Source organism: Methylotuvimicrobium sp. KM1 (genome assembly GCF_044788715.1).
In the GTDB taxonomy this organism is placed as follows: domain Bacteria; phylum Pseudomonadota; class Gammaproteobacteria; order Methylococcales; family Methylomonadaceae; genus Methylotuvimicrobium.
On sequence record NZ_CP173170.1, the window covers coordinates 3459565 to 3690250 of the forward strand.

Sequence of the window (230686 nt, forward strand, 5' to 3'; positions counted from 1 at the left end):
AGTAGGCGGAAATTTAAATTTCTACTCTTTTAATGGCAATCTTAGCTATTTATTTTTTCGAGAATCGGAATCAAAATATAGCGATGCTAGCCCGCGCTTCCGCCACGACGCTTTATATCTTTATTTCAATTACTTACGCCTCAACACAGAATGTCGCAGCGGTATCGTAGGAAATCCTTATATCCTTACCGAATCAATAATCATGCCGGCAATAATTGCCGAACTTCGAACCCAAAAATACGCACAAAATAATCTCCCCAAATGGTTTCCTCGCCCTGCGCTCATGTAATTATTCACACTCCCTATCGTTCCCACGCTCCAGCGCTCGCCGTTATACACAAGTATCGGTAAACTTGCTAAACAGAGTTCGTCGTATACCTGGAAACGGTGCTGTTTGATAAATCTGCGGATATTGAACATCAGTGGCTTCGTAATCGCGACGAAGGCGTCGCTCCCACAAGGGGGGCGGATGCCCTGTGGGAGCGATCCCCAGATCGCGATTTCGAAGTCGGGAACGTTGGGCGACAAAAAATGGTATCGAAGCCTCATTAGCTAAGATTGCAAAACAGTAATTTTTGACTTATGAATAACGATGAGCGCTCCAGCATGGGAACGAGAATGGCCGTCGGACTGAATACTCACGCCCTCATCGTTACACATAAATTGTACGGTACGCTGCGCGTACCAAAGCCGTGCCCTGGCGGTTCGGTTAGCACATGAATATCGCGGGGCTACCATGGTACGCACAGCGTACCCTACGCGGATCACCTAGCGTTAGGTGAGGGAAACTCAAGGGTGTTAAATGACAATAAACAATAAAGGGTATGTCGAAGCTCTCGAATCGCCTTGGACGGGTTGAATCACTCACCCCGAACGAAGTATTCGGTATAATAATTGGCTTTCTCATTTTTTACACCCGAGCCTCAGCATCTATGTCTTCGATTGTGCAATTCTGCCGCCGCCTTGCCGATAAAATCGACCTGCTTAACGAATGGATCGGAACGACTGTATCCTGGCTAACTTTGTTCATGGTCGTGGTAACGTTTACGATCGTCATGCTTCGTTATGCGTTTAATTACAATTCGATCGCCATGCAGGAATCGGTTTCCTATATGCATGCGCTGGTGTTTATGTTGGGTGCGGCCTACACTTTGAAAACCGGCGCCCATGTCCGGGTCGATATCTTTTATCAACGCCTTGGCAAATCGGCCCGTGCCTGGATCGATTGCTGCGGCGTCGTATTGTTATTACTGCCGGTTTCAGGATTTATTCTTTACAGCAGTTGGGATTATGTCGCCGAATCTTGGAAAATCTTCGAAAGCTCGAGTAATTCCGGCGGCCTTCCCGGCGTATTCTTGATCAAAAGCACTATTCCATTGACCGCTTGCCTAGTAATCCTGCAAGGTATTTCCATGTTCATCGCTAACTTAATGATTGCCTTGGGTATCGATCGCTCGGATGAGCCCGACTCAATAGAGACTCGTTAAAATGGAAAATATGATGGCTTTGTGGATGTTTGCCGCGGTTTTTGTCGTGCTATTGAGCGGTTTTCCGGTCGCCTTTGCCTTGAGCGGCACCGCGCTGGCATTCGCGGGACTGGGTTTGTTGCTGGGCAATTTCGACATGGCATTTTTAAACGCATTGCCGAACCGTCTGTACGGCATCATCGGTAATGAAACGCTGATCGCGGTACCGCTTTTCGTGTTCATGGGCGTCATGCTCGAACGGTCGCGCATTGCCGAAAGCCTTTTAGAAGCAATGACTAATTTGTTCGGTACCCTGCGCGGCGGCCTCGGCATCGCGGTAACTTTGGTCGGCATGTTGATGGCGGCAAGCACCGGCATCGTGGGCGCTACCGTAGTCACGATGGGCTTGTTGTCGCTACCGACCATGCTGCGCAAGAATTACGATCCGGCCGTGGCCTGCGGCACGATTTGCGCTTCCGGCACATTGGGTCAAATTATTCCGCCGTCTATCGTACTGGTTTTGCTCGGCGATATCATTTCCACCGCCTATCAGCAAGCTCAACTCGACATGGGGGTATTTGCTCCGGAATCGATTTCGGTCGGCGACTTATTCGCCGGCGCGTTACTGCCGGGACTCGGCCTAGTCGCACTCTATTTAATCTATATTGCCTTGCTGGCCTGGCTGCGTCCGAATTTGATGCCGGCCGCGGAACAAAACGCCCGGCTCGAGTCGGGCTTTTATCGGAGCCTGTTGTTTAGCCTGGCGCCGCCGTTAGTATTGATTCTCTCGGTACTTGGTTCAATCATAGGCGGTTTGGCTACGCCAACCGAAGCGGCATCGGTCGGCGCTTTCGGGGCCATTATTCTGGCTATCGCAAAAAGCGAATTGAATTTAGCCACATTGCAGGAAGTCATGCGCAGCACTACGCAAACCACGAGCATGGTATTTCTAATCCTGATCGGCGCGGCCTTGTTTTCGTTGGTATTTCGAGGGTTTGAAGGCGATGAACTGATCGTTAACCTGCTCTCGGACTTACCGGGCGGCCAATTCGGCGCCGTATTCAGCGTGATGCTGGTGATGTTTTTTCTTGGCTTCGTATTGGATTTTATCGAAATCACCTTCGTCGTGGTGCCGATCGTCGGCCCTATACTGTTGGCGATGGATATCGACCCGGTCTGGCTCGGCATCATGATCGCGCTAAATCTGCAAACGTCGTTTTTGACGCCGCCATTCGGTTTCGCGTTATTTTATCTGCGCGGCGTGGCTCCGTCCGAGGTTTCGACCGGTCAAATCTATAAAGGCGTGATGCCTTTTATCGCAATTCAGCTTATCATGTTGGCCGTTTTGGCTTATTGGCCGCAGCTGGCCACTTGGCTTCCTACTCAGATTTACAACGATGCATTATGAATTATTCCAAACTTTTAATCGCTCCCTTTATCGGATTATTGATCACTGCCTGCGGACAAACCGGACCGCTTTATTTGCCGGACGGGCCGGCGCCTATCCATGTCCCGAAAGAGCAACCGACCGATATTGAAACTGACGAAGAAGACTGACAACATGGATTTTTTTAATTATAAACGCGGCGAATTGTTCGCTGAAGACTGTCCGGTGCGGGAAATCGCCGCTACACATGGAACCCCGTGCTACATTTATTCACGCGCCACGTTAGAACGACATTGGCATGCTTTCGACCGTCCCTTCGGCGACAGGCCGCATTTGATCTGTTATGCCGTCAAGGCCAATTCCAATCTGGCGGTGCTGAATATTTTGGCTCGATTGGGATCGGGTTTCGATATCGTTTCGGCCGGCGAACTCGAACGCGTCTTAGCCGCAGGGGGCGATCCGAAAAAAACTGTGTTTTCAGGCGTCGGTAAACGCAGCGATGAAATCCTAAGTGCGCTGAAAACCGGTATCCGTTGTTTCAATATCGAGGTCGGCGGAGAGCTGGATAGAATCAATGAACTGGCAGGCCGACTCGGCGTTAAAGCCCCGGTTTCGTTCCGTGTCAATCCGGACGTCGATGCGAAAACCCATCCTTACATCTCAACCGGCTTGAAAGAAAACAAATTCGGCATTGCGATTGAACAAGCCTTGCTTGAGTATCAACGGGCCGCGGCCATGCCGAATATCGACGTCATCGGCATCGACTGCCATATCGGTTCGCAATTGACCGACACGACGCCCTTTCTGGACGCATTGAGCCGGATACTTGACCTTGTCGTCGACCTAAAAAAAATGGGAATCGCCCTGCACCATCTGGATCTCGGCGGCGGTCTCGGCATCCGTTATCGCGACGAACAACCGCCGGAACCGGCCGATTATGTTCAAGCCTTACTCGATCGTTTGAATCAATCTGGGCTGGCTGATGATGTTGAAATCCTGCTCGAACCCGGCCGGGCCATCGCCGGTAATGCAGGCATTCTAGTCACGCAAGTCGAATACCTTAAAACCACGGCCGACAAAAATTTTGCCATTGTCGACGCGGCGATGAACGATTTAATCCGCCCTTCACTCTACAGCGCTTGGCAGGAAATCATTCCGGTTCAAAGCCAAAGTTCGGCGGACGAACAGCAATGGGATATCGTCGGCCCGGTCTGCGAGACCGGCGATTTTCTCGGCAAAGACCGCAAATTGAGACTCTCGCCCGGCGACTTGCTGGCGGTGCGATCTTCCGGCGCCTATGGATTTACGATGAGTTCCAACTATAATTCAAGACCGCGCGCCGCCGAAGTCATGGTCGATGGCGGCGATTGCCACCTGATCCGCGAGCGGGAAACTCTTGCGCAATTATGGACTGGCGAACAATTACTGCCTTAACCGGAAAATAACACCCATGATCGAATTCACCAAAATGCATGGCCTCGGTAACGACTTTGTCGTGATCGATGCCATCAATCAAAGCATTTCATTACAGGCCGAACAAATCCGCACCTGGTCGGATCGGCATTTCGGCATCGGCTTCGATCAATTATTATTGGTCGAAAACCCGGTTAGTCCGGATGCCGATTTCAAATACCGTATCTTCAACGCTGACGGCAGCGAGGTTGCACAATGCGGCAACGGCGCGCGCTGCTTTGCGAAATTCGTCCGCGAAAAACAATTGACCCATAAAGACGAAATCCGTGTCGATACCAATGCCGGACAACTATTGCTGAAGCTTAACGCGGACGGCATGATCACGGTCAACATGGGCATCCCTAAACACAAGCCTGAAGAAATCCCGCTAAAGACACAGCATGAAGCGAAGTTTTACAGCGTCATCGCCAATAATATCGAAAGAGGTTTTGGCGCGGTTTCGCTAGGCAACCCGCATGCCGTGCTTCAGGTTCACGACATCAAGCATGCGCCGGTCAATGAGTTAGGACCTTTACTGGAAAGCCATCCCGATTTTCCCGAACGCGCCAATATCGGTTTTATGCAAGTCATCGACCGCGGCCATATTAAGCTTCGCGTTTATGAGCGAGGGGCTGCGGAAACACTCGCCTGCGGCAGCGGCGCTTGCGCCGCCGCAATCATCGGCATCGAACAAAATTTACTCGACAATGAAGTCATCGTCGAATTGCCCGGCGGATCATTAACAATAAATTGGCCGGGGAGAGGACAACCGGTATTGATGACAGGACCCGCCGTTTCGGTTTTCGAGGGACGTATCTTATGATGAAAAAACAAGCACTAAACACACTAACAGACAAACAAGTTGAAGCCTATTTGCAGGCTAACCCCGAGTTCTTCAACGATCACCTTAATCTTCTGGAAAGCATGACGATACCGCATCCGAGCGGCGATGCGATTTCGTTGATATCCAAACAACTGGAAATTTTCAGGGTCAAGCATCAGGAATTGGAAAGTCAATTATCCGCGCTGATTGAAATCGCCCGCGACAATGACACGTCGTTTAATCGCATGCATAAACTGACCTTGGCATTGCTCGACGCCGCGACGCTCGACGAAGCCGTCGCGAATCTCGAACATGTGTTCGTCGACTTTTTCATGACCGATTTCGTGGCCGTGCGTATCATTTCCGAATATGAGCAAACGCCGATTGCCAATTTATTTATCGCGCCGAACGACCCCAACCTTCAGCACTTCGCCCCCATTCTGAGCAGCAGCCAGCCGAAATGCGGACGCCCCACTCTCGCACAAGCCAGAGTCTTGTTCGGCGATGAGGCTTCGGAGGTCAAGTCCTGCGCGATCATCCCCATGTCGTTCACCCAACTCGAAGGCATTGTTGCGATCGGCAGCCGCGAAGACAACCGCTTCCATTACAGCATGGGTAATTTATTTTTGACCCAAATGAGCGAAATTATTGCCACACGGTTGATTTCGTTGCTTCACCAATCGGAACATGACTGAAGACGCGCTGACTCAGTTAACTAGCTTTTTAAGCTACTTGCAAGCGGAGAAACGCTTGTCCGACCATACCGTCGAAGGCTACCGACACGACTTGGAAAGACTGCGCGATTTTTGTGTCGAACACGACATTGAAGAATGGTCGGCAATTCACACTAGCGATATTCGCACCCATATCGCCTCGAGGCACCGGCGAGGACTCGGTAGCAAAAGCCTACAACGCGAATTATCCGCGATACGCAGTTTGTTCAGATATTTGCTAAAAAAAAACCTTGCCACGCTAAACCCGGCCCAGGCGGTCAAAGCGCCCAAGCAGGATAGAAAACTCCCCAGCGTACTCGATGTCGATCAAGTCACAGGTTTCCTTGAAGCCGATACCGATTCTTGGCTGGAAATCAGAGATCAAGCGATTTTCGAATTATTTTATTCCTGCGGCCTGCGTCTTAGCGAATTAACCTCGCTCAATCTAGTCGATATCGATTTAGCCGATTGCAGTTTAATCGTGCAATCGGGAAAAGGCGGAAAATCCAGACTATTACCGATTGGCAGTAAAGCCGTCGAGGCATTGAAAAACTGGTTGCCATTACGCACCGATCTTAATCGCGGCGATGAGCCTGCGCTGTTTTTATCGGCCAGAGGCAGCCGACTCGCACAACGTAGCGTACAACAAAGACTCGAAAACTGGTGTCGAAAGAAAGGGATCGCCGAACATATTCATCCGCATATGCTGAGACACTCCTTTGCCAGTCATTTACTCGAATCCAGCGGCGACCTTAGAGCCGTTCAGGAATTACTCGGCCACAGCACGATCGGCACAACGCAAATTTATACCCATCTTAATTTCCAACATCTTGCCGAAGTTTACGATCAGGCACATCCTCGCGCTAAAAAAAGAACGCCTTAATCCGGATTTTGTTAGCGAGCCAACGGCTATAAAACCTGTTATTATTAGAGCAATTTTTAAAAAATGCTGCTCACTAAGGATACCGGAAATGTCTGAAAACGATTTACCACAGAACACACCATATAAAGGGATTCTCTGGACGCTTGGTGTCATCGGATCCGCGATTTTAGTTTTAATGCTAATTCTCTCAACCTGGTGGAGTCAAGAACCCGATCCGTTCAATGTTTATGACGAAGCGATAGAGCGCTCCAAGGTTGACGACACGTCCGATATTCCCGTCGGCTATGTTTACGCCAATACCTTAGCGCATATCGCCGAAGTTTTACTACATAAACCCGGTGGCTATATTACTAACGACGCTGCGCCTCCGGGCATATTCATGGATAACATGCCTAGCTGGGAATTGGGAGCCTTGGTCATCTTGCGCGACGCCACGACCGCATTACGCAATCATTTCGCGCGGGATCAGTCGCAATCGGCCGAAGACCCCGACCTCGCGATTGCCGAGCCCTATTTTTACTACGAGCGCAACTCCTGGGCGCTACCTTCGACCGAGGCGGAATATCAAAAAGGCGTCGATGCTTTACACAACTATATGATCCGTCTTCAAAAACCGACTGGCAAAAAGCCAGCAAGATTTTATTCCCGAGCCGACAATCTTTGGCAGTATGTCGAGATCGTGATTAAACGTCTTGGAGGTCTATCGACACGCCTATCTGCCAGCAGTGAGCATACTTATATTCGCGAAATGACCGTACAGATCACCGAAGATTCGAAAGTATCAAGGCTCAAAAAGGAACATGTCACAACCGAACCGCTAACCCGAACACCTTGGCTAGAGGTCGACGACATCTTTTGGGAAGCGCGCGGAGCGTCCTGGGCCTTGTTGCATATTCTTAAAGCGATCGAACACGATTTTAGAGCCATTTTGATCGACAAACGAGCAATGAATACCGTTGACATTATGATCCGAGCATTGGAAAACTCACTACAACCAATTATGAGCCCCATGATTCTCAACGGCAGTGGTTTCGGTCTGTTTGCGAACTATTCATTGACGATGGCCAATTATATCGCTCGCGCCAATGCCGCCGCATTGGATTTACGAGACGTCATGAACCGCGGGTAAAAAGCATGAAGGAACAACTCAACGAAAACCTCAAAAAACCGAACACCTGGAAAAGAATCGCCTTTATGTTGGTATTCGCAGTCATTGCGGGATTAGTCAGGGTATTGTTGTGGGCAGTAATATTGCTGCAAATCGCATCCATGCTGCTGACCGGCTCGACCAATAAGAATATTCTCGATCTTGGGAAAAAGTTGGCGGCCTATCTGTATCATATCGTGCTGTTCTTGACCTTCAACACCGAGCGAATGCCCTTCCCTTTCGCCGACTGGAACGAGACCGAAACCTTGGATTTGCCGTCTCACCGAGAACATCAGGACTGATTCGCGTCAACGACCATGGAAGCCGCTCGTAAAATCATCCACATCGATATGGATGCCTTTTTTGCCGCGGTCGAGCAACGCGATTTTCCGCAATACCGCAATAAACCTTTGATCGTCGGCGGTCTGCCGGGGTCTCGAGGGGTGGTATCAACCTGCAGTTACGAAGCCCGGCAATTCGGCATCCACTCGGCGATGCCATCGTCAACGGCACATCGCCTCTGTCCTCATGCAATCTTCGTCAAACCGCGTTTCGAAGCATACCGAGAAGCGTCAAACAGCATCCGCAAAATCTTTGCCGACTATACCGATTTATTCGAACCCTTATCGCTCGACGAAGCCTATCTTGACGTTAGCCAATGCAATCGCTGCAAAGGCTCTGCGACACTCATTGCGAAAGACATCAAGGCAAAAATCAAACAACAGACCGGCCTGACCGCTTCCGCCGGCGTTTCCTATAACAAATTTCTGGCAAAAATAGCCTCCGATCTCGATAAACCGGACGGCTTGTATTTAATCACGCCCGACAACGGCCCAGGGTTTATCGAAACCCTGCCTATTGGAAAATTTCACGGCATCGGCAAGGCCACCGAGAAAAAAATGCATGAGCTGGGCATTTTTACCGGAGCCGATTTAAAAACGATACCCCTCGCCTCTTTGCAAGATTATTTCGGTAAAGCTGGCTTGCATTATTACCATATTTGCCGTGGCATCGATAACCGCCCGGTCAATCACCAACGAATCACTAAATCGATCGGTGTTGAAGTCACTTTTCAAGAAGATCTCGATAACCGAGAAACTCTATTGATACAGCTACAAAATCTTCTGAGCAAAGCGCTCGGCAAGGCACAAGAGAAAAAACTGGCTGCGTATACCCTAACGATAAAAATAAAATATAGCGATTTTGTGCAAATTACGCGCAGCCGAACGCTTTCGAAAGCGATCACCGAAAACTTAAATACTCTACCTCTGCTGGACGACTTATTGAAAACGGCACCAACCGACCGGCGTAAGGTCCGCCTGCTGGGTGTCGCTTTGTCATCACTCGCCTCTCCCAACAGCAACCGACAAATCGATTTGTTCGAGCAGTTTCAGTAATGTAAAACACCACCGTCAAGTAGCGTAGGTCGAGTTAGCGCTAGCGTAACCCGACATTTGACCCATCGATATGTCGGGTTACGGCTCCGCCTAACCCGACCTACTCGGCTACTCGGCCGCAAGCATTCGAGTAAAATGGTGCGTGGTGTGCGCCCTACGATTCACTAGGCCAATCAATCAGAATCCGCTTCGAACAACTCTTTCAAATAACGGTACAGCTCCCGCGAGGATTTTGGAGGCCGCGCTTCTGCCGCTTCTTTCTGAGCACTACGCATCAATTGCCTTAACAATTGCCGGTCGGTTTGCGGATATTCGTCGATCAATTCGGTCAAGGCGTCTTGACCTTCGGAAATCAAGCGATCGCGCCAACGCTCTATTTTGTGATGCTCCCTGGTCGCATGAGCGCTCTGGTTTTTTATCCTCGCCAATTTTTCGGTAATCGGATCGACATCCAACTTTCTGAGTAAACCGCAAATAAACTTCATCTGCCTTTTTCTGGCACCTTTCGGCGGCATTCCAGTCGCACCGATAACGGCCTTGTGTAAACCCTCAGGCAAATCCAAGGTACTTAATTGCGCCGCCGATAACGCGACCAATTCCTCTCCCAGTTCGAATAAAACGGCAATATCGCGTTTTATCTGCGTTTTGTTAGGCCTAACCGCATAGTATTCGACTTCATCGTCGAATTCTTCGTATTCCTGATATTCTTCAATCATTTCAAACCATGGCTATTAAAAATAATACAAATAGTACAACGAACCCCAGCGGTAACAATACCGCTTTCCAATCCGTTTCGGCATTTTTACTGCGTTCGAGCGATGCTTTGACACCTGGCCCCATCCAAAACAGCACAAGCAGTACTAATGCCCCCAGTATCAAGCTTTCTGTCGTCGATAAGTTTTCCATATTGACCTCTTTTATTTTTTGATAGCCGTTAACAGTCAGCGGTAAACGGATCTCTGTTATCACCTAGCAGGAGCAGTTGCCGAGGAGCAAAAATCTGCCCTGCCGCCGACACCTGCCAATCGAGCTACCGAACCCTCCATAAAATAGGGAGGTTATTTACGACAAAATCCTAATCATTGCCGACCGTTAACTACAATCCCAAGCGCCGCTTTCCAAATCATGGTTTTCCGCTCCAACGACATCGCCGCATAGGCTGGACTTGTTGAAGGTACGCGCTGATATTCAAGATAATTGAAACGGCTATTCAATATCGGCAACACGTGTTTACGATATAAGCTATCCGCCGCGCCACCGTTAAACAATACTCTCTTTATATCCCGATGTTGCTCGAAAAAACGGTTAAAGTCGTTTATTTTTATCGAACCGACATCGATATTTGCATCGGCACTGCCGGGCCGAAAACAGGTTTGCAAGACATCCCACACAGCAAGATGATGTTCGATTAAAATGCGGCTGCGCTCTAGATAATCCAATTCCGGCCCCGCACCGAACAATTGCCCCATGATTGGCCAAAACGCATTCCGAGGATGTCCGTAATATTCGCCTTTCGACAATGACGCGACACTAGGCATTGACCCTAAAATCAAAACTTCCGCCGATTTCCCGGCTATCGGTGGAAAACCATCAACTATACTCATCGTAGATCAAAATTAGGCACTGCCGAAACTTGAAGTGCGAAAGATATATCATGCAAACCTTGTCAGTCGTAAAAATCAAACCGTCGTTTTCGGGATTCTCCTTAATCTGCGATAATAACCGATTTTATACGAGATCCAGCGCCCATGTGGTTTAAAAATCTATCCGTTTACCGTTTTACAGAAGACTTTACTTTAACGCCGGCCGAATTCGAAGAAAAACTCGAACAAATGCCGTTTCGCCCTTGCGCGGCTCAACAAGAAATGAGCTTCGGCTGGACTGCTCCGCTCGGCAGAAACTCTGAGCAACGGGTTCACTCCACCAACGGCTTCATGATGATATGCGCAAAAGTTGAAGAAAAAGTGTTGCCCGCCGCCGTGATTAATGAAATGGTCCTGGAAAAGATTCAAGAAGCCGAGGACCGCGAAAACCGAAAGCTTAGTAAAAAAGAACGCACCGCGATCAAGGAAGAAATCTGTTTCGAACTGCTACCGCGAGCCTTTACGTTTTCGCGTAAGACGTATGCTTATATCGACCCCAAAAACGGCTGGCTGATCGTCGACTCGCCATCGGCTAAAAAAGCCGAAGATTTAATCAGCAATCTACGAAAATGCCTGGGCTCGCTACCGGTTGTGCCGCCGATAACTCAGGAGAAACCTGTCGCAGTCATGACGCGATGGCTGATGACGCAAGACACGCCGGGCGATATTACGATCGAAGACGAATGCGAATTGCGCTCGCCCGGCGATGAAGGCGGCATTGTTCGCTGCAAACGCCACGATTTAAGTCTGCCCGAAATCAAGAACCATCTCGATACCGGCAAGCAAGTTATTAAGCTGGCCATCAATTGGGCGGATAGAATTGCTTGCATCGTGGACGAAAACTTGAGTATAAAACGCTTGAAGTTTTTAGATTTGGTTCAAGACCAGGTAGCCGATATCGAAACCCAAGACGAAGCCGAACAATTCGATGCCGACTTTTCGATTATGTCGCTGGAACTCTCGACCTTCCTACCGCGTCTTATAGAATTATTTGGCGGCGAGCATAAATCATGATTATTCAAAAAGCAAAACTTGCGCTTATTGCGCTAATCTTCGCTTCAAGTAGCGGTATACACGCTGCCGAATTCGACCTTCCTAAAACCCCCGGCGACAGCCTAATCGGCGATCGCCTGGAAGGGGCCGATAAACATCCCCAACCGCACTTTTATACCGTCGCTACCGAGGAAGACACGCTTTTAGACATAGCAAGGCGCTTCTACATCGGTCAAAATGAAATTTTATTGGCCAACCCCACCGTCGACCGCTGGCTACCCAAGGAGGGAACTCAAGTTAAGATACCTAATAGTCGCCTGTTACCCAATGCGCCTCGAAAAGGAATCGTGATTAACTTGCCTGAATACCGAATGTATTACTACCCGCCAAACAAGAGCCGCGTCGTCACGTATCCGATCAGCATCGGCAGAATTGACTGGAAAACGCCGCTCGGTAAAACCAGAATTTCCGCCAAAACGAGAAACCCGACCTGGACCCCGCCGGAATCCATTAAGAGAGAGCACGCCGAACGAGGCGATATTTTACCGAATGTCGTCCCTGCCGGCCCTGACAATCCGCTTGGTCTCTATGCTATGCGACTCGCTATACCGGGCTATCTAATTCATAGCACCAACAAACCTTTTGGAGTCGGCATGAGCGTAACTCATGGCTGTATTCGGATGTTGCCGGAAAATATCGAGCAATTATTTCCAAACGTCCCGGTCGGCACCGATGTCCACATCGTCAACCAACCGACAAAAGTCGGCTGGCTCGATGACTCGCTCTATATCCAGGTCTATCCGAACCTGGAAAAAACCAAAATCAGCTATGAAGTCCGGCTGGAGCAGGCGCTGGAATTGATTATTCGCGCGAATAACAACCAACTTCCCGTCATCGAAGGCGCCGCGCTTAGAAAAGCGCTCGAAGAAAAAAACGGTCGCCCCGTTATCATTTATAAAAAACCGGCGCCCAAAACAACTTCGCATTCAGCCACGGCAGCGCTCTAAGAATTCCGTTATACCCCCAAACCTCGCAGGACGAGGTTTGTAACCCAAACGCGTCAAGTTAAAAACAGCCAACCTGCATCCCGCTCTTTCCCAAGCCCAGCTTTGGGAACCAAACCCCGGAAGCCCCCCCTTCGACAAGGCTCTCCTGAGCGCAGCCGAAGGGCTCAGGAGAGCCTCCTGAGACCAACACAATCTCTGCACATTCTCAATCAACCCCGACTCGCTCGATCAATCTTCCTTAATCTTCGGGAAGCTAGAGCTTCCAGAGACTGACACAAGCTCCGCAAATTCTCAATCAGCCCCGACTCGCTCGATCAATCTTCCTTGATCTTCGGGAAGCTAGAGCTTCCCGTTCAGTTTACCCAAGCTAGAGCTTGGGTAACAGCATATTTTAGTCATTGCTCTTTCCCAAGCTCCAGTTTGGGAAACACAGCCTGGAAGCTCCAGCATCCAGAGACCGACACATGCTCCGCACATTCTCAATCAGCCCCGACTCGCTCGATCAATCTTCCTTGATCTTCGGGAAGCTAGAGCTTCCCGTTCAGTTTACCCAAGCTAGAGCTCTCATCGTTATACATAAGTCAAAAATTACCGTTTTGCAATCTTAGCTAATGAGGCCTCGATACCATTTATTGTTAATTAACACTTTCGACCTCGAGATCGCGATCAGGGGATCGCTCCCACAGAGCATCCGCCCCCTTGTGGGAGCGACGCCTTCGTCGCGATTTCGAAGCCACTAATGTTCAATATCCGCAGATTTATTAAACAGCACCGTTTCCAGGTATACGATGACCTCTGTTTAGCAAGTTTACCGATACTTGTGTATAACGGCGAGAGCTAGAGCTTGGGTAACAGCATATTTTGCTCTTTCCCAAGCTCCAGCTTGGGAAACACAGCCTGGAAGCTCCAGCTTCCAGAGACCGACACAAGCTCCGCAAATTCTCAATCAGCCCCGACTCGCTCGTTCAATCTTTCTCGATTATCGGGAAGCTGGAGCTAGGGAGCAGCATATCTTAGCCTGCCATTTATTGTAACTTGGTGTTCTCGGCCTCGAAATCACGATCTGGAGACCGCTCACACTGTGTATACGCCATCCTCTAAGCGGCACCTTCATCGCCGCACACCTAACGTTAGGTGAGAAAAAACCACTGACGTTTGACACCCACAGCTTATGTGCCGAAGCCCTCGAAGCGCCTTAAATGAGAGTTTGGCAATTCAGTAAGTTAATGCGTATGGGCTTTCAACCCCGCTCTGCAGTCATTTCTCCCTGGCAGTTCTTATCGAGCTCAAGAGGCAAGAGGACAACTCTTAACTCAAGCCTTACGCAAAAAAAAGCCCGTCAGACGAATCTGACGGGCTTTTTTCAAATCAAAAGATAAAAATTAATTATTTCATCATTGATTTTTTGAACAGACGATCCAACTTGCTGTTCGCATCTTGTGCGTAGCTTGCTGCGCGGTTTGCCGCAGCTTCTGCCGCTGCCGATCTTGCAGATGCGTCAGCGGCAGCGCTTTTCGCACTAGCCGCATCGGAAGCTGCTCTTGAAACTTTAGTATTCAAATCGTCGATTTGAGATTGCAGGTTTTCAACGTCGGAAGTACTCGCACAACCTACAGCCAGACTTGCTGTAAGAGCAACCACTGATAATTTCGCTAATTTTTTCATATTATTTTCCTTTTTTTACTGTAAGAGTTGTTACTAAGAATTTTTCAAAAGCATTCGATGAAATATATTGAACTTTTTTTTCAAAATATTCCAGAACTATTTTATTTGCACTGTAATTTCTTTATCAACCCACTTGCTCAAACGGTCAATTTGCTCATTAGTCAATGCAATACAGCCATGGGTCCAATTCATGGTTCTATGGATTTTCTCATCGCCACGCCCCAAGCCGTGAATGCCGATTTGCCCTCCCAAGCGAGTATTCTGGGGAGGAATACTGTGTTTTTGGTGCGCTTCGACAATCGCCTCAAAAGTTAACGGATCGATGAGACCCTTGTCAAGTGCGACATGAGCATTATCGACTGAAGGATAAGACAGGCCGAAAAAACGATAAAAACTGCTTTTATCATTGATCCAGCCGATCTTGTAAGTTCCTAAAGGCGTAATATCATCGCCGCGCAACTCCTTAATCCCCGCGCCATTACGGCCTATCGCAATGTTTTCCAACCTTTCTAACGTCCGCCCTCCTTTCTTAACTTCAAGCGTCAGTGCATCGGTATCGATCAGCAACCAGACATCGTTACTAGCTTGGGCATTTGACGCCAACAAAAAAAGAATAGGAAACACGCCCATTCGGATCGTAAATAAACTACTATTAGCTCGTGTTTTAGTGTAATTTAAAAACCGTGTTATTTGTCGCATTAAAGGCTCACTCATGGAAATAAAAACAATAGAAACTCATCCATTCGAAGACCAAAATCCCGGGACATCGGGACTTAGAAAGAAAGTGAAAACCTTTCAACAACCGAACTATCTTGAAAATTTTGTTCAGTCAATCTTCGACTCTCTCGATGATATTGTAGACCAAAAACTTGTTTTAGGTGGTGACGGACGCTATTTTAACCGACAAGCCATTCAAACGATCATAAAAATTGCCGCCGCAAACGGTTTTAGCGAATTGATAATCGGCCAAGGCGGCTTATTATCGACGCCCGCCGCATCGAACTTGATTCGAAAATATAAAGCCTATGGCGGGCTCGTGCTATCGGCCAGCCACAACCCCGGCGGGCCGGATGAAGATTTCGGCATCAAATACAATGTCGGCAACGGCGGACCCGCACCTGAAAAATATACTCAGGCATTTTACCGGCGCAGTAAGGAAATCGCTTCCTACAAAATTGCAGAAATCCCTGACATCGACCTCGACACCGTCGGCACCCAAAAATTCGGGGCACTTACGATAAGCATCCTAGACCCCGTCAATGATTACGCCGAATTAATGCAAACCATTTTCGATTTCAATTTACTCAAGCAGAGCATCGGTTCCGGCTATATCACGCTTAAATTCGATGCGATGCACGCAATCACAGGCCCCTATGCCAAAACGATTCTGGAAGACATGCTAGGCGCAAAACCCGGCTCTGTGATCAATGCCATACCTTTGGAAGACTTCGGCGGCGGTCATCCGGACCCGAACCTGGCACATGCGGAAGAATTGGCCGAGGCAATGTTCGGACCGAACGCACCAACGTTTGGAGCAGCTTCGGATGGCGACGGCGATCGTAACATGATCATGGGCTCGCAAATATTCGTGACGCCGAGCGATAGCTTAGCCATTTTAGCGGCCAATGCAAGCTTAATTCCCGGCTACGCAAAAGGTATCAGCGGCGTCGCACGCTCGATGCCGACCAGCCAAGCCGTCGATAGGGTAGCAGCGCAACAGAACTTACCTTGTTTTGAAACGCCGACCGGCTGGAAATTTTTCGGAAACCTATTAGATGCCGGCAAAATCACGTTATGCGGCGAAGAAAGCTTCGGCACCGGATCTGACCATGTTCGGGAAAAAGACGGCTTATGGGCGGTATTATTCTGGCTTAATCTCATTGCCAGGAAAAGACAATCAGTAGCCGACATCGTCACCGAACACTGGCAACAATTCGGCCGTGACATTTACGCTCGCCACGACTATGAAGCCGTAGCCACCGATATTGCGGACGGCATCGTCACTTATCTTCGCGAACAATTACCAACCCTACCGGGCAAGGCATTCGGCGATTATATCGTCCAATCTGCCGATGAATTTGCGTATACCGACCCGGTGGACGGCAGCGTCAGCAAAAACCAAGGCATCCGCATCGGTTTTGAAAACGGTTCACGGATCGTATTCCGCCTATCCGGCACAGGCACCGTAGGCGCCACGCTTCGAATTTATTTGGAGCGTTACGAACCCGACAGCAATTTACATGATCAAGACGCACAAAGCGCATTAGCGCCACTCATCGAATTGGCGGAACAATTTTGCGAGATCAAAAAACGAACCGGTAGAAGCGGACCTACTGTAATTACCTGAGGATATATCGAATAGTGAATAGTGAATAGTGAATAGTGAATAGTGAATAGTGAAATGACGCAGGATTTTTCCCGCTTGTCAAGCGCCGATTTCACCTTTCACCTTTCACCTTTCACCTTTCACCTTTCACCTTTCACCTTTCACCTTTCACCTTTCACCTTTCACCTTTCACCTTTCACCTTTCACCTTTCACCTTTCACCTTTCACCTTTCACCTTTCACCTTTCACCTTTCACCTTTCACCTTTCACCTTCCTGATGCTTCCGCTCAAGGCTTTCCAATTCAATATCATGGGCAAAGCCGTGCAACGAACAGATCAACAACACCCCGGCCGCAATCAATGCGACTTGTTGCACTGAAACCTTCAACTCGTTTTTTTCATGTAAGGTCGGAATCAAATCGGCCACGGCGATGTATATAAAACTCGATGCCGCCATCGCTAAAAAATACGGAAGACTATCATGCAAGTCTTCCAAGCTGAAATAAGCAAGAATGCCGCCAACCACCGTCGCAAGACTCGATAGGATATTATAAAAAAGCGCTTTGCCTTTGGAATAACCGCTTTGTAACAATATAGCGAAATCACCGACTTCTTGCGGAATCTCATGCGCGGCAACCGCCAAACTCGTAACAATTCCTAGCTTGACGTCGGTTAAAAATGCCGCAGCGATCAGAATGCCGTCGACAAAATTATGAATACCGTCGCCTATCAAAATTAACATTCCAGCCGGATGATGACCCTCTGCGTCTTCGCCATGAGCTTCACATGGGTTATGATGGCAATGACGCCAAACCAACAGCTTTTCCAGCATAAAAAAGCCCAGAATTCCGGCCATAATCACCGCCGACAAACTTTGAATACGATCCGAGTCGACATCCTCAAAAGCATGCGGAATCAATCCCCAAAAGGCTACTGCCAATAATGCGCCGGTCGCGAAACTGATGCCATGCGGCAAAACCCTAGCCCGCTGAGCATCATCCAGCCATAAAAAAAACGAAGCCGCCAAAACGCTTAAAACCCCGCCCAACGCAGTAAAAATAATAATTAAAAACAACAAATTCATAACGGTTTTATACTCTCCAAATTAAACTTGCCATCCTGCCTGTCTCCTTATCGCGCCGAAACGAATAAAACCGCTCGACATCGGACAGGGTACAAAACTGTCCACCATAAACGCTGTCAACACCGGCTAGAGCCAGATTAATACGCGCTAAACCATAAATATCGGCCAACCATTTACCCTTTTCGGCTGCACGAAATCCATCGGCATAACGCTCGTTATTTTCAACAAACGCAGTACGAACATCATCTCCGACTTCAAAAGCATCCGGCCCGATCGCCGGCCCAAGCCAAACCAGCAGATCAAGCGTTTTCATCGCCTTAATGGTTTCATTAATCACGCCGGCCAACAACCCCTTCCAGCCGGCATGAACGGCTGCGACACTGCGTCCGTCGCGAGAACACAGAAATACCGGCAAACAATCGGCGGTCAATACCGTGCAAACGACACCCGGCTCATGACTAAAACTGGCGTCGGCCTCGACCAGCGTCCGTGCTTGCGCCGCATCGACTACAGTTTTACCATGCACTTGATTCAACCAAACCGGCGCATTCGGCAAATCGAGCATATCGATGATCCGTTGCCGATTCTTCAACACCAGCTCGGGATTATCGCCAACATGCATCGCGGGATTAAGGCTTTGAAACGATCCGACACTGTAACCGCCGCTTCGCAAGGTCGTTGCGGCAAATACATTGGCCGGGGCAGGCCAATCGGGCTTCAAACAATGCTTAGGAACGAGCATAAAATACTTTCGACAAATGTTGGAAGGGGGTTCGGTGGCTCGATTGACAGGTGTCGGCGGCAGGGCAGATTTTTGCTCCTCGGCAACTGCTCCTGCGTTGCTCTAATACACGCCATCCATGGCAATCAGATTCCGCCGTCAAGCCTACATGGACGTATTCACGGCGTCCTGTCAAGCGAGTTACCGAACCGCCACAATGCGTATGCTTGTTGAAGAAATTTTGTGCATATTTTTTAGTGTTGCTCATTGTCTCGTAATGCGGCCAGTAATCGAATCATATCGTCAGGTAAAGGCTGAATCCATTCGCAGTACTCTTGCGTTTCAGGATGCAGTAAGCCCAGTTTTTCGGCATGAAGCGCTTGACGCTTGAATGCACGCAGTTCTATCTCCAATTGTTCGGAACAGTCCGGCGGCAACTGAAAACGCCCGCCGTAAACCGGATCGCCAACCAATGGAAAATGAGCATACGCCATATGGACCCGAATCTGATGCGTACGCCCGGTTTCCAATTTGACGCGGATTAGGGTGTGCCTAGCGAAACGCTCGACAACCCGGTAATGGGTTACCGCATCCTTGCCCGTTTGCCTGACCGAATAGCGTTTACGATCGGTCGGATGTCGGCCGATCGGCTCGTCTATCGTCGCGCCGGCGATGATTCGTCCCTTGGTAATCGCCAAGTATTCTCTTTCTATCGAACGTTCTTGTAGTTGTTTAACCAGGCTGTTATGGGCTTGAAGCGTTTTTGCGACCATCAACAAACCACTCGTTTCCTTGTCGATGCGATGCACAATGCCGGCTCTCGGCAAGGTCTCGAGGCTCGGCACATGATTGAGCAAGGCATTCTGCAAAGTCCCCGTCCAATTACCGACTGCCGGATGCACGACTAAGCCCGCCGGCTTATTGATGATTAACAAGGACTCGTCTTCATAAACGATATCCAGCGGAATCGCTTCCGCCTCGCATTCCAAAACCACCTCGGCTTCGGCATCGAGCTCAATGGATTCTCCGCCTTCGACCTTGTCTTTGGCCTTTAATTGGGCGCCGTTAACCATCACCCGTCCGGCTTTCAGCCAAGTCTGTAGCTTACTTCGGGAATAATCCGAAAATAGCTCAGCAAGCACTTGATCCAAACGCATACCCGCCATTGCTTCGGGAATTTGTGCCGATAATCTTGTCATAACTTATGTCTTCTGATTAGTTCGCCGTTAAGTTATACTCGTTGCTTGATTAGCGTCGAGCGCATCTTGCGCTCGACGAAACCTGTTCATCCACAACGAAAAAACCGTACATATTACAACGTGTCGTCAGCTCTATGCGATTATTTTTAGTAAAATTCTTTCTCGTTCTTACCTTAGGCCTGTCACTTCAGAGCTGCGAAACGTTAAAAAACTTCAATCTGGAAAGCACTAGCACAGACGAATATAAAGATTGGAGTGAGGAAAAACTGCATACGTCGGCCAAAGAATCGATGGACGACGGTTATTATCAAAAAGCGATCAAAATTTACGAAACGCTCGAGTCGCGTTTTCCGTTTGGAGAGTATGCCGCTCAGGCACAATTGAATATTGCTTATGCATATTACAAAAATGACGACTCCGAAGCTGCGATTGCAGCCGCCGAGAGGTTTATTAAAATTCATCCCCGCAACCCCAGCGTCGATTACGCCTATTACTTGAAAGGATTGGTCAATTACAATCGCGACATCGGATTTCTCGAAAGATTTCTGCCTACCGATACCTCGCAACGCGATCCGGGCAGCGCTCGGGAAGCCTACAATAATTTCCAGGAATTAATCAGCCGCTTCCCGGACAGCCAATATATCCCCGACGCACAACAGCGAATGATCGCGCTACGCAATAACATGGCGATGCACGAAGTGCATGCCGCAAGGTTCTATTTGAAGCGTAAAGCCTATGTCGCGGCGGTTAACCGCGCGTCCGAAGTCGTGAACAATTACCAGCGCACAACCGCCGTTCCGTTTGCGTTGGAGGTTATGATTGAAGCTTATAAAAAACTGGGTATGGAAACACTGGCTAACAATGCCTCGCGTGTATATGACCTGAATTTTCCGGACGGACCGCCGGTACCGGAACGGGAAAGCAGAACCATGGCCGGAAAAGTCTGGGATTTTATTGGGTTCGACGAATAACCCAAGACAAAAATATTTCTCAGTTTCTAATCGTTTAACCCTTTATTTTTTACCATGAAGAGCATGAAGGACTTGAAGATCCAGCATTTTTCTGGTTCTCACGATCCTCCGTGGGAACCCATACTTTGGTTGGTGTATACCTATCGGAGATCAAAATTCGGCACCGGGGTGCCCGTCAAAGGACGCCGTGAACCCAGCACCTAAATTCCATAGGTCATTGGCAATAATTTAATATGATGGCTAATTTAGGTGCTGGGTGAATACGTCCATGTAGGCTCTATGCCAGCTTCATGCTGGCAAAGCCTTTGCCGAGCACCCCGGCGCCTCCTAAGACACTGCCGAAATTTAAAGTGCGAAAGGTATAACAAGATCGATATGCGTTCCCACGCAGGAGCGGTGGGAACGAGGAATCGATAACTTGTACTTGGAATTATTAGGGCCTCCCTAACACTCGATCAAATTAACCGCCAATCCACCGCGAGCGGTTTCCTTGTATTTGGTTTTCATATCGGCACCGGTCTCGCGCATCGTTTTAATCACTTTATCCAACGATACATAATGCGAACCGTCGCCTCGCAATGCAATACGTGCGGCATTGATAGCCTTAACCGAACCCATCGCATTGCGTTCGATACAAGGCACTTGCACTAAACCGCCGACCGGATCGCAAGTTAAGCCTAAATTATGCTCCATACCGATTTCGGCGGCATTTTCCACCTGTTCGGGCGACCCTCCCAACACTTCGGCCAAAGCGCCTGCAGCCATCGAACAGGCGACTCCAACCTCTCCCTGACAACCGACTTCTGCCCCGGAAATTGAGGCATTTTCCTTGTATAGAATCGCGATTGCGGCGGCGGTCAATAAAAAACGAATCACGCCCTCTTCATTCGCACCCTCGCAAAATTTCCAGTAATAATGGAGTACGGACGGAATAATTCCTGCCGCGCCGTTAGTTGGCGCAGTCACGACGCGCCCGCCCGCGGCATTTTCTTCATTTACCGCTAACGCAAAAAGATTGACCCAATCGAGTTTACCGGGAGGCAATCCCGGAGCATGCGAAGGAATTTCATGTATCAGTTGCTTATAAATTTGCGCCGCTCGACGTTTAACTTTCATACCGCCAGGCAACACGCCTTCTTGAGCAATCCCTCTTTCAACGCAGGCCTGCATGACATGCCAAATAGCCAATAGATTTTTTCGTATTTCAGCCTCGCTCAACCAAGCTTTTTCATTATTCAGCATTAATTCGCTAATCGACTTCTTATGTTCCTTGCATAATTTAAGCAAACCATCGGCTGTCTTAAACGGATAAGGCAAGCATGTATCGTCATCGATCAAACGATCGGTAGCCGCCTGCTCGCCGCTAACGACAAAACCGCCGCCGACCGAATAATAATCTTTCTGCAACAGCTCGATTCCTGATGCGTCAATTGCAGTGAAACGCAGCCCATTCGAATGAAACGGCAAGGCTTTACGGTTAAACTGCAGATGTTTTTTCTCGATAAATTGAATGGAGTGGCGCGATAAGACCTGTAGACGACCGCTTTGCCTAATCGCTTCCAGTCTGCCCGGAATGATATCCGGATCGATGCAATCCGGCGACTCGCCTTCAAGCCCCAACATCACCGCTTTGTCGGTACCATGGCCTTTACCGGTCGCCCCTAACGAGCCGTAAAGTGCCACAGTAATTGTTTCAACCTGCTCTAAAATTTTGCCTTCGTCCAATTTCAAAGCGAATTGCATAGCCGCTCTCATGGGACCAACGGTATGAGAACTGGACGGTCCGATGCCGATTTTAAATATATCGAATGCGCTAATTGCCATGGTAAACCCGCATAGATTAAAAATGAATGTCAATGTAGGTCTTCAATATAACGCTTTTTTCTATCTATCGACAGGGCAGTTGAAAAGGAAAAGTACATTTCAACGACTTTTCGCTATACTTCGCGCGGTCATGTTTGCGGCTTTTATGGCAAGGCTATTTTGTTCGAGAGCAAGGCGCGAAAACAGGCGCATAGCAAGCTATGTAACTGTTTTCGCAAAGCTTCCGCTCCTGCTCACGCCCCTTACCTACATCCATGTAGGTAACGCCGCTCTTGGACAAAAGAGCGCGTTAGAAAACCGCAAATGTGACCGCGCGAAGTATAATCCTGCGACAACATTGGGAGAGTGAAATAATTCGTTTTTCTCATAACGAAAAGTTATTTTGCATATTCCTATGACATAAAACCCACCGTTTGATAATGGCTGCCCGGCAATACGCCAGCCAAACTCGATGCATGATTGAAATGCTTGACGATGATCTCGCCGAAAATATCGGTGAAATCCGTACTATGAGCAAGATAACGTCCCAGATACAATTGCTCGGACGACAAACCCGGCCACTCGCCGTAAATGCCACCATTGACTTGATGACCGATAACAAACCAACTGGAGGCATTCCCGTGATCGGTCCCGCCGCTAGCATTTTGTTTAGCCGTTCTGCCGAATTCGGTCATGGTGACAATCACGACATCGTTCATGTAAGCAGCCCCCAAATCCTTGTACAGTGCTGCAATACCGTTGGAGAATTCGCTCAAGCGATTCGCTTGAGTACCTTCCGCTCCACCTTGTCCGGAATGATTATCCCATCCGCCGATATTGACTGCAGCCACCTCGAGTCCGGCACGCGCCTTAACCAAGCGGGCAATATCACGTAATTGCCGGCCATACTCCGTTTCGGGATAGACTGCACCGTTATCCGGAATATAAGACTGCTGCCGGTATTGATCCAACACTAAGAGATTATCGAGCGCCAATTCGCCGTGTTGCTTCAAAAGCAAGCGTTCTTTCAAAGCGAAAGAGACAGGTTGTTGATAAATCCCGGATAATTGACTTAATACCTCATTGTCCAAACCGGAAACCGGCGCATCCAAAGAATCGATTGCGGCAACCGGCGTTGAGCCTTTCAACGCATGTACCAAACTACCGAAACTAACCGCGCGCATATCGGCCTCTTGGCTCCGGCTCGTTAGATACCTATTCAACCAACCGTCCGCTCGTTTCGTACCGGGCGTTCCGCTTTCTATGAAGTCTTGGCTGGTAAAATGCGAACGGTTGCCGTCGTGATAATGGACGGTCGGTAAAACAGCCAAATGCCCTTGTTGATAAATCTCATGCATCGCGCTCATGGCCGGATGCAGTCCGAAAAAACCGTCTAAATCCAAGGCGCCACCGGCTCCGGACCCTGGACGGGCAATTGCAATATCGGGTCTTAAGCGATAATACTCGTCCTCACCGTAAGGAACGACTGTATTCAATCCGTCGCAACCGCCCCGTTGAAAAATCACCACCAAGGTTTTTCCCTCGAAACCGTTGGCAAAAGCGCTTCCCGCACTCGATAGCAACCCGCCGGCCGATAAGGCACTGCGACCGAAAACCGGCATTGCCGCCAAACCCTTTAAGAAATTTCTTCTTTTCATGATCATATTCCTCTATTGCAATTGATAAGCAGGATATTTCAAAATCAGCGCAATAGCCTTACGCAGCTTGGCATCCGCTTTATCATCGTAAATGTCGAAGCGTTCAGTGTTATCGGCGGTTAATACGGCTTTTGCCGTTTCAAACTCCATTTGTGTATAGTCGTGACTCATGGCCAGCTCGAATATGTAAGCCAATACGCCTTCGGTCGTTTCTATTCCATTGTCGATAAAGAATCGCACGGGCTCCTCCCAATAATTTCGCCAGACAGACGGATTATTAAACAATGCTTGTCCCGCAAGCTGCCAACGTTGCGTCATCTGCCCGGAATTCACCCAATGATCGGCCTCTTCTGCCCATCCGGTAGGCGCAGGATAATAAAAGAGATGCATGCTCATCTCTCTCATCAATTGACGAGTATTGGCATGATTAATCGTCACCGGTAATTGCCTGAATAATCCGGCAGTAAACTCCAACGGATTTTTGACCTTGTTATGGAAATTGACTGAAGCGGAAAATGCTGTTGACCGGATAATGCCTTCCAAGACTAAGGCTATTTGGTTATCCAAATCGGCATAAGCAACAAAGTCATCGGCACAACTTTGGAGAGACGTTTCGTCGGGCTGATCCGAAACCAACAGTTTAAGCAATTTATTGCAGATATTTTTCGCCGTACTTTGATGATGGGCCAATAAATCCAATACCATCTCGCCGCCGGCCATTCCGGATCCGGCAGGAATCACCGTATCGAGCACAGTTTTTTCGCCGTTGTCATGCGCCCATGAATTAAAAGCAAACGCTCTGCTGTTCCAATCCAGACGCCACCCAGTAAACACACGGGCAACATCGGCAATATCCTGAGTTTCATATCCGTTATCGACACCTAAAGTATGTAACTCAAGCAACTCCCTGGCATAGTTTTCATTCGGCTCGTTTTTATGGCTACGGTGATTATCCAAATAAAGCAACATCGCCGGGCTTTTCGCGCTGACTCCTAACAAGTCTCTAAAGCGGCCTAGAGCATGGGTTCTAAATCCCTCGTTTTCGACTGCTTCGAAGTCGTTAGCGGTTTTACTGCGATCAGTATTAAAATGATTTTCCCAAAACCAGGCCATCACTTCCAATAACTGTCTTTTACTCATAGTTGCCCGAGCAATTTGAGAATATTGCAACTTGAATAAGTCGTTTATGTCTTGATCCAGTAAGTTCTCCAAATAAGTGTCAAGCTCGCTGTCGTCGATTGACGCCGGATTTAACTGCTTTTGCAAAAAGGCATCCGCGCCGATTGTGCGTATTTCGCTCAGTAACTCCGGTGTCGCGCCGAATGTTGTTCTACTTAATAACTGAGCAGCACTGACCGCCTCTTTCATTACAGGTAACAATAGCTCGTTAACACTGCGGTTACCGACCCAGTCTTCGGCCGACAAAGCCACGGTCACCTCACCTCCGCGGCTCAAATCTCGAACTGCTAAGCCCCAATGACCGTTGTCACCGATTTCAAGCGCACGGTTATTGACGATAATGCCTTTAATTGGATCGGTTACAGTCGCAAATAGCGATTTGACTCCGGTATCGTCGCTAACGCTACCCAGTAAAGCCAGACCGTGCTCATCGATTTGATCGCCGCTTCGATGCGAGGCAACGCTAATTTGCGGAGCCTGTTCATCTTTTACGATGCGGTATTGTTTGGTTTCGGATGTGCTATTGCCGACTTTGTCGAAAGCAACGGCATTGATCGAAACCGTCTGATCGGCCGTCAACATCGAGTTGTTCACAGAAAACAGCCAATCGCCTTGATCTAGGCGCGCACCACCGGAAATCGTTCCCGCAACGGGATCGATTACAGTAAGTTCGACCCTATCGACTTCTTGGTTATCGGTAACTTTCATGCGGATTTGGAAACCTTGATCCGCCAAGTTCGCATGATTATTTGGCGTAAATGCCATGAAGATAGGCGGCTCGTCGTCGAGTTTATCCGGATCTTCCGGATCGACGACAAAATTTACCCATCCTTTTTGACTAATCCAACGACTATAATGACGTTTGTCGTTATCGAATAAATTGGTCGCCCTAACCACGAACAAGCGGCCGTCGCCCAAACCTTCCGGATCGAAGCGGACTACGCCGGCATTATCGGTCACTAACGAAGCACGCCAGTTCAAGCGTCCGTCTGTACCTTTTTCATACAATACCAGGCTATGGCCGGGCATGACGTCTCCGGTTTCGGCTTTAGACAATTTAACCGCAATCGCACCGGCTTGGAATTGGAACGGTCCGGTTTTATCGATATCTTTACTGTCTATCCATCTGCCGTAAGGGTTTGCGCGCAGCACATAACTGGAGCCTTTGCCTAGATCAGTCAAGTCGAAATCGATGCGTCCTTCGGCATCGGTGCTTTTCCGTTGAAACCAACGTAGCGATTGATCCGGCAGACGTGCGTAGGCGGTAATCTCGACATTGGCCAAACCTTTTCCGTCGAGCGCATTTAGCATGGTTACATTCAATAATTTATTGCCGACGGTAAAGTTAAAGGTACCGGCGTTGACAATTAAATCGCTGTTGACCCAACGTTTATCTAAAGGCGTTTGCGCCCGCAAAACATATTTACGGCCTTGACCGAGATCGGGTAAATGCAATGGAATACTGCCGTTTTGATCGGTCGGTACGCGGGCGAACCAAGACAAGCTGCCGTCGATCAATTCTTCCATTACGGTAATATCCTGACCTATAATCACTTGACCGTTCGCGCCATCGAGCACCTTGACTTGCAAATTGCCGACTCTGAAATCGAAATCCCCGGTATTAGCGATATCGCCGGAAAATACCGTGCCGGTTCCGTAGAGCTGTTGAGTTCTCAACACATAATGAGTCCCGCTACCCAATCCCGGCAAATCGAAATTCAAGCGACCGTTAGCATCGGTATTTTCCCGTCTAAACCAGGCCAGGTTTCCATCGGGTTCTTTACGAAGTACTGTAATTTCTTGATTGGCTAGAGGTTGATTATTGATACCGTCGGTTACCGCTACATTCAACAGTTTGTTGCCGACCACGAAGTTGACCAAGCCGGCCTGCGTGACCGTTTCGCTAGTCAACCAGCGATTGTCGAAAGTACTTTGCGCCTTGAACACATAGGTTGTGCCGTTACCCAGCTCCGGCAAGTCGAAGTCGGCGAAGCCGTTGGCGTCGGTATTAGTCGCGCTGCCGCTGACATACACATCCTTGCCGTCGGCCTGGTGAACATAGGCATTGACCCGGTATTCCGCCAAGGCGCCGCCGGTTTGACCGTTGACTGCTTTGACCCGTACATTGCCGACCTTAAAGGCATGGTTGCCGGTTTGTTGGATATCGGGTGAATAGATTACGCCGCTGCCGTGTTTCTTGACGGTACGCAGCACATAGTCGGTACCGTTACCCAAGCCCGGTAAATCCAAACTCACCTTTCCGTTGCCATCGGTATTTTCCCGGCGGAACCATTTTAAGCTGCCGTCCGGCTGGCGAGTCATGACGATCACTTCTTGATTCGCCAACGGCGTATTGCCAATGCCGTCGGTAACCGTAACATTCAATAACTTGTTGCCGACCACGAAGTTGACCAAGCCGGCCTGCGTGACGGTGGCGCTGCTCAACCAGCGATTGTCGAAAGTACTTTGCGCCTTGAACACATAGGTTGTGCCGTTACCCAACTCCGGCAAATCGAAATCGGCGAAGCCGTTGGCGTCGGTATTAGTCGCGCTGCCGCTGACATACACATCCTTGCCGTCGGCCTGGTGAACATAGGCATTGACCCGGTATTCCGCCAAGGCGCCGCCGGTTTGACCGTTGACCGCTTTGACCCGGACATTGCCGACTTTAAAGGCATGGTTGCCGGTTTGTTTGATATCGGAGGAATAGACGATGCCACTGCCGTGTTTCTTGACGGTACGCAGCACATAGTCGGTACCGTTACCCAAGCCTGGTAAATCCAGACTCAGCTTTCCGTTGCCGTCGGTGTTTTCCCGGCGGAACCATTTCAGGCTTCCGTCTTGTTCACGGCGCATAACAATTATTTCTTGATTCACCATCGGCGTATTGCCGATGCCATCCGTAACCGTGACATTCAATAACTTGTTGCCGACCACGAAGTTGACCAAGCCGGCCTGCGTGACCGTTTCGCTAGTCAACCAGCGATTGTCGAAAGTACTTTGCGCCTTGAACACATAGGTTGTGCCGTTACCCAGCTCCGGCAAGTCGAAGTCGGCGAAGCCGTTGGCGTCGGTATTAGTCGCGCTGCCGCTGACATACACATCCTTGCCGTCGGCCTGGTGAACATAGGCATTGACCCGGTATTCCGCCAAGGCGCCGCCGGTTTGACCGTTGACTGCTTTGACCCGTACATTGCCGACCTTAAAGGCATGGTTGCCGGTTTGTTGGATATCGGGTGAATAGATTACGCCGCTGCCGTGTTTCTTGACGGTACGCAGCACATAGTCGGTACCGTTACCCAAGCCTGGTAAATCCAGACTCAGCTTTCCGTTGCCGTCGGTGTTTTCCCGGCGGAACCATTTCAGGCTTCCGTCTTGTTCACGGCGCATAACAATTATTTCTTGATTCACCATCGGCGTATTGCCGATGCCATCCGTAACCGTGACATTCAATAACTTGTTGCCGACCACGAAGTTGACCAAGCCGGCCTGCGTGACCGTTTCGCTAGTCAACCAGCGATTGTCGAAAGTACTTTGCGCCTTGAACACATAGGTTGTGCCGTTACCCAACTCCGGCAGATCGAAATCGGCGAAACCGTTGGCGTCGGTATTAGTCGCGCTGCCGCTGACATACACATCCTTGCCGTCGGCCTGGTGAACATAGGCATTGACCCGGTATTCCGCCAAGGCGCCGCCGGTTTGACCGTTGACCGCTTTGACCCGGACATTGCCGACTTTAAAGGCATGGTTGCCGGTTTGTTTGATATCGGAGGAATAGACGATGCCACTGCCGTGTTTCTTGACGGTACGCAGCACATAGTCGGTACCGTTACCCAAGCCTGGTAAATCCAGACTCAGCTTTCCGTTGCCGTCGGTGTTTTCCCGGCGGAACCATTTCAGGCTTCCGTCTTGTTCACGGCGCATAACAATTATTTCTTGATTCACCATCGGCGTATTGCCGATGCCATCCGTAACCGTGACATTCAATAACTTGTTGCCGACCACGAAGTTGACCAAGCCGGCCTGCGTGACCGTTTCGCTAGTCAACCAGCGATTGTCGAAAGTACTTTGCGCCTTGAACACATAGGTTGTGCCGTTACCCAACTCCGGCAGATCGAAATCGGCGAAACCGTTGGCGTCGGTATTAGTCGCGCTGCCGCTGACATACACATCCTTGCCGTCGGCCTGGTGAACATAGGCATTGACCCGGTATTCCGCCAAGGCGCCGCCGGTTTGACCGTTGACTGCTTTGACCCGTACATTGCCGACCTTAAGGGCATGGTTGCCGGTTTGTTGGATATCGGGTGAATAGATTACGCCGCTGCCGTGTTTCTTGACGGTACGCAGCACATAGTCGGTACCGTTACCCAAGCCTGGTAAATCCAAACTCAGCTTTCCGTTGCCGTCGGTGTTTTCCCGGCGGAACCATTTCAGGCTTCCGTCTTGTTCACGGCGCATAACAATTATTTCTTGATTCACCATCGGCGTATTGCCGATGCCATCCGTAACCGTGACATTCAACAACTTGTTGCCGACCACGAAGTTGACCAAGCCGGCCTGCGTGACCGTTTCGCTAGTCAACCAGCGATTGTCGAAAGTACTTTGCGCCTTGAACACATAGGTTGTGCCGTTACCCAACTCCGGCAGATCGAAATCGGCGAAACCGTTGGCGTCGGTATTAGTCGCGCTGCCGCTGACATACACATCCTTGCCGTCGGCCTGGTGAACATAGGCATTGACCCGGTATTCCGCCAAGGCGCCGCCGGTTTGACCGTTGACTGCTTTGACCCGTACATTGCCGACCTTAAAGGCATGGTTGCCGGTTTGTTGGATATCGGGTGAATAGATTACGCCGCTGCCGTGTTTCTTGACGGTACGCAGCACATAGTCGGTACCGTTACCCAAGCCCGGTAAATCCAAACTCACCTTTCCGTTGCCATCGGTATTTTCCCGGCGGAACCATTTTAAGCTGCCGTCCGACTCGCGAGTCATGACGATCACTTCTTGATTCGCCAACGGCGTATTGCCGATACCGTCGGTGACCGCCACATTCAACAATTTATTGCCGACTACGAAGGTAAAACTACCCGCCTGGCCGATCAATTGACTTACCTTGGTTCGGCCATCGAATGGATTGGCCGTTTTTAATAAATATTGACTCCCTTGCATTAACCCAGGTAAGGATAAATCGACAACACCTTGAGCGTCGGTAGTGGCGCGCCGCGCCCATTTTTCAGACCCGTCGCTTAAAACCTCATAAGCCGTAACCGATTGTTCGGAAATCGCCTGCCCGGTCGCTCCGCTGACTAATCTTACCGTTAACAGATCGCTTGCTTCTTGTGCCGTTACGTTAATTGGTAGAAAAAAAACTATAATAAGAAAAAATAAATAACTCTGAAATGAAACTTTACCGGGTATCGTTTTCATTACTACGCCCCTCCAATACAAACTAAAAATCTTGTATATAATCTAGCCGACAATGAATTTTCATTTTTCAAAGTAGTTCAAAGTGAGACAATTTGCCTAACATATTGAATGGTCTGTCACAAAAAATTGACTTTTATTGTTGAAGATGAGATTTAAATCGGATTTTAAAAAGGCCGGAAGACAGGTGTCGGCGTCAGGGAATGACTGTCGAATAACCCGGCGCCTTAATTTTGGCTATGTTCGCTGTAGCAGTTGAAACGGTTCTCTTTCCTACTAAATAAACCATTTAGGAAATAGTCAATGATTGCTTTCCAATACACTGAGCGTGGAAGAGGGTACGATTACTCGCTTGACAGGACACCGTAAACCCAGCACCTAAATTCCATAGCCTATTGGCCATGATTGATTACATAGATAATTTAGGTGCTGGGTAAATACATCCATGTAGGCTCTATGCCAGTATCCATGCTGGTCCCTCACCTAGCGTTAGGTTAGGGACCGAGTACCCCATGGCCTCCTCGGGTACTGCCGAAATTTGAAGTGCGAAAGGTATACCGCCGAAACCTAATAAGTAAAAGACATATCAAATACCCCAAGCTATTATGACATTAAGACCAAACACTTTCGTTACTGGAAATTTAAATGCGCCTAATTAGCTACCTAATTTATTTATCGTTTTTTTTGCCTGTACTCGGACATGCAAATGAAGCCCTAACCGCTTTTTCAAAACTGAATAACGCAGGGCTCATCATTTTAGATTCAAATGGGCGAACGATACGTGCTGATCACGCCGATAGGCCTTTAATTCCGGCCTCAACAACCAAGTTAGCCACAGCCTGGCTAGCATTAATGCACTGGGGCGAAGACCATCGTTTTCGTACTCGGTTTTATTGGGATGAACCGTCCCGAGTCTTATGGGTAAAAGGAAGCGGCGATCCATATCTGGTTTCCGAAGAAATCGCCCGGATTGCTCGAAGCCTGAAACAAAAGGGTCTGCAACAAGTTAAAGTCATAGGCCTCGACAACTCTCTTTTTCAAGCAGGTTTGGTTTTACCGGGCACCGGAACCACGAACAACCCTTACGATGCGGTACCTACAGCAACGGCGGCGAACTTCAACACCATAGCAATCAAAAAGATTAACGGAAAAGTACAGTCTGCCGAGCCCCAAACACCGCTAACCCCATACGCAAAAAGCCTAGGCCGCTCGATCAATAGCGGTAAGTTGCGCGTCAATACCGGCCGAAATCCAAGCAATGCGGAAATCTATTTTGCCGAATTAATGGCTGCCTTTTTACGGGCGCAAGGAATTGAGGTCGGTCCGCGAATCGTTTTCGGAAAAGCCCCGAATCAACCCGTATTTTATACCCACACCAATAGCAAAACACTCGGCGAAATCGTGCGTACGATGTTGAAATATTCGACTAATTTCGTTGCTAACCAGCTAATTTTGATGCTGAGTTCGGAAACCTATCAACGCCCAGCGAATACTGCCGATGTTCAGCGATATATGGAAGAATCCTTATCTCGGCATTTCGCTTGGAAGAATTTTACATTTGAAGATGGCGCCGGCCTATCTCGTAATAACCGTCTATCGCCGCAGCAACTGACCGAACTCTTGCAAGCCTTCCGGCCATGGAAACACTTATTACCGGAAATCGAGCCCGGCGTCTACGCGAAAACAGGAACCCTAACCGGCGTCAGTTCGTTAGCAGGTTACTTAGTCAAACGCGGCGAATGGCAGCCTTTTGCCATCGTAATGAATGAAAATGTACCTTATCAATTGAGAAATCGTATCGCTCGAGAGCTGTCTATGAGATAAGGATACGGTAAAAAAACGTTCCTAAATGGTTTCCACGCTCCCCTGCGCTCATCGTTATACATAAATCGTAGATACCGTCTTGCCTTCTTAGCTAATGCGACTTCGATAACATTTATCCTAAAAAGAGCAGTTGAGAGCCTCAAACTACCGTTCGCCCTGAGCTTGTCGAAGGGTGAACGATAGTTTGAGGCTTCACCAGGCGGGTGAAAGTGTTGTAGACCCTTCATGCTTCGACTTTACTCAGCACGAACGGTCTACAACACATGGTAACTGCTCTTTCTAGGTTTATTGTTACCTAACGTACCCGACTTCGAAATCGCGATCAGGGGATCGCTCCCACAGAGGACCCGTCGACCAACTGTGGGAGCGACGCCTTCGTCGCGACTAGCGAAGCCACTGACCTTTGATATCCGAAGATTTATCAAACAATCCCTACGATTTATCTATAACGATGAGCGCTCAGCGAGAGAACGGTGGGGAATCGGGAAGTTATATGAGACCCTATGCTAAGCAACTGGAAAGGAGTGAGCAGTTGAGAGCCCCGATATAAAGTTCGCTTTGTAAAGTCCGGTCCTGATGATCACAACCCAGTTTTTACCGACTTCACTGTAGGAGACAAAGCAAGGATTTCACGGGAGATATTCGAATAAAGTTCAAGAGTCCAATCGGGTAGTTTTTCGGTATCGGCCACCAGCGGATAAACCCTGGGGTCATGCGGTGCAATCACGACCTTTACATTGTCGACGCCCACATTCGCGGTCAACACGAAAAGCTCTTCTATTGCTTCATCGCCCATGGCCAGGCAACCGATGGAGCTGGCTTTGCCATGGATAAAAATATCCGACCCCGGCTTGCTACGTCCTTCCTGCCAGGCATGAAAGCGATCGAATTCGTTAGGGTAATTGATCTTCATCGACAAGTGATAATGACTGTTCGGGTTCAACCCCTCGATACGGTAAATACCCTCCGGCACCTGCTCGTCCCCTTGACGTAATTTAGGGCCCGCAACGCCACTGGCGGCTTGAATGTCATAGTCGCGGATAAATCGAAATTCGCCGCTGCCTCTGGCCCATAGCTCCAGTTTTTTTTCCTGTTTCAGAGCGATAAAGACGATTTCACTTGGCGGATAAGAAACATTGGCCTTGGCGAAATAAGATGCAAGCTTGAGCGTTGCATACGGGCCGTAAGCCTGTAGGACATCTTCGACAGTTCTTTGACCATCCAACGACGGCGGCAGCTCAGGGATAAAATAAAGGTTCCGATCAGGCTGAGCTTGCGGCTTGGCGGCAGCGGTGGTAGCGAAAGTGATGTCGGAAATAGCGGCAGGCCTTGGCGCGACGCATGCGCCGAGCAAGGCTGCCATAACCAAACCAAAAACGATTTTGGCCGTTGATTTCATAAAATTATTTTGGAAATGAATTTATAACCCGCTTAGTTTAAGCGCCCTCTCCCATGTCCGCAAGTACAGGCTTTCTCAACAGCAATTCCCAATTTGGGGATCAAACAGGGTGTGGCGTATGCTTGGCGAGGATGTCGGCAGCAGGGAGCGCTGACGTCAAGCCCCCATGGATGGATTCACGGCGTTCCTCGACAGGGATACCCCACACCCTAAATCCAGCGAGAACGCTCAAACTGGGAATTACTGCTTTCTCAATCGGAACAGGGATTCTTAAGCTTGACTTTTTCGTGTTTTGACGCGGCTTCAACGCGCTGGTTACAATGAAGGATCATTTTATTGGACGTAGACTGACCATGCCGACACCTCGTTTATTCTATATCCATGATCCCATGTGCAGTTGGTGTTATGCATTCCGCTCGAGCTTTAGCGCCTTACAAAGCAACCTACCACAATCTATCCGTTTGGTTTATCTGCTGGGCGGTTTGGCTCCGGACTCCACCACGCCAATGCCCGAGTCTATGCGGCAAACCATTCAACAAAACTGGCGCCGAATCGAGCAAACCGTTCCCAAAGTCCGTTTTAATTTCGAATTTTGGGCTGTCAATACGCCGATCCGCTCAACTTATCCGGCTTGTCGTGCGCTATTAGCGGCCAGAAAGCAAAGTCCCGATCATGAGATCCCCATGCTAAAGGCTATCCAGTCAGCCTATTATGAACGAGCCAAAAACCCGTCGCTGACCGACACGCTTCTGGAATGCGCCACCGGAATCGGCTTAGATACCTCTTTATTCGGTAAAGACTTGTTGAGCCCGGCGATTGATGATGAATTACAGCAAGAAATTCAATTGGCTCGAAACATGGGCGTGTCGAGTTATCCGTCCTTACGCTTGCAGCATAATGACGAATTGGTTGCCATTCGCATTGACTATCTCGACTATCGAAGCATGCTCGATGAAATAGTCCATACCTTGCAAGCTGCTTGAGGCTTATTGAAAATCCATACCTTTACTCCCTTTTTATCCAAACATCGACTATCAGGTGAAAGATGGAACGCAAAGAAGAAGACTTAGCTCAAATTGAATCATTGACGCTCAGTCATTATCAACACAACGCCGAAGCCTTTTGGCAGGGCACCAAAGATCATGACGTAGCTCAGAACTACGCGGCCTTTTTAGCCCCGTTGCCTAAAGATAAAGCGCTGGATATTTTAGATTTGGGCTGCGGGCCGGGACGGGATGTTCACTATTTTAAGTTACTGGGACATCGACCGATCGGCCTAGACGGTTGCGAGGCATTTTGCGCGATGGCCCGCAGGTTTACAGGCTGCGAGATTCTGCATCAAAATTTCCTTAACCTAAACCTTGCCAAGCAACGTTTCGATGGCATCTTCGCCAATGCCTCGTTATTTCATGTGCCGAGCCGGGAGCTGCCGCGGGTACTCAAAAACTTGCATGCAACATTAAAGCCCGGCGGCATTTTATTTTCCTCGAATCCGCGAGGCAATGACGATGAAGGTTGGTCTGGGCAACGCTACGGTCATTTCATGACATTCGAAACCAGTAAACAGTATCTGGAGGAAGCCGGCTTCACCGTGCTCGATCATTATTACCGCCCCAAAGGCAAGCCCGCTCATGAGCAGCCTTGGCTAGCGATCGTCGCGGGGAGTGTTTGTCCATAAGTATCAAGCTAAGCACAGATCCCCGCTGCCAAATCGCTACCGATCGCTTCCGGCGGGTCTAAGAAGCGTAGCCCGGATGGAACGTAGCGCAATCCGGGAAGCTCGGAGCCACGCCATTCCCCTATTCCGCTTCGCTGCATACGGTCTACATGCTTTGATCTACGATGAGTATAAACCGAACTCAGATTATTTTATTAAGAAATCCCGCATCATACCCATATCTTCATGCTCGAGATTATGGCAGTGATACATGAATAGTCCTATAAAATCATTGAATGGTTTCAATACGGTCACTTTTTCGCCGGGCATCACCAACGCCGTATCCTTCCAGCCGCCCCTAACCAATCCACCGGAAATCGTTCGGTATGCTTCTCTCGATTTCGGATTGACTTGGCGTTTGATGATTTGAAATTGTTCGCCGTGTAAATGCATCGGATGGGGCATCGGCATGCCGCTCATGCCGTTGTATCCATTGTCGAATTCCACAACTTGTAAACTATTGACAGGAATAATTTCATCGTTGCGGACATCGTCCATTTTGTAGGACCGTCCATTCAATAGCGCCGACATGTGCCGCATCGACAATCTGATGATTCTTGGATCTTTGTTATTCGCAGCATCGCGAACATTCAATTTAGGTATCGTAGATAAGCGCTTCGGTAAACTCTGCGACGATTTGCCGGCTTTAATCACTTTAACGTTAAATAAAGAATATTCACTACCGGATGGCAGATCGGAAGAGTGCATCATGCCCATACCCCCGCCCATCATGCCGCGCCGTCCTCCGCCCATCATTCCGCGACCACCGCCCATCATGCCCATGCCGCCATGACCGTGTGTCGCAATATCGAACGACAAGCTGCGCATGCTTATCTCAGAACCAACCGAACGACCGCTGAAATCGGCCCAAAGCTCGATTCTTTCGCCTGGGGCCAACATCACATAGGAATACTGCTTCGGCCTTTCCAGCAATCCGCCGTCGGTACCGATCACAGTCATTTTACTGCCGTCCGACCAGGCCAGTTTATAGATCCGAGAATTTGACCCGTTTAGCAACCGCAGCCGATAGGCCTGTCCCGCGACAGGCAACACATAATCGGGCCGGCCGTTGACAAAAATCCGATCGCCGAGAAAGCCCTGCATGCGTTGCATCATGTGGTCGCTGTAGACGAGCTGATTATTCTTATCAAAGCTTCTGTCTTGGATGACCAACGGCAGATCAAATTCACCCTTGGGCAAATTCAAAGCCCGTTCTTCATCGTCATGCACAATAAACAAGCCGGCAAGACCCGAATAGACTTGTCGGGCTGTGACGCTATGGGTGTGAGCGTGATACCAGTAGGTTCCGGCACGATTCAAAATTTCGAATTCATAGATATAAGATTCGCCGTGACTGACCGCGTACATCGGATTGCCGTCCATGTTGGCCGGCACATGCAGTCCGTGCCAATGCAAAATCGAATGCGCCGGTAAATTGTTATTCAAATGAATTCTGACTTTTTGGCCTTTTTTCAGGCGAATCGTCGGCGCAAGATAGGTATCGGGGTGATTTTCTATCGATGAAGCCGGACCTTTAAGAACTTTAGCCCGCACTTTCCAAACTCGGGTTTCAGGCCCTTCGAAGATAGGAACCTGCGCGATATCCTGCGTCAGTTCAATTTCCACATCGGGATGAAAATTCGCGGAAGGCGTATTGACCGCTTTAAAGGTTCCGCCCGATTGCGCCCAAGAGGGGTAAGTCGCCGCACTGGCTGCTGCAAATGCGGCATATTTTAACCATTGTCGACGTTGTTGATTGATCGGAGAATTCATCGTCTATACCTCATGGACTTATAACTTGTTAGTATATTAGCAAATTATAAATTAATAGCAATTTAAACTCTTCTCTCGAAGCGTATTGCCATAACAGCCGAAAACCTAGCAGGATTAATTTATAAACCTTTTTCTTCGCGCAATACCTCAACCAGTTGTTTGGCTGGTAAATAACCCGGATATACAGAACCTTGTTCAGTGACTATCATCGGCGTTCCGCGTGCTTCGAAATCATTACCGAGCTTCATATGTGCATCGACCGGATTGGTACAGGTCTTGGCTTCGGGGTTTTTCCCTTGTTTGGCTTTGGTCAAAGCATCGTTACGATCCTCCGCACACCACACCGAAACGGCTTTGGTGTAGGAATCGGAGCCCTTCCCCGCTCTCGGATAAAACAAGTATTGAATAGTAATACCTTCGGCCAGATATTGATCGATCTCGGAATGCAGTTTACGGCAGTAGCCGCAATCGATATCGGTAAAAATAAATACTTTATGCTGACCTAATTTCGGCTTGAACACGATCATTTGATCTTGTCCCAACTTTTCCAGCGTATTCTTTCGCGCATTAGCCATTTTCGCTTCGGTCAAATCGGTTCTCGCTTCCAGGTCGATCAAGCGCCCTTGGAATAAGTATTTACCGTCATCGGAGACATAAAAAATGGTTGTGCCGGCCGTGACTTCATAAACCCCCTTCACTTCGGAAGGCTTAATCAAGTCGGGATTGAAGTTTGGCATCGATTTTTTTAAAGCCGCCTTAATGGCCGCATCATCGGCTTGAACAACACTCATGCCTAAAACCGAACCAAGCAATATCGCTGTTTTAAGTATTTGTTTCATAACGTTTCCATAAATTCAAATTGACTAATGCGTTTGTAGGACTGTCGACCGAGTGTTTTGTTCATTACCCTATAAAAAAATAGAAGTCACTACACGGCGGTTTTCTATCGGCTTGGTTTTGATTATTGATATAGATCAAAATTCGGCACCGGAATGCCTCCTTAGGCACTACAGAAATTTAAAGTGCGAAAAGTAAACATTAACCTAAATTCGGCAGTTTAACCATGAAACAAATGAAGGATTTCAAGAATATACCTAAACATTCTCGCTAATCTTTTTGGTGAGCGAAAGTTCTATACAAACGAATAGCAAGCCCAGCTCTAACATTTTTCGGTCTTTAGGTTATGGGGGTTTCATTTGTTAAGGCTGGGAAAGTTATTGAATTAACTTTTTATTCTACATGATCTTCATGGGGAAATGCTTTTTCTTGGATTAAGGCTTTAAAGCGGCATTTTTTATTGAAACAAACGTTCCAAATCCAAAAATAAAGCTAATACCATCAACGACAGTAGTAACAAAATACCGACCTGTTGTAACGCAACCTGGAATTTTTCCGAGACGGGGCTACCTTTAATCGCTTCAATCGCAAAAAACAATAAATGGCCACCGTCTAACCCCGGAATCGGCAATAAATTAAGCACCCCAAGACTGATGCTAACTTTCGCTAAGAAAGACAGAAATTCGACAAATCCGCGCTCAGCCGAAAGCCCGGCAAACTGAGCGATACTGATTGGACCGCTAAGATTTTTCACAGAAGCATTACCGAGAATCATCTGACCCATCATTTTGAGTGTTGCGGTACTAAAAAATACGGTTCTCGAAACAGCCCCCATCAGAGCTGGCCAAAGCGGCAAATCATTGCGCACTTGCAACGACGCCATCAAGTCTTCTGGAATATCAGCGGCCGCCCCGATTTTACCGACAACCTCGTCCTTTTCGACGACTTTTTGAGGCGTTATTTCGAGACTCAATTGCACGCCTTGTCTTTCAATAATCAGGTCGATAACTCTCCCTGGGCTATTTTGCACATAGTCGACCCATTGCAACCAGGTATTGATCGGCTCACCATTAGCAGAAACAATCAAATCACCGTACTGTAATCCGGCATCGGCCGCCGGCATGCCTTCCAGCACTCGCCCGACGACCGGTCTAAGCTGCGGCATCCATGGTTTGAGACCTAATTTATCGTAAAGTTTATCAGGCTCACTTCGCAATTCTTCAGGAAGGTTGATAAGCTGCGAATGCTGCTGTTCATCGATGTTTTTTACCGTAACATCGACACTTTCTCGACCGGTCATGGCCGCCGAGAAAATCGACTCAATAACCTCCCCCCAAGTCGCGGTGTTCTTTTGATCGACCGCTACGATCTCCTCGCCTTCGAGCAAACCGGCTTCGGCGGCAAGCGTACCAGGCTCGACATGACCGATAATCGGGCGTAAGCCGGTTTCACCGATAAACAACACGATCCAGAAAAACAGCACGGCAAGCATTAGATTGAATAAGGGTCCGGCCGCGACAATCGCCGACCGCGCCCATAATGGTTGACGGTTGAATGCGAAAGGCAAATCTTCATCAACCACTTTGCCTTCGCGTTCGTCAACCATTTTGACATAGCCGCCTAGAGGTATTGCCGAGATGACATATTCAGTCGACGCAGGCGATTTCTGATAAGACCAAATGACTTTACCAAACCCGACTGAAAACCTCAGTACTTTGACGCCGGTTTTTCGCGCGACCCAAAAATGACCGAATTCATGAAACGAAACCAGAATACCGATGGCGACAATAAAATAAAACAGCGTACTCATTAACCCAATTAACGCTTAAGTTCTTCGACGATACGCTCAGCCACTTCCCGGGCTTTGCTATCGGCTGCCAATACAATATCCAGCGTATCCGCCGGATCGGCTTTGAATTGATGCATGCTCCGTTCAATAATGAAAGGAATGTCGGTAAAACGGACTTTCTCGTCCAAAAAGGCAGCAACCGCGATTTCATTAGCTGCATTTAATACAGCCGGCATAATACCGCCTGCCTCGACAGCTTCAATCGCCAAGCGTAAACAAGGGAAACGCTGAAGATCGGGTTGTTCGAAATCCATGTGTTTAACGTCAAATATATTCAGCGGCGCCGCACCGGAGTCGAAGCGCTCCGGCCACGCCATCGCATGCGCAATGGGTATTCGCATATCGGGGTTACCCATTTGCGCCAACACAGTGCCGTCGACATAATCGACCATTGAATGAATCACGCTTTGCGGATGGATCACCACTTGAATTTTATCCGGCGACATATTGAACAATAAACAGGCTTCAATCAATTCAAGCCCTTTATTCATCATAGTTGCGGAATCAACAGAAATCTTGCGTCCCATATCCCAATTCGGATGCGCGACAGCTTGATCCGGAGTGACATCGACCAACTCTTCGACCGGCTTAGTTCTGAACGGGCCGCCCGAGGCAGTCAACAAAATTCGCCGCGCTTCCTTAGCCTCTTGACCCGCACAGTAATCTGCCGGCATGCATTGAAAAATGGCATTATGCTCGCTATCGATCGGCAGCAAATGCGCACCGGACTCGGTAACCGCCTTCATGAAAATATCACCGGACATCACCAACGCTTCTTTATTTGCCAGCAATACGGTTTTACCGGCTTTAGCAGCCGCCAAAGTTGGTAATAAACCAGCTGCACCGACGATTGCCGCCATTACCGAATCAACACTATCCAGTGTGGCTACTTGCTGCAACGATTCGGCTCCCGATAGCACCTTGATATCGGATACCGGCGATGTAGCTATGCGTTCTGCAAATTGCTTAGCCTTATCTTCATCAACTACGACAACATAGTCAGGCCGATGTATGGTGCATTGGTCGTACAGCAGATCGATATTATTGTTCGCGGTCAGCGCAACGACCCTATACCGATTCGAATGACGAGCAACCACATCCAGCGTGCTAACACCGATAGAACCGGTCGCGCCCAAAATACAAATACCTTTCATTAAAATAACTCTCTAATCAGCAGAATACCGGCATAGAAAAACGGGATACCGGCCACCAAGCTGTCGATCCTATCCAACAAACCACCATGTCCCGGCAAAATAGACCCCGTATCCTTAACGCCCTGCTGTCGTTTTATTAGGCTAAAAAATAGATCGCCGTATATCGAAATCAAAACGGTCAAGACCGACAACAAAACAAAATCAGAGCCGATCATCAAATTAAACCCGAACACCAAACTCAAAACGATCGCACTAACGACGCCGCTTCCCAAAGCTCCGTAAAATCCTGCCATGGTTTTGCCGGGACTGATTTCGGGAGCCAGTTTAGTAGCACCAAATTTTTTGCCGACAAAATAGGCGGTAATATCGGCAATCCAAATCAGCAGCAGAAAATACATCACCATATCGGAACCGTAAAAAGCGCGCATACGATAAAGAAACATCCACGCAAAAAACAGAATCACCCACCCGATCAATCCCTTATAAACATTTTTTAATTCGAGCTTCAGCAACGCATCCGATGCATTTCTGATCAGAAACATCATCACCACCCAAAATAAAACCGGTAAAATAATCAGCCATTCCAATAAACCGGACTGCGCCCTGACTTCCGGCCAATCGAAAACTTGTGCCACTATTTCCAGAAAATAAGTCCAAAAATAAACACCACCCATCGGTAAAATGAGTAAGACAAGAAATAAAATCCGCATCGAGGGCCTATCAATACCGGTTAAGCTTGTCCACTCCCATGCGGCAACCAACATCACCAGCGCAACAATCAGGGTAAAATAAGGTATTGGTAATAAATAGACGGCCAATACGACTAATGGCGCAAGAATCAAAGCCGTAATAATTCGCTGTAGTAACATTTTATAATTATTATCTAGTCAAATAGTTAGAGGGGGGCTGCTTTTGTGAGGATTTGCTCGCCGGTATGCCCGAAACGCCTTTGCCGAGTTCTAAAGCTTCCGATAGCCTCCTCTAGCGATTGCCGATTAAAATCGGGCCATAAGGTCGGCGTGAAATATAATTCGGTATAAGCTAACTGCCAGAGCAAAAAATTACTGACACGCTGCTCACCACCGGTTCTGATAAATAAATCCGGTTCGGGTAAGTCGGCAGTGGATAAATGTTGCCCGATCAGCGCCTCATCGATTTCTTGCTCGTTGAGCTCACCGCTTTGAATTTTCGCAGCTATTTTTTTAAACGCTTCGGACATATCCCATCGTCCACCGTAATTGGCAGCAATCACTAAAGTCAGACCGCTATTATCGCGGGTTTGAATCTCGCCTTCTGCAATTTTAGCCTGCAATTTTTCAGAAAAAGCTTTACGTTCACCGATAAACCTTAAACGAATATTGTTCCGATGCAACTTGTTAACCTCGCTTTGCAAGGTCGAAATAAACAAGTTCATTAACATCGAGACTTCAGACTCGGGCCGGCGCCAATTTTCGCTGCTGAAAGCAAATAACGACAATACTTCGACATTCGCTTCGGCGCAATATTCAACAATGGCTCTAACCGCTTTGACGCCAGCTTGATGCCCCATTGCACGTGGCATATGTCTTTGTTGTGCCCAACGCCCGTTACCATCCATGATAATTGCAATATGGCGAGGGTTTTGGTTCAATTTCGGAAGCGTTTCAAATTCTGCAGGCATCAATCTACTCCATTAAATAGACATTAAGTCCGCTTCTTTTTCTTCCAAGTGCTTCTCAATTTCTTTGATGTATTGGTCGGTCAACTTTTGAATTTTATCTTCGGCCGCGCGTGCTTCATCCTCGGAAATCATTTTTTCTTTTAGCGCATCCTTGATATCGGAATTGGCATCGCGGCGAATATTTCGTATCGCTACTCGTCCATTCTCGGCTTCTTGTTTGACGACCTTGACCAGATCGCGACGACGCTCCTCGGTTAGCGGCGGTAATGGGATACGAATCACATTACCATTAGAGGAAGGGTTAAGCCCCAAGTCGGAAGCCATTATCGCTTTTTCGACGGCCTTGACTATGGTTTTTTCCCATGGTGTAACCGTCAAAGTCCGAGAGTCCTCGGTCGCGACATTGGCTACCTGTGAAAGCGGCGTATCGGCACCGTAATACGGAACGGTAATTTGATCCAGTAGGCTCGGATGCGCCCGGCCTGTTCTGATTTTGGTAAATTCGTGCCTCAGCGCTTCGACACTTTTGCCCATTCGCTTAGCCGCATCTTGTAGAATATCGCTTATCATGCTTTTGTTCCTCGTTCAATCAGTGAGCCGATATCTTCGCCCTGCATCAGCCGCATTATTGCACCTTGTTCAAAAATATTCATTACGCGCATCGGCAAATTGTTATCGCGGCACAATACCAAAGCAGTGGCATCCATGACGTTTAAGCGTTGATCCAACGCCTCATCATAGGTCAATCTCGGATAAAATCGGGCATCCTTAACTTTTTCAGGATCAGCCGAATAAACACCCTTAACCTTAGTCGCCTTAATCATCAACTGAGCATCGATCTCAATCGCCCGCAGACTGGCTGCCGAATCCGTAGTAAAAAAAGGATTTCCGGTTCCGGCAGCAAATATCACGACCCGACCTTTTTCAAGATGTCTAACCGCTCTGCGGCGAATAAAGTCTTCGCACACTTGATTAATCTTTAATGCAGACATAACGCGAACTTGCAAGCCTAAATACTCCAAAGCATCCTGCATCGCTAAGGCATTGATTACAGTAGCAAGCATGCCCATTTGATCGCCAGTGACTCGGTCAAGACCTTCGGAAGCTTTTTGCGCGCCGCGCAAAATATTACCGCCCCCGACAACTAGACCGACCTGTATCCCTGCATCACATAATTCTTTAATTTCGCCGGCCAAGCGTTTCAGGATATCGGCATCGATACTGCCTCCCTTTTCGCTCATCAATGCTTCGCCGCTTAATTTCAATAAAATTCGCTGGCAGATAAAATTTGTCATTATCGATTTTTAAGTTGAGAAATGGTTAGGAAAGTGCATTTTATCTTAGGCGACCGACGCCACGATTTTTGCCCGTATTCTGCGTTGCGCAAACAGTTATATATACCCACTCATAAATCAAAAATACGGCACCGAAGTGTTAGGCGGATTTTTGCTCCTGCAAAATCCGCATTCACACCTTCCTTGGCGCTTGCGGATTTTTGCTCCTGCAAAATCCCCATTCAACCAGCACCTAAATCCCATTGGCTATGGTTAACTATCTTGGATAATTTAGGTGCTGGGTTTACGGCGCCCTTTGACGGGCACCCCGATGCCGAATTTTGATCTACGAAGAGTATAATCCGCTTGGAGTATAAAAACGAATCCCCGGATAAACCGGGGATTGAATTATGAGCCTCTGACTTGCGCCATGACTTCTTCGGCAAAATTTTCTTCTTTTTTCTCGATACCTTCGCCAACTTCGAACCGGGTAAAGCGAATAACGGCATTACCTTTTGACTTAACCAATTCGCCGACGGTGACTTTGTCGTCCTTAACAAAAGGCTGGCCCAACAAGGTAACTTCGGCAAGAAACTTTTTGATTCTTCCGCTCACCATTTTTTCGATAATCTCAGCGGGCTTTCCACTTTCCAAAGCTTGTGCGGAAAAAATTTCTTTTTCTTTCTCAATTGCTTCTTGAGAAACTTGATCTTCGGAAACACAAGTCGGGTTGATTGCAGCAACATGCATCGCAATGTCCTTACCTAATGTCTCATCGGCTTTTTCCAGCGCGACCAATACGCCGATCTTACTGCCGTGCAAATAACATGCAGCACCACCGCCGGACAAATTGTATTTTTCAAAACGTCTAATCGCGATATTTTCACCCAGTTTTGCAATCAGTTCGCGACGAACCTCGTCGACAGTCTTGCCGTTTGGCAGTTTCAGGTCCAACACTTGCTCGGGTGTTTGCACATCCGCGTTTAAAATAGCGTCGGTAACATTGTTAACGAAATTGACGAAATCATCACCTTTCGCAACGAAATCAGTTTCGCAATTGATGTCGGCAATCGCCGCCGTTTTAGCATCGTCGCTGACTTTTACGCCCACCACACCTTCCGCAGCGGTCCGTCCGGATTTTTTATCGGCTTTTGCTAAACCGGCTTTTCGCATATTTTCGATAGCGACTTCCAGATCACCGTTTGCTTCGACTAGTGATTTTTTGCATTCCATCATACCGGAACCGGTTCTTTCCCGCAGTTCCTTAACCATTGCAGCTGATATGCTCATTTCTCGTTTTTCCTCTTTATTCTTAACTATAAAAAACGCCTCCTGTTAGGAGGCGCTTTTCAGTTCAATGCGCCATTGCCTTTGAAGTGCTAGCCGCCCTTCACCGCACCGACGCTTACTCTGCGTTTGCTTCGACTTCTGATTCCTCAACAAAATCATCGACCTGGGCCGATAAGTTTAATGTCGCGGATTTCGCTTCCAATACTGCATCCGCTACGGATTGGCAGTAAAGTTTAACCGCTCGAATGGAGTCATCGTTACCCGGTATGATGTAATCAACGCTTTCAGGGGAATTGTTCGAATCGACAATCCCAACTACAGGTATACCCAGTTTTTTGGCTTCGCCAATCGCGTTTTTCTCATAACCGACATCCAATACGAACAATACATCGGGCACGCCTTTCATATCCTTAATGCCGCCCAAGCTGCGTTCGAGTTTTTCCAATTCGCGCTCCATCCCCAGCGCTTCCTTTTTGCTAAATTTATGATAGAGCGTTCCGTCCGTTTTCATCGCTTCCAATTCTTTCAATCGGTTGATCGATTTTTTGATCGTCTTGAAGTTGGTCAGCATGCCGCCCAGCCAGCGATGGTCGACATAAGGCATTCCACAACGCTTCGCTTCTTCGGCGACCGCTTTACGGGCTGCTTTCTTGGTGCCAACAAACAGAATAGTGCCTTTATTCGCGGACATTTGTCCCAGATAATTCATTGCGTCATTAAACAATGGAAGCGTTTTCTCAAGATTGATGATGTGAATCTTGTTACGGGCGCCAAATAGGTAATTAGCCATCTTGGGATTCCAGTAACGAGTCTGATGTCCGAAATGAACACCCGCTTCTAACATTTGACGCATTGACACTGCTGCCATTTTTTTCTCCTACGGATTATGTGAAACTTAATGTTTCGTTGGGTTACGCCTCCGCCTGCCCCCCTTGGCAACCCCCCCTTCAAATTAATCAAGAAAGGCACCCTACCAAGCGTGTCGACAAACGTGAGTATTTATAATACAAAAATGAACTTGCCTTTATATCATAATTAGATTTTAACAACAATTAATTCTCTGCTAAACTGGCAGGACTTCTTCGTTTGCTCAAGCCTTTAATTACTGTAATCTCCACCATTGATCAACTCCTTAGCGAGTTTGTTCAAGCAAACTCGCTTACTAGCTTACTTGCCAACATAAAGCCGTCAAATCATGGGTATCATCATTAAAACACCAAGTGAAATCGATAAAATGCGCGTCGCCGGTAGACTTGCCGCCGAAGTACTGGAAATGATCGAACCGCATGTTGTACCGGGCATCACCACCGAAGAACTTAATCAAATTTGCCACGACTATATTGTCGACGTTCAGCATGCGATTCCGGCCCCCCTCAATTACCACGGCTTCCCCAAATCGATATGCACTTCAATCAATCAGCAAGTTTGCCACGGCATACCTAGCAACAAAAAATTAAAAAACGGCGATATTATCAATATCGACATCACTGTCATTAAGGACGACTATCACGGCGACACTAGCAAAATGTTTTGTGTTGGTGAAGTCAGTCCCCACGCCAAACGCTTAGTGAAAATTACTCAAGAAGCGCTGTATCGGGGCATTGAACAAGTTAAACACGGAGCAACTCTTGGCGATATAGGCCATGCGATACAAAAATTCGCCGAATCGAATCGTTATTCGGTCGTCCGGGAATTTTGCGGTCATGGCATAGGCCAAAAGTTTCATGAAGAACCGCAAGTGCTGCACTACGGCAAACCAGGAGAAGGCGTTGCTCTTGAAGCCGGCATGATTATTACGATTGAACCGATGCTTAATTTAGGCAAACGCCATGTGAAGGTGTTAGCGGACGGCTGGACCGCGGTGACCAAAGACCGCAGCCTTTCGGCGCAATGGGAACATACCATCCTAGTCACTGACCACGGTTACGAAATCTTGACGCTAAGACAGGAGGAAATGTGACAGAAGCCTTAGACCATATCCACTATTTCACACAATCCGATTATATCATTGCTTTTAAAGAGCTAATTAAATCGAAAAACCTAGAGCTTGAGCACGCATTTAACCCACAAGAACCGGTCACGCCTTTACTGGTGGCCAAGGCTGAATTCGTCGACGAAATCTTGATCAGCGGCTGGGATCATTTCCTCGGTGAATCCGCCGATCAATTGAGCCTGATTGCGGTAGGCGGATACGGTCGAAAAGAATTGTTTCCCTTTTCAGACATCGATATCGTCGTATTATTGGACAAAGAGGCCTCTACGGAAACCCAGGCTGCATTAGGGCAGTTCTGCAATTTCCTTTGGGACATCGGTTTAAAACCAGGATTAAGCGTACGCACAGTCGAAGAATGCATTCAATCCTGTATCGACGACCAAACCATCATGACCAGTCTAATGGAAACCAGACTATTGCGCGGCAATCCGAGCTTGTGCGCAAAAGTACTCGAACCGATAAACAGCGGAGAGATATGGCCGTCAAACCGGTTTTTTGCTGCCAAAATGCAGGAACAGGAACATCGCTATTTTAAGTTTCACGATACCGCTTACAATCTGGAACCCAATATCAAGGAAGGACCCGGCGGACTTCGCGACATGCAGATTATTGCCTGGGTTTTTAAACGCCATTACGGCTCTTCAACCTTAAAAGAATTAATTAAATACGGCTTCTTGCCCGAATCCGAATATGAAGAACTGGTCACTGCGCGTAACGTACTTTGGCGAATCCGTTATGCACTTCACCTGTTAACCGGTCGCTGCGAGGATCGCCTGCTATTCGACTTTCAACGAGACTTGGCCGAACAATTCGGATTCAAAGGCGCCGACCCGAATCAATCCGTCGAAGAATTCATGCAGCATTACTATAAAACCGTAGTCGGCTTAGAGCGGCTCAATGAGATGCTACTACAACTATTTAACGAGCGTTTTATCGGCGGAGAAACGACTTATCAACAAATCCAAACCAAAACTACAAAACTCATTGCTATTAACGGCTACTTAGAAGCCGAAACGGATAGCCTTTTCGAGGACAACCCACTAGCATTATTGGAGATTTTCCTAGTCATCCAGCAAAATCCTTCGCTAAAAGGCATCCGATCAAAAACGATTCGCTTAATCCGTAAAAGCCTGCACCTGATCGACGATCAATTTAGAACCGACAAGCACGCCAATCATCTATTCATCGAGATTTTACGCCAACCCCGAGGCATCACGCACGCACTTCGACGTATGAATCGTTATGGCGTACTCGCCGCTTACCTGCCTAGCTTCGCTCACATCGTTGCCAGAATGCAGTACGATTTATTCCACATATATACCGTGGACGAACACACCCTATTCGTAATTCGCAATTTGCGACGTTTTTCGTTAGAAAAGCACACCCACGAACTGCCATTTTGCAACGACATTTTTTTGATGATCCCGAGACCCGAGCTACTTTATATCGCGGCATTGTTTCACGATATAGCGAAAGGCAAAGGCGGGGATCATTCGCAAGTTGGCGAAGAAATCGCCCAAGCATTTTGCCAGCAGCACGACCTGTCTAGACATGATACTAAGCTCGTCACATGGCTAGTCCGCAATCATCTGATTATGTCGATGACGGCCCAGCGCAAAGATATCAGCGACCCAGACATCATTCATGATTTCGCCACTCAAGTCGGTAGCACCGAATATTTAAATCATCTTTATTTATTGACTGTCGCAGACATACGCGCAACCAATCCGGAACTATGGAACTCTTGGAAAGACGCATTATTGAAAGAACTCTATAGCGCAACCTACAACGCCTTGCGTCGCGGCCTCAAGAACCCGATCAATATCAGCGACAGACTCGAAGAAAATAAAACTGAAGCCTTGGAAGAACTGCTGAAACTAGGCATTTCCGAAGCAACTATTCATGCATCATGGAAACATGTCGGCGATGAATACTTTCTTAGATATACTGCCGAAGAAATTGCTTGGCAAACGATTGCGATCGCATCCTGCGACGAACCTGACCTGCCACTGGTGTTACTCCGCCCACAAACTCAACGAGGCAGTGCAGAAGTCTTTATTTACACCCGTAACGAAGACTTTATTTTTTCAATCAGCACCGAGACCCTCGATCAACTCGGTCTTACGATTCTCGACGCAAGGATCGTTACCACTAGCGATCAGTATGTATTGAACAGCTTCCAAGTTCTCGAACAATCAGGCGACCCGATCAAGGATTTACACCGAGAAGTGCATATTTGCACAGCGCTCCGTAAAAATCTAAAAGAACACCACATCAACAAACAAAAAAATATTCGACGCCAATCGAGGCAAGCTCGACACTTTCCAATACCGACAACGATTTCATTTCACGAGGATCCGCAAAGACGCTTTACGGTCATGGAACTCATCACAACAGACCATGCGGGACTTCTTTCCAAAATCGGCCATGTACTCAACGATCACAACATTCAACTACACGACGCCAAAATCACCACGATAGGAAGCCGCGCAGAAGACATGTTTTATTTTACCGATTATCAATCTAACCCGATTCAAGACCACGAAACATTACAAAATTTGGAGCAAGCCATTCAATCCGCATTACGCGACCATTTATAACCCTAGAAAAGCATTTCACCATGAAGATCATGAAGATAATTCAATAACTTGCCCAACCTTAACAAATGAAACCCCATAGCCTAAAGACCGAAAAATATTAAAGCTGGGCTTGCTATTCGTTTGTATGGAGCTTTCGCTCACCAAAAAGATTAGCAAGAATGTTTAGGTAACTTCTTAAATTCCTTCAGGAACTTCATGTGCTTCATGGTTAAACCGCCGAACTTAGGATAACCCTTTTGTTAGTCGAATTTCGAATCCGGGAATATCCAGTAAAAGTCGCTTGCAGGGCGGATTTCGGCTCCAAGCAAAATCCCCCCGCTATATATCATAAAGACGACATCGTAACTTCGTTCGAAGCCAGTCGATTTTCTATAAAACGAATAAGGTTCTCATAACCGTCACCTTCGAGATCCTTATATCGCATACCGATTTCGCAACGGTCCCTTGCTATCCGGCGGGAAAACTCAACATTACAACGCGCTTTTACCTGTAAAGGGCGATCGCCGGCAAGCGGCAAATCCAGCCATGCATTTAATTCCACCGGGCGACCGTTACGGATGTAACATCCGCCCGGTGTCATCAAATTCCGCTGCAATATATTGCATTGGATCGAGAACCCGTCACTTGAAGTATCAATCGCCAATACTTTGAGACGCACCCCCTCTTCATTGGTAACCACAACAGGCAAATGCGCAGCAACACGAGGATAAATTTTCTTTTCCATAGCCATCTCCGACCGACCAAATATTGTCATCAGAATTCTAGTCTATATATTTTTTTTTACCAGAATAAATATACAGTTGTCGCTTACACCTCATTCACTTAATTAGATTACTCAGCCGCGAAACAGCCCCGCTTGACAACATTCTCGAGAGCATCAATCCGAAATAACCCACAAGAACCGGCTCTCCGTTATCAAAGAGCACTTTGTGACCTACCGAAATGAAATCAATCGAATCGAGGTCTTGACTTTAATCAACCGCTACGAAAGAATCTCCTGTATAATTTTCAAACAAGTTATGTTTTTTACCGCTCTTACACGACCGAAAAACGTCTAATTTAAGTTAGAAAGCATTAAGCGTTACCGACAAGGCCGGCAACCATCGGACAGGCGCTATCATTAAAACATCATAATAAACAGCTTTATCTAAACGTTTCTCAGTCGATATGGAGCATACCTTTCGCACTTCAAATTTCGACAGTGCCGGAGGAGGCCTCGGGGTGCTCGATAAAGGCTTTGCCAGCATGGAGCTGGCATAGAGCCTACATGGACGTATTTACCGCGTCCTTTAACGGGCACCCCGAGGCCGAATTTTCATCCACGATGAGTATAAATAAACTTTCACACTTTTTCCGAGTCACAATGACTCGAATCGTGTGTTTTTTCAGAGGTCTTCGCATGCACAAAAATTTCCTTACCCTTCTCTGCGGCGCCATGACGCTTATTGTTCCGCTTGAACTGCAAGCAGCCAATGATTTGCCGCCTTCCGCTAAAATTGAATTGGGCAAATCAGAAGAAGTCTGTTCCGACTTCACGTCACCGAAATGGAGAGACGCACAAGCCATCGACGGCGTCGAGATTCAAGAATCGAGACTTTGCAACCCCGACAATCCGGCAGAAATTGCCGCATTCGTAAAAGGCACGAATAACATCAGCATGTCGACGTTAATGGATACTCAATTGGCCGCCGACTCGATCATCAAAACTAAAGACGTCGACGGCGACGGCGACCCCGACCATATCATCATAAAACTCGAAATCGTCGAATTAAACGGTCGATCTCCGGATAGTACCGAATTGACTACTCAATTCAATATTGCGCCAGGCGTACAACCCACCTTTTGGGTATTCGCGCCTAAAACCCGCGACATGTCGACTCTGAGCCTCTACGAACCGCTAGCCAATGCTCTACTGCGAGTTCCTTCGCCGACCATACGCGTAGAAGAAGGCGATACCGTCTGGCTGGTTGTCGAAAACACCCACCACATGCCGCATTCGCTGCATCTGCACGGTGTAGACCATCCTTATATGGACCATAGCGGAAGCGGGAATGACGGCGTCGGACAAACCAGTGCAATGGACATCATGCCCGGTGAGAGTAAAACTTATGTCATCAAACCGCGCCAAGCCGGTTCCTTTTATTATCACTGCCACGTTCAGCCGCATACCCATATTCCAATGGGTTTGCAGGGCATATTCGTCGTAGAAGAAAATCGTCCAAACAATTGGGTACAAACCTTCAATGTCGGCAATGGCCAAGTTCGACACCCGTCGGTAGCGGTTCAGGAAAAATACGCCCGCGAATACGACTTGCATTATCAGTCGGCAGACAAGGAATTGCATGAACTGGCTCGCTCGGCCAACGACCCGCGCCTGCTCGCGCAAAAACTGAACATGGAATACGACGTCACCGATGCAACAGACGATTATTTCATGCTGAACGGTCGCTCATTCCCGTACACGATCAGGGAATCCTTGGTTGAAATGCAGCCGAATCAAAAGGTCAAGCTTCGTATACTAAATGGTCACACCGACGCATTGGGCGTTCATATCCATGGACATAGACCCATGATCACCCATTACGACGGCATCGATAACGGCCCGGGATCTTATATCATGCGGGATGTCCATACCATGGTACCTGCTCAACGCATCGACCTGGAACTTGACGGCACCGACGACGGCTTACATAGCTTCGGCGAAGGGGTCTGGATGATGCATGATCATGTCGAAAAGTCATTCACTACCAACGGCATCGGCGAAGGCGGCGATATCAGCTTGGTCGTTTACAAAGATTTTCTTGACGAAAAAGGAATTCCGAAAATGCAAGGCTGGACTCTGGCGCCTTATTTCACGAAAGAGTTCTGGCAAGGCAAATACCCGCTATGGCAAGATTACGACAAGTGGCGCAGCTTAGGCCTGCCTGACGCTCGCGGTTATAAAGCTCCGTTGCCGTCTCCGCCGCAAATGATGCTTGAAGGCCCGTCTAATTCTTCCGCTTCGACTACGACGGGCTCAGAAAAATCGTTTATCGGCGATTTATTCTCCGGATTGATTTTAGGCATCCTTGCTTACATGGCTATCGTGCGGCGCGAAGACATTTTCGCCTTGTATCATAAGCTCGTTAAGAAGCCTGCCTAAATTTTAACTTGGCTTGCGGAATCCCCAAAGGATTCCGCAAGCCACATCAATTTCCTATCCCAACACAAGTCAGATTGTCTATACAAAAAATGAGCTTATTTAAGGTTATGTTCGCGTTAATAGTTGATGCCCATTTGAACTCAAAGTCAGCAGAAGCCAAAAGATATAGCTCTAAATAACTAGCTTTTTTCACTATTGAGCGGATTGTTGAAAGGAGGGCACGGTTGCTCGATTGACAGGTGTCGGCGGCAGGGAAGATTTTTGCTCCTCGGCAATTGCTGAGTTACAAGGATGTAACGAATGCAGAAAATGCAGGAGCATTTTTCTGCCCTGCATCGCCTAAAGCGCCTACTGTTGGTGCTCTAATATACGCCATCCTTGGCGTTTAGCCGCCGCCAAGCCCCCATGAATGGGTTTACGGCTTTCCTCGACTGGCATACCCCGCAACCTGAACACGGAGAAATTTCTCAAACTGGGAATTGCTGGGGTAAATACGTCCATGCTGTCCCTCGCCTAGCGTTAGGTGAGGGACCGAGCACCCCCGGGCCTCCTTCGGCAATGCCGAAATTTGAAGTGCGAATCGTTCAACAAATTCGGATAGGTCCGGAGTTCAAGGCACGAAGACCGACGGATATTTCTATTTCGAAACCGTTTTCGTCAAGCATCTCGTTATCAATTTTCTCGTTTCGTCGAGCACTAAAACGCTCGAAGCAACCAGTGTCGTAACCAGCCAGTCGACCGGATTCAGTGCTGTCGTTCCAAATACCTTTTGCGCGGGCGGCCAATGAACGACCACGATTTGCAGCAAAACGACGACAAACAGCGCTAACCATAATTTTCGGTTATGAAAAAAATTGCGGTTGAACGCTGTTTCGTGCTCGGCTCGGGCGTTGAATACGTTAAAGAACTGATACAGCACAAAGGTCGTAAATGCCATCGTAACTGCATATTCAGGATTGCCCTGGTCAAGACCATAGCTAAATACCGACAAGGTACCGATCATCATCGTCATGCCGTAAGCCACCAAGCGCAGCAAACGACCGCCGGAAAGAATCTGCGCACCTGGACGACGTGGTGTTTCTTGCATCAAACCGCTACGAGCCGGTTCGATACCGAGCGTCATCGCCGGCGGACCGTCCATGATGATGTTGATCCACAGCAATTGGATCGCCGTAAACGGCATCGGCAACGCCAATAACGTGGATGCCAACACCGTCAAAATAGCGGCAATGTTTGTCGAAAGCTGGAATCGCACGAACTTGATGATATTGTCGTAAATAACCCGTCCTTCCTCAACCGCATGAACGATAGTCGCAAAGTTGTCGTCGGTCAACACCAGCGTGGCGGCCTCTCGTGTCACCGCCGTGCCGGTGACGCCCATTGCGACACCGATATCGGCGGCTTTGAGGGCCGGCGCATCGTTCACGCCATCGCCGGTCATCGCGGTGATATGACCGCCGGATTTCAGTGCGTTCAGAATCGCAACCTTGTGCTGCGGCGAGACCCGTGCGAATACAGCGATATCGTCAATGCGCTGGCTCAATTCGTTCGGCGACATCCGGTCGAGTTCGGCGCCGGTAACGACGCCCCCCGACAGATCCAACTCGTTCGCGATCGCCTCCGCGGTCGCTTTATGGTCGCCGGTAATCATTTTGACTTGGATTCCCGCCGTTTTACAGTGCGTGATGGCTTCCGCTGCTTCGGCTCGGGGCGGGTCCATCAAACCGACCAGGCCTAAAAACTCCCAAGCTTCGGTCCATCGCCAAAGATCGCCTTTCGGGTCGAATTCATTCGCCGCGATTTCCCGTCTAGCGACGGCAAGCACCCTCAACGCTCTGTTGGCAAGGCGATCGTGTTCGGTTTGGATTCTGTCGAGCGACGACTCATCGAGCGGCACAGTATCGTTATCGCCGAGGCAAAAGCGCGAATGCTTCAACAAAACGTCGGGTGCGCCTTTGATAAACATGTCCACAACGTTTTCGCGCCGGTGGAAAGTGGCCATGAACTTGTGCGCAGAATCGAAAGGAATTTCCGCAATTCTCGGCGAACGTTCCTGTTCGAGAGCGGGGTCGAGCCCGCTTTTTTGCGTCAATACGAAAAGCGCGCCTTCGGTCGGATCACCAATCAACTCGCCGTCTCGTACGCTCGACTCGGTACAGAGCGCCATCGGCAGCAAAAACGGTCGCCAATCCCGATCGCCGGAGCTTTCGATACGACCATCGGCCCGATACCCTTCGCCTGTGACATCGAAACGTTGACCGGCATACCATCCCGAACGGGCCGTCATTTGATTGAGTGTCAACGTGCCGGTCTTGTCGGTGCAGATGACCGTAGTCGATCCGAGCGTTTCGACCGAAGCCAGTTTTTTGAGAATCGCGCGTTTTCTCGCCATTCGCCACATACCGATTGACAGCGTAACCGTAACGACGGCGGGAAGCCCTTCCGGCACCGAAGCCACGGCCAGTGCAATAGCCGTCATGGCCGCATCGGTCCACGGAGCTCCGCGTTGTATCGTCAGAGCAAAGATAATCAGCACGATCGCGCCGGCGAGAACAGCCAGGCGCTTGCCTAAAACATCGAGTTGTCTTTGCAGCGGCGAAGGCGAATCGGGTGCTTGCGAAATCATTTCTGCCAAATCACCCATGACCGTACGCATCCCGGTGTCGGTGATTATCATTGTCGCCCGCCCTCTTGTGACGACCGTATTCATAAACAAGAGGTTGTTTTGTTCGGCCAACGGCAAATCGTCTAAATCCAGCTTTTCATGTGTCTTCGCAACGGCTTGCGATTCACCGGTCAACGCCGATTCCTGCACTTCGAGACTGTGGGCTTCGACCAAGCGGCCGTCTGCCGGCACCCGATCGCCGGCTTCGAGCAAAACGATATCGCCAGGCACCAATTCCGCCGCATCGATCTCCTGCATTTGTCCGTCGCGTCGCACTTTTGCACGCGGCGCCAACATGCTTTTCAATGACGCCAATGTCTGTTCGGCACGATGTTCTTGATAAAAGCCCAAACCGGCATTGAAAGCGACGACGATCAAAATTACGATGGCATCTTTCAAATCACCGATAAACCAGGCCAGCAGGGCCGCCAATAACAAAACGACGATCAGAAAACTTTTGAATTGATCGAGAAATTTAAGCCAAAGCGGACGCGGCGGCGATTCAGTCAAACAGTTTTCGCCGTGCAATTTTAGCCGATGACGGGCCTCTGCCGCGGTCAGTCCCGTTACCGAATCGGTTGCGAATTCCGCAGCCACCGTCTCGACCTCAAGCGTGTGCCACGATCCGCGCTGGCGATTTACCGACGCGGACGATCGATCATCCAGATCGATCGATGCAGCTCGATTATCGTCGTTGACCTCGGCATTGAATTCGCGGATGAAGATTTCCCAAAACGCGACAAATAGAGCGGCAATCAACGGTCCGATCACGAATCCGTTCATGCCGAACCAGACTAAACCGCCGAGCGTCGACAACAATATGATATAGTCGGGCAGTTTAGTGTCACGGCCAACCAGTATCGGTCTTAATAAATTGTCGACCAAACCGATCACGCCGGCACCGAATCCGATCAGAATCAAGCCATGCTCCCAGTCGCCGACAGCAAACAAATAAATCGCGACCGGCATCCAGATTAGCCCAGCGCCGATAACCGGAATCAGCGACAATAGCGCCATCACAACGCCCCATAGCAACGCGCCTTGTATGCCGAGCAATGCAAAAATGATTCCGCCCAATGCACCTTGAACTGCGGCGACCGTCAGATTACCTTTGACGGTTGCTCTGATGACTTCAGTTAATTTCGCGAAGAGTAATTTTTCGCGCTCGTCTCCTAGAGGTAAAGCTTTTATCAACAACGCCAGCAAAGCATGACTATCGCGCAACATGAAAAATGCGACGTACAACGTCAAGCCAAGGCTGACTACAAACTCCATCGTGCTTTGACCTATCTGAACGGCATTCTGGGCAATATGACGGCTGACAATGATCGCTGCATTCGAGAGATGTTCCTTAAAGATATCAAGATCGAGATGCAGGCGTTCCAGCAAGCCATGAACCGCCGGAAACCCCTGTTTGATTTGAGCGATATAACGGCTGAAATCGATGTCGCCGCTTTGCAGTCGCTGATACAGTTCCGCACCTTCCTGAAAAAAAGACACAACAACGAACAGGGCCGGAGCGATGCCGACCAGAAGACAAATCGCCAATGTCGCGAGCGCCGCCGGATTCGGACGCCCCCACAGCTTGACAAGGCGCACATACAGCGGGTGAAACAACATTCCGATCACGCAAGCCCAAAAAACGGCGCTGAAAAAAGGTTCGAGCAAATGCAAGAACAACAACGTGACCAGGACGAGCATCAATAGAAACAATCCATGCTCTAATCGTATGCGGAAACGGTCGGAATAACCGGTACCGCGATGAGCGGAATGCTCGGGTCTGTCTTTGGTTACTGTTTTATTATCTTCGTCTCGCATCGTCATCAATTCCGTTACACTGAGCTTCATCGGATCGAACTAATATAGCAGAAGCCCAACTGCCCATAACGCTTCGTTTCGTCTTTGCTACAAAAATCGTTATGAAATTGCCAAATTCTATGTTGAAGATGGGTTAAGGATTTGAGCGTAAATATAAATTTCCTATTTTACGAAGGATTCCTAGCCGTCGCGAAAGCAGAAAAAGATCGTGACCGTGATGACCGTCAATTGCATGACGAAATGGCCGATGCCACCGAGAATTAAAGAATATGGGCCGCACATCCTATCTTGAATTTTAAAATGGATGATTTTATGGGAACCATAGCAACAAAGTTCTGGTTAAATAAGGCAGAAGCAAAACTTAAAAACACATAACTCTCAGAACCCTTGCTCATAATTCTTTCTTTTTTGTGGAAAAGGGATAGGGTTAAATTAAAGACATCAATTGGGTAATATCCGGTCAAATTTTCTACCAGGGGGCTCGGTTTAACGATTGCAAACCTCGTAACTAAACTCGATAGCTTTTCGCTCCGGATTTTACATACAGCTTTTTAGTTTTTTATAAATAGGAGGCATCGTTGGATATTGCTCTACTGGTTATTCTCATCATTTTAAACGGCTTGTTCGCAATGTCAGAGATTGCGTTGGTGATAGCCCGCAAAAATAGACTTCAAAAACTGGCGGATGACGGCGATAAAGCATCTGGGATCGCTATACGTCTCGGAAGTAAACCCACTCAGTTCTTGTCGACAATTCAGATCGGTATTACAGCAATCGGCATTCTCAATGGGATAGTCGGTGAGGCCGCGCTGGCGGAACCTCTCGCCGAAATTTTAATCGGAATTGGCATGGAGCAAAAAGTCAGCGCCACAGGCGCCACTGCAATTGTGGTTGTGGGAATAACCTATGTTTCTATCGTCATAGGCGAGCTGGTCCCGAAGAGAATAGCGCAATACAATGCCGAAGGCATCGCTCGTTTCGTGGCGCGCCCCATATCTATTCTGGCGAAACTGTCCCGTCCATTTGTATTCTTCCTATCTGTATCGACCGATAGTTTGCTGTTTTTGATTGGCAAAAAGGGGTTGAGCAACACCAACATTACCGAACAAGATATCCACGCGATGTTGGCCGAAGGCAAAGAATCGGGGGTCATTGAGAAACAGGAACACGATATGGTACGCAACGTGTTTCGGCTTGACGAGCATCAAATAGCCTCACTGATGACGCCGCGTAGCGAAATTGTCTATTTGGACATCGATCAGTCACTTGAAAAAGGTATCGAGCAGCTAATTCAATCAGGTCATTCATGTTTTCCTGTATGTCGCGGCGGATTGCATGTGATTCTTGGAGCGATCAGCGCGAAACAAATGCTAAGACATCGTTTAACGACCGAGACCGACCGCATCATCGAATTTTTGCTACCTGCCGTTTATGTGCCCGAGTCATTGACAGGAATAAAATTATTAGAGCAATTTCGGGAATCCGGCGTCCAAATGGTTTTTGTTGTCGATGAGTACGGAGAGATATTGGGACTAATTACGTTGCACGATGTTTTGGAGGCACTGGTAGGTGAATTCAAACCTCGCGATCCAAAGGATGTTTGGGCGGTTCAACGTGAAGACGGCTCTTGGTTGCTGGACGGCCTAATTCCTATCCCGGTGCTCAAAGATCGACTCGATTTGAAGTCGGTACCTGAAGAAAATAAAGGTAGGTATAATACGCTCAGCGGAATGATGATGTGGCTGATCGGAAGTCTTCCGCGTACTGGGGACGTCACTCAATGGGAGCAATGGCGACTTGAAGTTGTCGATTTAGACGGCAATCGAGTCGATAAGGTGCTAGCCAGCCAGTCGCCGGATTCGAATTCCAAATGGACGTCCCAGCAGTCGGACTGATATTGTAATCAATTAGTTGAAAATATAATTCTTGTTAAGACGAAAAGCATGTAATTCTATCGATAGCCCTGGTAATTAAATATTTATCGCTTTGTTTTTTCAGGAACAATCCTATCAATTGGGGTTCGGTACAATCTATCCTATAGAAATGGCCGTGTTTCCGGTGAAATCCTAAATAACTATGGCATTTGTAAATATACCCATCGCAGATCAAAATTCGGCGCTGGGGTCCGTCAAGGGACGCCGTGAACCCAGCACCTAAATCATCCCAGATGGCTAAGCATAGCCTATGGACTATGGAATTTAGGTGCTGGGTGAATACATCCCTGTAGGCTCTATCCAGCTCCATGCTGGTCCCTCACCTAGCGTTAGGAGAGGGATCGCACACCCCGGCGACTCCTCAGGTACTGCCGAAATTTGAAGCGCCAAAGGTATAACTCCAATCAAACCTTTGCTTGAATTCGTTGTTCATTTCAATACCGAATGCCAAATACTGAGAATGTTCGTAAAACATGGAAAAGCACTCGACCAGCACGGTTTGCGCTTCTTCCCAGTTCGAAACCAGATTAGTGCGGACCTGGTGTGCGCCGGCTATCTCGAAAAGTCTCACCCTTAGCCAACTTGGGCAACCCCCCATCCAAACCCATTGCGGCCCGCATAATTTTTTTCTTGGCCGGCATAATGCGCTCAGCTAGACCCAAGCCCAAATTACGGAAAAACTTGACCGGAGCGATCTCATTACTGAAAACACGATAAAAAACATCCATGACCGTCATCATTCTGAGATTATCAACACGCCTTGCCTTTTCATAATGCATTAATTCCGGCAATGAACCTATATCGAACCCTGCCTGATAAGCCTCCAGCAAAACTTCTACCAACGAAGCCGCATCGAGCAAACCGATATTGACGCCTTGACCTGCCAATGGATTAATCATATGCGCAGCATCACCGACCAAAGCGATGCCGGGTTTCACATAATTTTGAGCGTGCTGCCGTTTCAACGGAAACGAAGCGGTATTCAAAACAGCGTTGATTCTACCTAAACAATCCGGAAACGCCTCGGTCAATTCTTTCAGCAATTGATCTCCGGATAAGGATTTTAATCGCTTGATTGCATCAGGAGAGTTATACCAAACTAACGACCCGTGTCGACCGGTTAACGGCAAAAAAGCCTGTGGGCCGCTAGGCACGAATCGCTGCCAAGTAATATCCTGTTGCGGATAATCGGTTGCCACATAAATCACCAGCGCATGTTGTTTATAATCCCAACCGGTCACGCCGATCCCGGCGACCTGCCGAACTTTCGAATTCCCGCCGTCGGCACCGACTAAGACATTCGCCGTCAAAATCGTACCGTCATCCAACTCGACCGCCGAACGATGACCTTCGTCATCCAAGCCGTAATCGATGCGTTTAATACTAGCCGGACAAAATAAGCTGACATTATCGAAATCCTGCAAACGCTCCAACAAGGCTAACTGGGTTACCCGGTTTTCGACGATATACCCCAACTCACTGTAATCAATGTCGTCACTGCAAAATTCGGTATCGCCGACGGTTTCCCATACTCGCATACGCCGGAAAGGGCAATAACGGCGATTCAGAACACCCTGCCACGCGCCGACCGCCTCCAAAATATGCCGCGAAGCAATACTCAACGCAGAAACTCTGAGATCATGAGGCTGATCTGAAGAAAACTCATCGGGAAATACTTGTTCGATCACCGCAACCTTAAGACCGCTTCCGCCTAATCCGCAAGCCACTGCGGCCCCAACCATCCCCCCACCGACTACTACAACATCAAAATTCATTTTCTTATTTGGAACCCGTAATTAACTATATTCTAATGTACCTATCGTACTTCAAATTCCGGCGATATATCCGTCGTGGCTCAAATTTCGGCGCCAGGGTGCCCGTCAAAGGACGCCGTGAATACGTCCAAGTAGGCTCTATGCCAGCTCCATGCTGGCAAAGCCTTTACCGAGCACCAAGAGGCCTCCTCCGGCACTGCCGAAATTTGAAGTGCGAAAGGTATAATTAACCATAGCCAATGGACTATGGAATTCATCCAGCACCTAAATTAGCCATAATATTAAACATTGCTAATGGGCTATGGAAATTAGGTGCTGGATTTAGGTGCTGGGCCTTTCACGGACACCTAATATATATCGCGAAACCCTAACAATTGATTAAGACTATAACAATTTGCATCTAAATGACTTAAAATGCGACTCATGATATCATTTGCAGGTTTCTCTAAACGCAATTGTCTGCATTACTTATTGCATCGCCAATGCAAACCGCTCTATTTGAGCAGTTAATGTTTTAGCAATCAAAGTTTGACTTTAGCATGCATTGCGAGAAAAACGAACTACTAACGCTGTTGATCGCAGCATGACCGGAACGGGTTGGATATAATGACTGAAATTTCCCGAATAAACCTCAAAGAACCTTTGCTTTACGACGCCGATCTTTCCCAAGATAGCTGCGGCGTGGGTTTTATTACTCATAAACAAAGCAAACAGACTCACGAGCTACTCGTTAAAGCGCATGAAGCGCTATGCACGATTCCCCACCGCGGCGGCATGAGTGCCGAAGGTATCGGCGACGGAGCCGGCGTGAATGTCGATCTATCATTGAAGTTTTTTCGAAAAATCACCGGAAACAACAACCTGCAACTCGGAGAATTTGGCGTTGCCAACTTTTTCTTTCCGGAAGATCACGAGCGTTATGATAGTTTCGCGATCGAATTGATCGAAAAACACCTAACTCGATTCGGCCTGCCGGTCATTACTTGGCGAAACATCCCGGTGGACAGCCAAGTCATAAACGAAGCATCCAGAAAAGCGCAACTACCGATCAAGCAAGTAATTTTCGGGCGCCCGGAAGCTTTAAAGACGACGACTCATAACGAATTCGAACAACTGATTCAAAGCGCATTGCTGGATATCGAAGCCGATGGCTTTACCCGCGACGAATTAACCGGTTTCTACCCGCTATCGATGAGCTCGAGAACCCAGGTTTACAAAGGCCGACTGAATTCTTTTGAAGTAATACCGTATTTTATCGACCTCTACGACGAAGATCATGAAATACACACCCTATTCTTCCATACTCGCTTCTCGACCAATACCGCTCCGGCAACGATGATGGCGCAACCGTTCCGCTACATGGCGCACAACGGGGAGTTAAATACCGACAAAAAAAATCGACTCAGTGAAAATGCGATCGCGCGCTTACACAACAAACATATCGTCTTCCCATGCGGACAATCCGACTCGGGCCGTCTCGATCAAACACTGACTCGTCGAATCAACGAGGACGAGCTCGATGTCGTCACGGCCGTGCTGGCGATGATGCCGCCTGCCTGGGAAAACGACACGACCCTGTCGCCGAAAGTTCGCGCGATGCTCGAATATTTCAGCCTCTATGAAGAAAAAAACGACGGCCCCGCCGCCCTGATCTTCTGCGACGGCATACGTGTTGGCGCGCGCCTAGACCGTTTGGGGCTCAGACCCTTGCGCTCGGTGGAAACCGAAACTTATCTAGCCGTCATGTCGGAAGCCGGACAAATCGACTTCCCTCCCAAAGACGTTATCAAACGTGGTCGTATCGAAGCCGGGGGCATGGTTTATTTCGACCACAGCACCGGACAGATTTATAACAGCCATCAAGTCTTGGAAACACTCGCCGGACAAAAAGACTATGAAGCGATGCTCCGCGAACGCAGCTTGCATATCGGCGAACTGCCCGACGTCCCATTCGATGAATTAGCCCCGGTCAACGGCGACTTCAACATCGACCAACAACACACGGCTTATTCGCTAAATCAGGAAAGCTTTAAATTCCTGCTTGACCCGATGTTAAGTACCGGTCTCGAAAAAGTTTCGGCGATGGGCTACGGAATTGCCCCCAATGCGCTTTCCGATGCCGAAGGCGGTATGTCCCGTTATTTCAGCCAGCGCTTCGCTCAAGTCACAAACCCTCCACTCGATTCAATTCGTGAAAGCGACGGCATGACCTTGCGCGTCGCGCTCGGCGCCAAACCGACCTTTTCCGAAGGGAACAGCAAACAATTGGTCATCGACTCGCCAATTCTGCAAAGAACGAATTTGGAACAAATCCGCAGGCAATCCAGCGTCAAGACCATCACACTGGACATGCTATTCACGCCGGACTTCGAAAATCCAAAAAATAACGAAGACCTTCTCGAATCGGCGGTACGCGCCGTTTGTCAGAAAATAGAACAAGCCGCCAGAGACAACACCGGCATCATCATTCTCAGCGATACGGGCATCAGCCGCGATAAAGCAGCGATTCCCGCCTTACTGATGGTTGCCGCTGCCAATCAACACCTGGTCAAACAAGGCCTGCGCTTCCACTCGTCACTGATTGCCGAAACCGGACAAGTCGCCAGCGCTCACGATATCGCAACAATACTCGGCTTCGGCGCTTCGGCTGTCTGTCCGATCAGCGCCTACAATCGCGTCGTCAGCCAACTTCTGCCCGAGAACCAACAAAAAGCCCTCGATAACTTCAAAAAAGCGGCGGAAAAATCGCTGATGAAAACCATGGGCAAGTTCGGTCTATGCACCGTAGAAAGCTACATCGGCGGCGAGTTTTTCGAATCGAATTATCTGGACACCAACGAGCCGCGCCTACAACCGTATTTCCCGAATATCAATGCGCCGGTCGGCGGCGTGCGCTATGCAGACATTGCGAAAAGCGCGGCCGCATGGCATTACAAAGCATTGAGTATCAAGGACGAAAAAGATATTCCTTTCATCGGTTTGTTCAAGGAACGACAAGACGGCGCAGGCCATAGCTTCGGCAATCTCGCTGTCCGTGAATATATCAACATGACCGACGAACCAATCTTGTATATTCCACAAGACAAATCGCCGGAAGCCAGCGATACCGCTTATTTCGATTTCGGTTATGACAAACGCACACCCGAACAAATCGACAATTTCGGCATCACGCCGGCTTATCGTAGCTTCGCGAAAAACCTGTATCAAGAGCGCGACAACCGCCCGGCCGCTTTACGGGACATCATGGACCTGCCGGCCGATATCAGCCAAGCGCAAAGCACGGCCGATTTCGACCGCATTTTAGGCAAGCAAAACTTGCTCGGAAACAACAACTACATGATTCATGGCGTCGCGGTTGAACGAATCGACGGCGTTAATTATTCAATTACACTGCCTGAAAACAACAGCGAAGCGCGGTTAACCGGCATCGCCGAGCATTTCAAAAACCGCTTCGGCGATAGCGCCGCAACGATCAGCGTTACAAACAATGCCTGTGCAATCAAGCTCTCAGATAGCGGCAATCTTTTCGGGCAATATTTGGCCAATATCAAAACTGCCCGTTCTCCGATTGCATTGTCCGACGTTCAACCGGCTCATCAAATCACTGCCAAACTCGCATCCGGTGCAATGAGTCACGGTGCATTGATCGCAGAAGCGCACGAGGCTGTCGCGCAAGGCACTAACATTGCCGGCGCGCTCAGCAACTCCGGTGAAGGCGGCGAACACTCGAGCCGTTTCAACACGCTTCGATCAAGCAAGATTAAACAGTTCGCATCGGGCCGTTTCGGCGTCTGGGCCGGTTATCTGGCCGACCCGAACATCGAAGAAATCGAAATCAAAATCGCACAAGGCGCAAAACCCGGCGAAGGCGGACAATTGCCAGCGCCGAAAGTATCTGTCGAAATCGCGGCATTGCGCGGCGGCACGCCGCAAGTCGAGCTGGTCAGCCCCCCTCCGCATCACGATACCTATTCGATCGAAGACCTCGGTCAATTGATTCACGATGCCAAAGCCGCCCGCGTTCGAGTCGTCGTCAAACTGGTATCCTCAGAAGGCATCGGCACGATCGCTGTTGGTGTCGCGAAAGCCGGCGCCGATGTCATCAATGTGGCCGGTAGCACCGGCGGCACGGGCGCGGCCGCTGTCACGAGCCTGAAAAACACCGGTCGCTCTGCCGAAATCGGCATTGCTGAAGTTCATCAAGCATTAGCAGTGAACGGCTTACGGGATAAAGTCATATTGCGCTGCAGCGCCGCGCATCAAAGCGGACTCGATGTCGTTAAATCGGCGATATTGGGCGGCGATTCCTTCGAATTCGGCACGACCGCATTGATGATGCTGCGTTGTGTCATGGCGAAAAACTGCAACGTCAAATGCCCTGCAGGATTGACCACGACGCATGAGGAATTTAAAGGCGACCCGAGAGTGCTGGCGCAATACTTCATGAATCTCGCGCATGAAGTCCGCGAAATTCTGGCAGTACTGGGCTATCACAGCCTTAGCGAAATACGCGGTCAAACCAATTTATTGCACTTAATTAACCATCGATCCATCGTCGGGCAACTCGATTTCACGAAATTGCTGACTCAAGCACCTGTCGTCAAAATCGAAAAACCGATTTATCTCGAAGCAAATTTCAGCATCGACGACAAGATCATCGAGCAGGTTAAATCTTCGGTGATTTTCGGCAATCAGAAGCAAATCGTCATCGAAGGCGACGAATACAAACTCAGTAATCGTAATAAATCGGTCGGCGGCCAAACCGCAATCGATATCGAGCGCATACTCGCTTACGGTTTAAACGAAGAAAACGCCGCTCGTTCGAAAACGATTTATACCAACCAGCACGGACGGCGTTATCTTGCGCCCGACTCGGTCGTCATAAAAACAACCGGCTCGGCCGGACAAAGTTATGCCGCCTTCATGAATGACGGCATGCGCATGGAACACACGGGAACTTGTAACGACGGCGTCGGAAAATCGGCCTGCGGCGGCACCTTAATCGTCGAATCCCCAGGCGGCGGCATCAAAACACCCGGTAATAACGTGCTGATCGGTAACTTTGCGCTGTTCGGCGCGACTGGCGGCAAAGCCTTTATCAACGGCGAGGCCGGCGATCGTTTCGCAGTCCGTAATTCCGGCGCGATGGCAGTCGTCGAAGGCGTCGGCGATTTCGCCTGCGAATACATGACCAACGGTGCAATACTGAATCTCGGCCACTTCGGAAAGGGTTTCTGTAACGGCATGTCCGGCGGCAATGCCTATCAATACGACCCTGAAAACTTGTTACCGAAGCTTTACGACAAAACCTCCGTCGAATTGCATGAGCTGACGGAAAACACCGATACGGCCCGAGCGCATGAACAGTTCTTACTCTATATGCTCGAACAACACGCCGATTATGCAAACTCGAGCAAAGCAAGGAACATCCTGAATAATTGGGAAACCGAGCGTAAGCATTTCAAATTTACGATTCCGCTATGGCTGTACAAAACGCAAACGGCTGAGTTCCTTAGCCAAACAATGGACCGCAAAGCGATGATCGAAGAATTGGCGGTCTCCTACGCAACACGCCAGATCGAACAAATGAAATCGGCTTATCGGACAAAACAGCCATTATTCGGCGGAGCGATACCCGGTTACGGCGAAACCGACACCAACTTGACCTTTAGTCTGGTCAACAGTTACGCGGTCATCGATAAGGCATTCCGGATAGCCGGCGAGCAATTGAACTTCAAGTCCGCCACGCCGACACACGAAGCCTTGGAAAAAGCGGCTTGGAAATTAATTGAATCCCGTCCGCGTAAAATTCAGGATGCGTTGGTTAAAGAGACTCGCGAAGCTTACAGTAATTACAGTGACGATCAACTGAGCTGGCTGTTGGCAAGCAAGCGTCTTACCGATTATAAAACCGCCTTGGCCAACCGTGATGTACAAAGCATCTACTCAATCGGCTCGACCGCTTGGATCATTGAGCAGGACACTATCAACCGCGAAGCCTTGGCTGGCATTCCTGGGGTCGAACAATATCTTGCGGGACTGGTCGGTTCCAATATTATTCAGGAAATGATGGCTCCGGCTTCGGCATAATTCCATCGCACTTTTTACCAGTACCGGCATAACCTGTGATAAATCATGGGCATGCCGGTATTACGTTCATTAATTTGTAACTAAACATGATGAAAACACCTCATATTCCACTCGATGCACCTTACAGCGACAGTCAACGAGCCTGGCTCAGTGGCTTTTTCGCGGGCATGCATACGCAAATGATACAAAGCGCCGGCAGCAAGAGCCAGGCCGACGCTCGCATCATTCATATTCTTTACGGAACGCAAACCGGTAACTCCGAAGCCCTGGCAAACGATGCCGCCGCATCCGCAAAAGCCCATGGCTTAAAACCGATCGTCAAAAGCATGGACGAAGTCGAATTGGATGCATTCGGCAAGATGGAATATCTCTTGATCATCACTAGTACTTACGGCGAAGGCGAAATGCCGGACAATGCTCAAATGCTTTGGGAAGCGATTTCGTCCGATGAGGCAACGTCGTTGCAGCACATGAAATATTCCGTACTGGCGCTCGGCGACACGAGTTACGACCAATTCTGTCAAGCCGGCATCGAATGGGATCAACGGCTTGCCGAACTCGGCGCCGAGCGTATTTATAACAGGATCGACTGCGACGTCGACTTCGAGGAACCGGCCGAATTGTGGATTTCGGAAGTCATCCCACATATGGCCGAGGGCGCCTCGACGACCATTATCGTCGACTCCGACGCAGCCATGATCGAAGCGCCGAAATATAGCCGTAAAAACCCGTTCCCGGCCAAATTATTGGTCAACCGCCTGTTGACCGCCCCCGAATCATCGAAAGAAACACGGCATTACGAAATTTCGATCGCCGGTTCCGACCTAAGTTATGAAGCCGGAGACGCATTGTGCGTATTCCCGACCAATTGCCCGGAACTCGTCAAAGACATACTGCAAGCGATCAACTGTACAGGCGAAGAAGAAGTCCCGGTCGATAGCGAATTAATGCCGCTTAACGAAGCACTCCGTGTTCATTTCGAAATCAAACTGCCATCAAAGGAACTGATCGATGAAATCGCTCGCCGCTCCGGCGATCAAGAATTGAATACGTTGCTTGAAGAAAGCGATAAGGAAAAATTGGCGAATTATCTCTGGGGCCGCGATATTCTCGACTTGTTGCTGCAATCCCCGGAGATGGATATCTCTGCGGCTGAATTCATCGCCTTGCTGAAACCGCTACAACACCGTGCCTATTCGATATCGTCGAGCAGCAAAAAACACCCGGATGCTGTACATTTAACCGTAGCTAGTGTCCGTTATCAAAGCCACGACCGCGAACACAAAGGCGTGTGTTCAACCTTCTTGGCCGATCTCGTCGATGAAACGACCGATGTCCGCTGTTTTTTCACGCCGAACAAGGTATTCCGAGTCCCGGAAGATAACAGCCTGCCGATGATCATGGTCGGCCCAGGCACCGGCGTCGCACCTTTCCGCGCATTCCTGCAGGAACGGGAAGTACGACAAGCAACAGGTAAAAACTGGCTATTTTTTGGCGACCGTAATGCCGCGACAGACTTCATTTATCGAGAAGAACTCGAAGCAATGCAAGCCTCCGGTCTATTGACGCGGCTCGACTTAGCATTTTCCAGGGATCAGCAGGAAAAAATTTATGTTCAAGACCGAATGCGCGAACACGGCGCGGAATTATTCGCTTGGCTCGAACAAGGCGGCTATTTCTTCGTCTGTGGCGATGCCTACCGCATGGCTAAGGATGTCGATAAAGCGCTACATGATGTAATCGCCGAACACGGCCAACTCACCGAGCAACAGGCGATCGACTACGTCAATCAATTGAAAAAAGACAAACGCTACGTCCGGGATGTTTATTAATTTCGGTACACGTAACCCTTGCACACCAACGATCACTGCCATTAAGGATTTCGTGACAAATAACTTCCTTTAGCTATGAGCTTTGTAACGGGTTCGCCAACTCGCTTGACAGGACGCCGTGAACTCAGCACCTAAATCCATAGGTCATTGGCAATAATTTAATATTATGGCTAATTTAGGTGCTGGGTGAATACGTCCATGTAGGCTTGGCGGCAGCTCAAGCGCCAAGGATGGCGTGAATGCAGATTTTGCATTACGCCACGGATGGCGTGTATTAGGGCAATGCAGGAGCAATTGCCGAGGAGCAAAAAGCTGCCCTGCTACCGACACCTGTCAATCGAGCAACCGAACCCCACTATAAATCGGGAAGTTATTTACGATAGAATCCTTAGGCCGTTCGTCATGAGCCCTTCGGCTGAGCTATTTGACTAGCAAAACGTGTATACGGAAAACCTTAAACCTTGAACCTTGAACCTTGAACCTTGAACCTTGAACCTTAATGATTTTATTCCAGGTCAACGCTGGATCAGCAACACCGAATCCGAACTGGGTTTAGGCATCGTCGTCGAATCAGAGTACAACCGCGTGACAATGCTCTTTTTGGCTACCGGCGAACGACGCGTGTATGCGAAAGATAATGCCCCCCTGACGCGCGTCATCTTCAGCGAAGGCGATACCATCGAGTCCACAGAATACAGCAAACTGACCGTAACCAAAGTCATCGAACGCAATGGACTGGTGACATATCTCGGTAAAACCGAGGAGGACCGGGAAATAAGCCTCGATGAAATGGAATTGAACCATCATATCCAATTCAATAAACCGCAAGATCGTTTGTTTACCGGGCAATTCGACCCGAGTGCTTGGTTTCAATTGCGTTATCAAACGTGGCAATACTGCCGCGAACATCAACAATCGCCGGTCAAAGGCTTACAAGGCGGGCGGACGTCGTTGATCGCGCACCAATTATTCATCGCGCATGAAGCCGCCGGGCGCCCAACACCTAGAATCATGCTTGCCGACGAAGTCGGTCTCGGTAAGACCATCGAAGCCGGATTGATTCTTCATCACAGGCTCAATAACGGGTTAAGCAATCGCGCCCTGATCATCGTGCCCGAAAGCCTCCTGCATCAATGGCTGGTGGAAATGCTCAGGCGCTTTAATCTACGATTCAGCATTCTCGACGAAGTGCGCTGCCTCGGTATCGAAAACATCGATATCGACTATATCGGCGAATCCGAACCGTCGACTGAAAATCCGTTCAACACCGAACAATTGATACTCTGCAGCCAGGAGTTTTTCGCGCAACATCCGAAACGGCAACAACAAGCGTTGGAAGCCGGCTGGGATATGGTCATCGTCGACGAAGCTCATCACTTGGAATGGAGCGAAACCTCGGCCAGCCCGGAGTATTTATTCGTCGAAAATCTCTCAGCATCGACACCCGGATTGATTTTATTGACCGCGACACCGGAACAACTCGGCAAGGAAAGCCACTTCGCTCGGTTGCGCCTGTTGGATCCGGATCGATTCTATAGCTTCAGCGCCTTTCTCGAAGAAGAAACACACTTTCAACCCGTTGCCGAAGCCGCCAAATCGCTGCTCGCAAATCAAGCACTAACGCCGGACGAAAAAGCCCATTTAGCGCGCCTAGTCAAGCACGACCATGTCGATACCCTACTCAAAAACCTGGACGATCCGGAAAAATTACGGGTAGCGCGCGAAGATCTGGTGAAGATTCTGCTCGACCATCACGGTACCGGCCGGATTTTGTTCAGAAACTCCCGGCAAACCGTGCAGGGCTTCCCTGACAGAGAACGTCAGGGTTACACATTGAACGGAACCGCAGAATCCTTGCAGGAAGATCCGCGTACACTTTGGCTCGTCGAAAAAATCAAAGCTTTAGCCGGTCAAAAAGCATTATTGATTTGCCGGCATGCGCAAACCGCGATCGAACTCGAACACATCGTCGAAAAGCGTTTCGGCATCGCCGCGGCCGTTTTTCATGAAGGCATGTCGATCATCGAACGCGACCGCGCGGCGGCCTATTTCGCTGACCAAGAAAGCTCGGCGAGACTACTGATCTGTTCCGAAATCGGTAGCGAAGGCCGCAACTTTCAGTTTGTCCACCATTTGATCTTATTCGATTTACCGGACAACCCCGACCTATTGCAGCAACGCATCGGCCGCCTTGACCGCATAGGTCAACGCCACATCATCGAAATTCATGTACCCTATTTGACCGGCGGCCGCGAACATACCCTATTCCGCTGGTACGACGAAGGTTTGAACGCCTTCCGCCACAATACTTCGGCGGGACAACGCGTCGCCGAGCTTCTGCATGATGAATTACACACAGCGCTCGAAAAATACGATAGCGAATCGCTCGACAAACTGATTGCCAAAACCCAAACCCTGGCGCAACAAATCGAAATAGAATTGCATAATGGCCGCGATTTACTGCTCGAACTCAATTCCTGCCGTAAAGAAGAAGCTCAAGAACTGATCGATCGGCTCAAGCAACGAGATAATGAAGGCGTGCTATGGCCTTACATGGAAGACGTCTTCGAATGTTACGGAGTCGATACCGAATTCCATTCGGCCGATTGCTTCATTCTAAGACCCAGCGAACACCTGCGCATGTCACATTTCCCTGGTCTTTCCGAGGACGGCATGACGGTTACCGTAAACCGCGACATTGCGCTGGCCCGCGAGGAACTGCAATTTTTAACCTGGGAACATCCAATGGTTGCCGCCGCGATGGATATGATTCTGTCCAGCGATACCGGTAATGCCGGCGTCAGTGTCATCAAGCATAAAGACCAAAAAGCCGGCCGCTTTTTATTGGAATGCTTGTTCATCGTCGAATGCAGCGCACCGCCCGAACTGCAAGTAGGGCGCTTTCTGCCGCATACACCTATTCGCATCTTAATCGACCAAAACAAGGACGACCTGACCGATACGATCGAACATATCGAGCTGATCGACTCCGGTAAAAAATTCGACAAAATGCAGATAGTCGCTTTTTTGAACAGCCAGCGCAAACACCTGACCGCTCTGCTCGACATCGCAGAACAAAATGCTCACGCGCAGATGAACCGGTTGATTACGGACAGTCAAAAAACCATGCTGGAGACGATGACCGGCGAAATCAAACGGCTGACTCGGCTACAACAAGTCAATCCGTCGATTCGCGAAGACGAAATCGAATTCCTGAAAGAAACCGCAATGCTGCTGCACGAAAACATACAAGACGCCCAATTACGGCTCGATGCAGTCAGGTTTGTCATTACCAGTTAAAGTGATTGGTAATGAAAAAAGTCACGTTAGAAAATTACCGTACGGATAAATACTATCTCCGCATCGTTAAGGCAACGTCGGAGTTACTGACCGAACAAGGTTATGTTGCGCCGGTCCGGCTATTCCAAAAAATGGAATTATTAACGGAACAGGACATCGCTGCCTGGCGCCGGGGCCGATTGCCTTATTTAGAAAAAACCATACGCTGCAATCTTGCCAAGGCCAACCGGATTCTACGAATACTGAGACTCCATGCACACGACCTTAATCTCAAACCCTCGAGTACGGTGTATCTACGCAAGCAACCCGGCAACCGAATGCCGCTTAAATTCACCAAATCGGGCGACAGAAAACTCGAGGAAGCCTATGCCACACATCTGGTATCGCCACGCTTGAAAGCGGCTAAGCAACCTGCCGAAACGACAGGTGTAACCGAGGAATAACCGGCTGCGAGGAGCCAAGCATTAGAACTATGCAGGACTTTAAGCACAGAATCCTGCCCAAATCAAACCATAGGGTCTTGCGTTAACATTAACCCTAAAAAGAGCAGTTGACATGTGTTGTAGACCGTTCGTGCTGAGCTAAGTCGAAGCATGAAGGGTCTACAACACTTTCACCGTCTTGGTGAAGCCTCAAACTACCATTCACCCTTCGACGGGCTCAGGGCGAACGGTAGTTTGAGACTCTCAACTGCTCTTTTTAGGTTGACGGAGTTGTCACGGTACGCACAGCGTACCTACAGTATTCCAGCGATTGCATGGTTTTGCCATCGCGCTAGATGCGCCAACAGTATGCCTCAAGGAGGTCAGTATAACTGCGAGAACTGGAACTTGGGAAACGGCAAAAAATTGAACTAAATCTCACCGCCATCTAACACCTTTCACCTTTCACCTTTCACCTTTCACCTTTCACCTTTCACCTTTCACCTTTCACCTTTTTCCATCAAGCCCTATCGATCGGAAATGCCAAGACTTGCTCAATCGACTCGGCACCGGTCATGACCATCAACAAACGATCCAAACCGATCGCCATACCCGAACAATTGGGCAGACCTGACTCGAGTGCCCGTAAGAAGCGCCGATCTTTGTCGACAGGCGGCAGTCCATTGCGAGCTCTAAATTCGATTTCCTTATCGAAACGAGCCTCTTGCTCGGCAGCATTACACAATTCGTAAAAACCGTTACCCAATTCCACGCCATCGATAAAGACCTCGACACGGTCGGTTATTGCGGGATTATCGGCATTCAGGCGAGCGAGAGACGATTGACATGCCGGAAATCCGTAGACCATGCATAATCGATTTTCTCCCAGATGAGGCTGCACGCAATGGCTGAAAAGAAAATCCAGCCACAGCGCATGATCGTTTTCACAAATCGAAACGGCTTCCGGCAGGCCGGCACGCTCGGCAAATTCCCGGTAAACGCACGCCGAAAACGTCAGCGGATCGAGTCCGGTATAGTTTCGAAAGATTTCTTGGTAATGAACGGTATGCGTTTGCTTGAACGTTCTGAAGGGCTTAGCGATAACTTGTATCAACCGGTCGATTTCCGCCATCAAATGTAATAAATCGAAGCCGACCCGATACCATTCGAGCAAGGTGAACTCGGGATTATGGAAACGGCCGGACTCGCCGTTTCTAAAAGCCTTACAGATTTGATAAATCGAACCATAATCGGCTGCCAGCAAACGCTTCATCGCAAATTCGGGCGAAGTCTGTAAATACAGCGTTTGGCGATTCGGATGAAAGCAAAACTCGGTACTGAAAAAGGCTAACTGCGGGTCCGTGCCGATACCGTGACAGAGGAGCGGTGTTTCAACTTCAAGTACATTCGATTCGTCGAAGAACCGGCGAATCGCAGCCAGCATTCGCGCCCGCTGACGCAAATGCTCCAACGAACCGGTCGGTCGCCAATCGTCCGGTGTCACTATTCTTTGACGCGCGAAACGTATTCACTCGTGCGGGTATCGACCTTGATCACTTCGCCGGTTTGCACGAATAACGGCACGCGAACGACCGCACCGGTTTCCAGAACTGCCGGTTTGCCACCGCCACCGGAAGTATCGCCGCGGACGCCCGGATCAGTTTCGGTAATCGTCAATTCGACAAAGTTGGCCGGCATCATAGAAAGAGGAACATCGTTCCATAGCGTCACGGTACACATATCCTGATCCTTGAGCCAAAGCCCGGCATCGCCGACGGCTTTTTCATCGGCCTGATATTGCTCAAAAGTATCGGGAACCATGAAGTGACGAAACTGCCCGTCGTTATAGAGGTATTGCATCTCGATATCGACCACATCGGCGCCTTCTAAAGACTCGCCCGATTTGAACGTTCTTTCGATGACTCGTCCGGTTTTCAGATTTCTAATCTTAACCCGATTGAATGCTTGGCCCTTACCCGGCTTGACGAATTCGTTTTCGATAATCGCTGCGGGATCACCGTCCAACATAACTTTCAATCCGGCTTTAAATTCATTGGTACTAAATGTGGCCATATTTTCCTCACGACTGCCAATTAAGAATAAAATTTTACTATTATAATAGACGGCCGAACTGTTAGAAACTCGAAATCGCATCCGATGACCAAAATCCCTCCGTTTGTCCCGAAAATTTCCTGGCAACAAGAGCTTGCCGAAGCATTCACAACCATCGAAGCGCTTAGCGCGTTTTTGGAACTCGACCCAAAAAACTTACCGATATCGGAACAAGCCGCGAAGCAATTTGCACTGAAAGTACCGAAAAGCTTTGCCGAAAGCATGCATAAAAACGATCCCGCCGATCCTTTATTGCTTCAAGTATTGCCGGTTCACGATGAAACCCTCGCCTACCCCGGCTTCAACGACGATCCGGTCGGCGATCTCATGGCTACCCGCGAAAACCATATTTTGCACAAATATCAAGGCCGTGTATTGATGATCAATACCGGAACCTGCGCGATCAACTGCCGATATTGCTTTCGTAGAAATTTTCCGTATGCCGATTACCAACTCGGACGCCAAAAACAAAACCGGGCCATCGAATATATCCGCAATAATCCGAGCATAACCGAAGTCATTCTCAGCGGCGGCGACCCGTTGTTATTAAGCGATAACCGTCTAGCCGAACTCATCGAGCAGCTAAATACAATTGAACATCTAACCCGCATCCGTATTCATAGCCGCATCCCTATCGTGCTGCCATCGCGAATCACTGATGAATTAATCAAGTCCCTGAATACCGCACGGCCAAGCGTTACGATCGTCATGCACTGCAATCATGCCAACGAAATAAGTCCCGCCGTCGAGACCGCCAGCCGTAAACTCAAGCTTGCCGGCATCATGCTCTTCAATCAGGCTGTGTTGCTGAAAAACATCAACGACAATGCCGAACAACTCTGCCGGCTCAGCGAAGCTTTGTTTCGCAACGGCATCGTGCCTTACTATTTGCATTGCCTCGATAAAGCGACCGGTACTGGGCATTTTGAAGTTTCCGATGAAAGAACTTTGAGCTTATACGAAACCCTGCAAAAAAGACTGCCGGGTTATCTCGTACCGAAATTGGTGCGAGAAATCGCCGGAAGTCCTTATAAACAGCCGATTACTCGATAACGTGATAGATGTATACCTTTCGCACTTCAAATTTCGGTAGTGCCCGAGGAGGCGCCGGGTGTCCGATCCCTCACCTAACGCTAGGCGAGGGATCAGCATGGAGCTGACATAAAGCCTACATGGACGTATTCACCCAGCACCTAAATTATCCAAGATAGTTAACCATAGCTACACCTAAAAAGAGCAGTTGAGAGCCTCAAACTACCCTTCATGCTTCGACTTGGCTCAGCACGAACGGTCTAAAACACATGCCAACTGTTCTTTTCAGGCTAATGGACTATAGAATTTAGGTGCTGGGTTCACGGCATCCTTTGACGGGCACCCCGGCGCCGAATTTTGATCTACGAAGGGTATATTCTCTCTATAAATTATTTACCAGTAAGTCGAATTGCGAACATTTTCTCAACGAAGATAGCTACACCGATTACAATTATTAAAAAAATGACCGAGATCCTTACAATGAAAAAAGCTGAATCATTACCATTTTCACTTGAGACGGAATCGGTTAGCTCATGGTTAAGCCAACTCAGCGAACTCGATGCGATATCATCCGGCATGGAACTTTATGCGGTTTTAAAAATTCTTTACCGCATCGGTATAGGCGACAGCGACCTGCTATCAACACTCGATTTATTAAGCCCATCGATCCTTCATGTTTCCGATAAACTTTACTCATTACTCGTACCTGCAATTGCTGCCGAAGGTTCGGTTAATCCTAAGTCCCGCAAGATTGCAAGACTCGGAAGCCAACTTTTACGAAGCCACTGTCTCGCCTATTGTCATGCCGCAATCGATCAACCCTTAACCCAAGACCGCAAGGCCCATGCCATTTACTCTGGGCTTCAACTGGCCGGTTTAACGATGCGAATGAACACATTGATTTCCGAACGCCAGTCAATGACGCTTTGGCAAAAAACGGCCGAACTCTATCGAATCGCCGTTGAAGAAAAATTATTTCATTCGGCTATTTCAACCAAGGTTCAAGCATTTAAACCGCTTCAATCGATTGTATTGGTGTTGAAACGCAATCTATTATTCGCGTTATTCGAGCCCTACCCTGCCTCACCTGAACGCATCTCCTGGTATTACAATCTCGCCGGAAAATGCGCAGAACTGATCAAAATCGAAAATACTTTTGACTCAACCAACACTTATTACTGGGACACTTGCGAAAATAAACCGCGAAAGATTCTTCCGAACGATCCGGAAGGAACCGGGCTTGTCTTTGATATCGAAGCCGTCTCACGGCACTTGCTCGAAATTGCTCCGGAAATCGAAACTCATGACGGTTATTTTTTTAAGCTAAGACAAAAACTAAGCGGGCATCAGGAAATACTCGACTCCATCATGCTATCGAAACCGAAGGTGCATTACTTTGCAATCGGCTTAACCGCGATAAGCGCAAGCTTAAAGCGTCTGGAACGAATTTTTAAAATCAACCGCATAAGCGGTCAACCCGCCCCCGCTGCATCGATTCGCGACTTGGAACTCACACCTTTGGATAGCGACTTTAAGTCGGCAAGCCCTCAACACATGAATTTATCGCAACGACCGGACAAAAGTATCGTAACGGACCGGATTCATTTACAGCAGGCTAAAATTCCAAACTATTATTTGGGTCATGCGAAACAAGACGGCATCGCTACCGGCCGACCGATACTCATCTATAACGAACAAACCAAACCGAAACTCGGCATCATTCGCGAATCGCTCAGCAACACATCGCCCTCTCAGCAGGTGCTCATTGAAACAATTCCCGGCGAGCCGAAATCCATTTCAATTCAGAGCCTGTCGAATCACTTCGAGGCAATCACGATCGAAGTACCGAACCGGGATAGCTCCGCCTTTTTACCGCCCGGCAAATATTCAACCGGCGATCAACTCATACGCTCCGATCGGCCCGAAAGCCGATATTTTCTGAAAAAACTCATCGAAGAAAACGACCATTTCATGCATTATCGGATCGTTTCCGATTATTGACACCGTGCGGCACATGGGCAGCGGTAACATGCTGGGCCGCCGATTCGCAATGACCTTGCTGATCGTCGAAAAAGATATCCGCACCGAAAGCATCCAAAAAAGGACCTTTCGGCATGCCGCCTAAAAACAAAGCCTCATCGATTCTGACCCCCCAAAGTCTAAGCGTCCTAACCACCCGTTCGTGAGCCGGCGCTCCCCTTGCAGTCACTAGAGCCGTTCGAATCGGCACGGCATCCGGGTCGAACTGAGCCTGGATACGATGCAATGTACTCAAAAACTCCTTGAAAGGACCGCCGGGCAATGGCTGTTTGGCTTGGCTACACTCGTTTTCGGTAAATGCGCTTAGACCGCGCTCTTGATAAATGCGCTCGGAATCGTCCGAAAACAAGACCGAATCGCCGTCAAACGCGATACGCAGTTGATCATGAGACTTTTTCAGCGAAGAACCCGACAATATCGTCGCGGCCGCATAGCCGGCCGCCAAGGCGTTAGCGACATCGACCGCATTCGACGAAAGGAACAAATGCGCACCGAACGCCCGAATATATTCGTAAGGCGAAACACCGCTAGTAAACGCCGCGCGGGAAATATCGAGTTTATGATGCGCAATCGAATTAAAAATTCTAAGACCGGTATCGGCACTGTTGTGAGACAACAAGATCACTTCGACAATCGGGCCGCTTTTGCTGATGGCGTTCAACGCCAGAAACTTCTTCACCAATGCAAAACCGAAACCGGGCTCCAAAATCTCATCCTCATGCTCGATCTGGTAACGACAAAAAGCCTCCTTGCCTTCCGTCTCGAAGATACGGTGCGACTCGTCCAAGTTAAATAAAGCCCGGGATGATACCGCAACAACCAGTTTTTGATGTGTGATCTCGATTGGCGCTGTCATATCATCGGCGCTTGGTAATGAGCATGAAATAAATTCGATAACTGTTGGAAGGGGGTTCGGTGGCTCGATTGACAGGTGTCGGCGGCAGGGAAAGCCGCCGTCAAGCCTACATGGAAGTATTCACGGCGTCCTGTCAAGCGAGTCACCGAACCGCCACAATGCGTAATGCTTGTAGAAGTTTTTTGTACATATTCCTTATTTTTTACTGGTATTGAAGGTATACGACCGAACAATGCCGTTATTGTCAAAGCGAATGACCAAATCCTCTGTTTCGGCCGGTCCGAATAACGAATATTTATATTTTCCGTACGTCCAAGTGTGACGACCGTCTTCCATGCCCATCCGCCATGGCTGACCAAACATTTCCCGTACTTGATTTTGAGTCGTCTCGCCGATTTTCAGATCCATCACCCGCGATGCGGCAAAATCCTTACCGACCGTAGCGCAACCGGAAAGCCCCGCGACACCTATCGAACCGGCAAACAACATAAGACTTAAATTCAAAGCCCGTAAAGAAGATAAACCAACATTTTTCATAGCAATTGATCCTAGTCGATTAAATAATTTGATAAAACAGCATGGAAAAGCCATTATTCGGCATAATTCCACCGCGAAAGTCGTATTTAAATATTGAGCCATATTAGCTGTTTACAAATCGTCATCGTTCCTACGCTCTGCGTGGGAATGCATCCCGGGACGCTCTGCGTCCCCAGAGGTCGATAATCCCGACAAGAGCGACCAGACATTCCCTACAGTTTTTTACCGCGGCAGTCCCACGCAGAGCATGGGAACGAGCGTTTTGAGGGAATAACTCAGGGACTGAATACTTACGATAAAACAGCCTGGAAAAACCATCATTCGACACGATTCCAACACGAGAATCGTATTTGAATATTCAGCTATATTAACTGTTTACAAGGGTTTTATGAATCTTATTTACTTAAACCCTTAAAAACCGCTACCAAACACCCTGAAACGGCGTCCGCTTATATACTCTCATCGTAGATGAAAATTCGGCCTCGGGGTGCCCGTTAAAGAACGCCGTAAATACGTCCATGTAGGCTCTATGCCAGCTCCATGCTGGCAAAGCCTTTACGAGCACCCCGAGGCCTCCTCCAGCACTGCCGAAATTTGAAGTACGAAAGGTATAAATCGTAAAAACTCACTCCTCGGAATGATAAGAAAATCAGTCTAAAATGAATTTGGCATTAAAAAAAAGGTCTGAAACAAATATCAATAAACTCCGTGAGCCCAGGCTATGAAATGGTTTATCCTCTTTTCAGCATTCATCTTACCGGGATGTTCCAGCCTTCCCGTAGCGATACAAAACGCGCCGGTTCCGGACATTCAATATACCGAAACCGTCGATCGAATCGATACCTATAAAAATTACCGAGTACGCTGGGGCGGTACGATCATCCAAGTCGACAACGAGGAAAACCTTAGCCGACTACAGATTCTTCATTACCCATTAGACAGATTCGGAAGACCGCAAACCGACCAAGAAACCTCAGGCCGATTCATACTGGAAACTCCCGAATTTTACGACCCTGCCGTTTACCGTAAAAATACCCAAATCACAGCCGCCGGCACACTAAAAGGCAGCGATACGCTTAAAATCGGCAACAAATCACTGACCGTCCCCGTCGTCGAAATCCAAACGGTTCATCGTTGGCCGGAACGCACGCAAAGGGATTGCCGCTGCGATTTCGGCGCCGGTTTCGGTTACGGACCTTATCCATGGGGCTTTTATCCTTACGGATACTACCGCTATCGTCCTCGTTTTTATTATCCGTGGTATTAATTCCAATTATAAAACACACTCCCGGTCCGCCTTCTCGGCAGCCGCGCGCCCGTTTGCCTCGCTTACTTGTCGACTAAAATACAAAGCCGCGCCAAATAGTACAATGCAAAACAAGATCGCGCTTTTCAGCCCGACCAAAATCTGCAACAAACCGATTGCCATTAAGCCGAACATGCCTGCCAACTTCATCGATAAACCCCAAAAACCGAAATACTCGGCGGAACGCGACAACGGCGAGAACAAACCGACCAGAGTTCGAGTCGACGACTGGCAAGACCCCAGACTCAACCCCGCAACACTACCGACGAATAAAAAAACATATTGCGCTTGCCAAGCGACATTGAACTGAGACCGCATCATCTCAGTAAACACAGGGGTCAAATAAATCATCGCAATTGCCGATATCCACAATATCAAAGTCAGCCGATAAGTAAACAACGCACCCAATTTATCTTGTATGAAACCGAATGCCACCGCCCCTAAGGCTGCGGTAATCTGCACAATAATGAACATCCAAGTTCTGACCTCTTCGTCCCAACCGATAATTTGCGCACCATAGATGAATGCATACGTAATGATGATATATATACCGCTCATCGCGAAAAAAATCGACACCAACATTACCGCTAGGTCGCGGTGATCCTTGATATGTTCAACCGTATTTCGCACACGGCCGATACCGATACGAAAATATCCCGTTCCAGGCGGTAACGGACATGGCACGCCACGCTCCTTGACCCATAAAAAGGTCGGGATCGCCGCGACCAAAAAAAATGCCGCTGCCCAAGGACCTACCCAACGAATGCTCTCAAAATTTTCGGCACTGACCTCACCGAGCACCAGCAATACAAATATCGCCGAAACCATACCGCCGACATAACCGAGCGCCCAACCGAAACCGGAAATTTTGCCCAAATCGTCGGGCGGGCCAAGATCGGGTAAAAATGCCGCAATAAATGCTTCGCCGATTGAATATGCGAAATTAGAAATAATCAACAATAATACGCCCAACCACGCCAAACCCGGCTCGACAAAATAAAGCGCTGCCGTACTGAACACCGTCAATAGATAACTACCGAATAAAAAACGTTTCTTATTAGCTGTGTAATCCATCACAGCCCCTGCTATCGGCGAAAAGATCACGACGCCCAAATAACCGGTCGCCAACGACACACTCCAAAGCAGATTACCAAGCCGATAATCGGGCGCGTCACCGACGATCACCCGTGTAAATAAATCACCGAAGACGACCGTTACAATGAGCAAGGTATACGCCTGATTTGCAAAATCGAACATCGCCCAACCGAATATTTCTTTATTCGAGGCTCTAACACGTGGATTCATTGCCTTATTCCTGACTTGAATTGACTGATTTTGAGAAATTCTGAGTGATTCCCGTATAACCAACATTATAGACTCGGAAAATAAATTGATTTGTAAGTATTCAGCCTCCACTTCGCTGTTTTCCAAACTCCGGCTAGAGAAACCTTGAACTCTCTTGCATGCCGGTTTCGAAAAGCTCGTCAACAAAACCTTTTTCGACAACGATGGTCGAAACGAAACACACACTCCAAAAATCTTGTTTTGCGAGTCCGAAACTGTAACAACATCTTCGGGTAAATAATGATGATGAATAAAATACGAATAGGCCAAACCGTTCCACTTTTGCCCGTATCCGATTGGGTACAGGGAAACCCCATTGACTTAACACAGCAAATCGGGCGAGTCGTACTGATCGAAGTCTTTCAGCTCAACTGTCCCGGTTGCTTCCTCTATGGCTTGCCCCAGGCAATAGAAATGCATCGAAAATATTCCGATAAGGGCCTGACGGTCATCGGTATATCAACGGCTTTCGAAGATTTCGATAAAAACACGCTGGACAACTTAAAGCTTTTGATTAATCAACAACAGGTCATCGGGCATACTTATCGTGTATTGGCCGAACATGATTTGCTGGATGACGGCAAGCTTTCCTATCGGATCCCATTTCCATTGGCTATGGACCGCTTGATCGAACGCAGGGCAAACTTCACCGATGAAGATATTACCGAGTTCATAAATTCGCGTATTCCTGATTTCGAGCAACAAAGCGACCTGCAACGTAAGCAAATCCGGCAAAATGTAGCCTTTTACCTTGAAGGCCTTAAATACCGTGCCGAAACCTTCGAACTTTTCGATCTGCAAGGCACGCCGTCCAGCATTCTAATTAACAAAGAAGGCCGGCTAGCCGAATGCTTGTTCGGACATGATCCTGAACTGGAATTCAGGATTCAAAAGCTGCTTGAAGCATAAATACAGTAATGATGTTTTTTGCAATTCGGTTGGCAAAGAATTACCTGATTAGCAAGTTTCTACAGCTAAAGACCAAAGACCAGCATATCCCTAGCAGGACGGGGTTCGTAAGCCATGCGCGTCAAGCTAAAAACGACCAACCCGCATCACGCTCTTTCCCAAGCTCCGGCTTGGGAAACACGCCCCGGAAGCTCCAGCTTCCAGTGACCGAAACAACCGCAATCAACCCCGACTTGCTCGTTCAATCTTCCTTGATCGTCGGGAAGCTAGAGCTTCCTGAACAGCTTACCCAAGCTGGAGCTTGGGTAACAGCATAATCCTCCTTTTTTAAAAGGGGAGGCCAAGTTGTCAACTTGTCTTGGATGCAGGGTCTGAACAATTACTTGGCGATTATCGTATTCCATCGGATTGCAATCTTTTCGAAAACCATTTTTTTAGCGCCGCTAGCTCCAATCCTTTATGCATATCCTGACAATACCGGCCTCAGAAATAGATTGATTCGGTCTTTAACCGAAATGTCATAAAGGCTCGCTAAAATCCGCCCTATTTACATACTAGGAGTTGATAATGAGCCGGTCTTCCTTACTTCTATTGATGCTAGCGTCGTTTCAAGCCCATGCCATATCGATCGTTAACATCGGATCGATGAACTGTTCCGGCATTCAAACGGTTTCGTTTTTCGAATCCGTTTCGCTCGGCTGTTCCGGGGGCTTTTCTCTGTATGACAGCACAATCGAGTCCGATAGTAAAATATCGATAACTTCCGGCGGTTCGTTGTCGATCGACAATACAACCCTCAGAGCGCCGACAATTGAAATGTGGAGCATGGACACTCTAATGTTAGGCTCCAATGCTGTCATAGGTGGACTTGGAGGCTCGCTAACATTATCCGCAGGAAGTGATATCGGCGATATAAGGAATAGTTATAGCGCAACACTTACTGTAGGCAAAGACGTATTATCTGCAATCAATATGAACAACCTTGGAATATCAGTTACTAGTAGTGGAATCCGCGCTAATGTCGGGCCAAACCATTTGCTTGGTTCGCCCCTATCCTTCTCGTTTGTCGAGGCACCCTGGGCCTTAGATAATGTAGCAATAGGCCTAGGCCCTTCCGCCGCAGTGCCATTACCGGCCGGTATTAGCTTATTTTTCTCTGGCATTCTTTTATTGACGAGTTTGCGAAAACGAAACAACCTTGACGCGGATCAAACCAACAGTTTTTAGGATAAACGAAATGCCGTTCAGCCACCTGCCGAACGGCCTTAAGATTTTCGCTCTTTCCCAAGCTCCGGCTTGGGAAACACGCCCCGGAAGCTCCAGCTTCCAGTGACCGAAACAAACGCAATCAACCCCGACTCGCTCGTTCAACCTTCCTTGATCGTCGGGAAGCTAGAGCTTCCTGAGAACAGCTTACCCAAGCTGGAGCTTGGGTAACAGCAATCAGGAAAATTTAAACATCCTCGAGCGCTTTCAAGGTCTGCTGGGCTTCCTCGATGCCTATGAATTTGTCGTCTTTGCCGACGGCCCGTTCGAGATGCTGTTTCGCCCGTTTGTGATCGCCTTGTTTGAAATACACCATACCTAACCGGTATTGAGCGATCGCCGATTCAGGCGCGAGCGAGGTGACTTTCAACAACAACTCTTTCGCTTGTTCGTAACTGCCTTGCTTGTAGGCCAGCACGGCGACCGTATATAACATATCGGGATGCCCCGTTTTCGCCAGCGGTGAGGCCAATTTGGCGGCACGTTCCAATATTGCGCTATCGTCGCCCAGTTCAGTCAAATAACGGACCCAATTATTTAAAGCCACCGCCGAAGCCGGTTGCATACGGTAATTTTCCTCCAATAAGGCAAGCGCTTTATCATGAGCGCCGTCGCGGTGATAAATCGCGACTAAGTCGCCGGTCAAGGTCGTCGATGCCGTATTTTCGATGCCTTTTTTCAAAACTTCGACCGCTTTGGTTTTATGGTTTTGATTAAGATAAATACCGGCCAAATTGCGGTACGGATTTTCCCACTCGGACTTAATATCGATCGCCTTATTGAATGCGGCGACCGCATCGTTCGCTTTGCCCGCCGCGGCCAACACGCCGCCCATCAGGTTGTAAGCGACAAAATGCTCGGGTTGCCGCTTCAAGGCTTCTTGAAGCTTGACCAAAGCGCGGTCCGGCTTTTTCAATTGCAGCTGGATATTGACCAATTGCGTCAACGGCTCGATCGCATCGGGTTGTTTGACCAACGCATCGGCAAAACGCTCGACCGCCTTTTCGGAATCACCTTCGGCTTGGTAAGCCAAACCGGCCAAATAGTACCCCGTCGCTTCATCGGGAAAGGCTTGCTGAACGGCATCCGAGACTCGGCGGGCTTGCTCCCATTGCCGTTGAGACAAATAAATCTTGAACAAAGCTTCGAGTCCTTTTTTATGATTAGGATCGGCTTGCAACAGCGCGCCGATTTGCTGGACGGCTTTGCCGGGATTACCGGTAGTGAGCAACAATTCGGCTAATTCAAGCCTCGCATTCTCGTAGGTCGGCTGCAATTGCACGATTTTTTCAAGATTTTCCAGCGCAGGCACCGGATCTTGATTAAGCCGATGGGCGGTGCTCAACAACTTCAATACCGCGACATCGTTCGGGCGGTCCGCCAACACCTCGCGCAAGTCTTTTATCGCATCGGTCCAGCGGTTTTCGGCGAGCGCCAACTCGCCGCGCAAAATCAAGGCATCGCTTTGTTTAGGCTGCTTTTGTAACACGGATTCGAGCAATTCGGCGGCTTGCCTGCTTCGTCCGGTATTGGCGTAAAGCCTTGCCAAGCGATTTTCGGCATTGACGCCCTGAACGCCGGAAGGGTCAGCCTCGACGATTTCCAATAACGCTTGCTCGGCTTTATCGGTCAGATTCTGCGCCAGATACAAATTAACCAAGCCGAACTTCAAAACAAAGTCGTCGGGATATTCTTCCAATAACGGAATCAGTTCGGCTTCAGCGATTTCCGGCCCCCTCTTTTCGGTTAGGAAATCGAGTAGATTGAGAATCGCCTGCCGATTGTCGGGTAAATCGATAACGGCATCGCGCAATACGCTTTCAGCCTTGTCGAGTTGGTTATGCTCGATCAAAAACAAAGCCAATCGCTTACGGTGCAACAAGGGTTTCGGTTCGATTTTAATGATGTCTTCGAGTGTTTTTTCGGCCTTGTCGAAAGCTTGAGTCTTGACGTATAGATTGACCAGCATCAAGCGTAACGAAGTATCGTCGGGATTTTGATCGGCATAACCGCGTACAAACTCGATCGCTTGATCCAGTTTGCCCGATTTGGCCTTGAGCGATGCAAGCAGCAATACGGCAGGAACATCACCCGGCCTTTTCGCGAGTGCGGCTTCCGCCTTGACGATCGCGGCATCGCTACTATTTTGCGCGGCCAAAATCCCAGCCTGCAAGACCAAGGCATCGGGACTCTCGGCATCGATCGCCAACGCCTGTTTCATCAATGCTTCGGCCTCTTGGACTTGACCGGCCAACAGATAGATTTGTCCGAGTTTCACGCGGGCCTTCAAATGTTTCGGATCGGCATTGATGACATGCCGGTAACGGTCTGCAGCGTGCTGCACATCGCCCAATTTTAACGAGGACTCGGCCGATTCGAATAAGGCTTCGATTTGGTCGGGCTTGAGTTCCAGGGCTTGTTCGAAAGCCGCAAGGGCTTTTTCATAATCCCCCGACTGAGAGAATTGTCTGCCTTGTTCGAGATATTCGTTCATTTTACGTTCGGTGTCGTCGCAGGCAGTCAAGGCTGCGGAAGAAAGGAGAATAAAAAAAATGGAATGATATTTTCGTAAAAAAGACTTCATGAATGAATGATTGCTTGCTTGGTCTTGAGATTAGGGCACCGTGCTAGGCTGTCGAAAAAAGCCATTTTTTGCTAATTGCCGGTTCCCGCTTTTTAAACTCAAAATATTTTTGAAATTGTTAGTGTTCATAGGCTATTAAGAGCCCGACCCAGGTGCGCGATGCGCACCCGGGTCGGGCTCTTGTCGGTTCGGCACCGTGGAAAGGTGCGCGATGCGCACCCTACGGCGCTCAAACTATCTTAGAAATTGTTGATGATCATAGGTTATAGAGCATCAGTTATTTTCTCAAAATCCATAAAACAGTCATTTTTTCTGACCTGAAAATCGGTAAATTTCGACAGCCTAGCACCGTGCTGTATTAGCCGACTAAAGTGCTCCCCGCATTTTCTAAGAGCGGAAGCGAGCCGGCGAGGCAATAGGTATAAGTTATCGCTCCCTCCCAAGCTCTAGCTTGGGAGGGCAGAGACCGGAAGCTCTGGCTTCCCGAGACGTGCCTACCCGACCGATTGAACTTCTGATTCCCACTGTCCCCTGTTGGAATCTATAGGTTGGCTGCCGAAGCAAGATCGATTTGCATTCCCACGGAGGACCGCTCATCGTTATACATAAGTCAAAAATTACTGTTTTGCAATCTTAGCTAATGAGGCTTCGATACCATTTTTTGTCGCCCAACGTTCCCGACTTCGAAATCGCGATCTGGGGATCGCTCCCACAGAGCATCCGCCCCCTTGTGGGAGCGACGCCTTTGTCGCGATTTCGAAGCCACTGATGTTCAATATCCGCAGATTTATCAAACAGCACCGTTTCCAGGTATACGACGAACTCTGTTATCGCTCCTTCCCAAGCTCTAGCTTGGGAGGGCAGAGACCGGAAGCTCTGGCTTCCCGAGACCTGCCTACCCGACCGATTGAACTTCTGATTCCCACTGTCCTCTGTTGGAATCTATAGGTTGGCTGCCGAAGCAAGATCGGTATGCATTCCCACGGAGGACCGCTCATCGTTATACATAAGTCAAAAATTACTGTTTTGCAATCTTAGCTAATGAGGCTTCGATACTATTTTTTGTCGCCCAACGTTCCCGACTTCGAAATCGCGATCAGGGGATCGCTCCCACATCAGAGGACTCAGATGCTCCAGCAGGACGGGTTTTGTATATCGCAACGGCTAGCCATTTACTCTTCTAGCCGCCATCCTCTTGACTTTCCATTTCGTCCATCTCCTGAGCTTCTTCAGGTTCCGGTGCGGAAACTTCAGCATCTTCGGCGCCTTCGCTTTCTTCGTAAACGTCTTCAGGCTCGGTCTTGCGCCTGTACTTTTGCTCGATCAACTTGTCTTCGTATTCCTGAATGATGTTTTCGAGTTCGACGCTTTTGAATTGAAAAACCGGCTCGGCCTGCACCAATCGCGCCCAAAGACTTTGTCCGCCATAATCTTTGAGCATGTCTCGCGTTGCTTGATACATCTTGATATTTTTATCCTCGCAGGAATCCAGCTCCGAAACGGTAAACTCTTGTAGTTTTTGCAACTCGGCATGTTCCAGGCTCAATTGGTTTTTGGCCTGATTCAAAACCTTATATTTTTCGACAACCTCTACCAATTTCTCATGGGTTTGATCGAGCCGACCGCGAACCGCTTCATTGGTACTTTTTTGCGTGTCCAACTCGCCGCTCAACTTTTCTTCACGAGAAACCGCCGCTTCATGCTGCTCTTTCAGCGTTTCGATCTCGGCGGCCAGCGTTTCATTTTCGGATTTCAACGCATCGCGCTCGGCGGTCATCTCTCGGACCATCGCCTGCAGCTTGTTGATGACACGCGCGCTACCGCCGTCGTCTCGGCGCGCCGCCTGAGCATGAACTTCATTAACCGTCATTGAAGCAACGGCAAGCGCCAATGCGATCGATTTAACTATGTCGGCCTTGTTTAACATCGGCTTAGAATTTAGTGTTAATATCGAATTGAAACACGTCGACGGCGAACGGAGGACCCGTAATCGCATCGGCGCTCAACCAGCGACTGGTCAGCCAGACGTTGTTTAGCAACGCATAGTTAGCGCCGAGAATCCAGCCTTTCGCGTTCGTACCGCCGAGATGAAAGTCCGAATCCGTAAATGCATCGAGGACGGCATCCCGCTCGACCCGTTTGTAGGCGACGAAAGTGCTCCAGTTACCTTTCTTATCGACTCGAAGCCAACCCAAGTCGGCACGAACTTGCCAAGCTGTAGTTTGCTCGTCGACCTCACCCGCACCAAGCACCCTTCTCGCCGCAACCTTGGCGCTATCGAAGCCAATATTCTTCGCATAGTCTCCTGAAAATGTCAGATGAACATCGTCGAACAGGGACATATCGTAACGTAACGTAGCGTTGATGATATTGAAATCGGATGCAAGACCTAACATTTGAGGTATTTGAGTGGAGGCCGATTGTGTCCCTTCATAACAAATCGTAGCCAGGCTATTTCCGCCTTGCATGAACTCGGGCATCGATGCGGTGTTTTCTCGATTATTCAAATCGCAAGTATTCGGCTCTGTCGAATTAGGTCGAGCAGCAATATTTTTATAATCGTAATAAGCCACGGCGAATTTGAGACTGTCGTGATTTTTGAATCCCCAGTTCATCCCAAGCTGCCCGCCGAATAACCATTTATCGTTGTGGCTGAACGGTGCTTCCTGCAATGGAAAGGCACCGGCAGTCGCATAAATCATGCGCGCATCATCGCCGAGTCCGTTGGCCAAACCCAGATTATAGCGGTAAGTCGCGGCAAAACCCTCGAAGGACAAATCGGGATCCCAAACCATCTCGGAGCCACCAGTGAACTCGCCGCCTCCGACGAAGAATGGATTCTTGATCCGTCCTCCCATCAGAGAAAGCCAATTAAAACCAAAACTGTCGACATCGTCGTATTGCAGATAGGCTCGATCGACACTGAATTCATAACGATCGCCGGTTTGTCCCAATGTCTGATTCGTCGATACAGGATCGCGGAAATTGCCGGTCGACAATCGCACTGCCGCCTTTAAGCCTTCCGCGATATTGGCTTCGATTCCTAGACGAAAACGTTGGCGAAAACGCTGATTGTTCGTCTGCGTGTTTTCGAATGCTTCTTGCCTGGCGATAGCGTTCGTCAACCCTCCTAATTGATTGATCGCCTGGACATTAGGGAAACTAGGACCGGGAGCCGTATTGCTATCCGCATAAAACACCGGCTCATACCGCAAACGCATATCCCCCGATAACTTAAACTTCCGCGTCCATTCCGGCAACGCGTCGGCCAAGCCCCAACCTTCTTCCTTGGCCTTGCTGATCACGTCGCCAGTCACATCCTCGCGTAGTTCCGCGCGAATCTCGTCGCGAATTTGATCTTTGATGAAATCGGGAATATAGGAAACCCGTACCTCCTCATCGTCGGGTTCACCAACCGATGCGGCATTGCTGAGCGCTGCTGCGGTCCTTGCTTGCGATGCGATCTTACCTGCCTCGGCTTCGGCTTCCTTGAACATCGTTTCGGCGGTTTCTTCGGTCAAAATACCTTGTTTGACCAATTGTTTAATCAAACTTTCCGTCGTGCTGCGCAGTTTCAGCAATTCTTCTTTTTCGCCGGCCTGTACCGGTCCTAGAACGCTCAACAACACTAAGGCCGTGACAGCCTTTTTCTGTAACATTGTCTTTCCCATTAACTGAAGTTAAATGCGGTTCGTAATTCGAAATTTGATCGGCTGCTTCATCCCGACCGGCGGAGCTTTATTTATGCGTTTCAACTTGGCGAGTGTCATTTGCAAAGCGTCATCAATGCGAGCATCGTTACTCCCTCTGACTAATTCGAATCGTTTGACATTACCTTTTGTATCGACCCAAACTCTTACCGTTGCGGTATATCGTGTTCGCCTTAGCTCATCGCGATCCGACAAAATATCCAGCATTTGATTCTTGATGATATTGCCGTACCAAGCATTGGGATTACCGCTCAACAAGCCGCGCCCGCCTTTGCGAGCAGCCAAGCCGAAACCGTCGGAACCGGCGCTGCCGTCGGCATCCAGACCTAGACTGTCAGCAGGCGGCGCGTCGTCGACATCCGGAAGATTTTCAGGCTCCGGATCAGGCTCCGGGATCTTTTCCTCGATCTTTTCCGGCTCGGGCGGCTTCTCAATTTTCGGCGGCGGCGGCGGAGGCGGAGGCGGTTTTAGTAAAGTAATCGGCTGAATCTTTTTTTGTGGCCGCCCGTCGCTGTCTTGCTTGAAATTGCTAATGCCGTAAATGATCAATGCGACCAAAATCGCACCGATCACACCGCCGATGATCTTCGGCAGATGCACCTTCCAACTTTTATGCTTACTCATAAACGCATTATTTGACTAAGTTCTGCGTCACCAGACCGATCTGCGTAATATCGATGCGGCCCAATAAAGCCAACACATCGACGACGTTCTGATATTGCACGGTCGCATCGCCTTTGATGATCACCGGCAATTCCGGATCGGCCGCACGGTACTGTTGCAACAATGACTCCAACTGCTCCAACGTTACCGGGTAAGTATCGAGAAAAATCGTCCCGTCTGCAGTGATCGTGATTGCCTTGGTTTTCGGCTTGGCCAAGCTAGGCGTATCGCTGGCTTTCGGCAAATTGACGGTAATGCCCTGCACGGCGGCCGTGGTCATGATAATGAACACAATCAACAGTACATAAGCCAAATCCAACATGGACGTGACATTAATATCGTCATAACTTTCCAGCTCTTCTTTGTAACGCATAATAAATGGCTCGTTCGGCTTTGACCGTGCCGCAATAGGCTAATTAGCTTCGCATAGCACGGTAATTCATGAGGTGTGGGCTTATCAGCTGCTATAGCGTTCCGACAACTTGGCCGTGAACTCGTCGACAAAAATATACATATCGGCGGTAATCAATTTAATACGACTATTCAAATAGTTATAACCGAACAAACACGGAATCGCGACAACCAGACCGGCAACGGTTGTAGCCAATGCCGCAGCAATACCGGGCGCGATCGCATTGACGTTAACCTCGCCACTTGCCGCGATTTCGCCGAAGGTCGCCATAACCCCGATTACGGTACCGAGCAGACCTAAAAATGGACCGCCGGAAATAGAAATGGTCAGTAACACCATCAGACTATTGAGTTTTTGCGTTTCTCGAATCAAACAAGATTCCATCGCTGCTCGGATCGAATCCATGCCTTTTTCGGAAACAAACGCCTCGGCAACATCGGCGCCGACACTCTTGGCAAGGCGATTGTGCAGTTCTTCAATACCGACATGATACAACCGGTAAACGGAAGACCCGGTAAAACGTTCATGTCCCCCGGTCAGCGAAGCCAGTAACGGCGAGGCATTGACCGCTTCGTCGTCTTCGGTATCTTCATGGTTCAGTGCTTCCAATTCGGCGGTTTTCAACTTCATGAACTCGTCTTCGAAGCTGCGGTTTTCCTTGTGATTCTTGATCAAGACCAACGCTTTCGCGGCCATCACCAAAAAGCTGATAACCAACATCACCGCCAAGATCCCGATGATAATCCACCCATCGAGGGAGACATGCTGCATCGTCGACAAAACATGCGACCCGCCGCCGTCTTCGGATTCCGGCGACAAGTCTTCACCATACACCAATAAAGGCGAAGCCTGACCTTGCATCAAAACATCGAACTTGATCGCTTCTGCCGAACGCGGAGACTTGTAAACACTCAATTGATCGATCGCACCGACCAGTCCGCGCGCGCCATAGGCATCGGCGCCAATGGTAATATCGCCTTCCAAATCGGGCACCACTACCGGAAATGATTCGGCCTCGGCTCCATCCAAATAAATCACTGCCTTATCGGCAGTTACAATTGCGGCGAAATGATGCCAACTGCCCGGCGTTAAGGGCGTAGAAATCGGGAACGTTTGCAGTTCGCCGGAAGCATCGGCAATCTCTAAGTTCGCCGACTGTTCTCTAACAGAAAGAGTCAGGCTTCCTGTAGCTCCGGTTCTTTGAAAGATCACCCCATCTTCATTCGGCTGATCGATTTTCAACCATGTAGACAAAGTCCAACCGGGCTCGGGAGCCGTCAGTAAAGACGCGGAAGCCGGTATCCGAACGATTTGCTCCCCTTCAAAAACTCCCGAATGCCCAATCAAGCCGCCTTCTCCTGCCGAGGCAGTCGCTTCGGACGGATGATTCGCATAAGCGGTCATGTCGGCAACGCCATCCTTCGTAAACGGCAGGCTCAAGATTTGATCGACAGGAAAAACACCGGCCGCATCCTGCCCGTCAGGCGCCAGGGGATTACTGTAATACATATACAGGGTAGGTTCCGGGGCCTTTGTAATATCCTTCGGCAACTTGACCCAAATCAATGCCATTTCATTGATTGAGTCCAATTTTTCGACATAAAACTTCAACGGCGTTTTGTCGTCTCCCGCCATAAAGCGAATATCCTTACCCAAATCCGCTATATCCATAAAATAGGCAAAATTGCCGGTGTGCAAACGGATCAATGCCACAGCATCTTCCGGAACGCTAACTCCCGCCTGTTTAAGATCCAGATCTATTTTTTTCTTGTAACTCCAATCGGCGTTCCACCATGCGCAGGCCATTTGCGGCATCAGCATCAAAAAAAATAACAAAAATCCAAATCGTTTCATTGGTGCTCTCAGTACTTAACTTAAAGTGAAATTATTTCAGGAATTTGTGACATTATTATGACGATTCGAAGACTCTTTAGCGTTCGCTCGGCTATAGGAATAAAACTTTCGAATCCTACTTCCCTTAGCTTGATCCCTTACTTGGGCACAACAAATTTAGGCACCATGTTCTTTCTCTAAATAACTAAGACAGAACTAGCACCGTAGGGTGCGCATCGCGCACCTTTTCACGGCGCAGAAGCCAACGATATGTCCAACCCAGGAGCGCGATGCGCGCCTTACGCCTTTACTGACCGCAACGCCGTTCCAGTAAACCGAAACGAAATCCTCTGTCGTTTCGAACCATTAACGCACGTCCTCGTCACCGAACCCGACGATATCGACGCTGATGATGCCCAACGCGGCCGCGCTGGCCATTTTGTCCGAAGCATCTTTACCGGCATCGGCCGAACTATCGACCGCCTGCTGGACGGCCGCCGCGACGTTCCCGACATTACCCAAGCCGGCGGCGATACTGCCCGACGATGCCGCCGGCACGCCGACCGACACGCCGCCGACATCGATGTTGTCGGACCCGACGATCGCGGTCGCGCCGACCGTGACGTCCTTACCGCCGACGCCGGCTTCCGATGCGTCGATGATGCCTTGAAATGCGAATAGCAAGGCATCGCCCTGCGAACCGTCCGGCGCCTGATTCGCGCGGATGCCGCTACCGGCGACCGCAGTCGGTAATTCTACGATCATGTTACCCTTCTCATCGAAGCGAACGATCGGCGGCGGTGCCGCCAAGGCTGTTTTCGCTCCTCGTCCGGCATCGATATCGCCTTCGGTCGAACCGATCACGATATCGCCTCCGCCCAGCGTCATCACCCGAGTCGTGTTGACTTGGAAATCATCGCGTACCAGCGAGTGAACGGCGCCTTTTTTGATCGCGACCACACCCAAATCCGATGCGTCTTTAGCGCCGCTGGAATTAACCGCCAAACCGGCATTAACGCCTCCATTTGGCGCGTACAAATTGATATCGCCGCCATCGGTCGAGTGTATCTTGCTGAAGAACATCGATATGTCGCCGGTTTGTAGTTTATTTCTCGGTTTACCGAAGGCAGCACTCAAGATACTGCCGGCATCGTTACCGCCGTCAAATATAATGCCATTGACCGGATCGATAGAATATCCGTCAACTCCCGCCAAGGCTGTCGTGCCGGGAAACAATGCTTCAGTCACAGCCAACAGCTCTAACTGAGCGGAATCCATTTCCAGTTTAAATTTAAAACGCTCATCGTCGTCGCCGGCATTATCGAATCCGTTTTTTGCAACCGAGAACTTATTGCCCTGTACTTTCATCTGATCGTTGAAAGTCGTTCTCAACGCATCCAGAAAGTGCGCATTGAAATGCGCCTGCTCGACCGACGCCAAAGCCTTGAAAGCTTCGGCCGCTAAGTCTCCGGACAAACTGTCATCGCCAGTCAAGCGCCGCATATAATCGGTCACCGCTTGGCGATAGTTCTCGCCGAAAACGCCGCCGTCATTTAGAAAACCGGCGGCATAGGCGGCAACATCGATGTTCGTTTTAGCCAGCCCGGCAATCACGTCGATACTCGCACCGTCCTCGGCCAATGCCGGATTGACTTGATTCCCGACCGTAAAGAGACCGTCGGAAGATCCGAGATCGACATTACGGCCGGCCAGCACAGTCAATTGTCCCGGCCCGGAAGTCTCGATCTTTTGCACTCTGTTAGTCAGAGCACCGGTCAATGAATTTCTGGCGATATCGAATTTAATATCCCGTCCTGCAGTTATGACCGACTGAGCGTCATTAAAATTATGTTGAATCTGAAAACTAACATTGCGTATATCATTGCCCGACATGACTTCGGCATGCTTTGCTGAAACAAACAGCAAAGGATCCTTACCGATTATATTGCCGGTTCCGGTACTAATTAAAACAGGTTGAACGTCATTAATATGATTAGGAATTGTTGAATAAATCATACTCGGATCGCCTTGACCTGAAATAGTTAAACGTCGCGACAATTCTAAATAATTTTGCGCGGGCATCGACATCGAAGGCAGCAAAGCAGGATCGGTATCAGACATCACAATATTCACAGGATTACCGGTATTGCCCGTGGTAATGTTTTTAGCACCATACAACTCCAGTTGCCCTTGAGCGCTTGGGTACATGATCAAGCTGCCGTCCAACTTAACATCACCACTCAATGCGTAAGCGGACAGCGAAGCGGGATATACTCTCAACGCAGTCAATGCGCCGTTCTGCGCAAAATTAAGTTGATTGAATAAGGAAGTCATGGATGACACATTATTTTTTAGAACCACGTCGCCAGTAATCGATGTCAGAGTGACTTGACTGTCGGCACTGTATCTAAAAAACAGATTTTCCTTATCCGTTATTTTCCCCTGCGGTAAAACCATTGGGTCGAGTATCGCTTCCAATGCGATATTTTTTGCAACCGTAACATTCAGTTGCGAATCCCCCAAGGCCAAAATGGGACTTCTACCTTGATTGGAACCGGCCGTCAAAGAGCCGCCTGCAACGATATCGGCAGTCCCTTTATCGACATAAATCATGCCACCTGCGATATTGGCGCCTGCATTAATCGAAAGATCGCCGCCGCCGTTAACTTCGACAACATTAGTCAAATAATCGGTATCGAACCCATCGGACTGATCGGCTGGCTGACCGATTTGCTTACCAGTCGTCGGAATCACAACCGACAGATCATTTATGTTACGCGCAGCGGTTATCGAAACATTACCGCCGCCCAATGCTCCCACGTTTTGCCGATAATCGGGCGTCAACGGTTTAAACTCGGTTCCGCTAAGACCAATACCCCATGCCGTGGGCCTTTTCTCCGCATTATCTCCACGGGTCCAGTCGCCGGTACGCAACAACCAATCTGTGACCAACTGATTAGTCACCGCACCTTTTATGTCTCGTCCGGCTTTGAAGCTGATATCGCCGCCGTCAATAGGATATTCCGCGTAAAAATCTAAGCCTGTTATAATCGGTTTAAAACCGTAAGGATTCTCATCATCCGGTCTACCGGCGGTATATACGACCGATCGATTATTGCCGTAAGCGATGTCGCGCCCCGCTGTAAAATCGATATCTCCGGTGCCAGTTCGAACTCTGACGTTGTTACCGATTTTGATATCGCCGATACCAACCGTCACTGCTTTACTGTTAGCTGCAGCAATTTGAGAGCCGGCCGTGACGTTATAATTCCACGACCGTCCCGACTGCAACATGTCGTCGACCTGAATTTCGAAACCGCTGTCAGCAAAAGGAATCGCACCGGGCGCGAAAGCATCGCTAAGATCCTGCTGCAGCACGATATCGCCCGCGGCTCTTAGTGTTAAATAACCGGGCGTATCGTTCGGTCCATAACGCCAATCGGCCAAATCCCATTTTGACGACAATGCGATATTACCGGCTGACCTGACTTCAATGCCGGGGGCCATTTCAAATCCTGTACCGAACTTGTCATTTATAGAATCGTTAACTGCGACTGCGCTCATATAACCCGCAGTATCGTTTTTGATGGTATTGATCGCAGTACTGTTTAGATTGCTGTAATCGAATATCTTGACTGCTTCGACCGTAACGTTAGTGTCGCCGCGAATAGCACCCTGAGCGATCGCGCCGATATTCACGTCATTAGCGCCTAGACGCCCGGCTCTCAAATGCACATCACCTTCTTTACCGCCATTCGCCGATACATCGATTGTTGCGCCGTTTTCTATCACGATACCACCGCCATCGATTGACGAGAGTTTGACCTTACCGCCGTGACCTTGCGGATTAAGGGCTACGGCAGTCAATTCGGCAGTCGACGCCAATGTCAACACATCGCTCGACGACAAATTGATCGAACCGCCATCCGCAAAGTCGGCATCGAGTTTTCCGGCTATATCGAGCTTACCGTTATCGACGGCTAGATTGATATTTTGCGAGTTGATATGGTCTTGCTGTGCGATCGATAAATTACCTTCTCTCAATCGAATATCAATTGCCCCTGTAAAACCGGATGACGACAACAGCGTGTTAATACCGCTAAACCCCGCATCCGAAAACGAAGCAACATCCAGCCTCACGTTTCCGCCAGAAGCCGAATTGCCTCCTAACGCATTGATGGAGCCATTTAATTGCGCTTGTCCTTGAACCGTCGAAACCGCTAGAGTCCCCGCGTCCATGACCGAGGTGATTCCATTTAGCCACAACCGGCTTCCCGAATTCGTAACGACATTTTGTTGATGCGAAATCAGCTGGATATGACCTGCTTGCAAGTGAATAGGATCGCTCAATCCTGCCGTAACGACTGTGCCGGAAACATCAATATAGCCATTTTCTGCTAAAACAACATCGCCGGTTTTAGCTTCGGCCCTTACAACTCCGCTTCTGAAGAGCAAAGGCGCATCGATTGCCAGTTCATCTGCTATTAAATTCAGCTCTGCGGCAATACCGAATTTATTCGGCATTTGAACGTCTTGAATTGCGGCAATGGACAAATTATGTCCACTTACATCAATCGTTGTTTTAGACCCGGTCGCGCCGGTCAGGTAACCGCTAGTAATCGATAAATTTCCAACAGAAGTCAACGAAGAATCACCCACTCCGGTAATTGATTGCTTGCCTGTCAAGTCGACCGAATTAAATCCGGACAATTTGAAAGTCCCCCCGCCTATTTCCATAGAATCGGCAATTAAATAAAGATCGCCCGAACCCGCTCCGACTACTCCATTGATTGAATTTTTATTTTTCAGCGTTATTGTTTCTGCCGAAACCAATGCCTTTTGGCCATTCATTTGATGTCCGGCCAATCCTGCCGAATCGATGATCAAATTCCCGAATTCAAGCGATGTAAAATTCCCTTCGTTATCGACAATGGAATTACCTTCATCATCAGTTCTGTGTACGCTACCGAAGATATTAACGTTTCCACGGCTGTTAAGTGACAATTCATCGACATTCAGACGACTCAATTGCATATTGTTGAGCGATAGTCCGTTTAATGAATTATCCACTTCACCTAAATTGATCGCCTCTGCGCTAATATTTAAGGATTTTCCGGCATCCACTTCACCGCTCATTCGCAATTGCCGAGTAGAGTCGAGAAGCACAGAACCATTTGAAGCAGCAATCGTTGAATCTTGCCCAATGATTAGATCACCTTTAGCTCCAACTGTGCCGGTTCTATTTTTAACGACTTGATTTCCGACTGAGACTCTCACTAAGGCTCCGTCTCCCGTCGTATCCAAGATATTTGTTTGCTCCGACGCATTCGCCTCCCCAACGGCGGCAAGTATGGACCTTTCTTTTAATTCCAGAGTATCGGTAGCGGTCAAGATAATTTCAGCACCCTCTAAAACGGTATCTTCGCTCAATGTTACCGTTTCAGATTTAACATCGATTTTTGTCGTGCCGGTAGCCTTATCGAAGGACCTCGAACCGCCAATTAATAAACTTCCAACTTCTAGGTTATTGAGATCAACGGTTGTCAACTGAACAACTCCACCAACCGAACCGTTGCTTTGATTAACGATCGAAATGTTTTCGGCATTGATGTCAACTAAACCGGCCAGACCGCCATTCGAAGCTTCTGCTCGGACGGTTGGCAAATCCAATCGGTTTTTTGCATCGAACAATACATAACCGGCATCCTTCGGTAATCTCGGCATAGCCGTTTCATTGGCAATGGCTTGTTGCGCGAAAAACTCGTTTGCCGACGTCAAGTTCAATTGCGAACGAGTTAATGCAATACTTCCCGGTTCGACTGCAAACCCCACACGGCGTTGGGATTGAGCGTTCGTACCCGCAATCGATAAAAAGCCCGACACGACCGGAGCGCCTTCCAGATTAACCGTTCGAGTACCCGGCATCATATCCCTGGTACCCGCTTGCGGCGTTATTAGATAGGCGCCGGGCAACAATGCATATCGAGCGGGTAGCACTGTGTAATTACCCGCCGGCAAAGCGCTGCTGCTTTCCAAGTAGACAGTAGCGCCTAAATCGATATTGGCCTGTGTGCTAATAAACGGATCATGCGGCGCATATCCGTTAAATCCCGGTATCACTGCAAACGATTCGCCGGTCGACAACACGTCGATCGAGCCACCGATACCCGGAATGAATTCATAGGCTAACAAGTCTCCGCCGCCGGATAAATCGATCATGGCACCTTCATCTCGTTGAATTCGGTCGGACGTTAATGATATCCGCTTTTCCGGAGCCGATACGATGATATTGCGATTACCTACCGGGTAAAGCCATTCCAACCCGCCTTCGGTAATCCCGAACGGAATCACTTGCCCTTCGGCGGATACCGAAGTCATACTCTGCGCACCTAACTTGATGGAATTGTCAGCGTCCAACACAATTTCGCCGAGCGGCGCTTTGATTACGCCATTCTGTTCGATATTCGGAGCTTTGAACGCCAATTTACCGAAAGCAGACAATACCGGAGCGCCCTCGCCTCTTCCTTTAATGGCGATCGAACCGTTTGGATCGCCGATAACGGCCAATTGAAATTGAGACAAGGTAGTCGGATAAATCTGTTTCGCCGCTAAATTCAAGTTCGAGAAAGTTATGAATTCGCCGACAAAATCCATTTGCGTATTAATAATACGCTCGCCCAACAAACGAATATCGTTTGAGGCATTTAGGTTAACCTCGTTGAAACCGGAGGTAAAAGCGCCGCCGTTCAGTTCTATCAAATCGGCATTAACCGTTAACGAACCGTTTCCACCAGTCGGATTGACAATGGCCGTGCGATGGCGGGTCGATCCTATTTTTACTTGTGCCGCATTCAAAACAACTTGCCCTGCGTTCCCCGGATTCGAACTTACCCAACCGAACTTGGGACTATTCATCACCAACGAGCCTTGAATATTCAAAGCGATATCGTCTTTAAAACGAATTTCATCGTCGGCAAGCACATTTAACGAGGCGAATCCACCGCCGCTCACTTGGTCGGAAGCCAGATAACCTTTTCTAGCCAATTGCACGGGTAACGCATCGCCTGCTTCGGCAAACGCACCTAACAACACCGGCTGAATTTGCTGCGAAATATGGAGAACACCCGGTCCGTTCGGAAAATTCAGTATGATGCCTTCACCCTCATCCGGATCTCGACGCGTTGCGTCTAAACCGACCGAAAGCGTGGCTCCTAAAGTGCCCGGTGCGTTTCCGCGGCGCCCGGCCATCTGCCCCTCCACAAACAAACCCTCGGCAGCCGATATCTCGATCGATCCCCCATGAGAACCGACAGTGATCGGATCATAACTTAAACCAAAGCTGTTGGGATTCAAACGCGGCAAATTCAATGAAGCGGAAGTGCCCGACACATTGATGAACGAACCGCTATTGGTCGCGACGAATCCCCGGGCCGCATCCAATATCACACTTCCGCCGTCGTAAACCTCACCGCCTAGCCTTCCTAATGCATCGACAGTCGTGATTGCGATACCGGAAACATCAATTCGAGCATTTTCACCAAGCCATAATCCCTGTGTCGGTTGATACAACGGATCGGGCAGATTAACTGGAGGAATTATAGACATCAATACATCGCCTGCTCGCGCCGTAATCGAACCGTCGAAAAACAACGATGAATCCGAAATCAGCGAAATACTGCTCAGAGGATCGGCAACGATCTTAGCATTGCTGCCTATCTCCAAATGGCTATTAGGATTAGGATTAATCGAGTGGTTTGCAGCCAGCACCAACGAACTCGGCGATCTTTGAATTAACGGCAAGGTCGATACGCGCGAAATCGCGGCAATGCTATCGGCATTACCCGTAGTTATTGCCGCTCCGTCCAAGACCCGATTAACTTGCCGCAAGGTGATGTTTACACCATCGTCGACCACCAGACCGTTGACATTAGACCTAATGATATAGTTGGCAAATCCTCCTTGTCCGAAAAAACCTTCTTGTAATTGTAACGGACGCAACCCTTCGATCTCGTCTTCTCGCTTTCGCCGTATCGCAACCGCATTAGCTTCCAATTCCAGTGTTCCGCCGTTTTTGATTCCGTAAGCATTCAGCGTACCGTCAAGGGTGATGTTGGATCCTACGTTTTCAGCTGCGGCGATCATTCGGACGCTTCCGGCCTCGCCAGCCTCGATCGTACCGTTGGTTTTGAGCCATGCGCCACCGCTGACATCGATCACGCTAGCGGCTTGCAATGCGATATCGCCGTTGGCCCTTGCGACAAAATTACCGCCGCCGATCGATACCGGCATACTGTCGATCAAAGCGAATGGCGTTGCCCTATCATTGACCCATTCGCCCTGCAAATCGATCGTCGCGCCTCTGCCGATATTGATGGAGCCGTCCAATCTTCCGATCGTTTGCGCATTCAACGCGGTGGTCAACGACAGATCGGCACCGGCCCCTTTGACATGACCGTTAACGCTGATCGAGCCGCCTTGCAAACGTAGACTTCCGCCATCCGCTAATCCGACGGTGCTATTGCGGGCAATCTCAACCGTGCCATGCGTCAGTATCGATACGTCTTGAATTCCGCTTTTTCCGATCATGCCGGATTGAATCGCCAATGCCACATTCAAGCCTTGATCGTTAACCGGAAAAGGATCGTCGAGATCGACTTCCATTCCGACTCGGTTTTGAGCCGACGATAAAATCACCGATTGAACCACTGCGGACGCCGCACGCATGTCAATCAGCAATTCGCCGCCATAGGCCTTACTGTCTAAAGTCCGCTGCAAGCGCCCGCTTGCGGTACCGCCTTTCAGCTCACCTTCGTTTAGTACGTTGGGGCTTTTTATGATCAAACGTCCGGCGTCATGGCCCTCGATATAACCGGCTTCGCGTCTCGCCAATGAAAAAGGTCCGTCTACTTTCCAGACTTTTCTAACGCCCCATTTTTCATAAACCTTGACAACCTCCCCGTAAATACCGTCGTACTTAAGAGACGGATGCGCTTCGCTGATATCGAAAATTCTGCCCTTTGAAGTTAGTTTCGTCGTTGTGATGAAGCCGTCCAAATAAGTCACCGCACCGCCCGAGAAATCGAGCACCGCATCTTGTCGGACCAAGGTATCGCCTTCCGAACTCAGATTGATTTCGCCTCCTTTCGCTAAACGCTCACCCAAGGTGCGTTGAATCGCATCGATATCGGGCTGCACATCGGCTATCGGAGATCCTTTGCGGATATCGACCAAAATCGTTTTACCGAACAAAATGTCGTCGCGCTGCAAAGGGGAGTCTTTTAATTGGTTCAAACGCAATTCGACTTCGACGATATTGCTTTCCATCGCCTTCACAGTCGTCGCGATACCGGACACATCGATCGTCGCGCCGGAATCGACCAAAATACGGCTACTGTTTCGGTTGACGGAATTTTGCAACGGGTTTACAGGATTCTGTGTCGCTATCATATCGACCCGGCCTCCCGGCACGATGATATCGGCGTTCTTCTGCACATGAATCTTGTGTCCCATCACTTCGACCTTCGACAAAGGCTGAATCTGTTCGTCGATCGCGGTATCTCCCATACCGAGTTCCGGCAATACTTCAGTCAAGCTGTTCTCGCCGAAACTGACCGTGGCCGACGTACCCAAACCATCGCCGTTATCGGCACCCCGCGTCGTGCTGGTCGCGCGCATTTCGAAACCGTCCGTCTCAAATACGGAGGCCTTTTCGCGGGCGATCAGCCGAATGCTTCCATTGACATTGATCGACGTCGACGCCGACACTTTCCCGTTTTGGTTGACTGCGAAACCGATCATGGTGACATTGCCGCGCCTTGAGGATATTTCTCCTAAATTGCTGACATCGCCGCCGGTTTCAACCTCGACAAGCAGCCCTCGAACGTCACTATCGCCGCTCGCCTCCTGCAAATAGACTTTATCGGTGGAGGCTGCGAGTATGACTTGACCGTCGTCCGATTGTATCGAACCCTTATTGGTAATCTTCGGCGCGATGATCAAAATCCGCTCGCCGGTACCGGATTTTACTTGCGCGCCTTCTTCGAGAGTGATCGACGCTCTAATCGGATTGCCGTTCGCATCTTTTGCCAATAACGCTTTTATCGGCTGACCGCCATCGTCAAGAACGGCGTCACCGTTTTGATCTCTGAGGACGAATTCATTGTTTTGAAATGCGGCTGAACCCGAATTTGAAAATACTTTGGTGATGCCTTGATCGAACACGTCGTCCGAGATATCGAGCGTGGAGGCTACCAAGCCGCGCACGTCGACGCGCGAATCCTTGCCGAATACGAAGCCGTTGCGGTTGACTAGATAAACTTGGCCGTTTGCGGTCAATGCGCCGAGAATTCGGCTCGGGTCGTTTTGGAAAATTTTATTCAGTGCGATCGAGGTGCTCGAAGGCTGTTGAAAATGGACCGAATTCTCCTTGCCGATGTTAAAGCTTTGCCAGTTCAAGATCGCTCGATCGGTCTGCTGATTGATCTGCATGTGATTACCGATCACTTGCCTAGTCGCTTGCCCCATGCTGGCCCAAACCGCGCTCGGCACCGGAAGTTCGGCTTGCACCGGCGACATCGAACCGACCGCCAAGCCGCCGGCGACGGCCAGTTTTACGCAGGCCGCCGACCGTTTGAGACTAAAGCGGTGCGGATTCCGGACGGATGGTTGAATTCGTTTTTTGTTAGCCATGTTCGTTGCCCTCGTTATGTTCCTCCGCCGAAGCGTCGGATACGATTGTCAATCGTCGATAGTGGCAACCCGGCCGTCTCGTCGTTCAAGACCCGTGGCTTTCCGTCCCCGCCTCGCGGCGGGTTTGGCTTTTCCGTCAATTTACCGCATCAATGGCTGAAGCCGCTGGGCTTAAGGCCATTGTTGAATTTCTATCATTTGCGACGTAGGCGTCGCTCTCACAGTGTTTTTTTTGCCCTCCTGGCCTCTGTGGGTTCCATCCCCTGATCGCCCCTCACCTAACGCTAGGTGAGGGGAAGTCGAAAAAACTGAATAACCGATGATCTAATCGAAGCCAAAACACCTAAGCCCCGAAAAAAAGCGGCTTAACCTTGCCGGCTTCGATTAAGTCAATCGCGGCTTAGCTTCATCGGCCTCGACATCTTGACGTAGGCGTCGCTCCCACATTATTTAAAATTCGGCTGCGACCCTAAAGTGCAGCCTCGGATCACCGCTTTCTATCGTCCCTGCGGCGATAAACGGAAACGCGACATCCAAATTGGCGATCAAATATTTCAAGGCTTGAAACCGAATGCCGAAACCGCCGCTGGCCAGATTGAACTTGCTGTCGGTACCGGCCAACACATCTTTCGACCAACCGCGTCCGGCATCAAAAAAGACCAAGCCTTTGAGATTATTAACCCATTCCCAGTCCTCGTTCATCGGCAGCAGCCGCGGCGAATACAATTCAAAAGAACCTTGCACGCCGTCGTCCGACAACACTTGCGTTTCGAAATAACCCCGGACGCTTTCATCGCCGCCGATCGAATATTGTTCGTTACTGATGATCGGCGAGTCGGATACTTGCCCCGATAGCCGGGTCATGAACTGCATGCCCCACGGCAGATTGCGCGAATAATCGATGTCGCCGTTGACGATCATGTAATTCGGTTTCGCCTGAAAGCGCTTGTCGGCAAATTCCTGCTCGTCGTTGCCGAGGCCGCGGATCGAAAAATTCAAACCGACGCTGAACGACAACAAGGACTCCTCGCCTCGTAAATTGCCGGCATATTGCACCATGAAAGGCACATAGGTAATCGGCGTTTTCAAGGTATCCGCGCCGATCAAGTTCAGGTCTTCGTCGAACGACTTGTAATCCACGCCCGCCGTCAAGGTATGGAAATATTCGTCCTTACCGGGCAACGGCATCACCAAACGCGCACCGTAAATATCGCCGATACCGACCACCGACAAGGCACCCGCGCTGGCTATTTGCGACTCTGACGACGAACTAACCGCGTATAACGCCAAGCGGTTTTCGGTATCGAACAACGGCATCACATAGGTACCGACCATCACCTCGACTTCTTCCGGTATCTCGGGCGAAACCTGATACATGAACGAGGCGCTATGAAATTTTTGCCACAGATTGTCGTAACGGATCGAACCAATCGTGCGCAAGCGGCTGGTGTTCGCGACATTTCGCCCATTGACCTCGACCTTGCCGTGCAGCGGCAATTCGTCGCGGACTTTCAAGTCCACTTCGAGCGTGCCGGGCGTGTCGCCCGCGCGCAAGATCGGCACCACGGTCCGATCCGAGGATTGCTTGCCGAGTTCGGCCAATTGTTCCTGCATTTTCGGCAGATTCGGCACATTGCCTTCGGCCAGTTCCGGCACCTTGGACTTGATGGCGCCCAACGAAAAATAGCGCGAATCGGTCACGCGCAGCCGAGCCACTCTGCCTTCGGTGACTTCTAAATAAACGACGCCGCCGACCACATCCTGCTCGGGTATGTCGACCGACACCGTCTGAAAACCTTGTTTTTGGTAGACTTCTTCAAGCGCTACGCGCGCTTTTTCCACCGTATCGATATTTTTGTCTTCGCCCAAAAAGGGATAGACCGTGCGTTCGATTTCCTTGCGTTCGAGCAAGGTATTGCCCTTGACGCGCAATTCCCATAGATCGAAATGATCGGCATCTTGCGCGAATGCGGCATTGCCTAACAATCCGGCCCATAACACCCATAACAAACGAAACGACAAATCTACCTTCCTATACATAGAATTTTGTTGGCTTTTACAAACAGGTCAGCCCCCGCGTTGCGGGGGCTGTGATTTTTGCGTCCTTGCCGGCCCCGTTGCAGGGCCTATTTCCTTTTCGTCCGTTACAGCAACGGCTTGTTGACCACTGCCGATGGAATCGTTGGAACCACACAGTTATTGATGCCTGCGCCGAGGTCATGGGTATACGGCCAGATTGGCGCATTTTCATTCAGGACGCCGGTAAAGCTCGCATCGGTTGCAAATGGAATCGCCGGCGCCAAATATCCCGACTTACCGAACGGATAGTTCGATTTGACATTCAAAATACTGGCAACAACCGAAGGTTCGCTTGCTTCCGTACGCATCTGTTCGATAATGACTTTAATATCGCCTACCGGTGGTTGTGGACCGCAAGTCGCAAAATGTTCGCCTTCGCAAGCCGGTAATTTGTTGACACCGGGTTTCAACCATTGGTAAGTCATCTCGACTACATCAAAATATTTACCGTTGAAGGCATTAGCCAATGTTGGAGCTACATTGTCGATTCTGACAAATTTATACGGCCATGCTTGATCGGCATTTTTTTCTAGACTTTGTGTACCTAAGGCCCAAGCTTTTGTGGTCGGTGTAAAAAAGCCTGTGTTAGCGCCCGTGTTGTTGATGCCCAATTCATAATCGTTCAAACACAATTCGACATCGCCGGAACCCGAGTTTTGGACTACGATAGGACCGCTTGAGATATTTGAAGACTGCATTGGCTCAGAGGCCCCCGAAACGCATGGGTTATGCAGGAATTTCGCATATTGTTGCGCACCGGTACCGGAACCGTTGACCCGTTTGCAATAGCGGACGAACTTCGAGCCGCGAGTGGCCGGCAAAGGCGTAACGCCCGGATATTGCGTCAACGGAATGCCGTCGATTTTAAAATCGTCCCATGTTTTGACTGTGCCGCTTATCAACGACGCAACTTGTTGTTTAGTCAAACTTGGGATACATTCTTCGCGGGCATATTCGCCGATCGTACAATCGTTAGGCAATAAGCCTTCGCCTCTTTGCGCGGTTTGCAGCGCGTCATATAAAGCATTATTGACCGGAACGCCGAATATCAACGCAGCTACCGAAACGCTATCCAGATCTTCTGCACTTTCCGGATTGACAGGATTGAAACCGGCCGGAGTATTAACGCCTCTAAACATCTTGGCGTCCACGTCCGAGATACCGATATCGGAATAACGCAATTCCAAATCGCCCGGATTGCTGATGCTGCATAAATAGCGGTTCGGGTCGGTATCTGTCGGCGACAATGTGCAATTATTGTTAAAGATATTCATCGCTTCCAAGCGCTGTTGATCGATCAGCGGATTGACGCCTTGGGCGGAACCGCCGGCGGAACGTTTGACAAACAACACTTTTTGGCTAGCCGATAAACCGTCGACTTTATCCGGACTCAAGGTACAGAAAAAGGCACGGTAACGATTCCCCGGATTCGGACCATCGTTGAAGTAGCTATGCAAAGTACCCGCATCACACAAGCTGGTGAACAGGGAGGTGATAGAGTTATCCATTGCAGTAGCACCCGACATGTTGATTCGCAAATCGGGTACATCGCTTGGCGTCCACGCCGAAGCCGTGCCGGAAAAACCGGCAATCAAAGCCGCGCCCAAGGCGGCCGTTACGATATTTTTTTTCATGACCATTCTCTCTGTTAGGTATGAGTGTGAATAAATGCTCCCGGACCTTTACCCGGGCATGTTTGAACGACTTTCTTATGCTTTACGACGTTTAGCAGCGATCAAGCCCATCAGACCCGTGCCGAAAAACCATACCGCCGCTGGAACCGGAACCGGCGCGAAATTCAATGAAGCGCTGCCATTTTCAATCGAAAAGTTCCAATCGCCGAGGTAAACCGCCTTCTGCGTCAACTCGAACGTATCGGGATCCATGTCGAAGCCCCACAACCAAAAACCGGTCGATTCGCCAGCTTCAGACGAAAGATTACCTGAATAAGAATTAGCAATATTGGAACCCCAAGTTGTCGGGAAATAACCGCTTTGCCCTGGTGCCGAATAGGAATCCAAATTACCCGCTTTATCGGCGATTTGTTGATTGGTGCCGGTCAATTCGCCCGATCTTGCATTCAATTGATCGATATGTTGATCAATTTTTGTTGATGAATTGGAAAAACGGTCGAAAACGTCGACAGCAATTTCATTTTTGGATGTCATTAAAATGCCCAAATAATTCAAGCTATCGAAATCGACGAATGAATTGTGAGCCGAGGCAATGTTATAGATTACTCTATCCCCTGGCGAGGTTGCCGCCATAAACTGGCTGAATGCATCGCTGTTGATCGAGTGATTCATTGCTTGCGGATTATCCAAAAAATCGGCGTGCCGTATGCCTAAATCCAGTGCATAGGAAATTTGCGCATCCGGATTGTAAACACTCAGAAACAGCTCCGAACCTTGTGGATCGTTTTCAAAACCGGTTAATTTAACCCCGGCGATCCTCGCTTGAGCACCTGTCGCAACCATCGCCATTGCCGCGACCGCTAGAGATTTACCTAATAAATTCATAATAACTATCCTCGTAAAGTCTGTTAACAAAAACCAAACCGGGGTACATGGCCATTCCTAGTAAATGGTCGCGGCCCGGCTATCTCTTGATACTTGATAAGAGACCCGCAGCTTTCCGTCCCCGCCTCGCGGCGGGTTTGGCAACATCTTCACACCCGGCATATCCGGCTAAAACCGGAAACTGCCTATTCCTTGTTAAATCGCTGGCAATCAGTACCGCCCATGTTATGATTGCCTTCGCCGGCCCCACTCCCCCTCGCCGGATCCACTCCGCATCCGCAAAGTTTCAACTTGCGCATATTTTTTCATAGTCATTAGTTCAAAAGTTTTACAGGTTCGTTAAATTTTCGTGAAACGTATTACGTTTTAAACAACTAACACCTTTAATACGCCGACTGTTTTGAATTGTCGCATTTCTGTCATATTTTTCGTTTATGTTTAAAAGGTTCGGCTTGATACGCATATCCATATATCCAAAAACCCATAACCCTAAAAAGATCATTTGAGACTTCACCAAGCCGGTGAAGGTGTTGTAGACCCTTCATGCTTCGACTTGGCTCGGCACGAACGGTCTACAACACATGCCAACTGCTCTTTCTAGGATAACAATACATATACTTCGCGCGGTCACATTTACGGTTTTCTGACGCGCTCTTTTGTCCGATAGCGGCGTTGCGAAAACAGTTACATAGCTTAGCTTAACGCCTGTTTTCGCGCCTTGCTCTCGAACAAAATAGCATTGCCATAAAAGCCGCAAACATGACCGCGCGAAGTATAACTTGCCGTTTTCAAGCCGTTCCGTTAGTCAATCCGAAATATTTTTGAATTAGGTATAAGAAATTGAGCGAACTGAAACACATCATTTCACTGCGTATCGAGAATAGTATTCGTAACGCGGTTCAAGCCACCGCTTCGCGGTTTTATGTACGGGAGTCAGATATTTACCGTTTTGCGATCAACTACATGCTAAAGCGCTTTAAGTGCCTGCATGAAGACGACTTTAGCGGCAGCGATTTGCTACCCCTAATGCTGGACATTCGCGAGGAATTAATTGGCAGCTTATCTTTAAAAAAACATCAGCTCTTCAACATCCTAAACGGCAACAATGTTCACCCGGATAAGTTTGTCGCAATGTCCGATATTGAGTTGCTCTTGACGCCGCAACACTTATTAAAACAACGCTTGCAAAAAATCGACGATAGTCCTCAATCCGATGTCGATACCGAAACCTGGCTGAAGCAATATTTACTTGAGAAATATCAATCGCCGTCGTTTCAGGATAGTTCCGACACGCAAACCCAATCATCGAATTGAAGCCATACCTAAATCATGAATTCGTCGCTCATGGGTTTATGAAAGCTTCCGATCGTTTTGCGCTAACTACTATTTGGAACTAAGCTAATAGCGCCGTAGGGTGCGCATCGCGCACCTTTCCACGGTGCCGAACCGACAAGAGTCCGACCCAGGTGCGCGATGCGCACCCTACACCTAGGCTTAATAGCCTATGAACACCAACAATTTCAAAAATATTTTGAGTTTAAAAAACGGGAAACAGCAATTAACTACTAAAGCGAAAATAGCCATATCTAAAACATAAATTCGTAATCGATTGATCATCCATACTTACGATCGCTTTGCACAAAGCTATAACCCTTAAAAGAGTGGTTAAGAGTCTCAAACTACCGTTCGCCCTGAGCCCTTCGGCTACGCTCAGGAGATCCCTGTCGAAAGGTGAAGGGTAGTTTGAGGCTTCACCAAGCTGGTGTAAGTGTTGTAGACCCTTCATGCTTCGACTTGGCTCAGCACGAACGGTCTACAACACACATCAACTGCTCTATTTAGGATAACTACTATTTGGAACTAAACTAACAGTAACTTTTAGATTCTTCGAGAATTCCATGGATGCTCTATCGGCCATTAACCGCATTTTTCTTAGCCCAATCGACGGTCAGCCCCAAGATGATGAATTATTAGTCGATAAGCTTAGAGATTGGGCTATACGCTTCGCCGATTGCAATTATTTACATCCTTGCCTAATTGACGGGCAGCGGTCCTTAGTCTGCGCCAACCAACTTAGTTTAAAAAATCCTAAAGCCTATCAAGCTCTAATCGAGATTACGCGGCGTCATGATATTTTTCTGAAGGAGGATGCCAGAACATTAAGTTCGGCAACGCTTTATGCCGATCGGCGGCAACAATCGGCGGTTATTCTCGCTTTGTGTCTCGGCATTCTCATCGCGACAACCGATACGCGAGCCGAACAGGTCGCCGGCCGGCAGGTGACTGCTGAAATCACTTCGCAACTTATCAAACCGTCAAATCGATTGAATACGGTTAGAATCCAAAAAGGAAACCACTCGATCGTTCGTTTGGTCCGCTCTGCTCCGCCCAAAACCATGCCCATTCAATCCGTCCATGACGCACATTTAAACGTTAAGCCGGATCCGCATGCTCATGTTCGAATCAGCCGTTTACTGCAGCAAGCATACATTCGCGAACCCGGTGACCCGCCGACTATTCGCGCCGATCTCGATAAGATGGCCCGGTATTATGCAAGCTATCCTGAAGCCATCGGTCTATTAAAATTACTGGAAGATAAAGAGTTAAAACTTCGTTATCGAAAATATACTTGGCAAACACAAGCCCATGGCAACCAACTGACCGTAACGTCGGCAACGATATTTTTCGATCCGCGCATCGGCGCAAGGCTATGGCTGCATCGCGATTGCAAAAACCACCCGGCTTGCCATATTTCTCCCGCGGACGCACTTTTACACGAGCTGTTGCATGCCAAAATCATGCTACACGACACCGACCGCTTCATCGAAAGCGGCGGAATGAAACCCACGCTTTATTTATTCGACCACGAACACGACGTCATCAAAATGGAAGCGACGCTGTTCGATGCAATGAACCGTACCGACGGTATGTCCCGGCCTTTGCGCAATCGACACACAGGAAGACTGATCAAAGTCGAATGTTCGATTTGCTTGCCGGAAATTTCATTCGTTGCCTCGGCCGATTGACTGTCTCGGCAATGCGTCCTTTTTAATTTACAACAGCCCCATCCATAGTTGGTTCGTAAATTAACTTCCTATAATTCAACTTGTCTTGACTATGCTTGTATAGGCTCCAGTTATCCTTATACAGGCTCCGCTCTACTTTACACTACCGTTTCAACCTAATCCCAACGCTAAACATTCATGAATTCCGGTTTGATTTTGACGGCTATAATTAGCCTTTTTTCCTCAAGTGTTTTAGGACAAGTCCATAATGAAGAAAGGATTTATCGCGATGCACTCGATGCCGCTCGTAGCGGCCGGACTCAACAGGCATTGGAGCAACTTCAAATTCTACGAACCGAACATCCGAGAACGCTCCGCTATCTTTACGATTATGTTCAAATTTTGTCGTGGACCGACCAATACGAAAAAGTCATCGAGCTTAGCCGTTCCATCGATTTAGATGCCGCCCCAATCTATGTCATCGAGTCCGTTGCAAGCTCAGCCAGAAATTCAGGCGACTTCAAACAGTCGGAAATGCTTTATCGTTCAGTCCTCGAAAAATTTCCCGACCGCTTTGAGTCCAAGCTCGGTCTTGGGTTAACGTTGAAACAAAGCGGCGATCATGAGCGGGCCATTAGTTATTTAACCGAGCTTTCCGAAGCTTTTCCCGAACGACTCGATATTTTGATCTTTTTAGCTCAGATCCATGAAACCCGGAATAAATTTTCGAATGCCGCTAATCTCTATCGAAAAATATTGGCCATTCAACCGGATCGAGCGGATATACAAAGAAATCTGGCATTCGCTCTGCAAGCAAGCGGTCAATACGAAGACGCACTAACGACGGCCCGACACTATAAAGACGCTTTTTCCGACGAAGAGTGGGCCGGCTTCCGCTGGGATTATGCAGCCGCGCTGATTAGAAAAAGTGCCGGTATTCCAAGTGGCGAGCCCAACCGTTATCAACAAATGGATAAGGCTATTTCAGCCGTAGAAGCCAATATCGAATCGATCGCAGGGCTTGAATTGTCCGAACCGCAAATTTGGCTCGACAGAGCCAATTTCGATTTGATGGTCGCTTTGCGCAACCGCAACAAAATGCCGGAGGTTATCGCATTATTCGAACGACTCAAGGAACAAGGTATTGAAATTCCTTCCTATAGTCGAATCGCCGCTGCCGATGCTTATCTTTATACCAGGCAGCCTAAACGGGCCCGCGACCTTTATCTTTCGATCATTGAAGATTCGCCAACTAATCGCAATGCCCGAGCCTCGTTGATCTATGCTTATCTGGAATCGGAACAATTTAATCAGGCCATTGAGCTAGCGGACCGGCTCAATGAAGAACAACCGGAAATCCTCGAATTTAAAGACGAGCTCGGTCATTCCCGTGTTCGGGATAATCCCGACAAAATTTATCCCGAGATGACAGCCGCCCTAATGAGGGCTTACGCGGATAAACTCTATCAAGGCCAAAGCCGAATGGAAGATTTGTACCGGCGCGCGCTCTATAATCCCGATATAGAAGCAAAATTAGCCGACATTTATTACTTTCGAGGTTGGCCGCGTAAAGCACTGCGGCTAATTGAACCGGCACTGGAACGATCGCCGGATCACTTAGGATTGCGAGTCGTGCAAACCAAGGTTTTGCATGAATTAAGAAACTACCCGGCGGAAGAACAAAGCGTACAAGAACTTTACGACACCTTCCCGGACGATACCGGGGTACAACGGCAGGCGCGATTATGGAATATACATAACGGCTGGGAATTCAAAATGTTCACCGGCGGCGGAGTTAGCGATAACCAAACCAACGATGTCGGCAACCCTAACATCGGCACGGAAGACATGAGTCTCGAATCTTATTTATATTCCAGTCCGATTGCGCATCATTATCGAGTCTATATCCATAACGCCTGGAAAATGGGTTTATTTCCGCAACCCGAAGGCCGCGGATATTTGAATACGCATGGATTGGGTCTGGAATTCGCCGGAACTAATGTTTTAGCCACCGGCGAAGTCCATTACGATAATTTCGCAAAGAATGCGGTCGGCGTCGGACTCGGTTTAGCTTACGATTTTGACGATCATTGGCGTATTTCCACCTATTTGGACAGTCTCAACAATCGAATCTCTTTACGCGCGTTGACCGCACTTGCCGATGAGAAAGTCGTAACTACGGCAAAATCGGCGCAAGCGAGACTGACTTACCGCTTTCATGAGTCGCGGCAGATGGACTTGGCGGCAAACTATTATCATTTCAGCGACGGCAATAATCGGTACGGTGTCGACGGTGCCTATTACGAACGTTGGTATAGCGGGCCGTTCTATAAGTTCTCGACTTATTTAAATGCCGGCTACTCAACCAATACGCGGCACAGCGGATCGCCCGACAATCCGAATCGGAACGTGAACGCATATTACTTTAACCCGGCACAGGATGCTTCGGTATCGCTGACCCTGGATAACGATTTGTTGACTTATCGTTTTTACGAAACGGCTTTCAACCAACGCCTAGCGGTTTCCATCGGTCAATATTGGCAGCAATATTTCGGCTCCAATCCGGTCGGCAACATTCAGTACGAACATCGTTGGAAAACGGCCGATCGTTTAGAAATCGCGTACGGCGGCATCAGAGGCTATCATTATTACGACGGCAATCTGACTGAAAGCTGGTTTATGTATCTTAATCTTAATGTACGATTCTAGCCATGCGCCGGTTATTTCTGATCATCCAAATCGTGTCGATGACTTTATTCTCGAGATTCGCTCTGGGGGATGGTTCCTTTATCGCGCTTTGTTATCACGATGTACAACCTGAATGGAACGGTAATCCATACACCATTACACGAGCCCGACTCATCGAACAATTCGCTTGGCTAAAAGAAAATAATTTTCACCCGGTCAGTCTGCAGACGCTGATCGAGTCACGACAAAACAACACGCAGCTTCCCGAAAACCCTGTGTTGTTAACTTTCGACGACGGTTATGCGAGTGTCCATGACACGGTCTTTCCGATTCTACAGGCTTTCGGTTTTCCTGCTGTCGTCAGTCCGGTGACTGCTTGGCTCGAGACCGATACCAACCAGTCGGTACAATATGGATCGAAGTTAGTGCTAAGAGAGCATTTTTTAAACTGGAATCAACTCAAAGAAATGCTTGATTCAGGATTGATAGAAATCGCCTCGCATAGCCACGATTCGCATCGAGGTATACCAGGTAATCCGCAAGGCAGCATGCAACCGGCCTTGACCACGCGTTTGTTCAAAAAATCCGAACAGCGTTATGAAACGGATACCGAATTCCAAGCTCGCGTATCGAGCGATATAGCCGAAAGCGTTCGGATTTTGCGGAATCGCCTTGACATAAAACCTAAAGCCATTACTTGGCCTTACGGCTCTTATAGCCTGGAATCGATCAAACTCGCAACAATACAGGGTATCTCCGTTTCATTGACCTTGGACGATGGCTGGAATTCCGTTAACGATATGCAACTGGTTCATCGCTATTCGATCGATCATGCACGTAACATGGAAGAATTTAAGGCTCTTTTTCTACACAATAGAATCAAGCGACCGATCCGATTGGTTCATGTCGACATGGACTATATTTACGACCCCGAACCGCTACAAATTCAGCGTAATCTCGATTTACTACTCGATAGAATTAAAGAAATAGGTGTCAATACAGTCTATCTGCAAGCCTTCTCGGACCCGGACGGAGACGGCAATGCCGATGCGCTTTATTTTCCGAACCGACATTTACCGGTGCGCGCGGATTTGTTTAATTATGTCGCGTGGCAATTGCGCATGAAAACTCGCGTATCGGTCTACGCTTGGCTTCCGGTTTTGTCATTCTCGGTTAGCGCCCCCGAAGAATGGTGGGTTCATGAATTAAAAAACGGCCGTCCGAAGCCTAGCCGAAACAATTATAAGCGTCTGTCGCCCTATCACTCGGAAGCACGGCAACTGATCGCCGATATTTATCAGGACTTGGCGAAACAAGCGCATTTCTCGGGACTTTTATTTCATGACGACGCATTTCTTAACGATTTTGAGGATGTTAGCCCGCCGGCATTAGCTCATCTTGAAAACCGAAAGCCTTCTGAAAAAACCGAAGCAAAGATTACCGTACTGACCGAATTCACGCATCACCTTACCAATAAAGTCCGATATTTTCGGCCCGACATCAAAACCGCCCGAAACCTCTATGCCAATGTCGTTCTAAATCCCGAAAGCTCCGAATGGTTCGCGCAATCGCTACCTGACTTTTTGGTTAATTACGATTACACCGCGTTAATGGCCATGCCGTTCATGGAAGAAGCGGAAGAGCCCATGATTTGGTTGGAAACACTCATCGACAAAGTGTCTGAGCATCCGCTGGGTTTGAAAAAGACCGTATTCGAACTGCAATCGGTGGATTGGCGTACCCAACAAAAAATTCCGGCATCGATTTTAGCCGACCAAATGCGCCTTTTACAACGGATGAATGCGCTTAATTACGGTTATTATCCCGACGATTTTCATAAAAACCATCCGCCGATTTCTCTTCTTAAAGAAATGATGGCTCAATAACATTGAGCGTTTCCCAATACTCGACCCACTATTTTAATCAAGCCAATCGCATCAACCCTTCTATTAATGAACTTCATCGAATCCCTTTTAACTTGGATAAAAAACCAATCGAAAACGGTAGAAAGCTTTTGGGCAGATCTTTCTCATGACTTAGCATCACTCGACGTAACTTGGGAACTTAATTCGTTTTTCAAACAGGACTCGCTAAAAGAGATCATCGATTTTTTGTTGAGCTTTGCTTTCTATTATCCGCTGCTGATGGCATATCTCTGGATGATTGGGGCATTGATATTTTATTTCCGCCGCGAGAGGAACAGCCCTTGCCGGCACGATGAAGTTCCTCAATTGAGCGACTATCCCCCCGTCTCTATTATCATTCCATGCCATAACGAAGGCCGTGATATCGCCGAAACGATCGAATTTGTATTGCAACAACGCTATCCCGATTTTGAAGTTATCGCCGTCAACGACGGCAGCACCGACGATACGCTTGAGCAACTATCGATACTTGCCGAACGACATAAACAAGTGCGCGTCATCAATTTAGAAAGCAATCAAGGTAAGGCCGAAGCATTGAACACCGGAGCTTTATTCTCAAAGAACGAATATTTAATTTGTATCGACGGCGACGCGCTTTTAGCGCCCGAAGCGACAGCCTGGATAATGATGCATTTTTTAAACGGCCCTCGAGTTGCCGCAGTCACCGGCAATCCGCGTATTAGAACCCGGTCGACTTTATTGGGAAAAATTCAAGTCGGCGAATTTTCGGCGATCATCGGCATGATTAAAAGAGCGCAACGGGTTTACGGCCGCATTTTTACCGTTTCCGGAGTCATCGCAGGGTTTAGAAAATCGGCGCTACATAGAGTCGGCTATTGGAGTCACGACATGATTACCGAGGACATCGATATTAGTTGGAAATTACAATTGGATCATTGGGATATCCGCTATGAACCTAACGCATTATGCTGGATTTTAATGCCGGAAACGTATGAGGGACTCTGGCGCCAACGTTTGCGATGGGCGCAAGGCGGATCGGAGGTGTTGCTGCGTTACTATAGCAAACTAGGATTTTGGAAATCTCGGCGCATGTGGGCGGTTTATCTTGAATATTTCATCAGCGTATTTTGGTCGTATACGATGATAACGACTTTCGTGTTATGGGCCTTGGGATATTTTATCGAACTCCCGAAAGCACTCGAAATTCCGACACTGTTACCGAGTTGGGGCGGGATACTACTGGGAATAACGTGTTTAATTCAATTCGCGCTCAGCTTGGCGATCGATTCCCGTTATGAAAAAGGCATTGCACGAACGTATTATTGGATGATTTGGTACCCATTGGTTTATTGGGTAATTTCGGTCTTCACAACCTTTGTCGGCTTACTGAAAGCTTTATTTAAAAAACGCAACACCCGCGCAACTTGGACAAGTCCTGACAGAGGAATACGATGAAACCTTTAATCATCGATTCGCCTTCGCTGCAAAGTTTAAAGCAAAAATATATTTCCGCCGCCCTGACTTTTATTTTTTGGATCCTTTGGTTTTACCTATGGATACCCGTAATCACATTGCTAGGCTGGTGGGCGGGAGCCGATATGTTTTATCTGCAAATGATCGAGCTGGGTGGCGTGGAACTGCTCTTTCAAGACTTGGCCTTCATTTTAAAATGCATCGCGTTATTGGGCGGTTCCTTGGCCGTTTGGGCCGCCTACAATTATTATCGTTTTAGAAATTTGGATCGCCGCACACCGTTACCGAATGTGTCCAACGAAGCACTCGCTCGACATTTCGGCATCGACCCGAAATCCTTAACCGATTTACAAAACGCTAAATTTATTACTGTTCAATTCGATGACAACGGTAAAATCATCCAAAGCGATAAAATGCCGAGTCTTCAACCGCAACCGGAAAATAATCTATCTTCATTAGAGCGTGGTTCGTATTAAGCCTATGTCGTCGTAATTGTTCAGCCCCTGCATTTAAAATAAGTTGGAACTTTACCTCCCCCTTTGAAAAAGGGGGATTGAGGCTGAGGTATCCCCACGAAATAGCCAAATAAAACAATTTTTTGGCTGAAAATTGGTTGATAGATATATTTATTTTTTATCATCGTTCCTACGCTCTGCGCCACTGCCATTAAGTTAAGCCGTCACAGAGATAAGTAATGCTTGCATTCAGGCTCTAATGTGCCTCAAAAGCTTGCCATCCATGGCACTGGATTCCGCCAGTCCATGGCGGAATGACGGGTTTCCCTTAACTTAATGGCAGTGATGCTCTGCGTGGGAACGAGCGTTTTGTGGGGATACCTCAGGGATTGAGGGGGATTTATTTAAATAATCTCCACCTAACCCCCCTTTTTTTCAAAGAGGGGGACTGAATATTTACGTGTCGTTAGATTCCATACCCTATCATTTACCAGCCACGCCTTAGGATATCGGTAATGACTAGAGTTATCACGCTTTAGTTGAGGCAACTTGCTAAACAAGTGCATCATACTTTATTAAAACAATAAATCCGACAGCCTGCCGACCCATTTGCCTTTTGTGACTAATCTGTCGGCAGCCATGTCAAAAATGTCAGCTCCTTTGGCCATATCCAAGTTTAGGAACGAGCATGAAATAACTTCGACAACTTCTGGAAAGGGGTTCGGTGACTCGATTGACAGGTGTCGGCGGCAGGGAAAGCCGCCGTCAAGCCTACATGGAAGTATTCACGGCGTCCTGTCAAGCGAGTCACCGAATCGCCGCAAAGCCTACTACTTGTAGCAGTTATTTTGTGCATATTCCTTAGGACTTAATCGTAAATCAAAATTCGGCACCGGAGCCTCCTTAAGCATCGTCGAAATTTGAAGTACGAAAGACATAATACTTGGGCATGAATAATGCTTAAACATATTATTAGAGCATTATGCTAATTTTTTGACATCTGCGTGTAATAATATTCGAAGATACTTTTATCAGTTTTCGACACTACACGCCGATCTTTGTATAGTCATAGTAGATCAAAATTCGGCACCGGGTGCCTTTTCAGACACTACCGAAATTTGAAGTACGAAAGGTATACTATTTTATTTAATTTAACCGGATAGGAATTTTATAATGACGCAAAAAGCCCGAGTTCTTCTTGCTCTAGCACTATCGACAGCCTCACTTCATTCTCATGCAGTGACTCTAAACCCTGAAAACGGACATTATTATTTATTGGTCGACTTCACCGACGACTGGCGCCTCGACTGGAATGATGCAAAATCCCACGCCGAAACGTTAACGCATAACGGTGTATCGGGGCACTTGGCCACAATAACTAATCAGCAAGAAGACGATTTTATTTGGCAACTGGGCGGCGAAGGCCGTTTCCTGGGCGGGTTCAATAACAGCACGCTCAAAGAAGCCGGCGAATGGGTTCATAATGATTGGCAATGGGTAACCGGGGAGGCATTTAGTTTTTACAACTGGGTCGAGGGAGAGCCGAATCACTGGAACGATGGAACCGGCCAAACACCTGCTAATGAAGACTATTTGATGTACTGGTGGTCGGACGCCAATTTAATAGGACGGTGGAACGACACGAATGCCAGCTCTTCTTGGTTCGACGGCAACAGCATTGTTTTTACCACACAAGGATTCATTGTTGAATTTTCAACAAGCAATACTTCTCCTGTTCCCCTACCTGGCGCGTTTTGGCTTTTTTCGAGCGGATTATTGCTTGCCGGCTACTTGCGACGAAACCCTATTAGTTAAGAATTAATACTTGGCGGGTTTCCATAACGCCAGGGATGGTGTGTAAGCAGAACTGTTGTTAATCATAACCCCTAGCGGCATAACGATTAAACCTAATATGTGCATTAAGTCGGCCACTACGATTTTATTAACAAACGAAATTCCGGAGCTCACGCAACAACATCCTTCTCATCTCTGCAAACCAAACGACCAGGGAAAATACAACTAAAACAACTTCCCTTCCCGACTTCGCTTTTTATTTCTAATTTGGCTTCATGATTTTGCAGCGCATGCTTGACGATCGCAAGACCCAAACCGGTCCCGCTTTGTTTTTTACTAAGATTGGTATCGACCCGATAAAAGCGTTCGGTGACTCTTGGAATCTCCGATGCCGCTATGCCCTCGCCATGATCTTGCACATCGAGTCTCGGACAGCCCTGATGCTCATACCAGCGCACATTGACAATGGAGTCTTCGGATGAATACTTTAAGGCATTGATTAATAGATTGGTAAAGGCGCTACGTAAATCCTCTTCCACACCAATTATTTTGACTTGGCTTTCCAGTTTGAACTCGATACGTCCGGATGAGTTTTTCAGACTAGCGCCTTCGCTACATATTTTATGTAGCAAATTAGGAATATCGACACATTGAGCCTTCTTTTTCTGGGTCTCCAGTCGCGTCAACAACAACAAATCGTCGACTAGATGCTCCATGCGTTCGGTTTGACTTTGCATTTGTTTGATCGAATTACTCAAAAGTCCCGATTCGCCGTCGTCCATATCCTTGATCGTCTCCAGATAACCTTTCAGCACCGTCAGAGGCGTTCTAAGCTCATGAGACACATTCGCGACAAAGTCCTTGCGCATAATTTCCATTTTTTTTAGCTGAGTAACGTCTTGCGCCAACAGCAATCGCAAGCCGACTCCATAAGGAACGACTCGCACTGAGAGCATCACATTCGCATCAACTGGCGAAGGGAGCACGATCACATCGTCGTACTTGCGATTATCCAAGTAGCGGGTGAATTCGGGAAAACGAATCAAGTTAGGTATCCGCTGACCCTTGTCGGATTTGTCGAGCCCCAGCACTTTCATTGCCGCTTTGTTGGTCCATTCGATTTCATCGCTAGGACCTAGGACAACAGCAGCATCCGGCAAGGCTTCGGTCGACTTGCGAAATTGATCGACCATTTTTCCGAGCTTTTTTTTGCGCTTTTTTTCGCGCTTTTTCATGCGGTAAACGTGGTAGTAAATAGCCTCCCAAATACCGGTCGACTTCGGATATCTACCGCTACCGCCGTTGTCTATCCATTTTTCGAATCGGTAAATCTGATAGAATTGCCGAATCAAAATGCTCACCAACAGCACAAACAACATCGGCACAAGAATTTTCCCCAAAACACCGACAACGATTGCAGCAAGCAACAGTAACGATAAAGTTGCGATTTCCCTAATCCATGGATTCATTGGGTTTTAGCTAATCAGCGAAAATCGGTAGCCGAATCCGCGCACGGTTTGCACCAGTTCTTCCCGCCCGTATTCGGCCAATATTTTTCTTAATCGTCTGATATGCACGTCGACAGTCCTCTCTTCGATATAAACACTACGCCCCCAGACTTGATCGAGCAATTGCGTGCGGCTATAGACCTTGTCCGGATGCGTCATGAAAAACTGCATCAATCTGAATTCGGTCGGACTGACATCCAGTTGTTTGTCGCCTATCGTCAAGCGGTGCTGCTCGCTGTCGAGAATCATATCGCCAAGCGTAATCTGCGCCAAGTCTTGGATTTTACCGGTTCTACGCAGCACTGCGCGTATTCTTGCAACCAGTTCCTTCGGCGAAAACGGTTTAGTCATATAGTCGTCAGCGCCAATTTCGAGCCCGCGCACTTTGTCTTCTTCCTCGCCTCGAGCGGTCAATAAAATAATCGGGATTTCCCGGTAAAATTGGTCTTTCTTAAGACGCCTAGCCCATTCGATACCGCTAATGCCGGGCAACATCCAATCCAACACAATCAAATCCGGCGTGCGTTCCTGAAGAATCAAATTAGCCACTTCGGCATCGGCGCATTGACTCGCTTCGAAACCGGACTGCTCCAATACCATCGCCAGCATTTCTCGGATAGCATCTTCATCTTCGACGACTAAAACGCTCAATCTACTCATATGCTTCTACAGGTCAATAAAATTCTGATTTTAGCAGGAGCCATGTTACGTTTTTATGACAAAACTGTGATCATGCCGATATTGTAAGATTTCTGATTCTTTCAATAGCCGTATTGCCATCCATATCGACTATGGATTTGGATGGCAATAACTTTCCTAAGCTAAAACCTCTCCCCAGCCCTTTCACTGAGAGGGGACTGAGGAAGCGCCAAGGGCTTCGAGAAATCAAGCCGCTTTCGAAAAAGCCAACATACCGCCTTCGACATCGACAACAATCTTGTCGCCCGGCCCGAATTTTCCGCCAAGAATCTCCTGCGCCAGCGGGTTTTCCAATTGATGCTGTATCGCGCGTTTCAACGGTCTTGCGCCGTAAACCGGATCGAAACCGGCTTCGCCGAGTTTATCCAGCGCCGCCTCGCTTAAATCGAGATCGATATCGTGGTCAAGCAGACGTTTTCGCAAATAGCGAATCTGAATATCGGTAATCGCACGAATTTGATCGCGGCCCAAAGGATGAAACACGACCACATCGTCGATGCGGTTGATGAACTCGGGACGGAAATGATAGCCAACCACTTCCATCACGGCTGACTTCATCGAAGCATAGTTTTCCTCGCCGGCCAACTCTTGAATACGGTCAGATCCTAAATTCGAGGTCATCACGATGACGCTATTGCGGAAATCAACTGTCCGTCCCTGCCCGTCGGTCAAACGGCCGTCGTCGAGTACCTGCAGCAGCACATTGAATACGTCCGGATGCGCTTTTTCGACCTCGTCTAGCAGGATCACCGAATAAGGCTTGCGCCGCACCGCTTCGGTCAAATAACCGCCCTCTTCGTAACCGACATAGCCAGGAGGCGCGCCAATCAGACGCGCGACCGAATGTTTCTCCATAAACTCGGACATATCGATGCGCACCATCGCTTCCTCGGTATCGAACAAGAATTCGGCCAGTGCCTTGCACAGTTCGGTTTTACCGACGCCGGTCGGTCCTAAGAACAGGAAAGAACCGTTCGGACGATTAGGATCGGAAAGCCCCGCCCGCGAACGGCGGATCGCGTTGCTGACCGAAATCAGCGCTTCGGTTTGTCCGACCACGCGCTTTTGGATCTGCTCTTCCATGCGTAATAATTTATCGCGCTCGCCTTCCATCATTTTCGAGACCGGAATACCGGTCCATTTCGAGACGACTTCGGCGATTTCCTCGTCGGTTACCTTGTTGCGAAGCAGTTTCATTTCCTGCATTTCGGCTTGCGAAGCCAGATCCAGTTCCTTGACCAATGAGGGGATCACTCCATATTGCAACTCGGACATGCGGCTCAAATCGTTCGCGCGACTAGCGACTTCCAATTCCAACCTGGCTTGTTCCAGTCTTTCCTTGATCGCGGCAGTACCTTGCAGCGCAGCCTTTTCAGCCTTCCAGATTTCGTCAAACTCGGAATATTCTTTTTCCAGATTCTCGATCGCTTCCTCGAGACTTTCCAAGCGTTTCTTAGAGGCATCGTCGGTTTCGTTTTTCAGCGCTTCGCGTTCGATCTTCAATTGAATCAAACGCCGCTCGAGTCTATCCATCGCTTCCGGTTTTGAATCGATTTCCATGCGGATGCGGCTGCCCGCCTCGTCGACCAAATCGATCGCCTTGTCCGGCAATTGCCGATCGGAAATGTAACGATGCGACAGCGTTGCAGCCGCGACGATCGCGGGGTCGGTGATTTCGACGCCATGATGCACTTCGTATTTTTCCTTAAGGCCACGCAATATTGCGATCGTATCCTCGACGTTCGGCTCGTCGACCAGGACTTTTTGGAAACGACGTTCCAAGGCCGCGTCTTTTTCGATGTATTTGCGGTATTCGTCGAGCGTCGTTGCACCGACACAATGCAGCTCGCCGCGCGCCAAAGCGGGTTTAAGCATATTGCCTGCATCCATTGCACCTTCGGCCTTGCCGGCACCGACCATCGTATGCAATTCATCGACGAACAGAATGACTTGGCCTTGTTGTTTCGCAATGTCGTTCAACACCGCTTTCAGGCGCTCCTCGAATTCGCCGCGGAATTTCGCGCCGGCGATCAATGCAGCCATGTCTAGAGCCAATAATTGCTTACCCTTGATGCCTTCCGGGACTTCACCGTTGACAATACGCTGTGCCAAACCTTCGACAATCGCGGTCTTGCCGACTCCGGGCTCACCGATCAGTACCGGGTTGTTTTTGGTGCGGCGCTGCAAGACTTGAATCGTGCGGCGGATTTCGTCGTCGCGGCCGATCACCGGATCGAGTTTGCCTTGTTCGGCTTGCTCGGTAAGATTGATCGTGTATTTGCTCAAGGCTTGACGTTGCTCCTCGGCGTTGGCATCGTCGATGTTTTGTCCGCCACGGACATTGTCTATGGCTTTTTCGGCAGACGCTTTCGTCACGCCGGCTTTTTTTAGGATATCTTGAAGAGCGCCGGATGTTTCGCAGGCAGCCAATAAGAATAATTCGCTCGAGATGAATTTATCGCCGCGTTTTTGCGCGAGCTTGTCGGTCACATTCAACAAGCGCGACAATTCGTTGGAAATCTGCACGTCGCCACCGATTCCTGAAACGGTCGGAGTGCGTTCAAGCACCTTAGTCAATTCAGCCTGCACGATATTCGGGTTCGCGCCGATTTGCGACAACAGCGGCCGAATACTGCCGCCGTCCTGGTTTAATAACGCCAGCATTACATGGGCCGGTTCGATAAATTGATGATCCTTGCCTAAAGCCAAGCTTTGCGCATCGGCTAACGCCATCTGAAACTTGCTGGTCAATTTGTCCATTCTCATGTTGTTTACCTCATCGGTGAATTTTTATATTACTCCTAACATGGAGGGTAACCGGCTGTTTTTCAAGCTCACCGAGAGAAATTACACTTTTCCCGGCCATATTTGCGTTAATCTTATTCCTTTTATGCTCAAAAATTAGCTGACTTTATGAAGGGATGAGGTGTGGCTAGCGAGGATGTCGTCAGCAGGGAGCTGCCACTAAGACCCATGGACGGGTTCATCCACCCCCTAAATTCCAAATGTTTTAGTTGCTGGATCGAATTTCGATAATTTAGCGGCTGGAGTCCTCGTTAGACACACCCATTCTTTTTATTCTTAGACGGTTTTTTAATCAAAAGGGAGTAGAAAAAGTATTTCAGCTCTTTTCTGTCGTTACTGGACGCTGGAGCGTCCAGGGCTGCATTCCCACGCTGGAGCGTGGGAACGATAATAAAAATTTCCTTTTTCGCTTCACCTTTCACCTTTCACCTTTCACCTTTCCCCTTTCCCCTTTCCCCTTTCCCCTTTCCCCTTTCACTTTTCTTCCCCCAAACTAGCCTTACCCGCATCCATTACGATAGAATCTTAAGGTCTACAAGGAGTAATCATGTTTTTGCGCAATAATCGTTTTGTCAAACAGATCTTCAGCAGTTTTTTAGATTTAGCCCCTATTTTGGTCGTGGTATTGGTTTTTCAAATCGCGGTCATTCAACAACCCATTCCCGATGTACTTAATTTAATCGTTGGCTCCTTATTTGTTGTACTGGGCCTGACATTTTTTATGCTCGGCCTTGAACAAAGCCTGTTTCCGATTGGCGAGTCGATGGCTTATGCGTTTGCCAAAAAAGGCAGCTTATTTTGGCTGTTGTTTTTTTCGTTCTGTCTCGGCTTCGGCACGACCGTGGCCGAACCGGCGTTGATTGCCGTAGCGAGCGAAGCGGCCAATGTTGCAGCAAAAGGCGATGTCATCGAAAACACCGAAACCGCCATCAATCAATACGCTCTCGGCTTAAGACTGACTGTTGCAGCATCTGTCGGTTTCGCTATCCTAATAGGCGTACTCAGAATTATCCGAGGCTGGCCTCTGCACTATATAATCATCGGCGGCTATTGTACGATTGTCGCGATGACACCGTTCGCTCCTGCTGAAATCATCGGCATTGCTTACGATTCCGGAGGCGTGACGACTTCAACCATAACGGTACCACTAGTGACCGCTTTAGGTGTCGGTTTAGCCAGTTCTATCAAAGGCCGCAATCCGATGATCGACGGTTTCGGTCTTATTGCTTTCGCCTCGCTAACACCAATGATGTTCGTCATGGCTTACGGGATGTTGGTATGATCGATTGGTTAATTCATTTTTCTCAAGGCTTTTTGGAAACCTGCCGCGACGTTTTGCCGATAGTAGCTATTATCATCGGTTTTCAAGTATTGGTCATTCGTAAACCCATTCTTCATCCGGCACGAACCTTTCTCGGTTTCGTCAATGTCCTAATCGGTATTACGTTTTTTCTGGACGGTTTAAAAATGGCGCTGTTTCCGCTCGGCGAATTGATGGCCACGCAATTGACCGCGCCGGAATTTCTCGGTATTGCGGCCGATACAGAACAAGCCGATTGGCATAACTATCTATGGGTCTATTTATTTGCCGCTTCCATCGGTTTTGCCACGACATTGGCCGAACCTTCGCTGCTGGCAGTCGCGGTTAAAGCCGAGGAAATATCAGGCGGTGCAATCGGCGCATGGGGGCTTAGAATCGCGGTATCGATCGGCGTTGCATTCGGCATCTCATTAGGCGCCTATCGTATTGTTACCGGAACCGAACTTTATTATTACATCATTGCCGGTTATATCGTTGTAATTATCCAAACCGTCTTCGCGCCTAAACTCATTATCGGATTAGCCTACGATTCGGGGGGCGTCACAACGTCAACCGTGACCGTACCATTAGTCGCCGCATTGGGTTTGGGGCTTGCTTCGACCGTACCGGGACGCAATCCCTTACTTGACGGTTTCGGTTTAATCGCTTTTGCTAGTTTATTTCCAATTATTACCGTTTTGGCCTATGCACAGCTCGCCGAGTGGCGCAATAAAAAACGAAATTCATCCAATCAAAGCTCATCCAAATAACTGAGGAAAGCCATGCGTTTCAAATTAATTATCGCTTTTGTTGAAGACTCGAAAACCGATCTTGTGCTCGATACTGCCCGAAAAAGCGGCGCCAAGGGCGCGACCGTGATCAACCATGCCAGAGGCGAAGGCATGAAGCAATCCAAGACCTTTTTCGGCCTGACCCTGGAAACTCAACGGGATGTTTTAATGTTCCTGGTCGAGGAACATTTGAGCCGCTATATCCTTGAAAAAATCGCAAAAGCCGCCGAATTCGATGCCACCTCGGGTACCGGAATTGCTTTTAAAATCGATGTCGAGGATGCGATCGGCGTGATGCATCAAGTCGAACAATTAACCCAAGAACTGGAAGACGAAATATGATCGATAAAACTAAAATCATTCATGTCAGAGACGTCATGAAAACCGACTTTTCGATGATTGAAGGCTCGGCCTCGGTCAGCGATGCATTAAAGCTGATGAAGTCGCAAAAAACCTCGGTATTGGTTGTCAATAAACGCCATGAATTCGACGAATACGGCTTAGTCACCTCTGGCGATATCGCACGCTACGTTCTAGCCAAGGATAAAGCGCCGGACCGCGTCAATGTCTATGAGATCATGGGCTGCCCGGTGATTCAGGTCTCGCCCGACATGGATATTCGTCTTTGTTCACGACTTTTTGCAAACTACAACTTAGTTCGCGCGCCGGTTATCGAAAACGGAAAGGTTATCGGCATGGTTAGTCCGAATGCACTGGTGCTGGACGGCATGTACCGAAACCTTTAATGGTATTAATCTTTAAAAAAAGCTACAATTTTGCCCGATCAGAAAACCGATCTTGAGTGAACGCCTACCTGTTTTACTCCCTTTATGCTCAAAAATTGACTAACTTTATGAAGATGTGGTGTGTGGCTAGCGAGGATGTCGGCAGCAGGGAGCTGCCGCCAAGCCCCCATGGATGGGTTCATCCAGCCCCTAAATTCCAAACGATTTAGTTGCTGGATCGAATTTCGATAATTTAGGGGCTGGATCCTCAATGACACATCCCATACCTTTTTATTCTTAAACGATTTTCAATCAAAAGGGAGTAGGTTGATGTCCGGCAATCAATCAGGTCGTTCTGCGTCACACAGTAAGTTATTATCAGTAGGAGTTTTAAAAAATGGCAACAGGCACTGTAAAGTGGTTTAACAACACGAAAGGCTTCGGCTTTATTGAACCGTCGGAAGGTACGGAAGACGTCTTCGTTCACCATTCAGTCATCCAGGGAGAAGGTTTTAAAACATTGAGCCCCGGACAATCGGTACAATTCGAAATCGAATCGGGCCCGAAAGGCCTGACCGCAGCGAACGTTATCCCAGGCTAACGGTCGCTTCGCTCAACGAAAAAAGGCCCTTACCGCCCCGATAAGGGCCTTTTTTAATTCCTTAACTAAAGCGCCGCCATACACTTTTTCTAAAGCTTATAAAATCGACCTAGGAAATTGACGCCAACTAAACAATAATCCGAAAGCACTGACCATCAAGAAAAAGGCTGCTGGTATAGGCACCTCGGCCAAACTTGGATCCAATACCCGAGAGGAAACCGCTGCTTGAAATCGGTCATTAGGCAACTGGTTATTGAATAAGATAAAAAATGGATCCGATGGCGTTGGTCGTTGATCCGAAAACAAACTCATTTCCACCAAATAAGCGCCGGCAGGACCGCCATTAGCTGCTCCTGGTGTTCTTTCCAAAAACCAATCCAAATGCGAATGGAATGAGCCATTGGCAGCGGCTCGGCCAACTATCAAAGATTCTGCACCCGACACCCCTTTACCGGAATAGATCGTAAAGCTATTTTCAAACGTGGTTTTTGGCGGACAGAAAAAAAGGCCGCAGCTTTGATCGGCAACCGTTTTTTGCACTAAGCCACCAGCCAGCCTAATTTGCACATTATCCGGTGCAATATCCCAGGCGCCTGTAGTCGGGTTCCAAAACTCCATGACTCCGAGAGCTTTATATTGAACGACCTCATTGCCTGGAAGCGCCCCGGCCGCTGATTGAAATCCGGGGTTGTCGGTTGCATGTTGTCCGGAAAATACATAATGCGTAAAATCGGTAACATAAATATCTTTACCGGTTGCAAAATCGGTCGGCAAGGTATTGGGCGGAAGACCTAAATGTTCGACACCGACGATATCGCAGCCATGTTCCGATTTCGAGCAAAACCCGGCTTGAAGTTTTGACCCGACACGAGAAATCTCGATATCTTGATGAAATGACGCCAACGCCTGAGTAGGTGGTATAAAAAAGACCGCAGCCAGCAACAAGCTTGGCCAAACGATGGGTTTAATCGACACACTCATTGTATTCTCCTGCCCCTTGAGGGCCTTATAGTCAAAAAGTTGATACTACAAAAATTAAACCTAAATTCGGCTGTTTAACCATGAAGCTCATGTAGTATTTCAAGAGATTACCTAAACATTCCCACTAACCTTTTGAGTGAACGGAAGTTTTATATAAACCCATAACAAGTAATTGAATTAACTTCTTATTCTTCATAGTGGAATGCTTTTTCTAGGTTAAACGGTTTCCCGATTGCATGAGGCTTGGTGCAAATAGCCGTTTTGATTTTGAACTCTACAAAATAAAATAATAATAAACGTTATACTATAACATTGCATGGAATATTTTAAGCTTTCGCTTCCCTTCGCTCATTCGTCTGTTTCGCCACTAAAAATAGGCTCGGAAACCTATTTCCAAACTCATTCCCGGCTCCGGCGCAATGTTGCGTAAAAAAGACGTGGAATTGCGAATCGGCGAGTCGCTCAGATTCGAGGCCTTTCCGAACAGAAGGACTCTTTGCCCGGAATCTGCATGCCAGTCATAAGAAACGTCAAGATCGAAACGGTGATAAGAAGGGGTTTCGGTTTCATCGATTCCGGGCCTGTCTTGCGCCAAGGCTTGAGTAAAACGTAGCGCGCCCTGCCAAGCGTTTTTCTGCAAACCGACCTCGAATCCGTAACGTTGCGGCGGCAAGCGCGGCACGTCACCCAGCGCCCTGTCCTTAAAGCGCCCGCGAACGTAATCGGAAAACAGCGTCAGATGCGGCGTGCCCCAATCGAACATCGGATGAAATTTAATTTCCGCTTCGTAACCGTAAAATTCCGCATCGTCGCCGCGAAAACCGTAGATCGGAAAACAGCCTCTCAATCCGTCGGTACAAGCCGCTTTCAAGGTATTCGTATCCGATTGAAAAAAAAGCCCTAGATTTTCCTGATAAATAAAATCTTTGACATCCTTTTGATAAGCATTGCCTTGTAATGATATCAGGGCATTATCGTAACGAATCCCGATTTCACGATTACTGGCCCGTTCGACCGCCAAATTCAAACGGCCGATATCGAAACTGCGATTGGCCGGATGCGGACCGAACGAATACATTTCTTGAATATCCGGCGCGCGCTCGGCGTTCTGCCAGGCTAAATAAACGGAGCCGCCTTCGAAGGGACGGTAGGTGAGGCTGGCCGCCAAAGAGCTGGGCTTGTGCGTTAATTTACGTGTCGGCAACTGTTGCGTTCCGCCGAACCAATTGGAAATCAACAATTTTTCATTGGGCTCGGTAACCTGACGTTCATAACGGCCGCCAAACTCCACTGTCAACTCATCGAACAGATCTAGTTTTTCGGTAAAAAACAAACCCAACGAATCGATTTGCGACTGTGGAACCAGGTTTTCAGCCAAAAATTCGCGGTCTTGCCATTGCAAACCCAAAAAACCGGACCACTGATCGATGAATCGATGCTCGAGCTCGAAGCGGGTTTCCAAAACCTCATTAGTAAACAACACCGAAAATCCGGGTTCGCCTTCTTCATGTTCGTAATCGACATAACCGGTCTTGACCGACACTGACTCGATATAAGGCATAGGATTGAACAGCATGGCCTCGACATCGTAACGCCGCTGTTCCATTGCAAAACGCATCGCTTCGGCTTGATCGCTTCCGCCCGGCGCCACTCCGACATGACTGTGGCCGCCCGGGTCTCCTGGCGGCAAACCGTATTCCTTGTAAGTATGATTGTAACTAGTTCCGATATAGCCGAGATCGCCGATCAAGGAAATACCGGCCGAACCGCCTCGGCTTTCTCCATCGGTGTTTTTGATTTCGCCCTTGCTGTTGTTCAACGCCGCACCGGTTTTTAGTTGTTCGCGTACTGCCGCTTCGTCCAGCGCGTAGCCTGGAATCCGTGTGTTTTCGTTGCCGCGTTGAAAATAATCGAGATGGACGGCAACGTTGCCTTTACCGGCGTCGATGCCGACCATGCCGGCATTTTCTTTGGGATTGTGGTCATAGCGGTATTCGGCAGTGCCTTCGATCGGTTTTAACGGAACGCTGTCGGGGATGCGCTTATGCTTGACATCGACGACGCCGCCGATCGCACCGCTACCGTAGCGCAAGGTCGCCGGCCCCCGGTGAATCGTAATGCTATCGGCCAGTAACGACTCGGCCGCGACCGCGTGATCCTGGCTCATCGCCGACGCATCGTGCGATCCGATCCCGTCATGCATTACGCGAACCCGCGGGCCGCCCATGCCGCGAATGATCGGCTGACCGACACCCGGCCCGAACGACGCATTGTAAACCCCCAGTTCGCGCTCCAAGGTTTTGCCCAAGGTACCGGCCGATTTCAAGCGTAAATCGATATCGGATAACTCGGATGTCGAATCGGCCGTCGGCGCGATGCCTTCGATGACCATTTTTTCAAGTTCCACATCGAATTCGCCGGTTTCGGGCTGGGTGCTTTCGATTGTTTCCATCGAGCCTTGTTCAGCACTTTCGAAAACAGTCTCGCCGTTTTCAGAGTCATCCGCTTCGGATGCCCAAAGCATACCGCTGGCCGTTAAAATGCTCAACGTTAACGCTATCCAATTAATGACGGTTGGGATTTTCATGATTCAGAGACCCGTAAAACGGTAAAGCACATCTCTCGCACCGGGAATTTCGGGACGGATCGCAATCAGTTTTTCCAGCCATTGACGCGCGGTTTCCGGTTCTTTTTGGGCTTTGCCGATCGCCATACTGACGATTTGGGCATAAGCCAGCGTAAAATCGGGACTGGTTTCAACCGATTGCAAATAGCCTTTCAATGCATCCGCTTCGTCGTCGTTATGGTCGATCATCGTCGCAAAGTAAAGGTTACGAGCCTTGACGAAAGCATCGACTCTATCGGTAAATTCAGCATCGGCGTCACTGCTCAAGGACGGCAAGGCGCTTGCTTCTTTGAACTGTATTGTGTTTAACAAAGCTGCGAAGGAGTCATAAGAAGCAACGCCGCGTTTGAGAGTAAACTTCGGCGCATCGAATAAAATAACGGGGTGATCGTCGGTATTGATCGTCGCGCCTTTGGCATAATCGGCCAGCGCGCGATGATCGGCCAGAAAATGCCCCGCCAATTGCACAGAACTGCGCACCGCCGCCAAATGCAGATGTTGACGTAACGATTCGTTGAAGCCGATCGTGCGGTCGATAACGTCGGAACTAGCCGTATCCCCGGAGAATGCAATTAAAGCCAGTGAGGGATAGCCCAAATCGAAACCCGCCAACCAAGCTTCGGTCTTACCGAACACCGATTGAAAGGTTTTGATCACCGAACGCAGCATTAAATCATCCATTTGATACAGAGGCAGCCATTGGCAATAGAGCCCTCCCGGCATCAATCGCTCTGCAATCGCTTGAAAATGTTCTCGGGTATAGAGCAGACCGCCGCCATCGCGGCCGGGATGAAATAGATCCCCTATCACTACATCATATTGCTGAGACGACGTTCGAACATAACGTCTGGCATCGGACGCATAAAGACGAACACGAGGATTCTCGTGTAATTCGGCATTGTACGGCGAAAAATAAGGTAATAACGCCAAGGATTCGGGCACTAACTCGACCGCATCGATGCGAGATTCTCGGTGAGTCAGCGCGGCGCCGGCGGTTACGCCTGTCGCTACGCCGAGATACAGAACATCAACCGGCTTCGGATGCAATAACATTGGCACATGAGTTTGCATGCGTTGCAGGCGCTGTGCGCGAACGCCTGTTCCGCCCATTTGGAAACGATTGTTGACGCGAAGATTGCGTTCGTTCTGCTGTTCGATTACGGCCACCGAGGCCATTGCACCCTCCCGGTACTCCAACACCGATTCGCCGGGCCTCAAAGTTACGATTTGCAAACGTCCGGGTAATAACACAATAAGTAGTACCGGGAAGACATAAGCCCAGCGGGATATCATCGAAAACTTAGGTAATAGCAGCCAATAAGCCAATGCAATGCCGATCAATGTCCATTGGGCACCGAGCAGCGGTACCAAAACGACACCCGCGCCCAAAGGGGCCGCTAAACCGCCGGCCATGTTGACACCTAAGGCCCAACCGATGCCACCCGTAACATGCCGGGCCGATTGCGCTAGATGACTAAACAAGGCACCCATGATCAAGGTCGGCGGCAACAGAACCGGTAAGGCTACGGTCAATTCGGCCAACAGCACCGCACCTAAACTATCGCCGAGGCCGGTTCTTACCCACCAATATAAACCATGCGTTAGATAAAGCGCCGAAAGTCCGGCGAGACAAACTAAACTCAACGAGAACAACAAGCTGGTCAACAGGCGATCTCTATCGCGGTTGCGACCGAAGCGGTGATAAAGCCCTGCGCCGATTGCTGTGCCGGTCAAATAAACGGCCAGCACCGCTGCAAAACTGTAAACGGTGCCTTCGAGCACCTGAGCCATCACCCTAACCGTGACGACTTCATAGGCGATACCCAAAAACCCGGTAATCAACAAGCGCCAAAACAGCGGCGCCGGTTGTTTATGCGTCTTTTTGACGCTCGTTTTTCCAGGGAGTAGTAATTCAGACTTTCGAAAGTAAAACAATCCGGCGGATAACGCGACCAAAGCATTGATAAATGCCAATGCAAGCAATGTATGACGGTATCCTAATAGCGGCATCAAGGCATAGCTTGCGGCCAGCACGCCCAACACTGCACCGGCCGTGTTGACCGAATACGCCAGCGCTATTTGACGCGGATCGGCCTTGATTTGCGCTAACCAACGGTCGGCCGCCGGCAGTGTTGCACCCATAGCCAGAGTTGCCGGAAGTAAAGCAAAAAACGGCACGATGAAGGCAACGCCCCAAAAATGCAGTAAGCCCGGCTCGACACCAAGCCAAGCCCGCGCCCAATCGTTGACTGTGGGAATAACCAATGCGCTACACAAGGCCCAAAGGCCGATGATCAATTCCAGGCCGGCATACCATAGGGCAGGACGCCGGCTCACGCTGATCCGTTTGTCTAATAAAAAAGCGCCTAGGGTCAATCCCCCGAAGAATGCGGCCACAATCGCCAACATAGAAGTTAACTCGTGTCCCAAACCGACCGCGAACATCCGCGTCCAGACCAGTTGATAGCCCAAGCCTGCAACGCCGGATAAAAAAAGTAAAACTACCGCAAGGAGTGAAGCCATTTTTAGTGAAAGCCTGTGAAACACAAAAACGTTTCGACGCCCGTTAAGGCGGCGAAACGTCATTAGCTAGAACGGGTGGAGCGAGGAAAACTTAAGCTCAAGCAGCCATGATTTTCCGGCGACCGAATCCCAATAGCGCCAAACCCGATCCGAATAGCCAAACCGCTGCGGGGACTGGAACTGCAGCGATTGCTTGCTCGAATGCCTCGTGTCCGAAGGTCCCGCCTTCATTCAGGTGAAACGCCAAAAAGAATTTATCGGAAATTAAACTGATGGGCGTCAACGCATCATCGTTATGCGTATCGAATAGCGATAACTCTAACAAATATGCACCATCGTCCGGATTGCCGCCACCGGCGGAACTGATTTGGAAATCGACATGGGTATGCAGACCGCCGCTGGCGCTTACAGATCCGATAAAACCCTGATCACCAAGGCCATTGGTTGCAGAAACAATGTTGGTTATCGAGGCTTTCTCAATCTCAATTTGTTCATTAAAACCTGTGGAAAGCCAGCTCGAAGAAAGTACATCCCATTTTTTCAAAGTGTTTTCGACTTGGTACCAAATTAGACTATTGCTAACTAAACCGAAACCATTGAACCCCGGATCGTCGGTTCCGTAAGGATTGAGGAATTCACCAAAGTCGGCTTCAAATAATTTATAACCGCCGGCCAGCATCGCTTCATTGTGCGGATCGACAATGATTTTATTGTTCTGCAAGGTCAGTTCGATATCCGAATGCGCCAATGCATTCGAACTCATAAAAACGGCCAAAAGGCCGATCGAAAAGAGTTTTAAGCTTTTCATGTTTAAAGGCTCCCAATAAAAATAAGAATGAGGAATTGCTGCAGCAATATCAAATCGCCAATGAAATGTTATAATGTAACATTCAAAATTGCAAGCCACTTCTCATTTTCTCCATTCATAGCGTTCGCACTTCAAATTCCAGCCAATTTCTGCAAGTTGATTTCTTAATCCAATAGTAGAGTTGATAATAATTTGTCACGTAGACTGAAATTTAAATTGCTTTCCTGATAAGCCGGCTATATTATAAGAACCGTTTATTTCAACGCCATCCTGGTATGGCACATTACAAGTAAAAGAGAGTGTTATGTCCGAGTTAGTTACAGGTACCGTTAAGTGGTTCAATGATGAAAAAGGTTTTGGATTTATTGAACAAGAAGGCGGCAAAGATGTCTTCGTTCACCACAGCGCAATTAACGGCACCGGCCGGAAAACTTTGCGTGAAGGCCAAAAGGTCACGATGGAAGTGAGCCAAGGTCAAAAAGGCCCTCAAGCAGAGAACGTAACACCTGCTTAAGTCCGATTAAAAAAACGCCCGTTTCTAACGGGCGTTTTTGTATCGAACGTTTGATAAAATCTTTGTCATAGTCTTTCAAATGGGCTTCGTGACTTATTTTGTTCGCGACAAAAAGTCAGCTAAACGAATTTACTTTTTGAAAATCCTAATTTTCCCGAACGCAAGTATTGCCACCGCGTTTATATTCGTTTGATTTACTTCTATCCGTTCTTGGCTGCATTTTTGGTACCGCTTGCCGGTAATTGATTGCTTGGAAACACGCATGATATAACATAACCCTCCTAGAGTAAGCCAAGCGAGCCACGCATCCGCTTAAATCATTTCGTTTATCCCAAAACAATATTGACTATGAAAAGCCGATTCTTAATCCTATTCCTGTCGCTTTGCCTATTTTCCGGTGCAACTTTGGCTGAAAAGCGCCATCATGAAGCTCATACTCATGGCATTGCCGAACTGAATATTGTCATCGAGAACGATACCGTTCTAATCGAGTTCGAATCTCCGGCGGTTAATCTCATCGGCTTTGAGCACAAGCCTCGAAACGATGCGCAGCGACTCGAATTGCAAAATGCTTTGGCGTTATTGAATGACGTCGACATCATTGCATCGTTCGAAAAAGGCAAATGCCACGCAGCCGAAACGCATATCAGCGGACCTTTCGACGATGAGGATCAAGAAGGATCGGAACACGGCGAACTGGAAGAACATTCCGAATTTCATGCTACTTATACCCTATCGTGCCAAAACGCATCGGCCATCGACTCTGTCCGCACTCAACTATTCGACCGTTTTCCCGGCTTTGAAGCCATTCGAGTTCGCTGGATCGGTAGCAAAGGGCAAGGCACGGCACTCTTGAACAATCAATCGTCGATTTTTTCGCTCGAATAAAACCTATTCTTCCTCGTAATCTTCGATCGTTGCGACTTGCATCGAATAGGCGGATACGGCCTTGCCGGTGCCGACATCCTTACTAAATAGCGAGGTATTCAATACCCCTTGAAACCAAAACGGCATATAAAGATCTTCCAGCTTAAAGCCTTTCGGGTAGACGACATGAATCAACTGATTGGGCGGCGGTGGCGGAACATGGATACAAGCCCCGAAATACGGCACCACGAAAAACTCGGTAACCTGCTGTTTGTCGTTAAACTCCAAAGGCACCATAAAACCCGGAATTCGAACTTTAGTTTCGTTTAATTCCGGCCTCACGTCGGTCGAAACCAAAGCCTTTTGATAGGCACTGTCCGCCGCCTGCTCGATGGCTTGACGCACTTGATTCGAAATCTGCGAATCGAGCGGGATTTCCGGCGTGTCGTGCGTGATCTCCGGTCCGTTCATTAGGGCATCCAAATCGCTTTGCGGCATCAAGTCGGTCCATTCAAGGGTCTTATAACTTTCCGCCGACACCGACAAAACCGGCATCGCCAACGCCAAGCACAAGATGAGTTTTAACAAGGTATGAACTATTTTCATCGGAAAGTAACCTATAGTGATTTCGTGTAACATTATAGCTTTTAGTAACACACTCTCGCACCCGCATGACAGATTTTGACTATGCACTCGATCTCCAAAACGTCTCTTTCAGTTGGCATAAACGACATGCGCCGGTATTGAAGATTGCCGAGTGGCGAGTCGAACCGGGCCGACGTATTTTTTTGCACGGCGCTTCCGGCTCCGGCAAATCGACCTTACTCAGCCTGATTAGCGGTATACTCGTTCCGACAAGCGGACACATCAAAGTGCTCGACACCGACTTAACAAAAATCGGCGGCATGGCCCGCGACCGTTTCCGTGCCCGCCATATCGGCGTTATTTTTCAGCAGTTTAATCTATTGCCCTACCTTTCTGTTGAGGCAAACATCAATCTAGCCGTCAAGTTCGGTAACCGTCATGACGCCAATCATAATGAAATTAGCGCCTTGACCCAACGCTTGGGCCTCGACCGATCGATTCTTACCCGCAAAGCCGGTCAATTGAGTGTCGGCCAACAGCAGCGCGTCGCTGTTGCTAGAGCCTTGATCAACCATCCCGAATTGATTATCGCGGACGAACCGACATCTTCTTTGGACAGCGATACGCGCGATGAATTCATGCGCGTTTTACTCGAATCGGCCGCTCTGAATCGAACCACGGTTATTTTTGTCAGTCATGATAAATCGCTGGGGCATTATTTCGACCAAGAAATCAGCCTACATGACCTGATGCAAGCCGGAGAATCAAAAGCATGATGTTAAAACTGGCCATTGCCAGCCTTTGGAACCGAAAACTTACCGTAACGCTGACCGTGTTATCGATCGCGGTCGGCGTTTTTCTATTACTTGGCGTCGAACATATTCGCAGCGAAGCCAAGAACAGTTTCAGTAAAACGGTCTCGGGCGTGGATCTAATCGTCGGTGCCCGCACCGGCCCTTTGAACTTGCTGCTTTACTCGGTATTTCATATCGGCAATGCTTCGAACAATATCTCTTGGCAAAGCTACCGGGAATTCTCGCAAAAACCCGAAGTGGCCTGGAGTATTCCGATTTCGCTCGGCGACTCGCATAAAGGCTACCGCGTGGTAGGTACCAGCCGGGATTTTTTCGAGCATTTTCATTATGGGCAAAAGCAAAACCTGGCATTTAAATCGGGCCGCGCCTTCGATGGCGTCTACGAAGCGGTAGTCGGTGCACAAGTCGCCAAAACGCTAGACTACCAACCCGGCCAATCGATAACGCTGGCGCATGGCGTCGCTAAAGTCGGCTTCAGCAAACACGACGACAAACCGTTTATTGTGACCGGCATTCTCGCCCCGACCGGGACGCCGGTCGACCAAGCCGTTTATGTTAGCTTGGCGGGCATCGAAGCGATACATATCGATTGGCAAGGCGGTGTGCACATACCGGGCAGTTCGATTGGCGCCGAAGACGCGCTCAAACATGATTTAACGCCGAAATCAATAACCGCCTTCATGGTTGGTTTAAACTCGAAAATCTCGTTGTTTTCACTGCAACGGGAAATCAATAACTACCGAGACGAAGCCTTAGTCGGCATCATGCCGGGCATCACGTTGATGGAACTGTGGCAAATGATAGGAGCGCTCGAAAACATTCTGCGATTGATTTCGATACTGGTATTGTTTGCAACGCTTATGGGACTGTCGACGATGCTGTTGGCCTCGATGAAAGAACGCGAACGCGAAATGGCGGTGTTACGCGCAATCGGCGCGCATGCCGGATCATTGTTTTTCTTAATCGAAATCGAAGCCTTGGTTATCACAGTAACCGGAATCCTAGTCGGCAGTACGGCCCTTTGCATTGCTCTATTGACTGCGCGCACGGAACTCAGCGAACAATACGGCCTATTTATCGGCATCAATCCATTTACGCCGCTTACATTCCAATATTTACTTGGAATTTTAGCGGTCTCTTTTGTACTGGCACTGCTACCGTCGGTTTCAGCGTATCGCAATTCGCTGGGCAGCGGTTTAGTTGTCAGAACTTAGCTAAGCGGTAAACGGTAAACGGTAAACGGTAAACGGTAAACGGTAAACGGTAAACGGTAAACGGTAAACGGTAAACGGTAAACGGTAAACGGTAAACGGTAAAAATAATGCAGTATTTAAATCATTTGTCAAGCGCCGATTTCACCTTTCACCTTTCACCTTTCACCTTTCACCTTTCACCTTTCACCTTTCACCTTTCACCTTTCACCTTTCACCTTTCACCTTTCACCTTTCACCTTTCACCTTTCACCTTTCACCTTTCACCTTTCACCTTTCACCTTTCACCTTTCACCTTTCACCTTTCACCTTTCACCTTTCACCTTTCACCTTTCACCTTTCACCTTTCACCTTTCACCTTTCACCTTTCACCTTTCACCTTTCACCTTTCACCTTTCACCTTTCACCTATTTCAAGACTCCCCCAACCCCTCTCCCCGTTCATGATGTTTATGCCGTTTTTCTCCGCGCTCCATACGCTTCAACCAATAGGCTGCTTCTTGTTTGACATCGGCCACATTCAGCACCGCCTCCAACGACTGACGAGCCAGCGCTTCATCTTGAGACTTGAGGGCCGCAATACCCAACCACAAACGCACATGCGCCTTGCGCTTCAAGCCGCCTTTGCGCAAGCTTTTTTGAAACGCCTGCTTGGCTAACGCCCAATCGCCGCGTTGCATTGCAATACGTCCGGACAACATATAATCCTCGCCGTTAGGGGACAGCGCCGCTGCCTCGGTCAAAATCCGGCGGGCTCTATCGTGTTCTCGCGCCAATTGCCAGCAACCGAACAAGAGCTTCAAGTTTTCATAATTGCGAGGCATCCGCTTATTCTCGATTTCCGTTTCCAGCAATCGGGCTGCCTTAGACGGATAACCTTGTTGCGCATGGAATTTCACTAAATTCAAAACGTCTTCTTGCCGGACTTCACCGATATAATAAGCCAGCATCATCGTGGATATAGCCCGGTCATGGCGATTTTGTTGGGTGTAGAGACCGCTTAGATATTGCCACCATTGAAGCTTGTTAGGCGAATCGGCGATCAAGCGTTTAACGAGAGGCTCGGCTTTCGCAAAATCTTTGCGATCGACATAAAGCGACAATAACAATTGAATCCACTCGGACGGAGGCGACTTTTTTAGGGCCACGGCTCTTTCTAAATGACGGATTGCCGAACGGGACATGTTCGCACGATAGGCGGCATAGGCCACCATATAATAACTATCCGCATCGGCTTTCGGTTCTCTTTGCAGCCACCGCTCCAAATGCGTCACGCTCTCCCGGTAAGCTTCCAAATGAAAAGCCGCTTGACCGGCAATGTTACGCAATCCATGCTCCGCATCGGCGTCGAGCAGTTTACTGTTTAAAGCCGCGTTAGCGGCTTGCCTGGCCCCCCTAAAATCGTTCGCTCCGGAATAGGCATAAGCCAGATATTGCTGAACGACAGCATGATCGTAGGATTTGTCGGCAGTCTTGCTTTGGATTGTTCTCAATTGACGCAAGGCTTGCTCGGATTGGCCTTTCCGTAATGCCGCGTCGGCTTCTTTGAGGACCTTGAAAGTCTCTTCGCTGACGGCCTTTTCCTTGGCTTGAACCGCCAGCGCGCCAAACAGAGTCAGCCCAACTAAAAAACCGGTCTTAAGCAATCGAAAATAAGTTTGTTTATTCATTAATTCAACGTAAATGCAAAAAGTTGCCGAGCGCGCACCGGCACCGGATTACCCTGATCGTCGCGACGCGGCTGAAAACGCCAGCGGCGTACGGCACGCAATGCCGAACGATCGAAAGCACCGGAAGGCTTACTGTTGATTACGACCGGATCGGTCACGGTCCCTTCGGTCGTCACCGTAAATTCAAGGAGGACTTCGCCCTCGACCCGGCGAAAGCGTAATCGATCAGGATAGTTAGGTTGAATACGCGATATGGCTGTCAACTCATCGGCCATGATGAAAGACGGTGCAGCCGAAGCGGAGCCCCGCCCTGTTCCCGGAATGCTTCCAAGTTTTCCTGACTTGCTTTGCCCGCCGCTGATCACGGCCGGCAAAGATGGGCCCCTGACATTCATCCGAGGACTTGCCGGCACATCGACTCTCAAAGCCGGTACCGGCATCGGCAAGGCCCGCAAATCCGAGGAAGGAGGACGTTGCTGAGGCATTGGCTCGGAAAGTGTTTCAGGCTGTTGCAGCTCGGGTTTCGGCGGCGTTGTCCTCGGCGAGCGCGAAAGCGCCTCCGGCTCCGGCCTTTGCCGGATAAAGTCGAAAAACGCCGAATCGGTGGTTCGAATCCATTGCTTATCTTGTTCGGCGGCCACCAATTGGATCATGATCCAAAACAGCAGCAGGTTGATCGCCGATGCAGCCGTGAATGTCAGCGCCAGCCTCATAACTCTTCGGTCGCTGCCACCGCGACGCGAGCGATTCCAGCCAGTCGCGCCTGATCCAAGACTTGCATGACGAGTCCGGTTTCGGAACGTTTGTCGGCCAGAATCAGAGCCGAGGCCTCCGGCGCTTCGGCGTGCAAGCGCTCAACATGACCGCGCACCGCGCGTACGTCGACTTGTTGTTGTTCGATCCAGACTTCGCCGTCTTTGGTTACGGCAATCAAAATGCCGGCCTGATCCTGGCGTTCGGCGGTCTGCGCCGTCGGGCGGTCGACCTCGACACCGGTTTCCTTGACGAACGACGAATTGACCGCAAAAAAAATCAATAGAATAAACACCATATCGATCAGCGGCGTCACATTGAGCCCAGCTCCGAAACTCGGCGGACGAGTATGTTGTCGTTGCATTAGCGTGCTCTCATCATTCGGTTACTCCCTTTATACTCAAAAATTAGTTAACTTTATGAAGGTATGGGGTGTGGCTAGCGAGGATGTCGGCAGCAGGGCAGATTTTTGCTCCTGCAAAATCTGCATTCACGCCATCCCTGGCGCTCGAACGCTGCCGTCAAGCCCCCTCGGATGGGTTTACGGCGGTCCTCGATAGACACACCCCATACCTTTTATTCTTAGACGGTTTTTCAATCAAAAGGGAGTAATTGCGAAGTAAATTGCTCGCGCGCGCGTCTGGCGCGGGACTCGAGATTGGCGGCAAAAAACAGGCCCGACAAGGCCGTAATCAAGCCCGCCATCGTCGTGATTAGCGCTTCCGATATGCCTGCGGCCATGCCACGCGCATTACCGGCGCCGAACGCATTGATCACTTCGAAGACCTTGATCATCCCAGATACGGTACCGAGCAAACCCAGCAACGGTAATATCTGCGTCAAGATATCGACCGTCTTGAGCCCCCGAAACACTTGCGAAAAAAATTGAGAAGCCAAGCCTTCCTTCAAGCGTTGCTGGCAAAAATGTCTCGAGGCCGAACGATTTCGCCAATAATCCAATAATTCGGCCTGCAAACGCGGCAATTGAAAATAAAAAAACCAGTACCGTTCCAATATCAAGGTCCACATCAAGACTGATACCACGAGAATCGCCCAAAGCAAACCGCCGCCTTGATCGAAAAAACTCAGTACCTTTTCCATGGTCGTTAACTCTCCGGCAAAGAAGTTTCGTGCTGTTCAAACAATCGGGTACTTTGTTGATCGAGCATTTCGACGATACGATTGGCCTGGGCATGCAAGAAACTTTGCAGCAACAACAACGGAATCGCAACGGCCAAGCCGAGCTGCGTCGTGACTAAGGCATAAGAAATACCGCCGGCCATCAATTTCGGATCGCCGGTACCGAATAACGAAATCGATTGAAAGGTTTCGATCATGCCGATCACGGTACCGAGCAAGCCCATCAATGGCGTAACCGCAGCAAATACCGTCAGTGCCGTCAAACCGAAAAACAAGCGGCTGCTTTCCTGCCCTACCACCTCGTCGAGACGCGCGGCCAGAATCTCGCTGCTTCTGGCCTGTACCGAAACGATGCTGTTTCTGAGCCGGCCCAACGGATTATTGTCGAGATTCTCTTCCTTAAGCAATTGGCCTTTGATACGCAGCCACGCCATCGACAGAACCGCACCGCGCCATAACACGATTAAAAAGCCCGCGACGCCGATCGCCAGTATCAAATAACCGATCGCACCGCTCTGATTGATTCGTTCGATCAAGTCAGGCGATTCCACCAACAAGGCTAAAATCGCGCCTTTCGACGGATCGACCGCCATCATTCGCCAACCGTCCTGGGCTTGCTCCAATTCGAAAGCCATACGCTGGTGTCGCGGCGCGGGCTGCCGGGCGAGTTCGACCAATTTATGCCCGTCCGGTAAGAAACGCAGAAACTTGCCTTCCGACACGGCATTGAACGCGCCGATACGCGTTACGGTTTGCTGTTTTTCCTCGCCGTCCAAAGTAATAACCGGACCGGTGAAGCGCGTGACCTTGCCGGTTTCATGCATTTCATCGATCAAAACCAGCCAGAGGCTTTGCAAGGTTTCCATCGACACCGCCGATTCGCGTTGAATGATCTTATTCAGAAACTCGCCTCGATCCCGATATTGCGCCGAAATCATCGAACGGTCCAGCAACGAGCCGATTTCGGCCGCATTTTGCTGAACCATCGCGAATAATTCGTTCAACTCACCGGCTTGAGAAGCGATTTGCCCGTCCATCTCGGCCAGCTTGTTTTCGTTTTCTTGAAACGAACTCCGCAGTTTCTCCGCCTTTTGATCGGCGACGGCCAATTCATTACGCAGTTTATTCAGTTTGGCTTGCTGCCGATCGCGCTCCTGAATGAAAACACGTTCGCGTTCTTGATCGAAACGAATATCCTTGGCAGCCTCTCTTCGAACCTTACTCACCAATTCGTCTAAGGTCGAGGCAGCATGAACCGAGCCATTCGCCCACAAAAGAAGCAAAACTAAAAACCAATTCAGCCTCTTCATGGCTTAACCTCCGGCGCTACGACAGGCAGCATCAGCAAATCGGGCGGCGTTTGTTTTTTCGCAACGCGAATCGCCTTCTCGAGCGAATCCAGTTGCGCCGCATCGAGCGCTATCCATTTTTGTTCCGACGGCAACCAGAAACCGCCTTCGTCACCCTTGAGCGTCAAATAATATAAACCGACCCGACCCAGCCGTAAAAATTCGACCGAGCGAGGCTCGCCTTCGCCGTTCAAGGTGCCTTGATAGGATTCCAAGTTATGCCCATACTCGGCCTCGACACGGTAAGCTTCCATGATGCGCCGATATTTTTCGGTCACCGAGACGTCGGAGCGGTGCATCATTTGCTTTAATTGCTGCAGGCGTTGCAAGCGTTCATCAAGCAGAAAAGGCGTATCCAGGCTAACGAATTCATCCAGCACATCGATCATGCGTTGTAGAAACGGCACGATCTGCTGCTGCATCTCGACGATATCGCGCATTTGGGTTTCTTTTCTATGCATTTCGGCTTTTTGATCGTCGACCAATCGCGCCATTTGTGCGACGTATGCCGATAAATCCTCCAGTCGAACGGCTCCGTTGCGATATTCGTCAAGCATGGCTTGAGTCTGATCGTCCAGTTTATCGATGCGTTTTTGAACTTGAGCGCCTTGTTGCTGCGCGGAAAGTTGTTCCTGCAAGGCTTGATCGACGGCTCGTTGCGCGGCGGCCGATGCAGAAAACAGTAAGCTGGCAAGCAGCATTACCCCGTGACGAAGTTTAATTATTCGAAATGTACTCACAATAGGGATAACCTTGAAATTTATTTTACGGAACACGAATCTCGTCGATGATTTTTAGGCTCTTCCGTATTCCCCGTGGGGGAAGACATAAAAGTGTTTTGACATGACTATGGCAATGAAAAATAACTTTTTTATCAGCACCTTAAATCTATTCTGATTTTGCGAATGATTATCATTATATGTTATCACGGAAAATCCTATAGAGCCGATTTTTAAATTGAATAAGAAGCGGCTCATCTACCCCTAAACCTGGACAAACAGAAGATAATACTCATCGTAGATCAAAATTCGGCAACGGGGGCCCGTCAAAGGACGCCATGAATACATCCATGTAGGCTTCTATGCCAGCATCCATGCTGGCAAAGCCTTTGTCGAGCACCCCGGTGCCTCCTTAGGTGCTGCAGAAATTTGAAGTGCGAAAGGTATAACAAGAATATTCGCTGCGCTTCCCCGCTATTTCGAAGTGCTATATCTATAGAAGCCGAACGGTTGAAATACAGATATTATGCTTACCATTCATAAGTCAACGTTACATAAACATTACGACCAATGCCGGGCAAGCGGTCGCCGATGTTCGTACCGTTTTCGATATTATTCGCGGCGCGGTTCAAGCCATTCAGATGCACACGATATTCTTTATCGAGCAGGTTTTCGACACCCGCGCCGACCTGTAATCCTTTATAGAGCTCCGCCTGGCCGCGAATATTCCATAATGCATAACCGGATGTTTTAGGCTCTTCATTAAACTTCGAAACGTCCCCTTGACGCCAATAACCGACGACCTCAGTTCCAAGACTCCATCTCTCGTCGTCATAAAACAATGAAACCAAACCATTTAGGGGCGCGATACGGTAAAGATTATCGTCGGCATCGGCCCGGTCGCCCTTGACATAACTGATCATGCCGTCGACTCGCCAGTTGTCCATGAACCGGAAACCGGCTTCGACATCGGTCCCATAAAGAATCGCATCGATATTCGCATATTGCAATAAAGGATTTCTTTGAGCCGGCGGAATCCCGGCCGCAGCATCTTGCGCATTAGATATGGCAATGGCCGATGCATTGGTAGCGCGCACGCCTTGAATATAATCGTCAACGTAACGATAAAATGCCCGCGGCGCAAAATAAAACGAACCTTTTCGCCAAGTAATGCCTAATTCGCCTTGATAGGATTTTTCAGGACGCACGTTCAAATCGCCTATATAGCGATAGCCATCTGCCAAGCCACCGGTCGCTTCGAACGGTGCCCATAGGTAGCGTTCCTGATAACTCGGTGAACGAGTCTTTCGGGCGAAGCCCAATTCCACTTCCAATTCATCCGTCAAGTTGTGGCGAATAATACCCGTCAAATCATAATTGAAATCGGTTTTTTCACGACTCTGATTATTAAAGTCGTTAACAATGCTTTGCCAATGTCCGCGCATGACTGGATTCGGAATTGATGTCATGCTCGTCGAAATATTGCGACTATACATTTCGATGTGATTGACGCGAGCACCCAACTCAACAGTCCAATCTTGAACCGGCGAAACATTCCATTCAGCAAAAAAGCCGTAACGATCTCGCTCGGCGCCATGAAAATTCTGAATGAAAAAATTCGGCGCATCTGGATTTGTCACCAATGCATCATGATTGGCATTATCTCCGTCGGCCCCGACCGTCATTAGACCCGACAATAGCGGAAAATCGATCGCCAGTCGGTAACCGAAACCGTCCGCTTCATTGGTCGACAAACGTTTTCCGGTAACCGGCGGCCGCCTCAGGCTAAAGTTATTCATCGTATGCCGAATATCTTGGTAATTATAAGCCGCTTTGATGCCGACAACATCGCTGATTCGTCCCGAATAGCTCGTGGTCAATATGCCGCCTTCGGATAGAATGATATCCATCGGCAACGCAGGTGTACCGGTCGGACGGGTATGGTTATAGTTAAAATCGACATCGACGACATGCTCTTCGTAACGGAAGCCGTAGCCGACTTCGGCCGCTTCGCGGTCATGGCGGGTAGGCACGTTTTTACCGCCCGGATATCTGAAATCGTTACCGAATTCCTTACTTCCGTATGCATGTAAACGATGATTCTCGGTCGCCACGCCATTATATAAGGCGCCATACCAGCCGTCGTTGGCACTATTATAGCCTGCCGAAAATTTACCGGTCCAATCGAACAACTCGCCATCTTCAGTAAACTCCGGGCGTTTGGTTTCCTGAACGATCGCGCCGCCGATGGTCTCGATGCCGCTGCTCACGGGTGCGATACCGCGGTACACTTTCAACAGGCTGGTCATTGCCGCCGGCACATGGCTCAACGGTGCATCCATGGAATTAGTACAGGCCGGTTTGTAGTTCATGCCTTTAAAATCGACATTGACTCTGTCGCCGAACAATCCCCGATATTGGGCTATTCCGGACAACGGGCCGAGCCCGTTGACATTACCACCCGGCACACGCATCAGCAAATGCGCAGCATCATTAATACCGCCCTGTTCGGGCAGAACACCCGTCATATTTGGACGAATGATTTCACCGCGAACTTCCATGCGTTCCAGTTCGACGGTTTCTTTTTTCGGCTGCGTCTCTTCGTCGTTATCCGCCTCTTGGGCCAATAACGATTGAGAAACCATAAGCGTTACGGGTATAGCGACCAAATTTGCGGAAATGGATTTTCTAAACTTCATCTTAATTAACTCAACAGAATATGGATTATGAAACAATACAATATTCATACCACAAGCAATTAAGCAACGACAAACGGACATCCATTATCTTGCCTATCAATACTAGACATTTAATGAAATTACTCTTTCTTGCTAAACGATTTTTATCCGCTAAGGATTTAGTCGCAAATAACTTCCTTATTTTACGGAAGGTTTGGCTGCTCGATTGGCAGGTGTCGGCGGCAGGGAGCCGCCGCCAAGCCCCCATGGATGGGTTTACGGCGTTCCTCGACAGGCATACCCCGCACCCTGAACACGGAGAAATTTCTCAAACTGGGAATTGCTGCATTCATGCCATCCTTGGCAATCAGTCGCCGCCATCAAGCCTACATGGACGTATTCACCGCGTCCTGCCGAGCAAATTACCGAACCCTCAACAAAGCGCATAGCTCTAGGACGTTATTTATCACGAAATCCTAATGTTTATAAACTTCTAACTTTGAAACTTGTCCGCGGGGAACGAAACAATTCAATAGGGTATATCCCATTTTAATCAGGCATTTCACACACAATAGGTTATTTCACACATCAATAGGTTATTTCACGCACCCCAAAACAATGAACTCCTTGTAAAAACCGCAACGACTGCGTTTATTGATTCTGGGATTCAAGTTATTAATGCAATTCCGCCTAAATTATTGATTTTGTCCGTCGGCCGCAAACATTTGCTTTACTTTATGCCAAATCGACGCCATATTTTGACGCAGCGATACATAAATTACCGACATTCTTCCTCGACCGGCTTCAGTAGGAACCGCCTGATCCACGACGATAAACGCTCCGGGGATCATGCCCATCCAACAACTCCACGGCACGACCCCGCTTTCCGGCGGCGTAAACTCAATCGCTTGCTCGCCTTGCTGCAGCTTGATTTCCAATCCGTATTGAGGCACGACGATCGCGTTGTTGCATGGCGTCAATTCCTTACTGTCGATTACCCATTTGACCGGAATGCCTTTGCGCAAGGTAAATTGATTCGGCGAATAACCGCTTCTTAACACATCCATATGAATAATCTGTTCGGAGGGAAATTCTTGAGTCTCGGCAACGACCGGTGAAAAATGCAGCGACGCCCGCGCCAGCATTGTATTGAAATCCATGCCGGTACCGGTAACTGCCAAACCTCGATTCAACATAATCGCACCCAAGGCCATCACGATTACACCGGATGCCTTCAATAATTTCGGCGTTAAACTCACCGACAATAGACTGGTCAGAAAGCCGAATCCCATCAATAACGGCAGTGTGCCGAGGCCGAAAAAAAACAACAATACCGCGCCTTCGGTCCAACTGCCTGTGCCGGCTGCCATGACATACATCGCTTGCAAAGGACCGCATATGATCATCAAACCGTTCAATAAACCGATGATGAACGGGTTACTGTGTTTGCGGTATTCCTTGCCGATAAAACGCATCACAAAACCGGGAGTTTTGATACGAAAGTGACTCAACGACGGAAACCAATCCAGCATGTGCAATCCGAACAATATCAAAAAAATCCCGGCAGCGACGCCGACCGCTCCCTGCGTATAAGGCGTAAAGGCGACAACCGCTCCAAACGCGCCGAACAAAGCGCCGATCGAGGTATACGACAACGTTTTACCTATCCCATATAGAATATGCGCCCCGTGTGCCTTGTGCCCTTTCGCGGTGCTTTTGGCCGTGTAACCGATGATCAACGGACCACACATGCCGACACAATGAAAGCTGGTGAGAAAGCCGACGATAAACAACAAGCCGTAACTCATATCTCTACCAAGCTTCGGCATGTCGGCGTGATTCATGAACCAGCTATCCAACCATAAAATGAAGCCGATGCCCGACAAAGCAATGATTATGTAGACAATTTTTTTTGTTGCGGTGATAACCGAGTGTTTTGCGGAAGTTTCGTTTGTCGTACTCATGAGCCGTTGTTGACTTGAATAAATGCGTATTAATCGTGAGAATCGAATCCACGTCTTTTTTGGACCCTTTTCCACTAAAAAGAATCCTCTTAACTAAAATGGATTTTAGGCAGTTTTCCCAGGCATTATTAAAGCAATTCCCATGCCTGCTTTTTTACATCACTCGAGAACACAAGAGCGCCGCAATTACCGTGCATGAACCGATAATCTTTATATCTTTCGCATTTCAAGTATCAGCATTAGCGTATTGAGGTAACGGGGGGGGGGCGGAAAAGGCTATGCCAGTCCCTCAACTACTCCCTTTATACTCAAAAATTAGCTAACTTTATGAAGGTATGGGGTGTGGCTAGCGAGGATGTCGGCAGCAGGGCAGATTTTTGCTCCATGCAAAATCTGCATTCACGCCATCCTTGGCGTTCGAGCGCTGCCGTCAAGCCCCCCATGGACGGGTTCACGGCGTTCCTCGATAGACACATCTCATACCTTTTATTCTTAGGCGGTTTTTCAATCAAAAGGGAGTAGTAGGAAAGAGAACCGTTTCAACTGCTAACGCGAACATAGCCTATCAAAACATGGGTTAAGTCACTCATGGCTCGACAATGCCGCTAAAATTCTTTGCCAACGATAAGAAAAATCTAACGTCTATGTAAAGGCATCACCTCCCTCTGCGAAGGACCGACATATAATTGCCTCGGCCGCCCAATAACATTACCGGTATCTCCGGTCATTTCCAACCAATGCGCGACCCATCCGGCAGTGCGTGCTATCGTGAACATCACGGTAAACATATCAACTGGAATACCCAACGCTTTGTAGATGATGCCGGAATAAAAATCGACATTGGGATAAAGCTTTTTCTCGATGAAATAATCGTCTTGCAAGGCATATTCTTCCAATGCCATCGCCAAATCAAAAAGTGGGTCGGGCTGGCAAGATTGTCTCAACACCTCATGACAGGTTTGACGAATAATCGTCGCGCGCGGATCGAAATTTTTATAAACACGGTGACCGAAGCCCATCAAGCGGAACGGATCATCCTTATCCTTTGCTTTGGCGATGTATTCCGGTATTCGCTCCACCGTACCGATTTCCTTAAGCATGCTCAACACCGCCTCATTCGCTCCACCATGCGCAGGGCCCCACAACGCGGCAATACCGGCCGCTATGCAGGCATAAGGATTAGCTCCTGTACTTCCGGCCAGTCGGACCGTCGACGTGCTCGCATTTTGCTCGTGATCGGCATGCAAAATAAACAATAGATTCAATGCCTTGACTGCAGTTTCATCAATCGAACGCGCTTGCTCTAAAAAACGTTTTTCGGGGCGCGAGAACATCATATTCAAAAAATTCTCACAATAATCCAAATCGACACGGGGATAAACGAACGGCGCGCCAATTGAATGCCTGTAACAAGCAGCAGCAATGGCAGGAATCTTTGCAATCATTCGGGTCGCGCAAATGTAGCGATTATCCGGATCGGAAATATCCAAATCACTATGATAGAACGCCGATAACGAACCGACGACACCGACCATCATCGCCATAGGATGGGCATCGTAATGAAATCCGTCGAAAAAAACGCGCAGCGATTCGTGTAATACGGCTCTGTCATCAATTTCGAATTTAAAATGATTGAGTTCTTGCTCGTTAGGCAGTTCGCCATGAATCAATAGATAAGCCACTTCCAAAAAGCTGCAGTTTTCAGCCAATTCCTCGATAGGATACCCGCGATACAACAAAATGCCTTGCTCTCCATCGATGTAAGTGATTGCACTTTTACAACTTGCAGTCGACACAAAACCTGGGTCGAACGTAAAATAACCCAGATCGTTTTTCAATGCTCTAACATCGACGGTAGGGTTTCCGAGGGTACCTTTCAGCAATGGATATTCGACTTCGTTTCCGGTCGAATTGTCAGTAATTGTTAAGGTATCTTTTGACATGATGATCGCCTGTTAATTTTCCTTGTCGGGTTTAACAAAGAATCTGTGAGGATAAAAGCTCGGTATAAATGTCGAGCCAAGAAGAACCAGTGCACTGACATCGCAGAGCGATTCGGGATGCCGGAGCGTCCCTAGCCGGGTTCCCACGCGGGGCGTGAAAACCACTTGGAGGAAGTAATTTTAGACCAAATCCTAATCAAAAATTAATCGCTCAATTCAATCGTTTCAGCTTTTTCCCGGTAGCTGTCAAGCCGATCGAAATTCAAATAGCGGTAAGTGTCGCTCGCGGTATCGTCGATCGTTTGCGCGTATTGCATGTATTCATCGATAGTCGGAATTCGTCCGAGTATCGAACAGACGGCCGCCAGTTCCGCTGAAGCCAAAAACACATTCGCGCCGTTACCTAAACGATTAGGAAAATTTCGTGTCGATGTCGATACGACGGTTGCGTTATCGGCGACTCGCGCCTGATTACCCATGCACAGCGAACAGCCCGGCATTTCCATACGCGCACCGGAACGGCCGAAAATGCCATAATAGCCTTCCTCGGTCAGTTGCGACTGATCCATTTTGGTTGGCGGCGACATCCAGAGCTTGGTCGGTAATTGCTCCTTATGCTTATCGAGTAATTTACCGGCCGCACGGAAATGGCCGATATTGGTCATGCAGGAACCGACAAACACCTCGTCGATCTTTGTCCCGGCGACTTCCGATAACGGCTTAACATCGTCAGGATCGTTCGGACACGCGAGCAGCGGTTCCTTAATTTCGGTCATATCGATTTCGATCGTTTCAAAATATTCGGCATCGGCATCGGGTTCGAGCAACACGGGATTTGCCAGCCACTCTTCCATCGTCTTGATGCGGCGACTAATTGTACGCGCATCGCCGTAGCCTTCCGACAACATCCATTTAAGCAGCGTGATATTCGAATTCAGATATTCGCGGATCGGCGCTTCGCTCAGGCGAATCGTGCAGCCGCCCGCCGAACGCTCGGCCGACGCATCCGACAATTCGAAGGCTTGCTCGACCTTCAAATCAGGCAAACCTTCGATTTCGAGAATCCGCCCAGAAAAGACGTTTTTCTTGCCTTTCTTTTCAACCGTTAACAAACCTTTTTGTATCGCCGCATACGGAATCGCATTGACAAGATCGCGTAACGTAATACCTGGCTGCATTTCGCCGGTAAAACGCACCAGCACCGACTCCGGCATATCGAGCGGCATCACGCCGGTCGCTGCAGCGAAAGCGACCAGCCCGGAGCCGGCCGGAAATGAAATACCGATTGGGAAACGCGTATGCGAATCGCCGCCGGTTCCGACCGTATCGGGCAGCAGCATGCGGTTCAACCACGAATGAATGATGCCGTCGCCGGGCCGCAATGACACGCCGCCGCGATTCATGATGAAATCGGGCAAGGTATGCTGCATTTCGACATCGACCGGTTTCGGATAGGCCGCGGTATGACAAAACGATTGCAGAACCAGATCGGCCGAAAATCCGAGACAAGCTAAATCTTTCAATTCGTCTCGCGTCATCGGCCCGGTGGTATCCTGCGAACCTACCGTCGTCATGTGTGGCTCGCAGTAATTATCCGGTCTAATACCCTTAACGCCGCAAGCTTTACCGACGATTTTTTGAGCGAGCGTAAAGCCTTTGCCCGAATCGGCAGGATCGACCGGGCGTTTGAATACAGTCGATGGCGGCAAATTCAAAGCCTTACGCGCACGATCGGTCAAGCCGCGACCAATAATCAAAGGAATCCGCCCGCCCGCCCGAACTTCGTCGAGTATCACTTCGGTTTTCAATGAAAACTCGGCAATGACTTCGTCACTATTATACCGTTTAACCACTCCTTGATAAGGATAGATGTCGATCACATCGCCCATGTTCATGTTGCTGACGTCGCATTCGAAGGGCAGCGCGCCGGAATCTTCCATCGTGTTGAAGAAGATCGGAGCGATTTTACCGCCGATACAGACGCCGCCTTCGCGCTTGTTCGGCACGTAAGGAATGTCGCGGCCGGTAAACCATAACACCGAGTTCGTCGCCGATTTGCGCGACGATCCGGTACCGACGACATCGCCGACATAGGCGACCGGAAAGCCTTTTTGCTTCAGTTCCTCGATTTGCCGTTCGGCGTTGTTGATGCCTTCGCGCGGCATTTTCAGCATTGCCTTCGCATGCAGAGGAATGTCCGGACGCGACCAAGCATCGGGCGCCGGCGACAGATCGTCGGTATTGGTTTCTCCGACGACCTTGAACACGGTCACGGTCAGTTTTTCGGGGACTTCGGGTTTGCTCGTGAACCATTCGGCTTCTGCCCAAGAATTCAAGACCTGTTTCGCGAAGGCATTACCGGCATCGGCTTTTTCCTTGACATCGTGGAAGGCATCGAAGACCAATAGGGTATGCGAAAGCCCTTTTGCGGCAATCGGCGCCAGCTCGGCGTTATCGAGCAATTCGATCAACGGCGCGACATTGTAGCCGCCGAGCATCGTTCCTAATAACTCGACCGCTTGTTCCCGCGTTAATACGGGCGACACGACTTCTGCCTTTGCGATTGCCGTTAGAAATCCGGCCTTGACATAGGCGGCTTCATCGACGCCGGCCGGAATGCGGTTTGCCAATAAATCCAGCAAAAATGCTTCCTCGCCGGCCGGCGGATTTTTGATCAATTCGACGAGGCTCGCAACTTGCTCGGCATTCAACGGTTTGGGAACGACGCCTTCGGCAGATCGTTCCTCGACATGTTTACGGTATTCTTGCAACATAGTGAAACCTTAAAATCAGTTAATATTGGGTAAACGGCAGGGCGATTGGTAAAAGTAATCGATTGAATGAGGATTGGGTTAGAGCGGGAGAATTATGCAACCCAACCCCGACCATAATCTTGACTCAAAATCCCTCGGCATCATCCTTCAACGATCCCTGCTTCAGGATTGTTCCGGCTCGAAATATACCTACTCCCTTTTGATCGAAAAACCGTCTAAGAATAAAAGGTATGGGATGTGCCTATCGAGGACCGCAGTTCACCCAGCACCTAAATCCCATAGTCCATTGGCTATAATTAACTATCTGGGATCATTTAGGTGCAGGGTAAACCCATCCATGGAGGCTTGACGGCAGCGATCGAACGCCAAGGATGGCGTAAATGCAGATTTTGCAGGAGCAAAATCTGCCCTGCTGCCGACATACTCGCTAGCCACACCTCATACATTCATAAAGTTAGCCATTTTTTGAATATAAAGGGAGTAAGAAGGTTTAGGCCATCGCGTCGATGATCGCCTGACCCATGACATCGGTGCCGACACCGGCATTGGGATTCAGGTCAGGTGTCACATATTTGCCTTCGGCAATGACTTTCTCCAAAGCCGTTTTCACTTTGTTAGCCGCCTCATGTTCATGCAAGTGATCCAGCATCATGACTCCTGCCATGATCACGGCCGTCGGATTGGCAATATTCTTATCGGCAATATCCGGCGCGCTGCCGTGAACCGCTTCGAACAAGGCTGCATCGGCACCAATGTTCGCACCCGGAATCAAACCGAGACCGCCTACCAAGCCGGCGGTCAAATCGGACAAAATGTCGCCGAACATATTCGTAGTAACGACGACATCGAATTGCTGGGGATTCATGACCATGTGCATGCAAGTTGCATCGATGATCTTGCTATCGAATTCGATATCGGGATAACGCGTGGCGACTTCCTTTGCCGTTTCCAAGAATAGGCCTTGCGTGTATTTCAAAATATTGGCCTTATGGCAGACCGTAACTTTCTTGCGGTTATTGTCCCGCGCGTATTTGAATGCGTATTCGACGATACGCTCGGAACCCTGCCGGGTTACAACGGCCAGACTTTCGGCTATGTCTCTTTTGCTGGTGAGATAATGCTCGAGTCCGGCATACAATCCTTCGGTATTTTCCCTAACGATCACGATATCGATATCGTTGTAACGGGTCTGTACGCCGGCCCAGCTTTTCGCCGGACGCACATTCGCATAAAGATCGTATTTCTTACGTAATTCGACATTGATGCTTCTAAAGCCTTCGCTGACTGCTGTTGTCAAAGGTCCCTTAAAAGCCACTCGGTTTCTATCGATCGACTCAAGTGTCGCATCGGGAATCGGTGTGCCGAATTTATTAAACGCGGCCATGCCGGCATCGGCTTCTTCCCAATGAATTTTGGCGCCGGAAGCATCGATGATTTTAACCGCTTGGTCCATAATGGAAGGACCGATACCATCACCTTTAATCAAAGTGACATTATGCATTTGTTATCTCCATTTAAAAAAATCACAGTAATGAGAAGATTTTGAGGTATAACTATACATCAAGCCGGGTACTTACTAAAAACGGATATTCCGAAATCCGGCATTTACGCTACGAAAGACCATATAATCGACAACCGGACTCAACCAGCCTTCAACAGAAAGCCGATGAATTTAGCAATAAAGAAATCCGATCATTTTATACCTTTCGCACTTCAAATTTCGGCATTGACGATGGAGGCGCAGGGGTGTTCAGCAAAGGCTTTGACAGCATGGATGCTGTCATAGAGCCTACATGGATGTATTCACGGCGTCCTTTGATGGACACCCCTACGCCGAAACATGACTAGCAATGGTTATAGTTATGCCGATTATGTCAATTGGCAAACGGAACAACGCTACGAGTTAATCGACGGCGAGGCGTTTATGATGGCTCCTGCGCCTGATTTGGCCCATCAGGATATTGCCGGAGAACTATATTTTCAACTTCGCTTGGCGTTAAAAGGTAAAACGTGCCGCCCCTTCATCGCACCTGTCGATGTGCGCTTGCCGAAATATGACGAAGCCGACGAGCGTATCGACACTGTCGTGCAACCGGACGTGTTCGTCGTATGCGATACCGCCAAATTGGATCGCCGCGGCGTACTCGGGGCGCCGGACTGGATCATCGAAGTCTTGTCGCCGTCCACTGCCGGCCACGACCAAATCCGAAAATTAAGCCTATACGAACGCTCTGGCGTCAAAGAATATTGGCTAGTTCACCCGATCGATCGGATATTGACCGTTTACCGTTTATGCGACAGTAAATATGGAAAACCGGAAATATTCGAATTGCAAGGCGCTACATCATCGAGGAGCTTGCCGGAAGTCGTCATAGCGTGGGACGAATTGGCGGCACGCTTACCAACCGAATATTGACCCGGGCGTCAAAACACGTCTTTTCTCGATCTCAATTCCGTAAATACCGCCAGGGGCGGTCGTGTTTCCATTGCGATAGCTGTCTTCAAAGCTTCGACATCCGCTCTAAAAAAAGGATTGGTTGCCACTTCATCATCGATCGAAAAAGGAACAGTAGGCTTATCCGACTCTCTCATACGACGAACGTCGGCCATTCTTTGTTGCAACGCGGCATTATCGGGTTCGACCGTCAATGCAAAACGGCCGTTATTCAACGTATATTCATGCGCACAATAAACGCGTGTCGTAGAAGGCAATGCTCTTAACTTTTGCAAGGAATGCCACATTTGTTCGGCAGTGCCTTCGAACAAACGCCCACAGCCCATCGCAAACAAGGTATCGCCGCAAAACAAAATACCGTCCTCGGCCGAATAATAAACGATATGACCTAAAGTATGTCCCGGCGTTTCGATTATTTGGAAAACGGTTTTTCCTAAATGAAAATGACCGCCGTCGGATAATTCGATATCGATTCCCGGAATGCGGTGTCTATCCGCTTTCGCACCGACAATCCGGCACCCGGTCTGCTTCTTAAGCTCGCGGTTCCCACCGACATGATCGCCATGATGATGTGTATTTAAGATAAAATCGAGCCGCCAACCCTGTTCGGCTATGACATCCAGCACTGGTCCTGCAACAGCAGGATCGACCACCGCCGTTAATCCGGACTCAACGTCTTTTGCCAGGTAGATATAATTGTCGTTCAAGACCGGGATTTGAATAACCTTCAACATGGGGATCAACCTCTAAGTTAGGATTTCGTGAAAAATAACTTCCTGGAGCTATGAGTCTTGTAGCGGGTTCGGTAACTCGCTTGACAGGACGCCGTGAACCCAGCACCTAAATTATCCAAGATAGTTAACCATATTCAATGGACTATGGAATTCATCCAGCACCTAAATTAGCCATAATATTAAACATAGCCAATGGGCTATGGAATTTAGGTGCTGGATTTAGGTGCTGGGTGAATACGTCCGTGTAGGCTTGACGGCGGCTTTCCCTGCCGCCGACACCTGTCAATCGAGCAACCGAACCTGCTTACCGCGTATTAAAAATAGGGAAGTTATTTATGACCGAATTCTTATACCTTTCGCACTTCAAATTTCGGCAGTGCCGGAGGAGGCCTCGGGGTGCTCGGTCGATTTTTGCTCCTCGGCAATTGCTCCTGCATTGCCCTAATACAGGCCATCCATGGCGTAATGCAAAATCGACATTCACGCCATCCTTGGCGCTTGCAAAGGCTTTGCCAGCATGGAGCTGGCATAGAGCCTACATGGACGTATTTACCCAGCACCTAAATAAGCCATGATTTTAAATCATTGCCAAAGACCTATGGAATTTAAGTGCTGGATTTAGGTGCTGGGTTTACGGCGTCCTTTGACGGGCACCCCGAGGCCGAATTTTCATCTACGATGAGTTTAATCAGGATTTCGCGATAAATTTGAGCTTTGAGCGATGTCGAGGGCTCTGTTACCCCACATCAAAATAGGAAAATTATTGGCAACCAAATTCTAAGAGAAACCTTGTTCGGCTATAAAACGCGGGATGCGCCGCTCAAGCCAATACTTAGGTTTTAGAGGGTTACAACCTTCCACAAAGCCCACATGCCCTCCTCCGGGAGTGACTTCCAAGATCACGTTCGGCGATAACTCGTCAAGACTAGGCAATACAGCCGGCGTCATGAAAGGATCGTCGAATGCTTGAATCAATAAGGTCGGCACCCGGATAGCTTTAAGATATTGCCTCGAACTCGAGCGCCGGTAATAATCATGAACGTCCTCGAACCCATGCAGCCTGGCCACAACCCGGTCATCATATTGCCAAAACGATTTTACCGAGGATAAATCGCCCAAGCGTTGAATTTTGTCGGCCTCTTCATGACGCCCAATGCCCACTAAATAGTTGAGCTTCGTATCGAGATATTCCTTCAACTCCAATAATAAGCGGTCGCGATAAATTTTAGAAAATCCGCTATCTAATTTTGTCGCGCAAATATTCAAGACCAAAGGCACCGATACGGCAACCGCTGCCGAGAGCGTCACGTTACTACCCTGTTCGCCCAACCATTTTAGCAAAACATTACCGCCCAACGAGAATCCGACTGCAGCCAAAGGCGTCTCCGGCTCACGTTGGCGAAGGATTCGATAGAGGAAATCGATATCTTCGGTATCGCCTGAATGATAACAACGAGCCAATTGATTCGGCTCGCCGCTACAACCGCGAAAATTCAGTGCAGCGCTTCGCCATCCTTGTTGCCAAAAAACGGTTTGTAAACCCTTTATATATCCGGATTGAGAACTTCCGGTCAGTCCGTGTAATAGTATGACTAAAGGCCTACGGCCTTCTCCGCAAAAATCGATATCGATGAAATCGTTGTCCGGCGTCCTAAGCCTCTCACGTCTAATGTTTAAATTTATTGCGGGCTTTCTGCACAAAGCCGGATATACGGTTTGCAAATGGGCGGTCTTTAGCCACCACGGAGATTGGTAGATCATGAAAACAGGAGTATAAAACAATTAAATACCGAATTCGGTTGCGATAATATTATCATCGATTTTCGCAAAATCCTCCCGAAGCACGAAAACCTTTAGTTTTGACTAACTTCCAATCCATGACTATGTTTTTTCATCGTAACGATCATGAAGGTCTGGCCATCGCCCCGACAAATGAAAGTGCGAGAAGTGGCGGAGGGTGCGGTCATTCGCCCGACAGGGCGCCGTAAATACGTCCATGCAGGCTCGACGGCGGCTATCTGATTGCCAGGAATGGCATGAATGCAGATTTTGCATTACGCCATGGATGGCGTGTATTAGGGCAATGCAGGGCAGAAAAATGCTCCTGCATTTTCTGCATTCATTACATCCATGTAACTCAGCAATTGCCGAGGAGCAAAAATCTGCCCTGCCGCCGACGCCTGCCGATCGAACAACAGCACCCTCTTCAAAACCGGCATTGTGTTGCATATCAAAAATTAGATAAAGAGTCTCAATCTACGAACTTTCACAGTAAACGAAAAACTTAACTAAATGAGGTTATACCATGATTAAAAAAACACTAATTTATCTTGCGGCATTCGCATTCTTGCCGATATCAAGTCATGCTCAATTCGGTAATATGACCGAAGCGCAAATGCAGCAAATGATGCAACAGGGCCTTAAGATGCAAGAATGTTTCGGTCAAATTGATTCTTCAGCGATGGAACGGCTTTCCGAACGCGGCCAATCGATCGATGCCGAAATAACGGCACTGTGCCGTGCCGGCAATCGCGACCAAGCGCAAAGCAAAGCAATGGCCTTTGCTCTTGAGATGGCAAACGACCCGGCAATTCAAGCGATGAAAAAATGCGGAGAAGGCATGGCAGATATGTTGCCTAAAATAGTCACCGAATCTGAAGATTATGGCAACTCGGAAACTTCAAGCCGTCACGTTTGCGACAATCGCTAAGGAACGGACATCAAATAAGTTAGGGTTTGATCATAAATAACTTCCCTATTTTTAGAGAGTTCGGTAACTCGCCTGGCAAGACGGGGTTGCACCCCCCCGTCCTGCCAAAGTAACGCAGAAGACGAACAAAACGACCTGTTTGGTTGCATAACCTATAAAATGCATGCCCCTTAACCAAGGGTAAAGCCGCCGGTAGTTTTCATCGACATAGTCAAAATCAAAAAAACGCCGTTCTTGTCAATCTATTTTTACCAGTTTGATTAATATGAGGTATAATTGCGGACTTAACTCCCCTCCGCGCCACGCGTCTTAAATTTACCCACAGGCTTTGCATGTCCAACGATGTTTCCTCTTTTCCAACTTTTCGTGAATTAGCTCTAATCGAACCGGTGCTTAAAGCATTAGATGATGTCGGTTACGAATCCCCCTCCCCGATTCAAGCTCAAACCATTCCGCACTTAATGCAAGGCAAGGATGTTCTAGGCCAGGCGCAAACAGGCACCGGCAAGACCGCAGCTTTTGCTCTTCCGATATTATCCCGCCTCGACCTAAAAAAAACCGAACCGCAAGTTTTGGTTCTAGCCCCTACCCGCGAATTAGCCATACAAGTTGCCGAGGCCTTTCAGCGCTATGCCGCGCATTTAAAAGGTTTTCATGTATTGCCGATCTACGGCGGGCAAGACTACACGACACAACTTCGCCAGCTCAAACGCGGCCCGCATGTTATCGTCGGCACACCGGGACGGGTCATGGATCATATGCGGAAAGGCACGCTAAGGCTAGGTGAATTAAGCTGCCTGGTTCTTGATGAAGCCGACGAAATGCTGCGCATGGGCTTTATCGACGATGTCGAATGGATCTTGGAACAAACCCCTAAACAACGCCAAATCGCACTGTTTTCAGCAACGATGCCGGCACCCATTCGCAAAATCGCGCAAACCTATTTACATGACCCCGAGGAAATCACGGTCAAGGTCCGCACGTCGACCGCCGAAACGATACGTCAACGCTACTGGCTAGTCAGCGGAGTCCATAAACTCGACGCACTTACCCGCATGTTGGAATCGGAAACCTTCGACGGCATCATTATTTTTGTCCGCACTAAAACCGCGACGGTCGAACTGGCCGAAAAACTCGAAGCACGCGGCTATTCGGCAGCGGCAATCAATGGCGATATGTCGCAAGTACTGCGCGAAAGAACAATCGCGCATTTGAAAAACGGTAAACTGGATATTCTAATTGCAACCGACGTGGCGGCGCGCGGCCTCGATGTCGAACGGATCAGCCACGTCATCAATTACGATATTCCCTACGATACCGAGGCCTATATTCACCGCATCGGCAGAACCGGTCGTGCAGGTCGAACCGGCGATGCGATTTTGTTTGTCGCACCGCGTGAAAGAAGGCTGCTCAGCAATATCGAGAAAGCAACTCGTCAAAAAGTCGAAGAAATGGGACTGCCTTCGACTGAAATTATTAACAATAAAAGGATTGCCCGATTCAAACAACGCATTACCGATACACTGGCCGCGGAAGAATTGAGTTTTTTTATTCAATTGATGGAACAATACCAAAACGAACATAATGTATCGGCGATCGAAATTGCTGCTGCCCTGGCAAAGCAAGTCCAGGGCGAAACACCGTTGCTGATGAAAAACCCACCCAAAAAAGAAACCGAACGCCGCGAACGAAAAGACTCGATAGACCGAGAATCCGGGACGGAACGCAAGAGCAAGCGTAAGGCAAACCCCGACATAGAAATGGAAACCTACCGTATCGAAGTCGGCAAAGCACATGGTGTAAAGCCCGGCAACATCGTCGGCGCTATCGCTAATGAGACAGGACTTGATGGGGATCATATCGCACGCATTAAAATCGAGGAAAACTACAGCACCGTTGAGCTTCCCGCCGGCATGCCAAAAGATATTTTCCAAGAATTGAAAAAAGTAAGGGTTGCCGGTCAACAATTGAATATTTCTAGAATGGGCGAAACCTTGAAAAAAACTTTCAAGGCTAAAAAACGTGACGGTTCGGATAGCAAGCGAAGAAAAGCCAAGACTGGCAGTTAACTCATCTGCCGGATAATCACTATCCACATTATCCTAAAAAAATCAGTTGGCGCGCTTGGAATCCACTAGTGCTGAACCCTTCGACTAGGCTCCGGGCGAATGGAATTTAGAATACCAACTGATTTTTTTTAGGCTTACCCGATATCAGCCAGCAATTTGAGTAGTTTCGACGATCTTATGCCGCGGGGTAGACTGTTCGAGGAACGCCGTAAATAGGCCAGGTCAATTTTTCCAAAGACAAACTCCGCCCGCTTTTTCAATCGCCGCCAAGCGACGCTGATGTTCGGCAACCTCTTCGGCATCGCATTGGATCACTTTTAGCCTGGGACGATTGGAAGGCAGGCGAACAATGACCGACTCGACACCCCCCTCCTCTTCCGACGGGATTTCTTCATCCAACAATGAAGCCTGTCCGCCGGTCATCAGAAGGTAGACATCCGCCAGAATTTCGGCATCCAAAAGCGCGCCATGCAAATCGCGATGACTGTTATCGATGCCATAGCGCTTGCATAAGGCATCCAAACTATTGCGCTGTCCGGGATGTTTTTTTCTGGCAAACGTCAAGGTATCGAATACCGAGCTGTAATTCTCGAGAACTCCGGCCCCATTATTCAATAATCCGAATTCATGATTTAAAAACCCGACATCGAATGGGGCGTTGTGAATAACCAATTCGGCATCGCGAATAAAATTGATGAAGTCTTCGACTATCGAGGAAAATACCGGCTTATCGGCCAAAAACTCATTAGTAATTCCATGAACCTCGACTGCACCGGCATCGATTTCCCGTTCCGGATTGATGTAGACATGAAAATGGCGACCGCTTAGGCGACGATTCAATAATTCAACACAGCCTATCTCAATGACACGATGCCCTTCTTGCGGATTAAGCCCTGTCGTTTCGGTATCCAGCACGATTTGCCGTATGGTCGGCTTACTCATCACACATAGCCCTCTAGATGAAAACATTGCCGAATGAAGTCCGCGATATCCTGAACTTCTTCAAGGCAGACCGAATGCGCCATCGGGTATTCTTTCCAGTCCACTGAATAGCCCATTGACGTCAAGGCCTCGAAAGCCGCTCTGCCCGCTTCACGGGCAACGACATTATCGAACGAACCGTGCGCCATCATTATCGGAAACGATCGATTTACCTCGGAAAGCGCCGGAACGATTTCAGGCCATGTCGGTAAATAGCAAGAAAGCGCTAGGATACCCGCCAACCGATGCGGACATTTCAAACCGGCATCGAGCGCAATCACGCCACCTTGCGAAAACCCGGCCAGCAAGATATTTTCGGAAGACACGCCTCCTTCAATTTCCCTATCTATCAATTTCAAGATCGACGTCGACGACTCGGCAATACCGGCCTTGTCAACTTGCCGTTCCAATGACATATCCATAATGTCATACCAAGCCCGCATCGCCATCCCGTCATTGATCGTAACCGGGCGCACAGGCGCATTAGGAAAACAAAAGCGAATGCCCAAATCATCGGGCAATCCCAATTCCGGAACAATGCTCTCGAAGTCATGCCCATCGGCCCCTAAGCCATGCATCCAAATAATCGTATACCGATGCGGCGCTCTAGGAGCAATTTCAACCCAATCAATCTCACCCGTCATTTTTTCGATTCCTCACCCATTCACCTTTCACCTTTCACCTTTCCTAACCCAAGCCTCAAAATCCGCACTCGTCATCGGCCGAGAAAAATAATACCCTTGAAACACTCGACATCCCTTATTATACAGAAAGTCTCTTTGCTCCTCGGTTTCGACCCCTTCGGCAATGACATCGATTCCGAGATTATGAGCCATATTGATGATGGTCTCGATAATAATGGCATCGTTGAAATCGGTGGTAATATCTCTGACAAAACTCTTGTCGATTTTTAATTCGTCCAGCGGCAGCTGCTTGAGATAGGTCAATGACGAATACCCCGTCCCAAAATCGTCTATCGAGATTTTTACACCCAATTGTTTCAAGGCTCGCATTTTTTCGACCGTGTCATCGATATTATCGATCACAACGCCCTCGGTTAATTCGATAACGAAACGCGAAGCCGGAACCTTATATTGCCTTATCGCGTCAGCAATTTGATCGACAAAGTCTTGCTGACGAAATTGCTTAGAGCTGACATTGATCGAGATATGCTGGATGTCCAAGCCGTTATCGAGCCACTTTCGCATTTGCGCGCAAGACTCGCGAAAGACCCAGATACCCAAAGGCACAATCAAACCCGCTTCTTCGGCAACCGGTATAAATTGGTCGGGAGCGATTAAACCTTTTTGCCCATGCTCCCAGCGAATCAAGGCTTCCGAACCGGAAACCCGCCCTAAACGATCGGTTTGCGGCTGGTAATACAAAATAAAATCCTGATTTTCGATAGCCGATCGCAACTCTTTCTCTAAAAACATTCGGGCATCGGCTGCTTCTTGAATGCTTTGATGAAAAAAGCTTATCGTATTTCGCCCTTTAGCCTTGGATTGATACATAGCCTTGTCGGCCTGTTGCAGAATCTGATTGGCCGTTTGACCACTATCCGGAAACAAAGCGATACCAATACTCGGCGAACAATGGTGTTCGAAATCTCCAAAAAAATATGGCCGATTTAGTACACACCTTATTTTTTCGGCAACATGTAATGCCTCATCGCTGGCCGCTTCGAGACTGCTTTTATTGGCATGAATCAATATAACGAATTCGTCTCCGCCCAGTCTTGACGGGATATCTTGTTCTCTGAGTGAATCCTTCAGACGACCCGCAACTTGAATCAACAATTCATCCCCGACATGATGACCCAATGAATCATTCAACACTTTGAATCGATCCAAATCGAGAAAAATAATAGACCCGAAAGTTCCTTGGCGTTTGCTCACAGCCAATTCGTTGGAAAGCTGATTGACCAGTAAACGGCGATTAGCCAGAGCTGTCAGCGGGTCATAAAAAGCAAGATCATGAATCTCGTTTTCCGCTTTCTTTTTCTCGGTAATATCATAAAAAATAGCGACAAAATGCGTCGTATCGCCTTTTTCATTCTTAACAGCCGTGATCGTTTGCCATGTCGGAACATTTTCTCCATTCTTGCGCCGATTCCAAATTTCGCCTTCGAATTTGCCAACCGTCAGTAAATTCCGCCAAAGCTCGTCATAAAAATCATCATAATGACGGTCGGATTGTAAAATCCGTGGAGTCCACCCCACCACTTCATCGGCGCTAAAACCGGTAATTTCAGAAAAAGCATGGTTGACGCGTAAGATATTGCCGGCATTATCCGTAATTAAAATTCCCTCATGGGTTTCAAATGTCGTCGCGGCCAACCGTAACTGGCTTTCACTTTCCGCGAGGCTAGCATTGCTCCGCTTCAGTTCCAACGTTCGGTTTTTAACTTCTTCTTCCATCCTTAAGGTCCGCCCGGTCAACATCAATAAACCGATGCCGGTCAACCCTGTAAACAAAAAACCTCCTAACAACAACCACCAGACGCTCCACGATAAATGGTTATGAAAAAATTGCCCGGAAGGTTCGTAAAGTATATTCCAAACGCGATCCCCGACTTCAATTCTCTCCGCAATCTTTAAAGGCAAATCGATGACTTTATGAGTCGGCCTTTCCGGAAAATTGCTAAATAACATCGAGTCATGATCGGAGATTCGAATCAACAACTGCATATCCGGGAGGTTACTCAATACTATCGATACAAGATCGTCGATGCGAAACACCGTCGCGGCAACGCCCTTAAAATGCAGCCGCCTGGACTCGATGGTATCTACCGGTTGAAAGCGCTCATAAACCGGGGAATAAATAACGATACCGCTTTTGTCGGCATGACCGTCCTGCACCAATTTGAGCTTACCGGTAACCGCGGGAACCCCGCGATCCCTTGCGTTCTCGACCGCGCTTGATGCTATGGGGTTAACAAAAATATCGTAACCCAAAGCCTTCTCGTTGCCTTCTAACGGCTCAAGAAAAGTAATCGGCAAATAGCTCATGCGGGGGCCGGCTGAAACCATCCGCCCGAATTCGTCAGGCTCTCGTATTGCAAAGCCTTCATTTTGGGAATTTTCGAATCGATCCCGCTCTGATGCCGGCACATGAGCCATCCACTCCAACGCCACTAGACCGGGGTGCTTATCTAAAAGCGGAGCGGTAAAGATTTTAAAACCTTCTTTGGAAATGGGGTCGGCGCTATCGAATAAACCTTTTAGGATCTCATTGGTACCGATGTGGTCTTGAACCAAGACGCTGAAAGCATTATGGAACAACATCGCCTGTCGCTCGAAGACCGACTCGATTCTTAGAGACTCCTGCCGATTGGCATATTGAAAAACGCCAATGACCAACAGAACCAGTAAAACCAACGGATAGGCCACATAGTTGCGACGCACCCTCCATGAAGATCTTGGCTCGCCGATAAATGTCAGAACAAATGGTGTAAAAATCAACACGCCTATCGTATCGCCAATCCACCAAGTCCCCCAGCTCAACAAAATATCATCGCCGGTAATCACGCCGCGAATCCACAGCACTGTAACTCCAACTGCCGGTGCTACCAAGCAGGCCAACGGTCCGCCTAGTAACATGAAGCGCAAGATGCGTCGATCTTCCGTTAATGAATCGCCGATACCGACCCACCGCTCGATTAACGTAGCTCCGACCAGTGCTTGAACACAGCAAGCCACACTGACGGCACTCCCGATCACCATGGAGCCAACAATCATTTCGACTGAAGAATGATCGAGAAAGGCATACACCTGTACAAACAAAGCGCCGAAAAAAACACCCGCCAGCACCCGAACCCGATAAACCAATATCAATGCTAGTGCGATACCCGAAGCGGGCCAAACCGGGCTCACGCCGCTCGGCGGAATTGCCAATAACGTGCCGAGACAACCGCCAACTATATAACTGAGCGAGGCAACTACATTGAGCACGACCGTGCTTCCATTAAAAAAACTTCCACCGGGAACAGTTTGAGAAGAGTCGGCGCGCTGAAACAAACTCATGCTCTCTTTAAAGAATCGATACCTTGATTAGCCAGTCGGTCTGCCGTCTCATTACCTTGATCGCCGGAGTGTCCCTTAACCCAGATCCACTCGACCCGATGCCTAGCCATCGATGTGTCGAGACGCCGCCATAAATCGTCATTTTTTACCGGTTTTTTGGCAGCGGTCAACCAACCTCTTATTTTCCAATTCGGCATCCATTCGGTGATGCCTTGCAGTACATATTTCGAATCGGTAAATATCTTGACGGAACACGGACGGTTCAGTGCTTCAAACGCTTGAATCGCAGCCATTAGCTCCATTCGGTTATTCGTCGTTTGTGCTTCGCCGCCGAATAATTCCCTGGTCGACCCTTTATAACTTAGAAAGACCCCCCAACCGCCAGGCCCGGGATTACCGCGACACGCACCATCGGTATAAATAATAACGGGCTCAGTCATCTTTCGTTAAACGCTGTGACGATTCAAAACCGTTCAAAATAGCCATACGTGGCTGTTTTACGGCTTTGGAATCCAAAGGAATAAGTGTGTATCGACGCTTGATGGCCCTGATTGCGTAGGCAGTGGCACGCAACGAGGATCTTTCAGACTTGGCATTCGCAGGATTTGAACGAACCGAATCGATACTTAAATCGGCAACCGATTTTGCTTCGAAATTAAGCAGCTTTAACCAATCCAGCACTCTTCTCTTACTGATAAAATGTCCGGTCCACGAATCCGCCATTTTTTTTTCCCAAAGATATTGATAGCGAACCCAAAAACTCCACGGATTAAAATTGATAATCAACACATGGCCTTCCGCTTTTAGTACCCGTTCGATTTCACGCATTGTTTGAAAACGGTTCGCATCGAATTCCAGCAAGTGAGGCAATAAAATCAGATCGACACTATCGCTAAGTATAGGCAAGCAATAAGCTTTAGCCTTAATTTTAAGCGCACCATCGCATCCTCGATTATTGGCATCTAAAATCGTAAACCCGTTATAAAGCGTGCAGTCAATAAATTGATCCTCCCAACCCAAACCGCCTATTTGCAGCACTTTTTGTTTACAACTGACCGTAATCGAACGCCGAATATATTCGGCTTCAACCTCTTGCAGCATTTTTCCTCTTGGTGTTTCATACCAGGAGAATAAAAAATCGCGCTTCATAAAAATAAGCTCAAAAAATTTAAATTACAGTGAATTATGATAAAAACGGGCTATACTACTCATTTCGTGCAATGAATTTAAAGATATAGATATGCCTAAGACTAATTCTAACAGGTCATTGACGCTTTTTTCGTTTTTGATTTTGACGCTCTCAGCTGGTTGTACTCAACAACCTACCAAAAGTTCACTTAGTATTAGCCAAAAACCTCCGCTCGTTAAAAAAGATGATTACAAACCACGCCTAAATAAACTGAAATTCGCCAAGTCCAAAAAAAGCTTATTCAAATCTGGCAACCATACCATTTGGGAACGTTTGGTCTCGCTTTACGCACTGCCCGAAATCGAGAATGAAAGGATTGACAAGGAAATCAACTGGTTTCTTAAAAACCCGGAATACTTAGTACGCGTGCAAAAACGCGCCGAACCTTACCTGCATTTGATTTTAGAAGAAATTGAATCAAAAAATATCCCTGGTGAATTGGCCCTGTTACCGGTAGTCGAAAGCGCATTCCGGCCCGACGCCTACTCTCCGGCACATGCCTCAGGGCTTTGGCAATTCATTCCGGAAACCGGCCGCTTGTATGGCCTCAAACAAAATAATTGGTATGACGGACGCCGCGATGTTTATGCTTCCACTCAGGCGGCAACCAAATTCTTAAAAGACCTCGGCGATAATTTCGAGGGCGATTGGTTGCTCGCGCTGGCTTCTTATAACTGGGGCCGAGGCAATGTGCAAAAATCGATAGACAGAAATCTAGCCCAGGATTTACCTACCGATTACTGGTCATTGAAAATGCCCAACGAAACGTTTAACTATGTGCCGCGATTGTTGGCTGTTGCGAAAATTTTCGCTAACCCGGATCAATACAACATCCCGTTGTATGAGATCCCCGACCAGCCTTATTTCGAAGTCGTCGACTTGGACACGCAACTCGACTTACAAAAAGCCGCCGAACTCGCCCAAACCAGCGTCGACGAAATTAAACGCTTGAACCCGGCCTTCAAACGCAACGCTACCGCACCAAACGGCCCACACCGTTTATTGATACCAGTTGATCAAGTATCGATTTTCAAAGAAAACCTAGCCAAGCTTCCGGTTGCGCAACGCTATACTCAAGCATCCGTAAAGGTAGTACCGGACAAAACTCGCGTCAAAGCCGCCGCGAGTCGCAAAATTAAACATAAAATCCGCCCTGGTGAATCATTGGGCTTAATCGCCCGGAAATACAAGACTTCAGTCGGCGCTATTCGCACAGCTAACCGCCTTGGCAAAACAGACCACATTCAATCGGGAAAATCGCTGATCATACCAGCCAACGGAAAATCGACCATTGCCGCCAAGTCAGCACCAGCCACTGCAAAACCAATCATTTACACAGTCAAACCCGGCGATACTTTCTGGAAAATATCACGGCAATTTTCAGTTAGCACTCATGAGATTTATCAGTGGAATAAGTTAAATGCAAATTCTAACTTAAGAGCCGGACAAAAATTGACGATCCATAAAGGCTCACAAATCGTCGCTAAAGCTAACTCCTCTTCGCAACCGGTTAACTATACCGTACAGCCGGGTGATTCTTTGATGCAAATTTCGCGAAAATTCAAAGTCCCGGTTAGCGATTTGTTGAAATGGAACTCGACCAGCGTCGACAAGATTTTGAAGCCGGGTCAACAACTGAAAGTATTAGCCGACAAATCGACTTAAGATTTGGCCCCATTTAGAGAAAAAAGGCAGGAGCAATTATATTGCCCTTGCCTTTTTTTATACATTCTTGTTTTGCAAGCGCGGAACCGCCGCCAATAATTCGCGGGTATAGGTATTTTTCGGATTCAGCAGTACCTGTTCGACTTCACCGTGCTCGACGATCTTGCCGCGATACATCACCGCCACCTCGTCGGCAATTTCCGCAACGACACCAAGATCATGCGTAATAAATAAATAACTCACGCCTTGTTCTTTCTGCAAATCCTTCAACAACTCGATTATTTGCGCCTGAACCGAAACATCCAACGCGCTAGTCGGTTCGTCGCAAACAATCATTTTTGGTTGCACGGCCAGCGCTCTGGCAATACAAATTCGCTGCCGTTGACCGCCTGAAAATTCATGCGGATAGCGATGCGCACTATCAGGCGGCAAATCAACCCGTTCGAGCAAGTCAACAACTCTCGCATGTCTATCGACTGCACTAACCTCGGGATACAAGGCTCTAATTCCTTCATCGATAATCTCGCTAACCAACATTCTAGGATTCATCGACGAAAACGGATCTTGAAACACGATTTGAATATCGGCACGCTTGCGCCGCAAAGCTTCACCGGTCAGCTTATGCAATTCGATGCCGTCCATGACTACCCTTCCCGAATAAGCCGGAATCAAATTCAATAGCGCCTTGCCGAGCGTCGTCTTGCCGCAACCCGACTCGCCGACCAATGCCAATGTCTTCCCATGTTCAATTTCGAAGCCAACCCCATCAACGGCCCGAACATGGCCGACAACTCGCTTAAAGATCCCTTTTCTAATGGGATAATAGACCTTGAAATCATCGATCTTCAGTAGTGGGGGCTTTTGCTCTCTCTTATGACCGAGACAACTCTCCATCGACGGCAAGGCATCAAGTAATTTTCGCGTATAAGGATGCGAGGGATTTTGAAATATTGAAGCGCTCCGTCCTGTCTCGACAATTTTGCCTTTTTGCATCACGGCAATGCGATCGGCCATCGTCGAAACCAATGCCAAATCATGACTAATCAACCATAACGCCATGCCGGTCTTCTGTTGAATCGACTTAAGCAGCGCCAAGATTTGCGCCTGAATCGTCACATCCAGCGCGGTCGTCGGTTCGTCGGCGATCAATAAATCGGGTTCGCCGGCTAAGGCAATCGCGATCATGACCCGTTGCCGCTGCCCCCCCGATAATTGATGTGGATATTCACCGACCCGCTTTTCAGGCTCCGGAATCTCAACCCGCGTCAATAATTCGATGACGCGTTGCCGAATCGCTTGTTTCGTCATCGAGAAATGTAATTTAAGCACTTCAGCAATTTGTTCACCGACCGTCATCACCGGATTAAGCGATGACATCGGATCCTGAAAGATCAATGCAACACGCCGACCGCGAATTTTGCACAACTCATATTCGGCCTTGCGTAATAGATCGACGCCATTCAGATTGATTTCATCAGCATTGACGCTTGCATTGACCGGCAATAACCGCAATACCGATAACGCGGTAATCGACTTGCCGGAACCCGATTCTCCAACGATTGCAAACGTTTCACCGGCATGCACCTCGAAGCCAATGGCATCGACCACCGGATTACCGGAGCCGAATTTGACTGTTAGATTTTTAACTTCAAGAACGGGGCTTCGATTCATCCCATGCGCCTCGGGTCGAATGCATCCCTGACCGAATCGGCGAACAGATTCGCGGCAAGTACCAGCGTAAACATAAATAGGAACGATGCCGCCAACGACCACCAAACCACCGGTTCGCGCGCCATTTCAAGCCGGGCACCGTTAATCATATTACCCCAACTATGCGTGGTCGGATCGACACCGATATTGATATACGACAAGACCGCCTCAGCCAACACCAAAGAACTAAAGTCGAGCACGACCGAAATCAATACGATATGCATCACGTTCGGCAGAATATGCCGGAATAATATAATTCTTCGTCTGACACCGAGCGCCGAAGCCGCCTGCACATACTCCATCTCGCGAAGTTTCAGCGTTTCGGCGCGCAGCATACGGCATAGTCCCGTCCAATTGGTCACACCCAAAATTATGCATAAAAACAGTAGCCTCATATCGGCGCGAACGATCAAGCTGGTGAACTGCTCTTCATTTTTCGCCATATAGACTTGCACGACCAGAATCGAGGCGGCAATCAACAATACACTCGGAATCGAATTGAGGGTCGTGTACAAATATTGAATCGTATCATCGACCCATCCTCGGAAAAAACCCGCGAGAATACCAAATACGATTGCCAGCGGCAGCATAATCAGCGTCGTCAGCGTCCCGATAACGAGCCCGGTTCTAATGCTTTTAATCGCCTGGTACAACACATCCTCACCAACTTTATCGGTGCCTAACACATGATAATACGACGACAACTCAAGCAATGTACCGCACACCGTCACGATCCAAAAGACGGTCCAAGCAACAGCCTTGACTGAAGCTTGACTGATTAAAGCATTTTGCCGACGCCGAAACTTTTGCACCAATAAGACAAGCACGATAACCGCAGGAATTGCGCTTTTAATGAAACCGATAGACGCCTTCATTAAAACATCGTAGAACAACTCGGATTCCGGATCATCCAAATGAGCCCCGCCGTATTGCAATCGCGGATAAGCCCATACCGGACTGCCATCTTCTAGCACCATTAACTCCTTGCCGAAAAGATGGGCAGCAAATGGTGCCGAATAGGTCTTTTCGCCATGCAAACGAATCGGCGATAGCCATTGATCTAAAACACTGACGATTTCATTGGAATCCTTCGAATGTAAATGCATCGAGTCGAGCAAACCCACCGCCACGAAAAATAGCAGCACCGTCAGCGATACCATGCCGGTCTTACTCGTGCCTATTTGCCTTAACGGCCGGCTCATTCGAGGGTTGCGCAGCATATAAACCGACAATAAGATCATGCCGAGCAGCAACACAAAAATAAGCGCATCGGTCCATAAAACAACCATTATGACAACCTGACTCTAGGGTCTACTAAAGTATAAGAAATATCGGTTAATAATAGCCCAACGATATAAAGCACCGAGCCAAGAAAGACCATCGACCGGACAATCGCGAAATCCTGACTGTTAATCGCATCGATCGTATAACTACCCAGGCCAGGAATACTGAAAAACGACTCCATGATCAAGCTTCCCATAAATAACAACGGCAGCACCACGACCACGCCGGTCAAAATAGGTATCATTGCGTTTTTTAACACATGCCGGAATAACACTTGGGTCTCGGACAAGCCTTTGGCCCTAGCGGTTCGCACATAGTCCTTTTCAACCTCCTCCAAAAACAGCGTTCTGTACCATCTCGCCCCGGAACCGATGCCGGAGAGCACACCGATGACTATCGGTAGCGCTATGAATTTCAATGCTTGCAAGCCCCCATCGTAGCCGGAAATCGGCACCAGCCTCAGCACCTTGCCGATAAAAAATTGTCCGCCGATGATATAAAACAATGACGATACCGACATCAACACGACACAAAGCACAATACCGCCGAATTCAAGATAAGATCGGCGAAACAAAACCATCAGCAAAGCGACGCAAATATTCGTGATCAGACCCAGCAATAAAGTCGGCAATGCCACTGCCAAACTGGGCCACATCCGCTGCTTGATATCGGCACCGATATTACGCCGATCACTGTCGGAAATTCCGAAATCGAACCAAAACAAACCGGCCGATTTTTGAAAAAAAATTGTTTCAGTGATCTTGCTTGCCCCGCCTGCCTCAGCGTTCCATAACAGCGGCAAATGATAACCTCGCTGCTGCTTCCAGTTTTCGACGGCTTGCTCGGTGACGTGCTTGTGCCCGAGTTGCATACGCGCCATATCGTTCGGACTGTTGACGACAAAAAACAGGACGAACGTCAGAATGTTTACGCCCAGCAATAGCGGAAATGCATATAAAATTCGTCGGATGATATATTGAATCATCGTTAGGTCTCCAAAACCTTGTATACCTTTCGCACTTCAAATTTCGGCAGCGCCTAAGGAGGCACCGGGGGGCCTGGCAAAGGCTTTGCCTACATGGACGTATTCACGGCGTCCTTTGACGGGCCCCCGGTGCCGAATTTTGCTCTACGATGGGTATAAATCAATAAAAACTAATGAGCAACCGCTCTAATTTTACGGCGATAAGCGAGTACTGCCGGAACAATCAAGACCGCTAACAACAATAAAACGAGCACAATAGGCCAGAAAACCGGCTGATTCCACTGCTGTCTTTTTTCGGTACGGATGGCTGTATCGATGCGAACGTACTTTAGACGATTATTCGCCATTAAATTCGGCTTCACATTTTTATACCACTGGTGATAAAGAATGAAATCTTTCGGGTAAAAGCCGAATAACCACGGCACATCATAACGAACTTGTTCTTGTAATTTCTGAATCAAGCGAAAACGCTCATCCGTGTTATCCATATTACGCATTTTTTCGAATATGCGATCGAACTCCGGATTTTGGTAATTGCCGGTATTTTCACCGCCGAATTGCACTTTTCCGTTTGGTCCATAAAGCAGAAAAAAGAAATTCTCCGGATCTGGGTAATCGGCATTCCAACCCCACATATAAATTTGCGCATTGCCGGCACGCATTTTTTGTTGAAAACGATTGTAATCGGTCCCACGTATGACCAACTTAATCCCTAATTGTCTAAATTGCTTGCGAAACCAGTTCAATCTCGACCGATCATCGATACCCGACGAGGTCGTGTCGAAATACAGAATCAAGGGTTGGCCGGTTTTGGGGTCAATCCCCCCGGGGTATCCGGCCTCAACCATTAATTGACGAGCCGCCTCAATACTCTTTCGCTTTGGCCTGCCGTCCACCCAATCGTAAACATAGCGATTGAGCCCTTCCTGCCCTTCGGCGTAGCCGAATATACCCGGCGGCAAAACGCCCTGCGCGGCTTCGCCGCGACCATTCATGAATATCGAAATAAATTCCTCATAGTCGACCGCGATAGCGATCGCTTGGCGTAACTTTCTAGCCTCATCGGACAAACCACCGACTAGGCTATCCAGCATATTGAAGCCCATATAATAAATTGCGGTCACCGTCGATGTTTTCAATTGAATGCCTTTTTCTTCCATCGAGCGGGTCAAACCCACTTCGCCGCTGCCGGAAAATTGCACGGCTTGGTCGAAACTATCGGAGGCGATGCCGGATGCATCATAGTAACCTTGCAGGAATTTTTGCCAGTAGGGAATCGTTTCCTTTTCCAGCGTAAACACGACTTTATCGATAAAAGGCAAGGCCTTGCCGGCATCTTCGAGCAAGCCTTGCTCTCGGTCTTCCGGTTCACCTTCGTCGGGATAGGCTTCGAAACGAAAATTGGGGTTTTTTTCCAGCACCATGCGCCGATTCGGATTATTTTCCGCCAATAAAAAAGGTCCGGTACCGATTGGATACCAATCGAGCGTGATGTTTTTTTCGATCAAACCATCCTGATGATAAAAAACATCCGCTTCCCAAGGCATCGGCGCGAAAAACGGCATTGCCAACCAATAACTGAATTGCGGATACTTTCCGTTGATTCGAATTTTGTAACGGTACTTGCCCAACGCTTCCACGCCGGAAAGTTTCCGCTGCATTAATTCACCGATTTCGACATCTCGGGTAGCCTCATAAAACTCATCGAATCCGACAATATACTGCTTCATTAATTCAGCGATCGGAGATTGAATCTTCGAATAAGCCAGGCGTTTGATTTGATAAACATAATCTTCAGCCACCAACTCCCGGGTCTCTAACTGATCGAAATCAGCCAACGCGGTTATGTGCGTTATGTCCGAATCACTCAATGTATGATATCGATACGTTCCGTCACTGTTTTTGGCAAACGCCGGATGCGGCTGATAACGAATTCCCGGTTTGATTTCAATCAGATAATCGGTAAAGGCAATATGCGCTTCCGCAGCGTTTTCAGGTAACGGGTTGCCATCGACATCAAGATAGACTACTTCCGGCATTTGCATCGCGGTCAACGGTACCAATTCATAAGGCCTTTTGAGGTAGTGATATTGAAATGGCGGCTCATAAATCTGTCCGAGAAACGTATATTCGTTGGCGCTATAGGAAATCGCCGGATCCAGATGCTTCGGCCGCTCGGTAAATGCAGAATAAAGCACGGCCAAATCAGCGTCTTTTTTGGAATAAGGATTATTTAATTGCGAGATATCGCAAGCACTTAAGAATATGGCAAACGCCGACAAAACTGCTTTTACACCGATAGTTTTAGATTTTATGTTCATCAGCAGCGTATTCATCCACAAAAGGCTGGACATCAAATTAACGGTTAGAGATACTTTGCGTTATTCTAACAATAAACCAATGGAGAGATCATATGGGTTTCATGCAAGGCAAACGTGTCTTGATTGTCGGCTTGGCCAGCAACCGCTCAATCGCTTGGGGTATTGCCAAGGCAATGCACCGTGAAGGTGCCGAACTGGCATTTACGTTCCAAAACGACAAATTGCAAGAACGTGTCGTCAAAATGGCCGCCGAGTGCGGCTCCAATATCACTGTCGAATGCGATGTCAGCAATGACGACCATATTGAAGGCGTATTTAAGGAACTGGGCAAGCATTGGGATGGATTGGACTGCATCGTGCATTCGGTGGCTTATGCGCCTAGAGAAGCGCTGGACGGCGATTATGTCGAAGCCACGACCCGAGAGAATTTCCAAATCGCTCACGATATCAGTTCTTACAGCTTTACCGCACTAGCCAAAGCGGGCCGACCGATGATGAAAGGACGCAACGGCGCCTTGTTAACGCTAAGCTATCTAGGCGCCGAACGCGCGATCCCGAATTACAATGTCATGGGGGTCGCCAAAGCCAGCCTGGAAGCCAATGTCCGCTATATGGCCGTAGCCTTAGGTGCCGAAGGCACCCGTGTCAACGCGGTTTCAGCCGGCCCCATTAGAACACTAGCCGCTTCAGGCATCAACAATTTTAAGGCGATGCTGAGTAAAGCGGCCGATACGTCTCCTTTGAAAAAGAATGTCACCATTGAAGAAGTCGGCAACGCAGCGGCATTTTTATGTTCGGACCTGGCTTCCGGCATCACCGGAGAAATCACCTATGTTGACGCAGGCTATAACATAGCAGGTTTAGCTGCATCCTAATTCTTTCCAAGAATAACGCTGTCAAAAAAGGGAGCTTAAAGCTCCCTTTATTTTACTGTGAAAGTATGCGAACCGAAGCGGGTGCGGTTGCTCGATCGACAGGCGTCGGCGGCAGGGCAGATTTTTGCTCCTGCAAAATCTGCATTCATGCCATCCTTGGCAATCAGTCGCCGCCGTCGAGCCTACATGGACGTATTTACCCAGCACCTAAATTATCAATGTAATCAATCATGGCCAATAGGCTATGGAATTTAGGTGCTGGGTTTACGGCGTCCTGTCGGGCGAGTGACCGTACCCAGCCATTCCTCGCACTTTCATTTGCCGGGGCGATGGCCGGGCCTTCATGAACGTTATGCCGTTTTTAAATCCGATAAGGCAACGCTTTTGCTAAAACGCTGCCCCAAGATCCGGACTCCATCATTTTGATCGGACAATTACATCGGCCTTTTCTTGCAAATTTGCCATTACCGCACTAAATAACGACTGACCTAACGCATTGGCAATATTTTTGGTTGCCAATTCCATGCGTTTTTTGTCTTCTTCAGTCATCTTGCCATCGGTAACATTCTGCAAGCTCACCAACACTTGCTCACCGCTGCTCAAAGGCGCGACAAAAAGATTCGGCTGATCAGCGACAGGTTTGGCGGCTTTAAAAACAGCCTGCAAAAGTTCGCCAGGAACTTCCGAACTGGTGCGCGACAAGCCTTTTATCGATTTGTGACTAACATCGTTTGCTTCTTCGGCTAATTTCTTCAAGCTCTCGCCGGCTATTGCCCGGCTTTTAAGATCGAACACGCGCTCTTCAGCCTGCCGTATAGATTTCGATACCAACAACGCTTCGATGACGTCGTTCCTGACTTCAGCCAGTTCGCGCACGGCAGCAGGTTGATGATCCTTGACATGCAATACGATCAATCGATCGCCCTCCAACTCGAGCGGCTCGCTGTTATTGCCTTTCAAGACATCTTCAGAAAATGCCGCATTACGAACCATCTGTTCCGCAGCGATCCCTTCGCCTTGGTCACGGGTAAAGAGTTTCGTCGTTTTAATAGTCAACCCTAAAGCGTCCGCTACTTCGAGCAAGTCTTCGGAATGCTCATAACTGAACTCCGTCAGCGTTTGCCCAAGCTCGTAATATTTATTTTCGGCTTCCGTTTTTTGATAGGATCGTTTTACTTCATCCTTAACGTCCTCGAAAGATTTAGTTTCTCGGGGAACCAGTTCGGTCACTTTAATCAGGTGATAACCGAAAGCAGACCTAACCGGATCGGAAACCTCACCCAACTGCAGCGCACTCGCAGCATCCTCGAAAGCTTTTTCCATCACGCCGGCTTCGAACAGTCCTAAATCACCGCCGGATTTTGCCGTTAATTTATCATCGGACAAAGCTTCCGCAACTTTAGCAAACGATTCGGTTTGCAATTGCTGTTTCGCTGCCTGAGCCTTTGCCAACGCCGCCGCATCATCGGTTTCACTAGTCACTGCAAACAGTATGTGGCTGATTTTTCGGCGCTCTTTAGTGCTGAAAAAATCCTTTTGCTCTTCATAAAATGCCCGCAATTTATCGTCGACAACTTCGACCGCGTCGGCAAGCTCAATTAGCGATAACTCGATATAATCGACCGAAACTTGCTCGGGGGTACGATAATTATCTTGATATTGCCGGTAAAAAGCCTCAATTTCTTCTTCACCGGGCTGCTCGTCAATCCTTTTGACCGAAACGGTCAAATATTCAATATCCCGTAGTTGATTTTGAATTTTAAAAAAACTTTCAACATCGTATAGTGTGGCAAAACTGCTTTTAACAACCGCATGTTGAAACTGCTCCATCATCAATGCATTCTTAATTCTGCCTACAAACTCCATCGAAGACATGCCTTGAGAACCCAGTAATGCTTGGTATTGGTTTTTATCAAACCGGCCATCAACCTGAAAGTAATCCAAGGACTGGATAAAATCCCTAGCCGTTTTATCGGTTATCACCAAGCCTTGCGATTGCACATGCTGCAAAAGCACCTCATCTTGAATCAATTTTTGCAGCGCTTGCTGCTTAAGCGTTTCTTCTTCAATATCCAAACCTTGCAAACTTTGACTGAATTGAGCGTAAGCTTTAGATACATCGCGTTGAAAAAAATCTCTATCGCCGACCGATGCAACCGGAGTTTCTTTCCCGACATCGACATAGTTTTGAATTCCCCATAAAGCAAAAGGCACTGTGATTGCAATCAGAATGACCCACGAGAACACGCCCTGCGCTTTTTCTCTTATCTTTGTCAGCATATGCTAGATCCTTAAATAAAAGTAACTTGATTTGTAAGAACACTCATGTGCATTGATTCTTAGGCTACCGCCAAATTTCCATTCGACCCTTGTTATACTTTTCGTAGATCAAAATTCGGCCCCGCCCTCCCCGTCAAAGATCCAGCACCTAAATGATCCAAGATAGTTAACCATAGCCAATGAGCTATTGGAATTTAGGTGCCGGGCCTGTCAAGCGAGTTGCCGAATCCTCAACAAGCTCATAGCCCCAATACGTTATTTATCTCGAAATCCTTAGGTGCTGGGCGAACCCCTGCGCTCTCAACAGCAGTAATTAAAACGCTTGGTTTAGGGTCTGGATGATCCTTTCCATGCGAGTTTGGCGGCAATCTGAACGCCATAACCCAGCTCCTCCAGAAATTAGGATGCTCTTCCGATCAGATTGGAGTAATAGCTACCTTTAATCGACGCAAAAAAAAACCCCGAACCGTGTAACGGCCCGGGGTTTTATATTTGGCGGAGCGGACGGGGCTCGAACCCGCGACCCCCGGCGTGACAGGCCGGTATTCTAACCAACTGAACTACCGCTCCTAAGTCTGTGGTGGGTGCTGAGGGGATCGAACCCCCGACCCTCGCCTTGTAAGGGCGATGCTCTCCCAGCTGAGCTAAGCACCCGACTAAAGAAGCACTAGTTTACAGCATCTTTTAAAGATTTACCAGCTTTAAATGTAGGAATTTTTGCAGCACTAATGGTGATTTCTTCACCTGTTTGCGGATTACGTCCTTTGCGCTCTGCTCTTTCTTTGACAGAAAACGTACCGAAACCAACCAACGCTAAAGAATCGCCTTTGCTTAAAGCTGTTGTTACCGCAGTTAAAAAACCATCTAAAGCACGACCGGCATCCGCTTTCGTTAATCCTGATGAATCCGCGATAGAATCAATAAGTTCAGATTTATTCATTATTCCCCCTAGGAAATTATTAAAGTTAATTGTATAAGCAAAGCGCTTATTCTCTTATGTCGCCCCCCGCTACATAAGAAAGCGGACATTTATATCAACACGACTCCTTAAGTGTCAAGCTTTAAACTCTCCAGACCAGGCATTTTCAGGTTTTACCCACACTTTAACAAAAAAAGGTCGATTAATGCGCGGTTACATTCTGTTTTTTTGCTTTAGCAGCTGCTTCGGTTTTTTTTGCATGTTCAATCGATTTTTTCTTATTGCCGGGAACCGGCATGTACTGCAACGCTTCAACCAAGACCTCATCGATCCAGTGTACACATTTAATCGTCAGCTTTTCTTTTATATTTACCGGAATCTCGGCTAAATCTTTTTCATTTTCCGCCGGAATCAATACCGTAGTAATGCCTCCGCGATGAGCGGCCAGCAGCTTTTCTTTCAGACCGCCGATAGGCAATACTTCGCCTCTTAATGTGATTTCCCCCGTCATTGCTACACTAGCCTTAACCGGTATTTTGGTCAATGCGGAAATAATCGCGGTACACATACCGATACCGGCACTAGGCCCATCTTTCGGTGTCGCCCCTTCAGGGACATGAATGTGAATATCGTTTTTTTGAAAAACTTCATTATCGATATCGAGCACAGCCGCACGACTTCGCACCACCGTCATTGCCGCCTCGATAGACTCTTTCATCACATCACCGAGTTTTCCGGTTGCGGTTTGCTTGCCTTTACCCGGAATAACAGCCGTCTCAATCGTCAGCAATTCGCCGCCAACCTCGGTCCACGCCAAACCGGTCACTTGGCCGATTTGATCATGCTCTTCCGCCAATCCGTAATTGAAACGCCTAACGCCCAAATATTTACCCAGATTAGTCGAATCAACTAGTACCTTAGCGTCTTTTTGTTGAAGCAACAAATCCTTAACGACTTTACGGCAAATTTTAGAAATCTCACGCTCCAAGCTTCTGACACCGGCCTCTCGGGTATAGTAACGAATGATATCCCTGACCGCCGACTCATCAATATCGATTTCTTTTTCTTTCAAACCGTTATTTTTGATTTGCTTGGGAATCAAATAACGCATCGCGATGTTGATTTTTTCATCTTCAGTGTAGCCGGCTAGACGAATAACCTCCATGCGATCAAGTAATGCCGCCGGAATATTCATCGTATTGGCCGTCGCTACAAACATCACATCGGACAGATCGAAATCCACTTCTAGATAATGATCCGAAAAGGTGTGATTTTGCTCCGGATCGAGAACCTCTAACAATGCCGATGCGGGATCGCCACGAAAATCGGCAGCCATTTTGTCGATTTCGTCCAACAAAAACATCGGATTTCGCGTTTTCACCTTAGCCAAATTCTGCAGAATCTTGCCGGGCATTGAACCGATATAAGTTCGCCGGTGCCCACGAATTTCGGCCTCATCCCTAACCCCGCCTAATGCCATGCGTACATATTTACGATTAGTTGCACGCGCAATCGATTCGCCCAACGAAGTCTTGCCGACACCAGGAGGACCCACTAAGCATAAAATAGGCCCCTTCAAGCGTTTAACTCTTTGTTGCACGGCCAAATACTCAAGAATCCTTTCTTTCACTTTTTCAAGTCCGTAATGTTCGGCTTCCAATACCTCTTCCGCCACTTTTAAATCATGCCTAACTTTTGTCTTCTTTTTCCATGGCACATTAACCATCCAATCGATATAGTTACGCACCACAGTCGCTTCGGCCGACATCGGCGACATCATTTTCAACTTATTGAGCTCAGCGGTCGCCTTCTCTTTCGCTTCCGCCGTCATGCCCGCCGAATTGATTTTCTTTTCGAGCTCTTCGATTTCGTAAGGCGCATCGTCCATTTCTCCCAACTCCTTTTGTATCGCCTTCATCTGTTCATTCAGATAATACTCCCTTTGGTTTTTCTCCATTTGCTGCTTGACGCGCCCGCGAATACTCTTCTCCATTTCGAGTAAATCGACTTCGCCCTCCATCAGAGTCATCAATGCTTCCAAACGCTGCTGAATATCGGACAATTCCAAGATCGTTTGTTTATCGGAAACTTTCAGCGTCATGTGAGCCGCCACGGTATCGGCGAAACGCCCCGGATCGTCAATACCGGCCAGCGCATTCAACACCTCGGGAGGGATCTTGTTGTTCAGCTTGACATATTGATCGAAAGATCCCATTGCAGTACGTTGCAAGACTTCCTGCTCTTGCTCAGACATCGTAATAATGTCATTAATCTCGGAGACCAGGGCCGAAAAATAACCGTCGGAAAACTCATATTTATCTACCTGGCAGCGTTTACCACCCTCGACTAGCACTTTTACGGTTCCGTCAGGCAATTTAAGCAATTGGAGGATATTCGCCAATGTTCCCACCTGATATAAATCAGTAAAATCCGGATCATCGACTTCGGCTTCCTTTTGTGCGACTAAAAGCACTTGCTTGTTATCCTTCATTGCCGAATCGAGCGCGACAATCGATTTTTCCCTTCCCACAAATAATGGAATCACCATGTGCGGATAAACCACGACATCTCTTAACGGCAAAACCGGCACGATCATTTTTGTTTGATGTATAACTGTCATTTCAATAAGCTTCCACAAAAGGGGTCATTTATTATTTCTTAATAACTTTAATATAAGGCCACTTATTAAAATAGCAAGTTTTGAACGAATAACCATCGCAATTAAGCATAAAAAAGGGCTTTATATGTAACATATAAAGCCCTTTTCATCTAATCTTAGCTAACCAAATTTTTAGCGGGGTAAAACTCCCTAATAAGCCGATTCCAAGATTTGATGCGTGAAAGGCATAGATCGATTAGGAATCCGAAGCCGCTTTTTTTATCTCGGATTCATAAACCAAAATCGGCTTAGACTCGCCCGATATCACGCCCTCATCCACGACTACCTTTGTGATATTTTCCGCTGAAGGCAGCTCATACATTGTATCCAACAGGACATTTTCAACGATGGTCCTCAACCCTCTTGCTCCGGTTTTTCTTTCCATAGATTTGCGAGCAATGGCATGCAAAGAGTCCTCTCTAAATTCCAATTCGGCGCCTTCCATTTCAAATAAGTGCTGATATTGTTTGACGAGGGCGTTCTTAGGTTCGGTTAAGATCTTGACTAACGCTTCCTCATCCAATTCTTCAAGCGTTGCAACAACCGGCAGACGACCGACAAACTCGGGAATCAAGCCATACTTGATCAAATCCTCCGCTTCGACCTGGGCAAAAATTTCACCGACATTCTTGTCGTTATCCTTGGCCTTGACCTCGGCGGAAAAACCGATGCCGCCTTTTTCGGAACGGGCCTTGATAACCCGATCCAATCCCGCAAACGCGCCACCTACGATAAAAAGAATATTCGCCGTATTGACTTGCAAAAATTCTTGCTGAGGATGCTTGCGACCGCCTTGCGGAGGCACTGAAGCTACGGTACCTTCGATCAGTTTCAATAACGCTTGCTGCACACCCTCACCGGAAACATCACGCGTTATCGACGGATTGTCGGCCTTCCTGGATATCTTATCGATTTCATCGATATATACGATACCCGATTCCGCCTTTTCGACATCGTAATCGCACTTCTGCAGAATTTTTTGGATGATGTTTTCGACATCTTCGCCGACATAACCGGCTTCGGTTAATGTAGTCGCATCGGCGATCGTGAAAGGAACATCCAGCAATCTTGCCAATGTTTCAGCCAGCAGGGTTTTACCCGAACCGGTCGGACCGATAAGCAAAATATTACTCTTCGCCAGTTCGACCTCATCTTTCCTGGATTTGCTGCGTAATCGTTTATAGTGATTATAAACCGCAACAGCCAAAGTTTTTTTGGCACGTTCCTGCCCGATGACATATTCATCCAGCACGTTTTTAATTTCTAACGGTTTCGGCAGAGAGCCATCGCCTTCTGAAGACTCATCCAACAATTCATCCCTGATAATATCGTTACACAACTCGACGCACTCGTCGCATATGTATACCGAGGGACCTGCAATCAGTTTTCTGACTTCATGCTGGCTTTTACCGCAAAAAGAACAATAAAGAAGCTTGTCGTCATCTTTACCGCTTTTGTCATTACTCATAAATAGACTCCCACATACCCCAAGACTGAAGTATTCGCATCAATCGATTCAGTAAAAAGGATATCCCGAACATTAGCAAATTGTTATTTGACAGTTTCGCCGATACGGCTGGTCAACACCTTATCGATCAACCCATATTCGACCGCATCGTGCGCACTCAAGAAGTTATCCCTATCGGTATCCAAACGAATCTTTTCGATGGGCTGGCCGGTATGTAAAGCCAAAACTTTATTGAGCTTTTCTCTTATTGATAATATTTCACGAGCATGAATATCGATATCGGAAGCCTGCCCCTGAAAACCGCCTAAAGGCTGATGAATCATCATGCGCGAGTGAGGCAAACAAAAACGTTTACCTTTAGCGCCGCCAGTTAACAACAACGCCCCCATACTAGCGGCTTGACCGATGCACATCGTACTGACATCGGGCTTGATAAACTGCATCGTATCGTATATCGACATACCTGCGGTTACCGAACCGCCCGGAGAGTTAATATAAAGATGAATGTCTTTATCCGGATTTTCCGATTCGAGAAACAATAACTGCGCAACAACTAGATTAGCCATGTAATCTTCGACTTGGCCTACCAAAAAAATCACGCGCTCTTTGAGCAATCGGGAATAAATATCGAACGAACGCTCGCCCCGAGCTGTCTGTTCAATGACGATCGGGACCAAACCGCCGGCCGCCTGTGGCTGCATGTTATTATTTAACTCATTTCGATAGTGCATTTGCATTCCTAAGATCTGTTACTTCTTGCCCATGATAGCATCGAAACTGACTTTTTCATCGGTGACTTTCGCTCTTTCGACAATCCATTCAACGGTTTGGTCTTCCAAAACCAGCTGTCGTATTTCATTCAGACGATTTTCATCGGAATAATACCAATTAATAACATCCTCAGAACGCTCGTAACTTTGCGCCATATCTTCAATCGTCGATCGCACTTTCGCTTCATCGACTTTAATATTGTTGGCCTGGATAACCTCGCTCAGAATCAAGCCTAAAGCAACTCTTCGACGCGCCTGCTCCTCAAAAACATCCTTAGGTAATTCAGACTCCTCTAGCTTGCGATTTTGCTTTTTGGCATTTTCAACATAGGGCTTGATTATTTCCTCGACTTCCTGATCGACAAGCGTTTTAGGCAATGAAACCGAAATATTGGCATACACACTATCCATTACGGCAGTTTTCAGGTTGTTACGCAAAGCTTGCCTCAATTCCCGCTCCATGTTGGCCTTGACATCCTCTTTAAAGGTCGTTAAATCGCCATCTAAAACTCCGTAATCTTTCAGAAATTCGGCGTCTATTTCAGGAACCACAGACTCTTCAACCTTGGCTACAGAAACTTCAAACTCCGCAGACTTACCTGCCAACTTGGCGTTGCCGTATTGTTCAGGGAATGTCACGGTAAAAGTTTTGACGTCGCCGGCACTCAAACCAATCAGATTATCTTCGAATCCGGGTATCATTTTGTTAGCACCGATCTCAACAGGATAGTCGTCGACTTTGCCATCGGTGAAATTTTCACCTTCGCTAACACCAGAAAAGCTAATCCAAACTTGATCATTAGCTTGAGCTGGACGCTCTACAGGAGCCCAAGTTTTGTTTTGATTTCTGATTTGCTCGATCATGGCGTCAAGATCGACTTCCTCGACAGACGCCACTTTTCGAACCACTTCGATACCGTCAATTCCTTGAAGAGATATCTCGGGATAGACTTCGAACTCCGCCGTGTATTGGAAGCCCTCCGACTCATCGATTGGCTGAATATGCGGATATCCTGCCGGTCTTAAATTTTGTTCTTGCAGGGCTTCAAAATAAGTCGACTGAATCAAATCACCCGCGATTTCTTCTCGAACCCTATCCTTGAACATTTTTTTAATGACATGCTGAGGTACTTTGCCCGGCCGAAAACCATCCAATTTGACTTCGCGCGCCAAGGATTTAAAACGGCTTTCCATTTTATCCTTAACGACCTCTTCAGGCACGCTCACGGTCATTTTTCTGCTTAATTCCGATGTTTTTTCGACAGAAACCTGCATTTTTTACCTCAGCTATTTTGATACGATTGGATTAAGACGCCTGATAAAGGCTTAAGACTTGGGAAAGTTAACGTTGGGAACACTAACTTGAAATGTATGTATTTAGAATTTATTGGTGCGAATGGAGAGACTCGAACTCTCACAGGCTACCCTACTGGAACCTAAATCCAGCGCGTCTACCAGTTCCGCCACATTCGCACATCAAATGAACGCGGCATTATATTCGATATCCGCTATTATACAAACCTTTTTTTGAAACCATTTATTCATACTTATCTCACATCAACCTGAAAAGAGCAGTTGGCATGTGTTGTAGACCGTTCGTACTGAGCCAAGTCGAAGCACGAAGGGTCTACAACACTTTCATCGGCCTGGTGAAACCTCAAACTACCGTTCACCCTTCGACAGGGCTCTCCTGAGCGCAGCCGAAGGGGCTATCCTGAGCGCAGCCGAAGGGGCTCTCCTGAGCGCAGCCGAAGGGCTCAGGGCGAAGGTAGTTTGAGGCTCTCAACTGCTCTTTTTAGGATCAAAGTTTCGACAGCGCTTATGGCGGCCCACTCCATTTGTTACAGTGACAGACATAACTGAATATGCACAAAATAACTTCTACAAATAGTAGGCTTTGCGGCGGTTCGATGGCTCGCTTGACAGACGCCGTGAACCCAACTATAAACAATAAAACTAACATAGTGATTCATGAGCAACGACAGTCCACGAATCGTCATCGCCCTCTTATCGCAACACACACTAAAGAAAAAACGCATGCATGATTTAACAAAGCTCTTGTTTTCGGCGCTGCTGCTCCATGGCTGCCATAACGTACAAGTCGAAACCGTACCGTTGTTCGACAATTTGGGTGACCACCGCTATCCGATCGCCACTTCATCGACTGCGGCACAACGCTATTTCGACCAAGGCTTGATTCTAACCTACGGTTTCAACCATGCCGAAGCGGCTCGTTCGTTCCGTCAAGCCTATTACTTGGACCCGAACTGCGCCATGTGCTATTGGGGCGAAGCGCTAGTCCTTGGACCGAATATTAATGCGCCGATGGACCCAAGCAGTGCCCCACAAGCCTATGCATCGGTACAAAAAGCGATGACACTCGCCGATTCGGTCTCCGACAAAGAAAAAGCCCTGATTCATGCCTTAACCAAACGTTATGTAAAAGAGGCGCCGGCAGACCGGGTGTTTCTCGATGAAGCCTATGCGACGGCTATGCGCGAAGTGGCTCAACGCTTTCCTGACGACCCCGTCATCCTCTCTCTATTTGCCGAAGCTTTGATGGATTTGCATCCATGGGATTTTTGGACCAACCAAGGCGAGGCCAAACCTTGGACAGCGGAAATTATATCGACGCTAGAACAAGCTCTGGCTATCGATGCCTATAATCCACTCGCCAATCATTTATATATTCACGCTCTCGAGGCCTCACCGTTCCCCGAAAAAGCACTTCCGAGCGCTCAACGCCTGCCGTCCTTAGTCCCATCTTCCGGCCATTTGGTACATATGCCGGCGCATATCTATATCCGCACCGGGCGCTACCGCGATGCGATTTTGGCCAATCAGCAAGCTGTTAAATCCGATCACGGCTATTTGAGTCACAACCATACCGAAAGCATCTATACCCTTGCCTATGTCCCGCACAATTATCATTTTTTATGGGCTGCCGCAATCAAAACCGGACGCAAGGCATTGGCTACCCAGGCGGCCGCCGATACTGCATCCAAGGTCAAACCGGAATTGTTGCGCACGCCCGGTCTGGACGGAACATTGCAGCATTTTTCGCTGATTCCGCTCTATACGTTAGCTTTGTTCGGAGAATGGGAGACTATTTTAAAAGAGCCCTTACCGGCTGCTGATTTACTCTATCCGAAAGGCATCTGGCATTATACGCGCGGACTGGCTTTACTCAGAACAAATCAAGCCGAGCCCGCCCGTCAGGAATTGGCTCAACTTGAAAAAATCTTGAACGATCCAGCTATTGCCGAATTGAAAGTGTTCGATTTAAACCCGGTCGCATCGTTGTTGCGAATCGGATCGGAAATTCTGAGTAGCGAACTGGCCGCCGAAAGCAAAGACTACGACAAAGCCACTGCCCATCTCAAGCACGCAATTGAACTCGAAGACGGCCTCAATTATACCGAACCCAAGGATTGGTATTTGCCGCCGAGGCAGGTCTTGGGGGCGATTTTACTCGAAGCGGACCGACCGCAAGAGGCCGAACTCGTTTATCGCGAGGATTTGCGGCATCATCCGCAAAACGGCTGGTCATTATTCGGACTGGCGCAAAGCTTACGCGAACAGCATAAAAACCGCGAAGCCGATGAAATCGATACTCAGTTCCGGCACGTTTGGGCGGAAGCCGATGTCGAACTGACCGGTTCACGGTTTTAGGCAATTTCCAAGAATGAACATATCTTGATGACCTAGGATTATTACTCATAAACGACCTTAACAATTTATTCACAAATCTTGTGGATAACTTTGTGCATATTTTGATGATTACTGCCCTAAACCCCTATAAATATTACTACTCAGTTAAATTGACTAATTTTTTCGCTAATCCATTACTGTGAAAGTTCGTAGATTTAGACTCATTATCTAATTTGTCGATATACAAAACTTCGTTCTGGCAATTCCGGTTCCGAAGAGGGTGCGGTTGCTCGATCGACAGGCGTCGGCGGCAGGGAGCCGCCGTCGAGCCTACATGGACGTATTCACGGCGTCCTGTCGGGCGAGTGACCGCACCCTCCGCCACCAGAGAACTTTCATTTGCCGGAGCGATGGCCAGGCCTTCATGAACGTTACTGTGAAAGTTCGCAGTTTTGCATTACTTATCTAATTTTTCGATATGAAAAAACAATGTCGGTTCCGAAGAGGGTGCGATTGCTCGACCGGCAGGCGTCGGCGGCAAGGACAGCCGCCGTCGAGCCTACAGGGACGTATTCACAGCGTCCTTTAGCGGACACCCAGGCGCCGAATTTTGATCTACGATGGGTATACTCAAACCTAAATATCGAAAGCGTTATCCCGGCAGATTGCTGGCTTTCAGACTACAAAGATGTAGATGCCAATCACTAGGCGCCACCTCTGGCCTCGGCAGTTAATGCCGTAACTCCGCCAGCAATTAACGGAAACATAGCCTTTTTCAAGCTACTATCCATAAAAGCGGCTCACAAAGCCCACGCCATTCATTATCATTTGATCGCCAAACGTTTAGCCAAACGGTGCAAATTGCCTCGATCGACACCAAGACGACGGGCCGTTTTCGCCCAGTTCGATCCCTCTTCGAGATAAGCAGTCCTTATCAATTGCCGTTGAAACTCATCGACCGCCTGCGACAACGAAACGTTTTTAACATCAGGCATGACCGACTCGACTTGTTTAACCGTCTCATGCTTCTCTGCGAGATCCAAATCGCCTGGCTCCAGTATCACCGAGCGCCCTCGTATCGACGAAGCCCTAAGCACCGCACGCAATATCACATGCTCCAATTCTCGAACATTACCCGGCCAACGGTAATCTTGCAGGACTTCGACAGTTTCAGCGGCCAATCCGGCGTGAACCAAACCTAAACGCACCCTGGCCTGATTAAGGAAATACCGGGCCAGCACGGCAATATCGACGATACGTTCACGCAACGGGGCAACATGCAATGGATAGACACTCAGTCTGTGATACAAATCGGCGCGAAAACGGCCTGCCTTGACTTCCTCGGCCAACATTCGGTTTGTGGCGGCAATGATCCGCACATCGGTTCGATGACTCTTGTCGGAGCCGATACGCTGGATTTCACCAAATTGCACCGCGCGCAACAATTTCGCCTGTATCGTCAGCGGCAATTCGCCGACTTCGTCCAAAAATAGCGTACCGCCATTGGCTAATTCGAATTTACCGGCGCGGTCGTTATTCGCGCCGGTAAAGGCCCCCTTCACATGACCGAATAATTCGCTTTCGGCCAAGGCTTCAGGCAAAGCCGCGCAGTTGACATAAACCAAGGGCTGCTCGGCTCGCGGCGAACGGGCATGAATGATACGCGCGATGACTTCCTTACCGACACCCGTTTCGCCCAGCAGCAGCACGGTCAAATCGGAACCGGCGACGATATCGATCTCGCCGCTCAATTTCCGCATTGCCGGACTTTCACCCAAGGTTTGATTACTGCGCTGTAGGTTCTCGTTGACCAACTCGCTAGCGACTAATTCACGGTGCTTCGCCAACTGCTCCAAACGATTGATATACGATTCATATCGCAGCGATACCGTTGCCAAGGCAGCAAAAATACGAAACACGCTGTCTTCGATATGATCAAAGGCACCGGGCTCCAACGAATCTGCGGACAACACTCCGAATAGAGTGTTTTCATTATATAAAGCGCAACCGACACAGGCATGAACCCCAATCGTCCCATTCGAGTCGTTACTTAGCAGACCGTCATAAGGATCGGGCCTCGGGTCGTTGACCGGAAAATGCACCGGCACCCGCGACTGCATGATGACCGATAAACGCGGATGAAACTCCGGTTGAAACTGCATATCGAGGACCTTGGGAACAAGACCGCGTGTCGCGACAGGGATCAATAGACCGTCTTGATAACGCAACAGAGCACACGCATGATTGCCGGTAATTCTGGCAAACACATTCAAAAATTCGGTATAACGCTCACTCATCGACAAATTAGCCGTCAAGGTGAGCACTACTTCACGAATAGCATTATCCATTTCAACAACCTCAGACTGACCTGATCAAGATATCGTGTTATTTAAACACAAACAGAGTCAATATGACACTGAACTCTACATCGCACTCCTCTAGTCCGTGCAACACTTGGTTCAGCAAATTCCTTTGGCTTAATGTGAAAGCACACGATCGCTGAAAATCATGGAAACGGAGCGTCAGCGAAGTGATGATTTTTAGTCCCCGATAGCCGTAGCGCCGGGTGTTTTGCCGGAGTCTGCGCGAGTAGCGCAGGTGGAGGCAAAATACAAGGCATCGCGACACGGCGTAAAGCCATTTGTGGGAGTGCTACGGAGCCGCATCGAGTATACGATGATGTGGCGTAGTGGCACGGACGCAGGGCGAATCGGGGCCGCCGAAGGCAATAATCGCCAAGCAATTTTTCGCTGCTGAAATCGGACGGACCCCATTTCAGCTTTCGCGAAAAATCTTGGCGCGCTTGTCGAAGAGGATGCGGTTGCTCGACCGGCAGGCGTCGGCGGCAAGGACAGCCGCCGTCGAGCCTACACGAACGTATTCACGGCATCCTGTCGGGCGAGTGACCGCACCCTCATCACACACCTCGCACTTTCATTTGCCGGAGCGATTGCCTGACTTTCATGAGTGTTACGGTAAACCCTATTTCATCGAAATAGTGTCATTATAACAACCGTCACTAACAATATAAAAAATATCCGTTATTATTCAATAATATACATATAGGCCCAATAATTGCTTAGCTACTCCTCAAACTATGACGGAACGCCCCAATCAACATACTCAATAGTTTATCCGATACCAAAATCATTTACCGGCACCGTTATTTGCAGCAATCGAATAACTCAAAACAGGAGTACACCGATGTCAGAATCAATCTTGAACACGGCGCTAAGCCCCAACACAACCAATAGACAAGCCCTTGATTACCGGATACTTTTTACTCGTTTCGGCAAACGGCAACCCAACTGCATCAAAATTATCATGACCGGCATAATCGTGTCATTACTTCCAATAGCGCTATCCGGCTGCGCGGCCTCGCCGCTCAAGGCACCGGCATACAAAACCGCGCACTTACGCCAGATTCTTGTCGTCCCAATCGAAACGCCGCCGCTCGAAATCGTTCCCGACCCCATCGACGACCGTCTGCCGGTGCAGCGTCACTTCCGAAACATGGAGATCCCAACACCCTTGACCAAAAAGATCTATCTCAATCCGGGCAAGCTGCTAGTCTCGGGATTAATCAGCAACGAAGATGTCGTTTCCGAATTCGCCTTCGATAACGAGCAAGATGCGCACCGCCCTTCGCTATCGCTCATCGACCAAGACTATTGGCTACCGAGCCTGGCCTTGGCTGAAAACCTAGTGACGCAGTTGACCTTAAATAACATCGAATCCCAATTGAGTCACCATTATTACCGGTTACCTAAGTCCTCCTCGACTCGGTTCAGTAGCGACCCGGCCGACTGGCGCAAATCGGTTGCACAGTGGTACGAGCGACCCCAGTCTTCGATCGACTACCGCTCAATGAAGGACTCGGCCGGTTTTGATGCGGTTCTCGAAATCGGCATCGGGCATTACCGGATCTTCGAGGGCCAAACGGCGCTCCAGATCCTGATGCGTCTCGTCGACCCGATCGACGGCACGGTTTATGCCAGAACCAGTGCGGAAACGTATACGATTTCCGGCTCATCGCAAGCCCTACTCAACAACGAAGGCCAACGCTTCAAACAACTGATTAGCGAGATGGGGATGCGACTGGTCGACCGCGGGCTCGTTAACATCGGCTTGCCGCTTCGGAAAACGACTCTGCACAAATCTAAAATACCCTTCGTCGAAGCTCCGCCGGTCAATGCACAATTTTAGCCTTGTCTCGATATTTTGACTGATTCCCGACACCCATGCTTTAAGCGGCAATGAGCATCATTTATGCGAAACGCCTGAAAGGTTGGCGCTTTATTTTGTTCAATGGTTGCTTGGGCTTGAGTCATGCCCTAGTCCTATTCAATGCAGGCGCCTACATCGCGATGCTTCCCCGCGTCGCCGGCGGCCTCGGCATTCCGTTGAGCTATGCCACTTGGACGCAAACCGATTATATGATCGGTTTAGCGCTAGCCTTTCCGGTCGGCGGCTGGTTGTCGCGGCGCATCGGCGAATACCGCCCCTTTGTCGCTGCCTTTACGATCTTTGCGCTGGCCTCGTGGATTTGCGCCTTCAGCTCATCTTTCTATGTTTATTTGGCCGGACGTATCGTCATGGGCTTTGCCGGCGGTCTGACATTGCCGCTCGGACAATCGCTGTTGATCAAAGAGTTCTCGGATAAACGCAAATCGGTAGGAATCGGGGTCTGGAGCCTATTTACCTTGACGCCCTTCACTTTCGCGCCCCCCTTCGGCGGCTGGATCGCCGACACCCTGGGTTGGCGCTGGTTGTTTTGGATCAACGTTCCGGTCGCGCTCACGATTGCCGGAATCGTCGGCGCACTGCTCTATGGGCGCGGCTACAAGCGAATCTGGCGGCGCTTCGACTCCACCGGTTTTATTTTAATAGCCGTAATTCTGGGTTGCCTGCAAACGATTCTCAATATTGGAAACGACTGGGATTGGACGAATTCGCCGTTGATCGATGCCTTGATCATCGTCATGGCTATCAGTCTCGCCTATTGGATCGTTTGGGAACTCGGCGCACGTCATCCGTTTTTGGATATAGGACTGTTCGCACATCGCAACTTCACAATCGGCGCCCTATCGCTGTTTCTGGGCTTTCTGTGCTTTCAAGGCCTGCTATCGATGCTGATCGTGCAATTGCAAATCACCCTAGGCTACTCGTCATGGCTGGCCGGACTAGTTTTTCTGCCGATGGCCATTTTCGCAAAACCGATGGGAGGGATCTTCCATGAAATCATCAAGCGCTTCGATGCCCGCCTATTGGCCTCTTTTAATTTACTCGGCTTCGCGGCGACCTATTTCTGGCTCAGCCGCTTCGATGTAAGCGACGCCTATGCCGATCTGTTCTGGCCCAAGCTATTGGAAGGCATTTGTCTGGGCAGTTTTTTCGTGCCGTTGACCGCGCTGATGCTGCAAGGCCTGCCGCCGGAAAGGCAATGGCGGGCCGTCGAATTGGCCGGGCTAATGCGGATTGCCGGAGGCGCATTCGGAATCACGCTGCAAACCATCATCATCTATCAACGCAAACCGTTTCATATGACCCGGATAGCGGAAGTCCTGACACCGCTCGCACATCGTTACGACCAAGACATGGAACCCTTACTTGCAACCGGGCTGTCCGAACGGCAGGCATTCATTAAACTGGCCAAAATCGTGGAACGCGAATCGGTGCTGAACGCGATGAACGACGCTTACTGGTTGGCCGGCTGTCTATTCGTCGGCTTATCGATCTTGGTTTGGTTCGCCTATCCGACCCGTCAACCGGCTAAATCGACGATCGCCCGCGCGCTAAGGCGCAAGGCTCAACAAGCCTTATCGGAGGGGCCATGACAGGTAATCCGGCCAAACAGCACACCGCTAGCGCCTGCCTACTCGGTGGTACGCTATTGATAGCCGGTTGCGCGTGGTTTCCCGAAAGCACGCAACGCGCCGTAATGAATGCGTTGCCTGAGATAGGCCAAACATTTAGCGAGGCGCAGCGGAGACTGCCGACGACCGATCGATGGCCGGATTCGGCTTGGTGGGAAATTTTCAACAATCCGCAATTACAAACCCTGATCGAAGCCTCGCTCGAAAGCAACCCGGACCTGAAAGCCACTGCGGCACGACTAAGCCAGGCTCAGTCGATGGTCGATGCGCAAGCAGCCGAACTGTATCCGACCGTCCATGCCAACATCACCTTCAATGCGCAACGATTTTCCGCGAACAGCGTGCAAGTCAAATTCGCCGGAGAAAATTTCCGGCACATGCTGATCAACCCATTAATCTTGCGTTATCACCTGGACTTTTGGGGACGCGACAAAGCCGCTTTGCAAGCCGCTGTCGGCCGTGCCGTTGCCGTCGAAAACGAACTGGCCGACGCCAAATTATTGTTATCGGCCACCGTCGCGCAAGGCTATTTCGACTTGAGCGAAAGCGCCGAAAAACTGAAACTGATACAACAAATCGTGCAACACAAAAAAACACTGCTAAAGCTCGAACAGACCCGGCTCGAGCTCGGTTTGGTCGAACGCTCCGCGCCACTGAATACCGAAATCGAATTGAATGCGGCCCGAGAAATCGAAGCCGCTTTTCGCGCCAAGGTCGATCTACAGCGCCATTTACTCGCAGCGCTCGCCGGGCGTGGCCCCGACTGGGGACAAAGCATCGCGGCCGGCCCCAGCTTGTTTCCGAAACGCTTGAATCTACCGGCCAACCTACCGTTGAACCTGCTCGCACACCGTCCCGATATCGCTGCTGCCAGGCTGCATGCCGAAGCCGCCGCCGAAGAAATCAAAGTCGCCGAAACCGCATTTTACCCGGACGTCAACCTAATCGCATTTACCGGACTGCATAGCGTCAGCATGACCGACGTAATGTTACAAGGCGCAAGCTTGGCCTATGCTGTCGGACCTTCGATCGAGTTTCCGATCTTCGAAGGCGGCCGACTACGCGCTAATTTGACTTATCAAGAAGCCACCTACGATGCGGCGGTGGAACGCTATAACGCCAGTCTGCTGCATGCCGTGCAAGAAGTCGCCGATGCCTTGACGCGCTGGCAGGAGATCGAAGCCAGACTCGGCGAGCAGCAACGCTCGTTAGATGCAGCGGAAAGCAATGAAAGTCTCGCGCAAACCCTTAATCGAACCGGGCTCAACAACCGCAGCGATTTACTGGAAGCCCGAATTCAGGTTTTGGATCAACGCTACCACTTGGCGACGCTCGAAAACCAACGTTTCAAAACCGCCGTGCAACTCTTTAAAGCCCTGGGTGGCGGCTATACCGAAAACGACAAACTATGACGACAGCCGTACCCAAAAAAATTCGCCCGAAAGAAATCCTCCGCCAACGTAACCGCCGATTGAAAGGCATAACACTGGCGATATTACTGGCCGGCTTGAGCTATTTTGCCTATTGGTGGTATATGAATCGGGATTGGGTCGCTACCGACGACGCCTTCGTCGCGGGACATTTGATCACAATCAAAGCGTTGACCGAAGGTATCGTCGTCGAAGTCGCGGTCGAAGACACCCAGTCCGTGCAAGCCGGCGACCTATTGATTCGCCTCGACGGCAACCATGCCGAGGTCGCATTGCAACAAGCGAAAGCCGAATTGGCCGAAACGGTCAGAAACATCGTCACGCTGAAAGCCCGAATAGATACGCTCAATCATCGCGTGATTGCCCGGCAAGCTTCATTGGCGACGGTTCGCCACGATCTCAAGCGCTACGAAAGCGCCCTCTTCGAAGGCGCGGTATCCGAACAACAAGTGCAAAACGCCCGCGACCGACTGCGCGAATTGGAAGCTGCGATCGGCGAAGCCGAAGCGGAAAAATCGGGTATCCAAGCTCAATTGCTCGAAACCGCTATTGAAAACCATCCGTCCGTCGATAAAGCCAAGAGCCGTGTCAAAAAAGCCTATTTGGATTATCGGCGCAGCAACATCTTCGCGCCGGTATCGGGCTATGTTTCCAATCGCCGCGCGCATGTCGGAGATCATATCAAGTCCGGTATGCCGTTAATGGCCATTGTGCCGCTAGACGAAGTCTGGATAGAGGCCAATTTTCTCGAAACCCAAATCGCTTCTATCCGCCCTGGCCAATCCGCGGAAATCAAGATCGACGCTTACGGCGGCGAAAGGCTATACCATGGCACCGTGCAAGGCCTAAACCCCGGAACCGGCAGCGTATTCGCGGTACTGCCGACCAACAACGCCACCGGCAACTTCATTCATATCGCCGAGCGCGTGCCGGTCCGCATCGGCCTTGACCCGAAAGAAATACAGGAACACCCGCTGCAACCTGGACTATCGACACTAACCCGCATCAACATTAGCGAAACGGGAGAGCCGCTCTTGACCTCGAACGCCGGCACCCGTACCGAGTTTTACCGTACTACTATCTTCGACAACGAATTGGAAGAAGCCGAACGATTAATCCGAAAAATCATTTATCAAAACCAACCCAGCAATAATCGCTCAAACGATTAACCTAAAAAGAGCGGTTGAGAGCCTTGTCGAAGGTTGAATGGAAGAGTCCTTGTCGATATGTGAAGACCTCCATAACGTCAACAGGCTCACCACCCCAGAGGTCGATAATCCCGACAAGAGCAACGATACATTCCCTACAGTTTCTTAATCCAATTGCCAACCACAGTCGACGCAGAGCGTCTAAAGCGGCATTCCCACGCAGAGCACTCGCCGTTATACACAAGTATCGGTAAACTTGCTAAACAGAGTTCGTCGTATACCTGGAAACGGTGCTGTTTGATAAATCTGCGGATATTGAACATCAGTGGCTTCGAAATCGCGATCTGGGGATCGCTCCCACAGAGCATCCAGCCCCTTGTGGGAGCGACGCCTTCGTCGCGATTTCGAAGTCGGTTACGTTAAGCAACAATAAAGGGTATCGAGGTCACATTCGCCAAGATGGCAAGACGGTATCTACGACTTATGTATAACGGCGAGCGGAGGACCGTGGGAACCAGAACCACCCCTACGATACGAACTGCCTTGCGGTAAGCGAATCTTTCCAGCCATTCCAAAGCGCCTATACTCTTCTTATTCTTGATCGCACCAACAACAAGAAAAGTAACCTGACCCTGAGGTATCCCCACAAAACGCTCATTCCCACGCAGAGCATCACTGCCATTAAGTTAAGGGAAACCCGTCATTCCGCCATGGACTGGCGGAATCCAGTGCCATGGATGGCAAGCTTTTGAGGCACATTAGAGCCTGAATGCAAGCATTACTTATCTCTGTGACGGCTTAACTTAATGGCAGTGGCGCAGAGCGTAGGAACGATGATAAAAAATAAATATATCTATCAACCAATTTTCAGCCAAAAAATTGTTTTATTTGGCTATTTCGTGGGGATACCTCAGAACCTGACCCCTTTATCGTGACCCCTTTATCGTGACCCCTTTATCGACTATTAATAATGTAGTAACAAAAAAACTTGCTTAATCAATAGATTGTTTCTACGATAAAAATATGCAAGTTGAATTCGACCCCGCTAAGAATACCAGAAACATCACTGAACGCGGCTTGAGCTTTGAACGCGCGGTTGATTTTAATTTTGAAACCGCTGTTATCTGGATTGACGACCGCAAGATATACCCGGAAGTGCGTTTCTCTGCACTAGGTCTGTTGACGGGACGTGTTCACTCGCTTGTTTTTACTGAAACAGCCAACGGTATCCGGGTAATCAGCTTTCGCAAAGCAAATAAACGTGAGGTAAAACGATATGAGCAAGCTAGTAAATCCTGAGTTGATAGATGACGAAAACCCTGAATGGACTGAAGAAATGATCAATCGGTCTATTCGTTTTGACGATCTGCCGGAGTCGTTACAAACCAAGTTAAGGGGACGCGGCAAGCAGAAAACGCCGACCAAAGTTTCGACCACGATTCGCTTTGATGCCGATGTGCTAGATGCCTTCAAGGCGACCGGCAGCGGCTGGCAAACGCGTATGAACGAGGCATTAAAAGAATGGCTTAAGGAACATCCGGCTGCATAGTTTCCGCAACCTTTCTCGATAAATTTATGCTGAGTATTTGGCTACCCACTTAAGCCGGGACGGCTTAAGCTTTGTTCGCTGAGCGGAGTCGAAGCGAACAAGGCGATTGGCTTCGACTCCGCTCAGCCAGCAACCCGATTGATCCGCTCAGCCAGCAACCCGATTGATCCGCTTAACGAAAAGTCAATCTGTCCCGCTTAAAATGGGAGACCTTATTCTTTATTGCACCGACGGCAAGAAAAATAACCCGATCCCTTTTACTTTTTAATTGGTAGTTATTTTAATGCGCTTGACCACGACTTTATAAGGGTTCATCTGAAATGAAATGCGCAGGGTTAGCACGTATTTCGGCAATAGCATCGATGCTAAGCCCAGTCAATTCGGCTATGTCTTCATCGCTCATCTCCCGGCGGATCATTCTGATCGCTAAGTTGCGTTTTTCATCAAGCCGACCTTCTTCTTTTCCTTCCTTTTTACCCTCTTCTCTACCTTCTTCTCTACCTTCTTCCCTACCTTCATCCCTCGCCGTGTCGATTACGTTTTTTAGATCGCGGTAGTATTTCAGACTGGACTCATAAGCGTCGCGTTCTTCCGGTTGAAAGCGGGCGATCCGGGCTTTTTCGAATAGACTCAGAAAGACCCTTTCGCGTAGCCTTGGCGGAATTTCGTCCAATTCATGCAGGTGGCGGAAAACGTAAAACCATTTATCTTGCAGAGTGTCTAGTTCATCCTCGGTTTTAGTGAAATTGGGCAGGGTCAAATAAATAAAGGTTAATTTGTCGTAAAAAACCTGATGATGCTGGTTTTTCAATTGGACCCGATGCACGACTTCATGACGGCCTTGGCTTTCGTCTTCATCAAAAACAAAATCCAGGATGCCGATCGTATAAACCGCAGCCAGCTTAAAATTCCAGTCACCTCGCTCGGCTTGCTGTTGAATCGGAAACGTGGAATAAAACACGCTCCGATCTTTAAAGAAGTTCTGCTTAGCCTTTTGCAATTCCACGATAAAGTGTTCGCCTGTCGAACTGATACAGCTCAGGTCGAAAATCGCTTTGCGATCTAAAGCCGTCGTACCCTGACGCTCATTTTGATTGAATTGCAACTCGTGAATTTGGTGTTTTTCCGGCAGCAGGGTATTTAAAAAGCTGATCAAATGCTCTTTACTAGCCTCTTCGCCAAACGCTTTTTTGAAACCAAAGTCGGTAAATAGATTAATAAATTTTTCTTTCACGGCACGGTTTGAGCTTATTACGGGAAATTAGGATGGAGTTTAGCATATCTATTCCTTAGCTTTTTTAGCTTTAGATGAACCCGACATCATCCTCTGGTTTTCGCCGACCGTATCTAGCTAACGCTAAGAGAAAGGTGCTTAAATGCAAGGCAACCGCATCAAAAATACTTTTCCTCGTTCCCACGACCCTCCATCACTGCCATTAAGCTAAGGGTTACCGTCATTCCGCCATGGACTGGCGGAATCCAGTGCCATGGATGGCAAGCTTCTAAGAGACATTAGAGCCTCAATGCAAGGATAACTTAATTTTTATGACGACTTAACTTACGTTCGGCACCGTCTCCGGCGGTCAAAAACACAATGTCATCACGATCCTGCAACATTTCGGCCGCATCGAGAATCACACCCAAACCATGCGCCATGCCATGCGTACCGACGTACGCCGCAACAAACTTACCTTTAACGCCTAGCGAATCGGCAAATGCATCATCGCGCGGTTGATCGATAAAAAAACCGAGATCGACGCCGTTACGAATAACCGACGACCTGAAAAGTAACCTGCCCCCTTTATAGTGGTTAAATTCAATCCATAAATGGGTTTAACAATTTAACGCCGGTGCGCTGCACATCATCTACATTGCGTGTAACTAGAGTTAGGTCGTGTTCCAACGCCGTCGCGGCAAGCAAGGAATCGATGACTGGCAATGGATCAGGCGCATTTAGTCGGCCCCAGCGATCAGCGATAGACGTGGTCACCGGTAAAATCCGGCCTGCCATGTCGTTTTCTATCTTAGACAACCAGCGATCCAGGTTTTCGGCGGCTGCGGGGTCACGGCGATTCAGGCGTTCAATACCGTTACGCACTTCACCTATGACCAATACGGACAAATACAGGCCTTTGCCATCGACACTGGCAAACCAACGCTTAACACCGGCATTGGCGCGATCCTTCTTACGTAATTCCGACAGGACGTTGGTGTCGATCAGGAATCCCATTCCGGTGCCTCTCTGCCCATGTCACGAGAACGAGAAAAATCCGCGTCCTCGCCGACATCCGGCATCGAGGCCAGCAGGTTTTTGATATCCTGTCCCGCGTTATTGTTAGCGCGATCATAAATAATGGCTACCCGCACCGGACCAGCGGGTATTTCCGGCGGTAGCTGCAAGTGCAAACAGTGATCTAACGGTATTTCTGCAACGGCTTCGTAGTATTGGGCGGTCATCGTAATTCTCCTAATGAGATAGACTCAAAATCTTATAGTAAGTTTGGCAATTCGAATACATGAAAGTACACTCAATCATCAAATACACCAACACCATCCGGAATCTTGCCATCCTTAATCATTGCAAATTCGATTAGCTACTGAGAAATTATTTCCTCGGCAGAATCAAACGGCTGTACGGCGGAGTTAATTCTTTCAAGCCTTTCAGCGACGTCATCATTATCAATAGATTCATCTAGCCATTTTGATTGAGTCTAGGCAAGTCGAACAAGCAAAAAATAACCAGGCCCTGTGGGAGCGATCCCCATATCGCGATAATCGAAGCCGAACAGGCCAAAAACCGAAAAAAGCAATCGAAGCCACAATGGCTAAGCACAGCAAGCTACGCGTAATTATTCACCTCCCTATCGTTTCCTCGCTCTAAGGTCACTACCATTAAGTTAAGAGAAACCCGTCATTCCGCCATGGACTGGCGGAATCCAGTGCCATGGATGGCAAGCTTTTAACCTAAAAAGAGCAGTTGGTAAGTGTTGTAGACCGTTCGTGCTGAGCTAAGTCGAAGCATGAAGGGTCTACAACACTTTCACCGTCTTGGTGAAGCCTCAAACTACCATTCACCCTTCGACGGGCTCAGGGCGAACGGTAGTTTGAGACCCTCAACTGCTCTTTTTAGGTTTAAGGTACCTTAGAGCTTGAATGCAAAAATTACTTATTCTTAACACGGCTTAACTTAATGGCAGTGACGCTCTAAGTTGGCAATGAATAGTCGTAGGGTGCGCATCGCGCACCTTTCCTCGGCGCTGAACCGACAAGTGCCCGATCCAGGTGCGCGATGCGCACCCTACATCTGGCGCTTAATAGCCTATGAACACCAACAATTTCAAAAAATATTTCGGTTTAATAAAGCGGGAACACCGAAATTAGCTATACATGGCTTCTTTCGACAGCCTAGGTTATAACCCAACGTGTCGCTAATCCCCCGTGCCGGGTCACTGCCATTAAGTTAAGGAAAGCCCGTCATTCCGCCATGGACTGGCGGAATCCAGTGCCATGGATGGCAAGCTTCTAAGAGACATTAGAGCCTCAATGCAAGGATAACTTAATTTTTATGACGACTTAACTTACGTTCGGCACCGTCGCCGGCAGTCAAAAACACAATGTCATCACGATCCTGCAACATTTCGGCCGCATCGAGAATCACACCCAAACCATGCGCCATGCCATGCGTACCGACGTACGCCGCAACAAACTTACCTTTAACGCCCAGCGAATCGGCAAATGCATCATCGCGCGGTTGATCGATAAAAAAACCGAGATCGACGCCGTTACGAATAGCCGACGACCTGAAAAGTAACCTGACCCCTTTTCTGCATAAGTCTTAATAAGCCAATGAAATCAATGCTGTTGCCGTTTAGCAACAGCATTGATTTATAAGTGTTTTTGGTACTTGTGTATAACGGTGAGTGCTCGGCGTGGGAATGCCGCTTTAGACGCTCTGCGTCGACTGCGGCGGGCAATCGGATTAAGAAACTGTAGAGAATGTATCGTTGCTCTTGTCGGGATTATTGACCTCTAGGGACGCAGAGCGTCCCGGGATGTATTCCCACGCAGAGCGTCACTGCCATTAAGTTAAGGGAAACCCGTCATTCCGCCATGGACTGGCGGAATCCAGTGCCATGGATGGCAAGCTTTTGAGGCACATTAGAGCCTGAATGCAAGCATTACTTATCTCTGTGACGGCTTAACTTAATGGCAGTGACGCAGAGCGTAGGAACGATGAAAAAAATCAATATATCTATCAATTTTCAGCCATAGCAAATTGTTTTATTTGGCTGTTTCGTGGGGATACCTCAGAACCCGATCCCTTTTACTTTTTAATTGGTAGTTATTTTAATGCGCTTGACCACGACTTTATAAGGGTTCATCTGAAATGAAATGCGCAGGGTTAGCACGTATTTCGGCAATGGCATCGATGCTAAGCCCAGTCAATTCGGCTATGTCTTCATCGCTCATCTCCCGGCGGATCATTCTGATCGCTAAGTTGCATTTTTCATCAAGCCGACCTTCTTCCCTACCTTCATCCCTCGCCGTGTCGATTACGTTTTTTAGATCGCGGTAGTATTTCAGACTGGACTCATAGGCGTCGCGTTCTTCCGGTTGAAAGCGGGCGATCCGGGCTTTTTCGAATAGACTCAGAAAGACCCTTTCGCGTAGCCTTGGCGGAATTTCGTCCAATTCATGCAGGTGGCGGAATACGTAAAACCATTTATCTTGCAGCGTATCCAGTTCATCCTCGGTTTTGGTGAAATTGGGCAGGGTCAAATAAATAAAAGTCAGTTTGTCGTAAAAAACCTGATGATGCTGGTTTTTCAATTGGACCCGATGCACGACTTCATGACGGCCTTGGCTTTCGTCTTCATCAAAAACAAAATCCAGGATGCCGATCGTATAAACCGCAGCCAGCTTAAAATTCCAGTCGCCTCGCTCGGCTTGCTGTTGAATCGGAAACGTGGAATAAAACACGCTCCGATCTTTAAAGAAGTTCTGCTTAGCCTTTTGCAATTCCACGATAAAGTGTTCGCCTGTCGAACTGATACAGCTGAGGTCGAAAATCGCTTTGCGGTCTAAAGCCGAAGCACCCTGGCGCTCATTTTGATTGAATTGCAACTCATGGATTTGGTGTTTTTCCGGCAGCAGGGTATTTAAAAAGCTGATCAAATGCTCTTTACTAGCCTCTTCGCCAAACGCTTTTTTGAAACCAAAGTCGGTAAATAGATTAATAAATTTTTCTTTCACGGCACGGTTTGAGCTTATTACGGGAAATTAGGATGGAGTTTAGCATATCTATTCCTTAGCTTTTTTAGCTTTAGATGAACCCGACATCATCCTCTGGTTTTCGCCGACCGTATCTAGCTAACGCTAAGAGAGAAAGGTGCTTAAATGCAAGGCAACCGCATTAAAAATACTTTTCCTCGTTCCCACGACCCTCCATCACTGCCATTAAGCTAAGGGTTACCGTCATTCCGCCATGGACTGGCGGAATCCAGTGCCATGGATGGCAAGCTTCTAAGAGACATTAGAGCCTCAATGCAAGGATAACTTAATTTTTATGATGACTTAACTTACGTTCGGCACCGTCTCCGGCGGTCAAAAACACTATGTCATCACGATCCTGCAACATTTCGGCCGCATCGAGAATCACATCCAAACCATGCGCCATGCCATGCGTACCGACGTACGCCGCAACAAACTTACCTTTAACGCCCAGCGAATCGGCACATGCATCATCGCGCGACTGATCGACAAAAAAACCGAGATCGACGCCGTTACGAATAACCGACGACCTGAAAAGTAACCTGACCCCTTTTCTTACAGAACCTGACCCCTTTTCTGCGAACACCTGCCCCCTTTTCACTGAAGGATCCATAGATAAGGCTTGAAAAAACTGAAATTAAATGTAAGACGGGTATATAATGCCGGCTGAGACGAATACCAATTAAGTGATCGAATCATGTTAGCCGCAGAAGATATTGAATACATCAAAACACATTTAGCCGTTTGGCTTGCCGAACAATCGCTCGGCAAACCGCCGGTAGTTTATGAAATCGAATTGCGCGAGCGCATGGTGCGGGTTGAAGAAGCGCTGAAAAACCAAGGCGAAGAGCTCAAAGCGCAACGCGAAACCATGATGATGATCATGCAGCAGATGGATAAGCGTTTCGAACAGGTCGACAAGCGTCTCGAGCAGATGCAACAAGAAACCAATAAGCGCTTCGAACAAATGCAACAAGACAACAACAAGCGTTTTGAGCAAGTTCATCAGGAAATACTACAACTCCACCGCGACATGCGGCAACTAACCATGTGGGCGATGGGTATATTTCTATCAGTCGCCGGTCTGGCTGTCGCCGTGTTCCGGTTGATATAGCGGTTATCTCCAAGCAGAACGGCGATTTACTAGTTACTAGGACGAAGCCAACAAAAACGGCTGCAATGTCATAACGATAGGGGTAGGGAAGATTTCTCTCCCCTCCCTCCGAACCGTGCATGCGGTTCTCCCGCACACGGCTCTCCAGTCGGTGGTTTCCTCATCGGGACAAGCTGGTGAGTCACTTTGTTATTATTGGTGAACGCCATGACTCCGCGTTACCACGTCAGCCCACAAACTCGGATTGATTCGTTACCTTCAGCTCGCTTCAACGGCTGAGCCTCTTTAAGCCTTTTACCTGAGGGCCCCTGTGTCAGGATAGTAACCTGACCCCTTTTCTTGCGATAAAGTGTTCGCCTGTCGAACTGATACAGCTGAGGTCGAAAATCGCTTTGCGGTCTAAAGCCGAAGCACCCTGGCGCTCATTTTGATTGAATTGCAACTCATGGATTTGGTGTTTTTCCGGCAGCAGGGTATTTAAAAAGCTGATCAAATGCTCTTTACTAGCCTCTTCGCCAAACGCTTTTTTGAAACCAAAGTCGGTAAATAGATTAATAAATTTTTCTTTCACGGCACGGTTTGAGCTTATTACGGGAAATTAGGATGGAGTTTAGCATATCTATTCCTTAGCTTTTTTAGCTTTAGATGAACCCGACATCATCCTCTGGTTTTCGCCGACCGTATCTAGCTAACGCTAAGAGAGAAAGGTGCTTAAATGCAAGGCAACCGCATTAAAAATACTTTTCCTCGTTCCCACGACCCTCCATCACTGCCATTAAGCTAAGGGTTACCGTCATTCCGCCATGGACTGGCGGAATCCAGTGCCATGGATGGCAAGCTTCTAAGAGACATTAGAGCCTCAATGCAAGGATAACTTAATTTTTATGATGACTTAACTTACGTTCGGCACCGTCTCCGGCGGTCAAAAACACTATGTCATCACGATCCTGCAACATTTCGGCCGCATCGAGAATCACATCCAAACCATGCGCCATGCCATGCGTACCGACGTACGCCGCAACAAACTTACCTTTAACGCCCAGCGAATCGGCACATGCATCATCGCGCGACTGATCGACAAAAAAACCGAGATCGACGCCGTTACGAATAACCGACGACCTGAAAAGTAACCTGACCCCTTTTAACCGTTCCCTTTTTCTTGTAACAGGTTGACATGGCATAATTAACGCATCTACAATTATTTCATCAGCGATCAATACACTTGGCAAGAGAGCAAGCGGCAAGCCAATTTGGATAAACACCAGCTTGATTTCATGGATGCAGATTGGGTACTTGAAAGCCCGTATCGCCTAGATATTGAAACCGAACGAAAAGGCGAACGCCGCCAACAATCTTTTGCCTATGTATTCGATCTGCTAATGGTGTTGACTATTGTATATTTACCGGGGGAAATTCCTCACATCATCAGCTATCGCCCCGCCAAACGCACTGAAAGAGAGGCTTATTATGACTGGCTTGAAAATGACTACGATGACGCTTAAAGAAATGCGTGCAGCTCGGGAACGTGGTGAATCAAAAACTGATTTGGAGCTTTTACACCAAAATAAATTAACAGGCATTGAGCCCGAGGATGACGTGGATTCACCAGACGCAACCCTTGCGATACGAGAAGTAAGCGCAAAGCGTCGCGCTGGACGTCCAGCAGGCAGTGGTAAGAAAGAACAGGTAGCCATCCGATTGGACAAGGATGTACTGGAAGCTTTCCGCGCCACCGGTCGGGGCTGGCAAACACGAATGAATGACGCGCTTAAAGCTTGGCTTAAAGAACATGTTCCAGGATAAAAACTAATATATTATTAACCCGGCCCTTAAATATCGTTAGCTCGTAGGTTGTGCTGAACCAAGCGAACCGCATCTGTAGGGATTGATTCGGTTCCTGGCACACCGCCTACGGTCCTGAACCTTTTAGCTTCCAGAGCCTAAAAACATGCGTCCGATTACGCTAGCGCTAATCGCACCTACACGGGCTGCTACCGTGATCCGGATGTTATAGTCAGTTTGGGTTAGACTTTAGCCGTAACCCGACGCATCGCCAGATCCGAGTCAATGAAAATGAACTTTAGAAAATGCTATATTGCTATATCTGACCCCAAAGCCCCTTTTGATTGAGTCTAAGCAAGTCGAACAAGCAAAAAATAACCAAGGCCAGACAAGGCCTACAACCCCACCCTAAACGGCCGCAATCCCACTGATAGGGGTAGGGAAGATTTCTCTCCCCTCCGAACCGTGCATGCGGTTCTCCCGCACACGGCTCTCCAGTCGGTGGTTTCCTCATCGGGACAAGCTGGTGAGTTACTTTGTTATTATTGGTGAACTCCATGACTCCGCGTTACCACGTCAGCCCACAAACTCGGATTGATTCGTTACCTTCAGCTCGCTTCAACGGCTGAGCCTCTTTAAGCCTTTTACCTGAGGGCCCCTGTGTCAGGATAGTAACCTGACCCCTTTTCTTGCTGCCTTTTGCAATTCCACGATAAAGTGTTCGCCTGTCGAACTGATACAGCTCAGGTCGAAAATCGCTTTGCGATCTAAAGCCGTCGCACCCTGACGCTCATTTTGATTGAATTGCAACTCTTGAATTTGGTGTTTTTCCGGCAGCAGGGTATTTAAAAAGCTGATCAAGTGCTCTTTACTAGCCTCTTCGCCAAACGCTTTTTTGAAACCAAAGTCGGTAAATAGATTAATAAATTTTTCTTTCACGGCACGGTTTGAGCTTATTACGGGAAACTAGGATGGAGTTTAGCATATCTATTCCTTAGCTTTTTTTAGCTTTAGATGAACCCGACATCATCCTCTGGTTTTCGCCGACCGTATCTAGCTAACGCTAAGAGAAAAGTGCTTAAATGCAAGGCAACCGCATTAAAAATACTTTTCCTCGTTCCCACGCCCCTCCATCACTGCCATTAAGCTAAGGGTTACCGTCATTCCGCCATGGACTGGCGGAATCCAGTGCCATGGATGGCAAGCTTCTAAGAGACATTAGAGCCTCAATGCAAGGATAACTTAATTTTTATGATGACTTAACTTACGTTCGGCACCGTCGCCGGCGGTCAAAAACACAATGTCATCACGATCCCGTAACATTTCAGCCGCATCGAGAATCACATCCAAACCATGCGCCATGCCATGCGTACCGACGTACGCCGCAACAAACTTATCTTTAACGCCCAGCGAACCGGCACATGCATCATCACGCGGTTGATCGATAAAAAAACCGAGATCGACGCCGTTACGAATAACCGACGACCTGAAAAGTAACCTGACCCCTTTTCTTATTAAACGCATTGGTAACCGCTACGATACGGTCCGCCATACGGTAAGCGAATCTTTCCAGCCATTCCAAAGCGCCGATAATCTTCTTATTCTTGATCGAACCGACGACAAGAAAAGTAACCCTTTTAAAACATTCACTTTGATCCCATATCGGTTTGGGAAAAATCGTTTCCTTTGAACAGCAATGGCTTGTTGAGTTGTTTGGCAAGCGCGTAGCTGCAACAATCACCAAAATTCAATTTAGCCGGGTGTCGGCCTTTACCGTATTCTCGCCATGCTGTTCGTGCCAGTTTGGCCTGCTGATGATCGAATTCGACAATAATGGGAGACAAATTAGCAAGCCATTCGTCTAATTTTTTGGCACCGGCAACGCCTTTCTTATATTCGATGACCATAGCAGTTTCGACGAGACTAACCGCACTCAGGTAAAGTGTCTCCGCTTCAATGAGTTGATTCAATAATTGGTCGGCATCCGGCTCGAGCAGCAATACTGCGATCACTACGGATGAATCGATAACCATCAATCATTACCCCATAAACCGTTATCGCTTTGATCATAACCAAGGATTTGATCAGGGGAACGATGATCGAGCGTAGGCAAAGTTGCACAGTCTTTCGCTATCTGCATGAGTTTTTGCTTTTTTAACATTTTTTGAACGTTTCCCTCTTGAGAAAAACGATCGATCTCAATATCGTCGATTTTTAATTCTTGATGCTTGGACAAGATAGCCATTAATCGATCGACATAGGCTTCTTGTATTCTGATATGTATCGTGGTCATAATTTTTGGAGTTCCCCAAGTTGGCATCGGTTAAACCGTCCGTATTTTAAAATCCTCGCAATGTCTTTCTCCCGCTTGTTTGCATACCAATAGGCCATAGCCATCTTCGGAGCGCGTAGGCGATATGCGTTATTTTACTTCGGCTTTCATCCGGCTTTATCTAAGCTGAGAACCAGCGAGAATGCCTGATTTTTTGCGAAATTCAAGCGGTATTACGACTTTGGACCGTTCGGAAAAGAAATGCCTTGCATAGCGTTGTCCCTCGATTTTGATCGGTTGATTCAGTATGCCGTGAGTCGATTATTCAAGCAGTAAAATATACACTGATGTCAAAGCAACCGCAAAACGTTGCACAGTAGACTGCGCACCGCGCACCTTTACAAGGCGTTCAGATCAATGACAGACCGCGTTCGAGACCAGGTGCGCGATGCGGCACCCTACACAACCGATTCCAAAACCTCCTCAAAACGGCGCGCCAACACCTGGCGGTCAAACTCCGCACTCACACACGCTTTCCCTGCTACGCCCATCGCCGCGCATTTTTCCGGCGCATCGGCCAAGGCCGTAATCGCAGCCGCCAGCTCCATCGGATTTTCCGGCTCAATACCAATCCCCGAACCGGCCTTTTCCACAATTTCCCGGCTCTCGCCGCGCACGCCGAGAATAATCGGCTTCTTCATCGCCATCGTATCGAAAATCTTTGACGGAATCACGGTCAAAAACAAATCCAGCTTCTTCAACAACACCAAACTAACATGGGTAATCGACCACAAAGCCGGCATTTGTTCCTTCGGCAACTGCCCCAGCATCTTGACATTCCGCAAACCTCGCCGCTCCAATTCCGACTGCAACCGGGCCAGTTCGGCACCGTCGCCGGCGGTCAAAAACACAATGTCATCACGATCCCGCAACATTTCGGCCGCATCGAGAATCATATCCAAACCATGCGCCATTCCGTGCGTGCCGACGTACGCCGCAACAAACTTACCCTTAACGCCCAGCGAATCGGCAAATGCATCATCGCGCGGTTGATCGACAAAAAAACCGAGATCGACGCCGTTACGAATAACCGACGACCTGAAAAGTAACCTGACCCCTTTTCTTAAAGTTAAGGGTCACCGTCATTCCGCCATGGACTGGCGGAATCCAGTGCCATGGATGGCAAGCTTCTACGAGACATTAGAGCCTCAATGCAAGGATAACTTAATTTTTATGACGACTTAACTTACGTTCGGCACCGTCCCCGGCGGTCAAAAACACAATGTCATCACGATCCCGCAACATTTCGGCCGCATCGAAAATCACATCCAAACCATGCGCCATTCCGTGCGTGCCGACGTACGCCGCAACAAACTTACCCTTAACGCCCAGCGAACCGGCAAATGCATCATCGCGCGGTTGATCGACAAAAAAACCGAGATCGACGCCGTTACGAATAACCGTCGTCTTACTCTCGCTACCGCCATGCGCTACAATATGCACCTTGAACGCATTGGTAACCGCTACGATACGGTCCGCCTTGCGGTAAGCGAATCTTTCCAACCATTCCAATGCGCCGATAACCTTCTTATTTTCGATCGCACCGACGGTCTAAAAAGTAACCTGACCCTGAGGTATCCCCACGAAATAGCCAAATAAAACAATTTTTTGGCTGAAAATTGGTTGATAGATATATTTATTTTTTATCATTGTTCCTACGCTCTGCGCCACTGCCATTAAGTTAAGCCGTCACAGAGATAAGTAATGCTTGCATTCAGGCTCTAATGTGCCTCAAAAGCTTGCCATCCATGGCACTGGATTCCGCCAGTCCATGGCGGAATGACGGGTTTCCCTTAACTTAATGGCAGTGATGCTCTGCGTGGGAACGAGCGTTTTGTGGGGATACCTCAGAACCTGACCCTTTTTATACAACTGTAGCCGAAGCAAGTCGAAACCTTGGGGACGGGTTAAATAACCCGTTCCGCCGGAGGTTAACCAAACAATTCACTATGCGAACCTAACCGCACTAACAGCAAGGTATCCTCGTCTGGCTTGCTGTAGATCAAAAGCAAGTCAGGTTTAACGTGGCACTCACGATAGCCTGACTAGTCGCCAGACAGGGAATGGTCACGGTATTTTCCAGGCAAGTCTTCATTGCTAATCAGCTTGTACAAAACTTCAATCAGTGCGGTGTTTATATCGCCATGTTTTTTGAAATCCCGCTTAAAAGCCGTAGAGCGCTCAATCGTCCGCATTCAGGTCAACCATCAGTTCATTGATGGTATTGAAGCTCTCACCCTTTCCTGCTTCAAGTTCAGCGATGGCTTTTCGCGTCGTTGCATTAGGCACTTCCACCGTAAATGGCAGTCGATGCTCCTCGGCAATACGTATCATAAGCAAACGTATTGCGTCCGATACCGTCAATCCCATTGCTTCTAAAGCTTCGGTTGCAAGCTCCTTCGTTCGTGTATCAATACGAGCACGGACATAAGTATCTGCGGGCTCCATAATTATCCCCATTAATTAAGTAATTGGCACAAATTGTAGTTTCAGTGTAGTCACAAATCAAGTTAACTCATATACTACTTAGATCTTAGGGCAGAAGGAGTAGGCCAACTTACTGTGTATTGTATTTTTCCAGAGTACTGAGCACCGCGCACCTTGACAACACATTGCAGCCAATCAACCGCATCCTAACCCCGGCGCCCGATATGGCACCCTACACAACCGATTCCAAAACCTCCTCAAAACGGCGTGCCAACACCTGGCGGTCAAACTCCGCACTCACACACGCTTTCCCTGCTACGCCCATCGCCGCGCATTTTTCCGGCGCATCGGCCAAGGCCGTAATCGCAGCCGCCAGCTCCATCGCATTTTCCGGTTCAATACCAATCCCCGAACCTGCCTTTTCAACAATTTCCCGACTCTCGCCGCGCACGCCGAGAATAATCGGCTTCTTCATCGCCATCGTCTCGAAAATCTTCGACGGTATCACCGTCAAAAACAAATCCAACTTCTTCAACAACACCAAACTAACACTGGTAATCGACCACAAAGCCGGCATTTGTTCCTTCGGCAACTGCCCCAGCATCTTGACATTCCGCAAACCTCGCCTTTCCAATTCCGACTGCAAACGAGCCCGTTCGGCACCGTCCCCGGCGGTCAAAAACACTATGTCATCACGATCCCGCAACATTTCGGCCGCATCGAGAATTACATCCAAACCATGCGCCATTCCGTGCGTGCCGACGTACGCCGCAACAAACTTATCTTTAACGCCCAGCGAACCGGCAAATGCATCATCACGCGGTTGATCGACAAAAAATCCGAGATCGACGCCGTTACCAATAACCGACGACCTGAAAAGTAACCTGACCCCTTTTCTTAAAGTTAAGGGTCACCGTCATTCCGCCATGGACTGGCGGAATCCAGTGCCATGGATGGCAAGCTTCTAAGAGACATTAGAGCCTCAATGCAAGGATAACTTAATTTTTATGACGACTTAACTTACGTTCGGCACCGTCTCCGGCGGTCAAAAACACTATGTCATCACGATCCCGCAAAATTTCGGTCGCATCGAGAATTACATCCAAACCATGCGCCACTCCGTGCGTGCCGACGTACGCCGCAACAACCTTACTCTTAACACCTAGCGAATCGGCAAATGCATCGTCGCGCGGTTGATCGACAAAAAAACCGAGATCGACGCCGTTACCAATAACCGTCGTCTTAGTCTCGCTACCGCCATGCGCCACAATATGCTACTTGAAAGCATGGGTAACCGCTACGATACGGTCCGCCTTACGGTAAGCGAATCTTTCCAGCCATTCCAAAGCGCCGATAATCTTCTTATTCTTGATCGCACCGACGGCCTGAAAAGTAACCTGACCCCTTTTAGTGTACCTTTATCGTAGACCCCTTTATCGCATTTAGCGTGGTAGAGCCACTTTACATTAGAAGGGCACCCACGATCTCCGTGAGAAAGAGATAAGATGCGCGATGCGCATCCTACATGGTTTTTTACTTCTTCAACCAAGCCATTAAAACTTTAAACGCAAATATTGGTAATGCAGTTTGTCTAATCAATCGACTTGGTTGCGATAACAAACGGTACAACCATTCACAATGAATATCGATGAAAAATTTCGGCGCTCGCTTAACGGTTCCGGCAATAACATCGAAAGTCCCACCTACACCCTGGCAAACCCTAATGTTATGAAGTTTGCCTAAATAGTTATCCATCCATAATTCTTGACGCGGGCTACCTAAAGCCACAAATAAAATTTGCGCTTGAGACTGATTGATCAGATTAATCAAATCCGGCATTTGTTCTTCCGGCAAATAGCCGTTCTGAAATCCTACAATTTGAATGCCAGGATAGCGCTCAGTTAGTCGATCAACTGCTTTTTGAATTGTTTCCTGACTAGCACCGTATAAAAAAAGCTTATAGCCCTTAGATACCGATCGTTCGCAGATTTTAGGCATTAACTCCGAGCCCGGTACTCGGCTGATATTAACCTGATTGAGCTTTCTAGCCGCGACAACTACACCAATACCATCGGGTATAATCAGAGACGCATTTCGAAGCCACCCAAGCAATTTAGAATCGCTTTGAGCTTTGATTACTTTTTCCGGGTTTAAAGCAATAATCGTATTCGGCTTTCCGCTATTAATCATTACGTCGACCGCATCCAGCGCTCCTTGCATATCGACACAATCAACAGGCACTCCCAATACTTCAACTCTATCCACCATTACAAGTTCCTAATATCTTTCTTTAATCGAAAGTTTTATATAAACGTTAATACAGTATAAGTCGACTTAATCCCATCGAACACTTGTAATTTTAATTCGCTCAAAATCACAACTTTGAGAATGTACTAAAAACATACTTTTTTCAGGGACAATGAGAACTTTAGGTTGACACCATTTTTTTGCTTTATTCTTACCTTTAGCATCACGGTCTTCGAATACCAACTGCCAGCTATTTGTAAGTCGGGATCGTTTATAAATTTTTAATCCATTAGCAAAAGCCCATAAATTGCCTTTTGCATCAAACTCAAAATCTAGCGCCGAACTCGGCATCGTTTCCGGATTGCTCCAGGTCATTTTGTTTCTATCGAACCTAGTCATTACCCTCGTTTTACCGATAGGTTGTAGTAGTAAGTAAGGCGTGTCTTCTGGATCTAAAAGCAAACGAGTAGGTCCATAAAATTTAGTATTGGGATTAAACAAATTAACTTTATCTGCCGTTTCAATCGTAATCGGCAACTTATATTGGTTACCGATAAGAGAAAAAAATGTTTTACCACCATCTGCTGACCAAGCGTAACTAGGATGAGAATGATCAGAGCCTGGCCCACCTTTACGCCACATCCACGCAATATGCATCCGATTACCAGAATCAAACGCTAACCGGGGTAAATAAGCGGTCCAGCCAAAGCTAACAGCAAAAGGGGTTACCGTAGCGGAATTTCCTTTTTTTAATAGAACATCTTCACTGCCAATTACAAAGTCACCACCAAGCGCGGTCCAAGTTCGCTTTTCAAGGTCGTATTTTGCAATACCTGCTGCTAAACCACGGTTTTTGAAAGATTGCCTAGGCCGCACAGCAAAACGATAGGTTATATATAAATCATCTTTTTTATCGTAAAAAAAAGCTGGATATGTAATTTGGTTACCAGGAATTGCCGACTCCCCAATACCAGGAAAAGGAGTACGCTTAAATTGTTTCAAAGCGAGTTTATCTAACGTTTTGACAATCTCTCCTTTAAATTCAAACCCCTTGATATCGAGTGGATTAGTCGAAACTGAATATTGCCAAGGCATGTTATGCATATTATAAGCAACATGGATATATCCGTTGGCGTCAATTGCTAACGAAGGAACATTATGCCACTGATCGTCTATCGTCTCCGTGTCAACGACAAAAGAATCCCATTTCCAACCCTCACTAGACTTTTCACCTTTTCGTATGACTGTTTTCAAATTAATACCGGTTGATACATTATCAGGCTGCTCTACGGTAACAATAAAAACTTGACCATCACGATATGCAATGGGTGTAGCCCATGTACTAATATTAGATTTAGAAACCTTAATTGGCGCAAGAATATCTTCTACTTGTGCGCAATAGCTGACCGATGAATAAATTAGAAATAAAAAAAATATTAATTTTCTTATAATGTTAGTATCAATCAATTCTTGATTCAGGTAATGTTTATTCGCATTTTTCAAGACAACTCTCGATCGCTTGACAGTATTTGGATGCAATTGATGCTTGACGAAAAAAATCAAAGCGCCCCTCCTCTAAATAAATTTTAAGCCTGTCTCGCAACTCATCGGCTATCTGGTTAAATTTAAGGATGCCATTATTAATGCTAGTTTGATCGAATGGATCAACGCGCACACCAACATCAAGATCATCCAAATAACCATCAATACCGGTATCGCCAGAATAAAGCACCGGTACACCGGCCAATAATGCTTCGGTATAGACCATACCGAAGGTATCATACCGGGTCGGCAATAGAAACCCGCGATATTGCGCCATTCTTTTTACAGTTTCCGTATTTTTAAGTTTTCCTAAAAACGATACTTGGTCGGCCAGATCTAATTCCTTAACCCATTGGGCTTCTTCGCTTTCAGCACTACAACCGATTACATCCAATAAGATTATTTGGTTTTTGGCTTTTCCCGAAACAAGACCATTCAACAGTTCTCTAAAGCCCTTTCTCTTACCGTGCCTTTCACGAAACACTGTAACAAATTTTGGTTTGTATGTTCTGGGTTCCGTATTGTCCACCCGAGTAAAGTTAACGATATTTGGAAGTACTGAATAGCTTATATTGCTGTGCCATTCTTCATCTACCGGGTTTAAGTACTCCTTGATCAATCTTTCAGTCCAAGGTGCTGGCAAGAATACTACCAAAGCTTTTTTTAAAACCTTTGCATATAGACCTCGCCGATCCGGTCGCCAACGCATGATACGGCCATCGGTTAATCCTCTTACAGTGCACACATAAGGTTTTTCGGATTTAATTGTTAGGTAATAAGCAACGAGCGCTTCCACTGTCAATTTATGTCCATGAATAATATCGTACTCCAACTCGATATCATCCAGTTCTCGTTTAATCCGCCGCGCCAATCTTCGCATTAAAAAGCTTTGACCGATTGCCGCCGGTAAACCGAAATAAGAAACTGAAATAATACTATCTCCCCGAACAACATACTCATTCAGAGGATTCAGCGTTCGAGAAATCGATACCACATAGTGGTCTAGAGATTCGGATGTTTCTTCAAGTAAGTTTTTAACTGCATCCGTGGTATTTTGCCGGAATACGCCATCAGGATAATTAGCGACAATATGCAATATACGACAACGTCTATCTAAAGGCACCATTACTCATTCCTTTATTTTCCCTAGGAAACAACCACTTGTAATTACAACTAATCAAATAAACCAATACAAAAGTAAACCAATACAGATGAGTCGGCCGCATAATCGAGGCTTCCGCCATATTATGCAATAACAGTGCGGTTGCAAAGGCCGCAAGCCCCCAGCCGAAAACGCTATCTTGTCGGATGATTTTGAGTATCCCTCGATAAGTCACAAAAATCATCAACATTAATATCGTAAAGCCAATTATTCCGCCGCGAACGGCTAGATCCAAATAACCGTTATGGAATTGGCTAATATCAAATCGTAAAGTATGCATAACCGACAACAAAGCATCGAATCCCCAACCAAACCAAGGTTTCATATTAAAAATTTCCCAACCCATATCCCAAACCCGCGTTCGGCCTGTCATGGTCCTGTCTCTCCCTAATTTCGCAAGTATATAATCGACATTAAATACTTCCGGCAAAAAGGCTACGAGCGAAGTTATTCCAATGATTATCAAAAAAAACGCGAAAATAAATTTTATTAAGCGTGCATTAGAATTTCCCTTACTTAATGTCACAAAAAAAGGAATGGTTAAACATAATAATAAAGACATCAAAAGCGACGTTATAGATGTAACCTCCTTACCGCCTTTCAATGCCAAAAAAGGGACAACCAAAAAAAACAGACACATTAACTTAGCGAAAAACCGAGTATGCAGATTATAGAGCATTAGTAAACTCCATACACAAACCACGCAAAACATGCCTAGCGTATTCGGATTACCGGCCACCCCTTGCCAGCGAGTTAGTCGAAAAGTACCGATGCTAGGCATGGCAATCGAAACAAAGATTGATACGGCTATAAAGGCAAGGGACGCTATCGCCAAATGTTTAAACAAGAACTTCGATCCACGCTCTTTCAACATGATCAATAGTACAATACCTACCATAAAATAGCCGATATCGTGAGCATTATGTAAAAGAACTTTGCTTGGATAAACAACCCAAAAAACAGAGAGCCCGCTAAAAACTATAAACACCAAATAGATTTTGCATTTTGTTATTATCTGCCAAGTAAGATTAGTGCGCGTTATAATAGCAGCCAATGCCAAAAGATATGCGGGACCCAGCGTAAGAATCCTGACCAATTCGCCTAAAGTCCCCATTTCAGAAGCACCGCTATGTCTAGCTGTGGCAAGCGCAAACCCCAAATATAAAAGATATATTGTAGTGACAGTATATCTGGGTATTTGCGTCTTTTTTTTTGAAGAAATGGTAGATACTACATTAGCATTTCGAATACGCTTCGAACTCACGCTTGATTCGGTATAAACTGCCATTTTATTATTTCCGATACTCATAAAAATATCGACCAGTTAAAACGGAAAGCTGTCCTAGATTAAGAAATAACTTTCGCGTAACACGCGCTAAATATTTTTGACCGAATATCAATGCTAGAGGCCATAATAAAATAGCTGTCAAAGTGTAAATAAATCGTTTTAAAAACCAAAATATTTTTTCTGAAAAGGATGCCGCAGGTAAAAAAATACGCGCATAAGACTGGCCACCGCGAAAAGAGCGCTTTTTTAAAAATCCGAAAGTCATTCGCTCGGGTGGCACCGCCTCCTCAACAGTTGACTCATTGCACCAAATTAATTTAGCGCCATTTTTCGCCGCCCTTCTAAAAAATAAAGAGTCTGACCCGCCTGATAAACCGAATTCAGGGTCGAAAGGGCCATCATAGCTTTCCAGCAAAGAACGCTTAACCAACGTATTACCGGTTCGTCCGAAATTTATAGTTGTACCTGTTTTAAAATTCGGTCTATCAACTAATCCTACTTCAATTGCCCAACTCGGTGCATTGGGCGGATAAAGTGGTATAACCGGGCCTAATACCGCATCGGCATCGTATTGATGCAAACAATCGAGCAATTGTTTCAACCATATTTCCGAGGCTACTTCATCATCATCGATAAATGCAACATAATCACCTTTACCCATGCTTACGGACCTATTTCTCGCCAAAGCAATATTTTGCTCAGGTTCGACATCATAGACTATATCGATTAAGCCGCGCATCTTAAATTCGTTAATGACAAATTCGGCACTGGCATTCGCATCATTGTCGACAACGATAACTTTGACATTGATATCAGGTGACAATTGCTGCCGCTCGATACTGGTAAGCGTTGCTTTTAAAAGTTCGGGCCGCATGAAGGTGCAAAGACATACATCAATTTGTGCTTGATTAGACATAGAAAACCTTATTGATACTGAATTCAGTGGCAAAATATTTAAAACACACTCATACAATCTGACAATGTTGTAAATTTATTGCACATTTATAGCGTAACTATTCAGTCCCCCGGAAATTATCGTTCCTACGCTCCGGCGTGTGAACGCCTGAGTACCGCTCCAGCGGTACGAGACGCTAGAGCGTCTCGGTCTTCATTCCCACGCCGGAGCGTGGGAACGATAGGGGGTGTGAATAATTACTTTATAGCTTATTAAAATAAAGATAAATTAGCTTAAAGATTTCCAGTAACACAAATTGAGCGGAAATAGTGTTTTTCCACCAATATTGGGCAGACCACCAATCCGGATTACTTGAAATCAAAAAAAACGACAAGTCAGATTTATCGCCGAAAACAAGTGAAAAAATAATTGAAAGTCTTCTTAAGTGCGGGGGATCGCTAACAATTAAAACCCTTTTCCATTTATTATTGATCATTAGCTGTTTGATATTAACAGCCTCTTCGTATGTGTTTTTTGCACTATTATCCAATATTATCGATCGTGTTGGCACACCTTGTTCAATTAAATACTGCAAGCGCCATTTAGAATATGTTGGCATCACATCATTATTCATTTCAGGCAACCCGGTAATTAACAAGTCGCTTGAGTAGCCTGCATTGTATAAGTCAAGCCCTTTTTTTATTCTATCGCCGCCACCGCCACCTAGAATTACAATCAAATCTGCCGGCTTCGGCTCGAACTCCGGTGTACTAAAAAAGAATCCACCGAAAATAATTAACGCAAAAATAAAAAAGACTTCGCTAATTATTATTAAACCATTAATCCATCTAATTATTACTACAAATGCCATTCTACAACTAATTAATTATATTATCTTTTTTCTTATTGAAAATAAACCACAGCATCGTCGCTAAAAGAAGCTCACCGATACTCATAACTGTAATCAGGCCTTGTATACTGTAATATTGAACAACCCATAAGCCCCCTACTAATACAAGCACAACGGTGACTAAATTACATAAAGTAATATCTTTAAACATGCGAAAGGCCTGCAATAATATAGAGTTATTGATTCGAAAAGCCTGGCACATAAAAAACACAGACCAAAAATAAATTAAAATTTCAATATAAACATACTCTTTACTTAAAAACTTAAAAATGAAATCTTTTGTTAATATTATTGCGAACGAATATAGAATAATTATCGAAAGCATAATAAACAATATTTTTCTAGCCATTCTAACCGCTTGCTGACGTTGATTGTTTATTTTTAGTTTGACCAATCGAGGCATGATGACTTTGGTAAAACTAGTTGAAAGAACATTAATAGGCGCCAAAAACAACCTCGCCGCATTCGCCTCGGCAACCATCACACTCCCCTGAATCAGTGCTAGTACATAGACATAGCCTTGATTTTGTCCCCACGTCACTAGAACACCACCGAGCGCCCACCTTCCATCTTTCCATGACTCTTTTAAACTGTCTGAGGACATTTTATAAGCGCCTTTAATTTTCATGTCACTGAAGAAAAAGAATAATGACGCGGCAATGAGAGCTGCGAATCCATTAGCCGATAATGCATAAAGATGCAGACTTGTTTGCTTGGTAAAGAAAGCCCAGAGCAGAACGGTCAAATAAAACGAGACGTACACTAACCCCATTAAAAAAACGGACTTAGGCTTTAATTTAAGATAAAAATAACGCCGCATTATTTCCAAGAATATAACAGAAGGACTAACCAGCGCGAGTATATATACCAAATCAATATAATAAGAAAATTCGTATACCCTTGACAATGCCATTAAACCTAGACATATTAAAGTAGACAATGGAATAAACAATTTAAAGAAACCGATGATTAGACTAGCGCAAAATATTTCTTGTTCTTGATCTTCCTTAGTCGGTGCAATTACTGTCATTTGTGTCGATACAATTGCATTGGAAAAACCAACCAATAATAATAATGTAGCAAATCCAACACCATAAAGACCGTACTCTTCCTTAGCCGCGAAACGAATCAGAAATATACCCACTGCTAAATTCATCACGCTTTGCAAAACTTGATCCAAAAGCCCCCAAATAACGTCTTTCTTCATATATTAATTTTTACTCATACTAATCGTATCAAGCAATAAATAAAAAACTCAAGGTTTATTATTTATTAATAATTTTACCGTAGGCTCCAGCATTGATTTTCTTTATAATCTTCGCTGGGTTTCCTACTACTATTGAATTTGGCTCCACATCTTTTGTAACTACAGCCCCTGCTCCGATTACCACATGATCTCCAATAGTCACACCTGGTAAAACTATCGAATTAGTACCAACCATACAATATTTTCCGATCTAAGTATTTGCTTTAAAGCCGCGAGTATAGTCATGTGACAAAATAACTGCCCCTCGCGCTATTAACGTGTAATCTTGTATCTCAATACCATTTGGATTAGTTTTGTCGAGATAGGCTGAAAAAGATATACGAGTGGAATCAGATAACTTATAACCCCAAATTTTTCTTAAAAAAATAGAGCGTAAACGGATCATGCGAATCCTGAGCCAATTTCTTATTGTTTTCATTTTTTGTGTACTATAAAAAATAATTCAATCCGGTTTTATATGCGTAATTTTTCGTTTGCCGAGCAGCATCAGGGTTAGGTTACGACCAATTCTTAATACAGGATAGAGAATTCGTGCGAGAAGCTTAGACCTAAAAATAACACTATTAATACGATTGAAGATCCCCGAGCCAGTACTAAGAAGAGCCAAGACTTGAACGCAATCTGCTCCATAATATGTCTGACCTTCATAAATTGCGACCATCCCTTCGTTTAAATCATACCCGGATTTAAACAAATCACCTACTATCGAAATTCCTTCGCGCGCATTTATTAACTCCACCGTACTGATTACTTCTCTCAACTTCAATAGTTGAACATATTGTGTGCAAAAAGGGCACTCCCCATCGTAAACTATTATTAACTTATTGCTTTTTTTCATTTGTTGACATTGATTCGAAACTCGTTGTAATAGGGTTTATGCGCAACATTACCAGTTCCAGGTTCCAAACAAACTGAATCTATGACTAATATATATTCATTTACACTACGCATGTCTACAGACTCAAAGTTTTTCACAACAGATGGAGCGCTCCAAAAATGATGGAGATAAAGGTCATTTGACCATCTGCCATCTTCACCTACAGTATCCAATATCTGCTCATGAAAACTTTTAATGAAATTAACGATTACATTTTCATTCCACCTTTTACTGAACATGCTTTGTTGTGTATCAAAATCACACTGAATAGATTGTTCACGAATACGATTGGATCTTGTGCCTCCATTCGTTGATGTTGGAAGATAATTCCCTGGTGGAAACCCAAAACTCATATGTGTTATTGGATAAGAGTAAAATCCAAAAGCTGTCCCAGGGATGCGTGTACGTCTGCCATTATTTTCTAGTACTTCAAAATATGCACTATTAACGGCAAGAGAGTCATACCATCCTAGCCTCGCCACTTTTGCATAAAAAGGGGATATTAGAATTAATATTGCCCCAACAACACCTAATTTCCAGTTAAACGTACTACATGGTAATTTATTCACAGCTGCAATAATAGCTAAATTAACCATAAACCATGTAACAAAATTAGCACCTACTAATGCAAATATCCCGAAATGCAAGACATCGAAAAGACTAAACAATATAATTAACAATAAGCGATTAGTAAATACAAATAACGCACCAAGTTGTATTATAAATATAAAGATAGGTGCTAAATGACTTACATAACTGAATAAATCGACCACAAAGGTTACTAAATTTTTCGATTCACCCCAAAGCAACTGTTTGTTATATAAGGAAACAAAGAATATGTTCTGGATCTCATTATTAAGTGCCCAGTGTAAATATCCACCATCTAGCGAGGCTTTTTCGACACCTGAATAAAAATAGTTTGCGCCCTGAAGAGCAATAGCAATGAATAAAATAATATTGTTAGCGCCAACCTTATATACCTGTAAGTTTTCTGTGTTTAAATGTCTTACATTTCTATTTCGTCGACCATATATGAGTATTAGATGAAAAAATATTACCGAAATAGACACATAAGCAGGAATTTGATGGACAGGTAAAATATCAAGCTGTGTGTGGTAGTGAAAACCTGTAATTTGACCGGCAAAGCTCTTTAACCAAAAAGGGTAAAAGCCACAGATAAGCAGCCAAGATGGCCGCCAAATTGCCAGTATTGCCGAAAGTGCTGCTGTCATCCAGGCCAGAAAAAGGATAGCTTTAGCCAATCCGTTAAAGTCATTTTCTACAATTGGTACCGAAGGAAATAGCAGTATATTATATATACCACAGGCAACTGCCAAACCTCGTATTAATACTTTGAGACTGGCAGTTATTTCGTCAAAGTTAATAAATGAAAAAACGCTGCAAAAAGCAATAACAACTACTAGGCTAGGCAACAATGCAATAGAGTAGTGATCTATACAAAGCAATAAAACTCTATATCCCTGAAACAAAACAATTGTAATAAAACCAAATAAAAAACCAAAAAATATATTACGGTTTTTTATTTTATTTTCGTTTAGGTAAATTTTGTTAAAAAAACTTGGAATTCTTTCGTGTATTAATTGGCTATAAAATATAAGGAAAAGAACGGGGTCAAAAAAAACGGGGTCAGGTCTTGTTTTTTGCATATTCCTTCAAACACAGTGATGTTAAAAGTATGTCGTATCTCTGAACTTCTTTAGCTTCCATCAAAGACGGTTGAAAGCGTTAGCGCAGCAAGTAGGTGTTCGGTCCAAAACTCAATTGATCGCGCGTAGCCGTTGTTAAATTGGGCGTTCTATCTGTCGGAATCGAGGCTTGGTTATTTTAGCCTATGTGGCTTTTATTGCGTTGGTTCTTACCCGTCGCTCTTGACTTCGATATCGCGAACCGGGGATCGCTCCTACAGGAGGTGCCGTTCGTGATGCAAGAATAGGCCAGATTTAGCTCTATTGCATTTTCTAAACTTCATTTTCATTGCCTTGCCGCAGAATATCGAATAAAGATTACGTGAACATGAAATCTTGCTTTCGGCCATTTGTAATTACATACAAAGTTTAGTCCGGTTTTATCTAAGTTATTAAGTATCAGTGTCTTGTTTGTATTTTCATTTGTCCGCTTATGCCTTTGGGTGTGGCATTTCACCTATTTTTGAGGCATTTGGCGCATTCCGATTTGGCACCGGGATTTAGGCTTGGGAAATAGGGTCAAGTCTAGCTATATAGCATTTCCTAAACTTTATCTTCATTGTCTCACAACAGCATATCGAACAAAGATTACGTCAACATGAAATCTTGCTATCGGTCAATTGTAGTTTCATACAAAGTTTAGTCCAGTTTTATTTAAGTTATTTACTATCAGTCTCTTGCTTGTATTTTTGATCGGGTCTGTATGGCGCTTGGTGTGACATTTTACCTATTTTGCGGCATTCGGCTCGAAAAGTACGCGGCCTTTTTTGGGATTTCCTTATGACGAGACCGAGGCGCCCGAGTTGTTTGTGTCGAGCGTTCTTATTTGTGAGTAGCGAATCGTGGTGTTCTTAATATAAGGGATGGTTCTGTAGGGTTCGCATCGCGCAGCTTTTCAATATTTTGTAACAGTTAGGTAGTTCGGGAACGGTGCGCGATGCTCGCTCTAGTGCTTGTGATGCCACGTTTTGTTACGGTGCCGCTTTGAAAGCGGCACCTCGTCTTTGAAATGGGACCCTAGTCTATTACGTGAGGTGTTTTAGGCTGATCCTTATTAAGGGATTGCTACAAATGCAAAGCATATTTTGTCGCAGGTGAAAGCGTGTTTGGGTCGATGTTTTCCGGCAGGCGATAGGTATGTTGATCGACGCCGGCCTCGCTGGCGTAAAAAGCGACCAATACGGTTCTCAGGGCGCTACTAGTTCTTCCGCCTTTATGAATGCCTGTAGTGTCTGAAAAAATGACAGTGCCCGACTTGCCTGTGCAAATTATCACGCTGGATTGTTCAGGGTTTTCAGGTTTCGTGAATTCAGCTATTTGCTGCTCATCAAACAACACACCCAAGGGTGGATTAGCGGGGTGAGTGTGGCCCATTTTTCCTTGAAGGTGAGTGCCTTTTATAAACGTGAAAGGTCCTGTGGCTTCGTCCACGTTTGACAAGTACATGAACACTTTGATTATTTTCATTTCTTCATGGTCCCGGTGCCATATTTCTGTATCGTAAAACAGGTCATCGGAAGCGGCAGATACACTGCGCCAAGTATCAACATAATTCAGCCGCGAGAACATGCCATTATATGAGTTCACAATATCAAGTACCTCATCGCTGAGAAAAAATTTGACAAAGGATTCGGGCAAACAAGCGTTCTTGATGTTTCGGCCGATGCCTCTTATTTTGGCTGGTCGCAGCTGATTTTCTTGTATTGGGTCTTGTGAATGTTGATTCAACAGGGCATTAGCGTCGTCAATGAGTTGCGCCAGCATGTTTTGATCTTGGCAGAGGTTTTTTATGTCATCGGTATATATGCCTTCCTCCTTGAGTTCCGAGACTGCGTTTTGGGTGTATGGGCTCGGGCTTTGAGAGGCTGCTTGATATAGTTTGAGAGCTTTTCTGTTGATGTAATTGAAGTATCTCGTGTGAAAACGGATGTGATAGTAGATATGGCCAACAGTCATAAGCAGTGGGATGCGGGTAAAAATCAATCGTAAAAGTTGGTTGTGGTTTTTATTAGTGATGCGAATCAGGAAGAGCTTTGTTTTTTATATCTATTAATCATATAGTTATAATTTTATTGATATAGTTTTTATAATGTTGGGTATCGAATGATGTTGATTTGTTCAAACCCTAAGGTTGCAGACCTGGCCGCAATCGGCGCGGTTTAAGCGCCTGTGCTCTCAAGTTTATCGATCTATGCTGGTTTAAAGGTTGGCCAGTCACGTCAATGCCGTTTCTGTTTATTCCATGTAATCGATTATAGTCCAGCAGGGTGCGCATCGCGCACCTTTTCAAGGTTTTGAAACTATTGTTTAGTTCGGGGATTGGTGCGCGGTGTGCAGCCTACCGATGTTCGGAAACAGGTTGCGATAGAAGGTTTCCGCGCCATTGATGTCATGTGCCGCGAAGCTAGAGCTTCTCGGGCGGGTTTCCCAAGCTGGAGCTTGGGAAACAGCGTGGTCTGGAGCTTAGGGAGCAGCGTGTGCTTCTGCTTTCGATATGGTATTCGGGTTCGACCTTGAAAAGGTTTGCGTGGCCGCAAGCCTATAGGGCTAATACTTGGTTTTTTAGCCAATGTGGCTTCGATAGCGGTGGCTGTTACCCGCCGTTCTTGGCTTCGATATCGCGATCTGGGGATCGCTCCCACAGGGGGGCAATGATGTGCGGTGCGGCTTCCCACTTAAGGCGGCACAAAAGCACTAAGGATTAACCTTAAACTGTCCAGTGTTAAGTGAGCAGCCGGTCATTTGTGCTTTATTGGCTGTCAAGCCAGTTTTGCAGGTCGCTTACGTTTTTAAAATCCAAAATTTCTTCCGCCAGGTTTTCCAGCATCGTAAGTTCCAAACCCGGCAGTCTTTTCAGCGCAATTTCGAGTTCCGGTTTTATGCCGAACTTCCGGCGCAACAGGCGCGTGAGCAAAGCGATACTTTCTTCTTGTCGACCTTCCCGCCGTTCTTCTTCGGCAATTTCTTGGTAAAAACGGGTTTGTTTGAGTTCGGTATCTAAGCCTAACATGGTTTTAATCTTTTCAAATTAATTGACGAGTTTTCCTGTTAATTCTGCATAAAGAGGAAATTTACGATCTGCAGATATTAACTGGCTGTCTGTCATCAGTGCTGTGGCAATTATGATACGGTCTTGCGGGTCGCTATGATGTTCGGATAAATCGACTGCTGCGCAAGCAATTTCGGCTGTAATGGGCACTAAAGTAATATTCGATCCGCTTAACGCCTTATCAAACCAAATGAGGATTGGTACCGGCAATATAATTCGGTCATGCCGCTGTAGCCATGCAACTTCAAAACAACTAATCGCTGACACACCCACCTCAGAGGTATTATTGATGAGTTCCAGCCATTGGGCTTTCATCGAATTCGTCTCATCATTGACCCACCACAGCCAGATGTGAGTATCCAAAATAATCATTTTGGCAAATTCCAATCTGTTTCAGGCGCTGACGAAATAATATCCCCTAGAATTTGCAATTTTCCGGCTATGTCCGGATGCGGACGGCGTCTCGGCTGGGTACTTGGTGATTCTGAAGTATTGTCAACTAAAATAATTATTCTAGCTTTACTTGCCTTTTGCAGTGATTGATATTCCTTAGGCACATGGACAATGCCATTTTCTATATTTGTTTCAAATTCTATAGCCTGCATGTTGGATTCCTTATTTAAGGTATGAAAAGGAGAAGGTTGGGGTCAGGTTTTGATTTTTTTCATGATCCTTTACAAGGCGTAGAGGTATTAAAATAATACTTCTTCCAAGAATCTCTTTAGTGTTCATCAAACATGGCTGAAAGTGTCGGTGCATCGAGCAAGCATTCGTTTGCAGGTAACAGCTATCCACTTAACGCGGGACAGCTTAAGGTTAATCCTTAGTGCTTTTTTCCGCCTTAAGTTGGAAGCCCAGGTAACGAAGCGGGAACAATGGTGCGTGGCGATGCACTTCCTGCTGTACTTGCGTTTGGCACCGTCTATTCTGCCTCATTGGCTGTCAAGCCAGTTTTGCAGGTCGGTTACGCTTTTAAAATCCAATAAGGCTTCCGCCAGGTTTTCCAGCATTGTCAGCTCCATACCCGGCAGTCGTTTCAGCGCTGTTTCGAGTTCCGGCTGTATGCCGAACTTCCGGCGCAGCAAGCGCGTGAGCAATGCGATACTTTCTTCTTGCCGACCTTCTTGCCGACCTTCTTGCCGACCTTCTTGCCGCTCTTCTTCGGCAATTTCTTGGTAAAAACGGGTTTGTTTGAGTTCGGTGTCTAAGCCTAACATGGTTTTAATCTCCTCCCGCGTCAGTTGCGGTAGTTTGTAGACGAGTACGGTTTCAACAAAATTGAGGATGTCGATGCCATGTATCTTACGCTGTTTTACCAGTTTTTGCGCTAGTTCGACGGTTTGCCGGTCTTGGCAGGCAATGAGGCTCAACAAGGATTGTAGCGGACTATCGGCGGACGCTTGTTGGTAGTCTTCCAGGTATATGCGCTGTAGTTGCGGTAACTGCATGAAGGCTTCAAATTCTATGCCGGCGGGTCTTTCGGTTTGCCGGTCGGGGTAGATCACCATGGCAATCCAGGGTCTGGCGGGTTTTTGCCGGTAGAGGTACAGTGTGATTTCCGTGAAGAGTCGACCGTATAATTCATTGTCGGATTGATATTGTACTTCGGCAAAGATTAATGGCTGATTCGGATTTTGGTCGTTCGGTTTGAAGAGCCCGTCCATTCTAAAGCCGGTTTGTTTGATTTCTTCCGAGACAAAGCGGTAGCTATCTGCACTGTAAGGTAGTTTAAGTAGTTCTAAAGCCAACTGGGGCCAATCTTGAAACAATCGGTAAAAAAGGCTGTCGGTTTTCATGGCTAAATAATTGGTTTAGATTGCTTGGCTTTAGTATTGTTGAAATCGTGTTTTCGCTCTTTATTCTAGGGGTCACTGCCATTAAGTTAAGCCGTCACAGAGATAAGTAATGCTTGCATTCAGGCTCTAATGTGCCTCAAAAGCTTGCCATCCATGACACTGGATTCCGCCAGTCCATGGCGGAATGACGGGTTTCCCTTAACTTAATGGCAGTTATGCTCTGCGTGGGAACGAGCGTTTTGTGGGGATACCTCAGGGTCAGGTTACTTTTTCAAGAATTAAGCGAATTATTCCATAGCAAGTTAATTTAATTTCGCGCCGGTATTTAGTGTGCATCATAAGTTTATGACTTCACGAATTATTGCTAAACTACAATTGTAGTTAAATACGATTAAAGGACAAACCATGCCGAGCACGACATCCATTCGCATTGATCAAGAACTATATAATCAGGCCAAGACTGACGCGGCTATCGAGCACCGCACCATTGCCGGTCAGGTTGAGTATTGGGCCAAAGTTGGGCGCACCGCACTCGATAACCCTGACTTGCCCGTCAGCTTTATCACCGAAGCCTTGGCCTCCCTGGCAGAACCGCGCGAGCAGTCCACACCTTTTATACCGCGGTCACGCCAGACATGAGTTATGGCATTCTGCAAACCCGCCACTTTGGCCGGCAGTACAAAAAGCTGCATGACAACATTGCTGCCGATGTCGATACTGCGGTTGATTTCGTTGCGAAAAACCCCGCCATTGGCGACCGCAAGAAAGGCGACCTAGCCAATTTACTGGTCTACAAGTTTCGCAGTCAAGGCCAGTTGTACCTTTTAGGTTACACCCTTGATGAGGGGTTGCGTTTGGTTTACCTGGAAGCAGTAGGACCTCATGAAAACTTCTATCGGGACCTAAAGCGTTAAGCACACGATCAACCTAACGTTCATGAAGACCAGGCAATCGCCCCGGGGAAACGGGGTCGGTCTAGCTATATAGCATTTCCTAAACTTTATCTTGATTGCCTCACAACAGCATATCGAACAAAGATTACGTCAACATGAAATCTTGCTATCGGCCAATTGTCGTTTCATACAAAGTTTAGTCCAGTTTTATCTATGTTATTTATTATCAGTCTCTTGCTTGTATTTTCAGTCGGATCTGTAGGGCGCTTGGTGTGGCTTTTCCCCTAGTTTGCGGCATTTGGCTGTAAAAGTACGCGGGTATTTTGGGATTTTCTTATCTCGGGACCGAGGTGCTTGTGGTGTTTGTGTCGAGGTAAGTATTCAGTCCCCCTCTTTGAAAAAGACGACTGCATGGACAAATATTTGCTCCTCGGCAATTGCTGAGTTACAAGGATGTAACGAATGCAGAAAATGCAGGAGCATTTTTCTGCCCTGCATCGCCTAAAGCGACAACCATCCTAATACAGGGGGTTTTTTAGCCAATGC

The 230686-nt window shown here is 48.0% G+C and carries 176 protein-coding genes, 3 tRNA genes, 2 pseudogenes and 2 riboswitches; of the genes and pseudogenes, 66 read left to right on the top strand and 115 right to left on the bottom strand.

Features of this window, described 5'->3' with window-relative positions:
- The first annotated feature begins 932 nt into the window (after positions 1 to 932).
- From ACINK7_RS14940 to dinB, 10 genes are all read left to right on the top strand, one after another.
- Entirely contained in the window at positions 933 to 1487 is a 555-nt protein-coding gene (locus tag ACINK7_RS14940; protein WP_404356384.1) for a TRAP transporter small permease subunit, read from the top strand.
- A gap of 1 nt (position 1488) precedes the next feature.
- On the top strand, positions 1489 to 2874 hold the full coding sequence (locus ACINK7_RS14945; RefSeq protein WP_404356386.1) for a TRAP transporter large permease subunit: 1386 nt from the start codon (positions 1489 to 1491) through the stop codon (positions 2872 to 2874).
- The gene (locus tag ACINK7_RS14950) at positions 2871 to 3023 is read left to right on the top strand and encodes a lipoprotein (protein WP_404356388.1); all 153 of its coding nucleotides are present in this window, start codon (positions 2871 to 2873) and stop codon (positions 3021 to 3023) included. Before ACINK7_RS14945 ends, ACINK7_RS14950 begins: the two co-directional genes overlap by 4 nt.
- A 4-nt stretch (positions 3024 to 3027) precedes the next feature.
- Positions 3028 to 4287: a diaminopimelate decarboxylase gene (lysA, locus tag ACINK7_RS14955; protein ID WP_404356390.1), complete on the top strand. Its 1260-nt coding sequence runs from the start codon at positions 3028 to 3030 to the stop codon at positions 4285 to 4287.
- A 16-nt stretch (positions 4288 to 4303) separates the two neighbouring features.
- Positions 4304 to 5128: a diaminopimelate epimerase gene (gene dapF, locus ACINK7_RS14960; protein WP_404356392.1), complete on the top strand. Its 825-nt coding sequence runs from the start codon at positions 4304 to 4306 to the stop codon at positions 5126 to 5128.
- The gene (locus tag ACINK7_RS14965) at positions 5128 to 5823 is read left to right on the top strand and encodes a DUF484 family protein (protein WP_404361459.1); all 696 of its coding nucleotides are present in this window, start codon (positions 5128 to 5130) and stop codon (positions 5821 to 5823) included. The genes dapF and ACINK7_RS14965 overlap by 1 nt, the downstream gene beginning before the upstream one ends.
- Positions 5816 to 6724: a tyrosine recombinase XerC gene (gene xerC / locus ACINK7_RS14970; protein ID WP_404356394.1), complete on the top strand. Its 909-nt coding sequence runs from the start codon at positions 5816 to 5818 to the stop codon at positions 6722 to 6724. The genes ACINK7_RS14965 and xerC overlap by 8 nt, the downstream gene beginning before the upstream one ends.
- A gap of 88 nt (positions 6725 to 6812) precedes the next feature.
- Positions 6813 to 7853, top strand: coding sequence for a DUF2333 family protein (locus tag ACINK7_RS14975; protein WP_404356396.1), 1041 nt, complete (start codon positions 6813 to 6815; stop codon positions 7851 to 7853).
- Positions 7854 to 7858: 5 nt separating this feature from the next.
- Entirely contained in the window at positions 7859 to 8173 is a 315-nt protein-coding gene (locus ACINK7_RS14980; protein ID WP_404356398.1) for a DUF4389 domain-containing protein, read from the top strand.
- A 15-nt stretch (positions 8174 to 8188) separates the two neighbouring features.
- The gene (dinB, locus tag ACINK7_RS14985) at positions 8189 to 9268 is read left to right on the top strand and encodes a DNA polymerase IV (RefSeq protein ID WP_404356400.1); all 1080 of its coding nucleotides are present in this window, start codon (positions 8189 to 8191) and stop codon (positions 9266 to 9268) included.
- 173 nt (positions 9269 to 9441) lie between these two features.
- On the opposite strand, the gene yjgA is transcribed toward dinB, so the two are convergent.
- From yjgA to ACINK7_RS15000, 3 genes are all read right to left on the bottom strand, one after another.
- Complete coding sequence (yjgA, locus tag ACINK7_RS14990; protein WP_404356402.1) at positions 9442 to 9984, bottom strand: ribosome biogenesis factor YjgA; 543 nt, start codon at positions 9982 to 9984, stop codon at positions 9442 to 9444.
- A 1-nt stretch (position 9985) separates the two neighbouring features.
- Positions 9986 to 10237 (bottom strand): hypothetical protein, encoded by a 252-nt coding sequence (locus ACINK7_RS14995; protein WP_404356404.1) that lies wholly within the window; start codon positions 10235 to 10237, stop codon positions 9986 to 9988.
- A gap of 110 nt (positions 10238 to 10347) precedes the next feature.
- Positions 10348 to 10872 carry a DNA-deoxyinosine glycosylase gene (locus ACINK7_RS15000; protein ID WP_404356406.1) on the bottom strand — a complete coding sequence of 175 codons (525 nt, stop codon included), beginning with the start codon at positions 10870 to 10872 and terminating at the stop codon, positions 10348 to 10350.
- Positions 10873 to 11016: 144 nt separating this feature from the next.
- On the opposite strand from ACINK7_RS15000, the gene rdgC reads away from it, so the two are divergent.
- Together rdgC and ACINK7_RS15010 are read left to right on the top strand one after the other, a co-directional pair.
- Positions 11017 to 11925 (top strand): recombination-associated protein RdgC, encoded by a 909-nt coding sequence (gene rdgC, locus ACINK7_RS15005; protein WP_404356408.1) that lies wholly within the window; start codon positions 11017 to 11019, stop codon positions 11923 to 11925.
- Positions 11922 to 12911, top strand: coding sequence for a L,D-transpeptidase family protein (locus ACINK7_RS15010; RefSeq protein WP_404356410.1), 990 nt, complete (start codon positions 11922 to 11924; stop codon positions 12909 to 12911). Before rdgC ends, ACINK7_RS15010 begins: the two co-directional genes overlap by 4 nt.
- A 1386-nt stretch (positions 12912 to 14297) precedes the next feature.
- On the opposite strand, the gene ACINK7_RS15015 is transcribed toward ACINK7_RS15010, so the two are convergent.
- Together ACINK7_RS15015 and ACINK7_RS15020 are read right to left on the bottom strand one after the other, a co-directional pair.
- On the bottom strand, positions 14298 to 14576 hold the full coding sequence (locus ACINK7_RS15015) for an Lpp/OprI family alanine-zipper lipoprotein (protein ID WP_404356412.1): 279 nt from the start codon (positions 14574 to 14576) through the stop codon (positions 14298 to 14300).
- 96 nt (positions 14577 to 14672) lie between these two features.
- The gene (locus tag ACINK7_RS15020) at positions 14673 to 15206 is read right to left on the bottom strand and encodes a murein L,D-transpeptidase family protein (protein ID WP_404361460.1); all 534 of its coding nucleotides are present in this window, start codon (positions 15204 to 15206) and stop codon (positions 14673 to 14675) included.
- A gap of 82 nt (positions 15207 to 15288) precedes the next feature.
- On the opposite strand from ACINK7_RS15020, the gene ACINK7_RS15025 reads away from it, so the two are divergent.
- Positions 15289 to 16923 (top strand): alpha-D-glucose phosphate-specific phosphoglucomutase, encoded by a 1635-nt coding sequence (locus tag ACINK7_RS15025; RefSeq protein ID WP_404356414.1) that lies wholly within the window; start codon positions 15289 to 15291, stop codon positions 16921 to 16923.
- 238 nt (positions 16924 to 17161) lie between these two features.
- Here ACINK7_RS15025 and ACINK7_RS15030 read toward each other — a convergent pair whose 3' ends face one another.
- The 3 genes from ACINK7_RS15030 to rluD all read right to left on the bottom strand — a co-directional run bounded on the left by ACINK7_RS15030 (position 17162) and on the right by rluD (position 19906).
- A complete protein-coding gene (locus ACINK7_RS15030) occupies positions 17162 to 17986 on the bottom strand; it encodes a ZIP family metal transporter (RefSeq protein ID WP_404356416.1) in 825 nt (274 codons plus the stop codon).
- 7 nt (positions 17987 to 17993) lie between these two features.
- On the bottom strand, positions 17994 to 18728 hold the full coding sequence (gene pgeF, locus ACINK7_RS15035) for a peptidoglycan editing factor PgeF (protein ID WP_404356418.1): 735 nt from the start codon (positions 18726 to 18728) through the stop codon (positions 17994 to 17996).
- 233 nt (positions 18729 to 18961) lie between these two features.
- Positions 18962 to 19906 (bottom strand): 23S rRNA pseudouridine(1911/1915/1917) synthase RluD, encoded by a 945-nt coding sequence (gene rluD, locus ACINK7_RS15040; RefSeq protein WP_404356420.1) that lies wholly within the window; start codon positions 19904 to 19906, stop codon positions 18962 to 18964.
- Between the two features lie 134 nt (positions 19907 to 20040).
- Here rluD and ACINK7_RS15045 point away from each other — a divergent pair, with 134 nt between their 5' ends.
- Positions 20041 to 20877 carry an outer membrane protein assembly factor BamD gene (locus ACINK7_RS15045; protein ID WP_404356422.1) on the top strand — a complete coding sequence of 279 codons (837 nt, stop codon included), beginning with the start codon at positions 20041 to 20043 and terminating at the stop codon, positions 20875 to 20877.
- Positions 20878 to 21321: 444 nt separating this feature from the next.
- Here the strand turns inward: ACINK7_RS15045 and ACINK7_RS15050 are convergent, their stop codons facing one another.
- The 3 genes from ACINK7_RS15050 to ACINK7_RS15060 all read right to left on the bottom strand — a co-directional run bounded on the left by ACINK7_RS15050 (position 21322) and on the right by ACINK7_RS15060 (position 30944).
- Positions 21322 to 22701, bottom strand: a complete 1380-nt coding sequence (locus ACINK7_RS15050; protein ID WP_404356424.1) for an L-serine ammonia-lyase — start codon at positions 22699 to 22701, stop codon at positions 21322 to 21324.
- 392 nt (positions 22702 to 23093) lie between these two features.
- Complete coding sequence (locus ACINK7_RS15055; protein WP_404356426.1) at positions 23094 to 24338, bottom strand: DUF1501 domain-containing protein; 1245 nt, start codon at positions 24336 to 24338, stop codon at positions 23094 to 23096.
- A 12-nt stretch (positions 24339 to 24350) separates the two neighbouring features.
- Entirely contained in the window at positions 24351 to 30944 is a 6594-nt protein-coding gene (locus tag ACINK7_RS15060; RefSeq protein WP_404356428.1) for a DUF1800 family protein, read from the bottom strand.
- 642 nt (positions 30945 to 31586) lie between these two features.
- Between ACINK7_RS15060 and ACINK7_RS15065 the strand changes: the two genes are divergently transcribed.
- Positions 31587 to 32765 (top strand): D-alanyl-D-alanine carboxypeptidase/D-alanyl-D-alanine-endopeptidase, encoded by a 1179-nt coding sequence (locus ACINK7_RS15065; RefSeq protein ID WP_404356430.1) that lies wholly within the window; start codon positions 31587 to 31589, stop codon positions 32763 to 32765.
- Between the two features lie 580 nt (positions 32766 to 33345).
- On the opposite strand, the gene ACINK7_RS15070 is transcribed toward ACINK7_RS15065, so the two are convergent.
- The gene (locus ACINK7_RS15070) at positions 33346 to 34164 is read right to left on the bottom strand and encodes a murein L,D-transpeptidase family protein (RefSeq protein ID WP_404356432.1); all 819 of its coding nucleotides are present in this window, start codon (positions 34162 to 34164) and stop codon (positions 33346 to 33348) included.
- Between the two features lie 353 nt (positions 34165 to 34517).
- On the opposite strand from ACINK7_RS15070, the gene ACINK7_RS15075 reads away from it, so the two are divergent.
- Positions 34518 to 35147 (top strand): DsbA family protein, encoded by a 630-nt coding sequence (locus ACINK7_RS15075; RefSeq protein ID WP_404356434.1) that lies wholly within the window; start codon positions 34518 to 34520, stop codon positions 35145 to 35147.
- Positions 35148 to 35209: 62 nt separating this feature from the next.
- Positions 35210 to 35842, top strand: coding sequence for a class I SAM-dependent DNA methyltransferase (locus tag ACINK7_RS15080; protein WP_404356436.1), 633 nt, complete (start codon positions 35210 to 35212; stop codon positions 35840 to 35842).
- A gap of 186 nt (positions 35843 to 36028) precedes the next feature.
- Here ACINK7_RS15080 and ACINK7_RS15085 read toward each other — a convergent pair whose 3' ends face one another.
- The 10 genes from ACINK7_RS15085 to rpsB form a co-directional block, all read right to left on the bottom strand.
- On the bottom strand, positions 36029 to 37654 hold the full coding sequence (locus tag ACINK7_RS15085; RefSeq protein ID WP_404356438.1) for a multicopper oxidase family protein: 1626 nt from the start codon (positions 37652 to 37654) through the stop codon (positions 36029 to 36031).
- Positions 37655 to 37773: 119 nt separating this feature from the next.
- Entirely contained in the window at positions 37774 to 38493 is a 720-nt protein-coding gene (locus ACINK7_RS15090) for a DsbC family protein (protein WP_404356440.1), read from the bottom strand.
- Positions 38494 to 38948: 455 nt separating this feature from the next.
- Entirely contained in the window at positions 38949 to 40301 is a 1353-nt protein-coding gene (gene rseP / locus ACINK7_RS15095) for an RIP metalloprotease RseP (RefSeq protein WP_404356442.1), read from the bottom strand.
- Between the two features lie 8 nt (positions 40302 to 40309).
- Positions 40310 to 41494 carry a 1-deoxy-D-xylulose-5-phosphate reductoisomerase gene (gene ispC, locus ACINK7_RS15100; protein WP_404356444.1) on the bottom strand — a complete coding sequence of 395 codons (1185 nt, stop codon included), beginning with the start codon at positions 41492 to 41494 and terminating at the stop codon, positions 40310 to 40312.
- Positions 41494 to 42363, bottom strand: a complete 870-nt coding sequence (locus tag ACINK7_RS15105; RefSeq protein WP_404356446.1) for a phosphatidate cytidylyltransferase — start codon at positions 42361 to 42363, stop codon at positions 41494 to 41496. The genes ispC and ACINK7_RS15105 overlap by 1 nt, the downstream gene beginning before the upstream one ends.
- A gap of 26 nt (positions 42364 to 42389) precedes the next feature.
- A complete protein-coding gene (locus ACINK7_RS15110) occupies positions 42390 to 43154 on the bottom strand; it encodes an isoprenyl transferase (protein WP_404356448.1) in 765 nt (254 codons plus the stop codon).
- 12 nt (positions 43155 to 43166) lie between these two features.
- Positions 43167 to 43724 (bottom strand): ribosome recycling factor, encoded by a 558-nt coding sequence (frr, locus tag ACINK7_RS15115; protein WP_014149389.1) that lies wholly within the window; start codon positions 43722 to 43724, stop codon positions 43167 to 43169.
- On the bottom strand, positions 43721 to 44449 hold the full coding sequence (pyrH, locus tag ACINK7_RS15120; RefSeq protein ID WP_014149390.1) for a UMP kinase: 729 nt from the start codon (positions 44447 to 44449) through the stop codon (positions 43721 to 43723). Before pyrH ends, frr begins: the two co-directional genes overlap by 4 nt.
- A gap of 387 nt (positions 44450 to 44836) precedes the next feature.
- Positions 44837 to 45718, bottom strand: a complete 882-nt coding sequence (tsf, locus tag ACINK7_RS15125) for a translation elongation factor Ts (RefSeq protein ID WP_404356450.1) — start codon at positions 45716 to 45718, stop codon at positions 44837 to 44839.
- A 115-nt stretch (positions 45719 to 45833) separates the two neighbouring features.
- Positions 45834 to 46586 (bottom strand): 30S ribosomal protein S2, encoded by a 753-nt coding sequence (gene rpsB / locus ACINK7_RS15130; RefSeq protein WP_404356452.1) that lies wholly within the window; start codon positions 46584 to 46586, stop codon positions 45834 to 45836.
- Between the two features lie 327 nt (positions 46587 to 46913).
- Here rpsB and map point away from each other — a divergent pair, with 327 nt between their 5' ends.
- Together map and glnD are read left to right on the top strand one after the other, a co-directional pair.
- Positions 46914 to 47678, top strand: coding sequence for a type I methionyl aminopeptidase (gene map, locus ACINK7_RS15135; protein WP_404356454.1), 765 nt, complete (start codon positions 46914 to 46916; stop codon positions 47676 to 47678).
- Positions 47675 to 50311 (top strand): [protein-PII] uridylyltransferase, encoded by a 2637-nt coding sequence (gene glnD / locus ACINK7_RS15140; RefSeq protein WP_404356456.1) that lies wholly within the window; start codon positions 47675 to 47677, stop codon positions 50309 to 50311. Before map ends, glnD begins: the two co-directional genes overlap by 4 nt.
- A 325-nt stretch (positions 50312 to 50636) precedes the next feature.
- Here glnD and ACINK7_RS15145 read toward each other — a convergent pair whose 3' ends face one another.
- The gene (locus ACINK7_RS15145; protein ID WP_404356458.1) at positions 50637 to 51035 is read right to left on the bottom strand and encodes a PilZ domain-containing protein; all 399 of its coding nucleotides are present in this window, start codon (positions 51033 to 51035) and stop codon (positions 50637 to 50639) included.
- Positions 51036 to 51710: 675 nt separating this feature from the next.
- On the opposite strand from ACINK7_RS15145, the gene ACINK7_RS15150 reads away from it, so the two are divergent.
- A complete protein-coding gene (locus ACINK7_RS15150; RefSeq protein ID WP_404356460.1) occupies positions 51711 to 53453 on the top strand; it encodes a multicopper oxidase domain-containing protein in 1743 nt (580 codons plus the stop codon).
- Positions 53454 to 54090: 637 nt separating this feature from the next.
- Here ACINK7_RS15150 and ACINK7_RS15155 read toward each other — a convergent pair.
- The gene (locus ACINK7_RS15155) at positions 54091 to 57966 is read right to left on the bottom strand and encodes an HAD-IC family P-type ATPase (protein ID WP_404356462.1); all 3876 of its coding nucleotides are present in this window, start codon (positions 57964 to 57966) and stop codon (positions 54091 to 54093) included.
- A gap of 548 nt (positions 57967 to 58514) precedes the next feature.
- On the opposite strand from ACINK7_RS15155, the gene ACINK7_RS15160 reads away from it, so the two are divergent.
- A complete protein-coding gene (locus ACINK7_RS15160) occupies positions 58515 to 59831 on the top strand; it encodes a hemolysin family protein (RefSeq protein ID WP_404356464.1) in 1317 nt (438 codons plus the stop codon).
- Between the two features lie 566 nt (positions 59832 to 60397).
- Here ACINK7_RS15160 and ACINK7_RS15165 read toward each other — a convergent pair.
- On the bottom strand, positions 60398 to 61645 hold the full coding sequence (locus tag ACINK7_RS15165) for an FAD-dependent monooxygenase (protein ID WP_404356466.1): 1248 nt from the start codon (positions 61643 to 61645) through the stop codon (positions 60398 to 60400).
- A gap of 606 nt (positions 61646 to 62251) precedes the next feature.
- Between ACINK7_RS15165 and ACINK7_RS15170 the strand changes: the two genes are divergently transcribed.
- From ACINK7_RS15170 to ACINK7_RS15185, 4 genes are all read left to right on the top strand, one after another.
- On the top strand, positions 62252 to 67735 hold the full coding sequence (locus ACINK7_RS15170) for a glutamate synthase-related protein (protein ID WP_404356468.1): 5484 nt from the start codon (positions 62252 to 62254) through the stop codon (positions 67733 to 67735).
- Positions 67736 to 67824: 89 nt separating this feature from the next.
- On the top strand, positions 67825 to 69567 hold the full coding sequence (locus tag ACINK7_RS15175; protein WP_404361461.1) for a sulfite reductase subunit alpha: 1743 nt from the start codon (positions 67825 to 67827) through the stop codon (positions 69565 to 69567).
- Between the two features lie 489 nt (positions 69568 to 70056).
- Complete coding sequence (gene rapA / locus ACINK7_RS15180) at positions 70057 to 72867, top strand: RNA polymerase-associated protein RapA (RefSeq protein WP_404356470.1); 2811 nt, start codon at positions 70057 to 70059, stop codon at positions 72865 to 72867.
- Between the two features lie 11 nt (positions 72868 to 72878).
- The gene (locus tag ACINK7_RS15185) at positions 72879 to 73310 is read left to right on the top strand and encodes a hypothetical protein (RefSeq protein ID WP_404356472.1); all 432 of its coding nucleotides are present in this window, start codon (positions 72879 to 72881) and stop codon (positions 73308 to 73310) included.
- 499 nt (positions 73311 to 73809) lie between these two features.
- On the opposite strand, the gene epmA is transcribed toward ACINK7_RS15185, so the two are convergent.
- Positions 73810 to 74793 (bottom strand): EF-P lysine aminoacylase EpmA, encoded by a 984-nt coding sequence (epmA, locus tag ACINK7_RS15190; protein ID WP_404356474.1) that lies wholly within the window; start codon positions 74791 to 74793, stop codon positions 73810 to 73812.
- Positions 74793 to 75362, bottom strand: a complete 570-nt coding sequence (efp, locus tag ACINK7_RS15195) for an elongation factor P (protein WP_404356476.1) — start codon at positions 75360 to 75362, stop codon at positions 74793 to 74795. The genes epmA and efp overlap by 1 nt, the downstream gene beginning before the upstream one ends.
- Positions 75363 to 75446: 84 nt before the next feature.
- Here efp and epmB point away from each other — a divergent pair, with 84 nt between their 5' ends.
- On the top strand, positions 75447 to 76454 hold the full coding sequence (gene epmB / locus ACINK7_RS15200) for an EF-P beta-lysylation protein EpmB (RefSeq protein WP_404356478.1): 1008 nt from the start codon (positions 75447 to 75449) through the stop codon (positions 76452 to 76454).
- A 459-nt stretch (positions 76455 to 76913) separates the two neighbouring features.
- Complete coding sequence (locus ACINK7_RS15205; protein WP_404356480.1) at positions 76914 to 78434, top strand: hypothetical protein; 1521 nt, start codon at positions 76914 to 76916, stop codon at positions 78432 to 78434.
- Here ACINK7_RS15205 and ACINK7_RS15210 read toward each other — a convergent pair.
- Both ACINK7_RS15210 and bamE read right to left on the bottom strand, forming a co-directional pair.
- A complete protein-coding gene (locus ACINK7_RS15210; protein WP_404356482.1) occupies positions 78403 to 79329 on the bottom strand; it encodes a 5'-nucleotidase in 927 nt (308 codons plus the stop codon). The two genes, ACINK7_RS15205 and ACINK7_RS15210, sit on opposite strands and share 32 nt — an antisense overlap.
- A gap of 195 nt (positions 79330 to 79524) precedes the next feature.
- On the bottom strand, positions 79525 to 79866 hold the full coding sequence (gene bamE, locus ACINK7_RS15215; protein ID WP_404356484.1) for an outer membrane protein assembly factor BamE: 342 nt from the start codon (positions 79864 to 79866) through the stop codon (positions 79525 to 79527).
- A gap of 721 nt (positions 79867 to 80587) precedes the next feature.
- Between bamE and ACINK7_RS15220 the strand changes: the two genes are divergently transcribed.
- Entirely contained in the window at positions 80588 to 81133 is a 546-nt protein-coding gene (locus tag ACINK7_RS15220) for a Slp family lipoprotein (RefSeq protein WP_404356486.1), read from the top strand.
- Between the two features lie 6 nt (positions 81134 to 81139).
- Here the strand turns inward: ACINK7_RS15220 and ACINK7_RS15225 are convergent, their stop codons facing one another.
- Complete coding sequence (locus ACINK7_RS15225) at positions 81140 to 82477, bottom strand: MFS transporter (RefSeq protein ID WP_404356488.1); 1338 nt, start codon at positions 82475 to 82477, stop codon at positions 81140 to 81142.
- Positions 82478 to 82756: 279 nt separating this feature from the next.
- Between ACINK7_RS15225 and ACINK7_RS15230 the strand changes: the two genes are divergently transcribed.
- The gene (locus ACINK7_RS15230) at positions 82757 to 83425 is read left to right on the top strand and encodes a peroxiredoxin family protein (RefSeq protein WP_404356490.1); all 669 of its coding nucleotides are present in this window, start codon (positions 82757 to 82759) and stop codon (positions 83423 to 83425) included.
- Between the two features lie 662 nt (positions 83426 to 84087).
- Here ACINK7_RS15230 and ACINK7_RS15235 read toward each other — a convergent pair.
- The 11 genes from ACINK7_RS15235 to ACINK7_RS15285 all read right to left on the bottom strand — a co-directional run bounded on the left by ACINK7_RS15235 (position 84088) and on the right by ACINK7_RS15285 (position 109180).
- Positions 84088 to 84252, bottom strand: coding sequence for a hypothetical protein (locus tag ACINK7_RS15235; RefSeq protein WP_404356492.1), 165 nt, complete (start codon positions 84250 to 84252; stop codon positions 84088 to 84090).
- 626 nt (positions 84253 to 84878) lie between these two features.
- Entirely contained in the window at positions 84879 to 87215 is a 2337-nt protein-coding gene (locus ACINK7_RS15240) for a DUF6584 family protein (protein ID WP_404356494.1), read from the bottom strand.
- Between the two features lie 1240 nt (positions 87216 to 88455).
- A complete protein-coding gene (locus tag ACINK7_RS15245; RefSeq protein WP_404356496.1) occupies positions 88456 to 89202 on the bottom strand; it encodes a hypothetical protein in 747 nt (248 codons plus the stop codon).
- A 4-nt stretch (positions 89203 to 89206) separates the two neighbouring features.
- The gene (locus ACINK7_RS15250) at positions 89207 to 90934 is read right to left on the bottom strand and encodes a putative porin (protein ID WP_404356498.1); all 1728 of its coding nucleotides are present in this window, start codon (positions 90932 to 90934) and stop codon (positions 89207 to 89209) included.
- 21 nt (positions 90935 to 90955) lie between these two features.
- On the bottom strand, positions 90956 to 91609 hold the full coding sequence (locus tag ACINK7_RS15255; RefSeq protein ID WP_404356500.1) for an energy transducer TonB: 654 nt from the start codon (positions 91607 to 91609) through the stop codon (positions 90956 to 90958).
- A gap of 7 nt (positions 91610 to 91616) precedes the next feature.
- Positions 91617 to 92021, bottom strand: a complete 405-nt coding sequence (locus ACINK7_RS15260; RefSeq protein ID WP_125220254.1) for a biopolymer transporter ExbD — start codon at positions 92019 to 92021, stop codon at positions 91617 to 91619.
- 84 nt (positions 92022 to 92105) lie between these two features.
- Complete coding sequence (locus ACINK7_RS15265; RefSeq protein WP_404356502.1) at positions 92106 to 93914, bottom strand: DUF2341 domain-containing protein; 1809 nt, start codon at positions 93912 to 93914, stop codon at positions 92106 to 92108.
- Positions 93915 to 94259: 345 nt separating this feature from the next.
- Positions 94260 to 104582, bottom strand: a complete 10323-nt coding sequence (locus ACINK7_RS15270; RefSeq protein ID WP_404356504.1) for a filamentous haemagglutinin family protein — start codon at positions 104580 to 104582, stop codon at positions 94260 to 94262.
- A gap of 60 nt (positions 104583 to 104642) precedes the next feature.
- A riboswitch (cyclic di-GMP riboswitch) is annotated at positions 104643 to 104721 on the bottom strand.
- Positions 104722 to 105032: 311 nt separating this feature from the next.
- On the bottom strand, positions 105033 to 106622 hold the full coding sequence (locus ACINK7_RS15275; RefSeq protein ID WP_404356506.1) for a ShlB/FhaC/HecB family hemolysin secretion/activation protein: 1590 nt from the start codon (positions 106620 to 106622) through the stop codon (positions 105033 to 105035).
- 104 nt (positions 106623 to 106726) lie between these two features.
- A complete protein-coding gene (locus ACINK7_RS15280) occupies positions 106727 to 108295 on the bottom strand; it encodes a hypothetical protein (RefSeq protein ID WP_404356508.1) in 1569 nt (522 codons plus the stop codon).
- 75 nt (positions 108296 to 108370) lie between these two features.
- Positions 108371 to 109180, bottom strand: coding sequence for a hypothetical protein (locus ACINK7_RS15285; protein ID WP_404356510.1), 810 nt, complete (start codon positions 109178 to 109180; stop codon positions 108371 to 108373).
- A 66-nt stretch (positions 109181 to 109246) separates the two neighbouring features.
- Positions 109247 to 109332, bottom strand: a riboswitch (cyclic di-GMP riboswitch).
- A gap of 688 nt (positions 109333 to 110020) precedes the next feature.
- Between ACINK7_RS15285 and ACINK7_RS15290 the strand changes: the two genes are divergently transcribed.
- The 7 genes from ACINK7_RS15290 (at position 110021) to ACINK7_RS15320 (ending at position 120502) form a co-directional block, all read left to right on the top strand.
- A complete protein-coding gene (locus ACINK7_RS15290) occupies positions 110021 to 110494 on the top strand; it encodes a hypothetical protein (protein ID WP_404356512.1) in 474 nt (157 codons plus the stop codon).
- Between the two features lie 584 nt (positions 110495 to 111078).
- Positions 111079 to 112206: a hypothetical protein gene (locus ACINK7_RS15295; protein WP_404356514.1), complete on the top strand. Its 1128-nt coding sequence runs from the start codon at positions 111079 to 111081 to the stop codon at positions 112204 to 112206.
- 177 nt (positions 112207 to 112383) lie between these two features.
- Positions 112384 to 114894 (top strand): poly-beta-1,6 N-acetyl-D-glucosamine export porin PgaA, encoded by a 2511-nt coding sequence (pgaA, locus tag ACINK7_RS15300; RefSeq protein ID WP_404356516.1) that lies wholly within the window; start codon positions 112384 to 112386, stop codon positions 114892 to 114894.
- Positions 114895 to 114896: 2 nt separating this feature from the next.
- Positions 114897 to 116759, top strand: a complete 1863-nt coding sequence (gene pgaB / locus ACINK7_RS15305; protein ID WP_404356518.1) for a poly-beta-1,6-N-acetyl-D-glucosamine N-deacetylase PgaB — start codon at positions 114897 to 114899, stop codon at positions 116757 to 116759.
- A 66-nt stretch (positions 116760 to 116825) separates the two neighbouring features.
- The gene (gene pgaC / locus ACINK7_RS15310; protein WP_404356520.1) at positions 116826 to 118214 is read left to right on the top strand and encodes a poly-beta-1,6-N-acetyl-D-glucosamine synthase; all 1389 of its coding nucleotides are present in this window, start codon (positions 116826 to 116828) and stop codon (positions 118212 to 118214) included.
- Complete coding sequence (gene pgaD, locus ACINK7_RS15315) at positions 118211 to 118708, top strand: poly-beta-1,6-N-acetyl-D-glucosamine biosynthesis protein PgaD (protein ID WP_404356522.1); 498 nt, start codon at positions 118211 to 118213, stop codon at positions 118706 to 118708. Before pgaC ends, pgaD begins: the two co-directional genes overlap by 4 nt.
- A 1152-nt stretch (positions 118709 to 119860) precedes the next feature.
- The gene (locus tag ACINK7_RS15320) at positions 119861 to 120502 is read left to right on the top strand and encodes a hypothetical protein (RefSeq protein WP_404356524.1); all 642 of its coding nucleotides are present in this window, start codon (positions 119861 to 119863) and stop codon (positions 120500 to 120502) included.
- Positions 120503 to 120651: 149 nt separating this feature from the next.
- Here ACINK7_RS15320 and phoR read toward each other — a convergent pair whose 3' ends face one another.
- The 3 genes from phoR to clpB all read right to left on the bottom strand — a co-directional run bounded on the left by phoR (position 120652) and on the right by clpB (position 125454).
- The gene (gene phoR, locus ACINK7_RS15325; RefSeq protein WP_404356526.1) at positions 120652 to 121950 is read right to left on the bottom strand and encodes a phosphate regulon sensor histidine kinase PhoR; all 1299 of its coding nucleotides are present in this window, start codon (positions 121948 to 121950) and stop codon (positions 120652 to 120654) included.
- Positions 121951 to 121956: 6 nt separating this feature from the next.
- Positions 121957 to 122649, bottom strand: coding sequence for a phosphate regulon transcriptional regulator PhoB (phoB, locus tag ACINK7_RS15330; protein WP_017842696.1), 693 nt, complete (start codon positions 122647 to 122649; stop codon positions 121957 to 121959).
- A 225-nt stretch (positions 122650 to 122874) separates the two neighbouring features.
- Positions 122875 to 125454 (bottom strand): ATP-dependent chaperone ClpB, encoded by a 2580-nt coding sequence (gene clpB, locus ACINK7_RS15335; protein WP_404356528.1) that lies wholly within the window; start codon positions 125452 to 125454, stop codon positions 122875 to 122877.
- Positions 125455 to 126040: 586 nt separating this feature from the next.
- On the opposite strand from clpB, the gene ACINK7_RS15340 reads away from it, so the two are divergent.
- From ACINK7_RS15340 to ACINK7_RS15360, 5 genes are all read left to right on the top strand, one after another.
- On the top strand, positions 126041 to 126775 hold the full coding sequence (locus ACINK7_RS15340) for a DUF1538 family protein (protein ID WP_404356530.1): 735 nt from the start codon (positions 126041 to 126043) through the stop codon (positions 126773 to 126775).
- Positions 126772 to 127563, top strand: coding sequence for a DUF1538 domain-containing protein (locus tag ACINK7_RS15345; protein WP_404356532.1), 792 nt, complete (start codon positions 126772 to 126774; stop codon positions 127561 to 127563). The genes ACINK7_RS15340 and ACINK7_RS15345 overlap by 4 nt, the downstream gene beginning before the upstream one ends.
- Before the next feature lie 12 nt (positions 127564 to 127575).
- Positions 127576 to 127926: a P-II family nitrogen regulator gene (locus tag ACINK7_RS15350; protein WP_014149434.1), complete on the top strand. Its 351-nt coding sequence runs from the start codon at positions 127576 to 127578 to the stop codon at positions 127924 to 127926.
- A complete protein-coding gene (locus ACINK7_RS15355; protein WP_404356535.1) occupies positions 127923 to 128330 on the top strand; it encodes a CBS domain-containing protein in 408 nt (135 codons plus the stop codon). Before ACINK7_RS15350 ends, ACINK7_RS15355 begins: the two co-directional genes overlap by 4 nt.
- 376 nt (positions 128331 to 128706) lie before the next feature.
- Positions 128707 to 128910: a cold-shock protein gene (locus tag ACINK7_RS15360; RefSeq protein ID WP_014149436.1), complete on the top strand. Its 204-nt coding sequence runs from the start codon at positions 128707 to 128709 to the stop codon at positions 128908 to 128910.
- Between the two features lie 96 nt (positions 128911 to 129006).
- Here ACINK7_RS15360 and ACINK7_RS15365 read toward each other — a convergent pair whose 3' ends face one another.
- From ACINK7_RS15365 to ACINK7_RS15380, 4 genes are all read right to left on the bottom strand, one after another.
- Positions 129007 to 129891 carry a hypothetical protein gene (locus ACINK7_RS15365; protein WP_404356537.1) on the bottom strand — a complete coding sequence of 295 codons (885 nt, stop codon included), beginning with the start codon at positions 129889 to 129891 and terminating at the stop codon, positions 129007 to 129009.
- Positions 129892 to 130258: 367 nt separating this feature from the next.
- Positions 130259 to 132478 carry a TonB-dependent receptor gene (locus ACINK7_RS15370; protein ID WP_404356539.1) on the bottom strand — a complete coding sequence of 740 codons (2220 nt, stop codon included), beginning with the start codon at positions 132476 to 132478 and terminating at the stop codon, positions 130259 to 130261.
- A 3-nt stretch (positions 132479 to 132481) separates the two neighbouring features.
- Entirely contained in the window at positions 132482 to 135040 is a 2559-nt protein-coding gene (locus ACINK7_RS15375) for a spermidine synthase (RefSeq protein ID WP_404356541.1), read from the bottom strand.
- A gap of 97 nt (positions 135041 to 135137) precedes the next feature.
- The gene (locus ACINK7_RS15380) at positions 135138 to 135848 is read right to left on the bottom strand and encodes a hypothetical protein (protein ID WP_404356543.1); all 711 of its coding nucleotides are present in this window, start codon (positions 135846 to 135848) and stop codon (positions 135138 to 135140) included.
- A 304-nt stretch (positions 135849 to 136152) separates the two neighbouring features.
- On the opposite strand from ACINK7_RS15380, the gene ACINK7_RS15385 reads away from it, so the two are divergent.
- Both ACINK7_RS15385 and ACINK7_RS15390 read left to right on the top strand, forming a co-directional pair.
- Positions 136153 to 136362: a cold-shock protein gene (locus tag ACINK7_RS15385; RefSeq protein ID WP_014149441.1), complete on the top strand. Its 210-nt coding sequence runs from the start codon at positions 136153 to 136155 to the stop codon at positions 136360 to 136362.
- Positions 136363 to 136710: 348 nt separating this feature from the next.
- A complete protein-coding gene (locus tag ACINK7_RS15390) occupies positions 136711 to 137250 on the top strand; it encodes a DUF2796 domain-containing protein (protein WP_404356546.1) in 540 nt (179 codons plus the stop codon).
- Between the two features lie 3 nt (positions 137251 to 137253).
- Here the strand turns inward: ACINK7_RS15390 and ACINK7_RS15395 are convergent, their stop codons facing one another.
- Positions 137254 to 137835 carry a DUF3299 domain-containing protein gene (locus tag ACINK7_RS15395; RefSeq protein ID WP_404356548.1) on the bottom strand — a complete coding sequence of 194 codons (582 nt, stop codon included), beginning with the start codon at positions 137833 to 137835 and terminating at the stop codon, positions 137254 to 137256.
- A gap of 65 nt (positions 137836 to 137900) precedes the next feature.
- On the opposite strand from ACINK7_RS15395, the gene ACINK7_RS15400 reads away from it, so the two are divergent.
- Both ACINK7_RS15400 and ACINK7_RS15405 read left to right on the top strand, forming a co-directional pair.
- Positions 137901 to 138590 (top strand): ABC transporter ATP-binding protein, encoded by a 690-nt coding sequence (locus ACINK7_RS15400; protein WP_404356550.1) that lies wholly within the window; start codon positions 137901 to 137903, stop codon positions 138588 to 138590.
- Positions 138587 to 139843 (top strand): ABC transporter permease, encoded by a 1257-nt coding sequence (locus ACINK7_RS15405; protein WP_404356552.1) that lies wholly within the window; start codon positions 138587 to 138589, stop codon positions 139841 to 139843. Before ACINK7_RS15400 ends, ACINK7_RS15405 begins: the two co-directional genes overlap by 4 nt.
- On the opposite strand, the gene ACINK7_RS15410 is transcribed toward ACINK7_RS15405, so the two are convergent.
- From ACINK7_RS15410 to ACINK7_RS15445, 8 genes are all read right to left on the bottom strand, one after another.
- A complete protein-coding gene (locus ACINK7_RS15410) occupies positions 139844 to 139975 on the bottom strand; it encodes a hypothetical protein (protein ID WP_404356554.1) in 132 nt (43 codons plus the stop codon). It abuts the gene before it with no gap.
- Positions 139976 to 140252: 277 nt separating this feature from the next.
- Positions 140253 to 141509 carry a tetratricopeptide repeat protein gene (locus ACINK7_RS15415; protein WP_404356556.1) on the bottom strand — a complete coding sequence of 419 codons (1257 nt, stop codon included), beginning with the start codon at positions 141507 to 141509 and terminating at the stop codon, positions 140253 to 140255.
- On the bottom strand, positions 141509 to 142222 hold the full coding sequence (locus ACINK7_RS15420; RefSeq protein WP_404356558.1) for a TonB family protein: 714 nt from the start codon (positions 142220 to 142222) through the stop codon (positions 141509 to 141511). The genes ACINK7_RS15415 and ACINK7_RS15420 overlap by 1 nt, the downstream gene beginning before the upstream one ends.
- Positions 142219 to 142626, bottom strand: coding sequence for an ExbD/TolR family protein (locus tag ACINK7_RS15425; protein WP_404356560.1), 408 nt, complete (start codon positions 142624 to 142626; stop codon positions 142219 to 142221). The genes ACINK7_RS15420 and ACINK7_RS15425 overlap by 4 nt, the downstream gene beginning before the upstream one ends.
- A gap of 230 nt (positions 142627 to 142856) precedes the next feature.
- Positions 142857 to 143363, bottom strand: coding sequence for a MotA/TolQ/ExbB proton channel family protein (locus ACINK7_RS15430; protein ID WP_404356562.1), 507 nt, complete (start codon positions 143361 to 143363; stop codon positions 142857 to 142859).
- Positions 143364 to 143368: 5 nt separating this feature from the next.
- Entirely contained in the window at positions 143369 to 144712 is a 1344-nt protein-coding gene (locus tag ACINK7_RS15435; RefSeq protein ID WP_404356564.1) for a MotA/TolQ/ExbB proton channel family protein, read from the bottom strand.
- Positions 144709 to 145452, bottom strand: coding sequence for a DUF3450 domain-containing protein (locus tag ACINK7_RS15440; protein WP_404356566.1), 744 nt, complete (start codon positions 145450 to 145452; stop codon positions 144709 to 144711). The genes ACINK7_RS15435 and ACINK7_RS15440 overlap by 4 nt, the downstream gene beginning before the upstream one ends.
- Positions 145453 to 146000: 548 nt before the next feature.
- Complete coding sequence (locus ACINK7_RS15445) at positions 146001 to 148115, bottom strand: TonB-dependent receptor plug domain-containing protein (protein WP_404356568.1); 2115 nt, start codon at positions 148113 to 148115, stop codon at positions 146001 to 146003.
- Positions 148116 to 148189: 74 nt separating this feature from the next.
- Between ACINK7_RS15445 and ACINK7_RS15450 the strand changes: the two genes are divergently transcribed.
- The gene (locus ACINK7_RS15450; protein ID WP_404356570.1) at positions 148190 to 148597 is read left to right on the top strand and encodes a hypothetical protein; all 408 of its coding nucleotides are present in this window, start codon (positions 148190 to 148192) and stop codon (positions 148595 to 148597) included.
- Between the two features lie 246 nt (positions 148598 to 148843).
- Here the strand turns inward: ACINK7_RS15450 and ACINK7_RS15455 are convergent, their stop codons facing one another.
- The 4 genes from ACINK7_RS15455 to ACINK7_RS15470 all read right to left on the bottom strand — a co-directional run bounded on the left by ACINK7_RS15455 (position 148844) and on the right by ACINK7_RS15470 (position 156330).
- On the bottom strand, positions 148844 to 150112 hold the full coding sequence (locus ACINK7_RS15455; RefSeq protein ID WP_404356572.1) for a sulfite exporter TauE/SafE family protein: 1269 nt from the start codon (positions 150110 to 150112) through the stop codon (positions 148844 to 148846).
- 635 nt (positions 150113 to 150747) lie between these two features.
- Positions 150748 to 152055 (bottom strand): citrate synthase, encoded by a 1308-nt coding sequence (locus tag ACINK7_RS15460; protein WP_404356574.1) that lies wholly within the window; start codon positions 152053 to 152055, stop codon positions 150748 to 150750.
- A gap of 203 nt (positions 152056 to 152258) precedes the next feature.
- Positions 152259 to 154829 (bottom strand): bifunctional aconitate hydratase 2/2-methylisocitrate dehydratase, encoded by a 2571-nt coding sequence (acnB, locus tag ACINK7_RS15465; RefSeq protein ID WP_404356576.1) that lies wholly within the window; start codon positions 154827 to 154829, stop codon positions 152259 to 152261.
- Between the two features lie 490 nt (positions 154830 to 155319).
- Positions 155320 to 156330 (bottom strand): isocitrate/isopropylmalate dehydrogenase family protein, encoded by a 1011-nt coding sequence (locus tag ACINK7_RS15470; protein ID WP_404356578.1) that lies wholly within the window; start codon positions 156328 to 156330, stop codon positions 155320 to 155322.
- 339 nt (positions 156331 to 156669) lie between these two features.
- On the opposite strand from ACINK7_RS15470, the gene ACINK7_RS15475 reads away from it, so the two are divergent.
- Entirely contained in the window at positions 156670 to 157245 is a 576-nt protein-coding gene (locus ACINK7_RS15475; protein WP_404356580.1) for a Uma2 family endonuclease, read from the top strand.
- 8 nt (positions 157246 to 157253) lie between these two features.
- Here ACINK7_RS15475 and gloB read toward each other — a convergent pair whose 3' ends face one another.
- From gloB to ACINK7_RS15490, 3 genes are all read right to left on the bottom strand, one after another.
- A complete protein-coding gene (gloB, locus tag ACINK7_RS15480; RefSeq protein WP_404356582.1) occupies positions 157254 to 158018 on the bottom strand; it encodes a hydroxyacylglutathione hydrolase in 765 nt (254 codons plus the stop codon).
- A 777-nt stretch (positions 158019 to 158795) separates the two neighbouring features.
- On the bottom strand, positions 158796 to 159779 hold the full coding sequence (locus tag ACINK7_RS15485) for a hydrolase (RefSeq protein WP_404356584.1): 984 nt from the start codon (positions 159777 to 159779) through the stop codon (positions 158796 to 158798).
- 314 nt (positions 159780 to 160093) lie between these two features.
- Entirely contained in the window at positions 160094 to 160237 is a 144-nt protein-coding gene (locus tag ACINK7_RS15490; protein ID WP_404356585.1) for a hypothetical protein, read from the bottom strand.
- Positions 160238 to 160323: 86 nt separating this feature from the next.
- On the opposite strand from ACINK7_RS15490, the gene ACINK7_RS15495 reads away from it, so the two are divergent.
- Positions 160324 to 160728 carry a hypothetical protein gene (locus ACINK7_RS15495; protein ID WP_404356587.1) on the top strand — a complete coding sequence of 135 codons (405 nt, stop codon included), beginning with the start codon at positions 160324 to 160326 and terminating at the stop codon, positions 160726 to 160728.
- Between the two features lie 332 nt (positions 160729 to 161060).
- A complete protein-coding gene (locus tag ACINK7_RS15500; RefSeq protein ID WP_404356589.1) occupies positions 161061 to 162797 on the top strand; it encodes a DEAD/DEAH box helicase in 1737 nt (578 codons plus the stop codon).
- Positions 162798 to 163019: 222 nt separating this feature from the next.
- Here the strand turns inward: ACINK7_RS15500 and dnaQ are convergent, their stop codons facing one another.
- Genes dnaQ through ACINK7_RS15525 form a run of 5 tightly spaced genes read right to left on the bottom strand, consistent with a single transcriptional unit; the run spans position 163020 to position 168952 of the window.
- On the bottom strand, positions 163020 to 163739 hold the full coding sequence (gene dnaQ, locus ACINK7_RS15505; protein WP_404356591.1) for a DNA polymerase III subunit epsilon: 720 nt from the start codon (positions 163737 to 163739) through the stop codon (positions 163020 to 163022).
- Positions 163739 to 164422: an alpha/beta hydrolase gene (locus tag ACINK7_RS15510; protein WP_404356593.1), complete on the bottom strand. Its 684-nt coding sequence runs from the start codon at positions 164420 to 164422 to the stop codon at positions 163739 to 163741. The genes dnaQ and ACINK7_RS15510 overlap by 1 nt, the downstream gene beginning before the upstream one ends.
- A 27-nt stretch (positions 164423 to 164449) precedes the next feature.
- Positions 164450 to 167803: an EAL domain-containing protein gene (locus ACINK7_RS15515; RefSeq protein ID WP_404356595.1), complete on the bottom strand. Its 3354-nt coding sequence runs from the start codon at positions 167801 to 167803 to the stop codon at positions 164450 to 164452.
- On the bottom strand, positions 167800 to 168243 hold the full coding sequence (rnhA, locus tag ACINK7_RS15520) for a ribonuclease HI (RefSeq protein ID WP_404356597.1): 444 nt from the start codon (positions 168241 to 168243) through the stop codon (positions 167800 to 167802). The genes ACINK7_RS15515 and rnhA overlap by 4 nt, the downstream gene beginning before the upstream one ends.
- Positions 168236 to 168952, bottom strand: a complete 717-nt coding sequence (locus ACINK7_RS15525; RefSeq protein ID WP_404356599.1) for a class I SAM-dependent methyltransferase — start codon at positions 168950 to 168952, stop codon at positions 168236 to 168238. Before ACINK7_RS15525 ends, rnhA begins: the two co-directional genes overlap by 8 nt.
- Before the next feature lie 313 nt (positions 168953 to 169265).
- Here ACINK7_RS15525 and ACINK7_RS15530 point away from each other — a divergent pair, with 313 nt between their 5' ends.
- Entirely contained in the window at positions 169266 to 170657 is a 1392-nt protein-coding gene (locus ACINK7_RS15530; protein ID WP_404356601.1) for a LysM peptidoglycan-binding domain-containing protein, read from the top strand.
- A 57-nt stretch (positions 170658 to 170714) separates the two neighbouring features.
- Here ACINK7_RS15530 and ACINK7_RS15535 read toward each other — a convergent pair whose 3' ends face one another.
- The 4 genes from ACINK7_RS15535 to ACINK7_RS15550 all read right to left on the bottom strand — a co-directional run bounded on the left by ACINK7_RS15535 (position 170715) and on the right by ACINK7_RS15550 (position 176957).
- Positions 170715 to 172328, bottom strand: a complete 1614-nt coding sequence (locus tag ACINK7_RS15535) for an ABC transporter ATP-binding protein (RefSeq protein WP_404356603.1) — start codon at positions 172326 to 172328, stop codon at positions 170715 to 170717.
- Positions 172325 to 173656, bottom strand: a complete 1332-nt coding sequence (locus ACINK7_RS15540; protein WP_404356605.1) for an ABC transporter permease — start codon at positions 173654 to 173656, stop codon at positions 172325 to 172327. The genes ACINK7_RS15535 and ACINK7_RS15540 overlap by 4 nt, the downstream gene beginning before the upstream one ends.
- Positions 173656 to 174636 carry an ABC transporter permease gene (locus tag ACINK7_RS15545; RefSeq protein ID WP_404356607.1) on the bottom strand — a complete coding sequence of 327 codons (981 nt, stop codon included), beginning with the start codon at positions 174634 to 174636 and terminating at the stop codon, positions 173656 to 173658. The genes ACINK7_RS15540 and ACINK7_RS15545 overlap by 1 nt, the downstream gene beginning before the upstream one ends.
- Positions 174637 to 174806: 170 nt before the next feature.
- Entirely contained in the window at positions 174807 to 176957 is a 2151-nt protein-coding gene (locus ACINK7_RS15550) for an ABC transporter substrate-binding protein (protein WP_404356608.1), read from the bottom strand.
- Positions 176958 to 177049: 92 nt separating this feature from the next.
- Here ACINK7_RS15550 and ACINK7_RS15555 point away from each other — a divergent pair, with 92 nt between their 5' ends.
- On the top strand, positions 177050 to 177832 hold the full coding sequence (locus ACINK7_RS15555; protein ID WP_014149471.1) for an enoyl-ACP reductase: 783 nt from the start codon (positions 177050 to 177052) through the stop codon (positions 177830 to 177832).
- 417 nt (positions 177833 to 178249) lie between these two features.
- On the opposite strand, the gene ACINK7_RS15560 is transcribed toward ACINK7_RS15555, so the two are convergent.
- The 9 genes from ACINK7_RS15560 to ACINK7_RS15600 all read right to left on the bottom strand — a co-directional run bounded on the left by ACINK7_RS15560 (position 178250) and on the right by ACINK7_RS15600 (position 187401).
- On the bottom strand, positions 178250 to 180112 hold the full coding sequence (locus tag ACINK7_RS15560; RefSeq protein ID WP_404356610.1) for a SurA N-terminal domain-containing protein: 1863 nt from the start codon (positions 180110 to 180112) through the stop codon (positions 178250 to 178252).
- Between the two features lie 493 nt (positions 180113 to 180605).
- Positions 180606 to 180682: transfer RNA gene (locus ACINK7_RS15565), tRNA-Asp, on the bottom strand.
- A gap of 8 nt (positions 180683 to 180690) precedes the next feature.
- Positions 180691 to 180766 (bottom strand) — tRNA-Val (locus tag ACINK7_RS15570).
- Positions 180767 to 180779: 13 nt separating this feature from the next.
- Positions 180780 to 181052 (bottom strand): HU family DNA-binding protein, encoded by a 273-nt coding sequence (locus ACINK7_RS15575; RefSeq protein WP_404356612.1) that lies wholly within the window; start codon positions 181050 to 181052, stop codon positions 180780 to 180782.
- A 181-nt stretch (positions 181053 to 181233) separates the two neighbouring features.
- On the bottom strand, positions 181234 to 183651 hold the full coding sequence (gene lon / locus ACINK7_RS15580) for an endopeptidase La (RefSeq protein WP_404356614.1): 2418 nt from the start codon (positions 183649 to 183651) through the stop codon (positions 181234 to 181236).
- A 235-nt stretch (positions 183652 to 183886) separates the two neighbouring features.
- Positions 183887 to 185158, bottom strand: coding sequence for an ATP-dependent Clp protease ATP-binding subunit ClpX (gene clpX / locus ACINK7_RS15585; protein WP_341327972.1), 1272 nt, complete (start codon positions 185156 to 185158; stop codon positions 183887 to 183889).
- Positions 185159 to 185241: 83 nt separating this feature from the next.
- Positions 185242 to 185889 (bottom strand): ATP-dependent Clp endopeptidase proteolytic subunit ClpP, encoded by a 648-nt coding sequence (clpP, locus tag ACINK7_RS15590; protein WP_404356616.1) that lies wholly within the window; start codon positions 185887 to 185889, stop codon positions 185242 to 185244.
- Positions 185890 to 185907: 18 nt separating this feature from the next.
- A complete protein-coding gene (gene tig, locus ACINK7_RS15595; protein ID WP_404356618.1) occupies positions 185908 to 187203 on the bottom strand; it encodes a trigger factor in 1296 nt (431 codons plus the stop codon).
- Between the two features lie 113 nt (positions 187204 to 187316).
- Positions 187317 to 187401: transfer RNA gene (locus ACINK7_RS15600), tRNA-Leu, on the bottom strand.
- 498 nt (positions 187402 to 187899) lie between these two features.
- Here ACINK7_RS15600 and ACINK7_RS15605 point away from each other — a divergent pair.
- Complete coding sequence (locus ACINK7_RS15605; RefSeq protein ID WP_404356620.1) at positions 187900 to 189600, top strand: tetratricopeptide repeat protein; 1701 nt, start codon at positions 187900 to 187902, stop codon at positions 189598 to 189600.
- Positions 189601 to 190403: 803 nt separating this feature from the next.
- On the opposite strand, the gene norR is transcribed toward ACINK7_RS15605, so the two are convergent.
- Positions 190404 to 191927, bottom strand: a complete 1524-nt coding sequence (norR, locus tag ACINK7_RS15610) for a nitric oxide reductase transcriptional regulator NorR (RefSeq protein WP_404356622.1) — start codon at positions 191925 to 191927, stop codon at positions 190404 to 190406.
- Positions 191928 to 192783: 856 nt separating this feature from the next.
- Here norR and ACINK7_RS15615 point away from each other — a divergent pair.
- The 6 genes from ACINK7_RS15615 (at position 192784) to ACINK7_RS15640 (ending at position 199582) form a co-directional block, all read left to right on the top strand.
- Entirely contained in the window at positions 192784 to 193785 is a 1002-nt protein-coding gene (locus tag ACINK7_RS15615; RefSeq protein WP_404356624.1) for a hypothetical protein, read from the top strand.
- Positions 193786 to 193835: 50 nt separating this feature from the next.
- On the top strand, positions 193836 to 195416 hold the full coding sequence (locus ACINK7_RS15620; RefSeq protein WP_404356626.1) for a DHA2 family efflux MFS transporter permease subunit: 1581 nt from the start codon (positions 193836 to 193838) through the stop codon (positions 195414 to 195416).
- Positions 195413 to 196867 carry an efflux transporter outer membrane subunit gene (locus ACINK7_RS15625; RefSeq protein ID WP_404356628.1) on the top strand — a complete coding sequence of 485 codons (1455 nt, stop codon included), beginning with the start codon at positions 195413 to 195415 and terminating at the stop codon, positions 196865 to 196867. Before ACINK7_RS15620 ends, ACINK7_RS15625 begins: the two co-directional genes overlap by 4 nt.
- On the top strand, positions 196864 to 198054 hold the full coding sequence (locus tag ACINK7_RS15630) for an efflux RND transporter periplasmic adaptor subunit (RefSeq protein ID WP_404356629.1): 1191 nt from the start codon (positions 196864 to 196866) through the stop codon (positions 198052 to 198054). The genes ACINK7_RS15625 and ACINK7_RS15630 overlap by 4 nt, the downstream gene beginning before the upstream one ends.
- A 1002-nt stretch (positions 198055 to 199056) precedes the next feature.
- Entirely contained in the window at positions 199057 to 199332 is a 276-nt protein-coding gene (locus ACINK7_RS15635; RefSeq protein WP_404356631.1) for a BrnT family toxin, read from the top strand.
- Positions 199310 to 199582 (top strand): BrnA antitoxin family protein, encoded by a 273-nt coding sequence (locus ACINK7_RS15640; RefSeq protein ID WP_404356633.1) that lies wholly within the window; start codon positions 199310 to 199312, stop codon positions 199580 to 199582. Before ACINK7_RS15635 ends, ACINK7_RS15640 begins: the two co-directional genes overlap by 23 nt.
- A 301-nt stretch (positions 199583 to 199883) precedes the next feature.
- Here the strand turns inward: ACINK7_RS15640 and ACINK7_RS15645 are convergent, their stop codons facing one another.
- The 3 genes from ACINK7_RS15645 to ACINK7_RS15655 all read right to left on the bottom strand — a co-directional run bounded on the left by ACINK7_RS15645 (position 199884) and on the right by ACINK7_RS15655 (position 202039).
- On the bottom strand, positions 199884 to 200816 hold the full coding sequence (locus ACINK7_RS15645; RefSeq protein WP_404356634.1) for an Rpn family recombination-promoting nuclease/putative transposase: 933 nt from the start codon (positions 200814 to 200816) through the stop codon (positions 199884 to 199886).
- A 582-nt stretch (positions 200817 to 201398) separates the two neighbouring features.
- Positions 201399 to 201812 carry a type II toxin-antitoxin system VapC family toxin gene (locus ACINK7_RS15650; RefSeq protein ID WP_404356636.1) on the bottom strand — a complete coding sequence of 138 codons (414 nt, stop codon included), beginning with the start codon at positions 201810 to 201812 and terminating at the stop codon, positions 201399 to 201401.
- The gene (locus ACINK7_RS15655) at positions 201800 to 202039 is read right to left on the bottom strand and encodes a hypothetical protein (RefSeq protein WP_404356638.1); all 240 of its coding nucleotides are present in this window, start codon (positions 202037 to 202039) and stop codon (positions 201800 to 201802) included. The genes ACINK7_RS15650 and ACINK7_RS15655 overlap by 13 nt, the downstream gene beginning before the upstream one ends.
- Before the next feature lie 1222 nt (positions 202040 to 203261).
- Here ACINK7_RS15655 and ACINK7_RS15660 point away from each other — a divergent pair.
- Positions 203262 to 203393: a hypothetical protein gene (locus tag ACINK7_RS15660; RefSeq protein WP_404356640.1), complete on the top strand. Its 132-nt coding sequence runs from the start codon at positions 203262 to 203264 to the stop codon at positions 203391 to 203393.
- Positions 203394 to 203950: 557 nt separating this feature from the next.
- Here the strand turns inward: ACINK7_RS15660 and ACINK7_RS15665 are convergent.
- Complete coding sequence (locus ACINK7_RS15665) at positions 203951 to 204835, bottom strand: Rpn family recombination-promoting nuclease/putative transposase (protein ID WP_404356642.1); 885 nt, start codon at positions 204833 to 204835, stop codon at positions 203951 to 203953.
- 304 nt (positions 204836 to 205139) lie between these two features.
- Entirely contained in the window at positions 205140 to 205466 is a 327-nt protein-coding gene (locus ACINK7_RS15670) for a hypothetical protein (RefSeq protein ID WP_404356644.1), read from the bottom strand.
- Positions 205467 to 205550: 84 nt separating this feature from the next.
- Between ACINK7_RS15670 and ACINK7_RS15675 the strand changes: the two genes are divergently transcribed.
- The gene (locus tag ACINK7_RS15675) at positions 205551 to 205967 is read left to right on the top strand and encodes a hypothetical protein (RefSeq protein ID WP_404356646.1); all 417 of its coding nucleotides are present in this window, start codon (positions 205551 to 205553) and stop codon (positions 205965 to 205967) included.
- 313 nt (positions 205968 to 206280) lie between these two features.
- Here ACINK7_RS15675 and ACINK7_RS15680 read toward each other — a convergent pair whose 3' ends face one another.
- Together ACINK7_RS15680 and ACINK7_RS15685 are read right to left on the bottom strand one after the other, a co-directional pair.
- Positions 206281 to 206538, bottom strand: coding sequence for a PD-(D/E)XK nuclease family transposase (locus tag ACINK7_RS15680; RefSeq protein ID WP_404356648.1), 258 nt, complete (start codon positions 206536 to 206538; stop codon positions 206281 to 206283).
- Positions 206539 to 206842: 304 nt separating this feature from the next.
- Positions 206843 to 207148 (bottom strand): hypothetical protein, encoded by a 306-nt coding sequence (locus tag ACINK7_RS15685; RefSeq protein WP_404356651.1) that lies wholly within the window; start codon positions 207146 to 207148, stop codon positions 206843 to 206845.
- Positions 207149 to 207172: 24 nt separating this feature from the next.
- Between ACINK7_RS15685 and ACINK7_RS15690 the strand changes: the two genes are divergently transcribed.
- Together ACINK7_RS15690 and ACINK7_RS15695 are read left to right on the top strand one after the other, a co-directional pair.
- On the top strand, positions 207173 to 207469 hold the full coding sequence (locus ACINK7_RS15690; protein ID WP_404361462.1) for a BrnT family toxin: 297 nt from the start codon (positions 207173 to 207175) through the stop codon (positions 207467 to 207469).
- Complete coding sequence (locus ACINK7_RS15695; RefSeq protein ID WP_404356653.1) at positions 207435 to 207770, top strand: BrnA antitoxin family protein; 336 nt, start codon at positions 207435 to 207437, stop codon at positions 207768 to 207770. Before ACINK7_RS15690 ends, ACINK7_RS15695 begins: the two co-directional genes overlap by 35 nt.
- A gap of 672 nt (positions 207771 to 208442) precedes the next feature.
- Here the strand turns inward: ACINK7_RS15695 and ACINK7_RS15700 are convergent.
- From ACINK7_RS15700 to ACINK7_RS15720, 5 genes and pseudogenes are all read right to left on the bottom strand, one after another.
- Positions 208443 to 208688: pseudogene (locus ACINK7_RS15700) on the bottom strand (PD-(D/E)XK nuclease family transposase); the annotation flags it as partial.
- A 303-nt stretch (positions 208689 to 208991) separates the two neighbouring features.
- A complete protein-coding gene (locus ACINK7_RS15705) occupies positions 208992 to 209273 on the bottom strand; it encodes a hypothetical protein (RefSeq protein WP_404356655.1) in 282 nt (93 codons plus the stop codon).
- Positions 209274 to 209395: 122 nt separating this feature from the next.
- Positions 209396 to 209782 (bottom strand): type II toxin-antitoxin system VapC family toxin, encoded by a 387-nt coding sequence (locus ACINK7_RS15710; protein WP_404356657.1) that lies wholly within the window; start codon positions 209780 to 209782, stop codon positions 209396 to 209398.
- Positions 209782 to 210042 (bottom strand): hypothetical protein, encoded by a 261-nt coding sequence (locus tag ACINK7_RS15715; RefSeq protein ID WP_404356659.1) that lies wholly within the window; start codon positions 210040 to 210042, stop codon positions 209782 to 209784. The genes ACINK7_RS15710 and ACINK7_RS15715 overlap by 1 nt, the downstream gene beginning before the upstream one ends.
- 437 nt (positions 210043 to 210479) lie before the next feature.
- Positions 210480 to 210995, bottom strand: coding sequence for a glycosyltransferase (locus tag ACINK7_RS15720; protein ID WP_404356661.1), 516 nt, complete (start codon positions 210993 to 210995; stop codon positions 210480 to 210482).
- On the opposite strand from ACINK7_RS15720, the gene ACINK7_RS15725 reads away from it, so the two are divergent.
- Positions 210987 to 211130 (top strand): hypothetical protein, encoded by a 144-nt coding sequence (locus ACINK7_RS15725; protein WP_404356663.1) that lies wholly within the window; start codon positions 210987 to 210989, stop codon positions 211128 to 211130. The two genes, ACINK7_RS15720 and ACINK7_RS15725, sit on opposite strands and share 9 nt — an antisense overlap.
- A 115-nt stretch (positions 211131 to 211245) precedes the next feature.
- Here the strand turns inward: ACINK7_RS15725 and ACINK7_RS15730 are convergent, their stop codons facing one another.
- The 4 genes and pseudogenes from ACINK7_RS15730 to ACINK7_RS15745 all read right to left on the bottom strand — a co-directional run bounded on the left by ACINK7_RS15730 (position 211246) and on the right by ACINK7_RS15745 (position 213256).
- Positions 211246 to 211593, bottom strand: coding sequence for a glycosyltransferase (locus tag ACINK7_RS15730; RefSeq protein WP_404356665.1), 348 nt, complete (start codon positions 211591 to 211593; stop codon positions 211246 to 211248).
- A gap of 419 nt (positions 211594 to 212012) precedes the next feature.
- A pseudogene (locus ACINK7_RS15735) lies at positions 212013 to 212276 on the bottom strand (type II toxin-antitoxin system YafQ family toxin).
- A complete protein-coding gene (locus ACINK7_RS15740; protein ID WP_404356667.1) occupies positions 212263 to 212529 on the bottom strand; it encodes a type II toxin-antitoxin system RelB/DinJ family antitoxin in 267 nt (88 codons plus the stop codon). The pseudogene ACINK7_RS15735 and the gene ACINK7_RS15740 overlap by 14 nt, the downstream one beginning before the upstream one ends.
- Positions 212530 to 212740: 211 nt before the next feature.
- Positions 212741 to 213256 carry a glycosyltransferase gene (locus ACINK7_RS15745; RefSeq protein ID WP_404356669.1) on the bottom strand — a complete coding sequence of 172 codons (516 nt, stop codon included), beginning with the start codon at positions 213254 to 213256 and terminating at the stop codon, positions 212741 to 212743.
- Here ACINK7_RS15745 and ACINK7_RS15750 point away from each other — a divergent pair.
- Positions 213248 to 213391: a hypothetical protein gene (locus ACINK7_RS15750; protein WP_404356671.1), complete on the top strand. Its 144-nt coding sequence runs from the start codon at positions 213248 to 213250 to the stop codon at positions 213389 to 213391. The genes ACINK7_RS15745 and ACINK7_RS15750 overlap by 9 nt on opposite strands.
- A gap of 115 nt (positions 213392 to 213506) precedes the next feature.
- On the opposite strand, the gene ACINK7_RS15755 is transcribed toward ACINK7_RS15750, so the two are convergent.
- From ACINK7_RS15755 to ACINK7_RS15830, 16 genes are all read right to left on the bottom strand, one after another.
- Entirely contained in the window at positions 213507 to 213776 is a 270-nt protein-coding gene (locus ACINK7_RS15755) for a hypothetical protein (protein WP_404356673.1), read from the bottom strand.
- Between the two features lie 265 nt (positions 213777 to 214041).
- Positions 214042 to 214776: a WecB/TagA/CpsF family glycosyltransferase gene (locus ACINK7_RS15760; RefSeq protein ID WP_404356675.1), complete on the bottom strand. Its 735-nt coding sequence runs from the start codon at positions 214774 to 214776 to the stop codon at positions 214042 to 214044.
- Positions 214777 to 214842: 66 nt separating this feature from the next.
- Positions 214843 to 216258, bottom strand: a complete 1416-nt coding sequence (locus ACINK7_RS15765; protein ID WP_404356677.1) for a BNR-4 repeat-containing protein — start codon at positions 216256 to 216258, stop codon at positions 214843 to 214845.
- A complete protein-coding gene (locus ACINK7_RS15770; protein ID WP_404356679.1) occupies positions 216242 to 217423 on the bottom strand; it encodes a glycosyltransferase family 4 protein in 1182 nt (393 codons plus the stop codon). Before ACINK7_RS15770 ends, ACINK7_RS15765 begins: the two co-directional genes overlap by 17 nt.
- Entirely contained in the window at positions 217407 to 218768 is a 1362-nt protein-coding gene (locus tag ACINK7_RS15775; protein WP_404356681.1) for an O-antigen ligase family protein, read from the bottom strand. The genes ACINK7_RS15770 and ACINK7_RS15775 overlap by 17 nt, the downstream gene beginning before the upstream one ends.
- Entirely contained in the window at positions 218752 to 219663 is a 912-nt protein-coding gene (locus ACINK7_RS15780; RefSeq protein WP_404356683.1) for a glycosyltransferase family 2 protein, read from the bottom strand. The genes ACINK7_RS15775 and ACINK7_RS15780 overlap by 17 nt, the downstream gene beginning before the upstream one ends.
- A 241-nt stretch (positions 219664 to 219904) precedes the next feature.
- A complete protein-coding gene (locus ACINK7_RS15785) occupies positions 219905 to 220513 on the bottom strand; it encodes a YdcF family protein (RefSeq protein WP_404356685.1) in 609 nt (202 codons plus the stop codon).
- Between the two features lie 7 nt (positions 220514 to 220520).
- Positions 220521 to 221759: a lipopolysaccharide biosynthesis protein gene (locus tag ACINK7_RS15790; protein ID WP_404356687.1), complete on the bottom strand. Its 1239-nt coding sequence runs from the start codon at positions 221757 to 221759 to the stop codon at positions 220521 to 220523.
- A 58-nt stretch (positions 221760 to 221817) separates the two neighbouring features.
- The gene (locus ACINK7_RS15795; RefSeq protein ID WP_404361463.1) at positions 221818 to 222009 is read right to left on the bottom strand and encodes an acyltransferase; all 192 of its coding nucleotides are present in this window, start codon (positions 222007 to 222009) and stop codon (positions 221818 to 221820) included.
- Positions 222010 to 222261: 252 nt separating this feature from the next.
- Positions 222262 to 222657, bottom strand: a complete 396-nt coding sequence (locus ACINK7_RS15800; protein WP_404356689.1) for a DCC1-like thiol-disulfide oxidoreductase family protein — start codon at positions 222655 to 222657, stop codon at positions 222262 to 222264.
- Positions 222654 to 224363, bottom strand: coding sequence for a hypothetical protein (locus tag ACINK7_RS15805; RefSeq protein WP_404356691.1), 1710 nt, complete (start codon positions 224361 to 224363; stop codon positions 222654 to 222656). The genes ACINK7_RS15800 and ACINK7_RS15805 overlap by 4 nt, the downstream gene beginning before the upstream one ends.
- Before the next feature lie 1104 nt (positions 224364 to 225467).
- On the bottom strand, positions 225468 to 226358 hold the full coding sequence (locus ACINK7_RS15810; RefSeq protein WP_404356693.1) for a phytanoyl-CoA dioxygenase family protein: 891 nt from the start codon (positions 226356 to 226358) through the stop codon (positions 225468 to 225470).
- Between the two features lie 793 nt (positions 226359 to 227151).
- On the bottom strand, positions 227152 to 227412 hold the full coding sequence (locus tag ACINK7_RS15815; protein ID WP_404356695.1) for a DUF4351 domain-containing protein: 261 nt from the start codon (positions 227410 to 227412) through the stop codon (positions 227152 to 227154).
- An 18-nt stretch (positions 227413 to 227430) separates the two neighbouring features.
- Positions 227431 to 227838 carry a type II toxin-antitoxin system VapC family toxin gene (locus ACINK7_RS15820; RefSeq protein WP_404356697.1) on the bottom strand — a complete coding sequence of 136 codons (408 nt, stop codon included), beginning with the start codon at positions 227836 to 227838 and terminating at the stop codon, positions 227431 to 227433.
- On the bottom strand, positions 227820 to 228056 hold the full coding sequence (locus ACINK7_RS15825) for a hypothetical protein (protein ID WP_404356699.1): 237 nt from the start codon (positions 228054 to 228056) through the stop codon (positions 227820 to 227822). Before ACINK7_RS15825 ends, ACINK7_RS15820 begins: the two co-directional genes overlap by 19 nt.
- Before the next feature lie 327 nt (positions 228057 to 228383).
- On the bottom strand, positions 228384 to 229247 hold the full coding sequence (locus ACINK7_RS15830; protein ID WP_404356701.1) for an Rpn family recombination-promoting nuclease/putative transposase: 864 nt from the start codon (positions 229245 to 229247) through the stop codon (positions 228384 to 228386).
- 405 nt (positions 229248 to 229652) lie between these two features.
- On the opposite strand from ACINK7_RS15830, the gene ACINK7_RS15835 reads away from it, so the two are divergent.
- Together ACINK7_RS15835 and ACINK7_RS15840 are read left to right on the top strand one after the other, a co-directional pair.
- Positions 229653 to 229886: a ParD-like family protein gene (locus tag ACINK7_RS15835; protein ID WP_404356703.1), complete on the top strand. Its 234-nt coding sequence runs from the start codon at positions 229653 to 229655 to the stop codon at positions 229884 to 229886.
- The gene (locus ACINK7_RS15840; RefSeq protein ID WP_404356705.1) at positions 229883 to 230161 is read left to right on the top strand and encodes a type II toxin-antitoxin system RelE/ParE family toxin; all 279 of its coding nucleotides are present in this window, start codon (positions 229883 to 229885) and stop codon (positions 230159 to 230161) included. Before ACINK7_RS15835 ends, ACINK7_RS15840 begins: the two co-directional genes overlap by 4 nt.
- Positions 230162 to 230686 lie beyond the last annotated feature (525 nt).

Excerpts from the sequence above, each read along its gene's own strand:
- ACINK7_RS14940 (WP_404356384.1), top strand. The coding sequence starts at position 933 with ATGTCTTCGATTGTGCAATTCTGCCGCCGCCTTGCCGATAAAATCGAC.
- ACINK7_RS14945 (WP_404356386.1), top strand. The coding sequence starts at position 1,489 with ATGGAAAATATGATGGCTTTGTGGATGTTTGCCGCGGTTTTTGTCGTG.
- ACINK7_RS14950 (WP_404356388.1), top strand. The coding sequence starts at position 2,871 with ATGAATTATTCCAAACTTTTAATCGCTCCCTTTATCGGATTATTGATC.
- lysA (WP_404356390.1), top strand. The coding sequence starts at position 3,028 with ATGGATTTTTTTAATTATAAACGCGGCGAATTGTTCGCTGAAGACTGT.
- dapF (WP_404356392.1), top strand. The coding sequence starts at position 4,304 with ATGATCGAATTCACCAAAATGCATGGCCTCGGTAACGACTTTGTCGTG.
- ACINK7_RS14965 (WP_404361459.1), top strand. The coding sequence starts at position 5,128 with ATGAAAAAACAAGCACTAAACACACTAACAGACAAACAAGTTGAAGCC.
- xerC (WP_404356394.1), top strand. The coding sequence starts at position 5,816 with ATGACTGAAGACGCGCTGACTCAGTTAACTAGCTTTTTAAGCTACTTG.
- ACINK7_RS14975 (WP_404356396.1), top strand. The coding sequence starts at position 6,813 with ATGTCTGAAAACGATTTACCACAGAACACACCATATAAAGGGATTCTC.
- ACINK7_RS14980 (WP_404356398.1), top strand. The coding sequence starts at position 7,859 with ATGAAGGAACAACTCAACGAAAACCTCAAAAAACCGAACACCTGGAAA.
- dinB (WP_404356400.1), top strand. The coding sequence starts at position 8,189 with ATGGAAGCCGCTCGTAAAATCATCCACATCGATATGGATGCCTTTTTT.
- yjgA (WP_404356402.1), bottom strand. The coding sequence starts at position 9,984 with ATGATTGAAGAATATCAGGAATACGAAGAATTCGACGATGAAGTCGAA.
- ACINK7_RS15000 (WP_404356406.1), bottom strand. The coding sequence starts at position 10,872 with ATGAGTATAGTTGATGGTTTTCCACCGATAGCCGGGAAATCGGCGGAA.
- rdgC (WP_404356408.1), top strand. The coding sequence starts at position 11,017 with ATGTGGTTTAAAAATCTATCCGTTTACCGTTTTACAGAAGACTTTACT.
- ACINK7_RS15010 (WP_404356410.1), top strand. The coding sequence starts at position 11,922 with ATGATTATTCAAAAAGCAAAACTTGCGCTTATTGCGCTAATCTTCGCT.
- ACINK7_RS15015 (WP_404356412.1), bottom strand. The coding sequence starts at position 14,576 with ATGAAAAAATTAGCGAAATTATCAGTGGTTGCTCTTACAGCAAGTCTG.
- ACINK7_RS15020 (WP_404361460.1), bottom strand. The coding sequence starts at position 15,206 with ATGGGCGTGTTTCCTATTCTTTTTTTGTTGGCGTCAAATGCCCAAGCT.
- ACINK7_RS15025 (WP_404356414.1), top strand. The coding sequence starts at position 15,289 with ATGGAAATAAAAACAATAGAAACTCATCCATTCGAAGACCAAAATCCC.
- ACINK7_RS15030 (WP_404356416.1), bottom strand. The coding sequence starts at position 17,986 with ATGAATTTGTTGTTTTTAATTATTATTTTTACTGCGTTGGGCGGGGTT.
- pgeF (WP_404356418.1), bottom strand. The coding sequence starts at position 18,728 with ATGCTCGTTCCTAAGCATTGTTTGAAGCCCGATTGGCCTGCCCCGGCC.
- rluD (WP_404356420.1), bottom strand. The coding sequence starts at position 19,906 with ATGACAAGATTATCGGCACAAATTCCCGAAGCAATGGCGGGTATGCGT.
- ACINK7_RS15045 (WP_404356422.1), top strand. The coding sequence starts at position 20,041 with ATGCGATTATTTTTAGTAAAATTCTTTCTCGTTCTTACCTTAGGCCTG.
- ACINK7_RS15050 (WP_404356424.1), bottom strand. The coding sequence starts at position 22,701 with ATGGCAATTAGCGCATTCGATATATTTAAAATCGGCATCGGACCGTCC.
- ACINK7_RS15055 (WP_404356426.1), bottom strand. The coding sequence starts at position 24,338 with ATGAAAAGAAGAAATTTCTTAAAGGGTTTGGCGGCAATGCCGGTTTTC.
- ACINK7_RS15060 (WP_404356428.1), bottom strand. The coding sequence starts at position 30,944 with ATGAAAACGATACCCGGTAAAGTTTCATTTCAGAGTTATTTATTTTTT.
- ACINK7_RS15065 (WP_404356430.1), top strand. The coding sequence starts at position 31,587 with ATGCGCCTAATTAGCTACCTAATTTATTTATCGTTTTTTTTGCCTGTA.
- ACINK7_RS15070 (WP_404356432.1), bottom strand. The coding sequence starts at position 34,164 with ATGAAATCAACGGCCAAAATCGTTTTTGGTTTGGTTATGGCAGCCTTG.
- ACINK7_RS15075 (WP_404356434.1), top strand. The coding sequence starts at position 34,518 with ATGCCGACACCTCGTTTATTCTATATCCATGATCCCATGTGCAGTTGG.
- ACINK7_RS15080 (WP_404356436.1), top strand. The coding sequence starts at position 35,210 with ATGGAACGCAAAGAAGAAGACTTAGCTCAAATTGAATCATTGACGCTC.
- ACINK7_RS15085 (WP_404356438.1), bottom strand. The coding sequence starts at position 37,654 with ATGAATTCTCCGATCAATCAACAACGTCGACAATGGTTAAAATATGCC.
- ACINK7_RS15090 (WP_404356440.1), bottom strand. The coding sequence starts at position 38,493 with ATGAAACAAATACTTAAAACAGCGATATTGCTTGGTTCGGTTTTAGGC.
- rseP (WP_404356442.1), bottom strand. The coding sequence starts at position 40,301 with ATGAGTACGCTGTTTTATTTTATTGTCGCCATCGGTATTCTGGTTTCG.
- ispC (WP_404356444.1), bottom strand. The coding sequence starts at position 41,494 with ATGAAAGGTATTTGTATTTTGGGCGCGACCGGTTCTATCGGTGTTAGC.
- ACINK7_RS15105 (WP_404356446.1), bottom strand. The coding sequence starts at position 42,363 with ATGTTACTACAGCGAATTATTACGGCTTTGATTCTTGCGCCATTAGTC.
- ACINK7_RS15110 (WP_404356448.1), bottom strand. The coding sequence starts at position 43,154 with ATGCCTGCAGAATTTGAAACGCTTCCGAAATTGAACCAAAACCCTCGC.
- frr (WP_014149389.1), bottom strand. The coding sequence starts at position 43,724 with ATGATAAGCGATATTCTACAAGATGCGGCTAAGCGAATGGGCAAAAGT.
- pyrH (WP_014149390.1), bottom strand. The coding sequence starts at position 44,449 with ATGACAAATTTTATCTGCCAGCGAATTTTATTGAAATTAAGCGGCGAA.
- tsf (WP_404356450.1), bottom strand. The coding sequence starts at position 45,718 with ATGAGCATATCAGCTGCAATGGTTAAGGAACTGCGGGAAAGAACCGGT.
- rpsB (WP_404356452.1), bottom strand. The coding sequence starts at position 46,586 with ATGGCAGCAGTGTCAATGCGTCAAATGTTAGAAGCGGGTGTTCATTTC.
- map (WP_404356454.1), top strand. The coding sequence starts at position 46,914 with ATGGGTATCATCATTAAAACACCAAGTGAAATCGATAAAATGCGCGTC.
- ACINK7_RS15145 (WP_404356458.1), bottom strand. The coding sequence starts at position 51,035 with ATGGAAAAGAAAATTTATCCTCGTGTTGCTGCGCATTTGCCTGTTGTG.
- ACINK7_RS15150 (WP_404356460.1), top strand. The coding sequence starts at position 51,711 with ATGCACAAAAATTTCCTTACCCTTCTCTGCGGCGCCATGACGCTTATT.
- ACINK7_RS15155 (WP_404356462.1), bottom strand. The coding sequence starts at position 57,966 with ATGAAGCTCAGTGTAACGGAATTGATGACGATGCGAGACGAAGATAAT.
- ACINK7_RS15165 (WP_404356466.1), bottom strand. The coding sequence starts at position 61,645 with ATGAATTTTGATGTTGTAGTAGTCGGTGGGGGGATGGTTGGGGCCGCA.
- ACINK7_RS15170 (WP_404356468.1), top strand. The coding sequence starts at position 62,252 with ATGACTGAAATTTCCCGAATAAACCTCAAAGAACCTTTGCTTTACGAC.
- ACINK7_RS15175 (WP_404361461.1), top strand. The coding sequence starts at position 67,825 with ATGAAAACACCTCATATTCCACTCGATGCACCTTACAGCGACAGTCAA.
- ACINK7_RS15185 (WP_404356472.1), top strand. The coding sequence starts at position 72,879 with ATGAAAAAAGTCACGTTAGAAAATTACCGTACGGATAAATACTATCTC.
- efp (WP_404356476.1), bottom strand. The coding sequence starts at position 75,362 with ATGGCCACATTTAGTACCAATGAATTTAAAGCCGGATTGAAAGTTATG.
- epmB (WP_404356478.1), top strand. The coding sequence starts at position 75,447 with ATGACCAAAATCCCTCCGTTTGTCCCGAAAATTTCCTGGCAACAAGAG.
- ACINK7_RS15205 (WP_404356480.1), top strand. The coding sequence starts at position 76,914 with ATGAAAAAAGCTGAATCATTACCATTTTCACTTGAGACGGAATCGGTT.
- ACINK7_RS15210 (WP_404356482.1), bottom strand. The coding sequence starts at position 79,329 with ATGACAGCGCCAATCGAGATCACACATCAAAAACTGGTTGTTGCGGTA.
- bamE (WP_404356484.1), bottom strand. The coding sequence starts at position 79,866 with ATGAAAAATGTTGGTTTATCTTCTTTACGGGCTTTGAATTTAAGTCTT.
- ACINK7_RS15220 (WP_404356486.1), top strand. The coding sequence starts at position 80,588 with ATGAAATGGTTTATCCTCTTTTCAGCATTCATCTTACCGGGATGTTCC.
- ACINK7_RS15225 (WP_404356488.1), bottom strand. The coding sequence starts at position 82,477 with ATGAATCCACGTGTTAGAGCCTCGAATAAAGAAATATTCGGTTGGGCG.
- ACINK7_RS15230 (WP_404356490.1), top strand. The coding sequence starts at position 82,757 with ATGATGATGAATAAAATACGAATAGGCCAAACCGTTCCACTTTTGCCC.
- ACINK7_RS15235 (WP_404356492.1), bottom strand. The coding sequence starts at position 84,252 with ATGCTCCACATTTCAATTGTCGGCGCTCTGAGGGTTGTATTGTCGATC.
- ACINK7_RS15245 (WP_404356496.1), bottom strand. The coding sequence starts at position 89,202 with ATGTTAAACAAGGCCGACATAGTTAAATCGATCGCATTGGCGCTTGCC.
- ACINK7_RS15250 (WP_404356498.1), bottom strand. The coding sequence starts at position 90,934 with ATGTTACAGAAAAAGGCTGTCACGGCCTTAGTGTTGTTGAGCGTTCTA.
- ACINK7_RS15255 (WP_404356500.1), bottom strand. The coding sequence starts at position 91,609 with ATGAGTAAGCATAAAAGTTGGAAGGTGCATCTGCCGAAGATCATCGGC.
- ACINK7_RS15260 (WP_125220254.1), bottom strand. The coding sequence starts at position 92,021 with ATGCGTTACAAAGAAGAGCTGGAAAGTTATGACGATATTAATGTCACG.
- ACINK7_RS15265 (WP_404356502.1), bottom strand. The coding sequence starts at position 93,914 with ATGAAACGATTTGGATTTTTGTTATTTTTTTTGATGCTGATGCCGCAA.
- ACINK7_RS15270 (WP_404356504.1), bottom strand. The coding sequence starts at position 104,582 with ATGGCTAACAAAAAACGAATTCAACCATCCGTCCGGAATCCGCACCGC.
- ACINK7_RS15275 (WP_404356506.1), bottom strand. The coding sequence starts at position 106,622 with ATGTATAGGAAGGTAGATTTGTCGTTTCGTTTGTTATGGGTGTTATGG.
- ACINK7_RS15280 (WP_404356508.1), bottom strand. The coding sequence starts at position 108,295 with ATGAAAAAAAATATCGTAACGGCCGCCTTGGGCGCGGCTTTGATTGCC.
- ACINK7_RS15285 (WP_404356510.1), bottom strand. The coding sequence starts at position 109,180 with ATGAATTTATTAGGTAAATCTCTAGCGGTCGCGGCAATGGCGATGGTT.
- ACINK7_RS15295 (WP_404356514.1), top strand. The coding sequence starts at position 111,079 with ATGGATGCTCTATCGGCCATTAACCGCATTTTTCTTAGCCCAATCGAC.
- pgaA (WP_404356516.1), top strand. The coding sequence starts at position 112,384 with ATGAATTCCGGTTTGATTTTGACGGCTATAATTAGCCTTTTTTCCTCA.
- pgaB (WP_404356518.1), top strand. The coding sequence starts at position 114,897 with ATGCGCCGGTTATTTCTGATCATCCAAATCGTGTCGATGACTTTATTC.
- pgaC (WP_404356520.1), top strand. The coding sequence starts at position 116,826 with ATGAACTTCATCGAATCCCTTTTAACTTGGATAAAAAACCAATCGAAA.
- pgaD (WP_404356522.1), top strand. The coding sequence starts at position 118,211 with ATGAAACCTTTAATCATCGATTCGCCTTCGCTGCAAAGTTTAAAGCAA.
- ACINK7_RS15320 (WP_404356524.1), top strand. The coding sequence starts at position 119,861 with ATGACGCAAAAAGCCCGAGTTCTTCTTGCTCTAGCACTATCGACAGCC.
- phoR (WP_404356526.1), bottom strand. The coding sequence starts at position 121,950 with ATGAATCCATGGATTAGGGAAATCGCAACTTTATCGTTACTGTTGCTT.
- phoB (WP_017842696.1), bottom strand. The coding sequence starts at position 122,649 with ATGAGTAGATTGAGCGTTTTAGTCGTCGAAGATGAAGATGCTATCCGA.
- clpB (WP_404356528.1), bottom strand. The coding sequence starts at position 125,454 with ATGAGAATGGACAAATTGACCAGCAAGTTTCAGATGGCGTTAGCCGAT.
- ACINK7_RS15340 (WP_404356530.1), top strand. The coding sequence starts at position 126,041 with ATGTTTTTGCGCAATAATCGTTTTGTCAAACAGATCTTCAGCAGTTTT.
- ACINK7_RS15345 (WP_404356532.1), top strand. The coding sequence starts at position 126,772 with ATGATCGATTGGTTAATTCATTTTTCTCAAGGCTTTTTGGAAACCTGC.
- ACINK7_RS15350 (WP_014149434.1), top strand. The coding sequence starts at position 127,576 with ATGCGTTTCAAATTAATTATCGCTTTTGTTGAAGACTCGAAAACCGAT.
- ACINK7_RS15355 (WP_404356535.1), top strand. The coding sequence starts at position 127,923 with ATGATCGATAAAACTAAAATCATTCATGTCAGAGACGTCATGAAAACC.
- ACINK7_RS15360 (WP_014149436.1), top strand. The coding sequence starts at position 128,707 with ATGGCAACAGGCACTGTAAAGTGGTTTAACAACACGAAAGGCTTCGGC.
- ACINK7_RS15365 (WP_404356537.1), bottom strand. The coding sequence starts at position 129,891 with ATGAGTGTGTCGATTAAACCCATCGTTTGGCCAAGCTTGTTGCTGGCT.
- ACINK7_RS15370 (WP_404356539.1), bottom strand. The coding sequence starts at position 132,478 with ATGAAAATCCCAACCGTCATTAATTGGATAGCGTTAACGTTGAGCATT.
- ACINK7_RS15375 (WP_404356541.1), bottom strand. The coding sequence starts at position 135,040 with ATGGCTTCACTCCTTGCGGTAGTTTTACTTTTTTTATCCGGCGTTGCA.
- ACINK7_RS15380 (WP_404356543.1), bottom strand. The coding sequence starts at position 135,848 with ATGAAAAGCTTAAAACTCTTTTCGATCGGCCTTTTGGCCGTTTTTATG.
- ACINK7_RS15385 (WP_014149441.1), top strand. The coding sequence starts at position 136,153 with ATGTCCGAGTTAGTTACAGGTACCGTTAAGTGGTTCAATGATGAAAAA.
- ACINK7_RS15390 (WP_404356546.1), top strand. The coding sequence starts at position 136,711 with ATGAAAAGCCGATTCTTAATCCTATTCCTGTCGCTTTGCCTATTTTCC.
- ACINK7_RS15395 (WP_404356548.1), bottom strand. The coding sequence starts at position 137,835 with ATGAAAATAGTTCATACCTTGTTAAAACTCATCTTGTGCTTGGCGTTG.
- ACINK7_RS15400 (WP_404356550.1), top strand. The coding sequence starts at position 137,901 with ATGACAGATTTTGACTATGCACTCGATCTCCAAAACGTCTCTTTCAGT.
- ACINK7_RS15405 (WP_404356552.1), top strand. The coding sequence starts at position 138,587 with ATGATGTTAAAACTGGCCATTGCCAGCCTTTGGAACCGAAAACTTACC.
- ACINK7_RS15415 (WP_404356556.1), bottom strand. The coding sequence starts at position 141,509 with ATGAATAAACAAACTTATTTTCGATTGCTTAAGACCGGTTTTTTAGTT.
- ACINK7_RS15420 (WP_404356558.1), bottom strand. The coding sequence starts at position 142,222 with ATGAGGCTGGCGCTGACATTCACGGCTGCATCGGCGATCAACCTGCTG.
- ACINK7_RS15425 (WP_404356560.1), bottom strand. The coding sequence starts at position 142,626 with ATGCAACGACAACATACTCGTCCGCCGAGTTTCGGAGCTGGGCTCAAT.
- ACINK7_RS15430 (WP_404356562.1), bottom strand. The coding sequence starts at position 143,363 with ATGGAAAAGGTACTGAGTTTTTTCGATCAAGGCGGCGGTTTGCTTTGG.
- ACINK7_RS15435 (WP_404356564.1), bottom strand. The coding sequence starts at position 144,712 with ATGAAGAGGCTGAATTGGTTTTTAGTTTTGCTTCTTTTGTGGGCGAAT.
- ACINK7_RS15440 (WP_404356566.1), bottom strand. The coding sequence starts at position 145,452 with ATGCTGCTTGCCAGCTTACTGTTTTCTGCATCGGCCGCCGCGCAACGA.
- ACINK7_RS15445 (WP_404356568.1), bottom strand. The coding sequence starts at position 148,115 with ATGGTTTCTCAATCGTTATTGGCCCAAGAGGCGGATAACGACGAAGAG.
- ACINK7_RS15450 (WP_404356570.1), top strand. The coding sequence starts at position 148,190 with ATGGATTATGAAACAATACAATATTCATACCACAAGCAATTAAGCAAC.
- ACINK7_RS15455 (WP_404356572.1), bottom strand. The coding sequence starts at position 150,112 with ATGAGTACGACAAACGAAACTTCCGCAAAACACTCGGTTATCACCGCA.
- ACINK7_RS15460 (WP_404356574.1), bottom strand. The coding sequence starts at position 152,055 with ATGTCAAAAGATACCTTAACAATTACTGACAATTCGACCGGAAACGAA.
- acnB (WP_404356576.1), bottom strand. The coding sequence starts at position 154,829 with ATGTTGCAAGAATACCGTAAACATGTCGAGGAACGATCTGCCGAAGGC.
- ACINK7_RS15470 (WP_404356578.1), bottom strand. The coding sequence starts at position 156,330 with ATGCATAATGTCACTTTGATTAAAGGTGATGGTATCGGTCCTTCCATT.
- ACINK7_RS15475 (WP_404356580.1), top strand. The coding sequence starts at position 156,670 with ATGACTAGCAATGGTTATAGTTATGCCGATTATGTCAATTGGCAAACG.
- gloB (WP_404356582.1), bottom strand. The coding sequence starts at position 158,018 with ATGTTGAAGGTTATTCAAATCCCGGTCTTGAACGACAATTATATCTAC.
- ACINK7_RS15485 (WP_404356584.1), bottom strand. The coding sequence starts at position 159,779 with ATGATCTACCAATCTCCGTGGTGGCTAAAGACCGCCCATTTGCAAACC.
- ACINK7_RS15490 (WP_404356585.1), bottom strand. The coding sequence starts at position 160,237 with ATGCCGGTTTTGAAGAGGGTGCTGTTGTTCGATCGGCAGGCGTCGGCG.
- ACINK7_RS15495 (WP_404356587.1), top strand. The coding sequence starts at position 160,324 with ATGATTAAAAAAACACTAATTTATCTTGCGGCATTCGCATTCTTGCCG.
- ACINK7_RS15500 (WP_404356589.1), top strand. The coding sequence starts at position 161,061 with ATGTCCAACGATGTTTCCTCTTTTCCAACTTTTCGTGAATTAGCTCTA.
- dnaQ (WP_404356591.1), bottom strand. The coding sequence starts at position 163,739 with ATGAGTAAGCCGACCATACGGCAAATCGTGCTGGATACCGAAACGACA.
- ACINK7_RS15510 (WP_404356593.1), bottom strand. The coding sequence starts at position 164,422 with ATGACGGGTGAGATTGATTGGGTTGAAATTGCTCCTAGAGCGCCGCAT.
- ACINK7_RS15515 (WP_404356595.1), bottom strand. The coding sequence starts at position 167,803 with ATGAGTTTGTTTCAGCGCGCCGACTCTTCTCAAACTGTTCCCGGTGGA.
- rnhA (WP_404356597.1), bottom strand. The coding sequence starts at position 168,243 with ATGACTGAGCCCGTTATTATTTATACCGATGGTGCGTGTCGCGGTAAT.
- ACINK7_RS15525 (WP_404356599.1), bottom strand. The coding sequence starts at position 168,952 with ATGAAGCGCGATTTTTTATTCTCCTGGTATGAAACACCAAGAGGAAAA.
- ACINK7_RS15535 (WP_404356603.1), bottom strand. The coding sequence starts at position 172,328 with ATGAATCGAAGCCCCGTTCTTGAAGTTAAAAATCTAACAGTCAAATTC.
- ACINK7_RS15540 (WP_404356605.1), bottom strand. The coding sequence starts at position 173,656 with ATGGTTGTTTTATGGACCGATGCGCTTATTTTTGTGTTGCTGCTCGGC.
- ACINK7_RS15545 (WP_404356607.1), bottom strand. The coding sequence starts at position 174,636 with ATGATTCAATATATCATCCGACGAATTTTATATGCATTTCCGCTATTG.
- ACINK7_RS15550 (WP_404356608.1), bottom strand. The coding sequence starts at position 176,957 with ATGAACATAAAATCTAAAACTATCGGTGTAAAAGCAGTTTTGTCGGCG.
- ACINK7_RS15555 (WP_014149471.1), top strand. The coding sequence starts at position 177,050 with ATGGGTTTCATGCAAGGCAAACGTGTCTTGATTGTCGGCTTGGCCAGC.
- ACINK7_RS15560 (WP_404356610.1), bottom strand. The coding sequence starts at position 180,112 with ATGCTGACAAAGATAAGAGAAAAAGCGCAGGGCGTGTTCTCGTGGGTC.
- ACINK7_RS15575 (WP_404356612.1), bottom strand. The coding sequence starts at position 181,052 with ATGAATAAATCTGAACTTATTGATTCTATCGCGGATTCATCAGGATTA.
- lon (WP_404356614.1), bottom strand. The coding sequence starts at position 183,651 with ATGACAGTTATACATCAAACAAAAATGATCGTGCCGGTTTTGCCGTTA.
- clpX (WP_341327972.1), bottom strand. The coding sequence starts at position 185,158 with ATGAGTAATGACAAAAGCGGTAAAGATGACGACAAGCTTCTTTATTGT.
- clpP (WP_404356616.1), bottom strand. The coding sequence starts at position 185,889 with ATGCACTATCGAAATGAGTTAAATAATAACATGCAGCCACAGGCGGCC.
- tig (WP_404356618.1), bottom strand. The coding sequence starts at position 187,203 with ATGCAGGTTTCTGTCGAAAAAACATCGGAATTAAGCAGAAAAATGACC.
- ACINK7_RS15605 (WP_404356620.1), top strand. The coding sequence starts at position 187,900 with ATGAGCAACGACAGTCCACGAATCGTCATCGCCCTCTTATCGCAACAC.
- norR (WP_404356622.1), bottom strand. The coding sequence starts at position 191,927 with ATGGATAATGCTATTCGTGAAGTAGTGCTCACCTTGACGGCTAATTTG.
- ACINK7_RS15615 (WP_404356624.1), top strand. The coding sequence starts at position 192,784 with ATGTCAGAATCAATCTTGAACACGGCGCTAAGCCCCAACACAACCAAT.
- ACINK7_RS15620 (WP_404356626.1), top strand. The coding sequence starts at position 193,836 with ATGAGCATCATTTATGCGAAACGCCTGAAAGGTTGGCGCTTTATTTTG.
- ACINK7_RS15625 (WP_404356628.1), top strand. The coding sequence starts at position 195,413 with ATGACAGGTAATCCGGCCAAACAGCACACCGCTAGCGCCTGCCTACTC.
- ACINK7_RS15630 (WP_404356629.1), top strand. The coding sequence starts at position 196,864 with ATGACGACAGCCGTACCCAAAAAAATTCGCCCGAAAGAAATCCTCCGC.
- ACINK7_RS15635 (WP_404356631.1), top strand. The coding sequence starts at position 199,057 with ATGCAAGTTGAATTCGACCCCGCTAAGAATACCAGAAACATCACTGAA.
- ACINK7_RS15640 (WP_404356633.1), top strand. The coding sequence starts at position 199,310 with ATGAGCAAGCTAGTAAATCCTGAGTTGATAGATGACGAAAACCCTGAA.
- ACINK7_RS15650 (WP_404356636.1), bottom strand. The coding sequence starts at position 201,812 with ATGGGATTCCTGATCGACACCAACGTCCTGTCGGAATTACGTAAGAAG.
- ACINK7_RS15655 (WP_404356638.1), bottom strand. The coding sequence starts at position 202,039 with ATGACCGCCCAATACTACGAAGCCGTTGCAGAAATACCGTTAGATCAC.
- ACINK7_RS15660 (WP_404356640.1), top strand. The coding sequence starts at position 203,262 with ATGCGTACCGACGTACGCCGCAACAAACTTACCTTTAACGCCCAGCGA.
- ACINK7_RS15670 (WP_404356644.1), bottom strand. The coding sequence starts at position 205,466 with ATGGATCCTTCAGTGAAAAGGGGGCAGGTGTTCGCAGAAAAGGGGTCA.
- ACINK7_RS15675 (WP_404356646.1), top strand. The coding sequence starts at position 205,551 with ATGTTAGCCGCAGAAGATATTGAATACATCAAAACACATTTAGCCGTT.
- ACINK7_RS15685 (WP_404356651.1), bottom strand. The coding sequence starts at position 207,148 with ATGCCATGTCAACCTGTTACAAGAAAAAGGGAACGGTTAAAAGGGGTC.
- ACINK7_RS15695 (WP_404356653.1), top strand. The coding sequence starts at position 207,435 with ATGACTGGCTTGAAAATGACTACGATGACGCTTAAAGAAATGCGTGCA.
- ACINK7_RS15705 (WP_404356655.1), bottom strand. The coding sequence starts at position 209,273 with ATGCGTTTAATAAGAAAAGGGGTCAGGTTACTTTTCAGGTCGTCGGTT.
- ACINK7_RS15710 (WP_404356657.1), bottom strand. The coding sequence starts at position 209,782 with ATGGTTATCGATTCATCCGTAGTGATCGCAGTATTGCTGCTCGAGCCG.
- ACINK7_RS15715 (WP_404356659.1), bottom strand. The coding sequence starts at position 210,042 with ATGACCACGATACATATCAGAATACAAGAAGCCTATGTCGATCGATTA.
- ACINK7_RS15725 (WP_404356663.1), top strand. The coding sequence starts at position 210,987 with ATGCGCCATTCCGTGCGTGCCGACGTACGCCGCAACAAACTTACCCTT.
- ACINK7_RS15720 (WP_404356661.1), bottom strand. The coding sequence starts at position 210,995 with ATGGCGCATGGTTTGGATATGATTCTCGATGCGGCCGAAATGTTGCGG.
- ACINK7_RS15740 (WP_404356667.1), bottom strand. The coding sequence starts at position 212,529 with ATGGAGCCCGCAGATACTTATGTCCGTGCTCGTATTGATACACGAACG.
- ACINK7_RS15750 (WP_404356671.1), top strand. The coding sequence starts at position 213,248 with ATGCGCCATTCCGTGCGTGCCGACGTACGCCGCAACAAACTTATCTTT.
- ACINK7_RS15745 (WP_404356669.1), bottom strand. The coding sequence starts at position 213,256 with ATGGCGCATGGTTTGGATGTAATTCTCGATGCGGCCGAAATGTTGCGG.
- ACINK7_RS15760 (WP_404356675.1), bottom strand. The coding sequence starts at position 214,776 with ATGGTGGATAGAGTTGAAGTATTGGGAGTGCCTGTTGATTGTGTCGAT.
- ACINK7_RS15770 (WP_404356679.1), bottom strand. The coding sequence starts at position 217,423 with ATGGTGCCTTTAGATAGACGTTGTCGTATATTGCATATTGTCGCTAAT.
- ACINK7_RS15775 (WP_404356681.1), bottom strand. The coding sequence starts at position 218,768 with ATGAGTATCGGAAATAATAAAATGGCAGTTTATACCGAATCAAGCGTG.
- ACINK7_RS15780 (WP_404356683.1), bottom strand. The coding sequence starts at position 219,663 with ATGTCTAATCAAGCACAAATTGATGTATGTCTTTGCACCTTCATGCGG.
- ACINK7_RS15785 (WP_404356685.1), bottom strand. The coding sequence starts at position 220,513 with ATGGCATTTGTAGTAATAATTAGATGGATTAATGGTTTAATAATAATT.
- ACINK7_RS15790 (WP_404356687.1), bottom strand. The coding sequence starts at position 221,759 with ATGAAGAAAGACGTTATTTGGGGGCTTTTGGATCAAGTTTTGCAAAGC.
- ACINK7_RS15800 (WP_404356689.1), bottom strand. The coding sequence starts at position 222,657 with ATGAAAAAAAGCAATAAGTTAATAATAGTTTACGATGGGGAGTGCCCT.
- ACINK7_RS15805 (WP_404356691.1), bottom strand. The coding sequence starts at position 224,363 with ATGCAAAAAACAAGACCTGACCCCGTTTTTTTTGACCCCGTTCTTTTC.
- ACINK7_RS15810 (WP_404356693.1), bottom strand. The coding sequence starts at position 226,358 with ATGACTGTTGGCCATATCTACTATCACATCCGTTTTCACACGAGATAC.
- ACINK7_RS15815 (WP_404356695.1), bottom strand. The coding sequence starts at position 227,412 with ATGTTAGGCTTAGATACCGAACTCAAACAAACCCGTTTTTACCAAGAA.
- ACINK7_RS15825 (WP_404356699.1), bottom strand. The coding sequence starts at position 228,056 with ATGCAGGCTATAGAATTTGAAACAAATATAGAAAATGGCATTGTCCAT.
- ACINK7_RS15830 (WP_404356701.1), bottom strand. The coding sequence starts at position 229,247 with ATGAAAACCGACAGCCTTTTTTACCGATTGTTTCAAGATTGGCCCCAG.
- ACINK7_RS15835 (WP_404356703.1), top strand. The coding sequence starts at position 229,653 with ATGCCGAGCACGACATCCATTCGCATTGATCAAGAACTATATAATCAG.
- ACINK7_RS15840 (WP_404356705.1), top strand. The coding sequence starts at position 229,883 with ATGAGTTATGGCATTCTGCAAACCCGCCACTTTGGCCGGCAGTACAAA.